Source organism: Streptomyces sp. NPDC038200 (assembly GCF_055600785.1).
The window spans coordinates 71064-300318 of sequence record NZ_JBVJYH010000004.1 but is presented as its reverse complement, the minus strand read 5'-3'; the positions used below and the strand labels follow the sequence as shown (position 1 = coordinate 300318).

The window sequence follows — 229255 nt, the reverse complement described above, 5'->3', positions numbered from 1 at the left end:
GTTCCTGATGAGCCGGCGGGCCCGGGTCAGTCCCGAGGCGGCCGGACTGCCGGGCGGCGGCGGCCGGCGCCGTACGCCGGGACTGCGCCGGGAGGAGGTCGCCGTGCTCGCCGGGGTGGGTGCCTCCTGGTACCAGTGGCTGGAGCAGGGGCGCGACATCTCCGTCTCCCCTCAGGTCCTCGACGCCGTCGGCCGGGTGCTCCGGCTCAGCGACGCCGAACGCCGGCACCTGTACCTGCTGGCCGGGCTGAACCCGCCGACACCCGAGGTCGTCGCCGACCGGCGGGACATGTGCGAGGGGCTGCGGCGGCTGATCGACACCTGGATGCCGTACCCGGCGCACATCATGGACCTGTACTACAACTGCGTGATGTACAACGACGCGGCGGCGCTCGTGCTCGGGATGCGGCCGGACAACACCCAGAACTGCCTGATCGACTTCTTCGTCGATCCGCTGTACCGGTCGCGCAGCGGCAGCTGGGAGCGGAACGCGCGGACGGTGGTGGCCCAGTTCCGGGCGGCGTGCGCGGCCCGGCCGGACGACGAGGGGTTCCAGACGGTGCTCGCCGAGGCGTCGGCCCGCAGCCCCGAGTTCCGGGCGCTGTGGGCCGAGCGGGACATCGAGGACCAGGGGCAGATCCGCAAGGAGCTGGACCATCCGCTGGTCGGGCTGCTGGTCGTGGAGTCGACCGCGATGAAGGTGCCGGCCCGCCCCGATCTGATGATCGTGCTGCATACGCCCCTGGACGAGGCGAACACGGCGGAGAAACTGGAATGGCTGGCCTCTCCCGAGGGCCGGCGGGGCGCGATGTACCCCGTGGCGGGGTGAACCGGCCCGGGGTTCGTATGCTCTGGGCATGACCGAGAGCAGCGCGCTTGACCCCGAGGACCGCAAGATCGTCACGCTGGCCCGTTCCGCGCGGGCCCGCAACGGTGTGCCCGAGGGGGCGGCCGTACGGGACGAGACCGGGCGGACGTATGTCGCCGGGTCGGTGGAGCTGGCCTCGCTGAAGCTCAGCGCGTTGCGGACGGCCGTCGCGATGGCGGTGGCCTCGGGGGCCGCGTCCTTGGAGGCGGCGGCTGTGGTGAGCGACGCGGAGGGTGTTCCGGCCGAGGATCTGGCCGCCGTCGCCGACCTGGGGGGTGCGGGGACGCCGGTGCTGCTCGCCGGGGCCGACGGGGTCGTACGGGCGACCGTTTCCGCCGGCTGACGTACCAGGGGGCTCCGCCCCCTGGACCCCCGCTCGCCCACCCGCCCACCCGACTCGGTCGGCCGAGAAGGCACCGACCGGCCCGAAGGCTCGGGCGGCTGGGAAGGCACCGACCGGCTCGGAGCCTCGGGCGGCTGGGATGACACCGACCGGCTCGGAGGCTCGGGCGGCTGGGATGGCACCGACCGGCTCGGAGGCTCGGGCGGCTGAGAAGGCCAGCGACCGGCTCGGAGGCTCGGGCGGTCGAGACGGCGCCGGTCGGCTCGGAGGCTTGGGCGGCTGTGAGGGGGGCGTGGGGGGCCCTGTTTTGTGGCCGAACGAAAGGTCGGCTGGATTTCAACCTTGTTGGGGCCTTGCCGGTCCGCGTCAATGGACCTCGTACCACCCGACGGACCGTCAGATCCGCACCGCCGCGCAGCGTGCCCGCACCCGCCTGCGCAGGCCTCTCCGTCCGTCGGTGTCCCCCACCTGGCACCCCCCAAGGAAAGGGAAGCGGATCCCCATGAGAGGCAAGCGCACGGCAACAGGTGCGGCACTGGCCGCCGGGGCCCTCGCGGTCACCGGACTCGCCTTCGCGCCCACCGCGGCCGCCGTCACTCCCCAGACGGCGACCATCACCGCGAGCTGCGGCATCTTCGGCGGCGGCGCGGCCACGCTCACCGCCACCCAGAGCGGCACCTCGGCCACCATCACCCTCACCTCCACCGCGATCAAGGCGCCGGTCGCGGTGGCCAAGGACTCCATCGCCTCCACGCTCACCCTGGTCAAGGCGAGCGGCGGCACCACCGTCTTCAGCGGGACGAAGAACCCGGCCATGGCCGGCGGCGACCCCGTCTCCGTCGGCCCCCTCCCCGGCACCGTCGCCCCGGGCGACAGCCTGGAGACGTACGGCGGCTCGCTGAAGATGGTGATCTTCGGTGTCACCGTGACCTGTACCGCCACGGCCAAGCAGTCGCCCGGCCCGTTCGTCTTCAGCTGACCGACCGGTTGAGCGATCTGTTCCGGATCGTGCCGTAACTCCCCTGGATGCCGCGGAAACTGATGATCCGTCAGATTTCTGCGGCATCTCCATTGACTTCTCACCCCCGCTCCACATCAATGCCCCCTGTCGGCGCAGACGAGCCGCTGCGCCCGCAACCCTCAGGAGGGGGCCCATGGGTTCGACACCCCTAAGAACCCGGCGGTGGCGCTGGGCGTCACTGCTCGGGGCGACCGCCCTCGCGGTCACCGCGGGCGGCGCGCTGGCCTGTCCGGCCGGCGCCGCCGGAACGAACGTGGACTTCGCCACGCACTGCATTCCGCCGGCCGTCGCGGGCATCCCGCCCATCGACGGCACCACCACCGCGAACGTGTCGGTGGACCACACCAGCCCCAAGGTCGGCGACACGGTCACGGTGACGTACACCGTGGTCACGGCCGCCGCCAGCAACCCCACCGACCTGGCCCTGCCGGCCGACATCATGACGCCGACGGGCAAGGTGACGCTCGGCGGCGCCCAGAGCGGTGACGTCACCGTCACCGGGCCGAAGAAGAACCCGCCGGTGCCGGGGAAGGCCGCCTTCCCGTCCTTCTCCATGACGGGGACGTTCACGGTCACCAAGGCCGGGCAGATCACCCTCTCGCCCGGCGACTACAACATCCACACCAGCTACATCCTGGAGCTGGACACCCCCTGCACGGTCATCACCCCGCCCGCCCCGGCCTCGCAGACCATCACCGCGACCGACGGCACCCCGGCCAACACCCGCTCCATCTCGCTGAGTTCGGCCTCCGGTGACCCCGGAGCCCAGGTCACCGTCAAGGGGACGAACTTCACCCCGGGCGCCACCGTCACCCTGGCCGGGCGGTCCGGCGGCACCCAGACCCAGGACACCGCGACCGTGACCGCGAACGCCCAGGGCTCCTTCACCGGCTCCCTCGTCGTCAGCGACAGGACGACGACCGGGATCGTGGCCTACGAGGGCGGCTCCTGGAACGCGGACAAGGGCGCCGGGCCGGCGGCCTACGTCGTCAACGACGACACGCCCGTCCCGGACGGCAGCCAGAAACTGACCACCACCGTCAAGGCGGGCACCCTGTCCATGTCCCAGGCCGGGGACTCCGTCGCCCTGTCGGCGGTCGACTTCGGCCAGGGCGGGGCCTCCACCGGCAACCTCGACACGGTGACCGTCAAGGACTTCCGCGGCGGGCCCGCGGGCTGGTCCCTGACCGGCAAGGTCACCGACTTCACCGGTCCCGGCGCCAAGATCGACGCCGGGAAGCTGAGCTGGACGCCGGCCTGCGCCACCAAGGCGGGCAGCCCCAGCACCTGCAAGGCCGGTTCGGCGGGCACCGTGGGGACCTCGGGAGCGACCCTCGCGTCGACCCCGAACGGCACCCTCACCGGCGGTCAGTTCACCGTCGACGCCGGACTCTCCCTGGACGTACCGGCGTTCACGTCTCCGGGCGCGTACTCCGGCGTGCTGACCCTCACCCTCACCTGACCGACCGAACTCCGGCACCGGTGGCCGGGCGCCCCGCCGTACGACCCGGGCCGCACCCGCCCGACCGCCACCGCCGCCCGAGCCCATGGGGGTCCGCACCCGTGCGCAAGCCGTACGCCCTCCTGCTGAGCCTGTGCTGCCTCCTCTGGCTGCCGACGGGAACGGCCCGCGCCGCCGACAACGGCAGCTGGTCCGTCTACCCGGTCGCCTCGAAGATCGCCGCGCGGCCCTACTTCGCCCTCTCCGCCGAACCCGGTCAGACCCTCACCGACAAGGTCGCCGTCCGCAACAGGACGGACGCGCCGCTCACCTTCCGGCTGTACGCGGCCGACGCCTACAACACCGCCCGGGACGGCGGGTTCGCCGTACGGACCGCCGGGGAACGCATGCGCGGGGTGGGCGCCTGGGCCAGACCCGCGAAGTCCCGGATCACCGTGCCGGGACACAGAACCGTCACCGTGCCCTTCACCCTGCACGTCCCCGACGGCGCCGAGCCGGGTGACCACCCGGGGGCCGTCGTCGCCCTCGACGAGCGGACCGCCCCCGGCAGCGGCAGGCTCGCGCTCGGGGTGCGGCGGGCCGTCGGCGCCCGCGTCTACCTCCGGGTCGGCGGGCCCGCGCTCCCCGCGCTCTCCGTCGGACAGGTGCACATCAGCCACCACCAGCCGCTGGTCCCGGGCCTCGGCGACAGCACGGCGACCGTCTCCTACACCCTGCGCAACACCGGCAACGTCACCCTCAGCCCCCAGGTGGAGCTGACGGCGCGCGGGCTGTTCGGCCGTACGCTGCTCGACCGGGACCTCACCCGGGTGCCCGCCGAACTGCTGCCGGGGCAACGGGTGCGGCTCACCGAGACCTGGCGGGGGGCGCCCCAGTTCGACCGGGGGGACGTGACGCTCACCGCGAGCGCGCCGGGCACCCGCCAGTCGGCCGGCGCAGGCTTCCTCGCGGTGCCCTGGCTGCCGGTGGCACTGGTGTTCGCCGCGGGGGTGGCGAGCGGGGCGGTGCTGGTCAGAGCGCGTCGGGTCCGCGCTCGCCGGTCCGCACCCGGACGACCGTCTCCACGGGCACGGACCACACCTTCCCGTCCCCGATCTTCCCCGTCTGCGCGGCCCTGACGATCGCGTCGATCACGTCCTCGGCGACGGCGTCCTCCACCACGACCTCGATGCGCACCTTCGGCACCAGGTCGACCCGGTACTCGGCCCCCCGGTACACCTCGGTGTGGCCGCGCTGCCGGCCGTAGCCGCTCGCCTCCGTCACGGTCAGACCGTGCACCCCCAGCTCCTGCAGGGCGGTCTTGACCTCGTCCAGACGGTACGGCTTGACGATCGCGGTGATGAGCTTCATGCCTGGGACTTGACCTTCTGAGCGGAGGGCAGGACGGAGTGGGCCACCGGGGCGCCATGGCCCAGGACGCCGTGATCGTATGCGGTCTCGGCGTGCACCGTAAGGTCCAGGCCGGTGTGCTCCTGCTCCTCGCCGGCGCGGAAGCCCAGCGTCTTGTCGATCAGCTTGCCCAGGCCGTACGTCACGGCGAAGGCGTACCCGGCCACGACCACCACGGCCAGCAGCTGCTTGCCGAGCGGGGCGAGCCCGCCGCCGTAGAACAGGCCCTCCGCGCCGCCGGTCATCGCCTTCTCGGCGAACAGGCCGATCAGCACGGTGCCGATGATCCCGCCGACCAGGTGAACGCCGACGACGTCCAGGGAGTCGTCGTAGTTCAGCCGGAACTTCCAGCTCACGGCGTACGAGCAGACGACACCGGCGGCCAGGCCCACCACGAGGGCGCCGAGCAGGGAGACCGTGCCGCAGGACGGGGTGATCGCGACCAGGCCGGCCACCGCGCCGGAGGCCGCGCCCAGGGTGGTCGGATGGCCGTCGCGCTTCTGCTCGACGAAGAGCCAGCCGAGCAGACCGGTGCAGCCGGCGGCGAGCGTGTTGAGGAACGCGGCGGCGGCGAGGCCGTTCGCGCCGAGCGCGGAGCCCGCGTTGAAGCCGAACCAGCCGAACCAGAGCAGACCGGCGCCGAGGACCACCATGGGCAGGTTGTGCGGGCGCATGGCGTCCTTCTTGAAGCCGAGCCGGGGTCCGAGGACCAGGCACAGGGCGAGCCCGGAGGCGCCGGAGGTGATCTCGACCGGCAGACCGCCCGCGAAGTCGAGCGCGCCGAGCCGGTCCACGATCCAGCCGCCCGGGCCCCACACCCAGTGGGTGACCGGAACGTATACGAGGAGGGCCCAGACCGGTACGAAGACCAGCCACGCCGAGAATTTCGTGCGGTCGGCGACCGCGCCGCTGATCAGGGCGGCCGTGATGATCGCGAAGGTGAGCTGGAAGGTCGCGAAGAGCAGGGTGGGCACCGAGCCGTGGACGCTGTCCGGGCCGAGACCGCGCATACCGGCGTGGTCGAGCCCGCCGATCAGTCCGCCGCCGACGTCGTCCCCGAAGGCGAGGGAGTAGCCGGCCGCCAGCCACACCACCGTCACCAGGGCGATCGACACGAAGCTCATCATCAGCATGTTGAGGACGCTCTTCGTGCGGACCATGCCGCCGTAGAACAGGGCCAGCCCCGGGGTCATCAGCAGGACGAGGGCGGTCGCGGCGAGCAGCCAGGCGGTGTCGCCGGTGTTCACGTGCGCGGCGGCGAGGGTCACGGGAGTCTCCAACGGTGTGGGGGCTGCGTCAGAGGGTCACCGGTGTGCGTTTCCGGTCGCGTACGGGTGTGTTTCCGTGACGTTTCGTTGCGTGCGGGTTTCCGGAAGCTCACGTGGAAAGGGGGTGTCCGCGGCTGGTGCGGCGGGGCTTCGTGGATCAGGGAGAATGGTCGCCATGAGCGTTCGTACCCCGTCACCCGAAGAGCCGGCCGAGTCCGTCCACCGCGCCGGCTTCGCCTGCTTCGTGGGCCGCCCCAACGCGGGCAAGTCCACCCTCACGAACGCTCTGGTCGGGCAGAAGGTGGCGATCACCGCGAACCAGCCGCAGACCACGCGGCACACGGTGCGCGGCATCGTGCACCGGCCCGACGCCCAGCTGATCCTGGTGGACACCCCCGGGCTCCACAAGCCGCGCACCCTGCTCGGCGAGCGGCTCAACGACATCGTGCGGACGACGTGGGCCGAGGTCGACGTCATCGGTTTCTGCCTGCCGGCGAACGAGAAGATCGGCCCCGGCGACCGGTTCATCGCCAAGGAGCTGGCCGGGATCAGGAAGACCCCCAAGGTCGCCATCGTCACCAAGACCGACCTGGTGGACTCCAAGACCCTCGCCGAGCAGCTGATCGCGATCGACCAGCTGGGCAAGGAGCTGGGCTTCGAGTGGGCGGAGATCGTCCCGGTGTCGGCGGTCGGGGACAAGCAGGTGAGCCTGCTGGCCGACCTGATCGTTCCGCTGCTGCCGGAGGGACCGGCGCTCTACCCCGAGGGCGACCTCACCGACGAGCCCGAGCAGGTCATGATCGCGGAACTCATCCGCGAGGCCGCGCTGGAGGGCGTCCGGGACGAGCTGCCGCACTCCATCGCGGTGGTCGTGGAGGAGATGCTCCCGCGTGAGGACCGGCCCGCGGACCGTCCGCTGCTGGACATCCACGCCAACGTCTACATCGAGCGGCCCAGCCAGAAGGGCATCATCATCGGGCCGAAGGGCAAGCGCCTGAAGGAGGTCGGCATCAAGTCCCGCAAGCAGATCGAGGCGCTGCTGGGGACGCCGGTCTTCCTGGACCTGCATGTGAAGGTCGCCAAGGACTGGCAGCGGGACCCGAAGCAGCTCCGCAAGCTGGGCTTCTAGCGTTTCCCGCCCACCCGCCACCCGCCCACCCGACTCGGTCGGCCGGGAACCCACCGCCACGGGGCTCCGCCCCGGACCCCGTGCGGTGTCGTGGTGCGGTGGCGTGACGCGGTGGGTTCGGGGGCGGTCGGGGCCTCGTGCGGTGGTCCCGGTGGGGTTCGGGCGGAAGCCGTGCGGTGGCGTGGTGGGTCAGGTGCGGTCGGCCGTGGGGCGTGGTGTCATGTCCTGCAGACCCAGGACCCTCAGCAACTGCAGCCGCTCGTAGGACTCCGTACCCGGGCGGGCCGTGTGGATGATGAGGTGGTGGTGGGCCTCGTGGCTCAGCAGGACCTCGCAGTCCAGTTCCAGCAGCCCCACCACCGGATGTAGGAAGCGTTTGCTGGCCGGCCGGCGCAGGGACACCTCGTGGGTCTCCCAGAGCCGGGCGAACTCCTCGCTGGCCGACCGGAGTTCGGCCGCCAGGGCGGCCGGTTCCGGGTCGTCGGGGCGGGCCGCGGCCACCGCCCGCAGGTTGGCCACGTGGTCCCGGGCGTGCGCCGGAAGGTCCTCCGCCGGGAAGAGGGCACGCGCCGTGGGGTCCAGGAAGAACCGCCGGGTCAGGTTCCGCTCGCGCGGCGGACGGGCGAGCGCGTCGCCCACCAGGGCCTTGGCCGGCGCGTTCTGCGCCAGCACCGTGCCGCAGTCCGTGACCACCTGCGCCGGTGAGTCGTACAGCCGGTCCAGCACCAGCAGCAGCCCGGGCCGGACATGCGTGGAGGCCGTGTCCCGGCGCGGCGGCTCCTCGCCCACCAGATGGAACAGGTGGTCCCGCTCGTCGTCGCTCAGCCGCAGCGCGCGGGCCAGCGCCGTGAGCATCTGACGGGACGGGCGCGGGCCGCGGGACTGTTCCAGGCGCGTGTAGTAGTCGACCGACATCCCGGCCAGCGACGCCACCTCCTCCCGGCGCAGTCCGGGCGTGCGGCGGCGGGTGCCGGCGACGAGGCCCACGTCGGACGGTTCCAGACGGGCCCGGCCCCGGCGCAGGAAGTCGGCGAGTTCGGCTCGGTTCACCCCTTCAGGGTGCGGCACACCGGCGGGCTTATCCAGGGAGTGCCGGTCCCCTGATCGGAAGGTCTCTCCCGGCCGGCGCGGCTCCGTCCGACAGTGGGGGCACCAGTCGAGAGGAGCAGACGATGGTGACACTGGTGACGGGTACGACGGGGCAGGTCGGACGGCGTTTCGTGCCGAGGCTGCTGGCGGGGCGGCGGCCGGGCGAGGAGGTGCGGGTCCTGGTGCGCGACGCGGAGCGCGGCGAGCGCTTCGCGGAACTCGGCGCCCGGATCGTGGTCGGCGACCTGCGGGACGAGGAGGCGCTCGGCAAGGCGGTGGCCGGGGTGGACGCGGTCGTGAACATCGCGGCGTCCTTCCGCGGGGTGCCGGACGACGAGGCGTGGGCGGTCAACCGGGACGCGGCCGTGGCACTGGGCCGGGCCGCGCTGGCCTCGGGGGTACGGCGTTTCGTGCAGGTCAGCACGGGGCTGGTGTACGGCGTCGGGCGGGGACGCCCGCTGACCGAGGACGACGAGACCCGGCCCGGCGGCGCGATGTGGGGCGCCTACCCCGAGTCCAAGGCGGCGGCCGAACGGGAACTGCTCGCGCTGGACGGCCTGGACGTGCGCGTGGCCCGGCTGCCCTTCGTCTACGGCGAGGGCGACCCGCACCTCGCCCAGTCCCTGCTCTGGGCCACGCACTGGGCGCCCACCCAGCGGCTGCACATGGGCCACCACGCCGATGTCGCCCAGGGGCTGCTGCGCCTGCTGCACGCGCCGGCGGTGCGCGGAGCGGTCCACAACATCGCCGACGACGCCCCGGTCACGGCGGTCGAGCTGCACCTGCTGAACGGTGCGGAGGTGCCCGCCGACATGGACACCCGGACCGACCCGGACCCGTGGCTGGGGATCATGTCCACCGAGAAGATCCGCCGCGACCTCGGATACCGGCCCCTCTATCCGAGTGTCTGGGCCGCCCGGGACGCCGGAGCGCTCTGACGCGGCGGTCGGCCCCGCGCCGGCGGTGCTCAGCGCTGGGCCCGGAGCAGGTCCCGGAACCAGTGGTAGGAGGCCTTGGGGGTGCGCCGGAGCGTCGCGTAGTCGATGTGCACCAGGCCGAACCGGCGGGCGTAGCCCTCGGCCCACTCGAAGTTGTCCATCAGGGACCACACGAAGTAGCCCCGTACGTCGACCCCGGCCTCGATCGCCTTGTGCAGGGCCCGGATGTGCGCGTCCAGGTAGGCGATCCGGTCCTGGTCGTCGATGCCCTCGTAGGAGCAGCCGTTCTCGGTGATGACGACGGGCGGGAGCCGGTCGCCGTAGCGGTCGCGGAAGCCGGTGAGCAGTTCCGTCAGGCCCTCCGGGACGACCGGCCAGCCGAAGTCGGTCCTCGGCCGCCCCTCGATCTCCCGCACGGAGAAGGGGAGTTCGGCGGGGAGCGTCAGTCCGCCGTACTCGGTGTCGCCGCCGCCGGGAGCCCCCACACGGGTGGGGGCGTAGTAGTTGACGCCGTACCAGTCCACGGGTTCGGCGATGGTCTCGAGGTCGTCCCGCACGTCGCCCGGCATCAGGTCGCCCATGCCCTCGGGGTACTCGCCCAGGATGACCGGCTCGGCGAACAGCCGGTTGAGCAGGACGTCGTGGAAATCGGCCGCCTCCACGTCCGCCCGTTCCCCCGAGGCGGGCCAGGTCGGGCCGTGGGAGTTGGCGATGCCGACGTCGCTCGCGCCGGCCGCGCGCAGCGCCCGTACGGCCAGGCCGTGGGCCAGCAACTGGTGATGGGCGACCGGGAGCGCGTCGAAAAGGAGCTGCCGGCCGGGGGCGTGGGCGCCGAGGGCGTGCCCCAGCAGGGTGTGTTCCGCGGGCTCGTTGAGAGTGATCCACTTCTTCACCCGGTCACCGAGCCGGTTCGCCACCACCGTGACGTGGTCGGCGAACCGGGCCGCCGTGTCCCGGTCCAGCCAGTCCAGCTCGGCGGGCAGGTCCCAGTGGAAGAGGGTGGGCACCGGCCGTACGCCGGCCGCGCACAGCTCGTCCACCAGGCGGTCGTAGAAGTCCAGTCCGCCGGGGGAGTTCACCCGGGGCCAGGAGACGGAGAAGCGGTACGCGTCCACGCCGAGGCCGGCGAGGAGGGCCACGTCCTCGGGGTAGCGGTGGTAGTGGTCGCACGCCACCGCCGCCGTCGAGCCGTCCTTGACCCGCCCGGGCTCGGCCGTGAACACGTCCCAGACGGACGGCTCCCGCTCCTCCGCCGCCCCCTCGATCTGATGGGCCGAGGTCGACACGCCCCACAGGAAGCCGGCCGGGAACCGGGGGATCTCGGTGCCTGCGTCAGTCGCCATGGCGGGATCATCCGTACCCCCGGTAACGGAAGTCAATGCCCGCGCCGTCGCCCGGGCGCCGCACGCCGAAGCGCCCGTCCCGGGCGGGACGGGCGCTTCGTACCGGGGCCCGCGCGGTCAGGCGGGGCTGGTCGGCGCGGCGCCGGCGAGGGTGACCTCGGCGCCGTTCTGACGGGTTCCCCATCCGGTCCTGGCGCACGTCGCGATGCCGTACCAGCGCAGCCAGCGCAGCACGGTCCAGGCCAGGACGATGGCGGCGGGCATGGCGAGCCAGGTCACGGCGCGGGAGCGGATGCGCTCGTCGGAGCGGATGATGCCGAGGTACCGCAGGCCCTGGGCCCAGCCGATGAGGAACGGTACGACCAGCATGCTGCGGGGCGGCAGGTTGCCGTAGGCGAGGGGCTCCACCACGAGCATCCAGAGGGTGACCATCTGGGTGAGGACCATCTGGACCCAGCGCATGGTGTGCAGCCAGAACGCCGGACGGGCGGGGGAGAGGTAGCGCATGCGCCAGATGGAGCGGATGGTGGAGCCCCGCATCCAGCGCAGGTACATGCGGTTGAAGTGGGACCACTTCTCCGGCATGGCGGTGAAGCAGATGGCCGAGGGCTGCTGGACGGTCAGTCCGCGTTCCTGGGCGTAGAGGGTGAGCATGCTGTCGTCCGAGAAGTTCACGGGCCGTCCCATGAACGTCTCGTTCAGGTAGCCGTCGAGGTTGTCCCGGATGACGTCCGCCCGGTAGGCGGCCAGCGGTCCGGAGTTGACCATGACGGCGCCGACCGCGGACTGGCCCGAGCGATCCACCAGCTGGCACACCACGAACCACAGGTCGGTGATGCGCACGAGCCAGTTCGCGCGGTTGTTCGTCGCGATGACGATGCCCGCCACCGACTGCACCCGCGGCCTGGAGAAGGGGATCAGGGCCTCTTCCAGTGCGGCCGGGGCGAAGCAGCTGTCGCTGTCACACGTGACGTAGATGTCGGCTTCGGGGCTGACCCGGACGGCGTGCGCCTGGGCGTGGCGCTTTCCCGCGTTGGGTACGCGCTGCCAGGTCGTGGCGATGCCCGCGTGCTGTGCGGCCTGCTCCCACCAGGCTCGCACCTCGGCGTAGTCGGTGTTGGTGGAGCCGTCGTCGACGATGTGGACGGAGTCGGGTCTGCGGGTCTGGCGCAGGAAGGACTCGAGCCCGAGCCGGAAGTATCCGGGGTCCTCGTTGTAGACGGGAACCAGGATCGCCACGTGCAGGGCGTCCAGTTGCCGGGCGATGCGCGAGGTGAGCCTGCGCGGACGCTCCAGGTGGTACATGAACGTCTGCAGCAGGAAGATCAGGAACAGGGAGACCCAGACGACGGTCAGCCGGTTCTGGCTGTGCTCGTCGTGCGTGAACGCGCTGAGCGCGTGGTACCCCGCCCAGGCGGCGGCCGCGAGCATGACGACGATCCCCATGAGGACCGTCGCGGACCGGTGCTGATGGGCCGACAGCACCGGCTCCACGGTGGGCCGATCGCTCACCGGCGGCGGAAGGAACGATTCTGCACCGCACCGCCCTGGGCGTCGGCGCCCTGGCCGGCCGTCAGGCCGCGGCGGTAACGGAAGCGCACCACGAGGATGGCGCCCAGGACGACGGCGACCGCGGCGGCGACCATCCAGCCCCCGAGCGGATAGGTGATGCCGCCGATGACGATGGCGGGCATACCGGTCTGCGCAAGCTGTCCGTGTCCGGACATGACTCCCCCCAAGGAATCAGAGAACGTCAGAATCAAGCCATGTGAAGATCCTGTAAGGGATGTGTATAGCATGCAAGTAGTTGAAGGTGATACTTCGTCACGGCGAGGTCACGGAGAGACAACCTTGCAGGTAACGGCGCTGTGAGGCCCCGTAAGCTCCTCCATCCCGCCTTCACATCGCTCTGGAGCCTCCTCATGAAGGGCAGCGCCCGCAACATCGCCGTCTTCGGCGCCGGCTACATCGGCCTGGTCACCGCCGCCTGCTTCGCCCGCCTGGGGCACCGCGTCACCGTCCGCGACATCCAGCCCGAACGCATCCGGCTGCTGCGGGCGGGGGACGTGCCCATCTACGAACCGGGTCTCGGTGAACTGCTCACCGAACACAAGGAGTCGCTGACCTACACGCTCGACGCGGACGAGGCGGTGCGGGATGCCCACGCCGCCTACATCTGCGTCGACACGCCCCCGACCGCCTCCGGCGACGCCGACCTCTCCCGGGTCTGGTCCGTGATCGACAGCCTCCGCGGCGCCACCCACCTGGCGGCGGTCGTCGTGAAGTCCACCGTTCCCGTCGGCACCGGAGCCCGCGTCCGCACGGCACTGGACAACGCGGGCCTGCGGCACGTCGGTTACGCCTCGAACCCCGAGTTCACGGCCGAGGGCCGGGCCGTCACCGACTTCCTCCACCCCGACCGCATCGTCATCGGCGCCGACGACCCCGCCACCGTCGAGCTGGTGGCCGGCCTGCACGCCGGTATCGACGGGCCGTTGCAGGTCATGGACATCGCCTCCGCCGAGATGGTGAAGCTCGCGTCCAACGCCCTGCTGGCCACGAAGATCACCTTCATCAACGAGATCGCCACCGTCTGCGAGGCCACGGGAGCCGACGTCACCCGGGTCGCCGACGCCATCGGCCTCGACCACCGCCTGGGCCGCCACTTCCTCGACGCCGGCCTCGGCTACGGCGGTTCCTGCTTCCCCAAGGACTCCCGCGCCCTGCGGGCCATGGCCAGCAACTCCGGCTACTCCTTCCAGCTCCTCAACGCCGTCATCGAGGTCAACGACCTCCAGCCCCGCCGCGCCGTCCAGCGCCTCAAGGCCGAACTCGGCACCCTGCGCGACAAGCGCGTCGCCCTGCTCGGCATGACCTTCAAGCCCGGCACCGACGACATGCGGGAAGCCCCCAGCACCGTCCTGGCCGCCCGTCTCCTCGCCGAAGGGGCCGCCCTCACCTGCTGGGACCCCATGGCCCGGCCGGCCGACGCCGCACCCTGGAACCAGGCCGAGCGGCGGCCCACCGTCCTCGACGCCCTCACGGACGCCGATGCCGCCGTCGTCGTCACCGAATGGCGGGATCTGCTCGATGCGGACTGGGCGGCGGCGCGGAGCCTGATGCGCACCCCCGTCGTCTTCGACGGACGGAACCTGCTCGATCCGCGGATCCTGGCCGGGCTCGGGTACACCTGCCTGAGCGTGGGGCGCGCCACGGCCCGGCCCTGAAGGGGCTCGGGTGGCGCGGGGGCCCGCCCGCTAGGCGCCTTCCTTGAGCACGCGGGACACCAGCTCCCGCTGTTCCTCGGTCAGCCGGGGATCCGCCGCGTAGACCGTGCGGCCATCCACCGTGATCTCGTAGCCGAAGCCGTCCGGTACCCCTGCCGGAGGTGTGGCCCGGCCGGACGCGAGGACGCGTTCGGCCAGGATGTGCCACTCGAGGGCGTCGGGCCGGCCCGAGGTGTCCACCTCGGCCCGGCGCTCGATGCCCGCGAAACCGCCCGTGCGCCGCACTCGAATTCGCATGGGTCCGATGTGTAGTACAGATCTACAGGGTCCGCACCCCGACCTGTTCCCACGCCTTCTGCACGGCCTGCAGCTCGTCCCCGGCGCCGAACCGTTCCCGGGTCGCCTTCACCGTCAGTGTGGCGAAGTCGGCGAACAGGGCCTTCTCCCGCAGTTCGCCGCCGGTCAGCACGTCGTACCAGATCTGGCCGGCCTTCTCCCAGGCGTAGCCGCCGAGGGCCGTGGCGGCCAGGTAGAAGGCGTGGTTGGGGATGCCGGAGTTGATGTGCACACCGCCGTTGTCGCGTCCGGTGCGGACGTAGCCGTCCATGGTCGCCGGCTGCGGGTCCTTGCCGAGGACGTCGTCGTCGTACGCCGTGCCCGGGGCCTTCATCGAGCGCAGGGCGGTGCCGGTGACGCGCGGGGCGAGGAGCCCGGCGCCGATCAGCCAGTCGGCCTCGGCGGCGGTCTGGCCCAGCGTGTACTGCTTGATCAGCGAGCCGAAGACATCGGAGAGCGACTCGTTGAGCGCGCCGGGCTGGCCGAAGTAGGTCAGGTTGGCGGTGTGCTGGGTGACGCCGTGGGTCAGCTCGTGCCCGATGACGTCGACCGGGATGGTGAAGTCGAGGAAGATCTCGTTGTCGCCGTCGCCGAACACCATCTGCTCGCCGTTCCAGAAGGCGTTGTCGTAGCCCTCGCCGAAGTGCACGGTGGCGTCCAGCGGGAGCCCGTTGTCGTCGATGGAGTGCCGCCCGTACGCCTTCAGGTACAGGTCGAAGGTGGCACCGAGGCCCGCGTAGGCGCGGTTGACGGTGGCGTCGGAGCCGGGCTCGGAGCCCTCCTCGCGGACCTTGGTGCCGGGCAGGTCCTGGGTGTGCTCGGCGTCGTAGACGGTGCGGTGCGGCCGGTCGGCTGCGGCGCCGGCCGGCGGGGCGACGGCGGTCGCACCGATCACCGTGGTCAGGCGGCGCTTGGTGCGCTGGTAGGCGTCGTGCTCCAGGGACCGGCGGGCCGGGCTGGAGAGCGCGGGGTCCTCGTTGCGGGCGAGCTTGTCGAGGACGTGCGGCGGCACGATCGTGCAGAAGACGGGCTCGGAGCCCCCGTTGGTCGTCATGCTCGGCACCTTCGCACTCCGTGACGGTGGTGTCACTACCTGCCACCATGATTGGTGAAATACCGGGACACGGAGCGCGACGCTCCGTGACGATGTGGTACGGCGATGTGGTACGGCGCACTTTTTGTCCGGTTTCGTGGGGCGGTCCCGCATACTGGGACAGGCCCGCGCATCCGGAACGGCTCGGCTAGGCTGCGGAACATCATGCGTTCCTGGCTGCTTCTTCTTAGCTGCCGCGGCGAGGGCCTGTAGTCGAGGCCGACTCCCTCCCCGCGGAGCTTGGCGTTGCGTCGTCGGCCGTCCTTCCGGACACCCTGAGGAGCCTTACGCATCATGGCCAACCGCCAGCAGACCAGCCCCATGCCGACCCACAAGTACGGCCGCTACGAGCAGGTCGACATCCCGGACCGCACCTGGCCCGACAAGCGGATCACCGTGGCCCCCCGCTGGCTCTCCACCGACCTGCGCGACGGCAACCAGGCCCTGATCGACCCGATGTCCCCCGAGCGCAAGCGCCGGATGTTCGACCAGCTGGTCAAGCTGGGCTACAAGGAGATCGAGGTCGGCTTCCCCGCCTCCGGCCAGACCGACTTCGAGTTCGTGCGCTCGATCATCGAGGAAGAGGGCGCGATCCCGGACGACGTCACCATCTCCGTACTGACCCAGGCCCGTGAGGACCTGATCGAGCGGACCGTGGAGTCGCTGAAGGGCGCCCGGCGCGCGACCGTCCACCTGTACAACGCCACCGCCCCGGTCTTCCGCCGGGTCGTCTTCCGCGGCTCCAAGGACGACATCAAGCAGATCGCCGTCGACGGCACCCGCCTGGTGATGGAGTACGCCGAGAAGCTGCTGGGCCCCGAGACCGAGTTCGGCTACCAGTACTCGCCGGAGATCTTCACCGACACCGAGCTGGAGTTCGCGCTGGAGGTCTGCGAGGCGGTCATGGACGTCTACCAGCCGGGTCCGGGCCGCGAGATCATCCTCAACCTGCCCGCCACCGTGGAGCGTTCGACCCCCTCCACGCACGCGGACCGCTTCGAGTGGATGCACCGCAACCTGTCCCGCCGCGAGTACGTCTGCCTCTCCGTCCACCCGCACAACGACCGCGGCACGGCCGTGGCCGCGGCCGAACTGGCCCTGATGGCCGGCGCCGACCGCATCGAGGGCTGCCTGTTCGGGCAGGGCGAGCGCACCGGCAACGTCGACCTGGTCACCCTGGGGATGAACCTGTTCTCCCAGGGCGTGGACCCGCAGATCGACTTCTCCGACATCGACGAGATCCGTCGTACGTGGGAGTACTGCAACCAGATGGAGGTCCACCCGCGCCACCCGTACGTGGGCGACCTGGTCTACACGTCCTTCTCCGGCTCTCACCAGGACGCCATCAAGAAGGGCTTCGACGCCATGGAGGCCGACGCGGCGGCCAAGGGCGTCACCGTCGACGACATCGAGTGGGCGGTGCCGTACCTGCCGATCGACCCCAAGGACGTCGGCCGCTCCTACGAGGCCGTCATCCGCGTCAACTCCCAGTCCGGCAAGGGCGGTATCGCCTACGTCCTGAAGAACGACCACAAGCTGGACCTGCCGCGCCGGATGCAGATCGAGTTCTCCCGGATCATCCAGGCGAAGACCGACGCCGAGGGCGGCGAGGTCACGCCGAGGGACATCTGGGCGGTCTTCCAGGACGAGTACCTGCCCAACCCGGGGAACCCGTGGGGCCGCATCCAGGTCAAAACCGGCCAGTCGACCACCGACACCGACGGCGTGGACAGCCTCACCGTCGAGGCCACGGTCGACGGCGAGGACCGGGTCCTGTCCGGCTCCGGCAACGGTCCGATCTCGGCCTTCTTCGACGCCCTGCAGTCCATCGGCATCGACGTACGCCTGCTGGACTACCAGGAGCACACGATGAGCGAGGGCGCCTCCGCACAGGCCGCCTCCTACATCGAATGCGCGATCGACGGCAAGATCCTGTGGGGGATCGGTATCGACGCGAACACGACGCGTGCGTCGCTGAAGGCGGTCGTCTCCGCGGTGAACCGCGCCACCCGCTGACCCCCCTCTGACCGGCACGTTCGACGCCCTGACCGCCGGATACGGCGGTCGGGGCGCCGTCATGTATCGGCCATCGTGCCCCTCAGGTCACGGAAAGGTCTCTTACGGGGTACTGACTCCACCTCGGTGATGTGGCTAACATCACGCCAGCGCGGCGATGTTGCCGCGCCGTTACGGAGGTGCGACGTGCTGCCAGTACGGGGACGAGACGGCCGTGCCACCAGGGCTGTGCGCATCCTGGGCACCCGCACCGCATGGACACCCGTCGGGGACGGCGAGTTCTACTGCCCCGGCTGCGGCGGCGACCGCAACTACCAGCGGCTCACCGGCCGCCGCCGGCTCACGTTCCTCGGCGTGCCCCTGCTGCCGCGCGGGACGGCCGGACCCGTGGTGGAGTGCGCGGCCTGCCGGCACCACTTCGGCACCGAGGTCCTGGACCACCCCACCACCCGCCGCTTCTCCGCGATGCTCCGCGACGCCGTGCACACCGTCGCCCTCGCCGTGCTCGCCGCCGGCGGCACCGGTTCGCGCACGGCCCTGGAGACGGCCGCCGCCACGGTCCGCGCGGCCGGCTTCGCCGACTGCACCGAGGACCAACTGGCCGCCCTGGTCGAGGCCCTCGCCGCCGACACCGGCCGGTACTTCGAGCAGCCGTGCGGGGCCGGGCTGACGATAGAGCTGCACGAGGCGCTCGACCCGCTCGCCCCGCACCTCGCCCCCGCCGGCCGCGAGGCCCTGCTCCTCCAGGCCGCCCGCATCGCCCTCGCCGACGGCCCCTACACCCCCGCCGAACGCGACGCCCTCGCCACCGTCGGCGCGGCGCTGACCATCTGCGCCGACGACGTGACCCGGCTGCTGGCGGCCGCGCGCACACCGTCCTGATACTCCCGCGGGAGTAACACCGCACGCGAGCCACCCCCGGCAGTAGCCCCCGACTCGCCCTCGGGCCCGACGATTCGCCCGCCGCGCGCCGGAAGTCTGGAACCGACCCAGACGACCGACCGGAGGGAGACACGTCCATGGGGGCCGCGAAGACAGGTGCCACGCGGACGGGAACCGCGCGCGCGGGCGGACGACGCGGGCGGGCCGTGCCCTGGCTGGTGCTCGGACTGTGGGTGGCCGCGCTCGCGCTCGTCGGGCCGTTCGCCGGGAAGCTCGGCACCGTCCAGCAGAACCGGTCCGTCGACTACCTGCCCGACAGCGCCGACTCCACCCGGGTCGCCCGGATCCAGGACGAGCTGCCCGGCGGACAGGCCACCGACCTGGTCCTCGTCTACCACCGGGACGGCGGACTCACCGCCGCCGACCGGGCGACGGCCGCCGGACAGGTCGCCGAGATCGGCCGGACCTACCGGCTGACGGCCGGCCCCACCGCCGTCCCGTCCCGGGACGGCAGCACGCTCATGTACCCCGTCTCCAGCACACAGCCCGGCCAGGACGACGACCGGCGGAACGCCTTCGTCGACGGGGTCCGGGACATCGCCGACGGCGGTGCCGGGCTGAGCGTCGAGGTCGGCGGCCCCGGAGCACTCAACGCCGACATGGGCAAGGTGTTCGGCACCATCGACGGCACCCTGCTGTACACCACCCTCGGGGTGGTCACCGTGCTGCTCGTCCTCATCTACCGCAGCCCCTTCCTGTGGCTCGTGCCGCTCGCCGTCGCCGGGGTCGCCGCCGGCCTGGCGATGGCCGCCGCCTACGGCCTCCACGAAGCCTTCGGCATCACCGTCACGGGGCAGAGCGGCGGCGTGATGACGGTGCTCGTGCTCGGCGCGGGCACCGACTACGCCCTGCTGCTCATCTCCCGCCACCGCGAGGAGCTACGGCGCCACGAGCGGCCGTACGACGCCATGCGCGCCGCGCTGCGGGGCTGCGGTCCCGCCATCCTCGCCTCCTCCGGCACCGTGGCCGCCGGACTGCTCTGCCTGCTCGCCGCCGACCTCAACAGCAGCAGCGGCATGGGACCGGTCGGCATGGTCGGCGTCCTCGCGGCGCTCGTCGCGATGACCACGCTGCTGCCCGCGCTGCTCGTCCTCCTCGGCCGCCGGGTCTTCTGGCCGCTGATCCCCGCCTTCGGCAGCCACGTCACGGCGCGGCGGTCACTGTTCGCCGCGATGGGCGGCTCCGCCACCCGGCGGCCCGTCGCCGTCCTCGCCGGCGGGGCCGTGCTCCTCGGCGCGCTCGCCCTGGGCGCCCTCGGCCTGCCCGGCACCCTGCGGCAGGAGGACTCCTTCACCGAGAAGCCCGAGTCCGTCACCGCGGCCCAGACCCTGGCCCGCGCCTATCCCGGGCGCGGCAGCCGGCCCCTCACCGTCATGGCCCCCACGACACGGACCGACGCCGTGCTCGCCGCGGCGCGCGCGACGCACGGCGTGGCCGGGGCGACGGCCGGCCGCAGCGGGTCCGGCTGGACCGAGATCTCCGTCCGCGCCACCGCCGCCCCGGAGACCGCGGCGGAGACCCGCACCATCGAGGCCCTGCGCGACAGGCTGGACGACACCTACGGCGCCTCCGTCGGCGGCCCCAGCGCCCAGCAGCTCGACATGGCCGACAGCCAGGCCCGGGACCGCAACGTCGTCGTACCGCTCGTGCTCGCCGCCGTGTTCGTGATCCTGGTGGGGCTGCTGCGCAGCCTCGTCGCGCCGCTGATGCTCCTCGTCGCCGTCGTCGCCGTCTGGGGCGCGGCACTCGGCATCGGCGGGCTGGTCTTCGGGCCCGTCTGCGGCTTCGCGGGCACCGACCCGGGCCTCGGGCTGCTGTCCTTCGTCTTCCTGGTGGCGCTGGGCGTCGACTACGGCATCTTCCTGATGCACCGCATGCGCGAGGAGTCCCTGGCCGGCGCCGAACCCCGGCCGGCCGCGCTCACCGCCCTGCGCACCACCGGCGGGGTGATCGCGTCCGCCGGCACCGTCCTCGCGGCCACCTTCGCCGTGCTCGGCACCCTGCCGCTGGTGGGGATGGTCCAGCTCGGGTTCGTCATCGCGGTCGGCGTGCTGCTGGACACCTTCCTCGTGCGGACGTACCTGGTGACGACGGCGAGCGTGCTGCTCCAGCGCCGGGTGTGGTGGCCGGGGCGGCTGTCGCGGGCCCCGGAGCCGGTACCGCCGCGGCGGCAGCCGGAGCCCGTGTGAACCGCGGGCCGCATGCCGGAGGATGAACCCCGTGCAGCACACCAGAAGAGCCGAGCGGGTGATGGCCGCGATCAGCCGCGACCCGCGGACCGCCCCGCACGGCACCCGCAACGACACGATCCTGGCCGCCGTCCTCGCGGCGGCGGCCGTGGGCCTCGCCACCCTGACCGACGCCGGCCGCCGCCCCGACACGCTCGGCTGGGCGCTGCTGCTCGCCGCCCACCTGCCGATCGTGTGGCGGCGGCGGCGCCCGCTGCTCGTGCTCGCCGCGACCGCGGCCCTCCTCCTGCCCTACCACGCCCTCGACAACAACCACCACGCGGCGGCCCCGGTCGCCGTCACCGCCCTCTACACGGTCGCCGTCACCGGCCGGCCCCTGCGCACGATCCTGACCGGCGTCACCGTCCTCGCGGTCGTCGTCACCGTGATGCTGATGATCGACACCCGCCAGGCGGTCGAGCAGCTGCGCATCTCCGGCTGGGTGATAGCGGTGCTCTTCGGCGGCGTGGACGTCCGCTACTACCGCCGGTACGTCGCCGCGATCGTCGAACGGGCCGAGAGCGCCGAACGCACCCGCGAGGAGGAGGCCCGCCGCCGGGTCGCCGAGGAACGCCTGCGCGTCGCCCGCGACCTGCACGACCTGCTCGCCCACAGCATCACCCTGATCGGTGTGCAGACCTCGGTCGCCGCGCACGTCCTGGCCGCCGACCCCGAGCGGCTCGACCGGGAGACGGTCGCCAGGGCGCTCGACGACATCGCCGAGACCTGCCGCGGCGCCCGCGGGGAGCTGCGGACGACCCTGGAGGTGCTGCGCGGCAACGAGGACGGCGACCCCCGCGGCCCCCTGCCCGGCCTCGACGGCCTGCCCGACCTGGTGGCGGCCGCGACGCTGGCGGGTGCCCGCGTCGAGCAGAGCGTACGCGTCGGCCAGGCGCCGCCCGCCGTGGGCGCCGCCGCCTACCGCATCGTCCAGGAGGCACTGACCAACGCGGTACGGCACGCCGGTCCCGGACCGGCCGTCCGCGTCGACCTGCACGAGACCGACGGCGCCCTGCACGTGTCGGTCACCGACGACGGCACCGGGCCCGCCCCGGGCGGCACCCCCGGATTCGGACTGGTGGGGATGCGGGAGAGGGCCCGCAGCGTGGGTGGCACACTCGACGCCGGGCCGCGCACGGCAGGCGGCTTCGCCGTGCGTGCCGCACTGCCGCTGACCGCCTGGGAAGGGACCGGATGACCATCCGCGTGCTGCTCGCCGACGACCAGACGCTCGTACGGGCCGCGTTCGCGATGCTCGTCGAGTCGGCGCGGGACATGCGGGTCGTCGGTCAGGCGGGCACCGGCCGAGAGGCCGTGGAACTGGCCCGCGCCACCCGGCCCGACCTGGTGGTGATGGACATCCGCATGCCCCATCTGGACGGCATCGAGGCCACCCGGCTCATCGCGGCCGACGAGGCCCTCGCCGGGGTGCGGGTCCTCGTCCTCACCACCTACGACACCGACGAGCACATCGTCGAGGCGCTGCGCGCCGGCGCCTCCGGGTTCCTGGTCAAGGACACCCGCCCGGCCGAACTCCTCGACGCCATCCGTACGGTCGCGGCCGGCGAGTCCCTGCTGTCCCCCGGGCCGACGGCACGGCTGATCCGGCGATTCCTGCGCACTCCGCCGGTGCCGGCGACGGGCGGACCGGAGTGCCTGTCGGAACGCGAACGCGAGGTGCTCGCCCTCGTCGCCCGCGGCCTGAACAACACCGGCGTCGCCGAGGCCCTCGGCCTGAGTCCGCTGACCGCGAAGACGCACGTCAGCCGGATCATGGGAAAGCTGGGGGCGCGGGACCGGGCGCAACTGGTCATCGTGGCGTACGAGTCGGGACTGGTGACCCCGGGGACACCGTGACACCACCCGCCGACGCCCGGCGGGCCCGGCGCCGGCCCTCACGGTGTTTCCCCCGGACGGAGTAACACCGCCCCGGTGCCGGTGGGCAGCATCAGGGCGTGAACCCGCGCAGCCGCTCCCTGCTGACCAGCCTGGCGATCCTCACCTCGCTCACCGCCCGGCAGCCCGCGCACGCCGTCCCCGGCGGCTGCGGCTCCTCGGTGCCGTACACCGCCGGGCAGGGCGGCTACGCCGTCTACCGCATCCCGGCCGTGGTGCGGTCCCGGCACGGCACCGTCCTGGCCTTCGCCGAGGGCCGGCGCGGCGGGGCCGGCGACACCGGGGACATCGACGTCGTCCTGCGCCGCTCCACCGACGGCGGCTGCACCTGGGGGCGGCTGACCGTGGTGGCCGCCGGGCGAGGACACACCCGGGGCAACCCGGCGCCCGTGATCGACCCGCGAACCGGCGCCGTCGTCCTGGTGACCTGCGCCAACGACGGGAAGTCCACGGAGGGGCAGATCATGCGCGGCGAGGTCACCCCGCAGCGGGGCCGCCGGGTGTTCGTGCAGCGCAGCTGGGACGACGGCCGCCGCTTCACGCCCCCGCGGGACATCACGGCCGAGGTGACGCGGCCGGGCTGGCGCTGGTACGCCACCGGCCCCGGCCACGCGCTCGCGCTCACCCGGGGCCCGCACGCCGGACGGCTGCTGATCCCCGCCAACCACTCCGCGGCCCCGCCGGCCGGCTCCCGGGACACCGGCCAGGAACCCAGGTACTACGGCGGCCACGCCCTCTACAGCGACGACAGCGGCCGGAGCTGGCACCTCGGCTTCGTGGACGCGGGCTACGACGGCGTGACCAACGCCAACGAGACCAGTGCCGCCCAGCTCCCCGACGGCCGCGTCTACTTCGCCTCCCGGGACCAGAACGGCACCGCCCCCGGCAACCGGCTCGACACCTACTCCAGCGACGGCGGCCGGACCCTGGACCGCCCCTTCGCCGTCCAGCCGGCCCTGAACGCCGTCCCGGTGGTCCAGGGCAGCGTTCTCCAGCCCCGGTTCCCGGGCACCCCCCTGCTGTTCTCCGCGCCCTCCGTGCCCACCGCCCGCCGCGCCCTGGCCCTGTGGACCAGCGCCGACGCCGGCCGCACCTTCACCCGGGCCCTCACCCTCACGGACCGCCGGGCCGCCTACTCGGACCTGGTCCAGCTCGCCCAGGACACGGTCGGCGTCCTCTACGAGACCGGCACCAAGGGCCCGTACGAGTCCCTGGAGTTCCGCAGGATCCGCCTCTTCTGACCGCCCGCGGGCCGGGGTCAGCGCCCAGGAGTGTCCAGACCGAGCAGTCCGGCCGCCGCGAGGAACTTGCCGACCTTCTCGGTCTCCTCGCCGGACAGCGGGACCTGCGGCTCTGCGGTCACCGGGCAGTCGATGACCCCGCGCAGATGCAGCGCCGCCTTGAACGCGCCCAGCGCCGACGAGCTGCCGCCCATCCGCGCCGGGTCCCCCGCGCCGACCATCCCGAACAGCGCGCACAGCCGGTCCTGTTCGGCCCGCGCACCCTCCCAGTCGCCCGCCCGGCACTGGCGGTACAGGCGGACGTAGCCGTGCGGGTCGACGTTGGCCAGACCCGGCACCGCCCCGTCGGCGCCCAGCGCCAGCGCGGAGTCCGTGACCAGCTCGGAGCCGGTCAGCACACTGAACCCGGCGAGGCCACGGGCGCCCGTGACGATCTCCCGGAAGGCCGCCAGGTCCCCGCTGGAGTCCTTGATCCCGGCGAGCACGCCGTCTCCGGCGAGCCCCAGCACCACGTCGGCGGGGAGCTTGGTGTGCACGGCGACGGGGATGTCGTAGGCGATCACCGGGACCGGGCTGGCCGCGGCGATCCGGCGGTAGTGGTGGACGATCTCCGAGGGATGGGTGCGGGCGTAGAACGGGGCGGTGACGACGACGGCCTCCGCGCCGGCCGCGGTGACCGCCGCGACATGCTCCAGGACGCGCGGGGTGGTCATGTCGATGGCGCCGGCGAGGACCGGCAGCTCGCCGCCCACGTGGGCGGTCACGGCCGCCACCACCTGCGTGCGCTGCGCGTCCGTCAGGAACGCCGCCTCCGAGGTGGAGCCGAGCAGGAACAGGCCGTGCACGCCGCCCTCCACCAGGAAGTCCACCAGGCGCAGCAGCGAGGGCACGTCCACCTCGCGCTCCGGCGTCAGGGGCGTGCAGACGGGCGGTACGACGCCGGTGAGGGGGGCGGGGAAGGTCATTCAGGGCTCCTGGCGAGCTAGGTCTCGGGTCGCGGTGTCCTCCTCCACAGGATGGTGACAACGGTAGCGATGTCCGGGCTGCGACGCGGCCGAGAAGTCCGGCATCACCCGGGCGCACAGCTCGTCGGCCCGCCAGCAGCGGGTGCGGAACGGGCAGCCGCTCGGCGGGCGGGTCGCCGAGGGCACCGGCCCGGTCAGCGGGATCGGGTCGATCGGGTCCAGCAGACCGGGGGTGGCCGAGAACAGGGCACGGGTGTACGGGTGCCGGGCGGCGTCCGTGACCCGGCCGGCCGGGGTCTCCTCCACGATCCGGCCGAGGTACATGGTGATCACCCGGTCGCTCATCCGCCGTACCGTCTGGATGTCGTGCGAGACGAAGACCAGGGCGAGCCCGAGGCGCTCCTGCAGGTCGAGCAGCAGGTTGAGGATCTGCGCGCGGACCGAGACGTCCAGGGCGCTGGTCGGCTCGTCGGCGACGACCAGCGCCGGGTCCAGGGCGAGCGCGCGGGCGATGGCGACACGCTGGCGCTGGCCGCCGGAGAGCTGCCCGGGCAGGGCGTCGGCCAGGGCCCGGGGGAGCCCCACCAGACCCATCAGTTCCCGTACCCGCTCCTCCCGTTCGGGCCGGGTGCCGCGCTGGTGGACGTCCAGCGGGTCGCGCAGGACACGGCGGACGGTCAGCCGGCGGTTCAGTGCGGTCGACGGATCCTGGAAGATCATGCCGGTGCCCGCGCCGATCGCGGCCCGGCGCTCGGCGGGCGGCATCGCCCACAGATCCCGGCCCCCGAACGACACCGACCCGGAGACCGGCCGCTGGATGCCCACCAGCACCTTCGCCAGCGTCGACTTCCCGCACCCCGACTCCCCGACCACACCGACCGTCTCACCGGCCGCGACACTGAGATCCGCACCGGTCAGGGCGTACACCCGGTCCCGCCGGAACAGGCCGCCGCTGCGCGCCTTGTGGACGACGTGCGCGTCCCGTACCTCGACGACAGCGGTCACTGCAGGGCCTCCTCGCTCTCCGCGGACGTCGGTTCCACCGCCGGATGGTGACAGGCGGCCGTGTGCGTGGGGGTGCCCGCGAGGACCGGCGCGGTCCGCACGCAGACCTCGGTGGCGAGCGGGCAGCGGTCGGCGAACCGGCAGCCCGCCGGGAAGTCCGCGGGCGCCGGTACGACCCCCCTGATCTGGGTCATCCGCTCCTCGGCGGACTCCAGGGACAGCACGCTGCCGAGCAGCCCGCGCGTGTAGTGGTGGGCCGGTGCCGCCACCAGGTCGGCGGTCACCCCGGTCTCCACGATCTGCCCGCCGTACATCACCACCACCCGGTCGGTGATGTCGGAGACCAGTGCCAGGTCGTGCGAGACCAGGATCAGCGCGAAGCCCAGCTCCGCCCGCAGCCGCAGCAGCAGCTCCATGACCTGGGCCTGCACGGTGACGTCGAGGGCGGTGGTCGGCTCGTCGGCCACGATCAGCTTCGGGTCGCGGGAGAGGGCCATGGCGATGAGCACACGCTGACGCTGCCCGCCGGACAGCTCGTGCGGATAACTGCGCAGGGTGCGTTCCGGGTCGAGCCCCACCAGGGACAGCAGCTCCCGCGGGCCGCGGCGGCCGCCGCGCCGGACGAGCTGCTTCAGCTGGGCGCGGATGGTCATGGCGGGGTTCAGTGAGGACAGGGCGTCCTGGTAGACCATGGCCATCTCGTGGCCGAGCAGCCGCCGCCGCGCCCGCATCGGCTCGGCGAGCAGGTCCCGCTGCCGGAACCGCACCTGGCCGCCGATCCGGGCGCCCTTCGGCGCCAGCCCCATCACCGTGAGCGCGGTCAGCGACTTGCCGCAGCCCGACTCGCCCACCAGGCCGAGCACTTCCCCGGCATGCACCTCGAAGCTGACGCCGGCCACGATGTCCACGCCCCGGTGCCGGTCCGGGAAGCCGATGACGAGGTTCTCCACGGCGAGCACCGGCTGCCCGCTCCGGTCGGGCAGCGGCCGGGCCCGGGAGCGCAGCCGCCGGGCGGCCTCGGCGAGACCGGGCAGCGGGAGCACCTCGCCGGTACCGGGCTCCGGGGTCTCCAGCCGGTCCTGGGGGGCCGGTACCTCCCTCGGCGCGGGTGCCGCCCAGGCGTCCGAGACGCCCTCGGAGAGGATGTTCAGCGACAGGACGGTGAGCAGGATCAGCAGCCCGGGGAAGACGGTCGCCCACCAGCCGCCGGTCAGCACCATGTTCTTGCCGTCGGCGATCACGCTGCCCCAGGAGGGGTCCGGGGGCCGGACGCCCGCGCCGATGAAGGACAGCGAGGCCTCGAAGACGATGGCCTCGGCGACCTGGACGGTGCAGAACACCAGCACCGGGGCGGCGCAGTTGACGGCCACGTGCCGCAGCACGATGTGCGGGGTGCGGGCGCCGATGACCCGCTCGGCGGTGACGTAGTCCTCGCCGTACTGGTCGAGCACGTTGGCCCGTACGACCCGGGCCACCGGCGGGGTGAACAGGAAGGCGATCGCGCAGATCAGCACGCCGATGCCGCCGCCGAACACGGCGACCAGCACGGCCGCGAGCGCGATGCCCGGGAACGCCATCACCACGTCCAGACAGCGCATCAGCGTCTCGTCCACGGCCTTGCGGGAGGTGGCGGCCAGCGCCCCGACGACGGCCCCGGCGACCAGGGCGAGCGCGGTCGCGCCCAGCCCGATCGCCAGCGACCACCGGGCGCCGTACATCAGCCGGCTCAGCACGTCCCGGCCCAGGCTGTCCTGCCCCATCCAGTGCGCGGCGGACGGCGCCCCCGTCCCGCCGGCCGGGTCCTGCTGGTCGAGCGGATCGTCGGGGGCCAGGACCGGGGCGAGTACGGCGACCAGGACGACGACGGCCAGGAAGCAGACGGCGACCTTCGACAGCAGGGGCAGCCGGCGCCGGCCGCGCAGCCGTACGCCGGGCCGGGACAGCCGTTTCACGAGGCTCGCGCGCGTGACCATCAGCCCGCCCTCAGTCGTGGGTTGAGCAGCAGGTACAGGATGTCGATGACGAGATTGACGACGACGAACCCGGTGGCGGTGGTGAGGACGACTCCCTGCACCACCGCCGGATCGCCGTTCTGCACGGCGTCGATCATCAGCTTGCCCATGCCGGGCAGCGAGAAGATCGTCTCGATGACGACCGCGCCGCCGAGCAGATAGCCCACCCGCAGCCCGAGCACGGTCAGCGGATTGACCAGGGCGTTCCTGAGGACGTTCCGGCCGACGACGACCCGGGGCGGCAGCCCGCTCCCGATCGCCGTGCGCACGTAGTCCTTGTCCAGTTCCTCCACCACCGAGGTCCGTACGATCCGGGTCAGCTGGGCGGCGACCGGCAGGGACAGCGCGAAGGCCGGCAGGGCCATGGTCTTCAGCCAGCCGGTGACGGAGTCGGCGGGGTTGATGTAACCGCCGGTGGGGAACCAGCCCTGGTCCACGGCCAGGTACTGGATCATCAGCAGGGCCAGCCAGAAGCCCGGCGCGGCGACCCCGACCAGCGAGACGACCCGGATCGCCTGGTCCGGCAGCCGGTCCCGGTACACCGCCGCCGTCACCCCGCCGGCCAGCGCCAGCACCACCGCGATGCCGAGGCCGAGGAAGGTCAGCTGGAGGGTGAGCGGCAGGGCGGTGGTGACCTGGTCGACCACGGGGGCACGGGTGAGGGCGCTGGTGCCGAGGTCGCCGTGGAGCAGAGCGCCGACGAAGTGGACGTAGCGCACGGGCAGCGGGTCCAGCAGGCCGTTGCGCTCCCGGAAGTCGTGGAGCTGCTGCGGGGTGGGATTGGCGCCCTGGAAGAACGCGGACGCGGGGTCGACGTCCGAGAACCGCATCACCAGGAACACGAACAGCACGATGCCGAGGAGCAGCGGGACGAGCAGGGCGATCCGGCGCGACAGGATCCGTAGGACGGTCGTCATACCGTCAGATCCACTGGGCCTGGAGCAGGTTGATGCCGGGGTACGGCTGGGCCCTTATCCCGCTGAGCTCGCGCGCGTCCCAGGCGGTCATCAGCTCGTTGTGGACGACCGGGTAGAGCACGGCCTGCTCCGCGACGACGTCGATGTAGTCCTGGATCATCGCCTTCTTCTTCGCGGGATCCGGCTCCCGGGTCGCCCGGTCCATGTCCTTGAAGAGCTGCCTGGCGACGGGGTGGCCGGCCCAGCGCGTGTACTGCATCCACAGGTTCCCGGGCCCGTAGTTGTAGTGCATGATCAGGTCGGCGTCGAGCCCGAACTGGTTCGGGTTGGAGGCCGCCGCCACCACCTGGTAGTCCTGCTTCTGGTCCATCTTGGTGAAGACGGCCGTGGTCTCCTGCGGCGCCAGGGTGGTCCGCACGCCGATCGCGTCCCAGGAGGACTTGATGGTCGGCAGGCAGTCCACGATCCAGCTGACGTTGACCGCGAGGAGTTCCACCGTCAGGTCCGTCACCCCGGCGGCCTTCAGCAGCGCCTTCGCCTTCCGGGGGTCGTGGTCGTAGACGGTTCCGGCCCGCCGGTGGGCGGGATTGGCCTCGTTCAGGAACGAGGACGCGGGCTTGCCGTGTCCCTTCAGCGCGACCCGCACCATCTTCTCGGTGTCGATGGCGTAGTGCAGCGCCTGTCGGACCCGGACGTCGTCGAAGGGGGTGTGCCGGGTGTTGAACATCAGGAAGAGGTTGTTCATCCCGGCACCGCCCGCGACCCGCAGGCCGCCCTGCTCCAGCCGGGAGACGTTGGCGTAGGGGATGTTGTCCGAGATCTGCGCGCCCGCGCCGGACCCGGAGATCTTCGCGACGCGCGGTGCCGCGTCCACGATGGTCAGCCAGTTCATCTTCCGGAAGGCGGGCCTGCGCGGCCCGTTGTAGGCGGCGAACGCCTCGAAGGTGGTGTTCGACTTCGGGTGGTGCGCGGTCTGCCGGTACGGCCCCGACCCCACGGCCAGCCCCCTGATCGCGTCGTCCCAGGCGCCGGGCGCGGAGAAGACGTGCTTCGGCATGATCTTGGCGAGGGTGAGCCGGGACAGCCCGTCCGGGAAGGGGAACTTCAGCACCAGCTCGACGGTCCGCGCGTCGGTCTTCCGCACGCTCTCCAGCCAGCTGCCGAAGAACCCCTTGGCGAGGGTCTGGGTCTTCGGGTCCAGGATGCGGTCGAAGACGAACACGACGTCGTCGGCGGTGACGGGCTTGCCGTCGTGGAAGGTGGCGCCCGGGCGGAGCGTGAACCGCCAGGCGGTGGCGTTCGCGTCCTTCGGCACCTCGGTGCCGAGCGCCGGATACGGCACCCGGGTGATCGGGTCGGTGTCCAGCAGCCCCTCGTAGACGTGGTTGTTGGCGGCCATCGCGAACGCCGACGCGGTCTGGGTCGGGTCCCAGCTGCCGTCGTTGCCGTAGCCGATCACGGCGGTCAGCGTCCGGTCCTTGCCGCTCCCGCCGTCCCCGGTGTCGTTCGTGGACTCCGGCCCTGCGGAGCAGCCGGCCAGTACGGGCGGCAGAGCGGCGGCCGCGCCCAGGGCGCCGGTGTACTTCAGGAACGACCGGCGGCACGGTGCCGGTACGTCGGGGGTCACGTCCTCGCGCACGGGTCCTCCAGCAAGTAGGTGGGGGGAGGGGGTGGGAGATACGACGTCCTACGTCCTACGTCCGGTCGGTAGCGCGACCATAAGAGGGGTCGTGGGGGCGGTCAAGACAGCGCACACGAATGGCCCAGCCGCCGGCCGGCGACCGGCGCGTACGACCGGAGTTCGCCGTGCGACCGCCCTCGCCCGCCGTACCCGCGCGGTCCTTCAGGGCATCGGCCGGCAGCGTGCCGTCGACACCGCGCCTGGGTCCCGGACCATCGCACGCTCGCGCCCCGGGCCCCGGGTACGGCGGCGACCGCCGTGCACCGCCGGCATGTGCCAGGCGCAGACTCCTGCCGAGTGTAGAGGCGGAGCGTCACGCAGGGTGTGCGAAGCGTGAAATCCGAAGGGGGAGGGGAGCAGACTGAAGGTCGTCGAGGAGGCGGAGGAGACGGTGAAGCACGTGCGGTCGGCTCGCGAAGAGGCAGGGGTCGTTCTGTCGTCGTCGGCGGGAGCGGTGCGGTGAAGCCTCCCGTCGGCAGCCATGTGGTCGACACCCGCACCGGACGGGTCGGCATCGTCATGGGGCACGAGGGGCCCTACGTCCAGCTGAGACCCTACGGCGGCGGCCGGGAGTGGGACGCCGAGCCGGGTGCGCTGCGAGCCGCGACCGCCGCCGAGCGGCTCAGCGCGGCGACCGCCCGGGCCAACGCCCGCAGCCGCGGGGAGACGCTCTAGCCAGGCGGTGCCCCGGAAAAATCCTTGATCCCGCCAGATGTCGAGACATCGGCGACAGGGGCGCCCTAACCTGAGCCGGACGCCCGGTCAGGGGGACCGGGGAGCACCGAGGGGGGCCTCACGCATGGAGTTACGCGTCAGAGTCGCGCGCGCTCGTCCGTCCGGCGACGGCGTGACCGACGAGTCGGGCGACACCGAGGGGTGGACGGAGTCGTTCGCCGACTGGATCACCGAGGACCCCCGGCTGGCCCGGTCCGCCGTCGTGCGGCGGGAGCGGGTGCCGTCCGGCGACGGCGGGATGTCGTCGGACCTGCTGCCCTGGATCGGCCTCGCCGTCGACTCCGGTGCCTTCCTCGCCGCCTTGGTCTCCCTGTTCGGCGACTTCCGCGGTTCGCTGCGCCCCGCGGAGCGCCCCTCCGTGCGCCTGGTCGTGGAGCACGGCGGACATCGCTACGTCATCCACGGCGACACGGCGGAGGAGGCCGCCCGCGCGGCACTGGCGCTGGGCATCGTGCCGCAGCCGACGCCGGGAAGCGGCGGCGACGGTGCCGCTTCCTGATCCGGCAGGGAGCCGGGCCGTCCTCGTCGGCGTGGAGGACTACCGGCCGCTGGTCCCCCTGCCCGGGGTGGTGGCCGGTGTCCGCAGACTGGCCGACCTGCTGTGCGACCCCGGCGTCTGGGGCCTGCCCCGGGACCATGTCACCGTGCTCGACGCCCGGCCCTCCGCCGACGACATCCTGACGGCGGTGCGCGACGCCGGGGCGGCGACGACCGACACCCTGCTCGTGTACTTCGCGGGGCACGGGCTGCGGGGACGCGAGCGGACCGAGCTGTATCTGGCGACGGCCGACGCCGACGAGAACGACGTGGCGATCGGGACGCTGCCCTACCGGACGTTGCTGGACCTCGCGAAGCGGACGGCGTCCCGGGCACGCCGTCGCGTCACGTTCCTCGACTGCTGCTACAGCGGTCTGGCCATCTCGATGGGCGGCTCCGCCGCCGTCCTGGAGCGCCCCGACCCGGCCCGGCCGCTGAGCGACGGCTACAGCGGCCCCGGCAGCTGGATCATGACGTCCGCGTCGGGGACGGAGCGCTCGTTCACCTCGCCCGGCGGATACCCCTACTTCACCGGGGCGCTGATCGACGTCCTGGACAACGGCATCCGCGAAGCGGGCCCGACGCTCAGCCTCGACCGCATCGCGAAGGAGGTCATCGAGCGGCTCAGGACACGAGAGCACCAGGGCCGTCCCGTCCCCCGGCCCCACTGCGGCGACCGCAATCTCATGGGGGACGAACCCTGGGTCCGCAACCGCGCCCCCGAGGCCGGCCGAGCCGCCCCGGTCGCCCGCGAGGACGGCCGAGCCGCCCCGGTCCCGCCGCCCCGGCAGTACGCCGAACCCATGGACTTCGTGGACGCGCTGCGCCTGCTCCTGCTGCGCGCGGGCATCACCCTCGTGCCCGACGGCGACGCCGGAGACCGGCGGACGAGATGGCGGAAGTGGAGAGTGGGCCTGCATCGGACGGAGCGCCTGATCGGACACCTCAAGTCGCCCTACGCCAGTCCGCGGGCGATGGTCTTCACGGACACCCATCTGTATCTGCGCTCCGGCACCCGGTGGCAGATCCCCTACGGGCGGCTCTGGAGCGCCTCCGTGGAGACCGCGTACGAAGAGGTCACCACGACCACGGTCACGGACCTGACGGGGATCTCGGACCAGAGCCTGGACGTCGTCACCCGTCTCACCATCGGGCAGGACACCCTGGAGTTCCGGGAGAACCTCCCGGGGGCGGTGCAGAAGGCCCTCCTCGTCTTCCTGCCGCTGTTCGGCGATCTCCACCGGCGTCGTCCCGAGTGGTTCCCCCAGCCGGGCGGGAGCCCCGCCGCCATGGGCGAGAATGGGTGCCATGAGTCTGTTCCGCGACGACGGCATCGTGCTGCGCACCCAGAAGCTGGGTGAGGCGGACCGGATCATCACGCTGCTCACGCGCGGTCACGGGCGGGTACGGGCCGTGGCGCGCGGGGTGCGGCGCACCAAGTCGAAGTTCGGGGCCCGGCTGGAGCCCTTCTCCCACGTCGACGTGCAGTTCTTCGCACGGGGCAGCGAGCTGGTCGGGCGCGGGCTGCCGCTGTGCACCCAGAGCGAGACGATCGCCCCCTACGGCGGCGGGATCGTCACCGACTACGCCCGGTACACCGCGGGCACCGCCATGCTGGAGACGGCCGAGCGGTTCACCGACCACGAGGGCGAGCCGGCCGTCCAGCAGTATCTGCTGCTGGTCGGGGGGCTGCGGACGCTCGCCCGGGGCGAGCACGCACCCCACCTCGTCCTCGACGCCTTCCTGCTGCGCTCCCTCGCCGTCAACGGCTACGCGCCCAGCTTCGGCGACTGCGCGAAGTGCGGGATGCCCGGCCCCAACCGGTTCTTCTCGGTGGCCTCCGGCGGCTCCGTCTGCGTCGACTGCCGGGTGCCCGGCAGCGTCGTGCCGTCCCCGCAGACCCTGGTGCTGCTGGGGGCGCTGCTTACGGGAGACTGGGAGACGGCGGACGCGTGCGAGGCGCGGTACGTCCGCGAGGGCAGCGGGCTGGTGTCCGCCTACCTGCACTGGCATCTGGAGCGCGGACTGCGCTCCCTCCGGTACGTAGAGAAGTAGTCCACGGTCGAGGAGACGAGAAGCACATGGTCGTACGCGGGATCCTGGGGCGCCAGCGGCGCGAGTACAAGGCGCCGGAGCCGCACCCGTCCGGTGCCCGCGCACCCAAGCTCCCCGGTGAGCTGGTGCCGAACCACGTCGCGATCGTCATGGACGGCAACGGGCGCTGGGCCAAGGAGCGCGGCCTGCCGCGCACCGAGGGGCACAAGGTCGGTGCCGAGCGGGTGCTGGACGTCCTCCAGGGCTCGATCGAGGTCGGCGTGCGCAACATCTCCCTGTACGCCTTCTCCACCGAGAACTGGAAGCGGTCGCCCGACGAGGTCCGCTTCCTGATGAACTTCAACCGCGACTTCATCCGCAAGACCCGCGACCGGCTCGACGAACTCGGCATCCGGGTGCGCTGGGTGGGCCGCATGCCCAAGCTGTGGAAGTCGGTCGCCAAGGAACTGCAGGTCGCCCAGGAGCAGACCAAGGGCAACGACCTGCTCACCCTGTACTTCTGCATGAACTACGGCGGGCGCGCGGAGATCGCCGACGCGGCGCAGCGCCTCGCCGAGGACGTGAAGGCGGGCCGGCTCGACCCGTCGAAGGTCTCCGAGAAGACCCTCCAGAAGTACCTGTACTACCCCGACATGCCGGACGTGGACCTCTTCCTCCGCCCCAGCGGTGAGCAGCGCACCTCCAACTACCTGCTCTGGCAGAGCGCGTACGCCGAGATGGTCTTCCAGGACGTGCTGTGGCCCGACTTCGACCGGCGTGACCTGTGGCGGGCCTGCCTGGAGTTCGCCTCCCGGGACCGTCGGTTCGGCGGGGCCGTCCCGAACGAGGAGTTGATCGCCATGGAAGCCGCCATGAAGGGCGATTCCACCTCGTAGCCACCGGGATTTCACACGGGCCGCCGAGGATGCGGGTCTCATGAGACGTTTCACCCCGGTCCTCGCCCTCGGCGCCCTGCTGCTCACGGCCCTGCCCGCGCACGCGGCCCAGGACCCCTCGCACCGCGAGAGCTACGGCACGAAGGCGCCGTACGCGCCCCGGCAGAACCCGCACCGCTATCAGCAGCCCCCGGCCGGCTTCGAGCCCGTCTTCACCGAGAACGTCTCGCGGCACGGGTCGCGCGCGGCGTCCGACAGCGAGGACGGGGACCTGATCCTCGCGCTGTGGGACAAGGCCGAGGCGGAGGGGCAACTCACCCGCACCGGCGAGGAGTTCGGGCCGAAGGTGCGCGCCCTGCAAGCCGCGATGGCGAAGGTCGGCTACGGCAACCTCAGCGGGCGCGGCCGGCAGGAGCTGGCGGACACCGCGGTGCGCCTGGAGCGGCGCCTGCCGTCGCTGTTCGCGAGGATCGCCGAGGACGGGGAGAAGATCGACGTCGTCAGCTCCGGGCAGGGGCGGGCGGTGGACAGCGGCACCGTGTTCACGGACGCCCTGGCCGCCGCCGACCCCGCGCTGAAGCCGCTGATCGGGCCGGCCCGCATCGACAAGGACCTGCTGTACTTCCACAAGGCCGCGGGCGGTGCCGCCTACCGCGAGTACATCGAGAACGACCAGCGCCTCAAGGACACCCTGAAGGGCGTCACCGACCAGCCGAGGACCCAGGAGGCCGCCCGCGGTGTCCTCCGCCGGATCTTCAAGGAGCCCTTCGTCGCGGGGATCACGGACCGTACCGGTGCCGCGCGGGCCGTCTACAACCTGTACGCCATCGCCCCGGCGATGAGCGAGGAGAGCCCGGACGGCGCGGGCTGGGGCATGGAGCGCTTCATCTCCCGCACGGACGCGGACTGGTTCGGCTACCTCTCCGACGCCGAGGACTTCTACGAGAAGGGCCCCGGCTTCTCGGACAGCGACATCACCTACAAGATGGCGGGCGTCCTTCTCGACGACCTCTTCAAGCAGGTGGAGGCCAAGCGCGCCGGCACCGGCGGACTCGGCGCCGAGCTGCGCTTCACCCACGCCGAGGAGATCATTCCGCTGGCCGCGCTGATGGGGCTGCCGGGCAGCACGAAGCCGGCCGCGCCCGGGAAGGCGTACACGTACGCCGGCAATCCCTGGCGGGGCGCCGCCGTCTCCCCGCTGGGCGCCAACATCCAGTGGGACGTGTTCCGAAAGGGCGACCGCGTCCTGGTCCGCATGCTCTACAACGAGAAGGAGACGGCCTTCAAGGACGGCTGCCGCCCGATCAGGAAGGGCAGCGCCTTCTACGACCTGGACGAACTGGAGCACTGCTTCGGCCGGGACTAGCGGTCCACGGGGAGGCGGGGACCGCGAGGGCGCTGTTCGTGCCGCGGCCGGCGCCCCGCCCGAAGCAACGGGCGGGGCCCGCGCTCCGCAGGGGCGCGGAACCCGCGCGACCGGCCACGACGCAGCCGTGGTCGCCGACCGCGCCGCAGCCCGACGGCGCTCCGGCGGCCCGGCTCACCCCGCGGCGCAGTCCGCGCACGTGCCGAAGATCTCCACCGTGTGGGCCACGTTGACGTATCCGTGCTCCGCGGCGATCGCCTCGGCCCACTTCTCCACGGCCGGGCCCTCCACCTCCACCGCCTTGCCGCAGGCACGGCAGACGAGGTGGTGGTGGTGTTCACCGGTCGAGCAGCGGCGGTACACGGACTCGCCGTCGGACGTGCGCAGGACGTCGACCTCGCCGGCCTCGGCGAGGGACTGCAACGTGCGGTAGACGGTGGTGAGCCCGACCGAGTCGCCCTTGTGCTTGAGCATGTCGTGCAGATCCTGTGCGCTGCGGAACTCGTCGACCTCGTCCAGGGCCGCCGCCACGGCTGCACGCTGGCGGGTCGCGCGGCCCTTCACGGGCGGTCCAGCGGTCGTCACCGTTGTCTCCTCACGTCTCGCTACTGCCCGGGCCATTGTGCCAGTCCGGGCCGCCGGCGGTCAGACGCCGACCTCGTCCCCGGCCCCCCGTGAGGCCGGAATCGAGCACTCCGCGGGGTCCCCGGCGGGCTGGGCCGCGGCCGCCGCGCGGGCGCGTCGCCGGGCCAGCGGGGCGGACAGCGCGGTCAGCGCGACGAACGCGGCGATCGTCAGCAGGACGATCGTGGCGCCGGGCGGGACGTCCTGGTAGTACGAGGTGATCGTGCCGCTGACGGCCACGGTCACCCCGATCGCCACCGCGATCACGAACGTGACGGTGAAGCTGCGGCTGAGCTGCTGCGCCGCCGCCACGGGCACGACCATCAGCGCGGACACCAGCAGCAGGCCGACGACCCGCATGGCGACCGTCACGGTCACGGCCGCGGTGACCGCCGTCAGCAGGTTCAGGGCCCGCACCGGCAGGCCGGTGACCCGCGCGAACTCCTCGTCCTGGCTCACCGCGAACAGCTGGCGGCGCAGGCCCAGCGTGACCAGCAGCACGAAGCCGGCGAGCACGCAGATCGCGGTCACGTCGGACCGGGACACCGTGGACAGCGAGCCGAACAGGTACGACGTCAGGTTGGCGTTGGAGCCGCCCGGCGCGAGGTTGATCAGCATCACACCGCCGGCCATACCCCCGTAGAACAGCATGGCCAGGGCGATGTCGCCGCGCGTCCTGCCGTACCAGCGGATCAGCTCCATCAGGACCGCGCCGAGGACGGAGACGGCCGTCGCCATCCACACCGGGGAGGTGGAGAGGAGGAAGCCGAGGCCGACGCCCGTCATGGCCACGTGCCCGATGCCGTCGCCCATCAGGGCCTGGCGGCGCTGGACCAGGTAGATGCCGACCGCGGGCGCGGTGATGCCGACCAGGACGGCCGCGAGGAGCGCCCGCTGCATGAATGCGTAGTTCAGGAAGTCCATCAGCTCAGCAGTCCCGTGCGGATCGGTTCGGTGCCCGCCGGCGCGTGCGGGTGTACGTGGTCGTGGCCGGGCAGCGCGTGCTGGCCGACCGCCCGCGGCGGCGGGCCGTCGTGCAGCACGCAGCCGTCGCGCAGGACGACCGCCCGGTCGATCAGGGGCTCCAGCGGGCCCAGTTCGTGCAGCACGAGCAGGACCGTCGTACCGGCCTCCACCTGCTGCCGGAGCGTGCGTGCCAGCACCTCCTGGCTGGCCAGGTCGACGCCCGCCATCGGCTCGTCCATGATCAGCAGTTCCGGCTCGGCGACCAGGGCGCGGGCGATCAGCACCCGCTGGTGCTGGCCGCCGGACAGGGCGTTCACGGAGTCCTTGGCCCGGTCCGCCATGCCGACCAGCTCCAGGGCCCGGTGCACGGCCTCCCGGTCCGCCTTGCGGAAGACGCCGAAGCGGGTGCGGGAGAGCCGGCCCGAGGAGACGATCTCGGTGACCGTCGCCGGGACTCCGCCCGCGGCGGTCGTCCGCTGGGGTACGTAGCCCACGCGCGCCCAGTCCCGGAAGGACCGGCGCGGGGTGCCGAACAGTTCGACGGTGCCGCCGCTGACCGGCACCTGGCCGATGATCGTGCGGATCGCCGTGGACTTGCCGGAGCCGTTCGCGCCCAGCAGGGCGACCACCTCGCCGCGGCCGACGGTGAGGTCGACGCCGCGCAGCACGGGACGCGCGCCGAGTTCGGCGGTCACCCCGCGCAGGGCTATGACGGGCTCTGTCATGGTCGTGTCCTCCATGCCGGTCACCGGGCGCCCAGGGCCCGCTGGAGCGCCTTGAGGTTGGCCTCCTGGACCGCGAAGTAGTCGGTGCCGCGGGACGAGTCGGTGATGCCCTCGATCGGGTCGAGGACGTCGGTCTTCAGGCCCGTGTCGCCCGCCACGGTCCGGGCGGTCTTGTCGCTGACGAGCGTTTCGTAGAAGACGGTGCCGACGTCGTCGGCCTCGGCCGTCTTCTCCAGGTCCCTGATCCGGGCGGCGCTCGGCTCCGACTCGGGATCGAGGCCGCTGATGGCCTCCTCGGTGAGGCCGTAGCGCTCGGCGAGGTAGCCGAAGGCGGCGTGCGTGGTGATGAAGACCTTGCTCCTGGTGTGCGCGAGGCCGTCGCGGAAGGCGGTGTTCAGTTCGTCCAGCCGCTTCACCAGGGCCGCGGTGTTCTTGCGGTAGTCGGCCGCGTGCTTCGGGTCGGCCTTCGCGAAGGCCTTGCCGACCCCCTCGGCGACCTGGGCGTAGCGCACCGGGTCGAGCCAGATGTGGGGGTCCTTGCCCGCCCCCTCCTCGCCCCCGTGGCCGTCGTGCTCGGCCGCGTGGCCGCCGACCTCGTCGCCGTGGTTCTCCAGCGTGGTCAGGGCGGCCGCGTCGATCTTGGTCCCGACCGGGGACTGGGCCACCGCGTCGTCGACGGAGGGCTGGAGGTTCTTCAGGTACAGGACCGCGTCGGACTCCTCCAGCGAGCCGATCTGCCGGGGGCTGATCTCCAGGTCGTGCGGTTCCTGGCCGGGAGAGGTGAGAGTGGTGACGTGGACGTGGTCCCCGCCGATCCGCTCGGCGAGGAACGTCATCGGGTAGAACGACGCGACGACGTCGAACTTGCCGGTGCCGGCCGCTGCCGCGCCGTCGCCGGAGCAGGCGGAGAGGGTGCCGATCCCGAGGGCGGTGACCGCGGCGGCCGCGGCGGCGGGTATGAGGCGTCGTCGTACGTTCATGACAGTCATTTTCAACAAATATGGAAACCGTTGTCAACAACGCTCATCAGGTGGTCTGGGCAGGGGCCGATTTGGTCGTGGGGGAGCATGCGCCGGTAACCTGAATCATTCGCTGGAAGCATCTCGCTTCAACGCCCGTCGTCGTAATGAAGAGAGCACCGTGGCCGCCGACAAGATCGACACCATCGTCAGCCTGAGCAAGCGCCGTGGCTTCGTTTTCCCGTGCAGTGAGATCTACGGCGGACAGCGTGCCGCCTGGGACTACGGACCCCTGGGTGTCGAGCTCAAGGAGAACATCAAGCGTCAGTGGTGGCGCTACATGGTGACGTCGCGCGAGGACGTCGTCGGTATCGACTCGTCCGTCATCCTGGCCTCGGAGGTCTGGGTCGCCTCCGGCCACGTCGCCACCTTCACGGACCCGCTGACCGAGTGCACCTCGTGCCACAAGCGGTTCCGCGCCGACCACCTGGAGGAGGCGTACGAGGAGAAGAAGGGCCACGCCCCGGCGAACGGCCTCGCGGACATCAACTGCCCGAACTGTGGCAACAAGGGCCAGTTCACCGAGCCCAAGCAGTTCTCGGGTCTTCTCTCCACCCACCTCGGCCCGACCCAGGACTCCGGTTCCGTCGCCTACCTGCGTCCCGAGACCGCCCAGGGCATCTTCACCAACTTCGCCCAGGTGCAGACCACCTCGCGCCGCAAGCCGCCGTTCGGCATCGCCCAGATGGGCAAGTCCTTCCGCAACGAGATCACGCCCGGCAACTTCATCTTCCGCACCCGCGAGTTCGAGCAGATGGAGATGGAGTTCTTCGTCAAGCCGGGCGAGGACGAGAAGTGGCAGGAGTACTGGATGGAGCAGCGCTGGAACTGGTACACGGGCCTGGGCCTGCGTACCGAGAACATGCGCTGGTACGAGCACCCGAAGGAGAAGCTCTCCCACTACTCCAAGCGCACCGCCGACATCGAGTACCGCTTCCAGTTCGGCGGCAGCGAGTGGGGTGAGCTGGAGGGTGTGGCCAACCGCACCGACTACGACCTCGGCGCCCACGCCAAGGCCTCCGGCCAGGACCTCTCCTACTTCGACCAGGAGGCCGGCGAGCGCTGGACGCCGTACGTCATCGAGCCCGCGGCCGGTGTCGGCCGCGCGATGCTGGCCTTCCTGCTCGACGCCTACGTCGAGGACGAGGCGCCCAACGCCAAGGGCAAGATGGAGAAGCGGACCGTGCTGCGGCTCGACCACCGCCTCGCCCCGGTGAAGGTGGCCGTCCTCCCGCTGTCCCGCAACCCGGAGCTGTCCCCGAAGGCCAAGGGTCTCGCCCAGGCGCTGCGGCAGAACTGGAACATCGAGTTCGACGACGCCGGTGCCATCGGCCGCCGCTACCGCCGCCAGGACGAGATCGGTACGCCGTACTGCGTGACCGTCGACTTCGACACCCTCGAGGACAACGCCGTCACCGTGCGCGAGCGCGACTCGATGAAGCAGGAGCGGGTGTCCCTCGACCAGATCGAGGGCTACCTGGCCGGCCGCCTGGTGGGCTGCTGACCCTCGGCGCACCCGCCGCTCCGGGGGCCCCGCCCCCGGACCCCGGCTCTCGCCCGCCCTCCGCCCGGCTCGTCCGGGCGGAGGGCGGGCGTTCTCGTGGGGGGTGTCGTCCGCTCACCCGCCCAGGTCCAGGTCCACGTACAGCGCGGCGTGGTCCGAGGCCTCGTCGGCCTTCGTGTGCACACTCGTGAAGTGGTTCGCGTGCGCGAAGATGCCCCGCGTCTCCAGGCCCACCTTCCGCACCTTCTCCCACAGCGCGGGCGGCAGCAGGACGTAGTCGAGCTTGTCCCGCTCGTGGTGGCAGGTGCCGTGGGTGCCGGGCTCACCGTGGTACGAGGGGTGGCTCATCACATCGCGCAGGCCGGTGTCCAGCAGTACCCCGACCGGCTTGCTGTCCGGGACGTCGTTGAGATCTCCGGCGACCACGGCGTTCGGGGTGCGGTCCAGCGCGGCCCGGTGGATCTCCGCGACCCGCTCCGCCTGGGCCAGGCGCAGCTCGGGGTCGTCGTTGGACTTGCTCTTGAGATGGTTGCCGAGGAGCACCAGGGTGTCCGGGCCGAGCAGGATCTCGTACTCGGGGCAGTCGCGGCTGAACAAGGGCTTCGTCGGGTCCGCGGGGTCCGGGTCGAAGAGGTGCGGCCGGACGGAGATGATCGGGAAGCGGCTGAGGATCCCGATGTCGATGCCCCGCGGGTCGTTGCCGTCGACCAGCAGGTTGAAGGGGTACGGCTGCCAGCCCAGGCCCAGGACGTGCTGGTTGAACCGGTCCAGGGTGAGCCGGTCCTCGACCTCGGGCACCAGCAGGACGTCGGCGTTCACCTCTCTGACGACCCGTCCGGTGTTGAGGACCGCCGTCATGTCCAGGTCGTCCCGCCCGAGTTCGGCCCAGCCGGCCCACGCCCTGCGGCCCTCGGCGAGGATCGGCAGCTCCGTCGGCTGGGCCCCCGGCGCGGGTGTGTCGAAGAGCCCGCTCGTCCGCCCGGGGCGGTTCTGGTTGACGTGGATGAGCGGGGGGTTCTCGGGGTCGCTGCTGTACGCCCGGTGCTTCAGGACGAGCGCCGAGATCTGCTGCTTGACCTGGTCGGTGTACGTCTCCTTGTCCAGGAGGGCGACCAACTCGTCGAAGTCGTCGAGGACTTCCTTCCGCTGCTCCGCGTCCGGCAGACGGAAGACGGAGGGGCGGCGGAAGAGGTTCTCGGTGTTGAAGGTGGCGATTCGGACGGCCATCGCGGCCTCCTGGGGGGCGGCGCTGGAACACCGCACGGCCGACGGCAGGCGCCGCCTGGGAAGCTGCACGCCGGCAGTTTCCATTCTCCGGGCGGTGACGGACCGTGTCCAACGGAGGGACCGCTCCCGTCACCGCCCACCGGCCGGTGTCGTCAGGTGCCGGTTCAACGACCCTGGAGCGCCCTCACGTTGTCGCCGAACGTCCAGTTCCGGGAGCCGTCCCAGTTGACCGACCACGTCATCAGGCCCTTGAGTGACGTGCCGTAGTGCTGCCAGGCCTGGGAGACCAGGGACGGGGACATGTAGCCGCCGCCCGCGCCGGACTGGGCGGGCAGACCCGGTACCTGCTTGTCGTACGGCACCTTGATCGTCGTGCCCTGGACCACCAGGCCCTTGTCCAGGCAGTCGGTCTGCGCGGTGAAGCCCTGCACCGTGCCGGCGGAGTAGGAGTCGCCGGAGCAGCCGAACATGCTGCCGTTGTAGTACTGCATGTTCAGCCACCACAGCCGGCCGTTGTCCGCGTACTTCTTGACGACCGGCAGGTAGGCGCCCCAGATCGAGCCGTAGGTGACGCTGCCGCCGGTGACGTACGCCGTCTCCGGGGCCATCGTCAGGCCGAAGTGGGACGGCATCTGGGCCAGGATCCCGTCGATGATGCGGATCAGGTTGGCCTGGGACGTGGAGAGCCGGCCGATGTTCCCGCTGCCGACCAGGCCCGTCTCGATGTCGATGTCGATGCCGTCGAAGTTGTACTTCTTCAGGATCGGCACGATCGTCGCCACGAAACGGTCGGCGACGGCCGACGACGACAGGTCGATGCCCGCGGCGGCGCCGCCGATGGAGAGCAGGATCGTCTGGCCGGACGCCTTGGCCGCGCACATCTCGGCGGGCGTGGCCACCTTCACGCCGGCGTCCATGCCGTCCTCCCACAGCGCCGTGCCGTCGGAGCGGATCACCGGGAAGGCCGCGTTGATCACGTTGTAACCGTGGGCGGGGATGCGGGAGTCGGTGATCGGGGTCCAGCCGAAGGGCGGATGGACGCCGTTGGCGGAGCCGTCCCAGTTCTCCCAGTAGCCCTGGAGCACCTTGCCGGCCGGCCGCGACTTCACCGCGCAGGTGTCGGCGGCGGAGGCGGCGGGCGCGGTGGCGACGGCGAGCGGGGCGAGGACGGCCGCGGTGAGGGCGGCGGTGAGCAGGCGCAGGGTACGGCGGAGCATGCGGCCTCCCGGTGGGGGTGCGGTGAGGTGTCGTAGGCATGACAGTTCGCTTCGCCTCCGACAGTGCTCTGGTCCAGACCTTTCGTCAATAGGTCTGGACCAATTGGCGACGATGTCGGCGCAGTGGGTGACGAAGATGGAATGACAGATATTGAAATCTGTCATTCGTCATGCGAGGGTGGAGCCATGACGATGCGAACCCGAACCCTCGGAACCACCGGCCCCCAGGTCTCCGCCCTCGGCCTCGGCTGCATGGGCATGTCCGCGCTGTACGGCGACACCGACCGCGCGGAGTCCGTCGCGACGATCCACGCCGCCCTGGAAGCGGGCGTGACGCTCCTGGACACCGGCGACTTCTACGCCATGGGGCACAACGAGATGCTCATCGGCGAGGCCCTGCGCACCGCCCCCGCGGCCCTCCGCGAACAGGCCCTGACCAGCGTCAAGTTCGGCGCCCTGCGCGACCCGGAGGGCAACTGGAGCGGCTTCGACGGCCGCCCCGCCGCCGTGCGGAACTTCGCCGCCTACTCCCTCCAGCGCCTCGGCGTCGACCACATCGACGTCTACCGGATCGCCCGCCTCGACCCGGATGTGCCGATCGAGGAGACCGTCGGCGCGATCGCCGAACTGATCGAGAAGGGATACGTCCGGCACATCGGCCTGAGCGAGGTCGGCGCCGAGACCATCCGCCGGGCCGCCGCCACCGCCCCGATCGCCGACCTCCAGATCGAGTACTCGCTGATCTCCCGGGGCGTCGAGCGGGAGATCCTGCCGGCCACCCGCGAACTGGGCATCGCCGTCACCGCGTACGGCGTGCTCTCCCGCGGCCTGATCTCCGGCCACTTCGCCCGCGACCGGCGGCTGGCCGCGACCGACTTCCGCGCCCACTCGCCCCGCTTCCAGGGGGACAACCTCCGCCACAACCTGGACCTGGTCGAGGCCCTGCGCAAGATCGCCGAGCAGAAGGGCGTCACGGTCGCCCAGATCGCCATCGCCTGGGTGCTCGCCCGCGGCGAGGACATCGTGCCGCTCGTCGGCGCCCGCAACCGCGAGCGGCTGGGCGAGTCGCTGGGCGCGCTGGACGTCCGGCTGGACGCGGCCGACCTGGCGGCGATCGAGGAGGCCGTCCCCGCGGACGCGGCAGCCGGCGACCGCTACCCGGCGGCGCAGATGGCGCACCTCGACAGCGAGCGCTGAATCCGGTGCCAGGTACGGTCTAGCCATGCCACCGACCAGCGAGACCCTGACCGCCGAGCGCATCCTCGAAGCCACCGAGGAGGTGCTGCGCCGCCACGGCCCGGCGAAGGCCACCGTGGTCGACGTGGCCCGGGCGCTCGGTGTCAGCCACGGCAGCGTCTACCGGCATTTCCGCACCAAGGCCGCGCTGCGCGAGGCGGTCAGCAAGCGGTGGCTGGACCGGACGTCGGAGCGGCTGGCCGGCATCGTCGACGGAGACGGCACCCCCGAGGAGCGGCTGCGGGCCTGGCTCGCGGGCCTGTTCGAGGCCAAGCGGCACAAGGCCGGCGACGACCCCGAACTGTTCGCCACCTACACGGTGCTGACCGACGAACTCGGCGGCGTGGTCTACGAGCACATCGCCGACCTGACCGGTCAGCTGACCCGGATCATCGCCGCGGGCGCCGGGTCGGGCGCCTTCCGGGTGCCCGACCCGGCCACCGCGGCGCGGGCCGTCTTCCAGGCCACCGGCCGCTTCCACGACCCCTGCTACGCCCGGGACTGGGCGAAGCCGGGCATCGAGGAGGAGTTCACGGCCGTCGTGGACCTGCTGGTACGAGGGCTCAGTTCACCTTCACCGTGACGGTGGGCGAGTAGACCTTGCCGAACCGGGTCGCGCTCGCGATCCGCAGATGCTCGGTGCCCTTGGTGTTCAGCTTGGCCAGGAGGGCGTACGAGTTGCCCGTCTTGACCTTGGCGGACGCCCGCAGAGCCGTCCACTTGCCGGACTTCTCGTGCTGGAGCAGCAGGGGGCTGCCGACCTTCAGGCCCTTGGTGCGACCGGTGAACTTCACCGTGTCACCGGCCTTCACCGAGGTCCTGTCGACGCTGACGGTGATCGAGGCCTTGGCCGAGGGACTCGGGCTCGGGCTCGCGGCGAAGGCCCCGGTCGTGCCGGCGGAGAGCAGCGCCACACAGAGTGCGCCGGAGCCGAGCGCACGGCCGGGGCGATGGCGGAGTACGGAGGTCATGTTTCGTCTCCCGTCGCTCGATGAACCTTTCCCAGGCTGACCCGGGTCCGGCCGGGCGGCCACTCGGGACGGGACGGAACTTCGCGTCCTCTCCCGTGAAACAGCAGGTCGGCGCGGTTGTCGGCGTCCGGGGCACGGAGTGTGCAGCAGGACCGGCGCCGGCCGGGAGGCTGCCCGCCGAGACGGCCGGGCCGTGCCCTCCGCTCAGCCGACCGTCCGGGGCAGCCGCAGGCTCAGCAGGCCGGTCAGCACGATCCCGGCCAGCTGCACCAGCAGCGTGGTGACCAGCGCGTCCCGCATGCCCAGGTGCGGCACGAGGGTCAGGAACAGGGTGCCCAGCGTGGCCACGCCCAGGGCCAGCGCCGACTGCTGAGTGGTGACCATCACGCCACTGCCCACACCGGCCCGGGCGGCCGGCACCTCGGACATCACGATCCGCAGCACATTGGGCAGCTGGAGCGCCTGCCCGGCACCGGCCACGGCCGTGCCCGGCAGCAGCGAGGCGAAGCCCAGGTGGGGCCAGTCCCGCCAGACGGCCAGCACGATCAGCAGCACGCCCACGCCCTGGAGCACCGCCCCCGCGGTGACCACCCGGGTGCCGTGGCGGGCGATCAGCCGGGGCCCGGCGAGCGAGACGAACAGGAACGCCACGGCCATCGGCACGAGCGCGAGCCCGGCCCGCACCGGGCCGAGCCCGGCGCCCTGCTGCAGCGCCAGCGCGATCATGAACATGAACCCGCTGAAGCCGATCGAGAACGGCACCATCAGCTCCAGGCCGCGCCGCATGGACGGCACCCGGAACAGGCTCGGCGGCACCAGCGGGGTCCGCCCCGCCCGGTCCGCCCGCCGCTCCACCGCCCAGAACGCGCCCGCCGCGAACGGGAACGCGGCCAGCGACAGCCAGGTCCACAGCGGCCAGCCGGCGGCCCGGCCCTCGGTGAGCGGCGCGAGCAGCGTCAGCAGCGACACCGCGAGCAGTACCGTGCCCGGCCCGTCGACGGGCTCCGGGTGCGGCGACCGGGTCTCCGGGACGAACCGCGCGGCGAGCACGAGCCCCAGCACGACCACCGGCACATTGACGAGGAAGATCGCCCGCCAGCCGGTCCCGGCGACGTCGGCGGCGACCAGCACTCCGCCGAGTATCTGCCCGGCCACCATGGACAGTCCGGCGGTGGCGCCGTACAGGCTCATCGCCTTCGCCCGGCGCGTGCCGCTCGTGGCGGACTGGATGGTGGCGAGCACCTGCGGCAGCATCGCGGCGGCCGCGGCGCCCTGCGCGACCCGGGCCACCACCAGGCTCCCGGCGCCCGGAGCGAGACCGCAGGCGAGCGAGGTGAGTCCGAAGGCGGCCATCCCGCCGAGGAACAGCCGGCGCCGGCCGAACAGGTCCCCGAGCCGTCCGCCGAGCACGAGCAGCACGGCGTACGCGACGCCGTACCCGGCGACGACCAGCTCCAGCACGGCCTCGCCCGCGGCGAGATCGGTGCCGATGGCCGGCAGGGCCACATTGACGATGAAGAAGTCGACCAGCGGCAGCGCCGCGGCCAGCAGAACGGTGAACAGTCCGGGCCCGCCGAGCGCGGGCGGCGCGGCCGGCGTCCGGACGGCCGGGAGGGTGACGGTTTGCCTCATGACCCCGAGCCTGCGGGACCGCTCAGCCTGGTACCAGAGTCTCCGGCTCCTGGTAGCGGAACTACCCGGCAACAGCGTCGGAGACCCGTGCCCCCCGCCCACCCTGGTGGCGGGCCGCTCCCGTCCTGGTACCGCGAGCACCTGGCAACGGTCTGGCTGAGGCGGCACCCTGGGGTGATGACGACCACGGCCCAGGAGACCCCGCCGCAGCCGGCCCGGGGAGCGGAGATCCGCCGGCACGAGCTGGCCGCGTTCCTGCGCAGCAGGCGGGAGCGCATCACCCCGGAGCAGGTGGGCCTGCCCCGCGGCGCCCGCCGCCGGACCCCCGGACTGCGCCGGGAGGAGGTCGCCCAGCTCTCCGCGGTCGGCGTCACCTGGTACACCTGGCTCGAACAGGCCCGCGACATCCAGGTCTCCGTGCAGGTCCTGGACGCCCTCGCGCGCGCCCTGCGCCTGGACGCCAGCGAGCGCGCCCACCTCTTCCAGCTGGCCGGCGCGACCGACCCCACCCCGGCCGCGAACTGCCCGAGCGTCACCCCCGCCCTGCGCGAGATGCTGACCCGGCTGGAGCCGATCCCGGCCTGCATCCAGAACAGCCGGTACGACATCCTCGCCTACAACCGCACCTACGCCCGCCTGCTGGGCGACCTGGACGCGATCCCGCCCGAGGACCGCAACTGCCTGATCCTCGTCCACACCAACAAGGACTGGCAGGCGGCGTGCGTCAACCTGGAGGAGACCCGGCGCCTGATGGCCGCCCGGCTGCGCGCCTCGCTGGCCGGCCACCTCGGTGAGCCGGCCTGGAAGATGCTGCTCGGGCGGCTGGAGGAGATCCCGGAGTTCCGCGAGAACTGGCAGCGCTACGAGGTGGTCGGCACCCGCTCCAAGACCAAGGAGTTCCTCAACCCGTACGTCGGCCACCTCACCCTGGAACACACCGACCTGTGGCTGAGCCCCCAGCTGGGCGCCCGGATGGTGACGTACACCCCGAAGAACGACGAGACCCGGGAGCGGCTGGAGCGGCTGTACGGGATCGCCTCCGGGGTCCCGGCCCGCTGAGGGGCCGGGGCCGTTCCGGTGGGCGGCTGCCGGGACTCAGCCGGACAGCCGGGAGCGGAGCAGCTTCTTGTCCGGTTTGCCCGCAGCCGTCAGCGGGATGCCGGGCACCAGGTGCACGGCCTCGGGAGCGTAGAGGCGTCCCTTGCGGGCGGTGACGAAGTCCCGGATCTCCGCCGGCGTGGGGTGCTGCCCGGCGGCGGGCACCACGGCGGCGTGGACGTGCTCCACCGACTCCTCGTCCCGGCTGCCGAACACCGCGCACTCGGCGACGGCGGGATGGCTCAGCAGCAGCTCCTCCAGCTCCGCCGGATAGACGTGACCCCCGACGACCACGATCATGTCCTTGATCCGGTCCACGATGTACAGGTATCCGTCCTCGTCGAGGCAGCCGACGTCCCCCGTGCGCACCCAGCCGTCCCGCAGCACCTCGGCGGTCAGCTCCGGCTGCTTCCAGTAGCCGGACATCACATGGGGCGAGCGCACCTGCACCTCCCCCCACTGCCCGGGCGGCAGGACGGTGCCCTCGGTGTCCCGGACGGTGATCTCCACGCCGGGCAGCGCCCGGCCGACCGTCAGCTGCCCGCCCGGGCCGGTCACCTCCAGGTCGCCGGGGCCGGCTTCGGTGATGTGCTGGGCCTCGGCCTGCCCGTACAGGCCGTACAGCACGGGCCCCAGCACCTCGGCGGCCTGCCGCATCCTGGCCGGTGAGGCGGCGGTGCCGCCGTAGCTGATCCGGCGCAGGCAGGACAGATCGGTGCCGGGCAGGTCCGGGTGGTCCAGCAGCCGGTACAGCAGCGGCGGCAGCAGCCAGGTGTGGGTGATGCCCTCGCGCTCGATGGTGGCCAGGACGTCCCCGGGCTCGAATCCGTGCCGCAGGACCACCGAGCCGCCCTGGAGCAGGGCCATGTCGGCGAAGATCCCGGCGAGATGGGCGAGCGAGGTGCAGGCCAGATAGCGGGGCGGGGCACCGGCGTCGGCGAGCCCTCGCTCCAGGCTGTGCCGGTAGGAGCCGTGGGCCATGCGGATGCCCTTGGGGATGCCCGTGGTCCCGCCGGTGTGCCGGATGCACCAGTCGTCGTCCGGACCCACCAGCCGGCCCATCGGCCGGGCCGGCCGCCGGGCCGCCGCGGCCAGCACGTCCTCGGCGAAGCCGCTCGGCCCCAGGGAGAGCATCCGGGGGGTGCCGGGGAGCCGTGACAGCTCCCGCGCCGTGTCGTGTCGTGGCTCGTCCACCAGGAGCAGGGAGCAGTCCACGCTCTCCATCACACGGGCCATGACCGGCGGGCTCGTGCCCTCGTACAGGGAGACCACCCGGGCGCCGGCCAGATTGGCGGCGTAGCGGGCGGCCAGGGCCTCGGCGGTGTTGCCGGTGAGCAGCACGACGGTGGTGCCGCGGCCCGTCCCGCGGGCCGCCAGCTCCCCGCCGAGGCGGAGCACCTGGTCCCGTAATTCCGCCGCGCCGATCACCCGCCCCTCGGCGGTCGTGACGGCCGGCCGTGCCGGCTCGGCGGACAGTGCCTGGAGGACGGCCTCCACATAGCTGCGGAAACCGGCTTCCCCGGTGGCGCTTCGCTGGTCCATCGCTGTTCTCCCTCGTCCGGACCCGGTGGACGACGACGACGCTAGTACCGGCCCTTCATGCCTTCCACGACCGATCTCGCCATGTGCTCATGGCGCGTCGGGCATGAGTCCCGCCCTGGCCAGCCGGCGGAAGTCGCGGGCGGCGGGGGAGAGATAGGCGCCCTTGCGCCACACCAGGGTCAGCGTCCGGTGGCAGTCGGCGCCGTCCAGCCGCAGCCAGGTCACCAGGCCGCTCCCGCCGAGGGCCCGCCGGGCGACCGCCGGCATCAGTCCGATGCCCAGACCGGCGCCGATCAGCCCCGGAGTGGCGGCGGCCTCGTCGCCCTCGCAGACCACCCGCGGCGTCAGCCCCTCCCGGGCGAAGAGCCGCTCCAGCAGGTTTCTCTGCCAGTGTCCGGGGCGGGTGCTGACGAAGTCCTCGCCGGCCAGCTCGGCCACCGTGACGCTCTCCCGCCCGGCCAGCCGGTGTCCGGGCGGCACGGCGAGCAGCACCTCCTCCCGCACCAGTTCCACCGAGCACACCTCGGGTCCGGCCAACGGCTGGGAGGCGATCGCGAAATCGACTTCGCCCGCCCGCAGATGCTGCCGCATCGAGTCCACCGGAGCCTGGAACAGGCGCACCCGCACCCCGGGCCGCAGGGCACGGAACGCGGACAGCACCCCGGACAGCTGGAACAGGGTCTCGGCCGCGACGGCGACCCGTCCCGGACCCGCTCCGGCGGCGTCGGTCACCTCGCGCCGGGCGTCGTCGAGTTCCGTCAGCGCCCGTTCGACCCGGGCCAGGAAGGCGGCGCCGCGTTCGTTGAGCCGGATGCGGCGGCCCTGGCGGTCGAACAGCGGTGCGCCGAGTTCGGTCTCCAGCCGGATGATGGTCCGGCTCACCGACGGCTGGGCGACCCGGAGTTCCTCCGCGGCCCGGCTGATGTGCTGGTGACGGGCCACGGCCCGGAAGTAGCGGAGCGACAGCAGGTCCATGCCGGTAGTCTCGCCGGACCCGGCACGGGCCGGAGCGGGGCCCCGCGGGGCGCCGGCACTACGCCCGCTCCGCGGCCCCCACGACCTCGCGGATCTCCGCCGACTCCAGCTGCCCGGCCGTCCGCTCCGCGGTCCGGCGGGCCCAGGGTCCGCTGGTCAGCAGGCCCAGGAGGAGGACGGCCAGGCCGCAGGCGGTGAGGATCCACCAGCCGGGACGGGCCGCCGAGACGAAGACCTCGCGGTACGGGGACGAGCCGATGCCGGAGGCCAGGACGGCGCCGACCACCGCGACACCGAGGGTCTGGCCCAGCTGCCGGCTGGTGGAGGCGACGGCGGCGGCCACCCCGGCCTGGGCCCGGGGCATGCCCGACACCGCCGTGTTGGTGATCGGCGCGTTGACGAAGCCGAAGCCGATGCCGAAGAGCACGTATCCGAGGAAGAGGGTGGAGTCCGACGTCTCGGCCTCGAACGCGGCGAACAGGACGCCGCTCGCCGTCATCGCCGTACCGGCCACCAGGAGGGGCAGGCGGGGGCCGCGGGTGCCGACCAGGCGGCCGGACAGCGGGGCGCACAGGAACGTCGGCACGGCCATCGGCAGCATCCACAGGCCCGCGTGCAGGGCGTCGAGGCCGCGCACGTTCTGCAGGTACAGGGTGGACAGGAAGAGGAAGCCGCCCAGGGCCGCGAACGCGCTGACCGCGATCACCGTGGCGCCGCTGAACGGGGCCGAGCGGAAGAAGCGCAGGTCGATGAGGGGTTCCGCGCGCCGGGGCTCGTACCACAGGAGGGCCAGCAGGGCCGCGGCGGCGACCGCGGCGAAGGGGGCGACCGTGCCGGCGCCGGACTCCGGTGCCTCGATGATCGCGTACGTCAGCGAGCCGAACAGGGCGATCACCAGCAGCTGCCCGACCGGGTCGGGGCGGCGGGCCCGGGGCGCGCGCGACCCGGGGACGAAGCGGAGGGTGAGCAGCAGGGCGGCGAGGCCGACCGGGAGGTTGACCCAGAAGATGGCGCGCCAGCTCACGGACTGCACCAGCAGCCCGCCGACCAGCGGGCCCGCCGCCATGGATATGCCGACCACCGCGCCCCACACGCCGATCGCGCGGGCCCGCTCCCGGGCGTCGGTGAAGGTGTTGGTGATGATCGACATGGCGACCGGGTTGAGCATCGAACCGCCCACCGCCTGGACCATGCGGAACACGATCAGCAGTTCCAGGCTGGGGGCGAGGGAGCAGAGCAGCGAGCCGACGGAGAAGACCACCAGGCCGGCCATGAAGACCTTCTTGCGGCCGATGCGGTCGGCGGTGGAGCCCGCGAGCATCAGCAGCGACGCCAGGACGAGCGTGTAGGCGTCGATGGTCCACTGGAGACCGGACGTGGTGGCGTGCAGGTCGCGCTGCATGGACGGCAGCGCCACGTTCAGCACGGTGTTGTCGAGGCTCACGATCAGCAGGCTCATACAGCAGATCGCGAGCACGAGCAGGCGTCGGCGAGGGCTCAACTCGGGCATGCGTGCCATCGTACGCCGACTTCGATAGTGTGTCTAACTAATGACTGCTCCATGAACTTCGGCAGCCGGGCACCGGGCACGGCCGGCCCCGGCAGCCCCGCCGGACAGCACCGCTGGAGCGTGGCCGCCAGGCCGCTGCCCGCGCCGGCCGGCCGGTCGGTCTCGCCGAGAGCGCCGAGAGCGAGGAGCGGCTGGAGCGGCTGGCGGAGCTGCCGGACGAGCGGCCGGCCGAGTGAGGGACAATGGATCCTCGTCCCTGGCCGTAGCCCCCGCACATCCGTCCCGGAGCCGTCTGATGACCCACCCGCTCTCCATCGGCCCGCACACCGTGACACCGCCCGTCGTGCTCGCACCCATGGCGGGGATCACCAACGCGCCCTTCCGCACCCTGTGCAGGGAGTTCAGCGGAGGCAAGGGGCTGTTCGTCAGCGAGATGATCACGACCCGGGCGCTGGTCGAGCGCAACGAGAAGACCATGCAGCTGATCAGGTTCGACGCGAGCGAGCAGCCGCGCTCGATCCAGCTGTACGGCGTCGACCCGGCCACCGTCGGCAAGGCCGTCCGCATGATCGCGGAGGAGGACCTGGCCGACCACATCGACCTGAACTTCGGCTGCCCGGTCCCCAAGGTCACGCGCAAGGGCGGCGGCTCCGCCCTGCCCTACAAGCGCAACCTGCTCCGGGCGATCCTGCGCGAGGCGGTCTCGGGCGCCGGTGACCTGCCGGTGACCATGAAGATGCGCAAGGGCATCGACGACGACCACATCACCTACCTCGACGCGGGCCGTATCGCCGTCGAGGAGGGCGTCACGGCGATCGCCCTGCACGGGCGCACCGCCGCCCAGCACTACGGCGGCACCGCCGACTGGGACGCCATCGCCCGGCTGAAGGAGCACGTCCCGGAGCTCCCCGTGCTCGGCAACGGCGACATCTGGTGCGCCGAGGACGCGCTGCGGATGGTGCGGGAGACGGGCTGCGACGGAGTGGTCGTGGGCCGCGGCTGCCTGGGCCGCCCCTGGCTGTTCGCGGACCTGGTGGCCGCGTTCGAGGGCCGGCCCGGCGACGTCGCCCGGCCCGCCCTGCGCGAGGTGGCCGACGTCATGGTGCGGCACGCCGCCCTGCTCGGCGAGTGGGCCGGCGACGAGTCCAAGGGCGTGGTCGACTTCCGCAAGCACGTCGCCTGGTACCTCAAGGGCTTCGCCGTCGGCTCCGAGATGCGCAAGCGGCTCGCGATCACCTCCTCGCTGGAGGAACTGCGGGCCGGCCTGGACGAGCTGGACCTCGACCAGGCCTGGCCGGCCGGCGCGGACGGGCCCCGCGGGCGCACCTCCGGCAACAACCGCGTGGTGCTGCCGGACGGCTGGCTGAAGGACCCGTACGACTGCGCGGGCGTCGGCGAGGACGCCGAGCTGGACACCTCGGGCGGCTGATCAGCCCTTCCTGGGGTGCGGGGTCGAGCCGTACGCCGTCAGGAAGCGGTCCCGGAAGGAACTCATCTTCCACACCGGCGCGTCGTGGGCGGGGCGCAGGCCCTCCGTCCAGCCCCAGTCGGCGATCTTGTCGAGGACCTTCGGGTCCTTGGCGACGACCGAGACCGGCACGTCACGGCTGGCGTGGTTGCCGCTGACCCGGGCGATCGGCTGGTGGTCGCCGAGGAAGACCAGCACGGTGTCCTTGCTGCCGTAGCGCTCCAGCCACTCGGTCAGCGCGGTCACCGAGTACTGGATCGACTTGCCGTACTCCTCGCGGGACCTGGTGGTGTCGGCGATGACGTCGGCCGACTTGTTGCCCGCCGCCTCGATGCCCTTGAAGACCGAGCCGTCACCGAGCCGGTCCCAGTCCACCATCTTCGGGATGGGCGCCCAGGGCTGGTGGCTGGAGGTCAGGATGAGCAGCGACATCCGCGACTTGCCGTCGGCCGGCCGCTTGCTGTGCACCCGCTCCTGGTACTGCTGGAGCGCGTACTGGTCGGGCATGGTGGACCAGCTGAACTTGGGCCCCCGATAGCCGAGCTGGAAGGCGTTGTAGACCTTGTCGAGGCCGTACCACTTCTGCTCCGGCCACCCCTTCTGCACGCCCGGCATGACGCCGACCGTGTCGAACGCGCCGGTCTTCTGGAACGCGTCCGTCAGGCTCATGTGGTCGCTCGCCATGACGGTGCGGTAGCGCTGCTGGTTGCTGATCCACAGGCCGGACATGGTGGTGGAGTGGCCGAGCCAGCTGCTGCCGCCGTAGGTCGCCGAGGTCAGCCAGCCGCTCCTGGCGTGGAAACCGGCCTCGGCCAGCGCCTTGGTGCGGGCGTCGAGCGTCCGGTCCACGCCCGGCGCCATGACCGGGTCCTCGATCGCGCTGCGACCGTAGCTCTCGATGAACGTGAAGACCATGTCCTTGCCGCGCAGATCGGGCACCAACTGGCCGGCCGGGGTGTTCCCGAACGCGTCGACCCGGGCCACCTTCCGGAACTCGGCCTCGTCCCTGAGGGTGTCCGAGACCCGGCGGGCCTGGACCTTCAGCGCGGTCGCCGTGCTGTCGGAGGCGAGCGGCAGGCCCCCCGCCTGGAGGCCGAGGGAGGAACAGGTGATCCAGACGACCCCGGCCACCAGGGTGCCGCGGGTCGCGGTGCCGGGATGCCGGGCGAGGAGGTCGCTCAGCCGGACCACGGCCAGCGCCAGCAGCACGAAGAGCAGCAGGACCACGGCGAGCACCCCGGCCACGGCGGCGAGGGTGGCCGTACGGCCGAGGGAGTCCTCCAGATACGACTCCGCGTCGCCGAGCAGGCTCCAGTCGAGGATCACGTTGAACTTGCGGCCGAGGTACTGGCTGAAGCCCATGTCGAGCGCGTTCAGCACGGTCACGGCCCCGAGCAGCACCCCGGACACCGCCGCCACCACCACCCGCGGGCGCCGCGGCAGCGCGAGCAGCACCGCGGCCCCGACGACGGCCTCCGCCGGTATGCGCAGGAACGCGGCGGGTCCGAGCCGGACGACGGAGTTGGGCATCACGAGCGCCGCGACGACGAGCGCGGCGGCGAGCACGGTGACGCCGACGGACAGGGTGCGGGCGGCGGTGGGATGCCGCTCCCGCCACCGCCGCCGCCACGCCGACCAGGCGGTCCAGGGCCGCCTGGAGGAGTGCGGGGCGGGGGCGGTGACCTCTGCGGGGACGGTCTCCTCGGCCGACTGGAGCGCGCTCATGCCCTCCCGTACGGCCCACCGGGAAGCACCGTTCACGCCCGCCGGGCAAACACCTGGTCAATACGGCCGGGGCCGCGCGGCACCCGCACGCCCCCGGCCCTCAGGCACCCCCGACCGCCGTCCAGTCCCCCTCAGGCACCCCCGACCGCCCAGCACCCCCGGGCACCCCGGGCCGCCGTCAGTGCTCAGGCACCCCCGACCGCCGTCAGCAGGGCGAGCGGCGCCGCGGCGGACCGGGCTTCCCGCCCGCACGCGTGCGGATAGGGCACCGGCTCCCCGTGCGTGTCCCGCCCGTACCCCGCCAGCACCTCCGGCAGCCGGTGCCCGCCCACGGTCGCCGCGTCGACCAGCGCATGGGCGACCGTACGGGCCTCGTCGTGCAGCCCGTAGCGCGCCAGACCCAGCGTGATCAGCGCGTTGTCGTGCGGCCAGACGGAGCCCCGGTGATAGGAGAGCGGATGGTACGCCGGCTGCCCCGAGGCGAGCGTGCGGACGCCCCAGCCGGAGAAGAAGTCCGGCTCCAGCAGCCGCCGGCCCACCACCTCGCCGTACTCCTTGTCCAGCAGCCCCGACCACAGCAGATGCCCGGCGTCGGAGGCCAGCGCGTCGATCTGGCGGCCCTGGCCGTCCAGCGCCAGCGCCGGGAAGGACCGCTCCCGCATCCAGAAGTCCCGCTGGAACCGGTCCCGCAGGTCGGCCGCCGCCTGTTCCAGCAGGGCGGCGTACGTCTCGTCGGCCCACACCGCGCGCGCCACGCCCGCCGTGCGGCGCAGCGCGTCGTACGCGTAGCCCTGGGCGCCCGCCGCCATCACCGCGCCGGTGGGCCGGGTGCCGTCGGCGCAGCAGATCGCGCCGGGGGAGTCCTTCCAGTTCTGGTTGGCGAGGCCGCCCTCGTCGGCGCGGTAGACGAGATAGCCGCGCGAGGTCAGGCCGCCGTGGTCGAGCATCCAGCCCACGGCGGCGCGGGCGTGCGGCTCCAGGCGCCGGGCCAGCTCCACGTCCCCGGTCTGTTCGACGTAGGCGCCGAGCAGGACGAGGAAGAGGGGAGTGGCGTCGACCGAGCCGTAGTAGCGGCGGAACGGCACCTGGCCGAAGTGGGCCAGCTCACCGTGCCGGACCTCGTGCACGATCTTGCCGGGCTGGGCGACCGGGGACATGCCGGTGCCGGTCGCCTGGGTGGCGGCCAGGGCGAGGAGCGTGGCGGCGGCCGTCCCGTGGTGGTAGGGCAGGGCGAAGAGGGAGGTGAGGAGCGCGTCACGGCCGAGCAGGGTGAGGAACCAGGGGGCGCCGGCCGCCGGCACGCGCAGTTCCTCGCCGTCCGGCCCGAGGGCCGGGACCTGGAGCGCCGCCAGGTCGGCCAGACCCCGGGCGCAGGCCGCGGCCAGCTCCGGCCAGCCGGTCGGGAAGGCCACGCCCTCCACGAACTCGCCTTCTGCGGCGAGGAGCTGCTCGTGCACGGCGGCGGGGTCGCGGGGCACGCGCACCGCGCGCTTCTCGCCGTGCGGCCGGGCGATCACCCGCAGCAGCAACTCCGTCGTGCCGTGCGGTGCCAGGTCGAGGGTCCACACCAGCCGACGGGCGCCGGTGCCCGTCTCCTCCACGGCGTCCGGGGCCGGAGCGGACGTGATCGTCGTACAGGACCGCCACTCGGCGCGCCGGTAGGTGAACTCGATGCCGTCGTCCAGGACGTGGCGGGAGCGCACGGCTCCGGCCTTGACGTAGGTGCGGTGGTCGGAGCGGAGCTCGAACTGGTCGGTGAAGTCGGCGTCGACGGTGAGCGCGAGCCGGACGGTGGTGGGCACCGGACGGTTGCTGGTCACCTTCACGGACTCCACGAACGAGCTGTCGCCGACGGCCTGCTCCCGGAACACGGTGTGCGCGGGGGGCTCCTGCCGGCCGCCGCGCGGGACCAGGACGCAGCGGGCCGCGTCCCCGTCGGTCACCGGGGTGAGCACCTCCGGCACCGCACCGTCGACGGTGAGCTGCCAGCGGCTGAGGTGCCGGGCGTCCCGGACGAATAACCCGTCCGGGGAACTGCCGCCCCGCACCCCGCTGATGTCGCCACGGTCGCCCACGGCGGCGAAGCTGGCGCCGTGCACGAGCAGATGATGCCGGTCCGTCATCCCCGGTCCCCTCCTTTGTCACTCCGGTCGAACGTGCCGGTGCCCGAGAGAGACACGTCCTTTTGTGTGCTCTTGTCCAACTTTTGACGGTCGTGCGGTGCGAGTCGCTCGTGGCACAGGTCGAGCGCGAGCGCCGCCGTCCAGCTGAAGCCCGTCGCGCCGCAGGCCGCGCCGGTGTACGGGTCGACGTACTCGGCGAAATCCGTGGCACCGGCCAGGTGCAGCACCGCCTCGCGCAGGGCGTCGGCCGCCGCCGTCTCGCCGTGGGTCCGCAGCCCGCGCTCCAGCAGCCAGTTCGTGTTGAACCAGGCCGGGCCGCGCCAGTAGCGCTGCGGGTCGAATGCCTCGCCGAGCAGGTCGTAGCTCGGGACCAGCCGGGTGCGGTCGCCGAGCGAGAAGTGCGGCCCGCGCAGGGTGCGGACGAGGGTGGCGGCGATGTCCCGGGGGAGTCCGGGCAGCAGCAGCGGCACCAGCCCGGAGACACCGCGCTCGGGCACGAGCCCGTCACCGCGCAGGTCCCGGCACAGGAACATCCCGGCCTCCGCGTCCCACAGCCGCTCCACCAGCGCCGCCGTCAGCCGCCCGGCGCGGGCCCGCCGGGCCGCCGCGGCCACGCCCAGCTCCTCGGCGATCCGCGCGAGGGCCAGTTCGGAGGCGATGAGCAGAGCGTTGAACGCCGGATCCTCCACGGCGAACTCCCCGCCGCCCCCCTGGCCCCCGCCCGCCCCGGCCCCACGGCTCCCGCCCGCCCCGGCGCCTCCGTTCCCGCCCGCGCCGACGCCTCCGTTCCCGCCCGCGCCGACGCCTCCGTTCCCGCCCGCGCCGTCCCGGTATCCGCGCTCCCGGTAGTCGGCGGCCAGCCGCACGTACCGTCCGTAGTCCAGATCCGTCGGCCGGTCCTCGGGCGCGCCGTGATCGAGGTCGGCGCGGCGGAAGGAGCGGGCCGGGGCCGGGGTGATCCGGGCGAGCGGGGCGTCCCAGCAGGGGCTGTTGTCCATGCCCTGCTCCCACGGGTGGACCACGCCGGCCAGGCCGCCGCCGCCCAGGTCCCGCCGGTGCAGCAGATACCGGTGCCAGGCGGCCAGCCGCGGGTACACCCGGGCCAGGAAGCCGCGGGCCCGGGACAGCCCCGGGTCGGCGCGGTGCACCAGCCAGGCCGCCAGCGCGTGCACCGGTGGCTGCACGATGCCGGACGTCTGTACGGTGCGCGGGGCACCCGCGGCGCGTCCGGCGGTGGCGGAGCGCCAGAAGTCGGGGCTCGGGAAGTAGGCGTCGAGCGGGACGGAGGGGTTGAAGACGATGTGCGGGACGCGCCCGTCGGCCCACTGCGCCGCGAGCAACGTCTCCAGCTCGGTCTGGGCCCGCAGCGGCGAGACGTGCCGCAGTCCGATGGCGATGAACGCCGAGTCCCAGGACCACTGGTGCGGATACAGCCTCCGGGACGGGACCGTCGAACCGCCCGTCCAGTTGGCCGCCAGCACGCGGGCCGCTCTGACGTGCAGGGACGTCGCGGACGCCGGGGTGGCGGACGGCTTGGCCGGTGGATCGTATGCGATCTCGTACGCGGTGGAACGGGCGGTGAGCTGGGCGGTGCGATCCACTCGGGACTCCCCGAAGACGTTCGGCCGAGCGGGTTTGGCCCCGGCCACCGTAGGGTTACGTCTATTTAACACGCAAAACTCAATATGTAATGCAAGCTGGAGAAACACAAGGGGGTGCGCATGACCGGACGTCCGGGAAGAACCGGCCGGAGCGGAAGCCAGGCGGGTGCCGGTGATCTGCTCGCACTCGTGCGCAACGGGCGGGCCGTCACCCGGGGTGCGTTGCAGCAGGCGACCGGGCTGTCCCGGGCCACCGTCGGCCAGCGCCTGGACCGGCTGTTCCGGGCCGGCTGGCTGCGCGAGGGCGCCGGCGGCCCGGTGGACTCGCCGCTCGGCGGACGCCCCTCCATCACCCTGGAGTTCGACGACTCCCACGCCGTGGTCCTCGCCGCCGACCTGGACACCCGGCACGCCCGCGCGGCCGTCCTCACCCTGACCGGCGAGATCCTCGCCGAGCGCGGGGGCACGCTGGTGGTGGAGGACGGCCCGGAGGCGGTCCTCGGCGAGCTGGGCCGCTGGTTCGCCGAGTTGCTGCCCGAGGCCGGGCACCGGGCCGGGGAGGTGTGCGGGATAGGGCTCGCGGTACCGGGCCCGGTGGACAGCGAGACCGGCCGGGTGGTCCAGCCGCCGATCATGCCGGGCTGGGACGGGTACGACATACGCGGCCGGCTGTCCCGGGCCTTCACGGAGCACACCGGCGCCGGTGCGGTGCCGGTCCTGGTCGACAACGACGCCAACCTCATGGCCTACGGCGAACAGCGCACCGGACACCCCGACTGCACCGCCTTCGTGCTGGTCAAGGTCTCCACCGGTATCGGCGCCGGGGTGGTGGTGGACGGCTCGATCTACCGGGGGGTCGACGGCGGCGCGGGCGACATCGGGCACATCCGGGTCGGCGCCGACGCGCTGTGCCGGTGCGGCTCCCGGGGCTGCCTCGCGGCGGTCGCGAGCGGCGGTGCCGTGGCCCGGCGGCTGGCGGCCTCCGGTGTCCCGGCCGCCTCCGGCTCGGACGTGCGGGACCTGCTGGCCGCCGGACACCCGGAGGCCGCCGCGCTGGCGCGGGAGGCCGGGCGCCGGGTCGGGGACGTGCTGGCGACGGTCGTGACCCTGCTCAACCCGGGCGTGCTGATGATCGCGGGCGATCTGGCCGGGACGCCCTTCCTGACCGGCGTGCGCGAGCTGCTCTACCAGCGGGCGCTGCCGCGCTCCACGGCCCGCCTGGACGTCGTCACCTCACGGATCGGGGAGCGGGCGGCGCTGATCGGCGCCGGGGCACTGGTGGTGGAGCACCTGTACGCCCCGGAGCGGGTGGAGGAGCGGCTGCGCGCCCTGGGGGTGTGACGTGGCTGTTTCGGTCTCGAACGGTGGTCCGCATGGTGAAATCCGGTGCGCTGTGGCAGCGTGATTCTCGCCACCCTTGATAGGGGTAGCGCTCAGATGAGCGGATCATGTGCGGCTGCACTTCTCCAAGGGGTGGCACTCGGTGCCACCCCTTGATCGTTCATCGATCGAAATCAGATGTGTAGCACTCCCGCTCATGTGAGCAGAAAGCCGCATCCGGAAGCCCTGATGCGTTCAAGAAGTGAACACATAACGGCGTCATCCCTTGCCAAGCTTTGACTTTCGATCCACTGGCGGACGGGTGGTTACAGGCGCATGACGCGCAAGTGGACGTACCCAGGAACCTTCGATCTGGGTATGTTCCTCGCCGTCAGGGCAGCCACCGTGGCCTCAAGGAGTCGAGACCCGTGTCGGAAAACAAAGAACCCCACGTAGCGAAGTTCGTTTACGACTTCACCGAGGGCAACAAGGACCTCAAGGACCTGCTCGGCGGCAAGGGCGCCAATCTCGCCGAGATGACCAACCTGGGTCTTCCGGTCCCTCCCGGCTTCACCATCACCACGGAGGCCTGCAAGGTCTACCTGGAGAGCGGTGAGGAGCCCGCGGCACTGCGTGACGAGGTGAGTGCGCACCTCGACGCCCTCGAGGCGAAGATGGGCAAGAAGCTCGGCCAGGCCGACGACCCGCTGCTGGTCTCGGTCCGCTCCGGCGCCAAGTTCTCCATGCCCGGCATGATGGACACGGTCCTGAACATCGGTCTGTCGGACAAGTCGGTGCAGGGGCTGGCCCAGCAGGCCGGCGACGAGCGGTTCGCCTGGGACTCCTACCGCCGCCTCATCCAGATGTTCGGCAAGACCGTCCTCGGCGTCGACGGCGAGCTGTTCGAGGAGGCCCTCGACAAGGCCAAGGCCGCCAAGAAGGTCACGGTCGACACCGACCTGGAGGCCGCGGACCTGAAGAAGCTGGTCACCACCTTCAAGAAGGTCGTCAAGAAGGAGGCCGGCCGGGACTTCCCGCAGGACCCGCGCGAGCAGATGGACCTCGCCATCAAGGCGGTCTTCGACTCCTGGAACGGCGACCGCGCCAAGCTGTACCGCCGCCAGGAGCGCATCCCGCACGACCTGGGCACGGCCGTCAACGTCTGCTCGATGGTCTTCGGCAACCTCGGCCCCGACTCCGGCACCGGCGTCGCCTTCACCCGCGACCCCGCCTCCGGCCACCAGGGCGTCTACGGCGACTACCTCCAGAACGCGCAGGGCGAGGACGTGGTGGCGGGCATCCGCAACACGGTCCCGCTGGCGGAGCTGGAGCAGATCGACAAGAAGTCGTACGACCAGCTGATGCAGATCATGGAGACGCTGGAGAACCACTACAAGGACCTCTGCGACATCGAGTTCACGATCGAGCGCGGTCAGCTGTGGATGCTCCAGACCCGCGTCGGCAAGCGCACCGCGGGCGCGGCCTTCCGCATCGCGACCCAGCTGGTCGACCAGGGCCTGATCGACGAGACGGAAGCCCTCCAGCGCGTCACCGGTGCCCAGCTGGCCCAGCTGATGTTCCCGCGCTTCGACGACAGCGCCAAGACCGAGCAGGTCGGCCGGGGCATCGCGGCCTCGCCGGGCGCGGCGGTCGGCAAGGCGGTCTTCGACTCGTACACCGCCGTCAAGTGGTCCCGCTCGGGCGAGAAGGTGATCCTGGTCCGCCGGGAGACCAACCCCGACGACCTGGACGGCATGATCGCGGCCGAGGGCATCCTCACCTCGCGCGGCGGCAAGACCTCCCACGCGGCCGTGGTCGCCCGGGGCATGGGCAAGACCTGTGTCTGCGGCGCCGAGGAGCTGGAGGTCGACACCAAGCGCCGCCGTATGACGGTCCCGGGCGGACACGTCGTGGAGGAGGGCGACCTGATCTCCATCGACGGCTCGTCGGGCAAGGTCTACCTGGGCGAGGTCCCGGTCGTCCCGTCCCCGGTGGTGGAGTACTTCGAGGGCCGGATGCACCCCGGTGCCGACGACGCCGACGAACTGGTCGAGGCGGTCCACCGCATGATGGCCTTCGCCGACCGCAAGCGCCGGCTGCGGGTGCGGGCCAACGCGGACAACGCCGAGGACGCGCTGCGCGCCCGTCGCTTCGGCGCCCAGGGCATCGGCCTGTGCCGCACGGAGCACATGTTCCTCGGCGAGCGCCGTGAGATGGTCGAGAAGCTGATCCTCGCCGACACCGAGGAGGAGCGCGAGGCCGCCCTCCAGGAGCTGCTGCCGCTGCAGAAGAAGGACTTCGTCGAGCTGTTCGAGGCGATGGACGGCCTGCCGGTCACCGTCCGCCTCCTCGACCCGCCGCTGCACGAGTTCCTGCCCGACATCACCGAGCTGTCGGTCCGCGTGGCGCTGGCCGAGTCCCGGCAGGAGCCGCACGAGAACGAGCTGCGGCTGCTCCAGGCGGTGCACCGGCTGCACGAGCAGAACCCGATGCTGGGTCTGCGCGGCGTCCGCCTCGGCCTGGTCATCCCCGGCCTGTTCACGATGCAGGTCCGCGCGATCGCGGAGGCGGCGGCGGAGCGCAAGTCGGCCAAGGGCGACCCGCGCGCCGAGATCATGATCCCGCTCGTCGGCACGGTCCAGGAGCTGGAGATCGTCCGCGAGGAGGCGGACCAGGTCATCGCCGAGGTCGAGGCGGCGACCGGTACGTCGCTCAAGCTGGCGATCGGCACGATGATCGAGCTGCCGCGCGCCGCCCTCACGGCCGGCCAGATCGCGGAGGCGGCGGAGTTCTTCTCCTTCGGCACGAACGACCTGACCCAGACGGTCTGGGGCTTCAGCCGCGACGACGTGGAGGCCTCCTTCTTCACGGCGTACCTGGAGAAGGGCATCTTCGGCGTGTCGCCCTTCGAGACGATCGACAAGGACGGCGTCGGCTCCCTGGTGAAGGCGGCGGCGGAAGCGGGCCGACGGACCCGCCCCGACCTCAAGCTGGGCGTCTGCGGCGAGCACGGCGGTGACCCGGAGTCGGTCCACTTCTTCCACGAGGTGGGGCTGGACTACGTCTCCTGCTCCCCGTTCCGCATCCCGGTCGCCCGGCTGGAGGCGGGCCGCGCGGCCACGACGTCGGCGGGCAGCGACCACCGCTAGGGCCGCTCCTTTGGAGCATGCCGGGCTCGCGGGGTCTGGCACCGCGCCTCGCCGCGTTGGCCCTGCCCGGCACCGGACCCCGGAGCCGCCGACGGTCCCCGACCCTCACCGATCGACGGCGGCCCCGGCGCACGAAAGAGAAGGGGCGGCATCCCTGTGCGGGGGATGCCGCCCCTTCGGCATGCGCTCAGCCGCACGGACACCGGTGAACGGCGGACGGCCCGCCGACCGGGTCGTCCCCGCCGGCCGCCCGCCTCCGTCCGACACACGGCCGCAACGCCCCTTTCGTAATCGCCGCGCATGGTTGATCGTTGGGCCGTGCATCGATGACGAACGTCAGGGGGCACACGATGGGGAGTTTCAGCCGCAGGACGCTGCTGGCCGCGGGCGCGGGCGCCGGACTGCTCACGGCGTGCGGGTCCGACACCGGCCGGGGAGGCGGCGGTTCGGGGCCGCAGTTGTCGCAGTGGTACCACCAGTACGGCGAGGCCGGCACCGAGCGGGCCGTACAGCGCTACGCCGCCGCCTTCCGCAAGGCGCACGTCACCGTCCAGTGGCGGCCGGGCAACTACGACCAGCAGACCGCCGCCGCGCTGCTCACCGACTCCGGGCCCGACGTCTTCGAGGTCAACGGGCCCACGCTCGACCAGATCCAGGGTGGTCAGGTCCTCGACCTCACCGAACTGCTGGAGGGGGTGAAGGACGACTTCAACCCGGCCGTGCTCACCCCCAAGACGTACGACGGGAGGGTCTGGGGCATTCCCCAGGTCGTCGACACGCAGCTGCTCTACTACCGCAAGAGCCTGCTCAGGGACGCCGGGGTCGAGCCGCCCACCACCCTGGACGCCCTGGTCGACGCCGCCCGCGAGCTGACCGACGGCAAGGTCAAGGGACTCTTCCTCGGCAACGACGGCGGCGCCGGGGTGCTCGGCGGGACCCCCCTGTACGCGGCCGGCCTCCAGCTCGTCACCGACGACGGCAAGGCCGGCTTCGACGACCCCGCGGCGGCCCGCACCCTCGGCAAGCTGCACCGGCTGTACGCCGACAAGTCCCTGCTCCTCGGCGCGCCCTCCGACTGGTCGGACCCCTCCGCCTTCCTCCAGGGGCTGACGGCCATGCAGTGGTCCGGGCTGTGGGCGCTTCCCCAGGTGCGGAAGGAACTCGGCGACGACTTCGGCGTGCTGCCCTTCCCCGCGGACGGCGGCCACGGCCGGCCCTCCGTGCCCGTCGGCGCCTACGGCGCGGCCGTCAGCGCCCGCAGCACGCACCGGGAGGCCGCCAAGGAGTACGTGAAGTGGCTGTGGGTCGACCGCACCGACTACCAGGAGGACTTCGCGCTGTCGTACGGGTTCCACATCCCGGCCCGGGTGTCCCTCGCCGAGAAGGCCACGAAGCTGAGGCGGGGCCCGGCCGCCGACGCGGTCCGCCTCACCACCGACCACGGCTACGCCCAGCCACTGCTGTGGACCCCGGCGAGCCAGACCGCCTACCAGGACGCGCTCAGCCGGATCATCAGGAACGGGGCGAGTCCGGAGCGCGAACTGCGGTCCGTCCTCGGGAAGGTGTCGGCCGAACTCGCCCGTGTGAAGAACGCGAAGAAGACGTCGTGAGGCGGCGCCGAGCCCTCTGGTTCTGGGTGTTCGTCGGTCCGTTCGCGTTCGGGCTCGCGCTGTTCACGTACGTTCCGCTGCTGTGGAGCGTGGGCTTGAGCTTCTTCGACGCGCACAACACCGTCACGCCCACGCACTTCGTCGGTCTCGGCAACTACACGGCGATGCTGCGGGACGACGCGTTCGTGGACAGCCTGAAGACGTTCCTGGTCTTCACCGCCTTCATCGTGCCCGTCACCTACGTGTTCTCCCTCTCCCTCGCCCTGATGGTGAACCGGGTCCGGCGCGCCCGCGCCTTCTTCCGGTCCGTGTTCTTCCTGCCGGCCGCGTGCAGCTACGTCGTGGCCGCGCTCATCTGGAAGATGTCCCTGTTCAGCGGGGTGCGGTTCGGGCTGGCGAACACGGTGCTGGGGTGGTTCGGCGGCGATCCCGTCGCCTGGCTGTCCACCCCCGATCCACCCTGGTACTGGCTGGTCCTCGTGACCGTACGGCTGTGGCTGCAGGCCGGGTTCTACATGATTCTCTTCCTCGCGGGACTGCAGCGCATCGACCCGGTGCTGTACGAGGCGGCGGCCGTGGACGGGGCCCGGCCCGGCTGGACGGTGCTGCGCCACATCACCCTGCCCCAGCTGCGGGCCACCTCGGTCGCGGTGGTGCTGCTGCTCGTCATCAACGCCTTCCAGGCCTTCGACGAGTTCTACAACCTGCTGTCCGACGCCAGGGGCTATCCGCCGTACGCCCGGCCGCCGCTGGTCTACCTCTACTACGTCGCGCTCGGGCAGGGGCAGAACCTGGGCCTCGGCAGCGCGGGCGCGGTGATCCTCGCGCTGGTCATCGTGGTCGTCACGGTGGGGCAGGCGCGCTGGCTGCGGCTGGGAAGGACGGACGGCGATGGATGACGCCCTGGTGCGGGCCGGGCGGGCCCTGCGACTGGTCCTGCTGGTCGCGCTCGCCCTGCTCTTCCTGATCCCCTTCTATCTGCTCGTGCGCAACGGGCTGGCCAGTGAGCAGGACATCACCTCGCCCGAATGGACCTTCTTCCCGGCCGAGCTGCGGTGGGGGAACGTCCGGGAGCTGTTCGGCGACCCGTCCGTTCCGTTCGCCCGGTCGCTGCTCAACTCCGCGCTGATCGCCGTCGCGACCACGCTGGGCACCCTGCTCCTGGCCTCCCTCGCCGGCTACGGCCTCGCCCGCATCCCCTACCGGCACGCGAACAAGGTGTTCTACGGCATCCTCGGCACCCTGCTGGTTCCGGCGGCCGTCACCTTCGTCCCCAGCTTCGTGCTGGTGTCGTCGCTGGGCTGGATCTCCACGCTGCGCGGCCTGATCGTCCCGACCCTGTTCTCCGCGTTCGCCTGCTTCGTCTTCCGGCAGTACTTCCTCGGTTTCCCGCGGGAACTGGAGGACGCCGCGCAGGTGGACGGGCTCGGGTACTGGCGGACGTACTGGCTCGTCGTCGTACCGGGCGCCCGTCCGGTGTTCGCGGCCGTCGGGACCATCGTGTTCCTCGGGGCGTGGAACTCCTTCCTGTGGCCGCTGGTGATCGGGCAGGACCGCCGCGCCTGGACGGTGCAGGTGGCCCTGTCCTCGTTCACCACCGCCCAGGTCGTCCGGCTGCACGAGCTGTTCCTGGCGGCGGCCGTGTCGATCCTGCCGCTGCTGCTGGTGTTCCTGTGCTTCCAGCGGTGGATCGTGGCCGGGGCCGAGCGGTCCGGGATCGACTGAACCGGCTCAGGCCGTGGAACCGCCGTCGACCACCAGGTCGGCGCCGACCACCGAGGCCGCGTCGTCCGAGGCCAGGTAGAGCACCGCGGCGGCCACCTCCTCGACGGTGGAGACCCGGCCGAGCGGCACCTCGGTGCGCATGCGCGCGGCCCGGTCGGCCTCCGTCTCGCCGTGCTTGAAGGACATGTCCGTGGCGGTGGGGCCGGGGCTGACGGCGTTGATGCGCACTCCGTCGGCGATGTGGTCCAGGGCGGCGCCGCGGGTGAGGACCGACACGGCCGCCTTGCTGACCGCGTAGCCGGCGGTGCCGGGCAGCCGGCTGTGCACGCCGATCCGGGAGGCGATGTTGACGATGGCGCCGCCGTCGGGCCGGGTGCGCATGTGGGCGATCTGGGCCTGGAGGGCGAGGAAGACGCCGGTGACGTTGACGTCGAGCATCCGGCGCCAGTCCTCCTCGGCGAGGTCGCCCACGGACCGCCCCCGGCCCTCCAGCACTCCCGCGTTGTTCACGGCCACGTCCAGGGAGCCGAACCGGTCCACGGCGGCGGCCACCAGGGCCCGCGGGGCCCCGGCGCGGGAGACGTCGGCGGTGACGGCGAGCGCCTTGCCGCCCTCGCGCTCGATCAGCGCCACGGTCTCGTCGAGCGGGTCGCGGCGCCGGCCGGCGACGACGACCTGGGCGCCCTCCCGGGCGAGGGCGAGGGCCACCCCGCGGCCGATGCCGGAACCGGCGCCGGTGACGAGGGCCGTCCGGCCGGAGAAGCGGGCGCGCGAGGTCGGTGCGGTGGTCATGATCTCCCCTTTTTCTTGACCGATCGGTTCATTATCGCGGCAGGAAAAGGCGCGCCCGGTCCCGGGCGCGCCGGTCAGTCCAGCAGTGTGAGGGCCGCTTCCGCGGCGTCCCGGGCCCTGGCCGGGTCGGCGGACGCCCTGCCGACCACCCGCAGGCCCTGGAGCAGCACCAGGAGCATGCGCGCGAGGGCCTGCGGATCGCGGTCCCCGGCCAGCTCGCCCTGGGCCTGGGCGCGGACGAGCGCGGAGTGCAGCAGCGTCTCCAGGGTGTCCCAGCTGTGCTCCACCCGGCGGGTGACGTCCCGGTCGTGCGGGGCCAGTTCGACCGCCGTGTTGGTGACCAGGCAGCCCTGCTCCCGGGTCGCCTCGGCGGTGGCCTCGGCGGCGAACCGCCGGACCAGCTCGCGCACCGCCGGCAGCGCCGGGCCCGGCCCGGACAGGTCGCGGGTCAGCCGTGGGTTCTGCGCCTGCCCGTACCGGTCCAGCGCCTTCAGGTACAGCTCGTGCTTGCTGCCGAAGGTGGCGTACAGGCTCGCCTTGCCGATGCCCAGGTGCTGCACCAGGTCGGCCATCGACGTCGCCTCGTAGCCGCGCCGCCAGAACAGCTCCAGGGCTGCCTGCAACGCGGCGTCCGGGTCGAATTCCTTGGTCCTGGCCATGGGTGCAGCCTAGGTTTATCAGACCGATCGGTCAAGAAAGGTCGAGTGAGGGGCCGACCGGGCAGAAGGGGGGCCGGAGACGCCGCGCTGGACGGGCCGCGCGCCCCGGCGGCTCCGGCCGGGCACGCCGCCGGACCGGCCGCGCGCACCCCGGCCGCCGGTGGCAGCATGGGATGCCATGCGGGCCGCGTACATTCAGGAGCCGGGTCCTCCGGACGTCATCCGGTACGGCGAGCTGCCCGCGCCCCGGCCCGGCCCGACCGACGTCCTGGTGGACGTGCTCGCCACGGCCGTGAACCCGGTGGACACCTTCGTCCGGTCGGGCGTGTTCCGTACGGCGCTGGACTTCCCGTTCGTCATCGGCCGTGACCTGGTGGGCACGGTGGCGCGGACGGGACCCGGCGTCACCGGCTTCCGGGCCGGGGACCGGGTGTGGTGCAACAGCCTCGGGCACGACGGGCGGCAGGGCGCGGCCGCCGAACAGGCGGTGGTGGCGGCCGACCGGCTCTACCCCCTGCCCGACGGGGCCGACCCGGATCTCGCCGTGGCGGCGCTGCACCCGGCCGCCACCGCGTATCTCGCGCTGTTCGTCCACGGCCGCCTCCGCCTCGGCGAGACCGTGCTGGTCGCGGGCGCCGCGGGCAATGTCGGCAGCGCCCTGCTGGCCTTCGCGGTGCGGGCGGGGGCCCGGGTCCTCGCCACGGCCGCCGCACGGGACGCCGGGTACTGCGCCGAGTCGGGCGCGGCCGAGGTGTTCGACTACCGGGACCCGGAACTGACCGGGAAGCTGCGCCGGGCGGCGCCGGCCGGGGCAGACCTGTACCTGGACACGGCGGGCGTCAACGACCTGGAGACCGCGGTCGGCCTGCTCGCCCGCCGCGGCCGGGTGGTGCTGATGGCCGGGGCGGGCACCCGGCCCGTGCTGCCGGCCGGCCCGCTGTACATGAACGACCGCTCCGTCGTCGGGTTCGCCCTCTCGCACGCGACGACCGGTGAACTCGCCGAGGCCGCCGTCGCCGTCAACGACCTGCTGGGCCAGGGCCTGCTGCGGCCCCGGAGCGTCGAGGTGCTCCCGCTGAGCGCCGCCGCCGCGGCCCACACCCGGATGGAGAAGGGCGAGCTGCGGGGGCGCCGGGTCGTCCTGCGCCCGGACGCGACCTGAACACCGGGCCCCCGTCCCGCAGGCCCGCCCCCCGTCCCGCAGGCCCGCCCCCCGTCCCGCAGGCCCGCCCCCCGTCCCGCAGGCCCGGCCCCCGTCCCGCAGGCCCGTTTCCCCGTCCCGGCCCGCGGGCCGCCGCTACAGCGCCCGCACCTCGTACACCGTCAGCCGCACCGACTCGTCGTCCAGGCACTGCCCGCCGGCCAGGTCGAAGCGCTGCTTGAGCAGCGGGGACGCCACGAACGGGCGGCCCCGGTCGGTGCCGGTCAGACCGCGGGAGAGGACGGCCGCGCCGGTGAAGGGATCCCGGTTGTCGATGGCGTACAGCCGGTCCGCGCGGTCCCGGAACAGGGCGACCTGGCGGCCGTCCGGCAGCAGGGCGGCCACCCCGCGGCCCGGCACCAGCGTGTCCAGGTCGCAGACGGTGAACCAGCCGTCCGCCAGCTGGAGCTGGACCTTCAGGTCGGTGGTCTCTAGTGCCAGGGTCATCGCTGGGCGCTTCCTTCCAGGACGTCGTCGGCGGGCCGCAGGCCGATGGACAGCAGCGGCAGGTCGGGCTTGATCTGGTCGCGTTCGGGGACGAAGGAGACGACCGGGTCCGGGGTGTCCGGGGCGTTCACGAAGGACACGAACCGGGCCAGCCTCTCGGGGTCGTTCACGGTCTCCGCCCACTCGTCGCGGTAGTGGGCGACGTGCGCCCGCATGAGCTTCTCCAGCTCGTCGCAGATGCCGAGCGAGTCGTGCACCACCACGTCCCGTACGTGCTCCAGGCCGCCCGGGATCCGCTCCAGCCAGGTGCTGGTCCGCTCCAGCCGGTCGGCCGTACGGATGTAGAACATCAGGAACCGGTCGATCAGCCGCACCAGTTCGGCGTCGGACAGGTCCTGGGCCAGCAGATCGGCGTGGCGCGGGGTGGCACCGCCGTTGCCGCCGACGTACAGGTTCCAGCCGTTGGAGGTGGCGATCACCCCGAAGTCCTTCGACTGGGCCTCCGCGCACTCGCGAGCGCACCCGGAGACGGCGGACTTGAGCTTGTGCGGGGACCTGAGTCCTCGGTAGCGCAGCTCCAGATCGATCGCCATCCGCACCGAGTCCTGCACGCCGTAGCGGCACCAGGTGGAGCCCACGCAGGACTTCACCGTGCGCAGCGACTTGCCGTAGGCGTGCCCCGACTCGAAGCCGGCGTCGACCAGCCGTGCCCAGATCAGCGGAAGCTGCTCCACGCGGGCGCCGAACATGTCGATCCGCTGGCCGCCGGTGATCTTCGTGTAGAGGCCGAAGTCCCGGGCGATCTCGCCGATCACGATCAGCTTCTCGGGCGCGATCTCGCCGCCGGGGATGCGCGGCACCACCGAGTACGAGCCGTTCTTCTGGAGGTTGGCGAGGAAGTGGTCGTTGGTGTCCTGGAGGGCCGCCTGCTCGCCGTCCAGGACATAGCCGCTCGCGCCGATCGACGGGGCGAGGGAGGCGATGATCGAGCCGACCGCGGGCTTGCACACCTCGCAGCCCTCACCGCCCCGGGCGCCCTCCCGGCCGTGGCGGTCCAGCAGCTCACGGTACGAGGAGACGCGCAGGGCGAGGACGATCTCGTACAGCTCCTCGCGGGTCTGCGGGAAGCAGCCGCACAGGCCCTTGTCGACCTCGACGCCGGACGCCTCCAGTTCGGCGGTGACCAGCTGGCCGAGCACCTTCACGCAGCTGCCGCAGCCCGTGCCGGCCTTGGTGCACTTCTTCACCTCGGGCACGGTCACGCACCTGTGCTCGGTGACCGCGCCGCGGATCGTGCCCTTGCTGACGTTGTGGCAGGAGCAGATGACCGCCTCGTCCGGCAGGGCGGACGGGCCGAGCTGGGCCCCCGAGCCGGCTCCGGCGGGCAGGACGAGCGACTCGGGGGAGACGGGGGGCACCGAGCCGGTGAGCGCGCGCAGGGTGCCGTAGGCGTCCGCGTCACCGACCAGGATGCCGCCGAGGAGCGTGCCGTCCCGGCCGATGACCAGCTTCTTGTACAGGCCCGCGCGGGAGTCGGAGTAGACGACGTCCAGGCAGTCCTCGGTGGTGCCGTGGGCGTCACCGAAGGAGGCGACGTCCACGCCGAGCAGCTTCAGCTTGGTGGACAGGTCGGCGCCGGTGAACGTCGACTGATCGGCCTCGTCGGCGGCGATGGCGGCGGCGGCCGTCTCGGCCTGCTCGTAGCCCGGCGCCACCAGCCCGTACACCCGGCCGTCGACGGCCAGCGCGCACTCGCCGATCGCGAAGACGTGCGGGTCGGAGACGGTCCGGCAGCGCTCGTCGACCGCGATGCCGCCGCGCTCGCCGACCGTCAGGCCCGCATCGCGGGCCAGCTGGTCACGGGGGCGGACACCGGCGCTGAACACCACCATGTCGGTGGCGAGTTCCGAACCGTCGGACAGCTTCATGCCGGTGACGGCGCCCGCCGCGTCGGTGACGATCTCCTGGGTGCCCACACCGGTGTGGACCGTCAGGCCCATCTCCTCGATGGTCCGCAGGAGGGCCGCGCCGCCGCCGTCGTCCACCTGCACCGGCATCAGGCGCGGCGCGAACTCCACGATGTGGGCGTCGAGGCCGAGGCCCTTGAGCGCGCCCGCCGCCTCCAGGCCGAGCAGCCCGCCGCCGACCACCGCACCGGTGGACGCCTTCGCCCGCGCGTACTCCTCGATCGCCAGCAGGTCCTCGATGGTCCGGTAGACGAAACAGCCGGCGGCGTCCTTGTTCGGCACCGGCGGCACGAACGGGTAGGAGCCGGTGGCCAGCACGAGGACGTCGTAGTCCACGACCAGCCCGGAGCGGGCGGTCACCTTCCGCGCCGCGCGGTCGACCGTCTCCGCCGGGTCGCCGAGGTGCAGTTCGATGCCGTGGTCCTCGATGAAGCCGAGGTCGGTCAGGGAGAGGTCCTCGGGGGTCCGGCCCGAGAAGTACGAGGTGAGCTGCACGCGGTCGTAGGCCGGACGCGGCTCCTCGCAGAGGACGACCACGCGGTGCGTGGCGGTCAGCCCGCGCTCGGCGAGCGCTTCGAGGAAGCGCTGGCCGACCATGCCGTGGCCGACGAGCACGATCGTGGGGGTGGCCCCCGGGGTGGCGGTCATTCAGGAGCCTCCATCGTTGGTGAGCAGGTGGAGCAGGGGGCCGTCACCGGGGAGCGGCTCTGCTCCCTCCCAGGCACGGGCGAGCGTGCCGACGGTGCCGAGTTCGCCGACGAGGACCCCGCCGACCAGGCGGTCGTCACGGACGACGACCTTGCGGTAGGTGCCCCGGGTGGCGTCGGCGAGCCGGACCACGTCGTCGCCGGGGCGCGCCTCCGTCTCGCCGAACGCGGCGAGGTCGAAGGGGGAGTCGGGACCGGTGAGGGTCAGCCGGGTCAGGGAGCGGGTGCCGCGGTAGCGGGCGTCGGCGTCGCCCGCGAGCAACTCGGCGAGCGCGTCGGCCTGTTCCAGCGCGGGGGCGGCCAGGCCGTAGACCGTGTCGTCGTGCTGGGCGCAGTCGCCGACGGCGTGGATGTGCGGGTCGGAGGTGCGCAGCTCGTCGTCGACGAGGACACCCTTGTGGACGGCGAGGCCCGCCTGCTCGGCGAGGCCCGTGCGGGGCCGTACGCCGCAGGCGAGGACCACGAGATCGGCGTCCAGGGCGTAGCCGTCGGCCAGTTCCACCGAGCGGACCGCACCCCCGGCGCAGCGCACGTCCCGCACCCGGCACTCGGTGTGCACCTCGACGCCCAGGTCGGTGAGGTGCCGCAGCACCAGCCGGGAGGCGTCCGGGTCGAGCTGGCGCTCCATGAGCCGCTCGGCCTGCTGGGCGAGCACCACCTGGGCGCCGCGCACGGCGAGCGCGCGGGCCGCGGAGACGCCGAGCAGCCCGCCGCCGATGACGACCACGCGTACCCCCGGCCGGACCGCCGCGGCCAGCCCCAGGCAGTCGTCCATGGTGCGGAACGCGTGGACTCCCTCGGGGAGCCGGTGGTCCGGGCCGAACAGCCCGCGCAGCGGGGGCAGCACCGGGTTGGAGCCGGTGGCCAGCACCAGCGTGTCGTAGGCGATCGAGGTGCCGTCGGCGCAGGCGACGGTCCGGGCGGGCCGGTCGATGCCGGTCACCCGGGTGCGCAGCAGGCCGGCGGGCGGCGGGAGGGTGATCACCTCCGGGGCGTACCGGCCGGCGAGCACCTCGGCGAGCAGCACCCGGTTGTACGGCGCGTGCTCCTCCTCGCCGACGAGCAGCGCGGGCGTGCCCAGCTCGCCGAGCCGCCGGGCGAGCCGGACGCCCGCGAGGCCGGCGCCGATCACCACCACACGCGTATTCGAGGTCATGTCCCCGAGCGTGCGGTCCCTTCGTTACCCGGCGGCATCACTCCTGTTTCCCATGAGGAACGCTGCCCTCAGCGGGCCGGGGCGGGGAGTGTGAGGGGGGACGGGGGCGTCGCGGCCGGGTGCGGCCCCGTTCACCGCCCCACCGACAACGGCCCCCGCTCCGGGCGGACCGGCGGTCACGGGGCCCGCAGCAGCTCCACCAGGCCCGTGGTGTCCTCCGCGCCGTGGCCGTCGGCCAGGCGCCGCCGCATCAACTCCAGGAAGGGGGAGAGCAGTTCCGGGCTCACGCCCTGTTCGGCGGCCGTGCGCAGCAGCGTGTCGCTGCCCGCGACCTGCATCTCCAGGTTCGACACCACGTCGGTGGTGTAGTCGCCGGACGCCAGCCGTTCGGCCGTGCCGTGCGCCATGCCGGTCATCGCGTGCAGCCAGGGCACGAGCAGCGCGGCGAAGTCCTTGGGCGGCACGTCCGTGCCGCGCAGCAGCGCGAAGGCGTGGGTGACGCCCGCGAACATGCCGTACATCCCGCTCAGCAGGGCCACGTCGTACAGCGCGGCGAGGCCGGGGTCGGCGCCGGTGTACTCGGTGCCGGCCGGCACGGCGAGCGTGTCCCGGTGCTCCTGGAACACCTCCGGCCGGCCGCTGTAGAGCACGAAGGCGCCGGGGGCGCCGATCATCGGCGGCACGGCCATGATCCCGCCGTCCAGGAACCGGGCGCCGCGCTCCTCGGCCCATGCGGAGCGCGCGCGGGCGTCGGCGGGGGTGCCGGTGGTGAGGTTCACCAGGTCCCGGCCGGTGAGGTCGGCGCCCTCCAGGGCGGTGCCGACCGAGGCGTCGTCCAGCAGACAGGCCACCACGAGCCGGTTCGCGGCCACCGCCTCGGCCGCGCTGCGGGCCGCCACCGCGCCCTCGGAGGCCAGCGCGGCCGTCCGCTCGGGCGTGCGGTTCCAGACGGTCAGCGGATGCCCGGCGGCGAGCCAGGCCCGCCCGAGGGCGGTGCCCATCGCGCCGGTGCCGAGCAGGGTCAGGGGCGTACGGGGAGCGGGGGAAGGGGAGTTGTGGGTCATGGCGACTAGGCTCGCCCGGGGGAACCCCCGCGGAGAAGTACGTACTTTCGAGTGGGTGGTTACCGGCGGGAAAGAGTTCAGGTCGGAGGGGGAACACCATGCCGGTGGGGCGGCGGCCGGGGGCGTACGTCTGCGGGACGGACGCGGCGATGGACATCATCGAGGGCAAGTGGAAGGTGACGATCCTGTGGGCGCTGGGGCAGCGCACCCACCGTTTCGGCGAGCTGCGCCGGCAGCTGCCGGGTGTCACGGAGAAGGTGCTCGCCGCTCAGCTGCGCGAACTGGAGGCCGACGGCATCGTGCACCGCGAGGAGTACGCCGAGGTGCCGCCCCGCGTCGAGTACTCGCTCACCGAGATCGGTACCCGGCTGAACGAGGCGCTGGCGCCGCTCGGGGTGTGGGGGAGGGTGCACGTGCTGGGCGGGGAACCGGCGCCGCACTGAGTTTCAGCGGCTGCCCGTCAGATGGGCGAAGACGACCACGTTGCCCTGGTAGCCGGTGGCCTTCGAGTAGCCGCCGCCGCAGGTGATGACGCGGAGTTCGGGGCGGGGTGCCGCGCCGTACACCTTGTCGTCGGGGAAGCCGCGGGCCGAGTACACCTCCACCGCGTCGACGGTGAACACGGCGACGGTGCCGTCCCGGCGGTCCACCTCGATGCGGGCGTCCCGCTTCAGCGCGCCCAGGTTGTAGAAGACGGCGGGGCCCTCGGTGTTGTCGACATGGCCGGCGACGATCGCGGTGCCCGTCTCCCCGGGGGTGGTGCCGGCCTCGTACCAGCCGGCCAGGTTCTTCTGCCCGGCGGGCGGCGCGTCCAGGCTGCCGGAGCGGGTCAGGGCCAGCCCCGTGAGGGGCGCGTTCACGCGGATGGCGGGGATGCGGATGCGCAGCGGCGGGGAGGGCGCGAGAGCGGGTGCCGAGCGCCGTTCACCGGCCGGGTCGGGGCGGCCCTCGGCCGCCGCCGGCTGCGGTGGCGTGCGGGTACCGGAGCCGCCGAGCAGCCACACGGCCGAGCCGAGGGCCAGGACGGTGACGGCGGCTATGGCGGTGTCCCCGAGCCGGGCACTGCGGCCGCGCCCGGCCCGCTTGGCGGCCTTGGCGCCTCGCACGCGCCGGGCGGTCCTGGCGCTCCTGCCCATACGAACCCCTCTCCGGAGGCGAGCCCCCTGAAGGCCCCCTCCCCCTCCGGGCCGCGAGGGGCATCGGACCCGGAGGGGGCGGGACGTGCGGTACCGGCGGACGGACAGCGGAGGGTGTCCGTCAGATCCCGTCGCCTCTCGCCCGGCGATGCAGGAGCCAGGTACCGCCCGCGGCGGCGACGGCCAGCGCCGCCACACCCGCCGCGGTCTGTACGGGGTCGGGGCCCAGTCCGCCGCCGACCCCCGTCTTCACGCTTCCCCGCGGCTGCACCTGTTCGTGTGCCGCGGTCAATGCCACCACCAGGTCGCCCGTCACCTGCCGGTCGCCCTCCGCGCACTTGGCGACGATCTCGTACGTCCCCGGCTGTGCGCTCGGCGGCACCCGGAACTGGCCGATCGCCTCTCCCTCGTGCGTGCTGGGCGCCAGCATGAAGACACCGGCGCCGACCGCGCCCGCGTCCCCGGTCGCCGCGCCCGGGTCCCCGCACGCGGCGGTGTTCACCGTGACCTGTGCGCCGGGCGTCACGGTGGAGGGGTACACGTCGAGACGGCCGGCGGGGGAGCCGATGGTTCCCGCGCCGCGGAGCTGAGCCGCCGGGTGCCCGGCGTCGACGGCGTGGGCGGGTGCCGCGGCGGCCACGGCGAACGCGGTACCGGCCAGCAGACGGGCAGTGCGTCGCATGGTGCTCCCCAGAGCTTGTCCGACTCGTCCAGGGGTGCGCCCCTGCCCTTCCGAGATAAGTGGCTCCGGAGCGGGTCCGCTTCCTGAGGAGGCGTCAGGAATGCGGTGAACGGGTGTCGGCCGCGCCACCCGCACGGGCTAGCCGGTGCGACGTCGTGGCAGGTCATGGGCGGGGCCGGGGTCAGCGGGAGGCTGCGGTATGAAAAGAACACGAATGGAGCGGTGGTGGCGGTGAACGGGTGACGGGACGTCAGCGCCGACGGCCGCCGCCGGGGCGTCGCGGGGCGGGGCAGGGCGGACCGGGGCCGGGGTGTCGCGGGGCGGGGCAGGGCGGACCGGGGCCGGGGTGTCGCGGGGCGGGGCAGGGCGGACCGGGGCCGGTGCGTCGCGGAGCGGGACGCGGCGCAGCGGCCGTCCCGGTGCGGTGGGCACGGGACGGCCGCTGTACGGCGGTGGCGGGTTCAGGTCACGTTGACCGCGCTCCACGCCGCGGCCACCGCGTTGTACTCGGTGCTGCCCGAACCGTAGAGGTCCTTGGCCGCGCTGAGGGTCGCGGTCCTGGCCCCCTTGTAGTTCGTCGAGGAGGTCATGTAGACCGTCAGCGCCCGGTACCAGATCTTGCCGACCTTGTCCCGGCCGATGCCGGTGACCGCGGAGCCGTTGTACGTCGGCGAGTCGTAGCTCACGCCGTTGACGGTCTTCGCGCCGCTGCCCTCCGCGAGGAGGTACGCGAAGTGGTTGGCGACGCCGGAGGAGTAGTGGACGTCCAGATTCCCGACCGAGCTGCTCCAGTAGTCCGCCGAGTTGCCGTCCTTGGACGGCTTGTCCATGAAGCGCAGGGCCGCCTTGCCGAAGCCGGGCTTCACGATCTTCTCGCCGATGAGGTAGTCACCGGTGTCGGAGGAGTTGTTCGCGTACCACTCGACCATCGTGCCGAGGATGTCGGAGGTGGCCTCGTTCAGCCCGCCGGACTCGCCCGAGTAGGTCAGCGCGGCCGTCTTGGACGTCACGCCGTGGGACATCTCGTGCCCGGCGACGTCCAGGGCGACCAGCGGCCCGAAGGTGGTCCCGTCACCGTCGCCGTACGTCATGCAGAAGCAACTGTCGTCCCAGAAGGCGTTGTTGTAGTTGTTGCCGTAGTGGACGCGGTTGTACGAGCCCTTGCCGTCGCCGGCGATGCCGGTGCGGCCGTGGACGTTCTTGTAGTAGTCCCAGGTCTCGTTCGTGCCGTACTGGGCGTCGACGGCGGCCGAGGCGCGGTCCGCGGTGGTACCCGAGCCCCAGTGGTTGTCGGCGTCCGTGAACAGGGTGGCGGGGGCCCGGCTGAAGCAGATGCCGAAGATGCACAGGTCGGTCTTGTTCTCCGCGTCACCGGTGTAGGTGTTGCCGCGGGTGGGGTCCTTGAGCTGGTACGAGGACCCGGACGGGGTGGTCTCCAGCGGCACGGTCCCGCTGTAGAGCGCCGAACCGTCGCCGGTGGCCGTCTCGATGCTGTCCCAGGCGTCGATCTGCGCGCCGGTGCGCGCGTCGGTCAGCACGGTCCGGGCCACGGGGTTGCCGAGCGAGTCATGGCCGACGGCGTTGGTGCGCCAGGCCAGCTTCGGGCTGCCGTGCAGGGCGTCGACCACCAGCTCCGGCTTGGCCTTGACCTGCCGCAGCGTGGCGCCGGGGTTGGCCGCGCGCAGCGCGCCCACCGCGAGGCCGGCGGCCTTGGGGCCGGAGACCGCCGGGGTGACGGAGGGCAGGGAGATCGTCTGCCGGGTGGCGCGGTCGGCGCCGCGGTAGCCGCCGTCCGGGGCCAGGTGGACGACGAAGTCGCCGCCCAGGACGGGGAGCCGGCGGTAGGTGCGGTCGTAGCGGACGTGCTGGGTGCCGTCCCGGTCCACGATCACGTCCCGGACGTCGGTGTCCTGGGGGGCGGTGAGGCCCAGGGTCGTGGCGTGGGCCAGAAGTGCCGATGCCGCGTTCGCGACCGCGGTGGCCCGGGTCGGTCCGCCGTCGGCGTGGGCGGCGGGGGAGAGGCCGACGGCCAGCAGGGTCGCGGTGGTGACGGCGACACCGGCGCTGGCTGTGCGGCGGGTTCCTCGGACGTGCTGCCGTATCCGGCTCATCTGTCTCCTCGGGAAGGCGCCGGGCTGGACGTGGGGGTGGCGCTGATGTCCCGAGATTTAAGAGGGCATGACATGTCATGTCCATAGCTTCTTCATGGAGATGTGTGGGGAGCCGGCGAGGGTACAGAATCGTTTCCGTGATCGCCGAGGACCCCCGCGGGGACGCCCGCCCCCTGCCCTTCTTCGTCTACGGCACGCTCCGCCCCGGCGAGGCCAACCACGCCCTGTTCCTGCGCGGCCGCACCCTCGCCGAGGAACCGGGACACCTCGCCGGCGCCGTCCTGTACGCCGGCCCCGGCTACCCCTACGCCGTCGAGGAACCCGGTGGAACCGTGCGCGGCGACGTGGTGACCGCCCGGCCGGAGGCGTACGAGGACCTGCTCGCCGCCCTGGACCGGCTGGAGGAGTACGTGCCCGGCGACCCCCGCAACCTCTACGAGCGCGCCGCCCGGGACGTCGTACGCACCGCCGGCGGCACCGTCCGGGCCTGGGTCTACCTGGCCGCTCCCGGCGTCGCCGCCCGGCTGCGCGACGGCGGCACGCGCATCGCGGGCGGCGACTGGCTCTCCCGCCGCTGACTCAGCCCAGCAGGGCCACCCCCTCGGGCACCTCGATGCCGAACTCCTGCGCCACCACGCGGCGCGCCTCGGCCTCGTCCGTCAGCGTGCGGTCGGTCACCGTCCCGTCGGCGAGGGTCTCGGTGAACCGGTCGCCGTCCAGGGCGAGATGGCGCCCGGCGGTGGTCCGCTGCAGATAGGGGCGCCGGGTGAACGGAGAACGCGGGTGGGTGCCGACGAACCAGTTGAACACCTCGAAGTCCTGCGCGGCGAACGGCTCCCGGGTGAACGCGTACTGGCCGGCCCAGTCCCCGCCCCGCTCGTCGTACGCCTGCAACTCCAGCAGCTCCAGCGGCCCGTGGTGCGGCAGCCGCACCAGCCGGTGCCGGCGCCCGGCGCCCTCGAACCCGGTGTCCGTCACCAGCGGCACCGGCAGCAGCAGCGCGCCGGCCGCGCCGAAGCCGACGTCCGCCAGATACGGCCGCGGGTCGCCCTCGGTCTCCACCTGGAGCATCGCGTGCGTACGCGGCCGGCTCCCCGGCGTCTGCGCGCCCACCGTCACCCGCGCGGCCAGCGGGGTCACCCGGAAGCCGAGCGCCTCCAGTGCCAGCCGGAGCAGGGTGTTGTGCTCGTAGCAGTAGCCGCCGCGCCGGCCGTGGATCATCTTGACCATCAGGTCGGCGGGCGCCAGGGAGGGGGCCGAACCCCGCAGCGGGTCCAGGTTCTCGAAGGGCAGCGACAGGGCGTGCGCCAGGTGCACACCCCGCAGGGTGTCCAGGTCGGCCCGCCGCTCGCCCTTCCAGCCGATGCGGTCCAGATAGGCGTCGAGGTCGTACTGCTCGGTGTCGGACATGCCGTCGAACCTACGCGAGCCCGGCCCGCCCGCGCCGCGTCCGGCGGACCGAACCGCGCTACGCCCCTGGCCCCAGGACCTGTCCGGCCGTCGCCGTCTGCCGCGCTTCGGGCGACGACGCGCGTCGCCGGGCAGGCCCCAGCACCTCCACCCGCACCGCGCACGCCTTGAACTCCGGCATCCGGGACGTCGGGTCCAGGGCCGGATTGGTGAGCGTGTTGGCCCGGCCCTCGCCGGGCCAGTGGAAGGGCATGAACACGGTGTCGGGGCGGATGGCATCGGTGATCCGCGCCGGCGCCACGGCCCGGCCGCGGCGGGAGACCACCGCCACCGGGTCGCCGTCGGCCGCGCCCAGCCGGGCCGCGAGCCGCGGATGCAGCTCCACGAACGGCCCCGGCGCCGCCGCGTTCAGCTCCGCCACCCGCCGCGTCTGCGCCCCCGACTGGTACTGCGCCACCACCCGGCCCGTGGTCAGCAGCAACGGGTACTCCGCATCCGGTTCCTCGGCGGCGGACCGGTGGGCGACGGGGACGAAGCGGGCACGGCCGTCCGGGGTGGCGAACCGGTCGAGGAAGAGCCGGGGCGTGCCGGGATGCGCGCGGCCGGCGGCGGGGGTGCTCTCCGGCTCGCCCGGTGCCTCGCCCGCCGCCGGTTCCTCCGGGCACGGCCAGAAGACGCCGTTCTCCTCGGCCAGGCGGCGGTACGTGATACCCGAGTAGTCGGCCGGGCCGCCCGCGCTGGCCCGGCGCAGCTCCTCGAAGACCTCCTCCGGGTCGGCCGGGAAGCCCTTCTCCACGCCGAGCCGGCCGGCCAGTCCGTGCAGGACGTCCAGGTCGCTGCGGACGCCCGACGGCGGGGCGACCGCCCGGCGGCGCAGCAGCACCCGCCCCTCCAGACTCGTCGTCGTCCCCGTCTCCTCCGCCCACTGGGTCACCGGCAGCACGACGTCCGCCAGCTGGGCCGTCTCCGACAGGACGACGTCGGCCACGGCCAGGAAGTCCAGCGACCGCAGCCGCTCCTCGACATGGGCCGCGCGGGGAGCGGACACCACCGGGTTGGAGCCCATCAGCAGCAGCACCCGGACCTCCGAGCCGAGGGCGTCGAGGAGCTCGTACGCGCTGCGACCGGGACCGGGGAGGCTGTCCGGGTCCACGCCCCACACCCCGGCCACGTGCCGCCGCGCCTGCGGGTCGTCCAGCTTGCGGTAGCCGGGCAGCTGGTCGGCCTTCTGCCCGTGCTCGCGGCCGCCCTGCCCGTTGCCCTGCCCGGTCAGACAGCCGTAGCCGGACAGGGGGCGGCCCGGACGGCCGGTCGCCAGGCACAGGTTGATCCACGCGCTCACCGTGTCGGTCCCCTTGGACTGCTGCTCCGGTCCGCGCGCGGTGAGCACCATCGCCGCCTCCGGCTCGCAGAACAGCCGCACCGCCTCGCGGAGCAGCGGCACCGGGACCCCGGTGATCCGCTCCACGTACTCCGGCCAGTGCGCCATCGCCGCGGCCCGCGCCTCCTCCCACCCCGTGGTCCGCTCCCGGATGTACTCCTCGTCCGTCCGCCCCTCGGCCACCACCAGGTGCAACAGGCCGAGGGCGAGGGCGAGATCGGTACCGGGCCGGGGTGCCAGATGCAGGTCGGCCTGTTCGGCGGTCCGGGTGCGGCGCGGGTCCACGACGATCAAGGTGCCGCCGTTCTCCCGCAGCTCCGTGAAGAAGCGCAGCGACGGCGGCATGGTCTCGGCCAGGTTGGACCCCACGAGGACCACGCACCCCGACTTCGGGATGTCCGCCAGCGGGAACGGCAGCCCCCGGTCGAGACCGAACGCCCGCGTACCCGCCGCCGCGGCCGACGACATGCAGAACCGGCCGTTGTAGTCGATCTGCGAGGTGCCCAGCACCACCCGCGCGAACTTGCCGAGGGCGTACGCCTTCTCGTTGGTCAGCCCGCCCCCGCCGAACACCCCGAGCGCGTCCGGGCCGTACCGCTCCCGCGTCGCCCCGAGCCGCTCGGCGATCCGGTCCAGCGCCCGGGGCCAGCTCGTCTCCACCAGCCGGCCGCCCTCCCGCACCAGCGGCGCGGTCAGCCGCACCGCCGGGGACAGCACCTGTGCCGCCGTACGGCCCTTGCCGCACAGCGCGCCCCGGTTCACGGGGAAGTCGGGCCGCTCGGTGACCTCGACGCCCCCCTGCGGCAGGGGCGTGATGTTCATCCCGCACTGCAAGGCGCAGTACGGGCAGTGGGTGGGCGTCGAGGTCGTCTCCATACGCCCAGCGTGCGTCCGGCGTGTTACGTCCCCGGGCCGCGCCCGGTTACACGCCCGGCACGGCGACCTCCCCGCCGGCCCGGGCGCGGCGTGAGGTCCCGCGCCTCCTACTGCCGGTTCAGGGACCGGGTGACGCCCGCCGCGATCGTGGTGGCCAGCACCCAGCCGGTGGCGATCAGCAGATACGACAGCCACTGGTACGGGCCGCGCGGCCCGAAGGCACTCGCCTGGCCGAAGTCGACGATCGGCAGCAGCAGGTCGAGGGAGTAGACGAGCGGGTTGAACGCCGGCGCCTCGGCGGGCTTGAGAGCGGGCGGATGATGCAGGGCGAAGGCGAGCGTGCCGGTGCACAGCAGCAACAGCAGCCAGCCCGCGGCCCGCATCGGGCGGAAGCCGTAGCCGACGGCCGCGTCCTGGAGCCGGCCCCACAGCCGGGCGTACGGCGGCAGGGTACGGCGGTGGCGGCGGAGCTTGGCCAGCTGCACGGTGCGCGCGGCGGCGTCGTCGCCGACCGTGCGGTACGCGGTGGTCAGCTGCTCGTACGGCTGGGGGAGGTAACCGTCCTGCTCGCGTTCCAGCAGCGGCAGGCGCTGCTCGGCCGGCAGGTGCGGGGTCAGCACCCGGTAGGCGAGCCCGTCGATCCGGACCTGGCGCGGCCACACCTCGGGCGGCACGTGGAGCAGGTCGAGCTGGGCGCGGCGCAGATTGACGGCACCCTCCACGGGCGCGGCCTCCCGCAGCCACAGCTCCCCGATCACACTGCTGCTGGCGCGCAGGGCCTGGCCGCCCGGGTTGGACAGGCGGGCATGGGCGAGGTTGAGCTGACGGGGGATCCGGGCACCGCCCAGGTTCACCCGGCCGCGGGTCCGCAGCCGCATGGCGTGCAGGTCGGTGCCGACCGTCAGGACCTCGGCCTGCAGCGCGGTCTCTCCCGGGGCGTTCAGCTCCGCGTCGTCGAGGTTCACCTGATTGCGGACGACCGCCCCGTTCAGGAGGACCTTTCCGTGCGCGACCAGGCCCGGGGCCCATACGTCCGTGCCGATCTCGGCGTGGTTGAGCTGGAGGACGGCCTCCTCGGGGACCTCGCCGGGCCTGCCGAGCCGCACACCGTTCGCGAACAACGCCCCGGACAGCTTCGCGCCCTGCATGCGCACCGGCCCCGTGATGCGGCAGCAGGTGATCCGCACGACCCCTTCGGCGCGCAGGTTCCCGGCCGTCAGCCCCGGCAGCACCGAGTCGCTCAGGACCAGGGCGCCGATCTGCGCGCCGTACAGATCGGGCGCCTCCTCGAAGTGGCAGAAGCGCAGCCGGACGGGGTGGCCGACCTTGCCGTACTTGAGGTCCAGCCGTCCGGTGATCCGCGCACCCGTCACCTTCAGGCCGGCTATCCGGCCCTCCCGCACCGGCCCGTCCAGCAGCAGCTCCCGCAGCACCTCCGCCCGCAGCGTGCGCTCCGGGCCCCACGAGGCGCCCTGCTCGGGATCGTCGCCGTCCTGCCGGAAGTCGACCCCCTCGCCGAGCGGAAACGCCTCCACGACGCGGCGCTCGGCGGGCGTCGGCTCCATGGTCGTCATGTTCAGTGCCGCGTTCCCGCCAGGGCCTCGGCGACCCCCGGCTCCTTCGGCCCGAGGAAGCGCGGATCGGGCCGGAGCAGCACGTCCAGCGCCGCCTTGCCCGCCGCGAACACCTCGCGCGTGCCGCCGTAGTACCAGGTCGCGTCGTGCTTGGCGTCGACCCCGACGCCGTAGGAGTCCACCCCCGCGGCCTCGCACAGCGCCACCGCCCGCCGGATGTGGAAGCCCTGGCTGATCAGCACCGCCCGGTCCACCCCGAAGATCTTCTTGGCCCGGACGCAGGAGTCCCAGGTGTCGAACCCCGCGTAGTCGCTGACGATCCGCGCGTCCGGCACCCCGTGCTTCGTGAGGTACGTGCGCATGGCGTCCGGCTCGTCGTAGTCCTTGCGGCTGTTGTCCCCGGTGACGAGGACGACCTCGATCCGCCCGTTCCGGTACAGCTCGGCCGCCGCGTCCAGCCGGTGCGCGAGGTACGGCGACGGCCGCCCGCCGTCCCACAGCCCGGCCCCGAACACCACCGCCACCTCGGCGCGCGGCGCGTCCGCGGTCGTCCGCAGCCGGTCCGCCGTGGAGACGTACAGCCACGTCGACGGCAGCAGCGCCAGCACGCACCCGGCCATCACGGCCTGCACCAGCCGCCGCCACCCCTTGCGCGTGCGCGGCAGCCGCGGTCGACGGATCCTCATACGGCCCCCCGGTGTTCGGTCCCGACCCATTCGGTTCCGACCAAGGAGGACGCGAGCGCCGGCGATCCGGTTCGCCTCACATCGCGCATCCGTGCGAGGTGAACGCGCGGAAAATACCCGTGACGGCCGTGCAACGGGCGCGCAACGTCTCCCGGCGAGGATCCTTCCATGACGGCGACCCCCTTCAGCACCGGCAGCCGGCAGGTCCTCCCGATGGGCCGCCGCCGCCCGGCCCCGCCCGCCCTGGTCCTGGTCGCCCACGGCAGCCGCGACCCCCGGGCGCTGACCACCGTTCGGGCCCTCATGGCACGGGTACGGAGGCTGCGCCCCGCCCTCCCCGTCCGCCTCGGCCACATCGAGCTGAACGACCCCCTGCTCCCCGACACCCTGGCCGCCCTCGGCGACACCCCGGCCGTCCTGGTCCCGCTCCTCCTCGGCCGCGGCTACCACGTCAAACAGGACATCCCCGAGATGGCCGCCGCCGCGTCCGCACCCACGCGCGTGGCCGCCCCGCTCGGCCCGCACCCGCTGCTCGCCGAGGCCCTGCACGCCCGCCTGCGGGAAGCCGGCTGGCCCTCCGCCCCGGACGACACCGCCCGCCGCTCGGCCGCGGTCGTGCTGGCCGCCGCCGGCTCCCGCGACCCCGACTCGGCCGCCGACACCGGCCGCACCGCCCGTCTGCTGGCCGACCGCCTGGGCGTCCCCGTGGTCCCCGCGTACGCCTCGGCGGCGGCCCCGGACGTCCCCACGGCCGTGCGCGCCCTGACCGCCCGCGGCAGGCACCGGGTGGCGATCGCGTCCTACTTCACGGCCCCGGGGCGGTTCGCGACGCAGTGCGCGCGGACGGCCCCCTGGATCGCCGCCGACCCCCTGGGAGCCCACGAGGCGATGGCCCGCCTGGTCCTGCACCGCTACGACCAGAGCCTGACGACGAGGTCGAGGGAAGCGGCCTGAGGGACGCGGGGCCGTGACGGACACGGCCGCCGCGCCGGGCGGGAGCGACCGGCCGCGACGGACCCGCACCCGCCGAACGGCAGGATCCGGCGGCCCCTCGGGGACGGACACCCCCCGAATGTCACAGCCGACCCGTACTGTCGAATCATGGAAGGCACCGCACGCGAGAACGACTACGACCCCACGTCCGTCGAACGCTGGGCCCCCGAGCCCGACAAACGCCCAGGCCGCACCGCCTTCCAACGCGACCGTGCCCGCATCCTCCACTCGGCCGCCCTGCGCCGCCTGGCCGGCAAGACCCAGGTGGTCACCCCGGGAACCCGCAGCCGTGCCTGGGACGCCAGCCCCCGCACCCGGCTCACCCACTCCCTGGAGTGCGCCCAGGTCGGCCGCGAGCTGGGCGCCGCCCTCGGCTGCGACCCCGACCTGGTGGAGGCGGCCTGTCTCTCCCACGACCTCGGCCACCCGCCCTTCGGCCACAACGGCGAGACCGCGCTGAACGAGTTCGCCGACGACTGCGGCGGCTTCGAGGGCAACGCCCAGTCCCTCAGGCTCCTCACCCGCATCGAGCCCAAGCGCTTCACCGAGGAGGGCTCCGTCGGCCTCAACCTCACCCGCGCCGCCCTCGACGCCGCCACCAAGTACCCCTGGCCGCGCGGCACCCACCCCGCCGACCCCACGTCCCCGAAGTTCGGTGTGTACGCCGACGACCGCCCGGTGTTCGACTGGGTCCGGGCCCACGCCCCCGGCACCCGCACCTGCTTCGAGGCCCAGGTCATGGACTGGGCGGACGACGTGGCGTATTCGGTGCACGACGTGGAGGACGGCCTGCACGCCGGCCACATCGACCCCAACTGCCTGCACGCCGAGCCCGAACGGCAGGCGGTGTTCGAGGTCGCCGTCGGCCGGTACGTCCGCGCGGACACCGACCCGGCCGAGCTGGCCGCGGCCCTGGACCGCCTCCAGGAGGAGGAGTGGTGGCCGCACGGATACGACGGGACCGCGGTCGCCCAGGCCCGACTGAAGGACGCCACCAGCCAGCTCATCGGCCGGTTCTGCCTGGCCGCCGAGGCCGCCACGCGCGCCGCCCACGGCACCGGCCGGCTCACCCGCTACGCCGCCGAACTGGTCGTACCCCGCGAGACCCGCATGGAGTGCGCGGTGCTCAAGGCGGTCGCCGACCGGTACGTCATGCAGCGCGCCGAGCAGGAGCGGCTGCGCGCCGACCAGCGGGTGATCGTCGCGGAACTGGCCGAGGCGCTCACCGCCCGCGCCCCCGACGGCCTGGACCCCCAGTTCCGGGCGCTGTTCGACGCGGCCGAGGACGACCGGGCGCGCAAGCGGGTGATCGTCGACCAGATCGCCTCCCTCACCGACGCCTCCGCCCGCTCCCTGCACGCGAGACTGACCGGACACCTGTAGACCGGGCACCTGTACACCGGCAACACGCGGACCGGACACCTGTGGACCGGGCACACGTGGACCGGGCATATGTAAAGGGAACATGACCCTCGTGGCCTGAACGGGTCACTCCCTCTTCCCGCAGGCCGCCGCGTGCGGGAGGCTCGCATGTGGCGGCACCCTTACGAGGAGGCATCAAGTGGTCGACGCGGATCAGACATTCGTCATCGTCGGAGGCGGCCTCGCCGGCGCGAAGGCGGCCGAGACGCTCCGGGCGGAGGGTTTCAGCGGCCGGGTGATACTGATCTGCGACGAACGCGACCACCCGTACGAGCGCCCCCCGCTGTCCAAGGGCTACCTGCTCGGCAAGGAGGAGCGGGACAGCGTCTTCGTGCACGAGCCCGCCTGGTACGCGCGGAACGACATCGAGCTGCACCTCGGCCAGACCGTGGACCGCGTCGACCGTACGGCGAAGACCGTCCGCTTCGGCGACGACGGCACCCTCGTGCGGTACGACAAGCTGCTCCTGGTCACCGGCGCCGAACCGCGCCGCCTCGACATCCCCGGCACCGACCTCGCGGGCGTCCACCATCTGCGCCGTCTCGCGCACGCCGAACGCCTCAAGGGCGTCCTCCAGCACCTCGGCCGGGACAACGGGCACCTGGTGATCGCCGGTGCCGGCTGGATCGGCCTGGAGGTCGCGGCGGCGGCCCGCGAGTACGGCGCGGAGGTCACGGTGATCGAACCGGAGCCGACCCCGCTGCACGGCGTCCTCGGCCCCGAGCTGGGCAACGTCTTCGCCGAGCTGCACCGCGAGCACGGCGTCCGCTTCCGCTTCGGCGTGCGGCTCACCGAGATCGTCGGCCAGGACGGCATGGTCCTCGCGGCCCGCACGGACGACGGCGAGGAGCATCCGGCGCACGACGTCCTCGCGGCGATCGGCGCGGCGCCGCGGACCGCACTCGCGGAGGCGGCGGGCCTGGAGATCGCCGACCGGGCGCACGGCGGCGGCATCCTCGTGGACGCACGGCTGCGCACCTCCGACCCGGACGTCTACGCGGCCGGTGACGTGGCGTCCTTCCCGCTCGGCCCGTTCGACACCCGGGTCCGCGTGGAGCACTGGGCGAACGCCCTGAACGGCGGCCCGGCCGCGGCCCGCGCGATGCTCGGCCGGGAGCTGACCTACGACCGTGTGCCGTACTTCTTCACCGACCAGTACGACCTGGGCATGGAGTACAGCGGATGGGCGCCGCCCGGTTCGTACGACGAGGTGGTGATCCGGGGCGACGCCGGGAAGCGGGAGTTCATCGCGTTCTGGCTGAAGGAGGGGCGCGTGCTCGCCGGCATGAACGTGAACGTGTGGGATGTCACAGAGCAGATCCAGAACCTCATCCGTACCCGGTCCCAGGTGAACACGGAGGCCCTCGCCGACCCCCACGTACCGCTCGACGGGCTGGTTCCCTGACGTCCGTGGCCGCCGGCACTGTCACCGCGGCCCCGTAGAATTCACGCGTGGCAGGACGGATCAACGACGAGGACGTGAAGGCGGTACGGGACGCGGTCCCGATCGACGCCGTGGTCTCCGAGTACCTCCAGCTGCGCAACGCGGGCGGCGGCAACCTCAAGGGGCTGTGCCCGTTCCACGACGAGAAGTCGCCGTCCTTCCAGGTCAGCCCCAGCAAGGGACTCTTCCACTGCTTCGGCTGCCAGGAGGGCGGCGACACCATCACCTTCGTGATGAAGGTGGACCACCTCTCCTTCTCGGAGGCGGTCGAGCGGCTGGCCGCCCAGGCCGGCATCACGCTGCGGTACGAGGAGGGCGGGTACAACCCCTCCCACCAGCGCGGCGAACGGATCCGCCTGGTCGAGGCGCACAAGATCGCCGCGCAGTGGTACGCGGAGCAGCTCGCCACCAGCCCCGAGGCCGAGACCGGCCGGATCTTCCTCGCCGAGCGCGGCTTCGACCAGGCCGCCGCCGTCCACTTCGGTGTCGGCTACAGCCCCCAGGGCTGGGACCACCTCACCCGCTATCTGCGCGGCAAGGGCTTCACCGACAAGGAGCTGACCCTCTCCGGACTGTCGCAGGAGGGCCGCCGCGGCCCGATCGACCGGTTCCGGGGCCGGCTGATGTGGCCCATCCGGGACATCGGCGGCGAGGTCGTCGGCTTCGGCGCCCGCAAGCTGTACGAGGCGGACAACGGCCCGAAGTACCTGAACACGCCCGAGACGGCGATCTACAAGAAGTCCCAGGTCCTCTACGGCATCGACCTGGCGAAACAGAACATCGCCAAGACCAGCCGGGCCGTCGTGGTCGAGGGCTACACCGACGTCATGGCCTGCCACCTGGCCGGTGTGACGACGGCCATCGCGACCTGCGGTACGGCCTTCGGCGGCGACCACATCAAGATCCTGCGCCGGCTGCTGATGGACAACGGCTCGGCCCGGGTGATCTTCACCTTCGACGGTGACGCGGCCGGGCAGAAGGCCGCGCTGCGCGCCTTCGAGGACGACCAGAAGTTCGCCGCCGAGACGTACATCGCGATCGCGCCCGACGGCATGGACCCGTGCGAGCTGCGGCTGGCCAAGGGCGACGAGGCGGTCGCCGACCTGACCGAACCCCGCACCCCGCTCTTCGAGTTCGCGCTCCGCCAGATCGTGGGCCGGTACGACCTGGACACTCCGGCGGGCCGTGCGGCGGCGCTGGACGAGGCCGCCCCGATCGTCGCCCGGATCAAGAACAGCGGCGCGCAGCACGAGGTCGCCGTCGAACTGGCCGGCATGCTCGGCATCCTCGACACCCAGTTCGTGGTCCGCCGGGTCGCCCAGCTGGCCCGCTGGGCCCGCGAGGGCAAGGGCCCGCAGCAGCAGGGCCGGTCCCGTCCGGCCGGGCCCCAGTGGACCGAGGCGCCCCGCCCCGCCAACTCCGGCCCGGCGCTGACCCTGCGCAACCCGGTCCACGCCGCCGAGCGCGAGCTGCTCAAACTCGCCCTCCAGCGCCCCGAGCTGGTCTCTCCCGCCTTCGACGCCTACGGGACGGACGAGTTCACCGCGCCGCCCTACGCGGCCGTGCGCCAGGCCGTCGCGGAGGCGGGCGGCGCCGAGTACGGCGTGCCCGATTCGCAGGAGTATCTGGTCCGGGTCCGCGAGGCCGCGCCCGACGACACGGTCCGCGCGATGGTCACCGAGCTGGCCGTGGAGCCGATCCTGCGCCGCACGGTGGACGAGACGTACGCCGGGACGGTCCTGGTGCAGATCCGCCGCCGGGCCGTGGAGCGCCGCATCCGCGACATCCAGTCCCAGCTGACCCGCCTGGCCGCCGGCGGCGACCCCGCCCAGCTGGCCGCCGTGCAGAACGAGCTGTGGGTCCTCCAGCAGTACGACCAGGCTCTGCGGGTGCGGGGCGCGGAGGCGCTCTGAACCGGGCCGGCCCTCCGCCCGGGGAGGCTCGGCAGGCGGGCCGCTCCGGCGGGCGGTGATCCCGGCCCGGACCCCCACGGCCCGGATCCCCCCGGGGGCCGGACCGCCGCGGCCCGCAGGTGCCGTTCGCATAGTCCGGCCGAGCGGATGACCGCCCCGTCACGGACCGGACGCAAAAAGTCACCGCACGCCCCTCGTGGCGGCCTTGTGTCGTACCCCACACTGGGGGCGGTGCCCGAGTCCTCGGAGCGCAGGCCGTCGACTCTCCGCTCCCGAAGTACCGCTGCCGCACACCTTCAGCAGCGATCATCCTGGAGGTCGCCCCCCGTGCAGACCCAGACCCTCACCCAGACCGACGGCAGTACGAGTGCCACCAGCACCACCGTGGACGAGCCGGACGCGGAGACGGACGTCCTGACGGCCGTGCCTCCGCAGAGCCGTTCCGCCGCACACCCGGAGGCGGGGGCCGGCGATCCGGCGGAACCGCCCGCCGAGGTCCTCGCGGAGGAGCCCGAGGAGGTCGAGGAGAGCGCCGAGCCCGTCGAGGTGCCCGCCGCCCGGGCCGAGACGAGCGGCCCCTCGGCCGATCTGTTCCGCCAGTACCTGCGCGAGATCGGCCGCATCCCGCTGCTCACCGCCGCGGAGGAGGTGGAGCTGGCCCGCCGGGTGGAGGCCGGGCTGTTCGCGGAGGAGAAGCTGGGCAGCACCCCCGACCTGGACAGCGAGCTGGCCCTCGACCTGGACCGGCTCGTCGTGATGGGGCGGGTGGCCAAGCGCCGGCTCATCGAGGCGAACCTGCGGCTCGTCGTCTCCGTGGCCAAGAGGTACGTCGGCCGCGGGCTGACCATGCTCGACCTGGTCCAGGAGGGCAACCTCGGGCTGATCCGGGCCGTGGAGAAGTTCGACTACGCCCGCGGCTACAAGTTCTCCACGTACGCCACCTGGTGGATCCGCCAGGCCATGTCCCGGGCCCTGGCCGACCAGGCCCGGACCATCCGCGTCCCGGTCCATGTGGTGGAGCTGATCAACCGGGTCGTCCGCGTCCAGCGGCGGATGCTCCAGGAGCGGGGCAGCGAGCCGACCGCGGAGGAGGTCGCCGCCCATCTGGACCTGCTGCCCGAGCGGGTCGGCGAGGTGCTGCGCCTCGCCCAGGAGCCGGTGTCGCTGCACGCCCCGGTCGGCGAGGAGGACGACGTCGCCCTCGGCGACCTCATCGAGGACGGCGACGCGGCGAGCCCGGTCGAATCGGCCGCGTTCCTGCTGCTGCGCGAGCACCTGGAGGCGGTGCTGTCCACGCTGGGGGAGCGGGAGCGGAAGGTCGTCCAGCTCCGGTACGGGCTGGTCGACGGCCGCCCGCGCACCCTGGAGGAGATAGGCCGCATCTTCGGCGTGACCCGCGAACGGATACGGCAGATCGAGTCCAAGACCCTCAACAAGCTCCGCGACCATGCCTTCGCGGACCAGCTGAGGGGCTATCTGGACTGACGCCGGGCGCGGACCGGCGGGACCGGTCGCGCGGTTCCCCGGGCCCCTGCGGGGGGCGCTGCGGGCGCCACCGGTGCCTCGGCCGGCGCGGGCGGAACCCGTCCGCGCCGGCCGAGGACACCGCTCAGTCGACCTCGGCGACCGCCTGCGCGAACTGCGCCTTGTACAGCCGGGCGTACGCCCCGTCGGCCGCCAGCAGCTCGGTGTGCGCGCCCTGTTCGACGATGGAGCCGTTCTCCATGACGAGGATCGTGTCCGCGTCCCGGATCGTCGACAGCCGGTGCGCGATCACGAACGACGTACGGCCGGCGGCCAGTTTGGCCATCGCCTTCTGGATCAGCACCTCCGTCCGCGTGTCCACGGAACTCGTCGCCTCGTCCAGCACCAGGATCACCGGGTCGGACAGGAACGCCCGCGCGATGGTGATCAGCTGCTTCTCGCCGGCGCTGACGCCCGTGCCCTCGTCGTCGATGACGGTGTCGTACCCGTCGGGGAGCGTACGGATGAAGCGGTCCGCGTGGGCCGCCCGTGCCGCCTCCTCGATCTCGCCGCGCGTGACCTCGCGCGAGGCGCCGTAGGCGATGTTCTCCGCGATGGTGCCGCCGAACAGCCAGGTGTCCTGCAGCACCATGCCGATGCCGGCCCGGAGTTCGTCCCGGGTCATCCTGCGGATGTCGACCCCGTCCAGGGCGATCCGGCCGCCGGACACGTCGTAGAACCGCATCAGCAGGTTGACCAGCGTGGTCTTGCCGGCGCCGGTCGGGCCGACGATCGCCACCGTGTGCCCCGGCTCGACCGTGAGCGACAGGTCCTCGATCAGCGGCTTCTCGGGGTCGTACCGGAACGACACATGCTCCAGCCGCACCCGTCCGCGCAGTTCGGCCGGCCGCTCGCCCGGCACCGGATCCGCCTCCTGCTCCTCCGCGTCCAGGAGTTCGAAGATCCGCTCGGCGGACGCCACACCCGACTGCACCAGGTTCGCCATCGACGCGACCTGCGTCAGCGGCATGGAGAACTGCCGCGAGTACTGGATGAAGGCCTGGACGTCACCGATGGAGAGGGCGCCCGAGGCGACGCGCAGACCGCCGACGACCGCCACGAGCACGTAGTTCAGGTTCGACACGAACATCATCAGCGGCTGCATGACACCGCTGTGGAACTGCGCCTTGAACCCGGCCTCGTACAGCGCCTCGTTCTGCTCGGCGAACTGCTTCGCCGACTCCTCCTGCCGGCCGAACACCTTCACCAGGGTGTGCCCGGTGTACATCTCCTCGACGTGGGCGTTCAGCTTGCCGGTGGTCCGCCACTGCTGCACGAAGTGCGGCTGGGACCGCTTGCCGACCCGGGTGGCGACCACGAACGACAGCGGCACGGTGACCAGCGCGACCAGCGCCAGCAGCCAGGAGACCCAGAACATCATCGCGAGCACGCCGATGATCGTCAGCACCGAGTTGATCAGCTGGCCCATCGACTGCTGGAGCGTCTGCCCGATGTTGTCGATGTCGTTGGTCGCCCGGGACAGCACCTCGCCGCGCTGACGCTTGTCGAAGTAGGACAGCGGCAGCCGCGACAGCTTCGTCTGCACGTCCTCCCGCAGCCGGTACATCGTGCGATTCACGGCCCGGTTGACCAGCCGGGTCGCGATCGCCATCAGCAGGCCCGCGACGAGGAACGTGCCGAGCGCGAGCAGCAGGACGTGCCCGACGGCGTCGAAGTCGATGCCCTTGCCGGGGGTGAAGTCGGTGCCCTTCAGCATGTCCGCCAGCCGGCCCTGGCCGCGCTCGCGCATGGAGTCGAGGACCTGGTCCTTGGTGGCGCCGGCGGGCATCCGCCGGCCGATGATGCCGGAGAACACCAGGTCGGTGGCCTTGCCGAGGATCTTCGGGCCGATCACGTTGAGGCCCACGCTGACGACCACGCACACCAGCAGGCCGTAGATCGTGATCCGTTCCGGTCTGAACTGGGCGACGAGCCGTTTGCCCGACCCCTTGAAGTCCATCGAGCGCTGGTCGGGGCCGCCCCCGGCCATCATGCGTCCCATGGGCCCGGCCATCAGGCGGCCTCCGCTTCCGTCAGCTGGGAGAGCACGATCTCCCGGTACGTCTCGTTCGATGCCATCAGCTCGGCGTGCCGGCCGGAGCCGACGACCCGGCCCTCGTCCAGCACGATGATCCGGTCCGCGTCCCGGATGGTCGCCACCCGCTGGGCGACGATGACGACGGTGGCCTCGGCGGTCTCCTGGGCCAGCGCGGCGCGCAGGGCCGCGTCGGTGGCGTAGTCGAGGGCGGAGAAGGAGTCGTCGAAGAGGTAGATCTCCGGGCGCTGCACCAGCGTGCGGGCGATGGCCAGCCGCTGCCGCTGGCCGCCGGAGACGTTCGTGCCGCCCTGCGCGATCGGGGCGTCCAGGCCGCCCTCCAGCTTCTGCACGAAGTCCTTGGCCTGCGCCACCGCCAGCGCGTGCCACAGCTCCTCGTCGGTGGCGTCCGGGTTGCCGTAGCGCAGGTTGGTGGCGACGGTGCCGGCGAACAGGTACGGCTTCTGGGGCACGAGTCCGACCGTGCGGGCGAGCAGGTGCGGCTCGACCCGCTGGACGTCCACGCCGTTCACCAGGACCTCGCCCTCGGTGGCGTCGAAGAGCCGGGGAACGAGTCCGAGCAGGGTCGACTTGCCGCTGCCGGTGGAGCCGATCACGGCGGTCGTCTCGCCGGGCCGGGCCGTCAGGTCGATGGACTTCAGCACCGGCTCCTCGGCACCCGGATAGCGGAAGCCCGCGCCCCGGATCTCCAGGTGCCCGTGCGCGCGCAGCTCGCTGACGGGGGCCGCCGGCGGCACGACGCTCGAATCGGTGCGGAGGACCTCCTGGACGCGCTCGGCGCAGACCTCCGCGCGCGGCACCATCATGAACATGAAGGTGGCCATCATCACGGACATGACGATCTGCATCAGATAGGCGAGGAACGCGGTGAGGTCGCCGATGGCCATCTGGCCGCTGTCGATCCGGTGGGCACCGAACCACACCACCGCGATGGACGACAGGTTCACCACCGTCATGACGATCGGGAACATCAGGGCGAGCATCCGGCCGGTGGCCAGCTGCATGTCGGTCAGTTCGCCGTTGGCCTTCCCGAACCGGCCCTGCTCGTACGCGTCGCGGACGAAGGCGCGGATCACCCGGTTGCCGGTGATCTGCTCGCGCAGCACCCGGTTCACCGTGTCCAGCCGGACCTGCATCGACCGGAACAGCGGGCGCAGCCGGCGCACGATCAGCGTCACGGAGATGCCGAGCACCGGTACGACCGCGACCAGAACACCGGACAGCGGTACGTCCAGACCGAGTGCCAGCACGATCCCGCCCACGCACATGATGGGCGCCGACACCATCAGGGTGAACGTCATCAGGACCAGCATCTGGACCTGCTGGACGTCGTTCGTCGTACGGGTGATGAGCGAGGGCGCCCCGAAGTGACCGACTTCACGCGCGGAGAAGGACTGCACCCGGTCGAAGACGGCCCCCCGCACGTCCCGGCCGAGCGCGGAGGCGGTCCGGGCGCCGTAGTACACGGCACCGATGTTGCACACGACCTGCGCGAGCGAGATGCCGATCATCAGGGCGCCGAAGGACAGGATGTAGTCCGTGTCCCCCTTCACGACACCGTTGTCGATGATGTCCGCGTTCAGAGTGGGCAGGTAGAGGGTGGCGCAGGTCTGCAGGAACTGCAGCAGCACCAGGATCGCTATGGGTTTCTTGTAGGGCCTGAGATAGGTCCGCAGAAGTCGTATGAGCACGCTACGTCTCTCGGAGTCGGCGACAGGGGCTGGTCGGTTGCCCTTGGCCCCTATCGTCGAACACTCCACCCGCGTTACCTCAACCGATTAACCCGACGGTGCGCGCTCCTACGGCCCTGAGGTTGCGCGGCGTTGCGCCGCATTCCGACTCCTACGGGTGAAACGCCCCCGGGTGGGTCTGCTCCCGCACCGCGGTGAACTGCTGCCGTACCGCCTGCCCCACGGCCAGTTCCTCGCCCGGCTCCAGCACCTGCGCCGCCGCGCCCTGCCAGGCCGGCGGGGTGCGCGGATCGAGGGTGCCCTGCGACGCGCCGAGCGCCCAGGCCGCCTGCCGGGCCGCGCCGATCGCCGCGTAGTCCGCGGGCTGCGGTACCACCACCTGTGCGCCGAACAGCGACGGCGCCGAGGCCTGCACGGCGGGCAGCTCGGCGGCCGGGCCGAGCAGGAAGACCCGCCGTACCTCCACGCCCCGCCCGCGCAGCACGTCCAGCGCGTCCGCGAGCCCGCACAGCATGCCCTCGAACGCGGCCCGCGCCAGGTGCTCGGGCTTCATCGACTCGCGCCGCAGCCCCGCGAGCGTCCCCGCGGTGTGCGGAAGGTTCGGCGTCCGCTCGCCCTCCAGGTACGGCAGCAGCACCAGCCCGTGCGCCCCCGGCGTGGACTTCGTCGCCAGCTCGGACAGGCTCTCCAGATCCGGCAGGCCGAGGAGTTCGGCGGTGCCGCGCAGGGTGCGGACGGCGTTCAGGGTGGTGACGACCGGCAGGTGCATGCCGGTGGCGTCGGCCAGGGAGGTGATCATCCCGGACTGGTCGGCGAGCGCCTCGGGGTGCACCGCCATCACGGAGCCGGAGGCGCCGAGCGAGACGACCGCGTCCCCCAGCCCGATCCCGAGGCCGAACGCGGCGGCCATGGTCTCCCCGGTGCCGGCGGAGATCAGCAGCCCCTCGGGGGTCGTCCCGGCCGCGTCCGCGGGGCCGATCACCTCCGGGAGCATCGCCTGGTGGCCGAGCGCCAGCTCGACCAGGTCGGGCCGGTAGGCGCCGGTGGCCGCCGACCAGTAGCCGGTGCCGGAGGCCCCGCCGCGGTCGGTGGTCCGGCGGACGGGGCGGCCGAGCAGCTGCCACACCAGCCAGTCGTGGGCCTGGAGGAGCACGGCGGTGCGCAGCGCGTTCTCCGGCTCGTTCTTCGCGAGCCAGCGCAGCTTGGTGACCGGCTGGGCCGCCTGCGGAACGCTTCCGACGCCCTGCGCCCAGGCTTCCCGGCCGCCGAGCGCGTCCACCAGGTCGGCCGCCGCGACCTGGGCGCGCTTGTCGCCGCCGACCATGGCCGGGCGGACGGTGTTGCCCTGGGCGTCGAGCGGGATCAGCGCGTTCTGCTGCGCGGACACGCCGATGGCCTGCACGCCCTCCAGCAGACCGCCCCCCGCGGCCTCGCCCAGGGACAGCAGCCAGGCCTGCGGGTCGACGTCGCTCGGGCGCACGCCGTCCGGCGCGTCGACCGGGTGCGGTGCGTATCCCTGCCGGAGCACCGCGCCGGTGTCCGTGTCACAGACCACGATGCGCGTGAAATCGGGCGAGCTGTCCAAGCCGGCGACTATCCCCATGCGGAGAATTTTGCAGCATCCCTGCGCATGCGTCGGCCGAGGGCGCCCGAGGGGGGTGGGGCGCGCGGTTCGCGGGCGCGGGTCCGGGGCGGCCCGGCACGCTGTTCTCCCTTCCCCCGGAGGGGACGGTCACCCGCGCCGCGCGGACCCCCTAGGTGTTGCTCGTGCCCCAGTCGTCCTCCGGCGTTCCGTTGACGCCGCGCTCCCGCAGGGACCGCACCCGCTGGGCCACGGACTCCGGGACCCGGTCACCGACCTTGTCGCTGACCGTGTGGAAGGCCTTGCCGGCGTAGACGCGGCCCTGCTGGGCTGCCGTCTCGGCGGTGTTGCGGACCGCGGGGTTCTGCGCGATCTGCCGGGCCGACTTCTTCAGCTGCTCGTAGCGTTCGCGTCCGGCCCTCGTGCCGAGTACGTAACCGAGGGCCAGACCGGTGAGGAACGTGAGCCGGTAACGCATGGCTGCCACCCTTCCCGTGCGTAGGTCTGTGGTGCGGCGCTGGTGTCGGGGAGTACCGATTGGCGGAGCACCCCCCTGCTTGCGCTAATGTATGTGTCGCAGCGAGCGACCGCCCCCTGGCGAATACCCGGGTAGGTGCGTTCGATGCAACGAGGCGATCCTCCGTAGCTCAATTGGCAGAGCAGCCGGCTGTTAACCGGCAGGTTACTGGTTCGAGTCCAGTCGGGGGAGCTTCGGTCCTCCGTAGCTCAATTGGCAGAGCAGCCGGCTGTTAACCGGCAGGTTACTGGTTCGAGTCCAGTCGGGGGAGCGCTGAACGAGGACCCCTCCGGGGTCCTTTTTCATGTCCGCGGGAACCGCCGCGCCTGCGGGGATGTCCTCAAGGTCATGAGCAGCGCAGAAGCCGACCATCCGAAGCAGGAGATCGTATGAGCGGCTATGCTGCGGCAGACGGCGCGCACACTTGTACGCGACACGCCGCTATGGGGCGGTAGCTCAGCCGGTTAGAGCAGCGGACTCATAATCCGTCGGCCGTGGGTTCGAGTCCCACCCGCCCCACCCAGGCGCCTCGGCGCAGGAACGTTTTCACCTGTGCCACAGCGTTAACCCCCTCCCATGGGAGGGGGTTACGGCGTTTTCGGAGATCGTTGGCGGGCGGACCGTGCCGCCGGGCCCCGGGGGCCGCGTGATGTCGATCACTCGGCCCGGCGCACGCCTCTCACGCGGCCGGTTCCGGGAACCAGGACACCATCTCGTGGTACGCCGCCGGCGGCTCGTCGGTGTCGGAGAGCCAGTCGGTCTCGCCCCGGCGCCACTCGTAGGCGTGGTGGCGGGCGCCGAGTTCCTCGACGAGTTCCGCGGCCAGCCGGGAGGCCTCGTAGAGGTCCTGGTCGGTGCTCTGGGAGCTGGCGGCGACGATCAGGCCGCGCACCTGTGCCGAGTGCCCGTAGCGGAAGGCGCCGGTGCCGAGCAGGTGCGGGTCGGTGTGCACGGACGTGCCGTTGTCGGTGCCGAGGCGCCGGTGTGCGACGGCCTTGGCCGCGGCCTTCGGCAGGAAGCGGCGCGCGTCGTCCCCGACGGTGACGGCGCCCAGTACCGCGTCGGCGGGGCCGGTGCCCGCCTCGGCCGTCGGGTCGAGGACGACGAAGCCCATCGCGGGGCGCGGGTAGGGGCCGCGCGGGGCCTTGCCCTCGGGGGCGGAGTGGTTGCGCAGGATGCTCTCCGCCCGGCGGCGGCCCAGGTCCGCCAGCAGGTCGGTCAGTTCCCCGTCGGTGAGCATGTACGTGTAGGGGTTGCGGCGTATGGCCGCCTCGACGCGGAGTGTGCCGGCCGTGCTCGTCACGCCTGTCTCCTCCTTGCTGCGCTGCCCGGACCCGGGGCCCGGAAGGGGCGCCGCACCCGGTGGCGCGGCCCGGAGAACCGTAGCCTCCGGATCGTCCGCGCGCTATAGGTCTGGACCACTTCGGCGATCTTCTGACGCCCTGACAGCCCTCTCAACTGGGCAGACACCGAAGGGTGTTCCTGTGAATCGACTGCGCGGCGGCATTCCCTGTTGACCTTGAGGTGAAGGGGCACGTAGATTCCCGTCCCGTCATGATCAATGGTCCAGACCAGCCTTTCGGGGCCTCTCTGGGCTTTCCATTCGACGATCCCCCTTCTCGGGGTGCGCGCTGTGCTCTCAGGCTGCTGGGAGAAGGGGCGAAGGGGATGTTTGTCTTGACGACGCAGGTGCTTTCGGACCTTGCGCAGAAGTTCACGGCCGACGGATTCGCCGCCGTCGGAGAACTGGTATCACCCGGTGAACTCGCGGTTTACCGGGACATCTACGACCGTTTCCTGAGCGGTGACATCGAAGCGGGCGACAAGCGATCCGATCTCGGTTCCCACGTCCCGCGAAAGGACGGCGTACGGGAGAACATCACCCAGATCATGTGGCCGTCCGCCCTCCATCCGCCGCTGCGGGAACTCCCCCTGCACCGGAAGGCGCTCTCCGTCGCCCGCGAACTCATCGGTGACGACGCGGAACTCGACTTCGACATGATGATCCACAAGGATCCGCACACCGCCGTCCCCACGCCCTGGCACCAGGACGCGGCCTACTGGGTCGACATGCCCGACCACCGGGCCGTCTCGATCTGGGTGGCACTGGACGACGCGGACGTCGACAACGGCTGCATGTGGTACGTGCGCGGCTCGCACGAGCAGCCGCTGCGCCCGCACCGGCCCACCAGCGACGGCAGGAACATCGAGTGCGACTGCTCCGAGGACGAGCCGGGCGCCACCGCGGTGCCGCTGCGGGCGGGGGAGGCAGCGGCCCACTCCGGCTTCACGCTGCACTACTCCCGCGGCAACACCACGGACGGCACGCGCCGCGCGTACATCCTCAACTACCGCCCCGCCGCCATGATCCGGCACGAGCGGGCGCAGGGCGCGGACCACGGACTCAACGAGAACGTACGGCAGGTCCGCAACACGGGCTTCGTCGAGGACTGACCCCCCAGGTCGCCGACACCTCCACCGCCGGGCCGGCCCCCCGCCGGCCCGGCCCCCCAACAGCCAGACGGGAACGTTGTGAACGCTGTCATTCTGACGGGTGCCGTGATGACCCACCCGCGACGCCGCGCGGCGGCCGAGGCCATCGCGGCGAAGGACCCGCGGGGGCGTATCCGCGTCGTCGCCGACCCGGACCCCTCCGGGCCGCCCACCGCCCTGCGCACCGCCGATCCGTCGTGGAGCTGCGCCGGGGCGGACGCCACCCACCACGTGGTCTTCCAGGACGACGTCCTGATCGCCGAGAACTTCTTCCCCTACCTGGAAAAGGTCGCCGCCGCCGTCCCCGGTGAAGCGGTCGCCTTTTACGAGGGCTGGGAAGGCAGAAACAGCGGTGTCGTACGCCTCGGAGCGCTCACGGGCGCGCATTGGGCCTATGCCATCGACGAACACGTCCCGTCGCTCGCGCTGATGCTGCCCGCCGAAGCCGCCCGCGGATACGAACGATTCGCGGCGGAACACGGCAACGGCTGGCCCTACGACGTGGTGATCCAGCGGTATCTCAAGGCACTCGACATTCGCGTGCGCATCGCCGTCCCCAGTACGGTCGACCACGACGACGTGCCGAGCATCGCCGGAAACAGCACCCACGGATGGCGCAGGGCCACATTCTTCACCGACCGCGCGGACTTTTTCCCCGAACAGACGGACAACGGCGCGTGTCCGGAATTCTCCGTGGTCCCCTTCTATCAGTACGGCGAGTCCAAGTGCGCGGTACGGCACCCCGACGGCTGGGAGTATCCGGACACCGACCGCCATCTGCGGCGCATCGGGCTGCTCGACCGCTGCGACGCCGCGTTCGCGGCGGCCGATCTCCCCGCCCTGCCCGGCACGGTGTGCCGGCAGGTGTGGCTCACCGCCTTCGCGACGGGTGTCGTGGTGGCCGGTCTGACGGAGCGGGACCCCGAGCCCGCCGTGGCGGCGGCGGTGATGGACTCCCTCGGCCCCGGTGGCCTGTGCGAGGAGTACACCGGCGCCGAACTCGTGCCGATGATCCCGCTCGTCCGCGAACTCGCCCTGACCGCCTTCGCCGCCGGCCGGGCCGCCCACCGCGCCACCGCCGGCACCCCCCGCCCCACCCCCGCGCCCGGCGTCGTCGTCACCGGCGGCGACCCGTCCTTCGCCGCACAGCTGGCGCGGCTGCTGACCGACGCGGGCTGCGCGGCCGTGCACGCCGAGCGGCTCGACCCGGCCGCGCCGCACATGCCGCGGACCCCGGACGCCGTCGTCCACCTCGGCGCCCCGCACGGCACCGGCTACCCCCTGCCCGACCTGCTCGCCGACGCCGAGAAGCTCGGCGCGCGACGGCTGATCCACGTGGGCTCCGCCGCCGTCTACCGCGGGGGCGCCGCCGAGGACCGCACCGAGGACTCCGTCCGCGAACGGCCCGAGGACGCCGAGGCCCGGCAGTGGTGGGACGCGGAGGAGCGGTGCCGCAGCTGGGGCCGGCAGACCCGTACGCCCGTGCAGATCGTGCGCCGCGCCGAACCGGTGGGACCGCACGCCCCGCTCGGCGGAGTCCTCGCCGACTGGATGCTGCGGGCCTGGACCCGGCGCCCCATGACCCTGGTCGAGGGCCGCCGGCACCAGGTCGTGGACCACCGCGACCTGGCCGGCGCACTCGCCGCGCTCCTCGCCCGCCCGGCCGGCGCCGAGATCTACAACGTCGCGTCCGCCGGCTACGACGAGACCGCGTTCGCCGAACTGGTCACCGAGACGGCCCGCCGCACCCCCTGGGAGCGGGCGACCGCCCCCGCACCGCACACCCCGGTCATGTCCACCGACCTGATCACCGCCGAGACCGGCTGGCAGCCGTCGGCCGCCGTCCGCGACGGCGCGCGGGCCCAGGCCCAGTGGCTGGCCTGCGACACCCACGACGACCTGACCGGGCTGTGGCGCACCCCGGGCGCGGCCGGGAGCGCGCAGGAGGACACCGGCGCACGACAGGCCGCCGATGGCTGAGCGGCGGGCGGCGCCCGAGTCGGCCACGGAGACCGGGATCTTCGCCCCGCCGTACCTCGCCGCCACCCTGACGTTCGCCGTGGTGATGTTCCTGACCGGGTTCGCCGCCCTGGCCGTGGTGCCCACCCTGCCGACGGCGGCCCGGGAACTGGACGGCGTGTCCCTGTTCCCGGTCGTGGCCGGCTGCTTCGTCGCCGCCAGCCTGTTCGGCGGGGTGCTGGGCGGGCACTGGGCGGACCGGGCGGGCGCCCGCCGGCCCCTGGCGCTCGGCATGGTCCTGTCGGTGCTCACCCTGCTGGTGTCCGCGTCCAGCGTCTCGGTCTGGCAGCTCGCCGCCGGCCGGTTCGTGGACGGACTGGCCGCGGGCATGGTCGCGGTGTCCGTGACCACCGCCATCGGCCAGGCCTACCCCGAGCACCTGCGGCCCCGGATGCTCGCGATGATGAGCGCCAGCTGGGTCATCCCCTCCCTGGTCGGCCCGCCGCTGGCCGGCGTGGTCGTCCAGTGGTGGTCCTGGCGCGCGGTCTTCTACGGACTGGCCGTGCTGACGGCGCTGCCCGCCGTCGCCCTCGTCGTCGTACTGCGCCGCCCGGCCCCGGGCGGGGGCGACGGGCCGGCCGACGCACCGCCCGCCGCCGAACGGGCCGCCCGCCCCCCGCTGCTGATCGCGGCCATGCTCAGCCTGGGCGCGGCGCTCGGCCAGTACGGGGTCTCCGACTGGGACCTGCGCCACCTGGCCTTCGTCGCCGTCGGCCTCGCACTGCTCGTCGCGTTCGCCCCGCGGCTCCTGCCGCGCGGCACCTGGCGCAGCGCCCGCGGCCTGCCGACCGCGGTGCTGCTGCGCGGCCTGACCTCCGGGACGTACTTCACCATCGAGGCGCTGGTACCGCTGATGCTGATCACCGAACGCCGGGTCGCCGCGATCGTGGTCGGCGTGGCGTTCACCGCCTCCGCGGTGCTGTGGGCCGGCGCCTCCTGGGTGCAGGGCAAGACGCTCCAGCACGTCGCCCGGCACCGCCTCGTCACGGCCGGCGCCCTGGTCATGACCGCATCCGTGGCCCTCGCCGTGGCCGGCTGCTTCGGCGGTCTGCCCCCGGTCACCGCCGCGGCGGCCATGCCGCTGTCCGCCATCGGCATGGGCCTGCTCGACCCCTGCGTCACCGTGCTCTCCCTCCGGCACAGCCCCCCGCACCGACAGGGCCACACCACCAGCGCCATGCAGACCAACATGAACCTCGGCCAGGTCGTCGTGCTGGCGCTGGCCTCCGCGGTCCTCAACGCCTGCCTGGCCGCCGGCACCACCCCGCTCGGCGGCTACCGCCTGGCCTTCGCGCTGCTGCTCCTGCCCACCCTGCTGGTCGCCCTGCTGGCCGTCCGTGCCCGCGGCGACTGAACCGCCTCCGCTCGTCCGCCCCGCACCCTCCCACTCGAAAGGGACCGTTGTGCGCAGTGACCTTGTCGTCATAGGCCTCGGATACGTAGGCCTGCCCCTCGCGGTGGAAGCCACCCGCTCCGGACTGACGGTCGTCGGCCTCGACAAGAACGCCGAGATCGTCGCCCGCCTCAACGACGGTGTCTCGCACGTCGACGACATCGACGACGCCGCCGTCACCGGCGTCCGCGCCCAGGGCTTCACCGCCACCACCGACGAACGCGCCGTCGCCGAGACGGACACCGTCGTGATCTGTGTCCCCACCCCGCTCTCCCCGCACGGCGGACCCGACCTCACCATGGTCGAGAGCGCCTGCGAGGCGATCAGCCGTCAGCTGCGGCCCGGCACCCTCGTCGTCCTGGAGTCGACCACCTACCCGGGCACCACCGACGAGGTGGTCCGCCCCCTCCTCGAACGCTCCGGCCTCACCGCCGGCCGCGACTTCCACCTGGCCTTCTCGCCCGAACGCGTCGACCCCGGCAACAAGGTCTACGGCATCCGCAACACCCCCAAGGTCGTCGGCGGCCACACCCCCGCCTGCGCCACCGCCGCCGCGGCCTTCTACGGCAAGATCGTCGACACCGTCGTCCAGGCCACCGGAACCCGCGAGGCCGAGATGGCCAAGCTCATCGAGAACACCTACCGGCACGTCAACATCGCGCTGGTCAACGAGATGGCCGTGTTCTGCAACGAACTCGGCATCGACCTGTGGGACGCCATCTCCTGCGCCGCCACCAAGCCCTTCGGCTACCAGGCGTTCCGGCCCGGCCCCGGGGTCGGCGGCCACTGCATCCCGATCGACCCCAACTACCTGGCCCACAAGGTCCGGACGCTCGGCTACCCCTTCCGCATGGTCGAACTGGCCCAGGAGATCAACACGCGCATGCCGCGCTACGTCGTGGAACGCGCCCAGCACCTCCTGGACCGGGCCGGCAAGACCCTCGGCGGCGCCCGCGTCCTGCTCCTCGGGGTCACCTACAAGGCGGACATCGCCGACCAGCGCGAGACCTCCGCCCGCGACGTCGTCAAACGGCTGCGCGCCCGCGGCGCCGACGTCACCTACCACGACCCGTACGTGCCCGAGTGGTCCGTCGACGGCACGCCCGTCCCGCCGGCCGCCGACCTGGAGACCGCCCTGGAGACGGCCGACCTGGCCATCCTCCTCCAGCGGCACACGGCCTTCGACCTCGACGAGATCCAGCGGCGCGCCCCGCTGCTCCTCGACACCCGCGGCCAGGCCCGCCCGCAGCCGCACGTCGAACGCCTCTGACGCCGGTCCTGCTCCCTCGTTCTCTTCCCGCTGCTCGGGGCATGACGCCCCGCACACCCCAGGAGTGCTTCCATGTGCGGTATCGCCGGGTGGGTCGACTTCGCCCGCCCCGTCGACCACGACATCGCGCGCGCCATGACGGCCACCATGGCTCGTCGCGGCCCCGACGCGGACGGAGTCTGGACCGACGGCCATGTCGCCATCGGCCACCGGCGGCTGTCCGTCATCGACCTCGAAGGCGGCTGCCAGCCCATGGCGGCGGACGAGGGCCCCGGCGCCCGCGCCGCGCTCACCTACAGCGGCGAGACGTACAACTTCCAGGAACTGCGCACCCGCCTGACCGGCCTCGGCCACCGCTTCACCACCCGCAGCGACACCGAGGTCGTGCTGCGCGCCTACCTGGAGTGGGGCGCCGGCTTCGCCGACCGGCTCGAAGGCATCTACGCCTTCGCCGTCTGGGACCGCGACCGCGACGAACTCCTGCTCGTCCGCGACCGCATGGGCGTCAAGCCCCTCTACTACGCCGAGACCCCCACGGGCGTCGTCTTCGGCTCCGAACCCAAGGCGATCCTCGCCCACCCGTCCGTCCGCGCCGTGCTCGACGCGGACGGGCTGCGGGACATCCTGTCGGTGGCCAAGGTGCCCGGCCACGCGATCTTCCGCGGCATGCGCGAGGTCCGGCCGGGCTGCCTGGTCCGGGTGAACCGCTCGGGCCTCACCGAGGAACGCTACTGGCAGCTGGAGATCGCCGAGCACACCGACTCCCTGGACGACACCATCGCCACCGTGCGCGAACTCCTCGCGTCCGCCGTGGAACAGCAGATGGTCTCCGACGTCCCGCTGTGCACCCTGCTGTCCGGCGGCCTCGACTCCAGCTCCCTGACCGCGCTCGCCGCCCACGTCACCCGCTCCAAGGGCCGGGGACGCATCCGCTCCTGCTCGGTCAGCGACCCCGACCTGGACGGCACCGCGGGCCCCGACGCCAACGAGGACCACGTCTACGCCCGCATCCTCGCCGAACACGTCGGCTCCGACCACAGCGAACTCCCGCTCAAGGCACCCGACCTGCTCGACCCGGAGCTGCGCGCCTCCGTCCTGCGCGCCTACGACCTGCCCATCGCCAAGGGCGACGAACACGCCTCCCTGCACCTGCTGTTCAGCATCGTCCGGCAGCACTCCACGGTCGCCCTGTCCGGCGAGTGCGGCGACGAGGTCTTCGGCGGCTACCGCTGGCAGCGCGACCCCGACGCGGTCTTCTCCACCACCTTCCCCTGGGTCCACGAGGGCCGCCACAACTACCAGGGCAACGAGGTCGTCTTCACACCCGGCCTGCTCACCAAGCTCGACCTGGCCGGCTACGAACGGGACTGCCACAGCGCCGCCGTCGCCGAGATCGACGCCCGTACCCACCTGGACGACCCGGCCGAGGCCCGCTACCGCGAGGTCACCTACCTCGCCCTCACCCGCCACGCCCAGGTGCTCTTCGACCGCAAGGACCGCATGAGCATGGCCTGCGGCCTGGAGGTCCGGGTGCCGTTCGCCGACCACCGGCTGGTCGAGTACACCTTCAACGTCCCCTGGGCCATGAAGAGCTTCGACGGCCGGGAGAAGAGTCTGCTGCGCGCGGCCATGAAGGACCTGCTGCCCACCGCGGTCGCCCAGCGCGTCAAGACGCCCTACCCCTCCATCCGGGCCGAGGCCTACAACCGGACCCTGCGCGAGCGCCTCGCCGGGCTCGTCCGCACCGGCGACGGACCGCTCGACCCCTTCTTCTCCCCGGACCTCAGGACGCGGGTACGGCGGGACGGTGCCGCGGCACTGGAGGAGGGCATGAGCCGGGCCGCGCTGGAGACGACCCTCCAGCTCGACGCATGGCTGCGCGCGTACGACGTGGACGTCGTGCTCTGAGCCGTCCCGGCCGCCGGGCACGGGCTGGGCATGGACGGGTCATGCCCGGCGGCCATACTTGTCCGCATGGAACGCATCGGGGGATACCTCGTCGAGCGCCGGCTGGGCGAGGGCGGCATGGGCACGGTCTATCTCGCCCGGACCCGCGGCGGACGCGCCGTCGCGCTGAAGGTCGCCAAGGCCGAACTGGCCGCCGACCCGGTCTTCCGGGAGCGGTTCCGCACCGAGGTCGAGGCGGCCCGCGCGGTGGGCGGCTTCCACACGGCGTCGGTGGTGGACGCCGACGTCGACGGCGACGAGCTGTGGCTGGCCACCGCCTACATCCCCGGACCGACCCTCGCGGAGCGGCTCGCCGCCGACGGCGCGATGGACGAGCCCCGGCTGCGGGCGCTGGCCGCCGCGCTCGCCGAGGCGCTGGAGTCCATCCACTCCTGTGGGCTGGTGCACCGCGATCTCAAGCCGGGCAACATCATCATGGCCGACGACGGGCCGCGCGTCCTCGACTTCGGCATCTCCCGGGCCGTGGAGTCCAACCGCCTCACCGCCACCGGCACCGCCTTCGGCACGCCCGGTTTCCTCGCGCCCGAACAGGCCCTCGGCCACGACGTGACCGGCGCCGCCGACGTGTTCGCCCTCGGCGCGGTGCTGGTCGCGGCGGCGGGCGGCAGCGCCTGGGGCGAGGGCACGCCGATGGGGCTGATGTACCGCTCCGTGCACGAGACGCCCGACCTGACCGCCGTACCCGCCGGCCTCCGGGAGCTGGTCTCGGAGTGCCTGGCGAAGGAGCCGGCGGCCCGGCCGACGCCCACCGCGCTGCTGGACCGGCTGACCGGCCCGGCACCGGCCCGCCCGGCGACCCCGCAGCCCCCGCCGACCGCCACCGCGCCCCCGCAGCCGCCCGCCACGCCCCCGCAGGGGCCCGCCACACCTCCGCAGGCGTTCGCCACACCTCCGCGGGCCGTCGCCACGCCTCCGCAGGCGTTCGCCGTGCCCCCGCCGCCGGCGACGCCCCCACGGATGCCGACCCGGCCCACCACCCCGCCGCACCTGCCGGCCGCCACCCCACCGCACCTGGCCGCCCAGCAGACCGGCGCACCGCCACACCCGCCCGTCCAGCCGACCGGCGCACCGCCCGCCCCCTACGGCTTCGGGCCGCCGATCCCGTTCGGCGGTCCGGAGGTCGTGCTCGCCGACACGGTGTCCGGCGCGGTCGTCAACGCCGCCGGTGTGCTCTTCGAAGTGGGCGGCGCCGCCGCGGACTTCGCGTGGAACGAGATCGCACACGTCGAACGCACCTGGCGCGGCAACCGCCTGACCATCACCGTGCGGCTGTGGGACGGCGCCGTGTACTCCTGTGAGCTGAACGCCCGCCGCCAGTCCCGGCTCCGCGCCTGGCTGTCCCAACTCGACCCGGTGCTCGGCCGCTACCTCGCCCGGTAGCGGCGCCGGGAGCCACCGGCGGCGGAACCGGGAGCCAACCGCACGGCGCACATGACGACTTGGCTCTTCCAGGCTTGAACCGGTCATGTCCTGGGCACGGACCTCCTACCGGCGTCCAGCCGGACGATGTCGGCAGGAGGAGGGCGTCATGGACCGCCGTATCCGAGTGCGTGTCAGCCGGCGGCCCTCCGCCCCGCGCGGGCAGGAGATCGACCGCAGGACCCCCTCGGGGCGCATCCTGCCGTACTGATCCGGCCGCCGCCCCGCTCCCCGCGACCGGCGGGGCGGACGCGGGCTGCTGCTGGTCGATCCGGTGGCGGACCTGGTGCGGATCCCCACCGGCCCGGAAGGCACGACCGTCCGCTGCTCTCTGCGCCGCTGACGCCGTGCCCCTTCGCGTCCCGCCGGCCGTACGGCGGGGGTCCGGCTCAGGCGGCCAGCGGGTCCAGGACCAGCGGCTCGATCCGGCCCTCCAGCATGGCGCCCAGGCCCTGCGCCGCACACACGTCGGGCCGTTCCGCGATGTGTACCGGCATCCGGGTGGCCTGCCGCAGCATCTGGTCGAACCCCGGCAGCAGCGCCGAGCCGCCGACCATCACGATGCCGCGGTCGGCGAGGTCGGCCACCAGGTCCGGCGGGCAGTCGCGCAGCACCTTGCCGATGCTGTCCAGGACGGCCGTCAGCGGGGTCTGGATCGCGTTGCGCACCGCGGCGGTGTCCACGCGCACACTGCGCGCGAGCCCCGTCGCCACGTCCCGGCCGTGGATCTCGGTGGACGCCGGTCCGTGCGGGGTGAGGCCGTTGCCGGACAGGGCCAGCTGGAGCGGCCGTACCGACTGGGCGGGCAGCATCAGCTCGTGCGTGTGCCGCAGGTGCTGCACGATCGCGTGGTCCACGGCCTCGCCGCCCACCGGGATCCGCTCCGCGGTGACGATGGAGCCCAGCGAGAGCACCGCGACCTCGGTGGCCGCCGCCCCGCACACCATGATCATGGACGCCTCCGGCCGCTCCACCGGCATCCCGCACCCCACCGCCGCGGCGATCAGCGTGTCCACCAGCTCGACCCGCCGCGCCCCCAGCCCGACCAGCGTCTCGATCGTCGCCCGCCGGGCCAGCGGATCGGCGTCGTGCGGGGCGCAGGCCGCCGCGCGCAGCCGGGGCTTGCGGCGCAGGGCACGGCGCATCTTGTCGCCGAGCAGATGCCGCAGCATGCGCTGCGCCATCTCGATGTCGACCACCGTGCCGCCCGCGATGGGCCGTACGACCTTGATGAAGTCCGGGGTGCGCCCCGTCATCCTCTCCGCGAACTCGCCCACCGCTATGAGCGCGCCCGTACGGGTGTTCACGGCGGCGACCGAGGGTTGGTCCACGACCAGACCGGTGCCCTTCACATAGACCCGGGTGCGGGCCGCGCCCAGGTCGACGGCGAAGTGGCAGCGGCGCAACTGCTCCAGACTGACGGTCACGGCGATCCTCCCGGGTGCGCAGGGCTTGAGGCCCCGCCTGATCGCGGGCCCACTGGAATCCTGCGGGGGCCGGGCGGCGGGCGCCTGCTGTGCGCGGCCGGGCGGGGCGCCGCTGAACGGGGGTATTTTCCGGGCGCTCCGGTGTGTCGCCGCTGTCCGGGCGCTCCGCCGTGCCGCCGTGTCAGAGCGACCGGGCGGCCTCCCACAGCGGTTCCAGGGACGAGACGGTCACCTCGCTGCCGCCCTCGCGCAGTCCCCGGCGGCCGGCCGCGGTGGGCGCGTAGCCGATGAAGCGGACGCCGAGCTGCTGGGCCGCGGCGAGTTCGGCGACCGAGGAGCTGATCAGGACGGCGGAGCCGGCCGGCGCGCCGAGGGCGTCCAGGGCGCGCCGCAGACAGTCGGGGTGGGGCGTCAGCAGGCCGAGGTCGTCGCCGCGGCCCTGGACACTCGCGGACAGGGGCAGGCGGTAGGGCTCCAGGTAGCGGCGGACGGCGTGCGGGGACACGTCCGTCACCACGCCGACCCGGCGGCCGGACCCGTGCAGGGTGCGGACGAGCGCGAGGGAGCGGTGGGTCGTCGGAGCGTCGGGAACGGCGGCCAGTTCCAGCTCGTCCAGGCGCGCCCGCAGCAGGGGGCCGAGCCGGTCGTGGGCGAAGGCGCGCAGCACGTCCAGTGGGTGCACCAGGGTCTCCCGGACGCCGGTGCCGGCCGGCGGCCGGCCCGCCAGCGCGTCCGCCGGATCCCGGTGTTCGGTGGCGACGGACAGCAGGTCGAGCGCCGCCGCACGCGCCGTCTGCGCCGAGAACAGCCGGGCGAGGGGCCCGTCGAACCCGATCAGCACCGCCTCGGCGTCGCCGAGCAGGGCCGCCAGCCGGCGCCGCGCCGGAGCCGACCGCCCGTCCGTCATCGGCAGCGGGCTCCCCTCCGGGGCCAGCTGCACGGAGTACGCCACCGCCAGCCCCGGCACCGGCCAGGTGCGCACCGCCTGGTTCACCTGCCGCTGGGCCGCGCCCGCCCGGCGCACCGGGTGACGGCGGGTGAGCCGGGCGGCCTCGCCGCGCAGATGCTCCAGCAGCAGTCCCTCGACGCCGGTGACGTCGGCGCGGACGAACGCGACCGGGTCGTCGACGTGCCAGGTCAGCTCCACCACGGCGGCGAACGCGCCCGAGCCGGAACTCGGCAGGGACACGGTGTGCCGGGCCTGGTGCGGGGTGAGGTCGACCGAGTAGTACGTCTCCGGGCCGGGCGGACGCCCGCTGTCCGGCCGGAAGGGGTTGAGCAGCGTGAGCGGCCCGTCGGAGCGGGTGTGCACGACGGCCGTACGGCCCGGGGCGGGAATGCCCAGCTCGCGCAGGTCGCGGGTGATGAAGGGGCCCTGGACCAGGTCGGCTGCCCCGGGGTCCGGGGACGCCGGCGCCAGGGCGCAGTACCAGGCGACCGGCGGGGCGTCCGGGGCGTCGTCCCCGTACAGCGGCCGGAACCGCACGGCGCCCTGGGCGGCGGAGCTGGCGGCGAAGTCGTCGTACAGCGCGGTCGGTACGACGACCACGGCGTCCGCGGCCTGCTTCGCCGGCAGGGCGGGGAACGGCGCCCCGAACGTCACCTGCAGAGGCGGCGGATCCGTCAGCCGGGAGAGTGCCTGGGGGAGTTCGCGCAGGACGGCCACCAGGACGGGCAGCAGGAAGACACCGGGTTCGGTGCGCACCAGGTAGCCGTCCGGGCGGACGAGCACCGCGTACTGGCGGGGGGTGAGGGAGCCGCGCGCGAGGATCTCGTGCACCGCGGCCTCGAGGGCGATGCGGGCTTCGGGGCGGCCGGTGAGCGTGTCGGTCCTGAAGTGGATCTCGGGGCGGCCCTCGGGGCGGTGGTGGGGGACCAGTCCGAGGAGCCGTTCGACGCCGCGCCGCTGCGCCTCCGGGTCGCCGGAGAGCAGCGCGGAGGCCGCCGCGTCCAGCTCCGCCGCGAGCGCGTCGGAGCCGCGGTACAGGGCGCGTGCGATCCCTCCGAGCGACTGCAGGGACTTCGCGCGGCTGCCGTGGACCGCCGGAGCGGAGTCCAGACAGGTCAGGACCGGCCCGTCGGGCGTGAGGACGACGGAGCGCGCGTCCAGCACGCCGTGGGGTCCCTCGTGTCCGGTCAGGGCGAGGACCGCCTCGGCGAGCGGGGGGAGCAGGGCGACGGTCTCGCGCGCGGGCAGACCGTCCGGGGAGGCGTCGAGCAGCTGCCGCAGCGTCCGGCCGGCGACGAACTCCCTCACCAGGTACGGGGTGCCGTCCTCGAAGCCGTGGTCCAGGACCGGCGCGATCCTCGGATGGCGCACCGTGCCCAGGCGCCGGCACAGTTCCGTGAAGGAGGCGCGCAGCCTCGGCGGCGGAAACGCGCGGACCACGACGAGGGCGTCCCCCCGCCGCGTGTCCTCGGCCAGCCGGCCCGTCCCGTCCGCCTCCGTCTGCCGCACCAGCCGGTACCGCCCCGCGAACAGCCCGCCGGCGCCGGTCGTCGACAGCCGCCGCACGCTGTCCTCGGTGACCGTGGCGAACGGATCGCCCTCCACGCCGGCGCCCGTGCCCTTCGCGGAGGGGACCGACGCCCGGAACTCGCCCGGCGCGCGGCCCGCCCGGCGGTCGATGAACTCGCCCATGCGGCCGAGGAGTTCGGTGGTGCGGTTGCGGGCGGTGCGCGGCAGGCCGAGCAGGAGCAGCTCGCGTACGCCGTCCCGGAAGGCGTAGGAGCCGGACGGGCCGCCCGGTACGGCGGTGAGCATGCCGCTGAGAACGACCTCGGCGAGATGCCGGGGCCGCGGATCCGGTTCGACCGCGGCCTGGACCAGGCGCATGACGGGCAGGTCGGGGCGGCCCACGGCGAGATGGCCGGCCAGCCGGAACGCCTCGGGGGAGGCGGTCGCCCGGAACCGCAGGACCAGTTCCTCGGCGGACAGCAGACCGACGTCCGTACGGTCCTCGGCGTCCGCCGGCAGCGGACGGTCCAGCCGGGCGGCGGCGCCCGGGAACCGTGCGCCGCCGGGCGTCGTCAGCAGTGCGGCCCAGTGCGCGAGCCACCGCGGCTCGGGCTCCAGCACGGGCAGCGGGACCGCGCCCCCGGCCACGGCGGCCCCGTGGACGTCGTCCCGCTCGTCCCGCTCGTCCCGCTCGTACGGGGTGAACGTGAGTGTCGCCGTCGGGGCCGCGGGGCGCGGGGCCGACAGGGTGCCCGGGACGGTGGGCAGGGCCGTGTCCCGCCACAGGTGCTCGGGGAGCGGCTGTACGACGGCCAGCGGCATCCGGCGTGCCCAGCGGTGCAGGGTGGCGTACCAGCGGCTCCCGGCGGGGCCCTCCCGCCACTGCGGGCCCATGCAGTCGCTGACCAGGAGGGTGACGGTACGGCCGTCGGCGGGGGTGTGCGCGCCGGGCCCGCGGACCGTGCCGTCGGCGGCGGCGCGGTACAGCGCGACCGTGCGGAAGGCGCCGGACTGGGCCAGGGCCGTGTGCAGTTCGCGGACCAGGGGCCGCCAGACGGGCATGGTGGGGCCGGCGTCGTACACCAGGTTCAGCCGCAGCCAGCGCTCGCGGGCGGGGCGCAGCACCGGCAGCCACCCCTCGGGGCCGGCGCCCAGGCGGGCGATGCGGTCGGCGGTCGCCCGCTCGTCCAGTTCGTGGCCCACGGGTGCGTCGGTCCGGCGGGCCAGCGGGCGCAGGGAGCGTTGCAGCGCGAGCGGGTGGCGCAGCATCGGGGGCGCCGGGGCGAGGAGCGTGGTGTGGGGCCGGTCCGCCGCCGGGGCGGGGCGGCGGGAGGGGAGGTGCAGGGGGACGCGGGCGGGTGGTTCGGGGGCTCGCGCGGGGGCGGGCTGCGGGGTGGGCTGCGGTGCCGGGGGCTCCTCCCGGGGCGGGCGGGGCGGCCGGGGTGAGGGTGCCGGGACCGCGGCCGGGGCCGGGGAGCCGGCGGGGGCGTGGCCGTCGGGGCCGGGACTCATGTGCCCGGCCAGCCAGAGCACTTCGGCGAGTTCGCGCGGGGTCGGGCGGATCCCGTGGGCCGCCTCGGCCAGGACGTCGGCCAGGCGGGCCACGGGATCCGGGGAACCGGGGCGCTCAGAAGACATCGGACTGCGCGGTCTGCCCCAGGTACGGCATCAGCTGCTCGGCCAGCCGGTCCAGGGAACCGGCGTCCAGGTCGGCGGAGCGGGCCAGATAGATCGCGTTGAGGAGCTGGTCGGTGGCCAGGTCGCCGGCGCCCGCCCGGGACAGGAAGCGCTCGATCAGGGTCCGCGCGTACGCGTCGGGTTCGCCCAGGTGGGCGCGGACGATCTCGGCGAGGTGCCGGTCGTCCGGCTGCCGCAGGTGCAGCGTGACACAGCGGCGCAGGAAGGCGGGCGGGAACTCGCGCTCGCCGTTGCTGGTGAGGACGACGAACGGGAACGCCCGGCAGCGGACCCGGCCGCGGGCCACCGGGACCCGTTCGTCGGTGCCGTCGGCCAGCACCTCGGCCACGCCGTCCGGCGCGAGCCGGGCGGCGCGCACCAGCTCGGGGATCTCGTACTGGCCCTCCTCCAGCACGTTCAGCAGGTCGTTGGGCAGGTCGAGGTCGCTCTTGTCGATCTCGTCGATGAGCAGCGTGCGGGGACGGGTGTACGGCAGGAGGGCGGTGCCGAGCGGGCCCAGACGCAAGTGGTGCTCGATGCCCGACCGGTCGTCCGTGCCCTCCGCCCGGTCCTGCCGGGCCGCGTACAGCCGCGAGAGCGGGTCGTACTGGTAGAGGCCGTCGTGCAGCGTGCTGCGGCTGGTGATGTTCCAGCGCAGGACCGGGCCCAGGCGCAGCTCCCGGGCGACCGCGTACGCCAGTGAGGACTTGCCGGTGCCGGGCGGCCCGGTGACCAGCAGCGGCCGGCGCAGATACAGGGCCGCGTTGACCAGCTGGACCGTCTCCTGAGTGGCCTGGTACGTCTCGGCGCGGTGGGTGCGGTCGGGGGAGACGGCGGCGGCGTCGGCGGCCGCTTCCGGCTCCGGGAGCACCGGCCCGCCGTCGAAGGCCCGCCAGGGCGGCGGCGCGGGCAGCCTGGTGATGCCGTCGTGCGGCTCGTTCGTACCGGTGTAGACGGGCCACAGGGGCATGGGTTCTTCTTCTCCGTGGGGATGGTGTGTGCGGTCGGTCAGGCGACGGGCGAGTGCAGGCTCGCGGTGGTCTCCGGGAAGCAGCGCGGGTCGTCCCAGAGCAGTTGCAGGTCTGACGCCCAGTGCAGGCCGGGCTCGTCCGCGGCGTCCGCGGTCAGCCGCAACGACAGGATGTGCCGGGGGAGTTCGGCGGGCGGCACGTCGGCGACGGAGGCGGTGAGCTGGTCGAGGAAGGCGGTACCGGGGCAGGGCGGGGCCTCGTGGGCGGTGCCGGGGCGGGGCGGATCCTCGGGCGCCAGGCCGGGGCAGGACGTGTCCGGGTGCGCGGCGCAGGGGGAGCCGGCCCGGGGCCACAGCAGGACCGGCACGGGCACGGTGAGCCCGACCTCGAAGTGCTGCCGGGCCGCCCCGGGCGGGGCCGCGAAGCCCGCCAGCCCGGCCTCGCCGTCCCACAGCCGCTTGCGCAGGCTCGGTGGCCGCTCCCGGGTGCCGCACTCGACGCGGTGCACCTCGATGCCGTTCCCGGAGTCCAGTTTCTGCCACTTCTTGCGCAGCTGGTGGCGCAGCCGGCCGCTGTGGTGCCGCGCGCGGTCGGTCACCACGAGGGGATAGGCGCAGCCCAGCGGAGTGCTGTCGTCCGCACCGCACTCCCAGTGCGCCACCGCTTCGTTGAGCCACTCGCGCGGCAGCACGAACGTCACCAGCTCGTCGGCGTCCGGCGCGAGCTGCGCGACGGCCTCGTCGATGCGGTTCTGGACGTACGCCCGGACACCGGTCCGCGGCAGCCGGCGGGCGCCCACCGGCCGGCGCCGTCCGTCGCGGTACGCGGACACCTCCACGGTCACCTGGTCGGGACCGGCGCCGCTGTGATCGATCTCGACGACCACCGGGGACCAGGCCGACGCGGCGGACGGCGACGGCGCGGCCGGGGGCGACGGGGTCCGTAACGCCGGTTCTCCGTCCACCAGGTCCCGGAGCCGGTCGGCGAACCGGGGCACCGCCTCCGGGTCCGGGACCTCCCACTGCACATAGGCGGCCGCCGCCCACAGGGAGGTGAAACCGCCCGGGGGAAGGGGCGGCCCGAAGGCGCCCACCGCGTCCACGTAGATCCGGTTCGGATCGCACGCCCGGCCGGCGCCGTCGGCGGCCCGGCGCAGCAGGGCGTACAGCCGCCGGCGGGCGTCGTCCCGGTGGCCGGGGGTGGGCACCAGCTCGCCCAGCTCGGGCCAGTACCGGGCCATCACGTCCAGCGGCAGCATCCGGCCCTTGCGCACGTCCGGTGATCCCGAGGCCGACGTCACCATGCCGGCGACCCTGCCGTCCGGGAGGGTCGCCGCCGCCCCGCTGAACCCGGCCACCAGCGGCTGCCCGTGCCCGTGCCACGCCACCAGCTCCAGCCATTCGCCGGCGATCAACTGGCCCGAGACCGCCTGGTACTCGGCGAGCGTGCCCTCGTCGTAGCCCTCGGGGAAGCCGTACGCGATCAGTCTGGGGTACGGCTCGCGGCAGGCGGCGTCGGGCGGTGCGAAACCTGCCGGGGCCAGCGGGACGTCGCGCTCCAGTTCCAGCACGGCCACATCGCCGGGGTCGGTGTCCGCACCCGCCCAGCCGCCGTGGGCGACGACCGAGGCGGACAGCTCGCCCAGCTCCCTGGCGTGCGGGAACGAGACGGTGACCGCAGCCCGGTCGCTCCATCTGACGACGTGGGCGCAGGTGAGCACCCGGCGGCCGGCGACCAGGAATCCGGCCCCCACCTCGCCGCCGCAGGCGATCCGGGCGTGCCAGGCGGCGCTGCGCATCACCGGTCGGCGGACTCCGGCTCCGGCGCGGTGCGCTGCGCCGGAGCCGGCTCCGGCGCGTTCCGCGGGTGGTGTCCCTCGGCGCCGGGCTGCTCCGGCTGCCGTCCCGGGGACCAGCTGAGCTTGACGACCAGGTGGCCCTCCGCCGTTCCCTTCACGATGACGGCACCGGCCTCCGCGGACATCCGTACGCCGAACTCGATCTCCACCGCGTCGGGGCGCAGGCTGCTGTCCCGGAAGACCCGCAGCGCGGACGCCGCCGCCGCCCGCACACCGTCCAGCGCTCCCTCGAAGGTCTGCGCGGCCTGCGCCGGCCCGTCGCCGCGCGACACGAGCCGGGCGCCCGACCGAGAGCCGACGTCCTCCACCGCGACGAGCGCCCCGTCCTCGGTCCTGAACTCCACCAACCCGTCCATGGCGACGCTCGCTCCCCCTCGTCCCGGCTCTTGACAACTCCCATGGTACGGACGGTGCTTCCGGTGTCACATCGTCGAACACCCGTGGCAGGAACGGCGCCGAGGTTGGCGAGAACCCGCCAGGGCGCCTTTCCGTCACCCTCGATCAACTTCCCCGCGGTGCACGGCCCATCACACTCGTCCCAGCACGCGACCCGCTCGACACACACGAGAAGAGGCGTGGATGAGCACAGGACCAGTCAGACGCGGGACGGCACTGCTGGCGGCGGCGCTGGTGAGCGCCCTGCTCCCGGCCGCCCCGGCCGTCGCGCGGCAGACCCCCGCGGCGCACCCCCCGGCCCCCGCCGCCCCCACCACGACCGTCACCCTCGTCACCGGCGACAAGGTGACCGTCACCGACCTCGGACACGGCAGGCGGACGGTCACCGTGCAGCGGCCCCGCGGAGCCACCGGTGCCGTACGGACGCAGGCGAGCGACGGCGGCCTCACCGTCGTCCCCGACGAGGCGCTGCCGTATCTGCGCGCCGGGACGCTGGACCGGCGGCTGTTCGACGTCAGCGGGCTGATCCGGCAGGGGCTCACCGACGCCGAGGCCGACGCGCTGCCGCTGATCGTGACCTACGGCAGGAGCGCGCGGACCGCCACCCCGGCAGGCGCCGAGAGGACCCGCACCCTGGCCAGCCTGCGCGGGGCGGCGGTCGAGGCCGGCAAGGGGCGCACCTTCTGGCGGTCGTTCACCCGGGCGTCCGGCATCGACAAGGTGTGGCTGGACGGGCGGGTCACCGCCGAACTGGCCGAGAGCAACGCCCAGATCGGCACGGGGACGGCCTGGGACGCGGGGCTGACCGGCAAGGGCGTCACCGTCGCCGTCCTGGACACCGGCGCCGACCTCGCCCACCCCGACCTGGCGGACCGGGTGGGGGCCACCAAGAGCTTCGTCGACGGACAGGAGGTCGCCGACCGCAACGGACACGGCACCCATGTCACCTCCACCGTCGGCGGCAGCGGCGCCGCCTCCGACGGCAAGGAGAAGGGGGTGGCGCCGGGCGCGACGCTCGCCGTCGGCAAGGTGCTCGGCGACCAGGGTTCGGGCAGCGAGTCCCAGATCATCGCGGGGATGGAGTGGGCGGCCCGGGACGTGCACGCCCGGATCGTCTCCATGAGCCTGGGGTCGACGGAGCCCAGCGACGGCACCGACCCGATGGCGCAGGCGGTGAACACCCTCTCGAAGGAGACCGGCGCGCTGTTCGTGGTGGCCGCCGGCAACACCGGCGCCCCCTCCTCCATCGGCTCGCCCGGCGCCGCCGACGCCGCCCTCACCGTCGGCGCGGTGGACTCCGCCGACCAGGCCGCCTACTTCACCTCCGCCGGACCCCGCCACGGCGACCACGCCCTCAAGCCGGACCTCTCCGCCCCCGGCGTCGACATCCTCGCCGCCCGCTCCCAGCTCCTGTCCGGCACCGGCTACTACACCTCCATGAGCGGTACGTCCATGGCGACCCCGCAGGTCGCGGGCACCGCCGCGCTGCTCGCGGAGGAACACCCCGACTGGACCGGCGCGGAGCTGAAGGACGCGCTGATGTCCAGCTCCCGGCAGCTCGACGCCTCCGCCTACGTGCTGGGCGCGGGCAGAGTCAGCGTGCCGGACGCGGTCCGCGCGACGGTCACCGCCACCGGCAGCGTCGATCTCGGCTTCCACGCCTGGCCGTACGAGGCGGACGAGCCGGTCACCCGGACCGTCACCTACGCCAACCGGACCGGCGAACCGGTCGCGTTGAAGCTGTCCGTGCGGGGCGCGCCGGACGGCGTCGCCACCCTCGACCGGGACACCCTCACCGTCCCCGCCCACGGCACCGCCGCCACCACCGTCACCGCAGACGGCGCGAAGGCGCCCGTGGGCGAGACCAGCGGGCGGATCGTGGCCGTCGACCAGGCCGGCGACACGGTCGCGCACACCGCGTTCGGGCTGGTCAAGGAGGAGGAGCGGTACACGCTCACCGTCCACGTCAAGGACCGGGCGGGGAAGGCCACCGCCGCCGACCTCACCGTGCAGCGGCTCGCCGAGGGCGAGGACGCCCAGCCCGCCCACGTCGACGGCTCCGGCACCCTGAAGCTCCGCCTGAGGCCCGGCACCTACTCCCTCGCCTCCTTCCTCGACGTGCCCGGCAGCCACGGCGCCGACTCCCTCGGCCTCGGCTTCCTCGCGGCCCCGCAGATCACGCTCGACCGGGACCGGGACGTCGTCCTGGACGGCCGGAAGCTGCGGGAGATCAGCGCGGACGTGGACCGGCGCACCGAGACCCACCAGCTCCTCATGGAGTACGACCGGCAGGCGAACGGCGCCGACCTGTTCGGCGCGGTCCAGGTCCCCCTCGCCTACGACAGCGTCTTCGCCGCGCCCACGCCCGAGGTCACGCGGGGCACCTTCGAGTACCGGACGGTGTGGCGGCTGGCCAAGCCCATGCTGGAGGTCGCGGGCGTCCGCGAGGCCACCGTCCAGCCGGGCGGCACCCTCGCCGCGGGCCGGACCAGGCTGCCGCTGGTGGACGTGGGCGACGGACCCGTCACGGGAGCGGCGGGCAAGGCGGTGCTCGCCCGCCTCGCCGAGGGCGCCGACCCGGCCGCGCTCGCCGAGGCGGCGCAACGGGCGGGCGCCGAGGCCCTGTTCGTCACGGACGACACGCCCGGCCGGCTGATGGCCTGGTGGGGCACCGACGACAACGCCGACCGGCCGCTGACGATCGCCACGGTGGACCGGGCGGACGCGGCACGCCTGCGCGCGGCGGGCCGGGTCGACATGACCGGCACCGCGAACTCGCCGTACGTGTACGACCTCTCCGAGGGGCACCGGGGCGCGATCCCGGACCGGGACCTCACGTACACGCCCCGCGGCCGGGACCTCGCCGCGGTGGACGTCGCGTTCCACGCGGCGCGGCCCGGGAGCGGCGGCGAGTTCCGGTACTCCCTCACCGACGCCTTCCCCGTCGGCCTCGGCTTCCAGGAGCGCGTCGCCCTGCCCGCGAAGCGCACCGACTACGTCTCCACCGGGCCCGGCCAGCGGTGGCACGAGTCCGTCACCACCGCCGACGGCGCGCTGGAGGAACGCAGCGGGCTCGTCCGCTACGACGGCGGCACCCGGCCCGCGCTCGACTGGTTCCGGCCGGTGTGGCATCCGTGGCTGGGCACCGGACTCGGCTGGGGCCAGCAGCGCGCCGGGAACCGGATCCAGCTGAACACGCCCGGCTGGGGGGACTCGGGCCCCGACCACACCGGCTTCGGCGACGTGTGGAGCGAGGACAGCGGAATGAGCCAGACCACCGCCGTCCACCTGGACGGCACACTGGTCGACCGGCGGACCGGCTCCGCCGCCTATGTGGGGGACGCGCCCGCCGACGAGCACACCTACCGGGTGGTCACCGACACCGCCCTGGACGCCGGCCGGTGGCCGCTGGCCACCCGGGGCCACACCGAGTGGACCTTCCGCTCGGCGGCCACCCCCGAGGACCACTGGACGTACCTGCCGCTGATCAACCTCGGGTACGACCTCGACACCGACCTCGCGGGCCGGGTGCGCGGCGGACAGCGCACCCCGATCGCCCTCGGCGCCGCGTACGTGGCGCACGCGACCGGCACCGGCACCCTCGGCGGCGCGAGGCTGGAGGTGTCGTACGACGACGGCACCACCTGGCGGACGGTCCCGCTGACCGCGGGCCGGGGTGCCTCCTGGCACGGCACGCTGACCGTGCCCCGCGGCGCCGCCCATGTCTCCCTGCGGGCCTCGGCCCGCGACGACAGGGGCGGATCGGTGACCCAGGAGATCGTCCGGGCCCTGGCGGTGAAGTGACCTACGGCCGGGGGTGGTCCACGATGCCCCGGACCACCCCCAGCTCCACCAGGTCCTGGGGCCGGATGCGCAGCTGTCCCGCGGTCGCCTCCACCTCCTGCGGCGGACGCTTCAGGATGGCCGCGGCGAGTTCCGGGGCGATCACCGAGAAGTAACTGTCCGGCGTGGCCCAGGTGTTGCCGGGGGCGGCCAGCGCGAGGGCGCCGCCGGAGCCGCCCTCGCCGATGACGAGGGTGGTGATCGGCACCCGGGCGTCGGCCACCGCGCCGAACACCTCGGCGATGGCCGCGCCGGCGCCCTGCCGCTCCGCCTCCGCGTCGTTCGCGGCACCCGGGGTGTCCACCAGCGTCAGGACCGGGATGCCGAGCCGGTCCGCGAGCCGGATCAGCCGGGCGGCGGTGCGGTACCCGGCGGGGCGGGTCGCCGTCCCGGTCTGCGCCGCGTAGGCCACGGTACGGCCGTCCCGCTCGCCGAACCCGCACAGCATCCCCTCGGGATCGGCACCGCCGCACCGGTCGCCGCCGATGCCGGTCCGGTACGTGAAGTAGGCGTCCAGGTAGGCCCGGGCCCGCGGCCGTCCGGCGGAGCGGGCACGCCGGACGGCGTCGAAGCCGGTGGCGGGCAGCGTGCCGTCCCCGAGCGCGGCCGGGACGGGCGCGGGCACGACGTGCCGCCCGTCGGCGCGGGGCGCCGGCGACTCGTCCGCCGCGAAGAACCCGCCGGAACCCGAGTCCGCCGTCGCGCTGCCGGGCTCGGTCGGCGTCGGCGCCCCACCGGAAGTGCCGTCCGGGCGGCCGGCCGCCGCCCCCCGGGAGAGCAGCCGCAGCCAGCCCCCCAGCGTTCCGCGCAGTTCCTGCGGCGGCACCACCGCGTCCGCCGCGCCCGCCGCCACCTGCGCCTGAGCCGTGTACGCGGCCGGGTCCGCGGCGGGCGGGCGGACCCGGGAGCCGGCGAAGCCGACCTGGGCTCCCGGCAGGGCCAGGACGACGTCCGCGCCCGCGCCGAGGGTCGCCCAGCCGCCGCCCGTCGTCGGATCCCGCAGGACCGCGATCTGGGGCAGGCCGGCCCGGCGGGTCAGCGCGGACTGCCGGGCCACCCGCTGGAGCTGGGTCAGCGCGCGCATGCCCTCCTGCATGCGACTGCCGCCGGTGGCGATCAACGGCACGACCGGGAGCCGGTGCGCGCGGGCGTGGGCGTACGCCGCTTCCAGCCGGTCCCCGGTGCGTTCGCCCAGCGAGCCGCCGAGGAAGCCGAACTCGAAGGCGATCAGCACGGCCGCCGTGCCCTCGACGGTGGCGGTGCCGCAGACGACCGACTCCTGCTCGCCGGTGCGGGCCGCGGCGCGGGCGCGGGAGGCGTCGTAGCCCTGCCAGCCCAGGGGGCCGTCCGGCGCCGACTCCCGTTGCGGGGCGGGGAGTTCACGGAAGCTGTCCGCGTCCACGACCAGCGCCAGCGTCTCCCGCGCCGAGAGCCGATCAGGCATCGGCCAGGGCCCGCTTCATGATCTTCCCCATGTCGTTGCGGGGGAGCGCCGTCAGGTAGCGGACGATCCGGGGGCGCTTGTGCGGGGCCAGGCGCCGGGCCACATGGTCCGCCAGCTCCTCCGCGCCGGGCGGGGCGGCCGGGTCCGCCGGGACGATCCAGGCCACGATCCGCTCGCCCAGGTCGGCGTCCGGCTCCCCGGTGACCGCCGCCTCCCGCACCCCCGGATGCTCCAGCAGCGCGTTCTCGATCTCACCGGCCCCGATCTTGTAACCGCCGCTCTTGATCAGGTCGGTGGCCTTGCGCCCGACGATGCGGACGTAGCCGTCGGGCTCGCGCACGGCCATGTCCCCGGTGCGGAAGAAGCCGTCGGCGGTGAACGCGGCGGCGGTGGCGTCGGGCCGGTTCAGGTACTCGGTGAACAGGTTGGGGCCGCGCACCTGGATCTCGCCGACGGTCTCCCCGTCGTACGCGGTGATCTCCGTGCCGTCCTCCTCCGCCAGCCGCAGCCGCACACCCGGCAGCGGCACCCCGACCGTGCCCGCCCGAGCCTCGCCGTCGGCGCGGACGCTGGTGTTCATCAGCGTCTCGGTCATGCCGTACCGCTCGATCACCCGGCGTCCCGTGGCCGCCGCGATCCGCTCGTGGTCGTGGACCGGCAGCGCGGCCGAGCCGGAGACCAGCAGCCGGGCCCGGGCCAGCGCCTTGGCCAGCTCCGGGTCGTCCGGCAGGGACTCGGCGATCCGGTGGTACATCGTCGGCACCCCGAACAGCATGGTCGCGCCGCCGTTCAGCTCCCGGGCCACGCCCTCGGGCGAGAACCGCCCCAGGTGCCGCACCGAGCCGCCGCGCCGCAGCGGCCCGAGGACGCCCAGCACCAGCCCGTGCACATGGAACAGCGGCAGCCCGTGCACCAGCACGTCGTCGCCGGTCCACTGCCAGGCGTCGGCGAGCGCGTCCAGGGTGGTGGACAGGGCCCGGCGGGGCAGGACCGCGCCCTTGGGCGGGCCGGTGGTGCCGGAGGTGTAGACGATCAGCGCCGGGTCGCCGTCCGCGGCCCGCTCCTCCGGGAGCGTCCCGGCGGCCGACGCGTCCACGTCGGCCCGGGGCAGGACGTCGAGGGCCGGGGGGAGTTCGGCGCCGGGCGCGGCGAGGACGAGCGACGGCGCGCTGTCGGAGAGGATGTGCGCCAGCTCCTTCTCACCCGACTTCGGGTTGAGCGGCACCGCGGCCACCCCCGCGAGCAGCACGCCGGTCACGGCGACGGCGGTCTCCAGCTCCGGGGTGGCCCACACGGCGACCCGGCCGGAGTCCCGGACCCGGGCGGCGACGGCGCCCGCGGCGCCCGCGAGTTCGCCGTACGTCAGGGTCCTGGGGCCGAACCGCAGGGCGACCCGCTCGCCCGGACCGTCCGCCAGGGCGGGAAAGAGAGAGGACACGCGGCGTGCTCCTTACTGTCGGCGGTGCCGACTGCCGGGACGACAGCACCCTTCCTACACCAGGAGCCGAGCGTTCCGCGGACGGGCACCGGGTATCACCTGCGAGCGGACCGCGGCGTCCGGCCCGGCCGCGGCAGCGAGCAACTCCCGGACGCGCCCGTCGGGTACGACCCCGGTCAGGCCGTCGGAGCACAGCAGATACCGGTCGCCGGGCCGGGCGTCGTGCAGCCGCAGATCCGGGACGTGTGCCTGGGCACCGGTCAGGGACTTCAGCAGCAGAGCCCGCTGGGGATGACGGGCGGCCTCCTCCGGTGTCAGCCGCCCCTCGTCGAGATGCCGGGGCTTGACCGAAGGTGAAGGTCAAAGGGGCTGTCCCGGTTCCCGGGGCGCTTGTTAGCCTCACAGCCGCACCGACCGCCGGACCGCCGTACGACAGGGAGCCCGCCGTGCCCCGGATCGCCCTCGCCACCTACGACCCGGGAACCGGGCCGAGCAAGGACACCGACCTGCCCGTGCTGGTGCGGGCGCTCACGGACGCCGGTGCCCGGGCGGAGGCCCGGTACTGGGACGACCCGGAGGCGGACTGGGGCGGCTACGACCTGGTGGTCATCCGCTCGACCTGGGACTACAGCTGGCGGGCCGCCGAGTTCGCCTCCTGGGTGGAGCGGACCGGCACGCTGACCCGGCTGGCCAACCCGGCCTCCGTGGTGCGCTGGAACACCGACAAGCGGTATCTCGGAGAGCTGGCGGCGGCCGGTGTGCCCACCGTCCCCACCCGCTATCTGGCGCCCGGTGAGCCGGCCGGCCTGCCCGCAGGGCACGAGTTCGTGATCAAGCCGACCTCGGGCGCGGGCGCCCGCTTCGCCGCCCGCTACACGCCCGCCGAGCACGACACGGCCGTACGGCAGCTCGCGCGGATGCACGCCGAGGGCTTCACCGCGATGGTCCAGCCGTACATGCCGGGCATCGACGTGCGAGGGGAGCGGGCGCTGCAGTTCTTCGGCGGCCGGCTGCTGCACGCCAGCCGGAAGGGCGCCGTCCTGACGCCCGGCACCCCGTACGACGCCGACAAGGTGGCCCATCCCGGCCTGGAGCGCTGGCAGCCCACGGAGGCCGAACTCGCCGTGGCCGAGAAGGCGCTGGCGGCCGTGCCCGACAACTCCGCGCTGCTGTACGCGCGCGTGGACCTGGTGGACGGCGACGACGGCGAACCGTGCCTGATGGAACTGGAACTGGTCGAACCGAACCTGTTCCTGTGGCTGCACCCGGACTCGTTGCCGCGGGTGACGGAGGCGATCCTGGCGGCGGCCTAGACCGGTCCGGTCCGCGGTCGGCCGACGCGTGGGCCGGCCGGTGCCTGTATACCGGTGCCTGTACGCAATCGCATGACGACGGTGCCTGTACGAAAGCGCATGACGACGAGGGGGATGCTGTGGACAAGGTATGGCTGGTGACCGGGGCGACCAGTGGGTTCGGGCGGGAGATCACGGAGGCGGCCGTCGCCGCCGGTGACGTGGTGGTCGGCGCGGCCCGCCGCCCCGAGGCCCTGGACGACCTGGTGGCCGCCCACCCCGGCCGGGTGGAGGCGCTGCGCCTGGACGTGACCGACCCCGCCGCGGTCGACGCGGCGGTCCGTGACGTCGTGGCCCGGCACGGCCGGATCGACGTGCTGGTCAACAACGCGGGCCGCACGCATGTCGGTGCGGTGGAGGAGACCACCGACGCGGAGCTGCGGGACCTGTTCGACCTGCACTTCTTCGGCCCGGTGGCGCTCGTGCGGGCCGTGCTGCCGCACATGCGGGAGCGGCGCTCGGGCGCGATCGTGCAGATGAGCAGCATGGGTGGGCAGATGTCCTTCGCGGGCTTCGGGGCCTACAGCGCCACGAAGTTCGCGCTGGAGGGCGTCTCCGAGGCGCTCGCGGACGAGGTGGCGGAGTTCGGCATCAAGGTGCTGATCGTGGAGCCGGGCGCGTTCCGGACGTCCCTGTTCGGCACCGGCCGGGCCGGGGCCAGCCCCGACAGCGGGGTGTACGCCAAGGTGGGCGAGACCCGGGCCTTCGTCTCCGGCGGCGACGGCACCCAGCCCGGCGACCCGGCCCGGGCGGCGGCCGTGATCCTGGCCGCGCTGGAGGCCGAGCGGACCCCGCTCAGGCTGCCGCTCGGCGACGACGGGGTGAGCGCGGTCCTGGCCCATCTCGACCAGGTCCGCTCGGAGGTCACCGAGTGGGAGAAGCAGACGCGGGCGACGGGCTTCGACGCGCCGTAGGACGCGTGCCGCTCAGGCGACGACCGCCGTCCGCTGGAGCAGCCCCCAGGTGAACTCCGCGACCACCTCGCGCCGTACGCCGTCCCGGTCGGGCGCGGTGAGGGCGAGCCCCCACCGGGTGGGGGCCGTGCCCTCCAGCGGGCGGGCCGGGGCGAAGGCGCGGGCGGCCTCGTCGACCGTGCAGGACCAGGGGGTCAGGTCCTCCAGGGTGCGCAGGGCGGGCGCCGGGGCGTCCGGCGCCCGCACCAGCCACTCGTTCCAGACCCCGCCGTCGGGCCCGACGAGCACCTCGAAACGCAGCTCGGGCCAGAGCGGCAGGGACCACCGCCGGGCCTCGCAGTCGACGTCGCCGAGCCGGCGGGGCAGGACGGACTCGGGCTCGCCCAGCACCGACCGGTAGCGGGCGGCGGCGCCGCGCGCCCGGGGCGAGCGGACCAGGGACTGCCAGCGCTTGTTGGCCTCCCGCAGGTCCGCGGCCGAGGCGCCGAGCCGCCGCCGGGCGTGCTCCACGAGGTCCGGGTTGTGATCGGCCATGCGGCGCAGCAGCACCAGCTGGAAGTCGAGACGCATGGCATCCATGGTGCCCGGCCCTTCCGGGCCATTGCCCGCACCACCTTCCCTGACTAGCCTGTGTTCGTCATGCCGATCGCCTGTTGATATCTCGAACGCCTGACGGCCCGATATCGCGCGCAGGCGCTTAGACCCAAGGGAGGGGGCCGGACGTGGGACGCCTCGTGCCTGCCGTGACCCGGGCTCTCGACATTCTTGAGCTGTTCCTCGACGGGGACGGGACGCTCTCCGCCCCCGACATCGTGCGCAGACTCCAGCTGCCACGCACCACCGTGCACGAGCTGGTCACCACGCTCTCCGCACGGTCGTACATCGTGCAGGTGCCCGGACAGCCCGGACGGTACCGGCTCGGCGTGCGCCCGTACCAGCTCGGCAGCCGGTACGCCGAGCAGCTCGACCTCGCCGCCGAGGGCCAGCAGGTGGCCCGCTCCGTCGCCGAGACCTGCGACGAGACGGTGCACGTGGCGATCCTGGAGGACACCGACGTCATCTACATCGCCAAGGTCGACTCCACCCACGCCGTCCGCATGGTCTCCGCGGCCGGCCGCCGGCTGCCCGCCCACTGCACCTCGGTCGGCAAGATGCTGCTGGCCTCGCTGCCGGAGCAGGAGCTGACCGCGCGGATCCCCGACGGGACCGAGCTGGCCGCGATGACCCCGAACAGCATCACCGAACCGGGCGCGCTGCGCGAGGCCCTGGCGGAGATCCGGCAGCGCGGGATCGCGGTCGAGAGCCGCGAGTCCAACCCGGACGTCTCCTGCGTGGCGGCGCCGGTCCGCGACCGCGCCGGCCAGGTGGTGGCCGCGCTGTCCATCTCCGTCCCGATGATCCGCTGGAGCGAGGAGCGCCGGGCCGAGCTGGAGGAACTGGCCGCGAAGGGCGCGGCGGAACTGTCGGAACGACTGGGTCACAGGGGGGCGGCATGACGGAGTACGAGGTCGCGGTGCGGGCGGAGGCGGCGCTCGGCGAGGGCCCGACCTGGGACCCGGCGACGGACCGGCTCGTCTGGCTGGACATCCTGGGCATGCGGATCCACACCTACGATCCCGTCTCCGGACGCCGTACGGTCCGGACGACGCCCCAGCACGTCGGCGCGGCCAAGCCCCGCGCGGGCGGGGGCCTGGTGCTGAACCTGCGGGACGGCGTCGGCCTGCTGGACGCCGACGGCACGTTCCGCTGGCTGCACCACGAGCCGGTCGCGGGCCGCCGCGCCAACGACGCGGCGGTGGCCCCCGACGGCTCCCTGTGGGCGGGCACGATGCGGTACGACGAGGCGACGGGCGGCGGCACGCTGTCCCGGCTGACGGGGGACGGCGCCGTGCGGACGGTCCTGCCCGACGTCACCGTCAGCAACGGCACCGGCTGGAGTCCCGACGGCCGCCTCATGTACTACGTCGACACCCCGACCCGCCGCGTGGACGTCTTCGACCACGACGCCGACGGCGTCCACGAGCGCCGCCCGCTGGTGGAGATCGAGGAGGGCGCGGGCTTCCCGGACGGCCTGACGGTCGACGCGGAGGGCTGTGTGTGGGTGGCCCTGTGGGACGGGGGAGCGGTCCGCCGCTACACGCCTGCCGGCGAACTGGACCGGGTGATCACCCTGCCGACGCCGCGGACGACGGCGTGCGCGTTCGGCGGGGCCGGCCTGACCGACCTGTACATCACCACCGCCCGCACGGGCCTGTCGGCCCCGCACCCCCTGTCGGGCTCGCTGCTGGTGGTACCGGGCGCGGGGAAGGGCCTGCCCCAGCCGGCGTTCGCGGGCTGAGCGCGCGACGCCGCCGAGCGTGACGGCGGTCCGTGCTCACTCGGGCACGGCCACGCTCTCCGCCGGGACGGCCGCTCGGGCGCGGACCGCCTCGATGTCGCCGGGACGGCGCAGCGCCCGGGAGACGGCGCCGATCTCCCGGAGCAGGTCCGTGGTGTCGGGGTCGGCGGCCGGCCCGGGCGGCTCCGGCGTACGCGCCCTGGTCCCGACGGCGTCGAGGATGCTCACGGCAGCGGCCAGCGCCCGGGCCCGCTCGGGCGGATGGCCGAGGCCGAGGGCGGCGTCGTACGCGCGTCTGCCGAGCGTGGTGTCGAGGTGCCGGGCCAGCGGCAGCAGCACGTCCCGGATGAACGTCTCGCGGCGGGTGAGCCGCAGTTCGGGCGTGGCGCGCAGCGCGAACGGCACCCCCTCGCCGCTCGCGTCGCGCAGCAGCCGGTACAGCGGCAGCAGTTCGCGGTGGGCGAGCCGGACCCGCCGGCGGTCGCGCAGATACTGGCCGGCGTGCGGCAGGACGAAGCCGACGGCGATCAGGATGGCGGAGAGGGACGCCAGGAGCGGGGCCAGATCGGTGCTCAGCCAGTCCAGGTCCCGGCCGCACCAGCGCGCGACGACGGCGGTCAGCTTGGCCGCGCCGAGGACCAGGTTCAGGACGTAGCCCGCGCCGAGCAGCCGCAACCCCCGCCGCAGCCAGGGGTCCAGGCCCTCGGCGCGCACCCAGTCCCGGATCAGCCGGAAGGTGATCAGGCAGGCCACGGCGTGCGCGAGGAGGTAGAGCAGGATCTCCTCGCGCATGAACGGCGTGGTGGCGTAGTGGGTGTCCAGGTCCCGCAGCCGCTCCTCGGGGGCGTCGGCGAACAGGAAGCACCCCCACAGGGCGGCGATGACCCCCGAGTACACCGAGACCACCCAGCGCCTCGCGCGCCGGGTGGCGGCCGAGCGGTGGGACAGGCCGTTGCGCCAGGTGATGATGAGCAGCAGGCAGGAGCCGCAGAACGCGGTGATGAGCGAATAGCACCAGGGCGCCGAGAAGTTGGGCACGCCGGTCAGCCGGTTGACCCGGGCGATGGTGGACGGCGTGCAGAACACGAACACCGCGCAGGCGAGCAGCAGCACCCCGCCGACCGCGCGCAGCAGCGGGTCCCGCCACAGGCGGATGATCGTGGGCAGCTTGATCACCAGGGCGGCGGTGAGCACGGCCGTGGGGATCCAGAAGGAGATGTAGAACTCGCCGAGGATTCCCGAGGGGTCCACCGCCGGCTGGGTCACCCCTTCGGCCCGTTCACTTGGTCGCGGCCGCGATAGCCGAGGGAGCGCTGGAGGGGGTCCGGCGGGGCGGGACGGGTCCCGGCGAGCCGGTCGCGGAACAGGGTGGCCAGGCGGTGCCCGAAGTCGTCGGCCTCGGCCTCGTCGGACTCGCGGGAGCCGTTGCGGGCGGCCACCGTGAGGGCCATGTCCCGCCAGCCGGGCGTGTCGGCGAGGGCGCGGGCCGCGGCGGCCCCGGCGAGATGGTGGTGCCGGTGCCCGGCGTGCAGATGCCACAGCTCGTGGCCCAGGATGACCAGTTGCTGCACGGCCTCGGCCCGGTCCTCCACGATGACCAGGTCGAAGTCGGCGAACTCGACCCACAGGCCGGTGACTTCGATCTCGTCCGGGAACCGCTCGAACCGCAGCTCCACCGGCCGCCCCGCGCGCAGTGCGCTCATCTCCTCGCACAGTGCCCGGCACAACGCGCGGACGCCTTCGGGCGGTTCGGGACGGTTGTGGACGGCGGCGGCGAGTTCGCCGGCCAGGGAGCGCATGGCCGGGCCCGAGCCGGAGCGCCGCAGTCGTGCGGCGAGGCGTGACGCCCGCTCCCGCGCGCCCCCGAAACTCATCTGGCTCCCTTCCCACCGCCGGTTGCGGCCGGTCCGAGCGTACGCGCCCGGACGCGCCCCCGTCATGCGATCCGGCGACCGTTGTTCAACGGAGAACCACCTGCGGGCCGGTGGACGACCCGTTGACGCGCAAGCGCTTCGAATCTACGGTCCCGTTCGGAGTCACGAGCGGTATCCGACATATCGAACGGTGGGGCGGGGGACCGCGTCGAAGCCCGCACCGGCCCACGACACCCACGCACCCCACCCCGGAAGGCGCGCATGCATCCCGCCCGCTTCACCCTGGACCCCGCCTTCACCATCGGCGAGGTGAATCCCCGTCTCTTCGGCTCGTTCGTGGAACACCTCGGCCGCTGCGTCTACACCGGCATCCACGAGCCGGGCCACCCCTCGGCGGACGAGGCCGGTCTGCGGACCGACGTCCTGGCCCTCGTCCGCGAACTCGGCGTCACCACCATCCGCTACCCCGGCGGCAACTTCGTCTCCGGCCACAGATGGGAGGACTCGGTCGGCCCGGTGGAGGAACGCCCCCGCCGCCTCGATCTCGCCTGGCACTCCACCGAGACCAACCGTTTCGGCCTCTCCGAGTACATCGCCTTCCTGAAGAAGCTCGGCCCCCAGGCCGAACCCATGGTGGCGGTCAACCTCGGGACGCGAGGCGTCGCCGAAGCCCTCGAACTCCAGGAGTACGCCAACCACCCCGCCGGCACCGCCCTCTCCGGTCTCCGTGCCGCCCACGGCGACGAGGACCCCTTCGGCATCCGGCTCTGGTGCCTCGGCAACGAGATGGACGGCCCCTGGCAGACCGGCCACAAGACGGCCGAGGAGTACGGGCGGACCGCCGCCGAGACCGCGCGCGCCATGCGTCAGCTCGACCCCGCCGTCGAACTGGTCGCCTGCGGCTCCTCCAGCCAGGCCATGCCCACCTTCGCCGCGTGGGAGGCGACCGTCCTGACGGAGACGTACGACCTGGTCGACCACATCTCCCTGCACGCCTACTACGAGCCCGTCGACGGCGACCTGGACTCCTTCCTCGCCTCCGCCGTCGACATGGAGTCCTTCGTCGAGAACGTGGTCGCGACCGCCGACCACGTGGGCGCCAAGCTGAAGTCCAAGAAGCGGATCAACCTCTCCTTCGACGAGTGGAACGTCTGGTACCTCTCCAGGTGGGAGGAGCACGCCCGGACCGCCGACCGGTCCGACTGGCCGGAGGCCCCCCGTCTGCTGGAGGACGACTACAGCGTCCTGGACGCGGTCGTCCTCGGCTCGCTCCTCATCGCCCTGCTCCGGCACGCCGACCGGGTCACCGTCGCCTGCCTCGCCCAGCTCGTCAACGTGATCGCCCCGATCATGACCGAGCCGGGCGGCCCGGCCTGGCGGCAGACGACGTTCTTCCCGTTCGCCCAGGCCTCCCGGTACGGCCGGGGCCGGGTGCTGGACGTCCGCGTGGACTCGCCGACGTACGAGACGAAGAAGTACGGCGAGACGGACCTGCTGCACGCCACCGCCGTGCGCGCGGCCGACGGCGCCGTCACCGTGTTCGCGGTCAACCGCAGCCGGACCGGCTCCCTGCCGCTCGAAGTCACCCTGAACGGTCCGGCGCCGACGTCCGTCATCGAGCACACCGCGCTCGCGGACGCCGATCCCGACGCCCGCAACACCCTCGCCGACCCCGAACGCGTCACCCCGCACCCCGTCGAGGGCACCGCCCTGACGGACGGCACCCTCACCGCCGTACTGGAGCCGCTGTCCTGGAACGTGATCAGACTGGCGTGACCGGCACTCCGCCGGCCGCGCTGCCGAGCAGCGTCAGGCGGGCCGACCCGGGGCCCGACAGCGTGGTGAACTCCGAGAGCACCGCGAACGCCAGGGTGTTGGTGCCCCGGGTGCGCAGGATGCCGTTCGGCAGGACGAAGGTGTGCTGGGGGCCGACGTTGTTGATGTACTGGCCGAGGTTCCAGCCGTTGAGGAAGATCTGGGCGCGGTAGGCCCGGTACGGGTCGTCGTCCAGGGTCAGGCCGATCGACGCGTCGACGTCGGCCGGCACCGACAGCCGGAACGTGGTCCGGTACCAGGTCACGCCCTGCCGCCGCTCGGCGCGCGGGAAGGTCACCCGCTCCCAGTCCCGGTCCCGGAAGCCGGGCAGGTGCCAGCCTTCCCGCTCGCCGTACAGACCGCCGTTGTTCATCGGCCCGCGCACCGGGTCGGCGGGGCCCTCGCCCTGGATGCGCCAGCTCACCTTCGGCGCGGCGCCCGTGAAGCCGACCTCCGTGAGGCCGCGGGCCACCTTGTGCGTGTCGAGTGCCTTGCCGTCCTGGTCGTGCTGCATGCGCCGCACGAGCACGGACAGCACGTGCCGGCCGGGGGAGCGCAGCCGCTCGCGCACCGGGAAGACCGCCGTGTCCGCCCAGCTTCCCTTGCGGATCGTGCTCTTGTCCGGCACGGGCATCCGGTGCGTGCCCAGCGGCTCGCCGTCCAGCCAGGCCATCAGCAGGCCCTGCGTGCCGGTGCTGTAGGCGAGCGAGACTTCCTCGATGCCGGTCGCGTCGTCGAAGCCGCCCCGGTACCAGACGTCCCCGTAGTGGAAGCCGTAGTCGTCGGCGAAGAGCACCGGCCGGCCGTCGGGGACCGCCGTGGTGCTGAACGACGAGGTCTTGTCCGCCCGCTTCCACGAGGAGTCGTCGAAGCCCGGGCCCGCCTCCGGGTTCTCCGTCCGCATCCGCCAGCCGCCCAGCTCGGGCAGCCGCACCTCGGGCACCCCCGGCAGCTCCCCGGTGCTCATCAGGCTGCCGGAGAGGGTGACCCGGGTGGCCACCTCCTGTCCGTTCCACACCACGGTGTCGATGCCGCGCGGGCCCCACACCTCCAGGGCGGTCCGCTCGGTGAGGTCACCGGTCAGACGGACCTGCGAGCCGTGAAGTTCGACGTGCCGCAGCAGCGCCGGGCCGTACACCAGGAGCGTCCCGGACGGGGTGTCGTAGGGGAACAGGCGGACGGCGGTGGCGTCGTCGGCGAAGAGCAGCAGCAGCGGGGTGTCCGTCTCGCCCTTCTGCACCAGCACCCGGGTCAGTCCGGCCTCCCCCAGGGGGGCGTTCACATGCAGTTCGCCCCGGTCGTAGGCCCAGCCGCCCTCCGGGTCCAGCCGCTGCACGAACGGCTCGGCCGGGCACTCCAGCACCAGCTCGGCCATCTCGCCGCGCCGGCCCGTGAACACGGCGATGTCCTGGCGGCCCGCCGTCAGGCACAGCATGGGCGCGGCGGTGGAGTACTTCAGGGTCCGCTTGCCCAGCGACAGTCCGGTGGTCAGCAGCTTGGCGTCCCGGCCGGGCACGGTGACGCGCAGCTCGCCGGCGTCGGTCGGCAGGCCGGTGGTGACCGGCTCCGTGCCGTCGTTGCGGGCGACGTACACGTGCGCGCCGGTGTCCTGGTTGGTGAGGTGGTAGACCTTCAGCCCCTCGGCCTCGACGTCCGCCGCCCGGTCCAGCTTGGCGAAGTCGGGCACGCGCTGCAACAGGTGCCCGAGCTGGTGCATCGGGGCGATCTTGTCGGTGACGCCCCGGCCCTCGTCGATCGCGGCGCCGTAGTCGTACGACGTGTAGACGACCGGCGCGGGCAGCCAGCCCCACGAGGTCCCGCCGAACGTCATGTACACGTTGTGCAGGGTGAGCCCGTTGGCGAGGTTGGTCAGGTAGAAGCGGCGCTCGTAGGCCGCGTCCCGGGTCCGCCGCGACTCGGCGTACCCCTTGCCGTCGAACTCGGCCCCGCCCCAGGGATCGAACCAGCCGCCCCCGAACTCGGGCACGAACCCGGGCGTGCTGGGCGAGGCGGTGGCCCCGCCCTTCGCCCCGCCGGGGCCGTAGTGCCCCCAGTCGGGCGGGGGCTGGGACGGCGAGGGGTAGCCGTCGAAGCCGTACAGCCAGCCGCCCCGCTCGCCGGCGGTGTCGAAGGAGCCGGGGACCCAGTAGCCGTTGCGGCCCTTGTCGTTGTGGAACAGCGGGACGTCGATCCCGTCGGCCCGCACCTTCCGGTAGAGGTGGGACATGTAGTTCCGGCCGGAGGCGTCGCGCGCGTGGGCGTCGTACTCGTTCTCGATCTGGTACAGCAGGACCGTGCCGGTGCCCTGTGTGAACAGATGCCGGCGGGCGATCCGGTTCACCTGGGTCAGCCACTCGTCGACGTGCGACAGATAGGTGGGGTCGTCGGTCCGGGCGGTGCCCTCGGTCGCCGTCAGCCAGCCGGGGAAGCCGCCGCCGTCGACCTCGGCGTTGATGTAGGGGCCGGGGCGCAGGATGACGTACAGACCGGTCTCGGCGGCCGTGCGCAGGAACAGGCCGAGGTCCCGGACGCCGGTGAAGTCGTACCTGCCGGGCGCGGGGGAGTGGTAGTTCCAGGCGACGTAGACGCTGACGGCGTTGTAGCCGTGCGCCCGCATCTTCTGCAGCACGTCCCGCCACAGGGACGGGCTCGGCAGCCGGAAGGGGTGCAGCTCGCCGGACCACACCACCAGCCGGCGCCCGTCCACGAGCAGCGAGTAACGGTCGTAGCCGATCGTGTGGCGCTCGCCGTCGGCGCGCGGCGGGACCGGCGCCGGGCCGGTCGGCGCGCTGCCGCCGGCGTACGCCGAGGGGGCCCCGGGGCCGCCGCTGCCGCCCAGGGCGAGCCCGAGCGAGGCCGAGCCGGCCAGGGCACTGAAGGTACGTCTGCTGAGCGCCAAGGTGGATCCTCCCGGGCGATCTTACGGGGCGCGGGTGCGGCCATTCTCCACGGAGATACGCCCCACAATGGACGCATGAGGATCTCGGCACGGGCGGATTACGCGGTACGGGCGGTACTGGAGCTGGCCGTACGGCAGGGTAACGGCCCGGTGAAGGCAGAGGAAATCGCCGCCGTGCAGGGCATCCCGCACAAGTTCCTGGAGGGCATCCTGGGCGACCTCAGACGGGCCGGGATCGTGGACAGCCGGCGTGGCGGGGGCGGCGGCTACCGGCTGGCGCGGGACGCCGCCGCGGTCACCGTGGCGGACGTCATCCGGGCGGTCGACGGTCCCATCGTGTCCGTGCGCGGCGAACGCCCGACCGGACTCGCCTACACCGGCACGGCCCGGCCCCTGCTGCCGCTGTGGATCGCCCTGCGCGCCAATGTCCGCCGGATCCTGGAGGGTGTCACGCTCGCCGACCTCGCGGCGGACGCCCTGCCCGAGCCGGTCCGGTCGCTGGCCGCGGAACCGGCGGCCTGGGAGAACCCCTGAGCGAGGCGGGCGCGCCGCCGGCGGTCCGCCGGACGAGGCCGCGGAAAGCCCGGTGCGAGCCGTGAAAGGCCCGGTGCGAGCCGTGAAAAGCCAGGGTGTGAATGGCCGGAGTTCACCCTCCCGGCCCCGGGCGGGGCTTCCTACGATGCCCACGCCTCCCTCAGCGGTTCACAGATGGCACACAGGTTCTTCACCTTTGAACGGCTTGGCGTGAGGTACACCCCCCACCCGACAACCGGGAGAAACCATGGCTGGTGGACTCCTCCTGAGCGGTGCCGTAGCCGCTCTCCTCACCACCGCGCTACCCGCCCAGAGCCCGTCCTCCGTCTTCGACAACCCGCCCCCGGACAAGATCGTCATCGACGTGGCGACGGTGAACGGCTCCGGCTGTCCCGCGGGCACGGCCGCCGTGGCCGTGTCCCCGGACAACACGGCGTTCACCGTGACCTACAGCGAATACCTGGCCAAGGCCGGCGGTGGCTCCGACCCCACGGCCTTCCGCAAGAACTGTCAGCTCAACCTGGTGGTCCACGTGCCCCAGGGCTTCACCTACGCGGTCGCGAGCGCCGACTACCGGGGCTTCGCCTCGCTGCAGAAGGGCGCCACCGGCACGCAGAAGGCGTCGTACTACTTCCAGGGCTCGTCGAACACCGTGCCCCGGACCCACCCCTTCACCGGCCCCTACAACGACGACTGGCAGGCCACCGACGACACCGACTGGGCCCAGCTCGTCTGGGCACCCTGCGGCGTCCTGCGCAACTTCAACATCAACACCGAGCTGCGGGTGACCGCGGGCACCACCTCCCCCGACAAGGTGAGCTTCATGACGATGGACTCGACGGACGGGGACATCAGCACGGTGTACCACCTGGCGTGGAAGGAGTGCCCGGGCTCCTAGCCGGGGCGAGAGCACGACGGAGCCCGCGCCCCTCGCGGAGGGGCGCGGGCTCCGTGGTGACGGTCCGTCAAGCGTGCTCGCTCACCGGCGCGTTCGCGCGGGCACAGTGGGCCGGCCGGCCCGTGGGGCGCCGGGCGGGGGTACCCGGCCGGGAGCGGCACCCGGGCCGTCGGCCCCGTCGGCCGAGTTGCGGGCCAGGTGCGGCTGTAGCAGCGTGGTGGGGGAGGATCGGGGGGTTCTCGGAGGATACCGGGCCGGTTCGTACGCAGAAGTACTCTTCCGCTCAAGGTGGTCCCATGTTCACACATGCGTCCCGCAGATCCCACATGCTCGCGGCCGGAATCCCGCTCGTCACCGCGGCGCTGGTCGGAGGCGTCCTGACGGCAGGACCGGCGTCGTCGGCGGTCGACACCGGAGAGGTGACCTACAAGGGCACCGTGTCCTGTGACAAAGCCTTCCCCGCCCCCAACAAGTCCGTTCCCCAGGCGGTGTTCCTGGACAGCGACGAGGACGACGCCGCCGTCAAGGTCACGGGCGTGCAGGGCCGTCGGGCGAGGTACGAGATCGCCAACCTGGAGGTCCCGCTCGACTCCAGCTTCAGCCTGGCGATCTCGGTCACGTGCAAGCCGCCGAGGAAGCCGCCCCAGACGTTCAACCGGTCGCTGCCGCAGACCGACCTCACGGAGAATCAGACCGTCAAGCTGAACATCAAGTAGGCGATCCCCGCCCGCATCGGGCCACCGCCCCGTCGAGCCACCGGCCCGGCGGGGCGGTGGCTCGACGAGGCGGACTTCTATCCCGCCTGCCCCATCCCCGCGGCGCTCGGCCAGCTCTGGGCGTTGGGCCAGCCCGTCGCGGGAGCCGGGGTCAGGCCCGCGGCGGGGGCCGGGGACGTCATCCCGCGGACCTGGGCCGCGGTGAGACCGCCCCGGGCCGGGACCCCGGGCGGGGTGGGCGCCATCGCCGCCGCGGACGCCGCGACGGGCGCCGGTGCGGGTGTGGTTACGGGCACCGGTATCGGCGCCGGTGCGGTGGGCAGCGGGGGCGGCGTGACGGCCGGGGTCAGAGGCGGGGCCGGCTGCGCCGGTTGCGGTGCCGGGACCATCGGCTGCGCCACCGGGACGGGCTGGGGCGCCGGAGCCATCGGCTGCGCCACCGGGACCGGTTGGGGCGCCGGGGTCATCGGCTGGGGCGCGGGGAACGGTTGGGGCGCCGGGGTCATCGGCTGTGCCGCCGGGGCCATCGGCTGGGGTGCGGGGACCGGCTGGGGTGCCGGAGCGGGCTGGGCTGCCGCCGGCATCGGCATCCCGCCGCCGGCCGGCGCGACGGCGGCGGGGAGCGGCATGCCGGTGCCGGCGGCCGGGGAAGGGCCGGGCGCGGTGAGCCGCAGGCCGGCCCCGTTGGTCTCGCTGACCAGCCGGTCGACCGCCGCCGTGCCCGAGCTGTAGCTGGTCCCGGTGCCCAGCTCGGGCACGGCGGCTCCCCTCCTGGACCCGTAGAGCACCTGTTCCAGGCCGGACACCAGGCGACGCACGTCGACCTGGGGGCGCACCACGAGCCGCAGGAAGCGGCTGGAGGATCCGATCTTGTTGCCGCACTCGCGGACCAGGATCCGGTGCTCGGTGAGCATCCGGTCCCGGACCACCGTGCCCTCGGCGCCGACGGGCAGGCGCACGAAGAGGAAGTTGCCCTGGGAGGGGTAGACGGTGAGGCCGGGGAGCGCGGAGAGGTGGCTGGCCATCTCCAGGCGGTCGCGGCGGACCTGCGTCAGGCTCTGCGCGTACTCGGCGCCGTGTTCCTTCAGCATGAACACCACGTGCTCGGCGAAGGCGTTGAGGTTCCACTTCGGCAGCATCGAACGGATTTTGCCCGCGAGCGCCGGGTTGGCGACCAGGTAGCCGAAGCGGATGCCGTGCAGGCCGAAGTTCTTGCCCAGGCTGCGCAGCACGATCACATTGGGGCGGAGCATGGCCTCCTGGACGACGCTCGGCTCGGTCTCCGCGTCGGCGAACTCCAGGAACGACTCGTCGATCACCACCAGGTCCAGGTCGGCCATGGCGTCCATGAACTGCACCACCTGCTGACGGCGCAGATAGCCGCCGTCGGGGTTGTTGGGGTTGCAGATCACGGCCACCCGGGTGCCCCGGGCGCGGATGAACTCGGCGTACTGGCCGAGGTCCAGGGCGAAGTCGTTCGCCTCCTGGAGCGGGAACATGTCGACCCGCTTGCCCGTCTCCATCGGCTGGTCGGTCCAGCGGCCGAACGTGGGCACGGGGACGGCCAGGGACTCGCGGACCAGCAGATGGTCGATCCAGGTGATCAGCTCGGTGGAGCCGTTGCCCATCGCCACGCACTGCGGCGGCAGCTGGAGCAGGCCGCACAGCTCGCTCGTGATGGTGTCGGCGCCGCTCGGGTAGTACGTGATGATCTCGCGCAACCGGGTCGCCATCTCCTCGAACATGGCGGGTGTGGGGAAGTAGGGGTTGCACGGGATGCAGAAGTCCACCGGGCCGGCCCCGTCGCCGCCCTCCCGCGTCAGCGCCGCCATGGAGGGGCTGTGCGCGGCGGTGCCGCGGAACAACGAGGTGACGTTGCCGGCCAAGGGGACCTCCGTTCAGGGTGGCCCGTGCGGGGGAGCACGGGCCGCCCTTGGATACGGCAGGGACGGCCGTGGCGTTCAACTCACGCGGGGAGTGAGCGACTTCACGCCCCGAACGTGTGGATCGTCGTCGTCCGGTATGTCCGGCCGGGGCGCAGCACGGTGGAGGGGAACGACGGCTGGTTCGGCGAGTCCGGGAAGTGCTGGGTCTCCAGGCACAGGCCGTCGCCCTGCCGGTAGGTCCGCCCGGACGGGCCGACGAGGGTGCCGTCGAGGAAGTTGCCCGAGTAGAACTGCACGCCGGGCTGGTCGGTGAAGATCTTCAGGGTACGGCCGGAGGCCGGGTCGCGGAGCGTCGCCGCGTGCTCCGGCCGTGCGGTCACCCCCTTGTCGAGCACGAAGTTGTGGTCGTAGCCCTTGGCGGTCACCAGCTGGCCGTGGCCGACACGGATGTCGCGGCCGATCGGCTTGGGGCGGGTGAAGTCGAACGGGGTGCCCGCGACCTTCGCCGCCTCGCCGGTGGGGATCAGCCCCGCGTCGGTGGGGGTGTAGCGGCTCGCGGCCAGCCACAGCTCGTGGTCCTCGATGCTGCCGGTGCCCTCGCCCGCGAGGTTGTAGTACGTGTGGTTGGTGAGGTTGACGACCGTCGGCCTGTCGGTGGTGGCCTCGTAGTCGATCCGCCAGTCGCCGTGCCGGTTCAGCGTGAAGGTGACCTTCGTCCTCAGCGTGCCGGGGTAGCCCATCTCGCCGTCGGCGCTGGTGTAGTACAGGCGCAGACCGACGTCCGGGCCCGCGGTGAACGGCTCGACGTCCCACACCTTGGTGTTGAAGCCCTTGGCGCCCCCGTGCAGGCTGTTCGCGCCGTCGTTGACGGACAGCTGGTACGTCTGGCCGTCCAGGGTGAACCGGCCTCCCGCGATGCGGTTGCCGTAGCGGCCGATGGTGGCGCCGAAGAAGGTGGTCCCGGCGACGTACGCGGCGAGGTCGTCGTAGCCGAGCGAGACGTTCGCGTACCGCCCGTGCCGGTCGGGGATCTCCAGCGACTGGACGATGCCGCCGTAGGAGAGGACCTTCAGCCGGGTACCGCCGTTCTCCAGCGACCAGCGGTACACCTTCGTGCCGTCCGCGAGTGTGCCGAAGAGTTCCCTCACCGGCTTCCGGCCTCCCGGACCCGTGCCGGCCCGGTCACCGCCCGCGGCGGCGGCCGGGGTCTGCGTCGTGCCGAGCGTGGTGGCGGCGAGGCCCACCGCGGCTGCTCCCGCGATGACCGTGCGTCTGTTCAGTTCCATGGATACGGCTCCCTTTTCCGGGCGCTTACGAACCGGACTTGCGCTTGTTCCACACGTCGAACCCGACCGCCACCAGCAGGGCGATGCCCTTGATGACCTGCTGCCAGTCGGTGCCCACGCTGAGGAGGTTCATGCCGTTGTTCAGCACGCCGAGGACGAGACCGCCGATGATGGCGCCGAGGACGGTGCCGACACCGCCGCTCATGGACGCGCCGCCGATGAACGACGAGGCGATGGCCTCGAGTTCGTAGTTGAGGCCGGCCTTCGGCGAGGCCGCGTTCAGGCGGGCGGCGACCACCAGACCCGCCAGGGCCGCGAGCACGCCCATGTTCAGGAAGACGTAGAAGGTGACCTTCTTGTCCTTGACGCCGGACAGCTTGGCCGCCGGCAGGTTGCCGCCGATCGCGTAGATGTGCCGGCCGAAGACGGCGTTGCGCATGACGTAGCCGTAGCCGACCACCAGCGCGCCCAGGATGATCAGCACGATCGGGGCGCCCTTGTAGCTGGCGAGCAGCATCGTGACGACGAGGATCGCGGCGCTGATGGCGACGAGCTTGAGCAGGAAGAGGTTCCGCGGCGGCACCTCCAGGGCGAACTCCTGCTGCCGCTTCCTGTCGCGGAACTCCTGCACGACCGTGAAGACGATCAGGACGATGCCCAGCAGCAGGGTGATGTTGTGGTAGTTGGTGTTCGGGCCGGTCTCCGGCAGGAAGCCGTTGCCCATCTTCTCCAGACCGCCCGGGAACGGGCCGAGGGTCTGGCCCTCCAGGAGGATCTCCGTCAGACCGCGGAAGATCAGCATCCCGGCGAGGGTGACGATGAACGAGGGGATGCCGAAGTAGGCGATCATGAAGCCCTGTACCGCGCCGGCCACCGCGCCCACCAGCAGGCACAGCACCAGGGCGACCGGCCAGGCCACCCCGTGCTGCACCGTCAGGACGGCCGCGAACGCGCCGATGAACGCCGTCAGCGAGCCGACCGACAGGTCGATGTGGCCCGCGATGATCACCAGCATCATGCCGATCGCGAGGATCAGGATGTGGCTGTTCTGCAGCACCAGGTTGGAGACGTTGCGGGGCAGCAGCAGGTCGCCGTCGGTCCACACGGAGAACAGGACCACGATCAGGCCGAGGGCGATCAGCATGCCGTACTGCCGCATGTTGGTGCGCAGGCCGTTCAGCATCAGCTGAAGCAGGCCGCCGGAGGCCGGGGCGCCGCTCTTCCCGGGCGGCGCCGGGGCCGGGGTCCTGGCGGTCGTGTCCGTGCTCATCGGGTTACCTCTTTGTCCTTCGTCATCTGGCGCATCAGCGATTCCTGGGATGCCTCGGCCCGGGAGAACTCGCCGGTCAGCCGCCCCGCGGCCATCGTGTAGATGCGGTCGCACATGCCGAGCAGCTCCGGCAGCTCGGAGGAGATGAAGACGACCGCCCTGCCCTCGGCCGCCAGCTGGTCGATGACCGTGTAGATCTCGAACTTGGCGCCGACGTCGATACCGCGCGTCGGCTCGTCCAGGATCAGGACGTCCGGACCGGCGAAGATCCACTTGCTGAGGACGACCTTCTGCTGGTTGCCGCCGGAGAGCTTGCCCACCGGCTCGAAGACGGTCGGCGCCTTGATGTTCATGGAGGAGCGGAACCGCTCGGCGACCTGCCGTTCCTCGTGTTCGTCGACCACGCCGCGCCGGGCCACCTTGCCGAGGGAGGTCAGCGAGATGTTGCGGTTGATGGTGTCGATGAGGTTGAGGCCGTAGTGCTTGCGGTCCTCGGTGACATAGGCGATGCCGTGCCCGATCGCCTCGGCGACGGACTTCGTCCGGATCTCCTCGCCGTCCTTGAGGACCGTGCCGCCCGCGTACCGGCCGTACGACCGTCCGAAGACACTCATGGCCAGCTCGGTGCGGCCGGCGCCCATGAGACCCGCGATGCCGACGATCTCCCCGCGCCGCACCTGGAGCGACACGTTGTCGACGACCTTGCGCTGCTGGTCGATGGGGTGGTGCACGGTCCAGTCGCGGATCTCCAGGGCGGGGGCCGTGCCCTCCTCGGCCCGGTGCGGGGTGCGCTCGGGGAAGCGGTGGTCGAGGTCGCGGCCGACCATGCCGCTGATGATCCGGTCCTCCGTCGTCTCCGGAGCCTTCACGTCGAGCGTCTCGATGGAGCGCCCGTCACGGATGATCGTCACCGAGTCGGCGACCCGGCGTATCTCGTTGAGCTTGTGGGAGATGATGATCGAGGTGATGCCCTGCTTCTTCAGCTCCAGGATCAGGTCGAGCAGTTTGCCGCTGTCCTCGTCGTTCAGCGCCGCCGTCGGCTCGTCCAGGATGAGCAGTTTCACCTTCTTCGACAGCGCCTTCGCGATCTCCACGAGCTGCTGCTTGCCCACGCCGATGTCGGCGACGCGGGTCTCGGGGTGGTCGGTCAGGCCGACCCGGCGCAGCAGTTCGGTGGCGTGCCTGAGCGTGTCGTTCCAGTTGATGAACCCGCGCGTGGCGTGCTCGTTGCCGAGGAAGATGTTCTCCGCGACGGAGAGGTACGGCACCAGCGCCAGTTCCTGGTGGATGATGACGATGCCGTGCTGCTCGCTCGCCCGGATGTCCCGGAAGCGGCACGGCTCCCCCCGGAAGAGGATCTCGCCCTCGTAGCTGCCGTGCGGATGGACGCCGGAGAGCACCTTCATCAGGGTGGACTTGCCGGCGCCGTTCTCCCCGCAGATGGCGTGGACCTCGCCCTGACGTACCGTCAGTGTGACGTCCGAGAGCGCTGTGACACCGGGAAAGGTCTTGACGATCGAGCGCATTTCCAGGACGGGTCCCGCCATGGTCGTGCCTTCCAATCAGTGTGGGGTCGTCGGGTGGGCGGGACTCACTTGAGCTGGGCGTCCGTGTAGTAGCCGCCCTTGACGAGCACGTCCTCGTAGTTGGTCTTGTCGACGCTGACCGGCTGGAGCAGGTAGGCGGGGACGACCTTGGTGCCGTTGTCGTAGGACTTGGTGTCGTTGACCTCGGGCTTCTTGTTCTTCAGCAGGTCGTCGACCATCGTCGAGGCGACCTCGGCCAGCTTGCGCAGGTCCTTGTAGACGGTCTGCGTCTGCTGACCGCCGATGATCGACTTCACGGAGGCCAGCTCGGCGTCCTGGCCGGTGATGACCGGCAGCGGCTTGTTCCCGGAGCCGTAGCCGTCCGACTTCAGCGCGGAGAGCACACCGATGGATATGCCGTCGTAGGGCGAGAGGACGGCGTCGACCCGCTCGCTCTTGTACGAGGAGGTGAGGATGTCGTCCATGCGCCGCTGTGCGGTGGCGCCGTCCCAGCGCAGCGTGACGACCTTGTTGAGCGCGGTCTGGCCGGACCGGACGACGAGCTGCTTCTTGTCCAGGTACGGCTTCAGCACGCTCATCGCGCCGTTGAAGAAGTACCGGGTGTTGTTGTCGTCGTTGGAGCCGGCGAACAGCTCGATGTTGAACGGGCCCGTCCTGCCCTTGGCCAGCCCGAGCTTGTCCACGATGTACTGGCCCTGGAGCCTGCCGACCTTCTCGTTGTCGAACGAGGCGTAGTAGTCGACGTTCTTGCTGCCGAGGATCAGGCGGTCGTAGGAGATGACCGGGATGTCGGCGTCCGCGGCCTGCTGGAGGACGCTGTTCAGGGACTTGTTGTCGATGGCCGCGATGATCAGGCCCTTGACGCCCTGCGTGATCAGGTTCTCGATCTGCGAGACCTGCTGCTCCGGGTCGTCCTCGCCGTAGACCAGCTTGGTCTTGTACCCCTTGGCCTCCAGGTCCTTGACGACGTTCTTGCCGTCGGAGATCCAGCGCTCGGAGGATTTCGTCGGCATGGCGATGCCGATGGTGGCGCCCTTGACGTCGCCCGACTTCTCCTTGCTGCCGCCCTCGCCGTTCTGGCCGCAGGCGGTCAGGGTGAGGGCGAGCGAGGCGGCTGAGGCCAGCACGGCGAGTGCGGCTCTGCGGTTGCGCATGGGGATCAGTCCTTGTCGTTCTCGTCGTTGAGAGGAGCGGAAGCTTCGACGGGGAAGCGGTTGAGGGTCCCGGGCAGCCGGGAGCCGAGCGGCGCCATGTCGCCGTCCGCGCCGTGCCGGGCGAGCAGGTCCAGGGCGAGCCGGCCGCGCCGCACCCGCTCCCGGGCGGTGTCCAGGGTCACGTCCCGCAGATGGGTGCCCCAGGGGTAGATGCCGGGCGCCTTGGACAGACCGAACTTCAGATAGAGCGGGGCGCCGCGCCGGATCAGCTCGGCGACCTCGTACATCCGGACGTAACCGCCGAGGTCGTCGGGCGCCTCGATGTACATGTCCATGGGGGCGCCGGAGACCCGGCGGATCTCGGTGAGGTGGTCCAGCGTCAGATCGCTGGGCACGTTGACGGAGTCGGCGCCGAGCCGTTCGTAGACGGCGTACGAGGCCGGGTTGACAGGGCCGATCAGCGCCGACACCTTGAGGGTCGTGTCGGCCGGGACGATCCCCGCCTCGCGGGCCCGGTGCAGGGTCCACAGCACGCCCTCGTCGGCGACCAGCAGGCACTTGACGCCCAGCTCGGTGGCCCGGACGGCGTCCTCGACACAGCCGGCGACCGCGTCGTGGCCCCGGGCGCGCAGACCGCCCCCGCGGGAGTCGGAGCGCACCGAGCCGCCGATGTCCCAGGTGCCGCGCGGGCCGGTGAACAGGCAGAGTTCGATGTCGCGTTCGCCGGTGGCCTCGACCATCTCGGTGATCTCGGCGTCGGTGAGCATCCACACGCCGCTGCCCTGGCTGATCCGGTGGATCGGCACGTCGAGGCGCGAGGCCTCCTTCAGGACGACCGCGAGCGCTTCGGGACCCTCGCACGAGGGGATCTCGGTGCGCCAGCGACCGCCGCCCGGGAAGGTGCGGGCGGAGGCGTCGGCGGGGTCGAGGGCGGGCGCGCCCAGGCCGAGTGCGGCGAGCACCTGCTCGCCGGGCCTGCGGGCTGCCGGGGCGGAAGCGTCGGTCACAAGCTGTCCTTCGTGTTCGGTATTTCGGACAAGGTTCGCGGCTCTGGGCAGGGAAAAGCCTTGGTTGTACGCCGGCCGGGGCGCCGTCGGGTCACGCCCCGGCCGGCGCACGGTCAGGGGCGGAGCAGCACCTTGCCCACCTCCGGATCGCCGGACCCCACCAGCTCGATGGCCCGCGCGAACTCGGTCAGCGGCAACTCGTGCGTGACCAGCGGCAGCGGATCGAGCAGCCCGGCGCCGAACACCCGCACGGTGTGCGCCCAGGCGTCCGGCGGCGCCCCGAAGACGGTGTGCACCTCCAGCTGCCGCACGACGAGGTCGGTGGGGTCCAGCCCGTCCGCGCCCGGTGCCGGGATCCCGGTGAGGACCAGGCGCCCGCCGCGCCGGAGCAGCGCGGCGGCGGTGCGCGCGGCGGACGCGGACCCGGCGGTCTCGATCACCACGTCGAAGTCGCCGGGGAAGGCCGGATCCTCGTCGTCCCGGATCCGGAAGCCGGTCGCTCCGAACCGCCGGGAGAGGGCCTCCCGGTCGTCCCGGACGCCCACGACGAGCAACTCCGCCGGTGAGACCGCCCTCAGGAACTGCACGGCGAACATGCCCAGGGTGCCGGTGCCGACCACCGCGACCCGCTCGCCCGGCCGGGCGCCCGCCTTCAGCGCGGCGGCGGCGACACAGGCGGCCGGCTCCAGCAGCGCGGCGGCGGTGAGGTCGGCGTCGTCCGGCAGGACGTGCAGCAGCCGGGCGGGCAGGGTGAGGGTGGCCGCCATGGCGCCGGGCTGGGTGAACCCGGTCTCCTCGTACCCGGCGGTGCACAGCGTGGTCTCGCCCGCGTGACAGCGTTCGCAGACCTGGCAGTTGCGGAAGCCCTCGCCGACCACCTTGCGGCCGAGGAGCGAGCCCGGCACCCCGGCGCCCACCGACGCGACCGTCCCCGACCACTCGTGACCGGGGGTGAGCGGGTAGGTCACGTACCCCTCGGGCCGGTTGCCCTGGTACACCTCGCGGTCGCTGCCGCAGATGCCGACCGCGTGCACGGCGACCAGCGCCTCGCCGGGACCGGGGTCCCGGGGCGTGTGCTCCGCCACCCGGTGCGCGCCGGGCGCCTCGACCAGGACGCGGTGGCTCACTTGCTCCCCTTCGGCCTGCGCTGCTCCCAGCCGTCGGCCCACAGGTCGAACCGGGCCTGCTGCTGCGGGAACTCGCCCGCCGCGTCGACGTCCAGCTCCACGCCGAGACCGGGCGCGTCGGACAGCTCGAAGTACCCGTCCACGACCTGGGGCGCCCCCTTGACCACCTTCTTGATCTCCGCGTCCGCGAAGTCGTTGAAGTGCTCCAGGATCTTGAAGTTGGGGGAGGTGAAGCCGACCTGGAGGGAGGCGGCGGTGAGCACGGGCCCGCCGACGTTGTGCGGGGCGACGAGCATGTAGTGGGTCTCGGCGGTGGCGGCCAGCTTCCGGGTCTCCCAGATGCCGCCGATGTGGCCGACGTCGGGCTGGATGATGTCCACGGCCTGGCTCTCGAACAGTTCCCGGAACTCGATCCGGTCGTGGATGCGCTCACCGGTGGCGACCGGCATGTCCACCTTGGCCGCGACCTTCTCCAGCGCCTTGAGGTTCTCCGGCGGCACCGGCTCCTCCAGCCAGGCGGGCTTGAAGGGCGCCATCTCCTTCGCCAGCCGGACGGCGGTGGCGGGGGAGAAGCGGCCGTGCATCTCCAGCATCAGCTCGGCCTCCGGGCCGATGGCGTCCCGCACGGCCTCGATGAGCGAGACGGCGTACAGGGTCTCCCGGTGGTCCAGCTCGAAGTGCCCGGTGCCGAACGGGTCGATCTTCAGCGCCCGGTAGCCGCGCTCCACGACCCCTTGCGCGGCCTTGTGGTACGCCTCCGGGGTCCGCTCGGTCGTGTACCACCCGTTGGCGTACGCCTTGACCCTGTCGGTCACCTTGCCGCCGAGCAGCTGCCACACCGGCACGCCCAGCGCCTTGCCCTTGATGTCCCAGCACGCCATCTCGACCACCGCGATGCCGGACATGACGATCTCGCCGGCGCGGCCGTAGTCGCCGTACTTCATACGGCGCACGAGATCCTCGACAGCGAACGGGTCCGATCCGAGAATGTGGTTGGCCTCGGCCTCCCGCAGATAGCCGATCAGCGCGTCGGTGTGACCGAGCATCCGGGTCTCGCCGACTCCCGTGATTCCTTCGTCGGTGTGCACCTGGACGTAGGTCAGGTTGCGCCACGGCGTGCCGACCACGTGTGTGCTGATTCCGGTGATGCGCACGGCAGTTGCCCCTCAGCTGTTCGAGATTTCGTCACACGTTCGAAATGCTGGCGTGACAGTAAGGACGGGGCGGCGGGGGTGTCAATGGGTCGAACAGGTAACGGTTTCGGCACGGCTTTCGAGAACTCTTTCGATCTCCCACCAAACCTTCACAGGCTCGCCGCGAACCGGGCCCGCGCGGACTCTAGTCTTCCCGCGTCATGGACTACTGCCACCCGTGCCAACGGCACCTCAACGGCGCCCTGGCCTGCCCTGGGTGCGGAACGCCCGCCGACCGACTCGCCGTCACCGCGGCGGCGCCGGCCGCGCACGCGCACGGACACGGACACGGGTACGAGCAGGCAACGGCGGGATACGGGGTCCCCGCCCACGAACTTTCGTACGGCGAGCGGCCCTACGCCGAGGGGCCGTACGCCGGGAAGCCGTACGAGGAGCAGTACGCGGAGCGGTACGGCGGCCAGGGCGCATCGGACGCGCCGGGCGGGTCGGACGGTCCGGGCGGTCCGGCCGGGTCGGTCCGGCCGGATGGGCCGGACGAGGCCGGTGAGGACGACGGTCAGGAACTCCCTGAGTCCTCCGAGTCCTCCGAGTCCTCCGAGTCCTCCGCGTCCGCCACCCCCGTCGGAGGCCGCGCCGGCAGCCGTGCCGCCGCCCGTGCCGAGGGCAGCCGGCGGGACCGCAAGGCCGCCGTGCACCGGCGCCGCCGACGCCGTACCGTGCTGGTCGCGGCCGGCTTCGTGCTCGCCGCCGGCGGGCTGAGCCTCGCCGAACTCGGCACGGACGCCCCCTTCTCGCCCTTCTCCAGCGACACCCCTGCCCCGGGTGCGGGCGCCTCGGCGGACGGCGGTGCCGCCTCCACCGCGCCGGACCGCACCGCCGCCCCGATCGACGCCCTCTCCGCCGCCCCGGGCGCGGGCGCCTCCGCCTCCCCGGACGCCTCGGCCTCCGCGTCCGCCTCGAAGTCCCCGAAGGACAAGGAGAAGGACAAGGACAAGGGCTCCGCCTCGCCCTCCGCGCACAGCAGCGACAAGGCGCAGCAGTCGGCCACGACGGGTTCCGGCACGAGCCCCACGACCCCCGCCGATCCGGCCACCACGCCGCCCGCCACCCCGACCGCGGCCCCGACGACCGCCGACCCCACCCCCGAGCCGACGCCCACCAAGACCTGCGACCGCTTCCTGTGGTGGTGCACCTGACCTCCGGGGCCCCACCCGCCCGCACCTCTGCGTCTCCGCCGCCGTCTGGGAGGCCGTGACACCCCCCGGCCGTCAGGGCGGTTGAGTCGAACAGGCGCGTCCCGCCGTACCGACCTCGAGCCGGCGGGGGCGTTGTGCCGAGGAGGGCGGCACCGAGTCGTTGACCGGACTACGGAAGGACACGCCGGGCCGGAGCGCATCCCCCGCCTGGCCTAGTCGGTAGACGTTGCGCCATCCGAGAACGAAGGAGCGCAGCGGAGTTGCACGAGCAATCCCGTGACGTCCGCACCATCCAGCTTCCACGGTGGGGGCGGGTTGCCACGGACCCAGGTGTGGTGCCTTGGCTGGTCTTCGATGAGGAATCGAGATCATCCACAACCTCCGCGAGCGCATCCGCGAAGCGCGTGGCAATGGCTGGCTCGGCGAAGTCGAAGGAATCAGGTCAGCCTCGACGCCGCCACCGCCAAGCTCGACAGCCTCAGCCGGACCCGGGCCGCCGGTCGGCCACAGCTGGTCGACCTCGGCATGCCCGTCTTCACCGACCACGCACCGTCACCTGCGCCGGGACTACCAGAACACGAGCGTCAAGGCTGATTCCTTCTGCACCGACACGGCCGTCGGCCCCGCCCCAGGCGGGGCCGCTCTCTCACCACTTCATGCGGGTGAAGTGGGCTGTTGTGCTGCGACGAGCAGGCGACATTGCATGGCCTGCTCGTCGACTCCGCCATCCCTGCCGGGCTCTACCCGATACAAACGGGCCCGAGGCGTACGCGTCACGGAGTCCGTCAGCAGACCGCCCGTGAAGAGGGCGCCGACACCGTCTTCTACTGCCCAGCCGGCCGGAAGCGCGCGGTTTGCCACGGCTGCCTGATAGGACGATCGCCGACCGGGCTCGCTGTCGTAGTGCGGGCAGACCGAGCCGGGCAGCAGACCCAGGCCGTCCGAGAGATGGGTCAGCGGCCCGAAAGAGTCGGTGTGCGAGCCCTCGGCCCAGCAGTTGGCACCAGCGCTGATGCCGCACAGCAAGGTGCCGCGGTCGAAGGCCTCGTGAAGTAGACGGTCCACGCCGTGCGCGCGCCAGACCGCCAGCATGTTCGCGGTGTTGCCCCCACCTGCGTAGACGACGTCTTGGGAGAGTAGGAACGTGCGAAGGGCGTCGTCATCGAGCTCCCGCCGAAAGAGATGCAAGACGCTCGGCTCGCAGGAACGTGATGGGTACGCCCCGAAGAACTGCTCGATGTAGGCGGGGGCGTCACCACTGGCTGTCGGAAGGAAGCACACCTTGGGGCGAGGAACGGGCACCTGATCGAGCACCCAGTCATCCAGCAGACCGTCGTTGTCGGTGGAGAAGCCGCCACCGAGGAGAGCCAAACGACGTTCCGGAACGACAGCCACGAGGGTGCCTCCTCAGACCAGGATTCAGACGCGCACGATGCCCTGAACCGTGCCAAGGCATCGGCTACGTCCGCAATCGAATTGCCCCTCTGGCTGCCCGAGGTCCTGTCCACCCAGGGCAGGCCACGGCCACCGTAGATGTCGAACGGCGGCAATCAGGCCAGTCCGCGACCACTCCTCAGTCCGGAAAAGGGGAACAACAGGCTGGCGGCGGCTGTCCCCTAGGGGCGCGGAGAGCCGCGTGGCCGCCCCATCCGCGGCTCCGCCCCCGGCGCCCGGGGGAACCCGGCGGACGCCTGCGAAGCGGCGCAGCCGCACCCCACGTCCAAGGGTGCGGCTGCCGCTGTACGCAACGACGAAGGTCAGACCAGCGTCACGGTGATGTTCCCGCGCGTCGCCTTCGAGTAGGGGCACACCTGGTGGGCCTTCTCGACCAGCTCCCGGGCGGCGTCGGCGGAGACGTTCGGAATGCTCGCCGAGATCTCCACGATGATCCCGAACCCGTCGTCGTTCTTGCCGATGCCGACCTTGGCGGTGACCGTGGAGCCGGTGATGTCGGCACCCTCCTGGCGGGCCACGACACCGAGCGCCCCCTGGAAGCAGGCGCTGTACCCGGCGGCGAACAGCTGCTCGGGGTTGGTGCCGGCGCCGTTGCCGCCCATCTCCTTGGGCGGGTTCACGACGACGTCGAGCCTGCCGTCGTCGGTGGCGACCCGGCCGTCGCGGCCGTTCTCGGCGGTGGCGACGGCGGTGTACAGGACGTCGGACTGCGTGATGGGCATGCGGTTGTCCTCCTCCTCGGTCCGCCGCGACTCGCGCCCACGATCGACGACGGATTTTGGAAAGAAGTTACCGCATGCCGAAAAGGTCGTGAAGGCTAGAGCTTGACGACCATCTTGCCGATGTTGTCGCCGCGCAGGACGCCGAGGAACGCCTCCAGGTTGTTCTCGATGCCCTCGACCACGGTCTCCCGGTACTTCAGCGCGCCCGAGGCGACCCACGGGCCGACCTCCTGGACGAACTGCGGCTGGAGGTCGTAGTGGTCGCCGACCAGGAAGCCCTCGATCCGGCCGCGGGTCTGGATCAGCCGGGCGAGGTTCTTCGGGCCGGGGGCGGGCTCGGTGTTGTTGTAGACCGAGATCATGCCGCAGACCGCGATCCGGCCACCCTGGTTGAGCGACCCGATGGCCGCCTCCAGGTGGTCCCCGCCGACGTTGTCGAAGTAGACGTCGACGCCGTCGGGGGCGGCCTCGCGCAGCTGCTCGGCGACCGGGCCGTTCTTGTAGTTGAACGCGGCGTCGAAGCCGTACTCCTCCACCAGCAGCTTGACCTTCTCGTCGGAGCCGGCCGAGCCGATGACCCGGGAGGCGCCCTTGAGCTTGGCGATCTGGCCCACCTGGCTGCCGACCGCGCCGGCCGCGCCGGAGACGAACACGACGTCGCCCTCCTTGAAGGAGGCGGTGCGCAGCAGGCCGGCGTAGGCGGTGAGGCCGGTCATGCCGAGGACGCCGAGGTAGGTCGACAGGGGTGCGGCCTCCGGGTCCACCTTGACGGCGTGCTGCGCGTCCACGACGGCGTACTCGCGCCAGCCGAAGAAGTGCAGGACGTGGTCGCCGGCCGCGATGCCCTCGGCGTTGGACTCGATCACCTCGCCGACCGCGCCGCCCTGCATGACCTTGCCCAGCTCGAAGGGGGCGACGTACGACTTCGCGGCACTCATCCGGCCGCGCATGTACGGGTCGACGGAGAGGTACTTGTTCCGCACCAGCACCTGACCCTCGCCCGGGGTCGGGACCGGGGTCTCGACGAGGGCGAAGTCCTCGGGCTTCGGCCAGCCGACGGGACGGCTGAGCAGGTGCCACTCGCGGTTGATCATGAGGGAGCCTTTCGCTTTACTTCAGTACCTGAAACAACCATGCGCCTGAATATTTCATGATGTCAAGTAACCGGGTATTCTGGTGGGCATGTCCACCCCATCGAAGAACCACCGCCCCGACGCCGTCACCATGGAGGTGGTCGAGTTGATCGGTGACGTCGTGGCCCGCTTCTACGCGGACTACGAGAAGGCGGCGGGCGAGCACACGCTGACCGGCGCGCAGGCCCGGCTCCTCAGTCTGCTCTCGCTGGAACCGCTGCCCATGCGCAAGCTGGCCCAGAAACTGAAGTGCGAGCCGTCGAACGTGACGGGGATCGTGGACCGCCTGGAGAACCGCGGCCTGGTCGAGCGCCGCCCCGACCCGGCCGACCGCCGGGTGAAGGTGGCCGCCGCCACCGAGGAGGGCCGCCGCGTGGCCCGGGACCTGCGCGAGGGCCTCCACTTCGCTCGCGAGCCGCTCGCCGGCCTCTCCGCGGAGGAGCGCCGCTCCCTGCGGGACCTGCTCCGCCGCATGCTGGCCGGCTGAGCCCCCCGCGCTGTCACCCCGAGCCAGTAAAGTCCTCGCCATGCGCGATCTTGGGGTGGGTTTCGGTTATCTGCTGAAGGGCCAGCGATGGGTGGCCCGGCACGGGCGCCAGTACGGATTCGGGCTGCTGCCCGGCCTGATCACGCTGGTGCTGTACGCCGCCGCGCTGGTCGCGCTGGCCGTGTGGGGCGAGTCCGCCGTGACCTGGGCGACCCCCTTCGCGGACGACTGGACGAGCCCCTGGCGGGGCCTGTTCCGCGGCTTCCTGACGGCCGTCCTGTTCGCCCTCGGCCTGCTGCTGGCGGTACTGACGTTCACGGCCGTCACCCTGCTGGTCGGCCAGCCCTTCTACGAGAACCTCTCCGAGCGGGTCGACGCCGACGTCTCGCCCGACGGCACCGCTCCCCGCTCGGACCTCCCGCTCTGGCGCGAGCTGTGGATATCGGCCCGGGACAGCCTGCGCATCCTGGTCCGGGCCGCTCTGTGGGGCGTGCTGCTCTTCGCCCTCGGGTTCCTGCCCGTCGTGGGGCAGACCGTCGTACCCGTGCTCGGCTTCTTCGTCACCGGCTTCTTCCTCACCGAGGAACTGGCCGCCGTGGCCCTGCAGCGCCGGAGCGTCGAACTGCGCGCCCGCCTCGCCCTGCTCCGCTCCCGCAAGACCCTGGTCTGGGGCTTCGGCACACCCCTGGGCCTGGCCTTCCTGGTTCCGTTCGTCGCCGTGTTCCTGATGCCGGGCGCGGTCGCGGGCGCCACGCTCCTCGCCCGCGACCTGCTGGGCGAGGAGAGCGCGGTCGACAGCGCCGACGAAGAAGAGGAGAACGCCGCTCCGTGACCGAGATACTCGCCGTCGCCGTCATCACCGTCCTGGCGGTCGTCGCACCCGGCGCCGACTTCGCCATGATCGTGCGCAACAGCTACCTCTACGGCCGCCGCACCGGCCTGCTCGCCGCCCTCGGGGTCGCCGCCGGCGTCCTGGTGCACGTCACGTACACCATGCTCGGCGTCGGCCTGCTGATCGCCTCCTCCGCCTACCTGTTCACCGTGATCAAGCTGATCGGCGCGGCCTACCTGGTGTACATCGGCGTGCGGACCTTCCGGACCCGCGGCGAGGTGAAGGTCGACCTGGCACAGGGGGCGCGGCTGACCCCCTTCGCCGCGCTGCGCACCGGGTTCCTCACCAACGTCCTCAACCCGAAGACGACCCTCTTCGTCGTGTCGACCTTCTCCCAGGTCGTCGATCCCGGCACCCCGGTGTACGAGCAGGCGGGCATCGGCCTGTTCATGTCGCTGGCCCACCTGCTCTGGTTCGGCGTGGTCGCCGTCTTCTTCTCGCACGACCGGATGCGCACGTTGATGCTGCGCGGCCAGAAGGTGCTCAACAAGGTGATCGGTTCGGTCCTGGCCGGTCTCGGGGTCAGTCTCGCGCTCGCTCCGTCGCACTGAGCGCGACCGTCACGATCGACCGCACCTGCGCGATGATGTCCAGCCGGTTGCGCACGAACTCGGGGTCGGTGACCTCGGTGGTGTTGCCGGCGCCGAACTGCAGGACCGGCGTGTGCACATGCCCGCCGGGCAGCCTGTCGTGCAGCCCGAGCCGGTCGCGCAGCAGGGTGGCCCGGTAGGCGATCTCGTTGGAGAGGTAGTCACCGCCGCCTCCGGCGCGGGCCGTCGAACCGGCGGTCGGCCCCTCCGGCCGCACCACGGGACCGGTGCCCCCCGCCGGGATCTCGGTCACCTCCGTGTGGTCGTGGACGGGGAAGCGCCCGGTGTCCGCGGCCACGACGGCGGCGTACGGCAGGGTCGTGCTCGTCCACTGGGGCTGCGTCGCCGGGCCGGCGACCGGGACCGTCTCCGTCCGCGAGACGTTGTCGTTGTCCGGGAAGCCGCCGCGCCAGGCGCCGTTGGTGCGCTCGACGTCGAACCGGCCGACCCGGCCCTGGCTCACGGTCGCGAACAGGTCGGCCTTCGGCAGATACGGCCGCAGCGTCCGCTCCACCGTGCCCTCGGCGAAGTCCTGCCAGCGCACCGGGAACACGGCGGTCTCGATGCGCGCCGGCCCTGCGGCCGTCTCGACGACCGTGCCGTCGAGCGCCAGCGCGCTCGCTCCCGACGGGTTGGAGATGCGGATGTCCCGGTCGAGCGTGAAGGGGTCGAAGCCGGTGAGCAGGACGCGTCGCAGCCGCCCCTTCGCCGGGTAGCGGATGTCGGTCTGCCCGCGCGAGGCGCGATCCAACCGGTCCAGAAGTGAGACGCGTTGCCTGTCGTCGAGGCCGAACCCGGGGTCCCAGGTGCGCACTTCCCGCGTCATCCCCAGCCGCGCCCAGTACAGGGGCCGGTCGTCGTCCCGGCTCAGGTCGCCGCCCGCCGGGCCCCGCCCCTGGGCCCGCTCCACGGCCCGCCGCCACAGTGCGGACCCCTGCCGTACGACGATGCGGCGGGCCTGCGCGTAGGAGTGCGCCCGTGCCAGCTCCCGGCCGAACCCGGGCGCCACGTCGTCGAATCCCGAGCGCCGGAGGATCTCCCGGGGCACGGCCTTGTCGAGCCGTTGCTCCTCGACGGTGGGGGAGGGGGCGGCCGGCGTGGCGCAGGCCGCGGTGACGGGAGCGGACAGACCGGTCAGCAGGGCCAGGCCGAGGACGCCGAGGCGCAGGCGTATACGGATCAAGGGAGTTCGGGTCCTTCCGTCGCTGTGGGGCGCGTGGTGCGGTGGACGGCGGCAGTATCGCGTGCCGGGAGCGGCCCGCGCCACGGTGCGTGCCGTCCCCCGCTCCGCGCGGAGCGGCCCGCGCCAAGGGCGCGTGGCGGCGGGTGCGGGCCGGCGGCCGACGCCTCCTCAGTCCGCCGTCTCGCCCAGCAGACGCAGGAAGTCCCGGAACGCCCCCGGCATGTCCACCGACTCCGGGTCCAGGAGCCACTGGTACTGCAGGCCGTCCATCACGGCGACGAGCAGCGGGGCGGTGCGTTCGGGGGTGAGGCCGTTGGGCAGGCGGTCGCCGTACTCGGCGCGCAGGACCCCGGTCATGGACTCCCGGACGCGGGCGTACCGCTCGGTGAAGTAGGCGCGGGCCGGATGGTCCTCGGTCACGCTCTCGCCGAGCAGTGCCGAGAAGGTCTGGACGATCGCCGGACGCATCGCGTTGTACTCGACCAGCGAGGCCAGCAGGTCCACCCGCCACCGTGTGTCCGGTACCGCGTCCCACCGGTCCCGCTCCTGGAGCACGGCCACCAACAGGGCGTCCTTGGTGGGGAAGTGGTGCAGCAGGCCCTGCTGGGTCAGCCCCACCCGCTCGGCCACCGCGGCCAGGCTGGCCCCCCGGTAACCGCGCTCGGCGATCACCTCCAGCGCGGCGCCGACGATCTCCGAGCGCCGGTCCTCGCTCCTGACCCTCGCGTTCATGACGTCACCGTACGGCATCGACACCCGGCGAAAATAACGGCAGGGTAACCAAACCTACCGGTCCACAGGTGACGGATGCACGATGGGAGGCACCTGCACACGGACTCGACGAGGAGGAACCGCGATGGCGGGATCCCAGCCCACCCCGGCCGAGAAGGCCCGCGAGGCGGTCGTGGAGGCCGCTCTCGACACCCTCGACCTCGACGCCAAGGCCCGGCTGCTGGCCGGTCAGGACACGTGGACCCTGCCCGCACTGCCCGAGATCGGCCTCGGCTCCCTGGTCATGTCGGACGGCCCGATCGGCGTCCGGGGCGTGCGCTGGACCGCCGACGACCCCTCCGTGGCCCTGCCCTCGCCGACCGCGCTCGCCGCCACCTGGGACCCCGAACTCGCCCGCCGCGCCGGTGTGCTGCTCGCCCAGGAGGCCCGCCGCAAGGGCGTCCACGTCCTGCTCGCCCCCACCGTCAACCTGCACCGCTCCCCGCTCGGCGGACGCCACTTCGAGTGCTACAGCGAGGACCCGTACCTGACCGGTGCCATCGGCACCGGCTACGTCCGGGGCGTCCAGTCCGGCGGGGTCGGCACCACCGTCAAGCACTTCGTCGCCAACGACGCCGAGACCGACCGCTTCACGGTGAACAACCTGGTCTCCGAACGCGCCCTGCGCGAGCTGTACCTGGCCCCCTTCGAGGCCATCGTCGCGAACGCCCGCCCCTGGGGCATCATGACCGCCTACAACACGGTCAACGGCACGACGATGACCGAGCACCACCACCTCGTCAACGAAGTCCTGCGCGGCGAATGGGGCTTCGACGGCTTCAACGTCTCCGACTGGGCGGCCGCCCGGGACACCGTGAAGGCCGTGAACGGCGGCCTGGACGTCGCCATGCCCGGCCCGCGGACCGTCTACGGCCCCGCCCTCGCCCGGGCCGTGCGGGACGGCAGGGTCGCCGAGGAGACGGTCGACGCGGCCGTCCGCCGCGTGCTGCGCCTCGCCGCCCGGGCCGGCGTCCTGGCCGGCGCCGACCCGGCCGTCGCCGAACCGCCCGCGCCCGTCGACGGCGAGGCCCTGGCCCGCGAGGTCGCCCGCCGCTCCTTCGTCCTGGTCCGCAACGAGAACGACGCCCTGCCGCTGCGGCCGGGCGGCACCGTGGCCCTGATCGGCGCCGCCGCCCGCGACGCCCGCGTGCTCGGCGGCGGCTCCGCCACCGTCTTCCCCGCCCGGATCGTCTCCCCGCTCGACGGCCTCACCGCCGCCCTTCCCGAAGGCGCCCTCACCTACGCCGTCGGCGCCGACCCGTCGACCGAACTGGCCGTCGCGGACCGGGGCTTCACCCTGCGAGCCGTCTGCCGCGACGCCGCCGGCGAGATCATCGGCAGCCGCTCCGCCCCCGGCGGCCTCATCCAGTGGATGGGCTCCGACCTCCCCGAGGGCGTCACCCACGACACCCTCCACACCATCGAGCTGACCGGCACCTTCACCCCGCGCGAGTCCGGCCCGCACACCTTCGGCATCAAGGGCACCGGCGCCTTCACCCTCACCGTCGCCGGCACGACGTACTTCGACGACACCCAGCTCCCCGACAAGGAGGACCCCTTCCAGACGTTCTTCGGTGCCCCCGTCCCCCGCGCCCGGGCCGAACTCACCGCGGGCGAACCGGTCGACGTCTCCCTCACCCACGTGGTCCGGCTCCCCGACGGCATCCCCATGGAGGTGGTCGCCTTCGCCCTCGCCCACTCCGGCCCGCGGCGCGCCGTGGACGAGCTGATCGCCGAGGCCGTCGAGGCCGCCCGGGACGCGGACACGGCGGTCGTCGTGGTCGCCACCACCGACCGCGTGGAGTCCGAGGGCTTCGACCGCGCCGACCTGAAGCTCCCCGGCCGCCAGGACGACCTGGTCCGGGCGGTCGCCGCCGCCAACCCGAACACCGTCGTGGTCGTCAACTCCGGCTCCCCGGTCGAACTGCCCTGGCGGGAGGAGGTCGCCGCCGTCCTGCTGACCTGGTTCCCCGGCCAGGAGGGCGGCGCCGCCCTCGCCGACGTCCTCACCGGCGCCCACGAGCCCGGCGGCCGGCTCCCCACCACCTGGGGGTCCCTCGCCGACGCCCCGGTCACCCAGGTCGTCCCGGTCGACGGCGAGCTGCCGTACCGCGAGGACCTGTTCATCGGCTACCGCGCCTGGGAGCGGGCCGGCCGCACCCCCGCGTACCCCTTCGGCCACGGCCTCGGCTACACCGACTGGTCCTACGACTGTCTGGACACCGACGGCACCACCGTGCGCGTGCGCCTGCGCAACACCGGCGAGCGGCCCGGCCGCGAGGTCGTCCAGGTCTACGTCGCCCCGGCCGGGCCCGGCCCCGAGCGTCCGGCGCGCCGGCTGGCCGGCTTCGCCTCCGTGGAGGCCGGGCCCGGCGAGAGCGCCGAGGTCACCGTGGAACTGCCGCGCCGGGCCTTCGAGGTCTGGGACGAGACGGCCGGGGCGTGGGCGTGTGTGAAGGGTTCGTACGAGATCGCCGTCGGACGCTCGATCACCGACCGCAGGCTGACCGCGGCGATTAACGTCTGATCCTGGACAAGTCCCCCGACGGGCGGGGGAGGCGTCCCCGCGAGCAGCCCCGGTCCGGGACCTGACCCCTGGGCCGGGGCTTCACGCTCCCCGCGCAGCGGACGGCCGGTCCCGCACGCCGAAGCCGTACACCGTCTCGGACCGGTACACCTCGCCGGGCCGCAGCACGGTGCCCGGGAACTCCGGCCGGTTGGGCGAGTCCGGGAAGTGCTGCGTCTCCAGGGCGATCCCGGCACCGGGGGCGAGCGGCCCGGACAGATGGTCGGCGGTGTACACCTGGAGGCCCGGCTCGGTCGTCGCCACCGTCAGGGTCCGCCCCGAGGCGGGGTCGTACAGCTCGGCGACCTCCTCGGCCGCCTCGGTCACCCCCTTGTCCAGCACGAAGTTGTGGTCGTAGCCGGAGCCGGTGCCGCGGCCCGTGCGGAAGTCGAACCGGGAACCCGACACGTCCTCCAGCGCGCCGGTCGGGATCAGGTCCGCGTCCACCGGCGTGTACCGGGACGCGGCCAGCCGCAGCTCGTGCCCGCCCGCGTCGCCGCGGCCGCTCAGGTTCCAGTACGTGTGGCTGGTCAGGTTGACGATCGTCGGCGCGTCGGTGACCGCCTCGTAGGCGATCCGCAGCGCGCCCGACGCCTCCAGCGTGTACGTCACGGTCACCGCCAGCCGGCCCGGGAAGCCCTCCTCGCCGTGCGGGCTCACCCGGCCGAGGCGCACGCCGTGCGGCACCGGCGCCATGTCCCACACCCGCTTGTCGAAGCCCCGCTCGCCGCCGTGCAGTGAGTTCGGGCCGTTGTTCCGCGCCAGCGTGTACGTCCGGCCGTCCAGCGGGAACCGGCCGCCCGCGATCCGGTTCGCGTACCGGCCGATCACGGCACCCAGATACGGCTCCGGATGCGCCAGATAGCCGTCGAGGTCCGGGAATCCCAGGACCACGTCCGCCGTCCGCCCGGCCCCGTCCGGCACCTCGGCCGACTGCACGATCCCGCCGTACGACAGCACCCGCACCCGCACCCCGCCGCGTTCCAGCGTCCAGCGGTGCACCGGGGTGCCGTCGGAAAGTGTGCCGAAAAGTTCGTTCATGTGGGAACTCTAGGTCACGGATTCCGCGCCGTGATCCTCCGGTACGCGATCTCCGCCAGCCGCGCCTGGCCGTCCTTGCTGGGGTGGAACCAGTCCCAGTGGCTGAGCTGATCCGTGCCGAAGCGGTAGTCGTACACCGCGTCGTCGTCGAAGCGGCAGCGGCGGTCCTTGGCGCAGACCTCCCTCAGCACCTTGTTGTACGCCACCACCCGCCGCTGCACGGTGTCCCGGCGCAGCATCGCCGCGCTGGTCAGATCGTCCGCGTCGCTCAGCATCGAGGGGCAGATGCCCAGCTTCCACACCTGCTTGCCCAGCGGGTTCGTGCGGCCCTCGGACCACAGCCGCTTCAGGTTCGGCACACTCGCCACGTACACCTGCGTCTTGGGCAGCGTCGAGCGCAGCGTGCCCAGCGCCTCCTCGAAGTCCGTGCGGAAGGCCGACACCGAGGTCATCGCCGACGCCGACGCCCGGCAGGCGTCGTTCGCCCCCACCATCACCGTCACCAGCTCGGGTTCGTGGGCGGCGGCCTGCTCCATCTGCTCCGGCAGGTCGGCCATGCGGGCGCCGGTCACCGCGAAGTTCCAGCTGCGCTCCGCCGCGCCCGGCACGCCCAGCAGCCGCACCGCGAGGCTGTCCACCGCGGCGTCGTCACCCGTCGCCCACGACACCTCCGGGCAGTCCGACAGCACCGTGCACGCGTCGAAGCCGCGCGTGATGGAGTCGCCCACCGCGGCGACCGAGTCCGGGCTGCGGTCCCACAGCGGAGGCCGGGGCGCGTGCGCCGCGGTGCCGTCCGGCGCCGGTGCGCTCCCGTCCCCGCCGTCACAGCCGGCGATCCCCAGCAGCACGGCCGACACGACGGCGAGGGCGGCCCGCACACGCTGGCTTCGCTTCCGCATCCCTGCTGTTCCCCTCGCTCGACGGTCGGCGCTCCCTCTCATCACAACGTGCGAGGGTTCCCGGTCCGGCGCCCGGGAACGGCGGACCCCCGTACAAGCGTCCCCCCGGGTGAATGGCGGCGGTTTCCTGGCACCGGGACCGACGGTACGTCACACTCCTTGCGCCGCCGCAAGGTAGCCTCGCCATCAACGCGGCCGTCGCCCCACTGCCGCCCAGCCAGTCCGCAAGATGTCCCGCTCTGCCCGGAGGTTCCGGTGACGACACGTGGAGTTCTGTACGTGCACTCCGCGCCGCGCGCGCTCTGCCCGCACGTCGAGTGGGCCGTCGCCGGGGTGCTCGGCACGCGCGTCAACCTCGACTGGATCCGGCAACCCGCGGCCCCCGGCACCTGGCGCTCGGAGTTCTCCTGGCAGGGCGAGGCCGGCACCGCCTCCAAGCTGGCCTCCGCGCTGCGCGGCTGGCACCTGCTGCGCTTCGAGGTCACCGCCGAGCCCTGCCCGACCGCCGAGGGCGAGCGCTACAGCTGCACCCCCGACCTCGGCATCTTCCACGCCGTCACCGGCATCCACGGCGACATCCTGATCCCCGAGGACCGCCTGCGCGCGGCGCTGACGCGGTCTCAGCGGGGAGAGACCGACCTGGAAGCGGAGATCGCCAAGCTGCTGGGCAAGCCGTGGGACGACGAACTGGAGCCGTTCCGGTACGCGGGCGAGGGCGCGCCCGTGCGCTGGCTGCACCAGGTGGTGTGAGTTTCCGTACACGGCCGAAGGGCCCTCACCCGGGGGTGAGGGCCCTTCGCCTGCGTGTGCGGACGCGTTCTCAGACGGTCCTGAACGCCAGCACCACGTTGTGCCCGCCGAAGCCGAACGAGTCGTTCAGCGCGGCGATCCGGCCCTCGGGCAGCGCCCGCGCCTCGCCGCGCACGACGTCCGCGTTGACCTCGGGGTCCAGCTCGCGCACGTTGATGGTCGGCGGAGCCGTACGGTTCACCAGCGCCAGGATCGACGCGACGGTCTCGACACCACCGGCGCCGCCGAGCAGGTGACCGGTCATCGACTTGGTGGCGGAGATGGACATGTGGTCGACGTCGTCGCCGAACACCTTGCGCAGCGCCTTGATCTCGGCGACGTCGCCCTGCGGCGTGGACGTGGCGTGCGCGTTCACGTGGACGATCTCGGCCGGCTTCAGGTCCGTGTTGTCCAGCAGGTTCTGCAGCGCGTGCGCGATGCCGTTGCCGGAGGGCTCCGGCTGCGTGATGTGGTGGCCATCGGCGGAGATGCCCTGTCCGACCGCCTCGACGTAGATCCGGGCGCCGCGGGCCTTCGCGTGCTCCTCGGACTCCAGGACGATCACACCGGCGCCCTCGCCGAGCACGAAGCCGTCACGACCGGAGTCGTAGGGACGGGACGCGCCCTGCGGGTCGTCGTTGTTCTTGGACATCGCCATCATGTTGCCGAACGCGGCGATCGGCAGCGGGTGGATGGCGGCTTCGGTACCACCGGCCACGACCACGTCCGCACGTCCGGTGCGGATCATCTCGATCGCGTACCCGATGGCCTCCGCGCCCGAGGCGCAGGCCGAGACGGGGGTGTGCACACCGGCGCGGGCACCCAGCTCGATACCGACGTTGGCCGCCGGGGAGTTGGGCATCAGCATCGGCACGGTGTGCGGGGAGACGCGGCGTACGCCCTTCTCCCTGAGGATGTCGTACTGGTCCAGCAGGGTCGTCACGCCGCCGATGCCGGAGGCGATGACCGCACCGAGACGGTCCGGGTTCACGGACGCGTCCTCGCCGGCCTTGGCGGTGAAACCGGCGTCCTTCCAGGCCTCCTGAGCGGCGATCAGCGCGAACTGCGCCGACCGGTCCAGCTTGCGGGCCTGCGGCCGGGGGAGGATCTCGCCCGGCTCGACGGCGATCTGAGCGGCGATCTTGACCGGCAGCTCCGCCGCCCAGTCCTGGGCGAGCAGGCTGACGCCGGACGTGCCGGCGACGAGGGCCTCCCAGGTCGAGGCTGCGTCGCCACCCAGCGGTGTGGTTGCGCCGATACCGGTGACGACCACAGTGCGATTGGTCGGGCTCACGGGAATTCTTTCTCCAACGGATGCGGGAATCTACGGCGCCACCGCCGGGTGGCGGGGCCTTGCAGCCTGTGGCCTAGCGGGTGGCTCAGGCCTGGTGCTTGAGGATGTAGTCGGTCGCGTCGCCGACGGTCTTGAGGTTCTTGACGTCCTCGTCGGGGATCTTGACGTCGAAGCGCTCCTCGGCGGCGACGACGACCTCGACCATGGACAGCGAGTCGACGTCCAGGTCGTCGGTGAAGGACTTGTCCAGCTGGACGTCCTCAACCGGGATGCCGGCGATCTCGTTCACGATCTCGGCGAGACCTTCGACGATCTCTTCCTGAGTGGCGGCCATGTTGGCGCTCCTTCTTCGATAATCCAGACGGTTTGTGGCATTTTCGCCCGTACCGGATCGCATGATCCGGCACGGAGTGCCTAGGGGAGGGTAACGACCGTGGCGGCGTAGACGAGACCCGCCCCGAATCCGATGACGAGCGCGGTGTCGCCGCTCTTCGCCTCCCCGGTTGCCAGGAGCCGCTCCATCGCGAGCGGGATCGAGGCGGCCGAGGTGTTGCCGGTGGTGCGGATGTCACGGGCGACCGTGACGTGCTCCGGCAGCTTCAGCGTCTTCACCATCGAATCGATGATCCGCACGTTGGCCTGGTGCGGGATGAAGACGTCCAGGTCGTCCGGGGTGATTCCGGCCGCGTCCAGCGCCTGCTGGGCGACCTTCGCCATCTCGAACACGGCCCAGCGGAAGACCGCCTGGCCCTCCTGCGTGATCGCAGGGAACTTGATGTTGCCCTCGCTGTCCAGGGGCAGCGTGGAGACGTCGCCGACGTGGAAGCGGTCCCAGGGGACGGTCTGCTTGATCGTCCCCGACTTGTCGCCCTCGGAGCCCCACACGGTCGGGCCGATCGCCGGCTCCGCCGAGGGGCCGACCACGACCGCGCCGGCGCCGTCGCCGAACAGGAAGGCCGTGGCCCGGTCCTCCAGGTCGGTCAGGTCGCTCAGCCGCTCCACACCGATGACGAGGACGTACTCGGCGGAACCTTCCACCACCATGCCCTTGGCGAGCGTCAGGCCGTAGCCGAAGCCCGCGCAGCCGGCCGAGATGTCGAAGGCGGCGGCCTTGTCGGTGCCGAGCTTGTCGGCGATCTCGGTGGCGACGGCCGGGGTCTGGCTGAAGTGCGAGACGGTCGAGACGACGACCGCACCGATCTGCTCGGCGTCGATGCCGGCGTCCGCGATCGCCTTGCCGGAAGCCTCGATCGCCATCGCGGCCACGGTCTCGTCGGGGCCCGCCCAGTGCCGGGTCTCGATGCCGGAGCGCGAGCGGATCCACTCGTCGGAGGAGTCGATCTTTTCGAGGATCACCTCGTTCGGCACGACCCGGGTCGGCCGGTAACCGCCGACGCCGATGATGCGCGCATACGGGGCGCCCTTGCTGGGCTTGATCTTCGGCATGCTGCTCGGACTCCTTGTCAGGCGCCCGCCGCGTCAGCGGCAGGTGTTGACGCCTCGGCGATGAGCTCGCGAGCGGCGTCGAGGTCGGCGGGGGTCTTCAGGGCCAGCGTCGCGACGCCGGGCAGGGCACGCTTGGCCAGGCCCGTCAGGGTGCCGCCCGGGCACACCTCGATGATCGCGGTGACGCCCAGCTCCTTGAAGGTCTCCATGCACAGGTCCCAGCGGACCGGGTTGGCGACCTGGCCGACCAGCCGCTCCAGCACCTCGGCGCCGGAGGCGACGGTCCGGCCGTCCTTGTTGGAGACGTAGGTCAGCTCGGGGTCGGCCGGCGACAGCTCCGCCGCGGCCTTCTCCAGGGTCTCGACCGCGGGGGCCATGTGGCGGGTGTGGAAGGCACCGGCCACCTTCAGCGGAACGACCTTGCGCACGCCCTCGGGCTTGTCCTCGCTCAGCGCCGCCAGCTGCTCCAGCGTGCCCGCGGCGACGATCTGGCCCGCACCGTTGATGTTCGCCGGGGTCAGGCCCAGCTTCTCCAGGTGCGGGAGGGTCACCTCGGGGGCGCCGCCGAGCAGCGCCGCCATGCCGGTCTCGGTGATCGCGGCGGCGTCGGCCATCGCCAGACCCCGCTTGCGGACGAGACCGAGGGCGGCCGTGTCGTCCAGGACACCGGCGAAGGCGGCGGCGGTGATCTCGCCGACGCTGTGGCCGGCGACAGCGCCCGGCGCGATCTCGGACATGTCACCGAGTGCCGCGGCGGACAGGATGCCGGCGGCGACCAGCAGCGGCTGGGCCACCGCGGTGTCACGGATGGCGTCGGCATCGGCCTGGGTCCCGTAGTGGACCAGGTCCAGTCCGATGGCGTCCGACCATGCGGCGACACGGTCCGCGGCACCGGGCAGTTCGAGCCAGGGAGTCAGGAAGCCGGGCGTCTGGGCGCCCTGGCCGGGAGCGACGAGTACGAGCACTCTCACACTCTCTCTTGGGGACGGCCGAGGCCGCCCGTGAGGACAGGGACGAAGAACACGGAGGCCTTTTGTGGGCCCCCGACAAAACCCTATGGCTGGGCTTCACCATCGGCCAGACGCCCCAGGATGAGCGCGATCCGTAGTGTGAACGCGGATCGTACATCCGAAGGCGACCAACCGGTGACGTCAGTCACACGTCGGAGCCGGTAGCGCACGGTGTTCGGGTGAACGAAGAGCATTCTCGCCGCGCCTTCCAGACTGCTCGCCTGCTCCAGGTAGACACTCAGGGTTTCCAGGAGCGCCGAGCCGGCTTCCTCCAGCGGTCTGTAGATCTCCTCCACCAGCTGCTCACGGGCGCTGGGATCCCCCGCGATGGCCCGCTCCGGCAGCAGATCGTCCGCCAGCACCGGGCGCGGCGCATCCTGCCAGGCGGAACACGCCTTCAGCCCCGCGGCGGCGGCCTGCGCGGACCGGGTGGCGGCCAGCAGATCGGGTACGACGGGCCCGGCGACGACCGCTCCCGCGGCGAACGGCCCGATCAGCGACCTGGCGACGGCGAGCGGGTTGTCGCTGCCGCCCGCGACGACGACGAGGCGGTCCCCGAGCACCCCCGTGAGGACCTGGAGCTTGGCGTGCCGGGCGGCCCGCCGGATGGCCTCGACGGTCAGCTCGCTGTCCCCGTCGGGCGCGGTCCCGAGCACGACGCACACATGCTCGGGCGAGTTCCAGCCGAGTGCCGCGGCCCGGCTCACGGCCCCCTCGTCCGCCTCTCCGCTGAGCACGGCGTTCACGACCAGCGACTCCAGCCGCGCGTCCCAGGCACCCCGTGCCTCGGCGGCCTGGGCGTACACCTGGGCGGTGGCGAAGGCGATCTCCCGGGCGTACACCAGCAGCGCCTCGCGCAGCACCCTCTCGTCCCCGGGCGCCGCCACCTCGTCGATGGCGGACTCCATGACCTCGATCGTGGTCCGCACCATCTCCACGGTCTGGCGCAGCGTGATGGCCCGGGTCAGCTCGCGGGGCGCGGTCCCGAAGACGTCCGTGGAGATCGCCTGGGGCGCCTCCGGCCGCCGGAACCACTCGGTGAAGGCCGCGATGCCCGCCTGCGCGACGAGACCGATCCAGGAACGGTTCTCCGGTGGCATGGCCCGGTACCACGGCAGGGTCTCGTCCATGCGCGCGATGGCTTGCGCGGCGAGACTCCCGGAGGACTTCTCCAGCCGCTTCAGGGTCGCGGAGTGCGGGTGGACGTCGTGGACTCGGGGACCGCCGGAGTGGGATTCGGGTTCGGGCACGGGGACAAGACTGCCTTATCCGGACGGGCGGGTGCGTCGCCGGGGCTGTGCCCGACGGCTCGCCCGCCTCCCGGGCGCCTCGGCCGGCTCCGGCTCCCCGGCGGCCGGCGCGCGGGTCCGCGGGACGTCGGCGGGCCCGCGCCCCCGGGCGGGACGCCGGGTCCGGCGGGACTAACGTGGGGCCCGTGATGGACGTACGGCGCGCCGGCGAGCGCTACCACGGAGGGGACCCGGAAGCCGGGATCGACACCCGCCACGCCTTCTCCTTCGGCCCGCACTACGACCCCGGCAACCTGCGGTTCGGTGCGGTGATCGCCTGCAACGAGGAGCGGCTCGCCCCCGGCGCCGGCTTCGACGAGCACCCGCACAGCCACACCGAGATCGTCACGTGGGTGGTCGAGGGCGAACTGACCCACCGCGACTCGGCGGGCCACGAGACCCGGGTCCGCCCCGGGGACGTTCAGCACCTCGGCGCGGCGGCGGGCGTACGGCACGTGGAACGCAACGACGGGGACGTCCCGCTGACCTTCGTCCAGATGTGGCTGACGCCACGCGAACCGGGCGGCGAGCCCTCCTACGCCCTCGTCCCGGGCATCGCCGACTCCACTCCCTACGCCGTCCCGGCCGCGGGCGCGATGCTCCACGTGCGCCGCCCGGGCCCGGGGGAGCGGACGGCGGTGCCGGACGCGGCGTACGTGTACCTGCACGTGGTGCGGGGCGAGGTCGTGCTGGCCGGGGAGACGCTGGGGGCGGGCGACGCGGCGCGGATCACGGGGGCGGAAGGGATGGAGGCGGTGGCGGCGACCGCCGCGGAACTGCTGCTGTGGGAGATGGCGCCGTAGCCAGGGCCCCGCGGCCCCACGACCGTCGGTCCGGCCGGGGCTCCGGCGCGGCCGGCCCCCTCCACGCGGCGGAGCCGCACCTCGAACGCGGCCCCGCGCCCCCGCGGGACGGCTCCCTCAGCCCCGCAGCTCTCCCAGCACCGCGTCCGTGAACACCGGCCACGCCTCGATCGCCCAGGGCCCGAACGCCCGGTCCGTCAGCGCGACCCCCGCCACCCCGGCGTCGGGGTCGGTCCACAGGAACGTGCCGGACTGACCGAAGTGGCCGAACGTCCGGGGGGAGGACGAAGAGCCCGTCCAGTGCGGCGACTTGCCGTCACGGATCTCGAAGCCCAGGCCCCAGTCGTTGGGGTTCTGGTGGCCGTAGCCCGGCAGGACGCCCTTCGTCCCCGGGTACTGCACGGTCATCGCCGCCGCCACCGTCCGCGGGTCCAGCAGCCGCGGCGCCTGCACCTCCGCCGCGAACCGCAGCAGATCCGTCACCGTCGACACCCCGTCCTTCGCCGGTGAGCCCTCCAGCGACGTCGCCGTCATGCCCAGCGGCTCCAGCACGGCCTGCCGCAGATACTCGGCGAACGGGATGTCCGTCGCCTTGGCGATGTGGTCCCCGAGCTGCTCGAACCCGGCGTTGGAGTACAGCCGCCGCTCCCCGGGCGGAGCCGTCACCCGGTGCTCGTCGAAGGCCAGCCCGGAGGTGTGCGCCAGCAGATGGCGGACCGTCGACCCGGGCGGACCGGCCGGCTCGTCCAGCTCGACGGCACCCTCCTCGTACGCGACGAGCGCCGCGTAGGCCGCGAGGGGCTTGGTGACGGAGGCCAGCGGGAAGCGGTGCCCGACGGGACCGTGCGTCCCGAGGACGGTCCCGTCGGCTCGTACGACACCCGCCGCGGCGGTGGGGACGGGCCAGTTCTCGATCAGCGCCAGACTCTGCAACGACATGGGCCCGAGCCTATGCGGCTCGTGGCGGCAGCCGCATCGACGGGGTCGGGGTCCCCCGCCGGCCCCGGGTCGGGGCCCGGCGTACGGTGGCCCGGCCGGTCGCCGGGGCGACCGGCCGGGTCCTGCCGGATTCTTGCCGGACCGGCTTGCTTGGAGTGCACTCGAAGGCCATAGCGTGGGGGCATGACGGTGATGCAGACCACGCCAGCGGCCACCGAGAGCGCCACCCCCGCCGACATCTGCTCCGCCCCGCCCCGGCGCCACCCCCGCCCCGACGGCCAGGACCGCTACACGATCAGCGAGGTCGTCGCGTTCACCGGTCTGACCGCGCACACGCTGCGCTGGTACGAGCGGATCGGCCTGATGCCGCACGTCGACCGCTCGCACACCGGTCAGCGCCGCTACAGCAACCGCGACCTGGACTGGCTGGACTTCGTGACCAAGCTCCGGCTGACCGGCATGCCGGTGGCGGACATGGTCCGGTACGCGGAACTGGTCAGGGCGGGCGAGCACACCTACGCGGAGCGCCGCGCCCTGCTGGAGTCGACCCGCAGGGACGTCCTGACCCGCGTCGCCGAACTGCGGGACACACTCGCCGTACTCGACCGGAAGATCAGCTTCTACGCGACGGAGGGCACCACACGATGACCGACGCCAGGATCCCGACGACACGGCTCGGCGAAGCCGGCCCCGTGGTCGGCGTACAGGGCCTCGGCTGCATGGGCATGAGCTTCGCCTACGGCCCCACGGACGCCGGGCAGGCGCGTGCCGCGCTGGACCGGGCGCTGGAGCTGGGGGTGACGCTGTACGACACGGCGGACGCCTACGGCGCCGGGGACAACGAGCGGTTCCTGTCCCCGTTCTTCCGGGCGCACCGGGACGAGGTGGTCATCGCCACCAAGTTCGCCCTGGCGATCCCGCCGGACGACCCGACGAAGCGGATCATCCGCAACGACGCGCCGTACATCCGCGAGGCCGTCGAGGCCAGCCTGAAGCGGCTCGGCGTCGACGTGATCGACCTCTACTACATGCACCGCCGCGATGTGAACGTCCCCGTCGAGGAGACCGTCGGCACGATGGCGGAGCTGGTCCGCGAGGGCAAGGTCAAGCATCTCGGGCTCAGCGAGGTCACCGCCGACGAGCTGCGCGCGGCGCACGCCGTGCACCCGATCGCGGCCGTGCAGTCGGAGTGGTCCCTGTTCAGCCGGGACATCGAGGCGAGGGTGGTACCGGCCGCGCGGGAGCTGGGCGTCGCCCTCGTGCCGTACTCCCCGCTCGGCCGCGGCTTCCTCACCGGGTCCTTCGCCGACGCCGAGCGGGACCTCACGGCCGACGACTTCCGCCGCCAGCACCCGCGCTTCACCGGCGCGAACGCGACCGCCAACGCGGCCCTCCTGGCGCCGCTCCGGACGGTCGCCGAGGCGCACGGCGCCACCCTCGGCCAGATCGCCCTCGCCTGGGTGCAGCAGCGGGCGGTGACCGACGGGCTGACGGTGGTCCCCATCCCGGGCACCCGCAAGCCGGGCAGGGTGGCGGAGAACCTGGCGGCGACCCGCATCACCCTGACCGACGAGGAACTGGCCCTGCTGGACCCGATCGCCGCCAAGGTGGCGGGCAACCGCTACGCGGACATGACGTTCGCCTCCGCGGGACGGGAGTAGCTCACAGCTCCGCCAGCAGTTCCGCTTTCTTGCTGGAGAACTCCTCGTCGGTGACCAGCCCGGCCTGGTGCAGCTCCCCGAGATGCCGGATCCGCTCGGCGATGTCGGCGGGGTCGCGCCGCGCCGGGGCCGGTACCGCGGGTACCGGCCCGCGGGTGCGGACGGCCGCCAGCACCGCCGCGGCGAACGGCAGCGACTCGTGCACCGGCCCGTAGCCCAGACCGAAGACCACCGCGGCCGGGTCCTGGTCCGGCTGCACCGGCCGGCCGGAGCCCGGGTCCCGGGGCAGCAGCCGCAGATGCCCCTCGAACACCTCCGGCGACCGCCACTCCACCCCGCTCAGCCCGGTCACCGCGAAACTCTGGTCGCCCGCCTTCCACTTCGCCGAGGACGCCCCCGTCCAGGACCAGCGGAACTGCACGGACGTCCCGTCGAAGGACGCCTTGCCGTCGTACGCCTTGAACTGCAGCGGTGCCTCGGGCGCCGCCACCAGGTGCCGCTCGGCGGGGCCGGACTCGGTCAGCAGCCCCTTCAGCTCGTCGGCGTAGTACTCGGCGAGGGTCTCCCGCTCGGCCGGCAGCACCAGCCGGTACGGGTCGGAGCCCTCCTTCAGCTGGCCGTCGGCCGCCTCCATCAGCGGATCCGCGCCGGGGCGCGGCACCAGACGCAGGGCGACCGTGCCGCGCTTGCCCGGGGCGAGGGTCACGCCCTCGACCGCGGACAGCGGGATCCGCCGCTCGCCGAGTGCCTGGAACAGCTTCGGTGTCCGAATCCCCCGTTCGTAACGGATGAGCACGGAGTCGGACTCGAACTCCCAGACGGCATGAAAACCCGCCAGTACGTCACCCATGCGGCTCATCGTATGCGGCACGTGCTCCTCCGTCGCCACCCGCGCAGACCGCACTTCCTGCTGTTTCTACGCGCGTCCGGCCGTCGTCGTGCCGGACAGACCGGACCGGCACGCATCGTTCTCCCGTGCGCACGTGACCTCGTCGTACGCGCCCACGCCGATGGAGGCGAGGTTGCGCAGACTGTCCGTGCCGGGCTCGAAGTAACCGCTGTGCCCCTGGGCGTCCCGGGCCGACAGCACCCGCGCCCCGAACGCCGAGGACACCGGGTCGGCGCCGTGACCGAGGCCGCCCAGCTCCAGATAAGGCACGTCCTGCACCCAGTCGCTGGCGTCCCGCATGGCCCACACCCGGGCCGACGTGCCCAGGTGGGAGGCGCTGGTGACGCGCATGCCGGGGCTCGCGGCCACCGCTATGTCGGAGACCCGGCGGGGCATGTCCTGGGCGGCGACCCCGCAGACCACCGAGCCGTAGCTGTGACAGAACATCGACACCGGGGCCCGGCCGGGCAGGGCGCGCAGCAGCGCGTTCAGCCGTACGGCGCCCTCCTCCGCGCGCAGTCCGGTGGCCGCGTCCACCCCGAGCCCGTCGGGGGAGGTGTAGTCGGCCCAGGCGATCACGGCCGTGCGGGTCCCGGGGCTCGCCGTGCGCTCGGCCGCGTACAGGGCCTTGGCCATGCCGACCGGGGCGCTGTACCTGCGGTACGTCCGCTGGAAGGTGAGCAGGTCGGTGTCGACACCGGGGACGACGACCGAGACCCGCCGGGCCGAGGGCAGGTCGCCGAACACCTCGGCGATCCGGCCCGAGCCCGCGGGGTCGAAGGCAAGGATCTGCCGGCCGGGGTTCAGCAGGGACTCGTAGCGGTGCATCCGGCGGCCGGCGTCCTGCTGGCCCGCCGTGCTCAGCCGGCTGTCGTGCATCCGTTTCTTCTCGACCTTGCGGGCCTGCTCCAGCGCGATGTGGTTGGCCCGGTAGCGCAGGGAGACGGGGGCGCCGTTCATGTTGCCGACCGCGAGCGGGTAGCGGTGGGCGAGGCGGTCGCGCTCGTGCGGGGTGAGCGAGGCGAAGAAACGGGTGAGGCGCGCCGGGGCGGACTCGGGGTCCGGCAGGTGGTGGCCGTGGATGCGGCCGTGCTCCCACTTGGCGAGCGAGGCCAGCAGCGCCGTCGACTCCCGGTGACTGCGCAGCGCGGTCCAGCCGGTGGTCGCGAGCATCACGAACACCACGGCCAGGGCCAGCAGTGCGCGCCAGACGTTGAGTTGCGGGGAGGTGTCGAAGGAAGTCACTGGGAGGACACACTAGGAGAACGAGCGGGTCTCGGGGTAACCGAGTGACAGGGATCACGTTTCGGTGAACGGCGGACACGGAGCCGACGATCTACGGTGCGCCGCCTCCGAGTTCACCCGAAGCCGCTTCGGGGTTCGCCCGGAGCCGTGCCCGCGTTCCGCCGGACGCCCTGTCAACGACCTCAGGTGGCGCGCCAGTTTCCGGTGAGCGCCGAACCCACCTGATCGAGGTACGCCGCGGTGAGCGTACGGATGGATTCCACGCTGAAGTCGTCGCTCGTGCACCACTGCCGTTCGGTGACGCGAATCACCCCGCCGAAGACGGCCACCGTGAGCCGGGGCCGGGGGTCGGTGTCCACGTCGACGCCCTCCCGTTCGGCCAGCACGCGCGCGAGCGCCTCCTCGGCCGCCGCCGACCGGCGCAGATGGGCGGCGAGCAGCGCGGGCGTGGCATCGATCGTCCGGTACATGCGCAGATACAGCTCGACCGGGACGACCGAGTCGACGGTCTCCCGGATGGCGTCCCAGCCTTCCAGGAACGCCTGCCGGAGGGCCTTCATGGGCGCCTCGTGCGCGGGGCGCGCGCGTACCGCCGCCACGAAGGCCGCCTCGGTCATCTGCTGCACCGCGAAGGCCACGTCCTCCTTGCCCGCGAAGTAGCGGAAGAAGGTGCGCTGCGAGACGTCGACGGCCTCGGCGATCTCGTCGATGGTCGTCCGCTCGTACCCCTGGGTGGTGAACAGTTCGAGAGCGGCCCGCAGCAGCGATTCCCGCGTACGCCGCTTCTTGCGCTCACGCAGCGTCTCCATGGCCCCTCTCCTGTCTACGGCCGGCCGGCCCAGCCTATGTCGGGATGTCGTGTCAGTGACCGCCTTGTGAATTGGTTTGTCAATTGTCAGCGACTGTCACTAACCTGAGTTTATGACTAGTCAGACCACCATCGACGCGACGGGGCCGGGGGACGACGTACCGGTACCCCCGTCGGGGCCGCAACCGGGCGCGGGCCTGCGCGGCCATCCGTGGCTCACGCTCATCACCGTCGCCGTAGGGGTCATGATGGTGGCCCTGGACGGCACCATCGTGGCCATCGCCAACCCGGCGATCCGCGACGACCTGAACGCGTCCTTCGCCGACGTGCAGTGGGTCTCCAACGCCTACTTCCTCGCCCTCGCGGTCACCCTGATCACCGCGGGCAAGCTCGGTGACCGCTTCGGCCACCGGCAGACCTTCCTCATCGGCGTGACCGGCTTCGCCGCCGCCTCCGGCGCCATCGGGCTGTCCGGCACCATCGCCGCGGTCGTGACCTTCCGGGTCTTCCAGGGCCTGTTCGGCGCGCTGCTGATGCCGGCCGCGCTCGGCGTGCTGCGGGCCACGTTCCCGGCCGAGAAGCTCAACATGGCCATCGGCGTGTGGGGCATGGTGATCGGTGCCTCCACGGCCGGCGGCCCGATCCTCGGCGGTGTCCTCGTCGAGCACGTCAACTGGCAGTCGGTGTTCTTCATCAACGTGCCGGTCGGTGTCGTCGCGCTGCTCCTCGGCTCGCTGATCCTGCTGGACCACCGCGCCGAGAACGCCCCGCGCTCCTTCGACATCCCCGGCATCGTCCTGCTGTCCGGCGCGATGTTCTGCCTGGTCTGGGCGCTCATCAAGGCTCCGACCTGGGGCTGGGGCGACGCCCGGACCCTGCTGTTCCTCGCCGGGTCCGTCGTGCTCTTCGCCGTCTTCTCCTTCTGGGAGACGCGGGTCGCCGAGCCGCTGATCCCGCTGGGCCTGTTCCGCTCGGTCGCCCTGTCGGCGGGTGTCGTCCTGATGATGCTGATGGCCATCGCCTTCATGGGCGGCCTGTTCTTCGTGACGTTCTACCTGCAGAAGGTCCACGGGATGAGCCCGGTCAAGGCCGGCGCCCACCTGCTGCCGCTCACCGGCATGATCATCATCGGCTCGCCGCTCGCCGGCGCCGCGATCACCAGGTTCGGCCCGCGCATCCCGCTGGCCTTCGGCATGGCCGTGACCGCGGGCGCGCTGTGCGGCATGTCGACGCTCGAGGTCGACACCGGCAGCGGCATGATGTCCCTCTGGTTCGCGCTGCTCGGCCTCGGCCTCGCGCCGGTCATGGTGGGCGCCACCGAGGTCATCGTCGGCAACGCGCCCCTGGAGCTGTCCGGTGTGGCCGGCGGTCTCCAGCAGGCGGGGATGCAGATCGGCAGCAGCCTCGGCACGGCGGTGCTGGGTGCCGTGATGGCCTCCAAGGTCGACAGCGTGCTGCCCGGCAAGTGGGCGGACGCGGGACTGCCGAAGCTGACCCCCGATCAGCTGGACAAGGCGTCCGAGGCGGTCCAGGTCGGCGTGGCCCCGGTGACGAAGGACATGCCGGAACCGGTCGTCGCGAAGATCACCGCCGTCACGCACGACACCTTCATCTCCGGTATGAGCCTCGCCTCCCTCGTCGCGGCCGGCGTGGCGCTGTTCGCCGTCCTCGTCGCGCTGTTCACCAAGCGCGGCGCGAACGCGGAGGCGGGTGCGGAGGCGGGCGTCGGCCACATCTGACCCCGCGGTTCATGCCCCTTCCCGGCGGAGTTCCCCTATCAGGGTGACTCCGCTAAAGAATCCTCGCTCCCGGTACGCGCCGCAGGTCACAGTGGGTCAAGTCCTCCGCATGGCATGGGAGGAACGCCGGGCCGCGGCGCGCGCTGCCGGAGGGGGGTGGCGCGCGCAGGTCTGCCGGTGCCGAACCGGGGTACCCGCACACCGAAGCCGAACTGTGCAGAGACCCCAGGGAGTTGATGATGGCGGGCTTCGGGCAAGGAACGCGCGGGTACCCCCGGTCACGCGGCCGGACGTGGCGGCGGAGCGGGCCGGACCGTGCGACGCTCGGGATCATCGGCGCCATCTGTGCGGTCGCCGGCTTCTTCGCGCTGGGCATCGTGCTGGGCCCGGTGGCGATCTTCTGCGGCTGGCAGTCGATGGGCCGCAAGTGGTCCGGCGACGGCAACGTGCCGGCCCTGGTGGCCCTGGTCCTGGGTGCGATCGACACCCTGCTGGCCCTCATCGCCCTGGTGGGCGTGGCCACCTGGAGCAACGGACTGCTGTAGGCCGGCCGTCGCCGTGCCGTCGGGCCACGCGTGCGCCCGGTGCGGCGGGCGACCGGTCAGCGCCGCTGCTCCTGCCGCTCCGCCAGCCGGGCCACCTCGGCCCGCAGCAGCCGGACCTCCTCGGTCAGGGAGGCGATCGCCTCCGTCTGCCGCCGCTCCTCCACGTCGTCCTTCTCGAACCGCGCGATGAACCACGCGGCGATGTTCGCGGTCACGACACCCAGCAGCGCGATCCCCGAGAGCATCAGCCCGACCGCGATCATCCGGCCCAGGCCGGTCGTGGGGGCGTGGTCGCCGTAGCCGACGGTCGTCATCGTCGTGAAGGACCACCACACCGCGTCACCCAGCGTCCGGATGTTCCCCTGCGGCGACGCCCGCTCCACGGACAGCACCGCGAGCGAGCCGAACATCAGCAGCCCGATCACGGCTCCGACGACATAGGTGGTCAGCCGGATCTGCGGGGCCATCCGCGCCCGCCGGCCCACGAGCAGCAGGGTCGACACCAGCCGCAGCAGCCGTAGCGGCTGGAGCACGGGCAGGACGACCGCGCACAGGTCCAGCCAGTGCCGTCGCACGAACTCCCTGCGCCGTGGGGCGAGAGCCAGCCGGACCAGGTAGTCGAGGGCGAACGCCCCCCACACCAGCCACTCCACCACCGTGCACGCGGACGTCACGGAGGGACCGGCGGAAGCGTCCACGATCGGCACCGCGTACGCGACGGCGAAGGCCACCGCGAGCGCCAACAGCGGCCGCTGGGTGTGCCGCTCCCACCGCGCCTGCGCCGACAGCTGATCCATGAACGCAATCGTAAAGAACGAGTAAGGGCGATGGAGAATCGAACTCCACCGCCCTCAGCGCCCCGAAGGGGCGCGGGCAACCGCGCGACCGGGCTGCCCGGACCCGCACATCCCCCCGGCCCCGGCCCGGTCGGCCGAAGCCGGGCGCAGCTCGACGCCCGGTCGGCCGCAGCCGGGCGCAGCGCTACGCGTCGCCGCCCGCCGCCCCCGGGTCCGCCGCCGAGACGTCCAGCAGCTGGTACCGGTCGATGGCCTGCTTCAGCACGGACCGGTCGACCTTGCCCTCGCGCGCCAGCTCCGTCAGCACCGCGACCACGATCGACTGGGCGTCGATGTGGAAGAAGCGGCGCGCGGCACCGCGGGTGTCGGCGAAGCCGAAGCCGTCGGCGCCGAGGGACTGGTACGTGCCGGGCACCCAGCGCGCGATCTGGTCCGGAACCGACCGCATCCAGTCGGACACGGCCACGAACGGACCCTCGGCGCCGCTGAGCTTCCGGGTCACGAACGGCACCCGCTGCTCCTCCTCGGGATGCAGCAGGTTGTGCCGCTCGCACGCCACGGCCTCGCGGCGCAGCTCGTTCCAGGAGGTCGCGGACCACACGTCCGCCCTGACGTTCCACTCCTCGCCGAGGATCCGCTGCGCCTCCAGCGCCCACGGGACCGCGACACCGGACGCCATGATCTGCGCCGGGACGGCGCCGCGGGTGCCCTCGCCGAGCTTGTGGACGCCCTTGAGGATGCCCTCGACGTCCACGTTCGCCGGCTCGGCCGGGTGCTGGATGGGCTCGTTGTAGACGGTGAGGTAGTAGAAGACGTCCTCGCCGTGCGGATGCTCCTCGGAGCTGCCGTACATCCGGCGCAGCCCGTCCTGCACGATGTGCGCGATCTCGTAGGCGTACGCCGGGTCGTACGCCACGCACGCCGGGTTGGTGGAGGCCAGCAGCTGTGAGTGGCCGTCCGCGTGCTGGAGCCCCTCACCGGTCAGGGTCGTACGGCCGGCGGTGGCGCCCAGCACGAACCCGCGCGCCAGCTGGTCGGCCATCTGCCAGAACTGGTCGCCGGTGCGCTGGAAACCGAACATCGAGTAGAAGACGTACACCGGGATCAGCGGCTCGCCGTGCGTGGCGTACGCCGAGCCCGCCGCGATCAGCGAGGCCGTGCAACCGGCCTCGGAGATGCCGTCGTGCAGCATCTGGCCGGTCGGCGACTCCTTGTAGGCCAGGAGCAGCTCCCGGTCCACCGACTCGTACTGCTGGCCGAGCGGATTGTAGATCTTCGCACTCGGGAAGAAGGAGTCCATGCCGAAGGTGCGGTACTCGTCCGGCGCGATCAGCACGAACCTCTTGCCGATCTCCTTGTCCCGCATGAGGTCCTTGAGGAGGCGCACAAAGGCCATGGTCGTCGCGATGGACTGCTGGCCCGTGCCCTTCTTCACGGTCGCGTACGTCTTGTCGTCCGGCAGGGCGAGCGGCTCGGAGCGTACGACGCGGGTCGGGACGTAGCCGCCGAGCCCCTTGCGGCGGTCGTGCATGTACTGGATCTCCGCCGAGTCCGGGCCCGGGTGGTAGTACGGCGGCGGGCCGGACTCCAGCTCCTTGTCGGAGATCGGCAGGTGCAGACGGTCCCGGAAGCGCTTGAGGTCGTCGACCGTCAGCTTCTTCATCTGGTGCGTGGCGTTGCGGCCCTCGAAGTTCGGGCCCAGGGTCCAGCCCTTGACCGTCTTGGCCAGGATGACCGTCGGCTGGCCCTTGTGCTCCAGGGCCGCCTTGTACGCGGCGTAGATCTTCCGGTGGTCGTGACCGCCGCGGCCCAGCATCAGGATCTGGTGGTCGGTCATGTTCTCGACCATCGCGCGCAGCCGGTGGTCCTCGCCGAAGAAGTGCTCGCGGATGTAGGAGCCGGACTCGGTGGCGTAGGTCTGGAACTGCCCGTCGGGGGTCGTGTTCATCTTGTTGACCAGGACGCCGTCGCGGTCCTGGGCGAGCAGCGGGTCCCAGGAGCGGTCCCAGATCAGCTTGATCACGTTCCAGCCGGCGCCCCGGAAGACCGACTCCAGCTCCTGGATGACCTTGCCGTTGCCGCGCACCGGGCCGTCCAGCCGCTGCAGGTTGCAGTTGACCACGAAGGTCAGGTTGTCCAGGCCCTCGCGGGCGGCCAGGGTGAGCTGGCCGAGCGACTCGGGCTCGTCCATCTCGCCGTCGCCGAGGAACGCCCACACGTGCGACCGGGAGGTGTCGGCGATGCCGCGCGCCTGCATGTAGCGGTTCATCCGCGCCTGGTAGATCGCGCCGAGCGGGCCGAGGCCCATGGAGACCGTCGGGAACTCCCAGAAGTCCGGCATCGAGCGCGGATGGGGGTAGCTCGACAGGCCGTCGGGGTACTTCGACTTCTCCTGGCGGAATCCGTCGAGCTGGTTCTCGGTGAGCCGGTCGAGCAGATACGCGCGGGCGTAGATGCCGGGGGAGGCGTGGCCCTGGAAGAAGACCTGGTCACCGCCGTCGCCCTCGTCCTTGCCGCGGAAGAAGTGGTTGAAGCCCACGTCGTACAGCGAGGCGGAGGAGGCGAAGGTGGCGATGTGGCCGCCGACGCCGATGCCGGGCCGCTGGGCGCGTGAGACCATCACGGCCGCGTTCCAGCGGGTCGCGTTGAGGATCTTGCGCTCGATCTCCTCGTTGCCGGGGAAGAACGGCTCGGCCCGGGTGGGGATCGTGTTGACGTAGTCCGTGCTGCGCATCTCGGGCACGGCCACGCGCCTCTCGCGGGCCCGCTCGATCAGGCGCAGCATGAGATAGCGGGCCCGCTCCCGGCCGCGCTCGTCGACGGCGGCGTCGAGGGAGTCGAGCCACTCCTGGGTCTCTTCGGGATCGAAGTCAGGAACCTGACTCGGAAGGCCGCCAATGATGATCGGGTTGCGATCGGATCCGGAAGGCACGCTGTTCCTTACCTGTCAGAGGGCGGGTTTCTCCACCTGCCTACACCGTTCCCCATCGTGTACCTCGGGAAGGCGTACGTCATCTCCACGGCCGTCACCACCGGAGCGGCAACCGGTGCCGCACCGATGCTCGGACGGTCAAAAGGCAACGATACGCCCGAGGTGTGACGCGCTTGGCAAAGTTGTTCGAGCAACGTAAGACAGGATGATTCCGAACCGTACAAACCGGGCACATCGGTGTGGTGTGGGTCAGGCAGAATCGAGATACGGTGCCAGGAGTTGCGGCGACACGGCCGGGATCGTCACCGTTTCGACGGTCCCGACGGCCGGGTACTTGCGCGATCCGCCCCGCCCGTGTGGACTACGGCCAATGCTTCGCGCACGCGCGTGGCTGAGATACTCACCAAGACATGATCAGGAGGCAACCCGTGAGCGCGACCGCGGACCACGCGGAGGAGCGGACGAACCCTGCCGCCAGGCTGGGGTTCCAGCCCGGGCAGGTGGTCCAGGAGATCGGCTACGACGACGACGTCGACCAGGAACTCCGCGAGACCATCGAGGAAGCCGTCGAAGGCGACCTGATGGACGAGGAATACGACGACGTGGCCGACGCCGTTGTGCTGTGGTTCCGTGACGACGACGGTGACCTGACGGATGCGCTGGTGGATGCCACCACGTACATCGAAGAGGGCGGCATGATCCTGCTCCTCACGCCGAAGACCGGCCGTTCGGGGTACGTGGAACCGAGCGACATCCAGGACGCCGCCACGACGGCCGGCCTGACGGCTTCGAAGAGCGTCAGTGTGGGCAAGGACTGGAGCGGCAGCCGGCTGGCGACGCCGAAGGCGGCCAAGTCCAAGAGGTGACCCGCCTCGAACACCGGACGGGCTGGTTTTCGCCCCAGCCCGTCCGGAAGGTCCCGGTGATCGCTGCGTAGGGTGGTCCCGAGCGTTCTGCTGTGCGCTCACCCGAACAGCCCACCGAAGGGATGCACGACGATGGCGATCCAGGTCGGCGACAAAGCGCCCGACTTCGAGCTGAAGGACAACCACGGCCGGAGCGTGAAGCTCTCGGACTTCCACGGCGAGAAGAACGTGGTCCTGCTCTTCTACCCGTTCGCCTTCACCGGTGTCTGCACCGGCGAGCTGTGCGAACTGCGCGACAACCTGCCGAAGTTCTCGGACCGCGACACCCAGCTGCTCGCCGTCTCCAACGACTCCATCCACACCCTGCGCGTCTTCGCCGAGCAGGAGGGCCTGGAGTACCCCCTGCTCAGCGACTTCTGGCCGCACGGCAACGTCTCGCGCGCCTACGGCGTCTTCGACGAGGACAAGGGCTGCGCCGTCCGGGGCACCTTCGTCATCGACAAGGAGGGCGTCGTGCGGTGGACCGTGGTCAACGGCCTGCCGGACGCCCGTGACCTCGACGAGTACGTGAAGGCGCTCGACGCCCTGTGAGCAGGCCGCGGGCCGACACCTGTGATTCCTCGGCTCCAGGGTCTGCGGGGGGCGGGAACCCGTCACTAGGATCGGCACGTTGATCCCATATCCGAAGCAGGACGGGGCTCCCCGCCCCTGAACACCACATGGAGGACCCGTGGGAGTCAGCCTCAGCAAGGGCGGCAACGTATCGCTGACGAAGGAGGCCCCGGGCCTGACCGCCGTCATCGTCGGTCTGGGGTGGGACGTGCGCACCACGACCGGCACGGACTTCGACCTCGACGCCAGCGCGCTGCTGCTGAACAACTCCGGCAAGGTCGTCAGCGACCAGCACTTCGTCTTCTTCAACAACCTCAAGAGCCCCGACGGCTCGGTCGAGCACACCGGCGACAACATCACCGGTGAGGGCGAGGGCGACGACGAGCAGATCAAGGTGAACCTGGCCGGCGTCCCGGCCGACGTCGACAAGATCGTGTTCCCGGTGTCGATCTACGACGCCGAGAACCGCCAGCAGTCCTTCGGCCAGGTCCGCAACGCCTTCATCCGCGTCGCGAACCAGGCCGACCAGCGGGAGATCGCCCGGTACGACCTGAGCGAGGACGCCTCCACCGAGACCGCCATGGTCTTCGGCGAGCTGTACCGGCACGGGGCGGAGTGGAAGTTCCGCGCCATCGGTCAGGGCTACGCCTCCGGGCTGCGCGGCATCGCCCAGGACTTCGGCGTCAACGTCTGACGCCGACGGTCCTCGCGTCCGGCGCCGCACCGTTCGGGGGCGGCGCCGGACGCACAGGACCATCGAAGAGGCACCACCAGGGGAGGACCAGCATCATGGGCGTCACACTCGCCAAGGGGGGCAATGTCTCCCTCTCCAAGGCCGCACCGAACCTCACCAACGTCCTGATCGGGCTCGGCTGGGACGCGCGCTCCACCACCGGCGCCCCCTTCGACCTGGACGCCAGCGCGCTGCTGTGCGGTGCGGGCAACCAGGTGCTGGGCGACGAGTGGTTCGTGTTCTACAACCAGCTGACGAGCCCCGACGGCTCCGTGGAGCACACCGGCGACAACCTCACCGGCGAGGGCGAGGGCGACGACGAGTCGCTCCTGGTGGACCTCGCCAAGGTGCCCCCGCAGTGCGAGAAGATCATCTTCCCTGTCTCGATCCACATGGCGGACGAGCGCGGCCAGACCTTCGGCCAGGTCTCCAACGCCTTCATCCGTGTCGTCAACCAGGCCGACGGCCAGGAACTGGCCCGCTACGACCTCAGCGAGGACGCCTCCACCGAGACCGCGATGATCTTCGGCGAGCTGTACCGGTACCAGGGCGAGTGGAAGTTCCGTGCAGTGGGTCAGGGGTACGCATCGGGGCTCCGGGGCATCGCTCTAGACTTCGGAGTCAACGTTTCGTAAAGCCGGGTACGGCGCGGGGGAGACCCTCCCCCAGACTTCGTCTGGGAGGTGCCCCCAAAACACGATGGGGTAGCCAGTGCTTCTCAAAACCTTCGGCTGGTCGTTCGCGGTCACCGCGCTCGGTCTGGTCGCGGCGGCGTTCTACGGGGGGTGGACCGCCTTCGGCATCGTGGCGATCCTGGCCATCCTGGAGATCTCGCTGTCCTTCGACAACGCGGTGGTCAACGCCGGAATCCTGAAGAAGATGAATGCCTTCTGGCAGAAGATCTTCCTCACGGTCGGCGTGCTCATCGCGGTCTTCGGCATGCGGCTGGTCTTCCCCGTCGTCATCGTCGCGATCAGCGCCAAGATGGGTCCGATCGAGGCCGTCGACCTCGCGCTCAACAACAAGGACCGCTACCAGGAACTGGTCACCGACGCCCACCCGGCGATCGCCGCCTTCGGTGGCATGTTCCTGCTGATGATCTTCCTCGACTTCATCTTCGAGGCCCGGGACATCCAGTGGCTGCGCTGGATCGAGCGCCCCCTGGCCAAGCTCGGCAAGGTCGACATGCTGTCGGTCTGCATCGCGCTGATCGCCCTGCTCATCACCTCCTTCACCTTCGCCACCCACGCCCACCAGCACGGCGGCGCCCACGTGGACAAGGCCCAGACGGTCCTGATCGCCGGCATCGCCGGTCTGATCACCTACATGGTCGTCGGCGGTCTCTCCGGGTACTTCGAGGACAAGCTGGAGGAAGAGGAGGAGCGCGAGCACGAGGAGGAGGAAGAGGCCGCCCGCTCCGGCAAGCAGAAGTCGGCGATCGTCCTGGCCGGCCAGGCCGCGTTCTTCATGTTCCTCTACCTGGAGGTCCTGGACGCGTCCTTCTCCTTCGACGGTGTGATCGGCGCCTTCGCCATCACCAACGACATCGTCCTGATGGCCCTCGGCCTCGGCATCGGCGCGATGTACGTCCGGTCGCTCACCGTGTACCTGGTCCGCCAGGGCACCCTCGACGACTACGTCTACCTGGAGCACGGCGCCCACTACGCCATCGGCGCCCTCGCCGTGATCCTCATGGTCACCATCCAGCACGAGATCAACGAGGTGATCACCGGTCTCGTCGGCGTCGTCCTGATCGCCTGGTCCTTCTGGTCCTCGGTCCGCCGCAACCGCGCGCTGGCCGCCGCGGGCGAGGGCACCGACGAGAAGGCCGAGGTCTCCTCCGGGGTGTGACACCCCGGACGGTGAGGAACGCTTCGTACGGGGCGGCCGACGCGGTCGGCCGCCCCGCCGGTGTCACAACGGGTAGCTGGGGGCGGGAATGGGTTTCTTCGACGGGCTGCTGGGCGGGCGCGCCGCCGACTTCGACTCGGGCAACGCGTCGTCCAACGCCATAGAGCTGACCAAACGGCACCAGACGGTGTCCCTCACCAAACAGGACGCGGCCACCGGCCATCTGCGCGTCAACCTCACCTGGCGGATGCGGACCTCCGACTTCGACGGAGCCGGCAGCACCAGCCTGTTCCGGCACCCCTTCAAGGCGCTGAAGCCGCCGGAGATCCTCGGCCACGGGCAGAGCATGGTCAACGTCGACCTGGACCTCGGCTGCCTGTACGAGCTGGCCGACGGCACCAAGGGGGTCGTCCAGCCGCTCGGCGGCTATCTGGGCGACACCAACGCACCGCCGTACATCAAGCTCAGCGGCGACGACCGGTTCGGCTCGGGGTCCGGCGAGACGATGTACGTCAACCTCGACCACCAGGACGCCCTCAAGCGCCTGCTGGTCTTCGTGTACATCTACGACCAGACCCCCGCCTTCGACCGTACGCACGCCATCGTCACGCTCTACCCCAGCAACGGTCCCCGTATCGAGATAGGTCTGGACGAACGCCACCCCCAGGCCCGCTCCTGCGCCGTGGTCATGATCGAGAACATCAAGGGCGAACTGGTCGTCCGCCGCGAGGTGAAGTTCGTCTACGGCTTCCAGGGCGAACTGGACCGCCTGTACGGCTGGGGCCTGCAGTGGGGCAGGGGGTACAAGGCGAAGGCGGACAGGTGAGGCACGCGCCCCGAGGGGGCGCGGGGAACCGCGCGCTCGACCACGGACCACCCCCAGCCGCCGGACGGCCGGACGCCCCGAGTCCGCGGGCGGACTACCGCCCGAGGAACTGCGGCCCCTGCGGCGGCAGCCGGAAGTTCGGATCGGCCCCCACCGGCACCGGGATCGGCGCGGGCTGGGACGGGGGGTAGCCGTAGGCCGGCTGCGGATAGCCGTACGCCGCGGGCGCCGACGTCGACTGCGGATACCCGTACGCGGGCTGCTGTGCGGGCAGCGCGGACGTCGGCTGCTCCGGAGGCAGCGGCTGGGACGACGTCGGCTCGGCCGGGGCCCGCTCCTCCGCCGCCTCCGACTCGTCCACCGAGATCCCGAAGTCCGTGGCGAGCCCCTTCAGCCCGTTCGAATAGCCCTCGCCCAGCGCCCGGAACTTCCAGCCCTCCCCGCGCCGGTACAGCTCACCGCAGATCAGCGCCGTCTCCGCGCCGGTCTCCGGCTTGATGTCGAACCGGGCCAGCGGCTCCCCGTCGGCGTCCGCCGCGTCGTACAGCTGGATGCACAGCGCCGGCACCCGGTCGAAGGGGACCCCGTCCGCGGAGGCGACCAGCAGGATCCGGCCGACCCCGGGCTCCACGCCGGGCAGGTCCGTCTGGATCGTGTCGGTCAGCCCTTCGGCGAGCCGCTTCTTGCCGAGCCGCCATACTTTCCCGGAGGGGTGCCGGGGCTGGTTGTAGAAGACGAAGTCCTCGTCGGAGCGCACACGGCCGTCGGAACCCAGCAGCAGCGCCGACACGTCCACGTCCGGAACCTCCTGGCCGGGTGTCCAGCGCAGCACGGCGCGCACCGTGGTGGCCTCCAGCGGGACGTTCGACCCCTTCAGCATCGCGTGCGTCATGCGGTCATCCTGCCTTCTCCGTCCTGGTCACGACAATGCGGGGGGCCGCCCCGCCGACATGGGCGGGTTACCGGAAATTCATGCCCACCGGGAACCTCCGACATAGATCCCTACGTACTATTACCGGCCACCCTTTACCGAACCCAGAGGCTCGGCTCGCATCCTGAGGGAGTCCTATGCGTCATTTCGGGCACATCGCCCCCGAGGTGCGGAAGCGCCTCTTCCATCAGGAGCCGTGCGCGTTCACGGCGGACTCCTCGGCCCGGCTGCTCTCCGCGGCGCTGGGCGCCACGCTGTACAGCCCTGCCACCCGGCCGCGGCTCGCCGACGACATCGTCAAACAGGCCGGCAACGGCGTGGTCTCGATGGTGCTGTGCCTGGAGGACTCGATCGGCGACGCGGATGTCGCCGAGGGCGAGGAGAACCTCGTCCGGCAGCTGACCGACCTCGCCGGCCGGCCCGGCACCGAGCCGCCCCTGCTGTTCGTCCGGGTGCGCTCGCCCGAGCAGATCCCGGACCTGGTCCGCCGCCTCGGGCCGGCCGTGCGCCTGCTGTCCGGGTTCGTGCTGCCCAAGTTCACCGAGGAACGCGGCATCCCCTTCCTGGAGGCCCTCTCCGCGGCCGAGGAGGCCGGCGGCCGGCGGCTCTTCGCCATGCCCGTCCTGGAGTCACCCGAGCTGCTCTACCGCGAGTCGCGCGTGGACACCCTGGAGGGCATCTCCCGCGCGGTCGGCACGTACCGCGACCGGGTGCTGGCCCTCCGCCTCGGCGTGACCGACTTCTGCTCCTCCTACGGTCTGCGCCGCGCCCCGGACATGACGGCGTACGACGTGCAGATCGTCGCCTCCGTGATCGCCGACGTGGTGAACATGCTCGGCCGTGCCGACGGCACCGGCTTCACGGTCACCGGTCCGGTCTGGGAGTACTTCCGCGCACCCGAACGCATGTTCAAGCCGCAGCTCCGGCAGAGCCCCTTCCTGGAGGTGCAGGCCGTCGAGCTGCGCGAGAAGCTCATCGAGCACGCCATGGACGGACTGCTCCGGGAGATCTCCCTCGACCAGGCCAACGGTCTGCTCGGCAAGACCTGCATCCATCCCTCCCACGTGCTCCCGGTGCACGCGCTCTCCGTGGTCAGCCACGAGGAGTTCAGCGACGCCCAGGACATCCTGCGGCCGGAACGCGGCGGCGGGGGTGTACTCCGGTCGGCCTACACGAACAAGATGAACGAAGTGAAGCCGCACCGCGCCTGGGCCGAGCGGACCCTGCTGCGGGCCGAGGTGTTCGGCGTCGCGCACGAGGACGTCGGCTTCGTGGAACTGCTCGCCGCCGGCATACCCGGCTGAACCTTTCGCCACCTCTCCAAGGAACGCATGAAGAACGCAGTGAACGACGGGGTCTGGTCCGGCAGCTGGGTCGCCGAGCGACTCGGGGTCGGACTCGTGGGCGACGACGGGCTGCGGGCCCTCCTCGGGCTCGCGCTGCGCCGCAATCCCAAGCGGGCCCACCTGCTGGTCTCCCACGTCCTCGGCAAGCACGTCCCCCAGTCGCCGTCCGTGGTCCACGACCATGGACTCCGGCTGGGCCGTCGCGTCCGCGACCTGCTCGGCGAGGCGGAGACGGCCGGCGCGGTCGTCCTCGGGTACGCGGAGACCGCGACGGGGCTCGGTCACTCCGTGGCGGACGGGCTCGGCGGGGTGCCGTATCTGCACTCCACGCGGCGGCCGGTGCCCGGCGTCGCCCCCGCGGGCGGCTTCGAGGAGTCGCACTCGCACGCCACCTCGCATCTGCTGCTGCCGGAGGACCCCGGTCTGCTCGCCGGCGACGGGCCGCTGGTGCTGGTCGACGACGAGTTCTCCACCGGCAACACCGTGCTCAACACCATCCGCGACCTGCACGAGCGCTGTCCGCGGGGGCGGTACGTGGTGGTCGCGCTGGTCGACATGCGTTCGCCCGAGGACACGGCCCGGATGGAGCGCTTCGCCGAGGAGATCGGGGCGCGGGTGGACCTCGTCGCCGCCGCGTCGGGGACCGTACGGCTGCCGGAGGGCGTGCTGGCGAAGGGGCAGCGGCTGGTGGCGGAGTGCGAGGCCGCCGGGAGCGGGCCCCTCGCGGCGGGCCGCGGCCACGCGGCGGAGCCGCCCGGGGTCTCGCCCCCCGTCCCCGGAGCGGCGCCGCGGTCGCCGCACGTCACCGAGGTCGACCTGCACTGGCCGCCCGCCCTGCCCGACGGCGGTAGGCACGGCTTCACCCCCGCCCACCGGGAGCGGCTGGAGGCCGCGCTGCCCGCCATGGCCGCCCGGGTACGGGACGCCCTGCCCGCCGGTGCCCGCCGCGTCCTCGTCCTGGGCTTCGAGGAGCTGATGTACGCCCCGCTGCGGCTCGCCGGCGAGCTGGAGCGGCTGGGCACGGCCGAGGTGCGGTTCTCCACCACCACCCGCTCGCCCGTCCTCGCGGTCGACGACCCCGGCTACGCGATCCGCACCCGCCTGGTCTTCCCCGCCCACGACGACCCGGCCGACGGCCCCGGCGAGCGCTACGCCTACAACGTGGCCGGCGGCGGCTTCGACGCCGTCGTCGCCGTGGTCGACTCCGTCGCCGACACCCCGGCCCTGCGCGCGCCCGACGGCCTGCTCGCCGCTCTCGCCGCGCACGTCCCGCACGTCCTGCTCGCGGTCGTGCCCTCGTACGTTCCCGCGCCCCCGCATGCTCCCGAAAGGCCGGCCATGCTGCCCGAGCCCCTCCGCGGCCCCGCGTTCTCCTCGTATCCGCCGGACGAGGTCGGCTGGCTGCTCCAGGACCTCTCCGACGTCACGCTGGAGGCGCCGACCGAGGAGCGGGAGGAGGCCATCCAGCGCGGCGGCGCGCACTACGCCGAGTCGCTGCCGGTGGAGTACCAGCCCAGCGAGCAGTACCAGGAGCTGTTCCACGCGGCCCTCGACGCCTCGGCCGCCCGGCTCGCCCGGGCCGTGGGCGTGGTGACCGAGACCGTCGTCGCCGAGCGGTCGCCGCGCCCGGTGCTGGTCTCCCTCGCCCGCGCGGGCACCCCGGTCGGCGTCCTGATGCGCCGCTGGGCGCGGTTCCGGCACGGCCTCGACCTCCCGCACTACGCCGTGTCGATCGTGCGCGGCCGGGGCATCGACGCCAACGCGCTGCGCTGGCTCGCCGCCCACCACGACCCCCGGGACGTCGTGTTCGTCGACGGCTGGACCGGCAAGGGCGCCATCACCCGTGAACTGGCCCAGGCGGTGGAGGAGTTCGAGGCGCAGGAGGGCGTCACCGGGTTCGACCCGGAGATCGCCGTCCTCGCCGACCCCGGCTCCTGCGTGCGCACCTACGGCACCCGCGAGGACTTCCTCATCCCCTCCGCCTGCCTCAACTCGACGGTGTCCGGCCTGATATCGCGCACGGTCCTGCGTGCGGACCTGGTCGGCCCGCACGACTTCCACGGCGCCAAGTTCTACCGCGAACTCGCCGGCGCCGACGTCTCCGTGGCCTTCCTCGACGCCGTCTGCGCCCGTTTCCCCGAGGTCGCCGACACCGTCGACGGCGCGGTCAAGGAGCTGCTGGCCGCGGACCGCACCCCGACCTGGGCGGGCTGGCGCGCGGTCGAGCGGATCAGCGAGGAGTACGGCATCCACGACGTGAACCTCGTCAAGCCCGGCGTCGGCGAGACCACCCGGGTGCTGCTGCGCCGGGTGCCCTGGAAGATCCTCGCGCGGGCGGGGGCCGGTGCCGACCTGGACCACGTGCGGCTGCTGGCCGAGCAGCGCGGGGTGCCGGTCGAGGAGGTCGGCGACCTGCCGTACACCTGTGTCGGGCTGATCCATCCCCGGTACACGCGCGGCGCCACCGGTGCCGACGGCAAGGCGGTGACCCTCTGATGCCGGTTCTGGTGGCGAGCGACCTCGACCGTACGCTCATCTACTCCTCGGCGGCCCTCGCGCTGACCATGCCCGACGCGCGGGCGCCCCGGCTGCTGTGCGTGGAGGTGCACGAGGCCAAGCCGCTCTCCTTCCTGACGGAGACCGCGGCCCGGCTGCTGACCGACCTCGGCGACGCGGCCGTCTTCGTGCCGACGACGACCCGGACGCGCAAGCAGTACCAGCGCATCAGCCTGCCCGGTCCGCCGCCGAAGTACGCGATCTGCGCCAACGGCGGCCATCTGCTGGTCGACGGGGTCACCGACGCCGACTGGCACACGCGTGTACAGGCGCGCCTCGCCGACGAGTGCGCGCCGCTGGAGGAGATCCGCGAGCATCTGCTGCGCTCCGCCGACCCGGTGTGGGTGCGCAAGCACCGGGTCGCCGAGGACCTCTTCGCCTACCTCGTGGTGGAGCGCGAGCTGCTGCCCGCGGACTGGGTGAAGGAGCTGGCGGTGTGGGCGGAGAACCGCGGCTGGACGGTGTCCTTGCAGGGCCGCAAGATCTACGCCGTCCCCAAGCCGCTCACCAAGAGCGCGGCCGTCCGTGAGGTCGCCCGCCGCACCGGGGCGGAGCTGACGCTGGCCGCCGGGGACTCCCTGCTCGACGCCGACCTGCTGCTGGCCGCGGACCGGGGCTGGCGCCCCGGCCACGGGGAGCTGGCCGACGCCGGCTGGAGCGCGCCGGAGATCAGCGCGCTGCCGGAGCGGGGGGTGCTGGCGGGGGAGCGGATCCTGAGAGAGTTCCTGAGGGCGGCGCGTACCGCGGCGCCCTAGGGTCTTTCGTTTGGATCAGGCCGGATCAGGGCGCGGTGCCAGACCCCGCGAGCCCGGCATGATCCAAACGAGAGGCCCTAGGGGCCCGGCGGAGCTACCCGCAGCACCCGCCGCCGCAGCACCCGCCCCCGCCGGCCCGGGGCGCCGGCGTCGGCGCGGGTGCGTTCGACACGCCGCCCACGGCCACCGTCGACAGCAATTTCACCGTGTCGTCGTGGCCCGCGGGGCAGCTCGCGGGGGCGGCGGACTGAGCCATCGGGCGGCTGAGTTCGAACGTGTCGCCGCAGGTCCGGCAGCGGTACTCATAGCGAGGCATGCACTCAGGTTAGCCGTCAAGGGCCGGTCGGGGGCATCTCAATGTTTCATGAGTGTTGCTTTCCATCCGGCATATGTGCAGAGCATTCGAAAACGTTACTGATAATTTGTGAACGCCGTTGCGAGGATGCTCAGCTCACCCGCGCGAGCAAGACCGAGTGCGGAGGGAGAGACGCAGGCGTGACCGATGCGTCGCAGGGGGAGGACGGCCCCATGGGGGGTGGCCGTGGCGGGAAGCCGCTGAACGCCGACGAGACCCTGCATCTGAGAGTCGACGCCCTCAGGGCGGACGAGACCATGCAGCTGCGCGTCCCCCCGCCGCCGGAGCCACCCGCTCCGGGCGGCGGCCGGGCCGAGCGGCGGCGGAGCGCGCGCTCCACCGGCCGCTCCGCCGGCCGTGAGCGGACCGGGCCCGCGGCGGCGGTGGCGAGCACGGCGGGCCGGCTGTTCGGCCCGCTGGCCCCGTACTGGGCCCGAATAGCCCCCTACGCGCGCCGCCTGAAGCCGGTCTACCCACGCCCCGGCCGCACCGGCTGGCGCCGCTGGATGCCCTCCTGGCGCCAGTGGATCGGAGGCGTCCTGACGTCGTTCGGGCTGCTCTCCGCGTTCCTCGTCACCGCGTACGCGATGACGGACATACCGAGCAACCTGAACTCGTACGCGACCCAGCAGGACAACGTCTACTTCTGGTCCGACGGCACGCCGATGGCCCGCACCGGCTGGGTGCAGCGGCAGGCGATGCCGCTGAAGGACATTCCCCAGGACGTCCGCTGGGCGGTGCTGGCGGCGGAGAACGAGAGCTTCTACTCGGACCCGGGCATATCCGTCAAAGGCATCACCCGGGCCCTGTTCCGCACGGTGGGCGAGGGGGACACCGAGGGCGGATCCACTATTACCCAGCAGTACGTAAAAAACGTTTATCTCACGCAGAACCAGACGATAAGCCGTAAATTCACCGAGGCGATGATCTCGCTCAAGCTCGACAACAAGATGAGCAAGGACGAGATCCTGGAGGGGTACCTCAACACCAGCTGGTTCGGCCGCGGCAGCTACGGCATCCAGCGCGCGGCCCAGGCGTACTACGGCAAGGACGTCGGCGACCTCAACGCCTCCGAAGCGGCCATGCTCGCCTCGCTGCTCAAGGGCGCCGGCCTCTACGACCCCACCCTCGGCAAGGCCAACCACGCGCGGGCGGTGGAGCGCTGGTCCTGGATCCTGGACCGCATGGTCAAGATCGGCAAGCTCTCGCCGCAGGAGCGGGCCAGGTACAAGACCTTCCCCGATCCGCTCAAGAGCAATCCGCTGTACAACACCGGCGCGCAGAGCGACTACCTGGTGGAACTGGCCTCGCAGTTCGCCAAGAAGGCCGGCCACCTGACGGACAAGCAGTTCGACCTCGGTGGCTACCAGATCTACACGACCTTCGACCGCAAGCGGGAGAAGGCGCTCACCGACGCCGTCGCCAAGGCCCGCAAGGACGCCCGGCAGAACGATCCGGCGACGGCGAAGAACGGGCACTACGGTGCCGCCTCGGTGGCCGCGGACGGCCGGATCCTCGCCGTCTACGGCGGACCGGACCACCGTAAGCAGGGCTTCAACGAGTCCAACGCGACCACGGTCCCGGCGGGGACCGCCTTCCTGCCGTTCGTCTACGCCGCCGGACTCGAACACGGTGTGCACAAGACCCGCGGCGGACCCGCCACCCCCGTCACCCCGGACAGCGTCTACGACGGCGACGACGGCGTGCCCGTCACCACGCCCGAGGGGCCGTACTGGGACCGCAGCGGCAAGAAGGTCGCCGCGCACAACGACGGCGGGAAGTCGTACGGGCGGATCACCCTGCGCGACGCGCTCGCCAAGTCGGTGAACACCCCGTTCATGCAGCTCGGCATGGACGCCGGCCTGGACACGGTGCGCCGGACCGCGGAGGCGTCCGGACTGCTGTCCTCCAGCATGGGCCCCCAGGTGCCCGCCCTGTCGCTGGGCAACTCCACGCCCAGCGCGATCCGGATGGCCAGCGGCTACGCCACCTTCGCCGCGGCCGGCAACCACACCGAGCCGTACTCGGTGCGCCGCATCACCCGGAACGGCTCCCCGATCCCCCTGACCACCCCGCACCCCAAGCGCGCGGTGGGCGCCCAGGTGGCCGAGGAGGTCACGGAGGCGCTCACCGACTCCTTCCGCACCGCGCATCCCGAGGCGGCCGGCCGGTCGGGGGTGTCCGGGAAGGCCGGCACCAACGAGAAGGACACCGCCGGCTGGTACGTCGGCACGGCCGACTCGGTGTCCACCGCGATCGTCGTCTACCGGATCGACCTGGCCAAGTCCCTGGAGCCGCTGCCGCTCAAGGGGCTGGCCGGTACGTCCGCCCACAGCGTCCCGTACGACCTCTGGTCGGCCGCGACGGGGATCGGCTGAGCCGTGCCCCGTCCCCCCTCCCTCCCGCAGAATGAGCCGCGCATGCCCCGCACCATGTCGTCGTCCTCAGGCCGTCGCCGAGCCCCCCGCCGCCGCAGCGCACCCCGTGCCACCCGGCCACAGGTCCTGACCCTGGCCGCCCTCCTCGTCGTGGCCTCGCTGGTGGCCGGGTTCCTGGCGCTGTCCGGCACGGACAGCAACAGCACGCCGACCGGCGCGGCCGGCAAGAAGGCCAAGGCCGCGCCGAAGGCCAGCCCGACCCCGCAGTGGGACGGCAAGACCAAGATCCTCGGGGACGGGTCCACCTCCTACACCGGGCCGCAGAAGGGGCAGTTGGCGGCGAAGCCGCTCAAGCCGGGCGAGAAGCCGCCGCAGTTCGTGGTCTTCTCCTGGGACGGCGCGCTCCAGGGCAGTGACGAGCTGTTCTCGCACTACCGGGACCTGGCCAAGCAGTACGACGCCCACATGACCTTCTTCCTCACCGGCATCTACCTGCTGCCCAAGAGCAAGAAGGCCCAGTACCACGGCCCCATGCACGCGCCGGGCGACGCCGCGATCGACTACGCCACCGACGACCACATCCGCAGCACGCTGGACCAGCTGGGCAAGGCGTACGAGGACGGCAACGAGATCGGCACCCACTTCAACGGCCACTTCTGCGGCGCCAAGGGCGGCAACGACTGGAGTGTCGAGCAGTGGAAGAGCGAGATCGACCAGTTCTTCTCCTTCGTGGAGCACTGGAAGACCAACACCGGCTGGAAGGACGTGCCCGCGCTGCCCTTCGACTTCAAGAAGGAGGTCACCGGCGGCCGGGCGCCCTGCCTGGAGGGCCAGAAGAACCTGCTGAAGGCCATCAAGAGCTACGGCTGGCGCTACGACGCCAGCTCTCCGGGCGACTTCCAGATATGGCCCTCGAAGAAGAACGGCATCTGGGACTTCCCGCTCCAGCTGCTCCCCTACACGGACAGCGTCCAGGCCCTGTCCATGGACTTCAACTTCCTGTACAACCAGTCCGACGGTGAGACCCAGGGCGACTCCGCCAAGTTCCCCGAGTGGGAGCAGATGACCGTCGACTCGTACATGAAGGGGTTCAACCGCGTCTACTACGGCAGCCGGGCGCCGCTGTTCATCGGCAACCACTTCGAGGACTGGAACGGTGGCATCTACATGAGGTCCATCGACCAGGTGGTCAAGAACGTGTGCACCAAGAAGGGCGTCAAGTGCGTGTCCTTCAAGGAGCTGGCGGACTGGCTGGACGCGCAGAAGCCGCAGACCCTGGCCGCCCTGCGCAGCCTCGATCCCGCCCAGTCGCCCGACTGGTCGGCGGTCGTCAAGTGACAAGTGCGCTCGGGGGGTTCCACTTGTGCAACCCCCTTCACAATCGGCACTCCCGTCATGCGAAGATGCCCCTCGCCCGGTAGGTGTACCGGCGTAGAGGGGAACATCATTGAAATCAAGAAGACTGAGCCGTAAGCGGAGCCGTACCGCCATAATCACCGCCGCCGCTGCCTCGGTGGTCGCGGGTGTGGCCCTGGTTCCCAACTGGAGCGCGGGCGCGGCGGTGACCGACGACCCGACGGTGGACGCGGCCACCAAGGCGACCTTCCAGCGGCTGGCCGACGCGGTCTTCACCGACCGCACGCAGGCTCTCGTACAGGGCACGGGCAAGGCGGACACCCGGCACACGTCCGGTTTCTCGGGCTCCGTGCGGCTGTCCGGCGGGCAGACGAGCGAGCAGAAGTCCGCGCTGGACGAGCTGCGCGACCGCCGGAGCCGGCTCGCCCGGCTGGGTGAGACGTACCGGAACGGCAGCACCAAGGTCACGCTCGACGCCACCCAGGTGAAGGGCCGGCACGCGAAGGTCGCGGTCACCGAGACCACGACCCTGAGCTACGACAAGACCACCGGCAAGAGCCCGAAGGCCACCGGCTTCACGGCCCACCACGAGCTGACCTTCAAGGCGGACCGGCAGGGCGACTGGCAGCTCACCGGCATCCAGGACACCGACCAGGGCTACCTCGCGGTGAACCAGGTCGCCAAGCCCGAGGTCGCCAAGGTGAGGACCACCGCCGACGACGGCCCGCCGAGCGCGGCCCGCGCGGCCACCACCTGGCCCGCACCGGTCAACCGGAAGAACTTCTCCGCGACCGGCTACGACTACAAGGCCATGGTGGCGTACGCGGCCAAGTACTGGAACAAGTACAACCCGGACTACCCGGACTTCAACGGGCAGGGGGCCGGCGGCGACTGCACCAACTTCGTCAGCCAGGCCCTGAAGGCGGGCGGCTGGAAGCACGTCCCCGGTTACACGAACGACTTCCACAAGTGGTTCGGCAACTCGGAGATCCAGTCGGACTCGTTCGTCGGCGTCAACGAGTTCTCCTGGTTCGCCCTGTCCTCGAAGCGGGCCACCAGCCTCGCCAACGTCTACCAGCTGGACCTCGGCGACGTGCTGCAGATGGACTTCAACCGGGACGGGTCGAAGGACCACTCGATGATCGTCACGTCCCGTGACAGCCGGGGTGTGCCCTACGTGAGCTACCACTCGACCAACACGTACAACCGGTCGGTGGCCAGCCTCGTCGCCTCGTACCCGGGCGCCGCGTTCTACGCCTACCGGACCTGACCCGGTCCCGGCTGCGGGCCCTGCCGCTCCTGCCCTTCCCGCCGCTCGGCTTGCGTCCGCTGCTCCTGCGGGGAGGGCTCCGGGTGGCGGGCCCGCCAGTACGGGTTGTCGTACGGCAGCGTGTGGCCGACCCGGCCGTACATGCCGAAGGTCATCAGCAGCAGCCCCACGATGAAGCTGAAGAACACGTTCTGGATCTTGAACGCCAGGAAGTTGTTCTCGGTGTCCAGCAGGCCGAGGAACAGGAAGCCGTTCAGCAGGAACAGCACACCGAGGACCATGTTCAGGGTCGACGCGAAGTTTCCGCCGATCACCATGCCGACCATCAGCAGCGCGCCGATGCAGATCGACAGGACACTGAGCGTGCCGTTGGTGTTCAGCCCGGAGACCGAGTTCCCGCCCGTGTCGAAGAAGCCGATGTGGTTGATCAGGCCGAGGATGCCGAAGACGATCAGGAAGGTGCCGATCAGGCCCGCCCCGATCCGGTAGACCGTGTTCAGCCGGTGGTCGACGGGCAGGTGGTCGTCCAGCCGGGTCCCTCGCCGTTCCCCGGCCTTCCTCGTGTGCACTGCGTGTGTGGCCATGTCCGCCTCCCTCGGGCGCTAGCGGAGGCCATCCGTCCACTCAATATCCGCCTGCCCTGGCCCACCGGCAACACGCACGGCTCGGGGTCAGTGCCCGCCGCCGCGCTCCTCGCGGATCTGCGCCACCACCCGCGCCACCGTCTGCCGCACCGCCTCCGTCTCGGTCAGGAAGTGCCAGAAGTCCGGGTGCCGCCCCTCCAGCGTGCCGATCGCCCGCTCCAGCCGGGCCACGGCGTCGTCCAGCGGCCGGGCGTGCCGCGGGTCCGGGGTCGACCGCCCCGTCATGGCCAGCCGCTGGGCGTCCCGGATCGCGAACCGGGTCCGTTCGATCTCCGTCTGCGGGTCCTTCTGGACCGCGTTCAGCCTGTTCAGCCGGTCACCGGCGGCGGACACCGCCTCGTCGGTGGCGTTCAGCAGCGCCCGTGCGGTCGACAGCAGCGAGGTGGCGTCCGGCCACCGCTGGGCGTCCCGGGCGGTCTGGGCCTCGCCGAGCTTCAGCTCGGCCTGCCGTACGTTCTCCGCGGCCTGTGCGGGCACCTGCTGGAGGTCCTGCCAGCAGGCGGCGGAGAACCGGCGCCGCAGCTCGCTCAGCACCGGATCCACCTGCCCGGCCCGTGTGGTCAGCGCCTGCGCGCGGGTCCGCAGGGACACCAGCCGGTGATCGATCTCGGCCGCCCGCTCCGGCAGCTGCTCGGCCTCGGCCCGGATCGCCCCGGCCTCGCGCTGGAGCCGCTCGGCCCGCTTCAGGGTCGCCTGCACGCCGTGCTGTCCGGCGCCCTGGTTGAGTCTGGTCAGCTCCGGCGACAGAGCCGCGAGGCGTGCGGCGAGCCCGTCGGCCCGCAGGTTCTTCTCCCGTACGGCGTCCAGGGCGTTGCTCGCGGCCAGCAGTGACTGCCGGGCCCGCTCCACGGCGGGTGCCAGCCGGGCCAGCTGGGTCTCCGCCTTGCCCAGCAGCGGCCCGAGCGAGCCGCCGAACCGGTCCAGTTCCTGCCGGACCCGGAGCAGCTCGTCCTTGGCCGCGGTCAGCTCGGCGCGGGCCCGGGAGGCCGCGCCGGCCTCCAGGTCGTCCCGGTCCAGGTCGTGGGCGTCCACGGCCTGGATGTACTGCCGGCTGGCCTCGTCGATGCGGAGTCCGAGCGCCTCGAAGTCGGAGACGGCGCGGCGGGCGGCGGGGGAGTCGTCCACCGCCGCGATGGTCTCGATCGAGATCCGCAGATCCCGCTGGGCGGTGTCCAGTTCGTAGAAGGCCGCCGCGGCGGCGTCCTTCGCGGCCTGCGCCTCGGCCCGCTGGCCCTCCGCGCGTCCGCCGAACCAGCGCCGGGTGCCCCCGCCGGCGAACGCGGCGGCGAGCGCCGGCGCGGCCAGCACCGGCAGGCAGAGCAGGGTGAGGGTGTCCCCCAGGGCCGAGCGGTCACGCCGGGTCCGTGCGGTGGACGGCGACCGGTACGGCGGTGTCGCTGGCGTGCCCGGTGTCGCCGTCACATCCCTCTCCCGTGCTGTGGTCCGCCCTGGGTGGTGTCATTCTCCCACCCGTTGAAGACGAACACACGGGCCGGTCAGTTCGCCGTGCGCACCGATACTTTCCCCTCCGCGGTGGGCGCCGATGGCGGCCCCGGGGAGGCGGGGAGGAGGGCCCCGGAGAGGCGGGGAAGACGGTTTGCGGTGCAGCCCACCCGGCAATGTAGGCTGTCGACCTGTCCCGGGTGCGTAGCTCAGGGGTAGAGCGCCTGCCTTACAAGCAGGATGTCGGCGGTTCGAAACCGTCCGCGCCCACCGATACGGCCCCTCGGAGAGTCTCCGAGGGGCCGTTTCCGTGCCTCACTCCTCCGCCGCCTCCTCGTGGGCGTGCTTCAGCCGCGAGCGCGCCTCCACCCGGTCCCCCGCCGCGACCTCGGTCCAGAACCGGTGCGTGCTGACGAAGACCGCCAGCTCGTGCTCGCGCCGCCGCAGCTTCTCCACCTCGGCCTGTTCGTCCTCCGTCCAGCCGGGGGACGCGGGCCGCTCCACCTTGCGCCAGCCGTTGTCGTCGCTGAAGCCGTCCCTCGGCTCGACCGACCAGGGCAGCCGCTTCAGCAGGGCCGACAGCTCGGCCCGGACCTGGTGCAGCTCCTCCTGGCCGGCGAGGAGGTCACTGGGGAATTCATAGGTCGTAGCCACGCGGCAATGGTACGCCTGTTCGATTTTGTGGAGCGAGGCCGCTCGTGAGGTTCAGGCCGGATTCAGCCGAACGGGTGACCGGGCCCGCGACCGGGCGTCAGTGGCCGGCGGCCCGCAGCTCCCGCACCAGCCGCGCCGCCACCGGCACCGGTACGCCGTGCCGCTCGGCCGCCCGCAGCAACGCCCCGCCGATCGCGTCGAGTTCCAGCGGGCGGCCCGCCTCGGCGTCGCGCTGCATGGACGATTTGGCGGCCGGCGGAAAGGCGTCGTACCGGGCGAGGGCCTGGGCCGGGTCGGCGGGGGCGCCGCAGGCCCGGCTGACGGCGGTGGTCTCGGCGACCAGCGCCTCCAGCTCGGCCCGGTGCCGGGTGCGGGCCTCGCCGAGCGGGACCCCGTACCGGGTGGTGAGCAGGGCGAACGGGGCCAGGAACGCCATCTTGGCCCACAGGGCCGCCGTCTCCGCCCCCGCCACCCGGGCGGTCGTGCCCGCGGCGGTGAGCCGGGCGGCCAGGGCGTCCAGGCGGGCCCGCGGCACGGCGTCCCCGGCCAGGTCGATCTCCGTGAACGGGCTGCCGTGGTCGATCACGCCCGGGGCGAGCCGGGTGGACTCCACGCGGATCACGGCCGGGGCGACCCGGTCGGGGCGGTACCGGGCGCGCAGGGCGGCGGGGTGTTCGACGCCGTTCAGCAGCGGTACGACCAGGGCGTCGCCGAGAGCGGCGGGCGCCACGCGGGTGAGGGCGGCGTCCAGCACCGTGTGCTTGACGGTGATCAGGCAGGCGTCCACCGGTTCGCGCAGTTCGGTGTCCGCCTCGACGGCGGCCGTGAACTCGCCGAACTGCGGGCTGCGGACGGTGATGCCGGTCCGGCGCAGAGTGCCGGCCGTGGTGTCGCCGGCCAGGCAGATCACGCGGTGCCCGGAGCGGGACAGCAGGGCGGCGAGCAGACCTCCGGTGCCGCCGGGGCCGAGGACGGCCACGGTGAGCGGGTTCGTCATGAAGTTGTTCCTTTCGACGGTCGGCCCCGGATGTCGGTGGCCGCCTTCGGGCAGATCATGGCAGGCGCCGGGCGGGCTGCGCGAGACTGGGGGCATGTGCCGGAGCATCAAGACCCTGCGCCCGCCCGTCCTGCCCGGTGAGGCCACGGACGACGACATTCGCGCGGCCGCGTTGCAGTACGTGCGGAAGATCTCGGGCTTCCGCGCCCCCGCCGCCCACAACCGGGAGGTCTTCGACGAGGCGGTGGACGCCGTGGCCCGGGCCACCGCGGAGCTGCTCGGAGGGCTGGAGGTGCGGGGGCACCCCGTGCGGGACAAGGGCTGAGGGGCCCGGACCGCGACCCTCGCCGCAGCACTCGCCGTAATCCGGCATGTCGCCATAACTCCGGTCGCGAACAAGGGAGTTGGGCTGCACAGGGCATGATGAAGCGCGTCGTCCGCTTGTCCTCGACGCCCTGGAGTCCCCTTTGCCTGCCGCAATCCCCATCGCCCTGGTCGGGGCCGGACCGCGCGGAACCAGCGTCCTGGAGCGCCTCTGCGCCTCCGCGCCGGAACTCCTTCCGCCCGGTGTCCGGCTGACCGTCCACGTGGTCGACCCGGCGCCGCCCGGACCCGGCCGGGTCTGGCGGACCGGGCAGTCGGCCGAGCTGCTGATGAACACCGTGGCGAGCCAGGTCACCCTGTTCACCGACGCCGGCGTGGGCTGCTCGGGACCGGTCCGGCCGGGCCCCAGCCTGTACGAGTGGGCGGACGGCGCGCTGGGCCCGGACGACTATCCGACCCGCGCGCACTACGGCCGCTACCTGGAGTGGGTGTTCGCCCGCACGGTCCGCGCGGCCCCGGACGCGGTGCGCGTCGAGACCCACCGGGCCCGCGCCGTACGGCTGGCCGACGAGGACGACGGCCGGCAGCGGCTCACCCTGGACGACGGCCGGGTCCTGTCCGGGCTCGCCGCGGTGGTGCTGGCCCAGGGGCATCTGCCCACCGCCCCGGACGAGGAACAGCTCGCCTCCGCCGCGTACGCCGCCCGGCACGGCCTGCGCCATGTCCCGCCCGGCAATCCGGCCGACATCGACCTCTCCGCGCTCCCACCCGGTGCGCCGGTGCTGCTGCGCGGTCTCGGCCTCACCTTCTTCGACCATCTCGCCCTGCTCACCACGGGCCGGGGCGGACGCTTCGCGCGCCGGCCCGACGGCGGCCTGCGCTACCTCCCCTCCGGCCGCGAGCCGCGCCTGTACGCCGGTTCGCGGCGCGGGGTGCCGTACCAGGCGCGCGGCGACAACGCCAAGGGCGCGTCGGGCCGGCACACCCCGCTGGTCCTCACTCCGCGGGTGATCGCCGGCTTCCGCGAGCGCGCCGACGCCGGCGAGGCGCCCGACTTCCTCGCGGAGATCTGGCCGCTGGTGGCGAAGGAGGTGGAGACGGTCTACTACGGCGCGCTGACCCGGCGACCCGACTTCGCCGCGCGCTTCCTGGCCGTCCCCCACGGCGACCCGCGAGAGACCCTGCTCCTGGACGAGTTCGGGGTGGCGGGCGCCGACCGGTGGAGCTGGCGGCGGATCGCCCGGCCCCACGAGGGGCGGGAGTTCGCCGACCCGGGGCAGTGGCGGGCATGGCTGCTGGCCCATCTCCGTGAGGACGCCGCGCAGGCCGCGCTGGGGAACGTGCGGGGGCCGCTCAAGGCGGCGCTGGACGTGCTGCGCGATCTGCGCAACGAGATCCGGCTGGTGGTCGACCACGGCGGGCTGACCGGTGCCTCCCGCCGCGCGCACCTGGACCGCTGGTACACCCCGCTCAACGCCTTCCTGTCCATCGGCCCGCCCCGGCGCCGCATCGAGGAACTGGCCGCGCTGGTCGAGGCGGGCGCGGTGGAGGTGCTCGGCCCGGGGCTGGAGGTGCGGGCCGAGAACGGGGCCTGGGCGGCGCGGTCACCCGCCGTGCCCGGCTCGGCCGTCCGTGTGACCACCGTCATAGAGGCCCGGCTCCCGGAACCCGATCTGCGGCGCACGGGCGACGAGTTGCTCGCCGGACTGCTCGCGGACGGCGGCTGCCGGCCGCACACCGTGGACGGTTACGAGACCGGGGGGCTGGACGTGACACGTCGGCCGTATCACCTGATCGACCGTCAAGGAGGCGTGCACGCACGGCGGTTCGCCTTCGGGGTGCCCACCGAGGGGGTGCACTGGGTGACCGCGGCGGGGGCCCGGCCGGGGGTGGACTCGGTCACGCTGTCGGACGCCGACGCGGTGGCGCGGGCCGCGCTGCGGGCGGCGGCGCCGGCCGCGGAGCGGGGGGCCGAAGTGTCCCCGCGGGCAGATGTTGAACTTGCAAGCATTGATTAGGTCGGCCTAACCTGTGGCTCCATTCGGTACCGCCGCCCCCACGACCGGCCTCTCAGTCCCCGGCCGGCCCGACCGACACCGAAGAGGAGCCAACCCTCATGTCCGCACGCCTCAACTCCGCTCAGCCCTATGTCATCGGACTCTTCCGCATCGTCCTCGGCCTGCTCTTCGCCGTGCACGGCGCCGCCTCCCTGTTCGGCGTCCTCGGCGGCGCCGCGGGCACCGGCGGCACGATCGCGGCCGGCACCTGGCCCGGCTGGTACGCGGCCGTGATCCAGCTGGTCGCCGGCGCCCTGGTGCTGCTCGGCCTCGGCACCCGCGGCGCCGCGCTGATCGCCTCCGGCTCGATGGCGTACGCCTACTTCGACGTCCACCAGCAGGCCGCCCTGTGGCCCATCCAGAACGGCGGCGAGCTGTCGGCGCTGTTCTGCTGGGCGTTCTTCCTGCTGGTCTTCACCGGCTCCGGCGCCTTCGGCCTGGACCGGCTCTTCGGCCGCACCGCGGCGGACGGCGAGCCCGCGGCGGAGCGGGACCCGGTGACGGCCTGACCCGCGCGCGCCCACGACACACTGTGAGCAAGCTGTAATCACCGCGGGAGCCCCCGGCGGATCTTCTGTCACACCCCCGGCGTACGCTGTATGGCTGTTCAACGGGGGAGTGACGGGAGTTCGTCGTGTGGGAGAGCGTGGGGTCGCTGGCGGCCGGACCGTGGATCTATGCCGTGGTGGCCCTGTCGGTGCTGCTCGATGTGTTCCTGCCGATCCTGCCCAGCGGCGTGCTCGTCATCACTGCGGGTACGGCAGCGGCGGCGGGGTCGGGTGCGGCGGCGGGCCAGGTCCCGCACGACGTGCCGGACATCCTGGCCCTGGTCCTCTCCGCGGCCACCGCCTCGGTCCTCGGTGACCTGGTGGCCTACCGGCTGGCCTGGCGGGGCGGGGAGCGGCTGGACCGGGCGATAGCCCGCTCCCGGCGGCTGTCCGCCGCGCAGGAACGTCTCGGCGACGCGCTCGCCCGGGGCGGCGGCGCGCTGGTCGTCCTCGCCCGCTTCGCCCCCGCGGGCCGCTCGGTCGTCTCCTTCTGCGCCGGTGCCGCCCACCGCCGCGTCCGCGACTTCCTGCCCTGGTCGGCGCTGGCCGGCCTGTCCTGGGCCGCCTACAGCGTGGCCCTCGGCTACTACGGTGCCCAGTGGCTGGGCGCGACCTGGCTCGCCACCGGCGTCTCGGTGGCCGCGCTCTTCGGCGCGGGCGCGGCGGCGGGCTTCCTGGTGCGCCGGCGCCCGGCTGCCTGACCGCGGACGCCCCGGGGGCACGGGAAACGCGCGCGAGGGGCCCGCGGCCGTACGGCCGCGGGCCCCTCGGTGCTCACCGGTGCGAAGGGCTCAGCAGCTCGCCAGGTCGTTCGTCAGCGCGCTCTTCTCCGCGGAGTCGACCGAGAGGTTGTAGTAGTACTTCACCTGCACCCAGGCCCGGACGTACGTGCAGAGGTACGCGGACCGGGACGGCACCCAGGTCGCCGGGTCCTGGTCGCCCTTGGCCTGGTTGACGTTGTCGGTGACGGCGATCAGCTGCGGCCGGGTCAGGTCGTTGGCGAACGCCTGCCGCTGCGCGGTGGTCCACTTGCTCGCGCCGGAGTCCCAGGCCTCGGCCAGCGGCACGAGGTGGTCGATGTCGAGGTCGGCGGCGGCGGTCCAGGTGGCGCCGTCGTACGGGGAGTACCAGCTGCCGCTGGTGGCGGCGCAGGAGGAGTCGGTGACGACGTTCGAGCCGTCCCGCTTCAGGACCGTCTCGCGGGTGTTGCAGGCACCGCTGATGGTGATCCAGTGCGGGAACAGGTCGCGGCTGTAGCCGGTGCGGTTCTCGGTGGCCACGGTCAGCTGGGAGAGATAGGTGCGGGCGGTGGCGGCGCTGACCGGTGTGGGGAGGGCGGCCGAGGCGCTCGGGGAGTTGAAGAGGGCCACGGAGGCTATCAGGCCGGTGAGGGCCGCGAGTATGCTCGTCCGTCGACGCGCGTAGAACTTGGACATGACTGAACTCCCTTGTGGGGTGGGGACGTTGGGGCGCGAGCGAGGGAATGCTCGCGGGGCCGCGTTGCCGGGGGGTGAGCGCTCGGTAAGAAGCTAGTGACGTGTTCATGTCATGCCAAGGTTGACTACGGAACTTTCACATCCCTTACGATGGGGAGCGCAGAAGGGGAGTAGCTCTTCGCCGGACCGTCGACATACTGCTCAGCGAGCCTGAGCCGGCGCCCGGAGGCGGACCACGCATCTCGTCGAGATCCGCCAGCGAGACCTTCGGCAAGCAGTGCACGCCCGTACCCGCGGTACGGGCGCCGAGTGTGCTGCCATGCCGAGGTGTCATCGTGTGACGTATCGCACTCTCGGTGGGGCAGCCCGACCGATTGAGGAACCTTGATCAGCATTACCGTGACGGCGCTCGTCTTCGGCGTCGTCTTCCTGGCCGAGCTGCCGGACAAGACCGCGCTCGCCGGTCTCGTCCTCGGCACCCGCTACCGGGCCTCGTACGTGTTCGCGGGCGTCGCCGCGGCCTTCCTGCTGCATGTCGTGCTCGCCGTCGCGGCCGGCAGTGTGCTGACCCTGCTGCCCCAGCAGATCGTGCACGCCGTGACCGGTGTCCTCTTCCTGGGGGGCGCGGCGATGCTGCTGCTGAAGAAGGACGAGGACGACGAGGAGATCAAGAAGCCCGCCGACCAGTCCTTCTGGAAGGTCGCGGGAACGGGTTTCATGCTGATCCTCGTCGCCGAGTTCGGTGACCTGACGCAGATCATGACCGCCAACCTGGCCGCCCGCTACGACGACCCGATCTCCGTCGGTCTCGGCGCCGTGCTCGGCCTGTGGGCCGTCGCCGGACTGGGCATCGTCGGTGGAAAGGCCCTGATGAAGCGGGTGCCGCTGCGGCTGATCACGCAGATCGCGGCGCTGCTGATGCTGGCGCTCGGCGGGTGGAGCCTGTGGGAGGCCGTGACCGGCTGAGCCGAACGGCGGGTGAATGCTCGCCGGGGGCGGTGGCGGGATCACGGCAGGGTTTTGTACCGTGGAGAAACAAAGTGGCTCCCGCCCGTTTTCCCTGACCGGCGGGCGGGGCCGCCTTGTCCCTCCCGACGTCTCTTCCGACACGGGCCTTTTTTCGTTCCATGGAGCTGCCGATGCCGGCCACCGCCACCCCCTCCGTTCTCACCGCCCGCGCCCTCCTGCTCGACATGGACGGCACCCTCGTCAACTCGGACGCCGTGGTCGAGCGCATCTGGCGGCGCTGGGCCGAGCGGCACGGGCTGGACGGCGACGAGGTGATGAAGGTGGTGCACGGCCGGCAGGGGCACGCCTCCATGGCCGTACTCCTGCCCGGCCGTCCGGTGGAGCAGAACCTCGCCGACAACGCCCGCATGCTCGCCGAGGAGACCGCCGACACCGACGGCGTGATCGAGATCCCCGGCGCCGGGGCCTTCCTCGCCGCGCTGGACGGCCTTCCGCACGCGCTGGTGACCTCCGCCGACGTCGCCCTGTCCACCGCGCGCATGAACGCCGCCGGGCTGCCGCTGCCGGCGGTCCGGGTCACCGCCGAGTCGGTGGGCGCGAGCAAGCCCGACCCCGAGGGCTTCCTGAAGGGCGCCGCCGAGCTGGGCGTCGCCCCGGCCGACTGCATCGTCTTCGAGGACTCCGGCGCGGGAATCGCGGCGGGACGCTCCGCGGGGATGCGGGTCGTGGGCGTCGGCCCGCGGGCCGACGCCCACGAGCCGGACGTCGCCGTGCGCGACCTCACCCAGGTGCGCGTCGAGGCGGCGGCCGACGGGACGATCCGGCTGCACATCGCCTGATGCCGAATGCCTGACGCCTGACGCCTGACGCCGAATGCCTGACGCCTGACGGCCGGCACCTGACGTCGGCCGCCCGGCGCTACGCGGGCGGGTCGGGGGTCGGGGGACGGCGGCAGCCGCAGAGGGGGCAGCTCGGTCGCGGGTACGGTCTCGTGGGGTCGGCGCCCTGTGTGGTGAGGCTCTCGGAGTCCTGGGGCGGGTCGCCCTGGGCGTCGGGGTCGGCGGCGGGCCAGACGACCGAGGCTCTGAGCCGGGGCAGCCAGGCCAGCCACCGTCGTCCGGCACGCGGATCGGTGTCGATCCGTTCCGTGTCCGGTCCTCGCCGCACAGGTCTGCCGGCTGCGCGGGGAACGGGCTGCGCCGGCAGCCGACCCGGCGGCGGGAAACCGGGGTCCGGGAAGTCGGCGTACGGGATGCCGGGCGGCGGCAGGGCGGGGGACGCGAAGCCGGAGGGCGGGAGACCGGGGTCCGGGAAGTCGCCGGGTGCCGTGGTTCCCGGAGACCATGACCATGATCCGCTGTCCGGGACGGAGTCCGGGAAGGGGGCGGCCGGGAAGGGGTCCGGGAAGGGGAAGAGCGGGGCGGGCAGACCCAGGGGAAGCGTCGGGGGGTCCGTGCCGGCCGGCGGCGCGGCTGCCGGCTCCCAGGGTTCCGGGCGGAAGACCGGGGTCGGCGCTCGATGGGCCGGCCGCATCGAGGGGATGTGGATACGGACACGCACCCTTCCGTCCGGCGGTAAAGGCGGCTGTGCCGGGTCCGCGCGAGGAGGCCGCGGCGGGGGAGCCGTCGGCAGGCGTAAGGAGAGCGTCGGCGTGTCGCCGGGCGAGGGCAGGCCCGGTAAGCGCCGCGACACCTCCGCCCGCTCCCGGTCGGACAAGGCCCGCGGCAGGTTCCCGGGCCGCCCCGGCGGAGGCAGGGGCAGGCCGTCCAGGCCCGGCCGGGCGGAAGGGACCCGCCTGGGCAGCGGAGGGCTCGCCCCGCCCGCTCCGGGCAGGGCCCGCCTGCTCCTCCCCCTGCGGCCGGTGCAGTCGGCGCACGGTACGGCTCCCCAGCCGCCGGTGTCGGTGTAGCCGAAGGAAGGCCGCTGGCACACGGGGCAGGACAGGTCCCCGCGTCGCTGGGCCTGGTCGACGAGGAGTTCGCGGGTCATACGGGCGGTGGCCTCCGTCTCCCGGTCCCCGGGGCCGGGGATGTGCACCTTCAGACGCAGGCCGGGTTCGCGTACGGCCGCGGCTTCCAGGTCCCGCATGAGCTGCTGGAGATCGCGGGCGGAGACCTGGGAGTGGTGGGTGAGCAGACGTCGGCGCCGCTCGTTGAAGCGTTCGCGGGCCTGCCGGCGGTCCGCGTCGGCACGCTCCCACGCCTTCTGCCACTCCGGCAGGTCGCTCTCCCGGACTCCGCATGCCTGCGCGAAGGCGAGGATGAACTCCAGGCTGGGCTTGGAGCGCTGCTGCAGGACACGGCTGGTGGTGCTGTGCGGAAGCCGCCCCTGGCCGCCGATCCGCTCGTTCAGCTCCCGCAGAGGCGGCTTGCCCTCGTCGTGGTACAGACCGACCAGCGCGGAATGCAGGTCGGCGAAGTTCTTCACCACGCTGATGTGAACGCCGCTCTGGCGGCCGGCCAGGACCTCACGGGCACTGACCTCGTCGCGCCGCGCCTGCTTCCACAGCCGCTCCGCCTCCCGCTCGCCCAGCCCGCACGCCCGCGCGTAGGCGAGGACGGTCGGTTTGCGCGGTACGCTGCGCCCCGACGCCGTGCGGGCGAGGGTGTCTGCGCTGAACTCACACCGCTCGGCGAGCTGTTCGTAGGTGAGCCCCGCGGCCTCGCGACCGGCACGCAGCCAGGTCACGAGGGCACGCAGCGACTTACCGCACTCGCCGACCGGGTTCTCCCGGCGTCCCATGCGACGATCAGACCTCAGCGCATCCCGGCCGGCCGGGATGCGCACCGCGCAGCCGCCGGACGAAGCCCACCCCGAGGGCGACGGCCTCCGTCAGCAGCACCGCCACGCTCGCGGCGGACAGGCCCGCCACGGCCAGCAGGGCGGCGACGACGATGATGACGATCAGCACTCCGGCCTCCGGTCCGCTCAGCCGGCGACGCCGACCGGACGCGCTGCACGACGGATGACTCACCATGAACTCTCCATTGAACGTAGTGCTCTGTGAGATGTACGGGCTCAGAACGACAGCTCCTCCGAGCGGTTGCCGCCGCTCGTACGACAGGTGATGTTGCAGCATCCGCGTCCGGTCCACTAACTCTCACCGACCCAATCCGCATCCGTGTCCCTGTGACGATCTGGCCGTGTCCGGCAAGGTGCGCGGGCTTCTGCCAGGTGGTGGACCTGTCACCGGACGAGAAGCCGCAGTCTTGTCCCACCTTCACCGCCGGTTCCCGGGCGTACGGGGGATTTCCGCAGTGCCGTTCCGGGTGCCGTCGCCTCGACGGGCGCCGAGGCGGAACACCTCGCCGCAGCTCACCCCGGCAGCCGGAGCAGAGAATTCCGCAGCCGCATCCCTGTCGTGGCCAACCGTGCGGTCACCAGCCGGTCGGCACCGTCACCGTCGAGGCACCCGTCGTCACCCACGGGCACACCGCCCCGGCGGACGCCGTCCCCCAGGCCCGAGGAGACGCTCCGGCCGGGGCCTCTCGACAGGCCGTACGCGGGGACTCCCAGCACGATGGAACACGTGGGAAGAGGTACCTCAGAGCCCCGGGAGGTCTCCATGGCCCTGGACACGCACGGCACGGGGACGGACGCGCGGAGCGGTGAGCACGTGCCGGGCGGCGTGCTCGTCCCGATCGGCGCCCTCCTGCTCGGCCTGCTGCTCGCCGCCCTCGACCAGACCATCGTGTCCACGGCGCTGCCGACGATCGTGAGCGATCTCGGCGGCCTGGAGCACCTCTCCTGGGTCGTCACCGCCTATCTGCTGGCGTCGACCGCCGCCACCCCGCTGTGGGGCAAGCTCGGCGACCAGTACGGCCGCAAGCGGCTGTTCCAGACCGCCATCGTCATCTTCCTGATCGGCTCGGCACTGTGCGGCATGGCGCAGGACATGCCGCAGCTCATCGCCTTCCGGGCGCTGCAGGGCCTGGGCGGCGGCGGGCTGATGGTGCTGTCCATGGCGATCGTCGGCGATCTCGTGCCGCCGCGGGAACGCGGGCGCTACCAGGGTCTGTTCGGGGCCGTGTTCGGCGCGACCAGCGTGCTCGGGCCGCTGCTCGGCGGCGTGTTCACCGAGCATCTCAGCTGGCGCTGGGTGTTCTATGTCAACCTGCCCGTCGGTGTGGTCGCGCTCGCCGTGATCGCCGTCGCCCTGCGCCTCCCGGGCCGCGCCGCGCACCACGTCATCGACTACCTGGGGACGTTCCTGATCGCCGCCGTGGCGACCTGTCTGGTGCTGGTCGCCTCGCTCGGCGGCACGACCTGGGCCTGGGACTCGGCCCAGATCATCGGGCTCGCCGTGCTGGGTGTCGTCCTCGCCGTCGCCTTCGTCGCCGTCGAGCGCCGGGCCGCCGAACCCGTGCTGCCGATGGGGCTGTTCCGCATCCGCACCTTCACCCTGGCGGCGCTCATCAGTTTCATCGTCGGCTTCGCCATGTTCGGCGCGCTGACCTATCTGCCGACCTTCCTCCAGGTCGTGCACGGCATCTCGCCGACCCTGTCCGGCGTGCACATGCTGCCGATGGTCCTGGGGCTGCTGCTGTCGTCCACCGTCTCCGGGCAGATCGTCAGCCGCACCGGCCGCTGGAAGGTGTTCCCGGTCACCGGCACCGCCGTCACCACCTTCGGCCTGCTGCTCCTGCACCGGCTCGACGAACGCAGCTCGACCGCCGAGACGAGCGTCTACTTCCTCGTCTTCGGCCTCGGCCTCGGCCTGGTCATGCAGGTCCTGGTGCTGATCGTGCAGAACGCCGTCTCCTACGAGGATCTCGGCGTCGCCACCTCCGGCGCCACCTTCTTCCGCTCCATCGGCGCCTCCTTCGGCGTGGCCGTCTTCGGCACGGTCTTCGCGAGCCGTCTCGGCGACGAGCTCGCCGACGCCTTCCGGGCCGTACGCCTGCCGCCCGGCGTCTCCGCCGACGCGCTGAAGTCCGACCCCCGGGGCATCGCCGCCCTGCCGCCCGCACTGCGCCCGGCGGCCCTGCACGCGTACGCGTCCGCCATCACCGACGTCTTCCTGTACGCCGCGCCCGTCGCCCTGGTCGGCTTCCTGCTGGCGTGGTTCCTGAAGGAGGACCGGCTGCGCGGCTCGGTCACCGCACCGGACGCCTCCGAGACCCTGCCGCCGAACCCGGTCGAACGGTCCTCCTACGACGAGGTGTGCCGGTCCCTGTCGGTGCTGGGCAACCGGGAGGGCCGCCGCGAGATCTACCGGAAGATCACCGAACGCGCGGGGTACGACCTGCTGCCCGCCGCCAGCTGGATGCTGCTGCGCATCCGCCGCTACGGCTTCGTCGAACCGGGGGTGCTGGCCGAGCGCAGCGCGGTCCCCCTCCCGGTGGTCATGGCCGCCGCCCGCCAGCTCGAGGAACGGCGGCTGGCCGAGCGGCAGGGCCTGGACCTCGTCCTGACCGGCACCGGCCGCCAGGTCGCCGACCGGCTCGCGCGGGCCCGCGAGGAGTCCCTGGCCGAGCTGCTCGGCGACTGGTGGCGGCCCGGCTGCTCGGCCGACCTCACCCGGCTGGTGCGGGAGCTGAACGGCGAACTGTGCGGCTCCGAGAGCGAACGCCCGCACGACACCGGCACGGTCACCCGGCCGGGCTGACGGCCGCCAGCTCCTTGCGGAACCAGTGCTCGGCGTACGGGTCGGTGTTGTGCGGGCCGGTCTCGGTGTAGCCGAGGCGGGCGTACAGGGCGCGGGCCTCGACCAGGTCGCCGCGGGTGTCCAGGACGATCCGCCGGGCGCCGAGGGTCCGGGCGGCCTCCTCGGCGGCGCCCACCAGGAGCGCGGCCCCGCCCCGGCCGCGCGCCCGCGGCAGCACGAACACCCGGGTCAGTTCGGCGGTGTCCGCGTCCAGCAGCCGCACGCCCGCCGAGCCGGCCGGCCGGTCGCCGTACCGTCCGACGAGCAGCTGTCCGCCCGGCGGCGCCAGCTCGGACCCGGTCGTCGCCGCGAGCTGCCGCTCCAGCTCCCCGGGGTCGGTGCGGCGCCCCTCGTGCAGCAGGTACCAGCGGTCGCTGACCTCCGTGTAGTACGCCCGCCACAACGCGGCGGCGGCCGGGGAGTCGTACGGCTCCGGAGCGATCGTCCATGTCATGCCGGTCATTGTCGGGAGGCGGCGGGTACCGGCCGCAACCGGATATCGAGTGGGCCCGCGGAGCCGTTTGCGGGCCGGGTTCCGGGTCACCCGAAGGAAGAACCGGCCGGTGGAGCCGGTCCGATCGGAAGGCAACCATGTCCACAGGGCTGATCATTTTGTTGATCGTGATCGCGGCGGTCGTGGTCGTCGGGGCGGTGGCCCTGCTTCTGCGCAGCCGCGGACGGCACGGCGGGCCCGGTCTGCGCCGGCGCTTCGGACCCGAGTACGAGCGGACCGTGGCCCTGCACGACGGGGACACCAAGGCCGCCGAAAGGGAGCTGGCCGACCGCGTCGAACGCCACGGTGACCTGCGGGAGCGTCCGCTGGAGGGCGCCGAGCGCCAGCGGTACGCGCAGCGCTGGACCGCGCTTCAGGAGCGCTTCGTCGACGCCCCCCGGGAAGCGGTGTCGGAGGCCGACCGGCTGCTCGCGGAAGTCGCCGCCGTCCGTGGCTACCCCGACGGCGGGCGGTACGAGGAGCAGCTCGCCGCGCTGTCCGTGCACCACGCCGACCACGTCGACGGCTACCGGCAGGTCCACCGGGCGGCCCGTGCCGGCGCCGACGGCGGGGCGGACGGCGCCGGGACCGAGGAGCTGCGTTCGGCGCTGCTCGGCGCCCGTGCCCTCTTCGACGACCTGACCAGCGAGTCCGGCCGGCACCGGGCCCCCGGCGGCACGAGCCGCACCACGGCCCCCGCCGGGACCCGCACCCACGCCCGTTCGCACGCGCCGTGGGCTCTGCACCGGAGCCGACCGAAGGAGAGCTGAGCGCCATGCCGGACAGGACGAGCGAACCGGGTGCCGAACGGCGTCCGGCCGGGGGACGACCGGAGGACGAGCGGCGTTTCGCCGAGGGGCGACCGGGTGACGAGGGGATGCCGGAGGGAGAGCGGATGACGCCGAGGGAGTCCTGGCCCGAGGAACGAGTGGAGTCCCGGACCGGGGAACGGCCGGCCGGTGAGCCGTCCCCGGCGGAGCATCCGGGCCGGCTGCGCGGCTCGGCCGGACCCGGCCGGGAGGGCCTGACGGGCGACGACCGCACTCCGGCGGACAGCGCGCCGGCACCGGGGCCGCACGGCACGGAAGGGCTCCGCCCGGGTACGGAGGATCTCGGGGCCGGCGTGGACGAGGGGTTCACCGCCAGCCATCGGGCGGAGTGGTCGGCGATCTCCGAGGAGGACCGGATGCCCGCCAACGGGCTCGGCGCGCCCGCCCCGGAACAGGACACCGGTCGCGAGGCCGCCACCGCCGACTCCCCGGGGCGGGACGCCTGGCCGACGGCGTTCGGCACCTCCGCCCCCGCCGCGCCGCTGCTGCCCCGCGAGGAGAGCGAGCTGTGGGAGCGGCGGATACGGGAGACGGTCGGCGCCTTCGTCGAGGAGCCCGCGGCCGCCGTCGAGCAGGCCGACCGGGCGCTGGAGGAGATCGCCGCGCGGTTCACCGAGGCCGTGACGCGGCGCCGCCGCACCCTGCGGATGTCCTGGGAGAGCGGCGAGGCCGACACCGAGCAGCTGCGGCTCGCCCTGCGTGACTACCGGGAGCTGGCCGGACGCCTGCTACGCGGCTGACTCCGGCCCGTCCCCGTGGGCGGCAGCCCTGCGCTGCCGCCACTCACGCACGACCTCTTCCACGTCGTACGGCTTCTTGCCCAGGGGCGGGCCGGGCGGCGGCTTGAACATCATGTCGCGGATCTTGACGTTGACGTCCTCGATGATCTTCCGGGCGATCCGCTCCGAAGGTGCCGCACAGGCCGCGGCCAGCGCGTCCTCCGCCTCCTTGCGGAGGGCGAGCGCGGGCGGCAGCACGGACAGGCCCTCACGCGCCATCTTCCGCCTGACCCACCACAGTTCGTCGTACGCGGTCTCGAGTTCCGTGGGCAGCGGCGCCCCCGCTCCCGGCAGCCGGTCGAACTCCCCGCGCCCCTGTGCGTCGCGGATCTGCTTGTCCACCCAGGACTCGAACGGGACGCCCGGTGGCTTTCGCTCGGTCATGGACCCCATTGTGCCGGACGGGACCCCGCCGGGCGTTTTATCATGCGGCGGCGGTACGGCAATCCGCCCACCGCACCAGGACGTTTCAGGGGGAGCGCTCGTGCTCGAACTCACCATGGCCACCGTCTCCGGGGAGGACGCGGGTGCCACGGCCGGCATGACGATGGCCGAGGCGCCCAGCGAGCCCGGGACCCTGTTGCGGATCGGCCGCGACGCGGCGGTGTGCCGGCTGGTCACCCCCGACGACTGGCTCTTCGTCTCCCGCGTCCACCTGGAACTGCTCTGCGGCCCGGACGGCACCTGGCAGCTGACCTGGCTGCGCGGCTCGCAGCCCGACCCGGCGTCCGAGGTCCGGATCGTCTTCGGGCCGCACGCGCAGCCCGTCGGCTACGGCGCGACGGTGCCGCTGCCCCACGGCGGCTCCGGTGAGATCGTCGTCCAGGACCGCACCGCGCCCCGCAGCGTCAACGTCGGCTTCTACCACGAGGTCTGAGCCCGCGGGCCGGACCCCGGCGCCGGCGCGTGACGGCTCAGCCCAGCACCCGGGCCAGCGCGAAACCGTCGTAGCCCTTCCGGCCGACCGTCTGGAGCGCGGTGCCGCTCAGCCTCGGGTGGGTGGCGATCATCTCGATGGCGGCGCGGCTGCCGACCACGTCCGGCTCGGTGCTGCGCGCGTCGGCGACCCGGCCGTCGCGCACCACGTTGTCCACGACGATCAGGCTGCCCGCCCGGGTGAGCCGCAGCGCCCACTCCACGTAGTGCGCGTTGTTCGCCTTGTCCGCGTCGATGAAGACCAGGTCGAAGGGGGCCGGGTTCTCGTCGGCGAGCTTGGGCAGCGACTCCAGGGCCGGGCCGACGCGCACCTCCACGATCCGTTCCAGGCCGGCGCGGGCGATGTTGCGGGCGGCCACGTCGGCGTGTTTGGCGTTGTACTCCAGCGAGATCAGCCTGCCGTCCTCGGGCAGGGCGCGGCCCAGCCAGATCGTGCTGTACCCGCCGAGCGTGCCGATCTCCAGGACGTTCCGCGCGCCCTGCACCTGGGCGAGCAGATGGAGGAACTTGCCCTGCGCGGCCGTGACGGCGATGGAGGGCAGCCCGGCGGACTCGCTGTCCCGCAGGGCCGCCCGCAGCGCCTCGTCGTCCGGTGAGAGGTGGCTGATGAAGTAGTCGTCTACGTCGTCCCAGAGCTGCGACCCGCTCATAGCGTCTGCTGCCTTTCCCGAGTGCCTGCCGGAGGCTGTTTCACCCTGCCCGCTTCGATGATCTCAGCCGAGCGGCGTGGAGGGGGAGACCGGCGGCTCGGTCACCGTCCGCCGTGAGCGCCGTACGACGATCAGGGCCCAGGCCGCGACGACCGCGGCCAGCGCGCCGCCGACCGTCAGCGACCAGGCCGGGATCCCGCCGACCCGGCGCAGTTCGTCCTCGTGGATCACCTGCTGGACCGGCGTGTCCGCGGCGGCCCGGCGCAGCACGTGGTCGCCGGAGATACGGGCGGGGTCCGGGAAGGTCTGGGTGAGCGCCGTCAGGTACGGGGTGCCGTCGGTCAGCTTCGCCAGGGCGCCGCCCCGCTGCGGCTCCAGCCGGCCGGCGTACAGCACGTCGGGCGGAGTGCCGCCGATCGTGCCGCTCGTCTCCATGCGGTGCGCGGCGAGGACGTACAGGCCGAGCGACTGCGGGGTGGTGGCGAGCCGGGACAGGCGCATCGGGTAGACCGGGCGGTCGGCGGCGAAGGTGAGGTGGAGCGGGGCGAGGGCGCCGTGCAGGGGGGTGCCCTGGGCGTCCGGGGCGAGGCGGACGGCGACGTACTCCCAGTGGCGGTCGACGTACGGCCGGAGGGCGGTCTTCAGCCGGGCGGGCAGCGGGAAGCCGTGGTCGTGCAGCCAGTCCTGGAGGGCGGCCGGGTCGGTGGCGGTCAGGCGGGCCACGTCGAAGGGGCCGAGCCGCTGGACGCGGCCGACGACGCCGACCCCGGCGGCGCCGGCGCCGGGGAGCGCGGCGTCGGCGGCCGTGTCGTGGTCGTCGAAGGGCCATTCGCCGTCATGCGGCCAGAAGTGGTACCGGGTGCGGTGGACCGGGGCGACGGCCTTGGCCAGTCGGCCGAAGACGGCGGGGTCGCCGAGGCGGACGGTGGCCCGGTGCGGGACCGGCATGATCCAGGCGGCGTGTCCGGCGTCGCCGTCGACGGTCAGCCGCATCACGATCTGCTCCTGCCGCCCGTTCCAGCGCAGCACCGACTGTTCGCTGGAGACGGCGATGCGGGTGGCCGGGTCCGGCACCATGGCACCGCAGCCGCAGGCATAGGCCGGAGCCATCAGCCAGCCGAGCTGCACACCGAGCAGAGCGAGAACGACGGAGAGTATCCGGGCACGGGTCACGGGGTTACAGACGGTGCCGGTGTGCCCATGGTTCCGGCACCGGGTGCGGCACAGCGCCGCGGGAGGGACGGGTTCCTGTGCCGCGGGCACGTGAACCTGTGCTTCCGCATCACTGACCCGCCGGCACGGCAGGGGTCGGCCGCGTACAGCGCCTCCTTCTCCTGACAGCACATTTCCGGTCACGGCCCGCAGAAGGGCCTGTCCTGTCCCGGAGCCCTGCTTATCGTCAGCGCTGTCGAGGCGGAGGGGGAGCGATGAAGGGCACTGCGGGCCGTGTGCTGACGGCCGTGGTCGTGGCGGGGGCGGCGCTGGCGGGGTGTGCGGCAGGCGACCGGGAGGAGAGCGAGATGACCCCGGCCGAAGTCGCGGCCTGTGCGACTGCCGTGGCCGACGGCGCCGTGCGCGAGGTGCACGCCTCGGTTCGCCCCGATCACCTCGTCGTGGCGATCGACGTCGACGCCTGGAAGAAGCCGGGGCGCACGTACGCAGGGCAGCGGCGCATCTGGGCGGAGACCGCCGACACGCTCTACGGAGAGCCGGGTTCCGGCGAGTCGGCCACCGCCCCGGCGCACCCGTCGCGAGGAGTGACCCGTCTGAGGGCCGGTCTCCCGGTCCTGGTGCTGGTCGGCCGCGGTGCAGAGCGGGGGGAGACGACGGTGCTGGCCGGTGACCTGAGAATTCCCTACACGCCCGAGGTGTTCGAGGCGGCCAAGGCCACCGAGTGCCCGGACGTCTGACTGCTCGCCGCCTTCGGCCAAGGCGGGCGCCCCTCTCGACGGGGCGAACTCCTGACGGGATCACGAGGAACCCCCGCGCCCCGGAGGGGGCGCGGGGGGCTGCGTGCCGGTCGCGAAGGTGCGCGGCCGGCACGCAGCCCCCCGTCCCCGCGGCGCCTACCGGCCTTCCACGGCCGGCGCGGACCCCGGCAGCGGGCGGCCCGCCGATTCCGACATCAGCCACACCGCGACACCGCCCACGACAGCCGCGGCCATCATGTAGTACGCGGGCATCATCATGTTCCCCGTCGCCCCGATCAGCGCCGTCACGACCAGCGGGGTCGTCCCGCCGAACAGCGACACGGAGATGTTGAAGCCGATCGACAGGGAGCCGTAGCGGACCCGGGTCGGGAAGAGGGCCGGAAGCGCGGCCGGCATGGCCGCGGTGAAGCAGACCAGGAGCAGCCCCAGCGCACCCATGCCCAGCGCGACGGCGACCAGGCTGCCCTCGCGGATCAGCAGCAGCGCCGGAATGGACAGGAAGAGGAACCCCGCGCACCCCGCCGCGATCACCGGACGACGGCCGACCCGGTCGGTCAGCGCACCCGCGAACGGCTGGACGATCATCATCAGCGCCATCACGCCGAGCACGACCAGCAGACCGTGCGTCTCGTCGTACTTCAGCTCGCTGGTGAGATAGCTCGGCATGTACGACAGCAGCATGTAGTCGGTGACGTTGAAGACCAGGACGAGACCCATGCACAGCAGCAGGGACTTCCACTGGCCCGTGATCATCTCGCGCAGCGGCACCTTGGGGCGGGCGGCCTCGGCCTTCTCCACCTCCGCCGCGAACGCCGGGGTCTCCTCCAGCCGCATCCGCAGGTACAGGCCGATGATGCCCATGGGACCCGCGATCAGGAACGGCACGCGCCAGCCCCAGGCGAGCAGGTCGTCCGTGGAGAGCACGGCCGTCATGACCGTCACCAGGCCCGCGCCGCCGATGTAGCCGGCGAGCGTGCCGAACTCCAGCCAGCTGCCGAGGAAGCCGCGCTTCTTGTCCGGCGCGTACTCGGCGATGAACGTGGTCGCGCCCGCGTACTCACCGCCGGTGGAGAAGCCCTGCACCAGGCGGGCGGCCAGCAGCAGGATCGGCGCGCCGACGCCGATCGCCGCGTACGACGGGATCAGGCCGATCGCGAACGTGCCCGCCGCCATCATGATCATGGTGAGGGCGAGGACCTTCTGACGGCCCACGCGGTCGCCCAGCGGGCCGAAGACCATGCCGCCGAGCGGGCGGACGAGGAAGGCCGCCGCGAAGGCGCCGAACGTGGACAGCAGCTGAGCGGTCGGGTTGCCGGAGGGGAAGAAGACCTTGCCCAGGGTGACCGCGATGTAGCTGTAGACACCGAAGTCGAACCATTCCATCGCGTTGCCGAGTGCCGCCGCCTTCACGGCGCGCCTGACGAGCGCGGGATCGGTGACGGTGGGCTTCGCGGGGGCCTGTGCGGCGCGCGGCGCCTTCAGGTGCGGGGTGACGGCTGTGGCGGTCGCCAAAACGAGACTCGCCTACCTTTCGACGGGGACGGGGACCGGCCCTCCCCGGACGGCGGCGATGACGTTCGGCGGGCCGAAAAACGACCATAGGGGGACTTCCGCCCCTTACGTGCCGTATGCGGTTAGCTGCAGAGTGCAGCTAAAGCACGGATACGCAGGTACGTCTGCCCGCTCACCCAGCGCCATGCCACCTGCTCACTGTGATGCTTCTCGCCCCCCGCCCGCGCAACCGCCAGGGCCGCGGACTATCGTCATTCGGACAAATGCTGACGGACGGCAGGTGAATCGGGGATTGCCCGCGTCCTTCTCCCCGGGGTCTGCGAGCCTCGAAGGGAGCCGCAGAAGAACCCCGACGCGCGCCGGCGCCCGGGACGGACGGGGCGGGAGGCCGAAGAAGCGTGGCGAACGCGGGAGACGCCGGACGACCGACAGAGGCCTACGGCGGACCGGAGGTGGGCGCGCGACTGCGCGCGACCCGGCTCGCCCTGTGGGCGGTGGCGACGATCCTCGCCGTACGGCAGCTGACCGCCGTCCTGACCACACCGAGCGGCGAGCGCCTCACCGACCTGGAGACCTGGGTCGGCCCCGAGGGCGTCCTGCACGTGAAGGGATCGATCTACGACTCGACCCGGTTCACCGGCACCCCCTTCAGCGGCCTCGTCCTCAGACCGCTCACCCGTGCCGCGGAAGCCGCCCTCGGCTGGGGCTGGACCTTCGGCACCCTGCTCCTGGTCGTCGCCCTCGGCCTGGTCGCCGCCCGTGCGCTGCCGCGGCCGATCGGCCGGCGCACCTCCCTGCTGGCCGCCCCGGTCGCCGTCAGCCTCCTCATGCTGTCGCTGCCGGTCCGCAACGCCCTGTGGCTGGGCCAGACCAGCATCATCCCGGTGCTGCTCGTCCTGCTCGGCTGCTTCACCGTGCGCGGGGAGCGCGCGAGCGGCCTGTGCATCGGCCTGGCCGCCGCCCTCCAGCCGACCGTCCTGCTCTTCACCCCGCTGCTGTGGTGCACCGGCCGCCGCCGGGCCGCCCTCACCGCGGCCGGCACCTTCGCCACCGGCACCGCGCTGGCCTGGGCGGCCCTCCCGCACGACTCCCACAGCTACTGGGTGCACCACCTGGGCGGCGCGGGCCTCGGCGGCGAGGCCGACGCCCTCGCCAACCAGTCCCTGCACGGCGCCCTGCTGCGCCTCGGCCTCGCCGGCCCGCTGGAGATCGGCCTCTACCTGCTGCTGGCCGCCGCGGTCGCCACGCTCGCCCTGCGCCGCGCCGCCCGCTACGCCCGCGACGGCCAGCTGCTCCTCGCGGTCGCGGTCACCGGCTGCGCCGCGGTCGCCGTCTCGCCCACCACCTGGCAGCACCAGGTGCTGTGGGTGCTGCTCGCGGTGGTCGGCCGGGTCGGCGAGCGGACCTCGGACCGGTACGTCTGGCCGGTGGCGGTCGTCCTCGTCACCACCCTCCCGGCGCAGATGATGCTGCCGCACATGCCGGTGCTGTACCCGCTGCGGGACAACCTCGTGCTGCTCGCGGCGCTGGCCGCGGCCACGGCCGTCCCCTTCCTGTCCCGGACCTCGCCGCACTACCGGACGCCGGTCGCCGCGGAGTACGCCCCGCAGCCCCCCGCCCGCTTCCGCCGCGTCCCGCTCCTGCCCTTCCTGCGCCGGGTCCTCTCCCGCCCCAACCTGCTCCTGGAACTGCTGCTCCTGCGCGTCACCTACGCGGCCTACCAGCAGGTACGTCTCGCCGCGACCGGCGGCAGCAACTCCGCGGGCCGCGCGAGGGCCGAGCACCACGGCCACCTCGTCCTCGACCTGGAACGGTTCCTGCACATCGACATCGAGCGCGCGGTCAACCACGCCGTGGTGAAGATCGGCTGGCTGCGGGACTTCTTCGACTTCTACTACGAGTCCTTCCACTTCGTGGTCCCCCTGACGGTCCTCGCCGTCCTCTACTGGCGCCGCCCGGCCGACTACCGCTGGGCCCGCGCCTCCCTCGGCTTCGCCACCCTGCTCGCCCTGGCCGGCTTCTGGCTCTTCCCGCTGGCCCCGCCGCGTCTGATGCCGGCCCTCGGCATGATCGACACCGTGCACGGCGTGCAGGACTTCTCCCAGCCGGACTACGGCACCCTGACCGCCCTCACCAACCAGTACGCGGCGATGCCCTCCCTGCACTTCGGCTGGTCCCTGTGGTGCGGGGTGGTCATCGCCGTCATCGCGCCCTGGTGGTGGATGAAGGCGCTCGGTCTGCTGCACCCGTTGCTCACCGTGTCCACGATCGTCGCCACCGGCAATCACTGGGTGCTGGACGCGGTCGGCGGCGCGGCCGTGGTGAGTGCCGGTTTCGGCCTCTCCTACCTGTTCCAGGGACCCCGCGCCGCCCCGGCCGCCGCCTCAGCCCGCCCCGCACTCGAACCAGACCGTCTTCCCGCCGCCGGGAGCCGGTGACACGCCCCACTTGTCCACCACGGCGTCCAGCAGCGCCAGCCCCCGTCCGCGCTCCGAGTCCTGGTCGACTCCGGTCTCCAGGTGGGGGAGCGGAGGATGGGCGTCGGTGACCTCGGTCCGCACGCCCGCCGTCTGCCGCAGCACGACGAGTGTGCAGCGGCGGTCGGGCACATGCCGTACGACGTTGGTGACCAGCTCGCTCACGCCCAGTTCCACGGCGAAGGCGAGCGCCTCCAGTTCCCACTCGTGCAGCAGCGAGCGGACGATACGGCGGAGGTGGCGTACCGAGTGCTCGCCCACGGTGAGCTGCATGCGGTACTGGGGGGTGTGGGGAATGTTCAGGTTCACGGGACGAGGCTGACCTGGCGTCACTACGCTGGGCTACAGGATGAACACAACGGGTCCGGGAGGGGACTTGTCATGGTGAACATCAACACCCTCGACCCGGGCGCCTCACCGCTCGACTACTACGGCTTCGAGTTGCGGCGGTACCGGGAGGCGGCGGGGCTGACGCAGCGGCAACTGGGGGACATCGTCAATTACACGGGGTCGCTCGTCGGCCAAGTGGAGACGGCGCGGAAGTTGCCGACGCCGGAGTTCAGCGAGCGCGTGGATGCGGCGCTGGGGACGGGCGGATTACTGACACGGCTGGTCCCCCTGGTGATGCGCAGCCAACTTCCGGCGTGGTTCCAGCAGGTGGCTGAGCTGGAGGCGAGGGCGGTGGAAATCAGCACCTTCCAGACGCACATGATCCACGGATTGCTCCAGTCTCCGTCTTATGTGCGCGCCGTGCTCGGAGTGCTGGATCAGGACAAGCTCGGGGACCGCGCGGCTGCTCGACTCGCACGCCAGCGCATCTTCGAGAAGGGGGAGCCGCCGGTCTTCTGGATGGTCCTGAGTGAGGCGGCCCTGAAGCAGGAGATCGGCGGTCACGGGGTCATGCGTGAGCAACTGGCCCACCTGTTGACGTTCGAGAACGACCCCCGGATCAATGTGCAGGTCTTGCCGTACTCGATCGGTGAACACCCGGGACTTCAAGGCTCGTTCACGGTCTTCCGGTTCGTCAGTGACCCGGCCATCGTCTATACGGAGGGCTACAGCAGCGGGCACCCGAGCGCGAACCCGGACACCGTCAAGGACTGCTCGCTCCGTTACGATCATCTTCGAGCCGCCGCGCTCTCGATCAAAGACTCGGCGGGGCTGATCCGGCGAGTGATGGAGGACCGCTATGGAGAGCAAGTGGCGTAAGTCCAGCTACAGCAGCGACCAGGGCGGCAACTGCGTCGAATGCGCCCCCCTCGGCGGCCTCGCCTGGCGAAAGTCGTCCTACAGCGGTGACCAGGGCGGCGAGTGCGTAGAGATCGCCGAGACGCCCACCGCCACCCTCGCCATCCGTGACTCCAAGAACCCGGCGGGACCGGTCCTCACGGTCGACCCCGCCGCGTTCACCAGCTTCGTCTCCTGGACGTCGGCTACAGCCGCTGGATGATCGTCCCGGTCGCCAGCCCACCGCCCGCGCACATCGTGACGAGCGCGAACTCCTTGTCGGCGCGCTCCAGTTCGTGCAGGGCGGTGGTGATCAGGCGCGCGCCCGTCGCGCCGACCGGATGGCCCAGGGCGATCGCACCGCCGTTGACGTTGACCTTGTCCAGGTTCTGCTCGAAGACCTGAGCCCAGCTCAGCACCACCGACGCGAAAGCCTCGTTGATCTCCACGAGGTCGATGTCCTTCAGGGACATGCCCGCCTTGCCCAGCACCGCGCGCGTCGCGTCGATGGGGCCGTCCAGATGGAAGTGCGGGTCGGCGCCGACCAGGGCCTGGGCGACGATGCGTGCCCTCGGCTTCAGCTTCAGGGCGCGAGCCATCCGCTTGGACGCCCACATGATCGCCGACGCGCCGTCGGAGATCTGGGAGGAGTTGCCGGCGGTGTGGACGGCCGTCGGCATGACCGGCTTCAGGCCCGCCAGCGCCTCCGGGGACGTGTCCCGCAGGCCCTCGTCCTTGTCGACCAGCCGCCACATGCCCTGACCGGCGTACTGCTCCTCTTCCGTGGTGGGGACCTGGACGGCGAAGGTCTCCCGCTTGAAACGTTCCTCCGCCCAGGCGTGAGCCGCCCTCTCCTGCGACAGCAGCCCGAGCGCGTCGACGTTCTCCCGGGTCAGGCCGCGGTGGCGCGCGATGCGCTCGGCCGCCTCGAACTGGTTGGGGAGGTCGACGTTCCACTCGTCCGGGAACGGCTTCCCCGGCCCGTGCTTCGACCCCGACCCCAGCGGGACCCGGGACATCGCCTCGACGCCGCAGCTGATGCCCACGTCGATCACGCCCGCCGCGACCATGTTGGCCACCATGTGGGCGGCCTGCTGAGAGGACCCGCACTGACAGTCGACCGTCGTGGCCGCCGTCTCGTACGGCAGTCCCATGGTCAGCCAGGCCGTGCGCGCGGGATTCATGGACTGCTCGCCGGCGTGGGTCACCGTGCCGCCGACGATCTGCTCGACCGCGTCGGCGGGGATGCCGGTGCGGCCGAGGAGTTCACGGTAGGTCTCGCCCAGCAGGTAGGCGGGGTGCAGGTTGGCGAGCGCGCCGCCGCGCTTGCCGATCGGGGTGCGGACGGCTTCGACGATCACGGGTTCGGCGGCCATGGGTGCGGGTCCTCTCCGAGAGGGCTCTCCTCCAGAACTAGTACGCGTTCTAGTTCTGTCCAGCAGTCTGCTGACGTGACGTCCATCACCGCAAGGGTCTTGCAGGTGCCGAGGGTGCGATCTGCGCGACGTCCGCACCGATTGGGAGTGCCGTACCCCTTGCTACTTGTAGAACCCGTTACTACCTTCGCGGCACCCGCTGATGGTCCGTCAGATGGCTGGAGATGCCGATGCCCTGTCCAGCGCTGCCCGACGGGTTCGACCTCACCGACCCCGACCTGCTGTACCACCGCGTGCCCCTCCCGGAGTTCGCCGAGCTGCGCCGCGCCGAGCCGGTCCGCTGGATCCCGCAGCCGCACGGCCTCGCGGGCTTCGCCGACACCGGCTACTGGGCCGTGACCAGGCACGCCGACGTCAAGTACGTCTCCACGCACCCGGAACTCTTCTCCTCCTCCCTGAACACCGCGATCATCCGTTTCAACGAGCACATCGAGCGCGACGCGATCGACGCGCAGCGGCTGATCCTGCTCAACATGGATCCTCCGGAACATACGCGGGTGCGCCAGATAGTGCAGCGAGGGTTCACGCCACGCTCCATCCGCGCGCTGGAGGACCGGCTGCGCGCCCGTGCCGGGGCGATCGTCGCCGCCGCCCGTGCCCGCTCCGGCCCCTTCGACTTCGTCACCGAGGTCGCCTGCGAACTGCCGCTCCAGGCCATCGCCGAGCTGATCGGCGTCCCGCAGGAGGACCGGTCCAAGATCTTCGACTGGTCCAACAAGATGATCGCCTACGACGACCCCGAGTACGCGATCACCGAGGAGGTCGGCGCCCAGTCGGCCGCCGAGATCATCGCGTACGCGATGAACATGGCCGCGGAGCGCAAGCAGTGCCCGGCGCACGACATCGTGACCACGCTGGTGGCGGCGGAGGACGAGGGCAACCTGAACTCGGACGAGTTCGGCTTCTTCGTCCTCATGCTGGCGGTGGCCGGCAACGAGACCACGCGCAACGCGATCACCCACGGCATGCACGCCTTCCTCACCCACCCCGAGCAGTGGGACCGGTACTGCCGCGAGCGCCCCTCGACCACCGCCGAGGAGATCGTCCGCTGGGCGACCCCGGTCAACGCCTTCCAGCGCACGGCGACCCAGGACACCGAGCTGGGCGGCGCGCTGGTCAGACGGGGCGACCGGGTCGGCCTCTTCTACGCCTCGGCCAACCACGACCCCGAGGTCTTCGCCGACCCCGACGCCTTCGACATCACCCGCGACCCCAACCCCCACCTGGGCTTCGGCGGAGGCGGTCCCCACTACTGCCTCGGCAAGTCCCTGGCCGTCCTGGAGATCGACCTGATCTTCCACGCCATAGCCGACGCGATGCCGGACCTGCGCCTGTCGGGCGACCCCCGCCGGCTGCGCTCGGCCTGGATCAACGGCGTGAAGGAACTGCCGGTGGTCGCCGGCTGAACCGAGGCGTCCGTCACTCCCGGCCCGACGCCACCGACGCCAGCACGCCCGAGACCAGCGCCGCGATCAGCAGGGGGACGGCCAGGCCGTGGTGCAGGACCAGCCACGCGCCCAGGCAGGCACCCCCGGCCATCGCCAGGGCCGAGGCCGTGCGGCGCGGGGAGCGGTGGCCCGTGCCGTCGCCGAACCGGGACTCGGAGGCCAGGGCGGTCAGGGTCATCGTCAGGACCGTGGTGGTGAGGTCGGCCACGCCCAGTTTGCGGACCGTGGCGTTGCGCAGGCCCATCGCGACGGCCGTGAGGGCGATCAGGGCATAGCGGGTGCCGCTGGTGCCGTCGGCGTCCGGCCAGGCGAAGGCCACCAGGGCGGACACCCCGACCAGTACCGCCTCCGCCGCCAGGGTCAGCCGGGTCAGGCGGCGGCGGGCGCGTTCGCCGCGGTGGCGGGCCGCCAGCCGGCCGCCGGCCGCCGCGCCCAGCAGGAAGCAGGCCAGGGACGTGGCCGTATGGGGCACGGAGAAGCCGGGGGCACCGGCCGCGGCGAAGCCGAGGACGACCACGTTGCCGGTCATGTTCGCCGTGAAGACCCGGCCCAGGCCCAGATAGCCGACGGCGTCGATCAGGCCGCTGACCACGGTCAGTGCGAGCAGCACCACCACCAGCCGCAGCCCGCGCGCCTCCGGGTCCCGCGCCGGTGGTGTCGCCGTCGTCATCGTTCCTCCGCAGGGGCAGCCGGCCGGACCGAGGGCTCTCGGACGTCCTGGCGCAGCCTGCGTCCGCGGCGCCCGGATCAGGACACGGGACACGCGCGGGAGGGAGGCAAGGCAGCCCGGTCGGCCCAGCCGCGCGGACCGGCGGCAGCCGGAGGCCGGGGCCGGGACCGGGGCCGCCCGGACATGCGCGCGCACCCTCGCCCGGCGGAGGGGCGAGGGTGCGGAAGCGGGGGGTGGAGCCGGTCGTCCGGCTCACGGGCGCGGCGCGGGCGCCGCCGGCTCCCTGAGGAGCGGTTCGGCGCGGGCCGGCGCCGGGGGAGGCGCGGCTCGGTGCGGGCCGGCTGGGGGGTCGGCTCAGTACCAGCCGTTGGCCTGCCAGAAGTTCCAGGCCTTGACCGGGCTGCCGTAGCGGGAGTTCATGTAGTCCAGGCCCCACTTGATCTGGGTGGCCGGGTTGGTCTTCCAGTCGGAGCCGGCGGACGCCATCTTCGAACCCGGCAGGGCCTGGACCAGGCCGTAGGCGCCGGAGGAGCTGTTGGTGGCGGCGGGGTTCCAGCCGCTCTCGTGCTCGACGATCTTGCTGAAGGCGTTGAACTGCGCGGCGTCCGGGATCATCTGGTGCGCGATCGCCTGAGCGGAGGAGGCCGGGGCGGCCTGGGCGGGCGCCGCGGTGAGAGCCATGCCGGCGGTGGCGGCGGCCACGGCGGCGGTGGTGAGGGCCTTCTTCGGGGAAGCGATGCGGCGGATGAAGGAGACGGACACGGAGTACCTCTTGCGTCGGGGACGGGGGATCGCCCGCATGGATGGACCACGCGCTGTGGCCGTATGCGTCGGCGCCGCGGCCCGGGTGGGCTCGTGGCGCCTGGCGACGTCCTCAAGACAAGCAGGCCCGGAACCCGTCCGCAATGACCCCTTTTACTAGTTGTGGCCGGATGGGGGAGAAACGTCTCCTCTGTGACGTGGGCCGCAATCCGCAGGTCAGAAGGGGTGCAGGAACGGACAAAACGGACAGGCGGGACTACGGCCCCGGGTCGTAGGTGACGTGCGTCATGTGGGGTGCTTCACCGGCTCGCTCACGCCCCGCGAGCGAGGTCTCACCCTGCGGGACCGTCGAATGTGACCGCGGTCTCGAAAGCGGCCCGTCGCGTGGCCCGGCGCAGGGCCCGCAGCACCGCCGGACCGAGGGCGAGGGTCAGGACGGCCGTGCAGACGGCGCGTCCCAGGTCCCAGCCGAGCGAGGTGGCCAGGCAGTACGCGAGGAAATGGGCCAGGTTCTCGGCGACCGGCGCTCGGCCGACGAAGGAGATGTTCGAGGCCGCGCCGCCCAGGAAGGGCCAGCCGGCCAGGTTCATGACGGTGCCGTAGGCGAAGGCGGCGAGGAAGCCGTACCCCGCGAGCATCACCAGCTCGGCACGGCCGCGCAGCCGGACCGGCCCCGGCAGCAGCCCGGCGCCCAGAGTGAACCAGCCCATCGACAGCATCTGGAACGGCAGCCACGGCCCGACCCCGCCCGTGAGCAGCGCGGAGGCGAACATCGTCACCGAGCCCAGCGCGAACCCGAACCCCGGGCCGAGCACCCGTCCGCTCAGCACCATCAGGAAGAACATCGGCTCGATCCCCGCCGTACCGGCACCGATCGGCCGCAGCGCCGCACCCGTCGCGGCCAGCACCCCCAGCATGGCCACGGCCTTCGGCCCCAGAGCCGACTCCGAGATCGCCGCCGCCACGACCGCCACCAGCAGCACCAGCAGCCCCGCGAAGAGCCAGGGCGCGTCCTGGGAGTGCGCGTTCAACGTCGAACCGGGCGGCGCGAGAAACGGCCAGCAGAAGCCGACCACACCGACGGCACTGACCAGCACCAGTGCGGCGAGGGAGCGGGGGCCGAGGGAGAGGGCGCGGACACGGCGGGTGCCGGGGGATGCGGGGGCCTTGCCGGTGCTGGAGGTGCTGCTTGGGGTGGCGGCGCTCAGGGTGCTCGAGGTGCTGTCTGGGGTGGAGGTGCTGGAGGTGCTGCCTGGGGCGTGGGTGGTGAGGGTGCTGGAGGTGCTGTCTGGGGTGGAGGTGCCGTGTGGGGCGGGGGTGCCCTCTGGGGTGGGGGTGCTGAGGGTGCTGGGGGTGCTGTTCGGGTCCGGGGTGCCGAGGGGGGCGGGGGTGGGCTCGGTGTGGCTCACGCGAGTGCCTCCCGTACCTCGGCCACCGTCAGCCACCGCTGCGGGGCCAGGATCTTCGCGACCTGCGGTGCGTAGGAGGGGGAGGACACCACTGTCTCCGCCATCGGGCCGTCCGCGATCACCTCGCCCTCGGCGAGCAGCACCACCCGGTGGGCCAGCTCGGCGGCCAGCTCCACATCGTGCGTGGCCAGCACGATCGCGTGCCCCTCGGCCGCCAGGCCACGCAGTACGCCGACCAGACGGGCCTTGGCCGCGTAGTCCAGACCGCGGGTCGGCTCGTCCAGCAGAAGCAGGGGAGGACGGGCGGTCAGCACCACGGCCAGCGCGAGCGCCAGGCACTGGCCCTCCGACAGATCCCGGGGATGCGTGTCGTCCGCGACGCCCGGCAGCAGTTCGGACACCAGGGCCCGGCAGGTGCCCGCGGCGGCACCGGCGTCCTGGTCGGCCGCGGCGCACTCGGCGGCGACCGTGTCCGCGTACAGCAGGTCGCGCGGGTCCTGGGGGACCAGGCCGACCTGGCGGACGAGGTCCTGGGGCGGGGTGCGGTGGGGGACCAGACCGCCGACGAGGACGGACCCGGCCGACGGCGGGGTGAGGCCGACGAGCGAGCCGAGCAGAGTGGACTTGCCGGCGCCGTTGCGGCCCATGAGGGCGATCGTCTCGCCGGGGGTGACGGTCAGATCCACGTGCTGGAGGGCGTGGACGCGGTCCCGGCGGACGGCGAGGGAGCGGACGTCGGCGATGCGCGGGTGCGTGGGGGCGGGGGCGGGGGTGGCGGGGCGGCGCCGGAAGCGGGACCGGAACCCGGACTGGCGCCCGGTGTCTGAGCCGGTCGGGGGTGGGGACGCTTGCCCGCGCTCGCGGGGTGCCGCCGCGCCCACCCGTGCCGCCCCAGCGGCACGACTGCCCGCGCCCGCGGCTGCTGCGGCGGCGGTGGTGGTGGCCGGGGCTTGGGCCGGGGCCGGGGTGGTGGTGTGGGTGTCCGGGGCTGACGTGGTGCGGCTCGCCGCGCCCGCGGCCAGGCGGTTGCGCAGGTCACCGGCGCGGCGGCGGGCGTCTCGCACCGTCAGTGGGAGGGGGGACCAGCCGGCCAGGCGGCCGAGGGCGACCACCGGGGGGTACACCGGGGACACGGACATCACCTCGGCCGGAGGGCCCGCCACGGGCGGCTCGCCGGGGCCGGGCAGCAGGACGACCCGGTCGGCGTACTGGATCACCCGCTCCAGCCGGTGCTCGGCCATCAGGACCGTCGTCCCCAGATCGTGCACCAGCCGCTGCAGCACGGCCAGGACCTCCTCCGCGGCGGCCGGATCCAGCGCCGACGTCGGCTCGTCCAGGACCAGCAGCCGCGGATGCGGGGTGAGGACCGAACCGATCGCGACCCGCTGCCGCTGCCCGCCCGAGAGCGTGGCGATCGGACGGTGGCGCAGGTCGGCCAGGCCCAGCAGGTCCAGGGTCTCCTCCACCCGGCGTCGCATGACCTCGGGAGCGAGCCCCAACGACTCCATGCCGTAGGCGAGTTCGTCCTCCACGGTGTCCGTCACGAAGTGCGCGAGCGGATCCTGGCCCACCGTGCCGACCACGTCGGCGAGTTCCCGGGGCTGATGGGTACGGGTGTCCCGGCCGGCCACCGTCACGCGCCCGCGCAGCGTGCCGCCGGTGAAGTGCGGCACCAGTCCGCTCACCGCGCCCAGCACGGTGGACTTGCCGACCCCCGACGGACCGGCCAGCAGCACCAGTTCACCCTCGGGCACCTCGAAGCCGACCCCCGCGACAGCGGGTGCGGCGGCACCCTCGTACGTCACACTGACATCCTCGAAGCGGATCACGCGTGCTCCTTGGGGACGGCGAAGGCGGGCAGCAGGGCGAGCAGGACGGCCGCGGCGGGCCAGAGCGGCAGGGTGGGGGCGACGAGGGGCACGACCCCGGGGTGCAGGGCGTCGGGATCGCGGGCCGCGGCGAGCGTGAGCAGCGCGGCGACCGCGGCACCGGAGCCGGCGACCAGCCAGGCCCGCGCGTCCCACGGGTCCGGGCGGTACCGGGTGCGCAGCGAACGCCGGCCGCCCAGCCGCAGTCCCGCGAGGGCGGCGGCGACTCCGGCGAGCAGCAGCGGCAGCCCGTACGTGCCGCCCTCCGCCGTCAGCAGCCCGTACGTTCCCGCGCACACGCCGAGCAGACCGCCCAGGGTGAGCGCGGCCGTCGTACGGCGGACGGGGGCGGGGACCTCGGCGGTACGGCCGTAGCCGCGGGACTCCATCGCGGCGGCGAGCGCGACCGAGCGCTCCAGCGCGCCCTCCAGGACCGGCAGCCCGACCTGGAGCAGGCCCCGCAGGCCCCGGTCCGGACGGCCGCGCAGCCGGCGGGCGGCGCGCAGCCGGTGGACGTCGGCGATCAGATGCGGGGCGAAGGTGAGGGCGACGACCACGGCCACACCGGTCTCGTACAGGGCGCCGGGCAGGGACTTGAGCAGCCGGGTGGGGCTGGCCAGGGCGTTCGCCGCGCCGACGCAGATGAGCAGGGTGGCGAGCTTCAGGCCGTCGTAGGCGGCGAAGAGCACGGCCTCGGCGGTGACCCGGCCGCCCAGCCGGATGCCCTGCGCCCAGTGGGGGAGCGGGACCTCGGGGAGGGCGAAGAGGGTGTGCGTGCCCGGGATGGGGGAACCGAGCGCCACCGCGAAGAGAACGCGGATGACGAGGACGGCGAGCGCGAGCCTGACGAAGGCGGCGTAGGAGCGGGCCCAGGGGGTGGGGGAACGATGGGTTGCCACCACATAGGCGGAGGCGGCTATGAGCAGGCCGAGGAGGAGCGGATTGGTGGTACGGGTGGCGGCGACCCCGAGAGCCACGGCCCACAACCACCAGGCCCCGGGGTGCACAGTGCCCCGGCGCCGAGCAGCCCCGTCGACGCTCCCCCGAGCGCGCGAGGCACCTCCCCCACGAGCGGGCCACTTCCCCGAGCCCGGTCCCCGCAACTCCTCAGGGGCGCGGGCAACGGCGCGCCCAACCCCGACGCACCCACAAGCCTGCCCACACCCGGGGCACTTCGGCGAGTCCGGTCCCCGCAACTCCTCAGGGGCGCGGGGAACGGCGCGCCCAACCCCGACGCACCCGCAAGCCTGCCCACACCCGGGGCACTTCGGCGAGTCCGGTCCCCGCAACTCCTCAGGGGCGCGGGCAACGGCGCGCCCAACCCCGACGCACCCACAAGCCTGCCCACACCCGGGGCACTTCGGCGAGTCCG

The 229255-nt window shown here is 72.6% G+C and carries 193 protein-coding genes, 4 tRNA genes and 3 pseudogenes (1 of these 200 running past the window's edge); 96 read left to right on the top strand and 104 right to left on the bottom strand.

Annotation, left to right across the window (positions count from 1 at the left end; genetic code table 11):
* The 5 genes from ACZ7KF_RS11175 to ACZ7KF_RS11155 all read left to right on the top strand — a co-directional run.
* Positions 1-829, top strand: partial view of a helix-turn-helix transcriptional regulator gene (locus ACZ7KF_RS11175; protein ID WP_471072241.1) — the 3' portion only. 32 nt of this gene lie to the left of the window's left edge; the window shows 829 of its 861 coding nt (coding positions 33-861); its start codon lies off the left edge, out of view; the stop codon is at positions 827-829.
* 28 nt (positions 830-857) lie between these two features.
* A complete protein-coding gene (locus ACZ7KF_RS11170) occupies positions 858-1211 on the top strand; it encodes a cytidine deaminase (protein WP_471071661.1) in 354 nt (117 codons plus the stop codon).
* 502 nt (positions 1212-1713) lie between these two features.
* Positions 1714-2190: a hypothetical protein gene (locus ACZ7KF_RS11165; protein ID WP_471071658.1), complete on the top strand. Its 477-nt coding sequence runs from the start codon at positions 1714-1716 to the stop codon at positions 2188-2190.
* 175 nt (positions 2191-2365) lie between these two features.
* The gene (locus ACZ7KF_RS11160) at positions 2366-3694 is read left to right on the top strand and encodes a beta-xylosidase (RefSeq protein ID WP_471071655.1); all 1329 of its coding nucleotides are present in this window, start codon (positions 2366-2368) and stop codon (positions 3692-3694) included.
* Between the two features lie 101 nt (positions 3695-3795).
* Entirely contained in the window at positions 3796-4812 is a 1017-nt protein-coding gene (locus tag ACZ7KF_RS11155) for a DUF916 domain-containing protein (protein ID WP_471071652.1), read from the top strand.
* On the opposite strand, the gene ACZ7KF_RS11150 is transcribed toward ACZ7KF_RS11155, so the two are convergent.
* Together ACZ7KF_RS11150 and ACZ7KF_RS11145 are read right to left on the bottom strand one after the other, a co-directional pair.
* The gene (locus ACZ7KF_RS11150) at positions 4706-5044 is read right to left on the bottom strand and encodes a P-II family nitrogen regulator (RefSeq protein WP_225821224.1); all 339 of its coding nucleotides are present in this window, start codon (positions 5042-5044) and stop codon (positions 4706-4708) included. The genes ACZ7KF_RS11155 and ACZ7KF_RS11150 overlap by 107 nt on opposite strands.
* A complete protein-coding gene (locus ACZ7KF_RS11145) occupies positions 5041-6351 on the bottom strand; it encodes an ammonium transporter (protein ID WP_471071649.1) in 1311 nt (436 codons plus the stop codon). The genes ACZ7KF_RS11150 and ACZ7KF_RS11145 overlap by 4 nt, the downstream gene beginning before the upstream one ends.
* A gap of 175 nt (positions 6352-6526) precedes the next feature.
* Here ACZ7KF_RS11145 and era point away from each other — a divergent pair, with 175 nt between their 5' ends.
* Positions 6527-7480, top strand: coding sequence for a GTPase Era (gene era / locus ACZ7KF_RS11140; protein WP_471071646.1), 954 nt, complete (start codon positions 6527-6529; stop codon positions 7478-7480).
* 189 nt (positions 7481-7669) lie between these two features.
* On the opposite strand, the gene ACZ7KF_RS11135 is transcribed toward era, so the two are convergent.
* Positions 7670-8530, bottom strand: coding sequence for a helix-turn-helix transcriptional regulator (locus ACZ7KF_RS11135; RefSeq protein WP_471071643.1), 861 nt, complete (start codon positions 8528-8530; stop codon positions 7670-7672).
* A gap of 122 nt (positions 8531-8652) precedes the next feature.
* Between ACZ7KF_RS11135 and ACZ7KF_RS11130 the strand changes: the two genes are divergently transcribed.
* Positions 8653-9507, top strand: a complete 855-nt coding sequence (locus ACZ7KF_RS11130) for an NAD-dependent epimerase/dehydratase family protein (RefSeq protein ID WP_471071640.1) — start codon at positions 8653-8655, stop codon at positions 9505-9507.
* Positions 9508-9536: 29 nt separating this feature from the next.
* On the opposite strand, the gene ACZ7KF_RS11125 is transcribed toward ACZ7KF_RS11130, so the two are convergent.
* The 3 genes from ACZ7KF_RS11125 to ACZ7KF_RS11115 all read right to left on the bottom strand — a co-directional run bounded on the left by ACZ7KF_RS11125 (position 9537) and on the right by ACZ7KF_RS11115 (position 12577).
* Positions 9537-10850, bottom strand: a complete 1314-nt coding sequence (locus ACZ7KF_RS11125) for a GH1 family beta-glucosidase (RefSeq protein WP_471071637.1) — start codon at positions 10848-10850, stop codon at positions 9537-9539.
* Positions 10851-10967: 117 nt separating this feature from the next.
* Positions 10968-12362, bottom strand: coding sequence for a glycosyltransferase (locus tag ACZ7KF_RS11120; RefSeq protein WP_471071634.1), 1395 nt, complete (start codon positions 12360-12362; stop codon positions 10968-10970).
* Positions 12359-12577: a hypothetical protein gene (locus ACZ7KF_RS11115; protein ID WP_471071631.1), complete on the bottom strand. Its 219-nt coding sequence runs from the start codon at positions 12575-12577 to the stop codon at positions 12359-12361. The genes ACZ7KF_RS11120 and ACZ7KF_RS11115 overlap by 4 nt, the downstream gene beginning before the upstream one ends.
* A 195-nt stretch (positions 12578-12772) precedes the next feature.
* Between ACZ7KF_RS11115 and ACZ7KF_RS11110 the strand changes: the two genes are divergently transcribed.
* Positions 12773-14077: a UDP-glucose dehydrogenase family protein gene (locus ACZ7KF_RS11110; RefSeq protein WP_471071628.1), complete on the top strand. Its 1305-nt coding sequence runs from the start codon at positions 12773-12775 to the stop codon at positions 14075-14077.
* 30 nt (positions 14078-14107) lie between these two features.
* Here ACZ7KF_RS11110 and ACZ7KF_RS11105 read toward each other — a convergent pair whose 3' ends face one another.
* Both ACZ7KF_RS11105 and ACZ7KF_RS11100 read right to left on the bottom strand, forming a co-directional pair.
* Complete coding sequence (locus ACZ7KF_RS11105) at positions 14108-14374, bottom strand: protealysin inhibitor emfourin (protein WP_471071626.1); 267 nt, start codon at positions 14372-14374, stop codon at positions 14108-14110.
* A 22-nt stretch (positions 14375-14396) separates the two neighbouring features.
* The gene (locus ACZ7KF_RS11100; RefSeq protein ID WP_471071623.1) at positions 14397-15467 is read right to left on the bottom strand and encodes a M4 family metallopeptidase; all 1071 of its coding nucleotides are present in this window, start codon (positions 15465-15467) and stop codon (positions 14397-14399) included.
* Positions 15468-15800: 333 nt separating this feature from the next.
* Between ACZ7KF_RS11100 and leuA the strand changes: the two genes are divergently transcribed.
* From leuA to ACZ7KF_RS11070, 6 genes are all read left to right on the top strand, one after another.
* Entirely contained in the window at positions 15801-17522 is a 1722-nt protein-coding gene (leuA, locus tag ACZ7KF_RS11095) for a 2-isopropylmalate synthase (RefSeq protein ID WP_471071620.1), read from the top strand.
* Between the two features lie 186 nt (positions 17523-17708).
* Positions 17709-18404 carry a TerB family tellurite resistance protein gene (locus ACZ7KF_RS11090; RefSeq protein WP_471071617.1) on the top strand — a complete coding sequence of 232 codons (696 nt, stop codon included), beginning with the start codon at positions 17709-17711 and terminating at the stop codon, positions 18402-18404.
* Positions 18405-18541: 137 nt separating this feature from the next.
* Positions 18542-20653, top strand: a complete 2112-nt coding sequence (locus ACZ7KF_RS11085) for an MMPL family transporter (protein ID WP_471071614.1) — start codon at positions 18542-18544, stop codon at positions 20651-20653.
* Positions 20654-20675: 22 nt separating this feature from the next.
* Positions 20676-21890, top strand: coding sequence for a sensor histidine kinase (locus ACZ7KF_RS11080; RefSeq protein WP_471071611.1), 1215 nt, complete (start codon positions 20676-20678; stop codon positions 21888-21890).
* Positions 21887-22549, top strand: coding sequence for a response regulator (locus tag ACZ7KF_RS11075; protein ID WP_471071608.1), 663 nt, complete (start codon positions 21887-21889; stop codon positions 22547-22549). Before ACZ7KF_RS11080 ends, ACZ7KF_RS11075 begins: the two co-directional genes overlap by 4 nt.
* Positions 22550-22647: 98 nt before the next feature.
* A complete protein-coding gene (locus tag ACZ7KF_RS11070) occupies positions 22648-23829 on the top strand; it encodes a sialidase family protein (RefSeq protein WP_471071605.1) in 1182 nt (393 codons plus the stop codon).
* Between the two features lie 17 nt (positions 23830-23846).
* Here ACZ7KF_RS11070 and ACZ7KF_RS11065 read toward each other — a convergent pair whose 3' ends face one another.
* From ACZ7KF_RS11065 to ACZ7KF_RS11045, 5 genes are read right to left on the bottom strand one after another with little or no spacing between them, the layout of a single operon-like run.
* A complete protein-coding gene (locus tag ACZ7KF_RS11065; protein ID WP_471071603.1) occupies positions 23847-24794 on the bottom strand; it encodes a dihydrodipicolinate synthase family protein in 948 nt (315 codons plus the stop codon).
* The gene (locus tag ACZ7KF_RS11060) at positions 24795-25799 is read right to left on the bottom strand and encodes an ABC transporter ATP-binding protein (protein ID WP_471071600.1); all 1005 of its coding nucleotides are present in this window, start codon (positions 25797-25799) and stop codon (positions 24795-24797) included.
* A complete protein-coding gene (locus tag ACZ7KF_RS11055; RefSeq protein ID WP_471071597.1) occupies positions 25796-27772 on the bottom strand; it encodes a dipeptide/oligopeptide/nickel ABC transporter permease/ATP-binding protein in 1977 nt (658 codons plus the stop codon). The genes ACZ7KF_RS11060 and ACZ7KF_RS11055 overlap by 4 nt, the downstream gene beginning before the upstream one ends.
* Positions 27772-28728 (bottom strand): ABC transporter permease, encoded by a 957-nt coding sequence (locus ACZ7KF_RS11050; RefSeq protein WP_471071594.1) that lies wholly within the window; start codon positions 28726-28728, stop codon positions 27772-27774. The genes ACZ7KF_RS11055 and ACZ7KF_RS11050 overlap by 1 nt, the downstream gene beginning before the upstream one ends.
* A 4-nt stretch (positions 28729-28732) precedes the next feature.
* Positions 28733-30367, bottom strand: a complete 1635-nt coding sequence (locus ACZ7KF_RS11045) for an ABC transporter substrate-binding protein (protein ID WP_471071591.1) — start codon at positions 30365-30367, stop codon at positions 28733-28735.
* A gap of 501 nt (positions 30368-30868) precedes the next feature.
* On the opposite strand from ACZ7KF_RS11045, the gene ACZ7KF_RS11040 reads away from it, so the two are divergent.
* The 6 genes from ACZ7KF_RS11040 (at position 30869) to ACZ7KF_RS11015 (ending at position 35977) form a co-directional block, all read left to right on the top strand.
* Positions 30869-31084, top strand: a complete 216-nt coding sequence (locus ACZ7KF_RS11040; protein ID WP_471071588.1) for a hypothetical protein — start codon at positions 30869-30871, stop codon at positions 31082-31084.
* Positions 31085-31208: 124 nt separating this feature from the next.
* On the top strand, positions 31209-31643 hold the full coding sequence (locus tag ACZ7KF_RS11035; RefSeq protein ID WP_471071585.1) for an effector-associated constant component EACC1: 435 nt from the start codon (positions 31209-31211) through the stop codon (positions 31641-31643).
* Complete coding sequence (locus tag ACZ7KF_RS11030; RefSeq protein WP_471071582.1) at positions 31630-33042, top strand: caspase family protein; 1413 nt, start codon at positions 31630-31632, stop codon at positions 33040-33042. The genes ACZ7KF_RS11035 and ACZ7KF_RS11030 overlap by 14 nt, the downstream gene beginning before the upstream one ends.
* A complete protein-coding gene (recO, locus tag ACZ7KF_RS11025; protein WP_225821203.1) occupies positions 32990-33736 on the top strand; it encodes a DNA repair protein RecO in 747 nt (248 codons plus the stop codon). Before ACZ7KF_RS11030 ends, recO begins: the two co-directional genes overlap by 53 nt.
* 26 nt (positions 33737-33762) lie before the next feature.
* Positions 33763-34611 (top strand): isoprenyl transferase, encoded by an 849-nt coding sequence (locus ACZ7KF_RS11020; RefSeq protein ID WP_471071579.1) that lies wholly within the window; start codon positions 33763-33765, stop codon positions 34609-34611.
* 40 nt (positions 34612-34651) lie between these two features.
* On the top strand, positions 34652-35977 hold the full coding sequence (locus ACZ7KF_RS11015; protein ID WP_471071576.1) for a histidine-type phosphatase: 1326 nt from the start codon (positions 34652-34654) through the stop codon (positions 35975-35977).
* Between the two features lie 174 nt (positions 35978-36151).
* Here ACZ7KF_RS11015 and ACZ7KF_RS11010 read toward each other — a convergent pair whose 3' ends face one another.
* Genes ACZ7KF_RS11010 through ACZ7KF_RS10995 form a run of 4 tightly spaced genes read right to left on the bottom strand, consistent with a single transcriptional unit; the run spans position 36152 to position 39272 of the window.
* On the bottom strand, positions 36152-36562 hold the full coding sequence (locus tag ACZ7KF_RS11010; RefSeq protein WP_471071573.1) for a Fur family transcriptional regulator: 411 nt from the start codon (positions 36560-36562) through the stop codon (positions 36152-36154).
* 60 nt (positions 36563-36622) lie between these two features.
* Positions 36623-37525 (bottom strand): metal ABC transporter permease, encoded by a 903-nt coding sequence (locus ACZ7KF_RS11005; RefSeq protein WP_471071570.1) that lies wholly within the window; start codon positions 37523-37525, stop codon positions 36623-36625.
* Positions 37525-38292, bottom strand: a complete 768-nt coding sequence (locus ACZ7KF_RS11000; RefSeq protein ID WP_471071567.1) for a metal ABC transporter ATP-binding protein — start codon at positions 38290-38292, stop codon at positions 37525-37527. Before ACZ7KF_RS11000 ends, ACZ7KF_RS11005 begins: the two co-directional genes overlap by 1 nt.
* A 20-nt stretch (positions 38293-38312) precedes the next feature.
* Entirely contained in the window at positions 38313-39272 is a 960-nt protein-coding gene (locus ACZ7KF_RS10995) for a metal ABC transporter substrate-binding protein (RefSeq protein WP_471071564.1), read from the bottom strand.
* Positions 39273-39432: 160 nt separating this feature from the next.
* On the opposite strand from ACZ7KF_RS10995, the gene ACZ7KF_RS10990 reads away from it, so the two are divergent.
* Positions 39433-40815 (top strand): glycine--tRNA ligase, encoded by a 1383-nt coding sequence (locus tag ACZ7KF_RS10990; protein WP_471071562.1) that lies wholly within the window; start codon positions 39433-39435, stop codon positions 40813-40815.
* 114 nt (positions 40816-40929) lie between these two features.
* Here ACZ7KF_RS10990 and ACZ7KF_RS10985 read toward each other — a convergent pair whose 3' ends face one another.
* Both ACZ7KF_RS10985 and ACZ7KF_RS10980 read right to left on the bottom strand, forming a co-directional pair.
* Positions 40930-42042, bottom strand: coding sequence for an endonuclease/exonuclease/phosphatase family protein (locus tag ACZ7KF_RS10985; RefSeq protein ID WP_471071559.1), 1113 nt, complete (start codon positions 42040-42042; stop codon positions 40930-40932).
* 164 nt (positions 42043-42206) lie between these two features.
* Positions 42207-43259, bottom strand: coding sequence for a chitinase (locus tag ACZ7KF_RS10980; RefSeq protein WP_471071556.1), 1053 nt, complete (start codon positions 43257-43259; stop codon positions 42207-42209).
* Between the two features lie 186 nt (positions 43260-43445).
* On the opposite strand from ACZ7KF_RS10980, the gene ACZ7KF_RS10975 reads away from it, so the two are divergent.
* On the top strand, positions 43446-44456 hold the full coding sequence (locus tag ACZ7KF_RS10975) for an aldo/keto reductase (RefSeq protein ID WP_471071553.1): 1011 nt from the start codon (positions 43446-43448) through the stop codon (positions 44454-44456).
* 25 nt (positions 44457-44481) lie between these two features.
* Entirely contained in the window at positions 44482-45078 is a 597-nt protein-coding gene (locus tag ACZ7KF_RS10970) for a TetR/AcrR family transcriptional regulator (RefSeq protein ID WP_471071550.1), read from the top strand.
* On the opposite strand, the gene ACZ7KF_RS10965 is transcribed toward ACZ7KF_RS10970, so the two are convergent.
* Positions 45059-45466, bottom strand: coding sequence for a hypothetical protein (locus tag ACZ7KF_RS10965; RefSeq protein WP_471071547.1), 408 nt, complete (start codon positions 45464-45466; stop codon positions 45059-45061). The two genes, ACZ7KF_RS10970 and ACZ7KF_RS10965, sit on opposite strands and share 20 nt — an antisense overlap.
* 204 nt (positions 45467-45670) lie before the next feature.
* Positions 45671-47098 carry an MFS transporter gene (locus ACZ7KF_RS10960; protein ID WP_471071544.1) on the bottom strand — a complete coding sequence of 476 codons (1428 nt, stop codon included), beginning with the start codon at positions 47096-47098 and terminating at the stop codon, positions 45671-45673.
* 177 nt (positions 47099-47275) lie between these two features.
* Here ACZ7KF_RS10960 and ACZ7KF_RS10955 point away from each other — a divergent pair, with 177 nt between their 5' ends.
* Complete coding sequence (locus ACZ7KF_RS10955) at positions 47276-48157, top strand: helix-turn-helix transcriptional regulator (protein ID WP_471071541.1); 882 nt, start codon at positions 47276-47278, stop codon at positions 48155-48157.
* 36 nt (positions 48158-48193) lie between these two features.
* Here ACZ7KF_RS10955 and ACZ7KF_RS10950 read toward each other — a convergent pair whose 3' ends face one another.
* The 3 genes from ACZ7KF_RS10950 to ACZ7KF_RS10940 form a co-directional block, all read right to left on the bottom strand.
* Positions 48194-49738: an AMP-binding protein gene (locus ACZ7KF_RS10950; protein WP_471071538.1), complete on the bottom strand. Its 1545-nt coding sequence runs from the start codon at positions 49736-49738 to the stop codon at positions 48194-48196.
* Between the two features lie 87 nt (positions 49739-49825).
* Positions 49826-50713, bottom strand: a complete 888-nt coding sequence (locus tag ACZ7KF_RS10945; RefSeq protein ID WP_471071535.1) for a LysR family transcriptional regulator — start codon at positions 50711-50713, stop codon at positions 49826-49828.
* Between the two features lie 58 nt (positions 50714-50771).
* Positions 50772-52223, bottom strand: coding sequence for an MFS transporter (locus tag ACZ7KF_RS10940; RefSeq protein ID WP_471071532.1), 1452 nt, complete (start codon positions 52221-52223; stop codon positions 50772-50774).
* A 295-nt stretch (positions 52224-52518) separates the two neighbouring features.
* Between ACZ7KF_RS10940 and dusB the strand changes: the two genes are divergently transcribed.
* Positions 52519-53652 (top strand): tRNA dihydrouridine synthase DusB, encoded by a 1134-nt coding sequence (gene dusB / locus ACZ7KF_RS10935; protein WP_471071529.1) that lies wholly within the window; start codon positions 52519-52521, stop codon positions 53650-53652.
* Here the strand turns inward: dusB and ACZ7KF_RS10930 are convergent, their stop codons facing one another.
* The 3 genes from ACZ7KF_RS10930 to ACZ7KF_RS10920 form a co-directional block, all read right to left on the bottom strand.
* Positions 53653-55416, bottom strand: a complete 1764-nt coding sequence (locus ACZ7KF_RS10930; RefSeq protein WP_471072238.1) for an alkaline phosphatase family protein — start codon at positions 55414-55416, stop codon at positions 53653-53655.
* 185 nt (positions 55417-55601) lie between these two features.
* Positions 55602-57539 carry an amylo-alpha-1,6-glucosidase gene (locus tag ACZ7KF_RS10925; RefSeq protein ID WP_471071525.1) on the bottom strand — a complete coding sequence of 646 codons (1938 nt, stop codon included), beginning with the start codon at positions 57537-57539 and terminating at the stop codon, positions 55602-55604.
* Positions 57536-59140 carry an MGH1-like glycoside hydrolase domain-containing protein gene (locus tag ACZ7KF_RS10920; protein ID WP_471071522.1) on the bottom strand — a complete coding sequence of 535 codons (1605 nt, stop codon included), beginning with the start codon at positions 59138-59140 and terminating at the stop codon, positions 57536-57538. Before ACZ7KF_RS10920 ends, ACZ7KF_RS10925 begins: the two co-directional genes overlap by 4 nt.
* Before the next feature lie 120 nt (positions 59141-59260).
* Between ACZ7KF_RS10920 and ACZ7KF_RS10915 the strand changes: the two genes are divergently transcribed.
* The 5 genes from ACZ7KF_RS10915 (at position 59261) to ACZ7KF_RS10895 (ending at position 66944) form a co-directional block, all read left to right on the top strand.
* Positions 59261-60481, top strand: a complete 1221-nt coding sequence (locus tag ACZ7KF_RS10915) for an ROK family protein (protein ID WP_471071520.1) — start codon at positions 59261-59263, stop codon at positions 60479-60481.
* 407 nt (positions 60482-60888) lie between these two features.
* On the top strand, positions 60889-63609 hold the full coding sequence (gene ppdK, locus ACZ7KF_RS10910) for a pyruvate, phosphate dikinase (protein ID WP_471071517.1): 2721 nt from the start codon (positions 60889-60891) through the stop codon (positions 63607-63609).
* Positions 63610-63959: 350 nt separating this feature from the next.
* Positions 63960-65219, top strand: a complete 1260-nt coding sequence (locus ACZ7KF_RS10905; protein ID WP_471071514.1) for an ABC transporter substrate-binding protein — start codon at positions 63960-63962, stop codon at positions 65217-65219.
* On the top strand, positions 65216-66118 hold the full coding sequence (locus tag ACZ7KF_RS10900) for a carbohydrate ABC transporter permease (protein WP_471071511.1): 903 nt from the start codon (positions 65216-65218) through the stop codon (positions 66116-66118). The genes ACZ7KF_RS10905 and ACZ7KF_RS10900 overlap by 4 nt, the downstream gene beginning before the upstream one ends.
* A complete protein-coding gene (locus ACZ7KF_RS10895; RefSeq protein WP_471071508.1) occupies positions 66111-66944 on the top strand; it encodes a carbohydrate ABC transporter permease in 834 nt (277 codons plus the stop codon). The genes ACZ7KF_RS10900 and ACZ7KF_RS10895 overlap by 8 nt, the downstream gene beginning before the upstream one ends.
* A gap of 6 nt (positions 66945-66950) precedes the next feature.
* Here the strand turns inward: ACZ7KF_RS10895 and ACZ7KF_RS10890 are convergent, their stop codons facing one another.
* Positions 66951-67736 carry an SDR family NAD(P)-dependent oxidoreductase gene (locus ACZ7KF_RS10890; RefSeq protein WP_471071504.1) on the bottom strand — a complete coding sequence of 262 codons (786 nt, stop codon included), beginning with the start codon at positions 67734-67736 and terminating at the stop codon, positions 66951-66953.
* Positions 67737-67810: 74 nt separating this feature from the next.
* Positions 67811-68395 (bottom strand): TetR/AcrR family transcriptional regulator, encoded by a 585-nt coding sequence (locus ACZ7KF_RS10885; RefSeq protein WP_471071502.1) that lies wholly within the window; start codon positions 68393-68395, stop codon positions 67811-67813.
* A 178-nt stretch (positions 68396-68573) separates the two neighbouring features.
* Between ACZ7KF_RS10885 and ACZ7KF_RS10880 the strand changes: the two genes are divergently transcribed.
* Positions 68574-69557, top strand: a complete 984-nt coding sequence (locus ACZ7KF_RS10880) for an NADPH:quinone reductase (RefSeq protein ID WP_471071499.1) — start codon at positions 68574-68576, stop codon at positions 69555-69557.
* 135 nt (positions 69558-69692) lie between these two features.
* On the opposite strand, the gene nirD is transcribed toward ACZ7KF_RS10880, so the two are convergent.
* The 4 genes from nirD to ACZ7KF_RS10860 all read right to left on the bottom strand — a co-directional run bounded on the left by nirD (position 69693) and on the right by ACZ7KF_RS10860 (position 74937).
* A complete protein-coding gene (nirD, locus tag ACZ7KF_RS10875; RefSeq protein ID WP_471071496.1) occupies positions 69693-70043 on the bottom strand; it encodes a nitrite reductase small subunit NirD in 351 nt (116 codons plus the stop codon).
* The gene (gene nirB, locus ACZ7KF_RS10870) at positions 70040-72658 is read right to left on the bottom strand and encodes a nitrite reductase large subunit NirB (protein WP_471071493.1); all 2619 of its coding nucleotides are present in this window, start codon (positions 72656-72658) and stop codon (positions 70040-70042) included. Before nirB ends, nirD begins: the two co-directional genes overlap by 4 nt.
* Positions 72659-73873: an NAD(P)/FAD-dependent oxidoreductase gene (locus ACZ7KF_RS10865; RefSeq protein WP_471071490.1), complete on the bottom strand. Its 1215-nt coding sequence runs from the start codon at positions 73871-73873 to the stop codon at positions 72659-72661.
* Positions 73874-74049: 176 nt separating this feature from the next.
* The gene (locus tag ACZ7KF_RS10860) at positions 74050-74937 is read right to left on the bottom strand and encodes an NAD(P)-dependent oxidoreductase (protein ID WP_471071487.1); all 888 of its coding nucleotides are present in this window, start codon (positions 74935-74937) and stop codon (positions 74050-74052) included.
* Positions 74938-75035: 98 nt separating this feature from the next.
* On the opposite strand from ACZ7KF_RS10860, the gene ACZ7KF_RS10855 reads away from it, so the two are divergent.
* On the top strand, positions 75036-75380 hold the full coding sequence (locus tag ACZ7KF_RS10855; protein ID WP_471071484.1) for a winged helix-turn-helix transcriptional regulator: 345 nt from the start codon (positions 75036-75038) through the stop codon (positions 75378-75380).
* Positions 75381-75383: 3 nt separating this feature from the next.
* Here ACZ7KF_RS10855 and ACZ7KF_RS10850 read toward each other — a convergent pair whose 3' ends face one another.
* The 3 genes from ACZ7KF_RS10850 to ACZ7KF_RS10840 all read right to left on the bottom strand — a co-directional run bounded on the left by ACZ7KF_RS10850 (position 75384) and on the right by ACZ7KF_RS10840 (position 78866).
* Positions 75384-76043, bottom strand: coding sequence for a class F sortase (locus tag ACZ7KF_RS10850; RefSeq protein WP_471071481.1), 660 nt, complete (start codon positions 76041-76043; stop codon positions 75384-75386).
* A 151-nt stretch (positions 76044-76194) separates the two neighbouring features.
* Complete coding sequence (locus ACZ7KF_RS10845) at positions 76195-76755, bottom strand: hypothetical protein (protein ID WP_471071478.1); 561 nt, start codon at positions 76753-76755, stop codon at positions 76195-76197.
* Between the two features lie 461 nt (positions 76756-77216).
* A complete protein-coding gene (locus ACZ7KF_RS10840) occupies positions 77217-78866 on the bottom strand; it encodes a M4 family metallopeptidase (RefSeq protein WP_471071475.1) in 1650 nt (549 codons plus the stop codon).
* 137 nt (positions 78867-79003) lie between these two features.
* Between ACZ7KF_RS10840 and ACZ7KF_RS10835 the strand changes: the two genes are divergently transcribed.
* A complete protein-coding gene (locus ACZ7KF_RS10835) occupies positions 79004-79444 on the top strand; it encodes a gamma-glutamylcyclotransferase family protein (RefSeq protein WP_471071472.1) in 441 nt (146 codons plus the stop codon).
* Position 79445: 1 nt separating this feature from the next.
* On the opposite strand, the gene ACZ7KF_RS10830 is transcribed toward ACZ7KF_RS10835, so the two are convergent.
* From ACZ7KF_RS10830 to ACZ7KF_RS10815, 4 genes are all read right to left on the bottom strand, one after another.
* Positions 79446-80276: an arylamine N-acetyltransferase family protein gene (locus tag ACZ7KF_RS10830; RefSeq protein WP_471071469.1), complete on the bottom strand. Its 831-nt coding sequence runs from the start codon at positions 80274-80276 to the stop codon at positions 79446-79448.
* 58 nt (positions 80277-80334) lie between these two features.
* Positions 80335-82533, bottom strand: coding sequence for a molybdopterin oxidoreductase family protein (locus ACZ7KF_RS10825; protein ID WP_471071466.1), 2199 nt, complete (start codon positions 82531-82533; stop codon positions 80335-80337).
* A 107-nt stretch (positions 82534-82640) separates the two neighbouring features.
* Positions 82641-84107, bottom strand: coding sequence for a membrane-associated oxidoreductase (locus ACZ7KF_RS10820; protein WP_471071462.1), 1467 nt, complete (start codon positions 84105-84107; stop codon positions 82641-82643).
* A 2-nt stretch (positions 84108-84109) separates the two neighbouring features.
* A complete protein-coding gene (locus ACZ7KF_RS10815) occupies positions 84110-84793 on the bottom strand; it encodes a SanA/YdcF family protein (RefSeq protein WP_471071459.1) in 684 nt (227 codons plus the stop codon).
* A 168-nt stretch (positions 84794-84961) separates the two neighbouring features.
* Here ACZ7KF_RS10815 and ACZ7KF_RS10810 point away from each other — a divergent pair, with 168 nt between their 5' ends.
* The 5 genes and pseudogenes from ACZ7KF_RS10810 to ACZ7KF_RS10790 all read left to right on the top strand — a co-directional run bounded on the left by ACZ7KF_RS10810 (position 84962) and on the right by ACZ7KF_RS10790 (position 92050).
* The gene (locus tag ACZ7KF_RS10810; RefSeq protein WP_471071456.1) at positions 84962-85747 is read left to right on the top strand and encodes a sirohydrochlorin chelatase; all 786 of its coding nucleotides are present in this window, start codon (positions 84962-84964) and stop codon (positions 85745-85747) included.
* 147 nt (positions 85748-85894) lie between these two features.
* Positions 85895-87169 (top strand): deoxyguanosinetriphosphate triphosphohydrolase, encoded by a 1275-nt coding sequence (locus ACZ7KF_RS10805; protein WP_471071453.1) that lies wholly within the window; start codon positions 85895-85897, stop codon positions 87167-87169.
* Positions 87170-87347: 178 nt separating this feature from the next.
* Positions 87348-88613, top strand: a complete 1266-nt coding sequence (locus ACZ7KF_RS10800) for an NAD(P)/FAD-dependent oxidoreductase (RefSeq protein ID WP_471071451.1) — start codon at positions 87348-87350, stop codon at positions 88611-88613.
* 47 nt (positions 88614-88660) lie between these two features.
* Positions 88661-90565, top strand: a complete 1905-nt coding sequence (gene dnaG / locus ACZ7KF_RS10795; RefSeq protein ID WP_471071448.1) for a DNA primase — start codon at positions 88661-88663, stop codon at positions 90563-90565.
* A gap of 283 nt (positions 90566-90848) precedes the next feature.
* A pseudogene (locus tag ACZ7KF_RS10790) lies at positions 90849-92050 on the top strand (RNA polymerase sigma factor).
* 124 nt (positions 92051-92174) lie between these two features.
* Here ACZ7KF_RS10790 and ACZ7KF_RS10785 read toward each other — a convergent pair.
* The 4 genes from ACZ7KF_RS10785 to ACZ7KF_RS10770 form a co-directional block, all read right to left on the bottom strand.
* Positions 92175-94103, bottom strand: a complete 1929-nt coding sequence (locus ACZ7KF_RS10785) for an ABC transporter ATP-binding protein (RefSeq protein ID WP_471071445.1) — start codon at positions 94101-94103, stop codon at positions 92175-92177.
* On the bottom strand, positions 94103-95836 hold the full coding sequence (locus ACZ7KF_RS10780; RefSeq protein ID WP_471071443.1) for an ABC transporter ATP-binding protein: 1734 nt from the start codon (positions 95834-95836) through the stop codon (positions 94103-94105). The genes ACZ7KF_RS10785 and ACZ7KF_RS10780 overlap by 1 nt, the downstream gene beginning before the upstream one ends.
* A gap of 151 nt (positions 95837-95987) precedes the next feature.
* Complete coding sequence (locus ACZ7KF_RS10775) at positions 95988-97439, bottom strand: FGGY family carbohydrate kinase (RefSeq protein ID WP_471071441.1); 1452 nt, start codon at positions 97437-97439, stop codon at positions 95988-95990.
* A gap of 151 nt (positions 97440-97590) precedes the next feature.
* Positions 97591-97896: a YtxH domain-containing protein gene (locus ACZ7KF_RS10770; RefSeq protein ID WP_225821448.1), complete on the bottom strand. Its 306-nt coding sequence runs from the start codon at positions 97894-97896 to the stop codon at positions 97591-97593.
* 158 nt (positions 97897-98054) lie between these two features.
* On the opposite strand from ACZ7KF_RS10770, the gene ACZ7KF_RS10765 reads away from it, so the two are divergent.
* The 3 genes from ACZ7KF_RS10765 (at position 98055) to ACZ7KF_RS10755 (ending at position 98454) form a co-directional block, all read left to right on the top strand.
* Positions 98055-98127, top strand: a tRNA-Asn gene (locus tag ACZ7KF_RS10765).
* 6 nt (positions 98128-98133) lie between these two features.
* Positions 98134-98206, top strand: a tRNA-Asn gene (locus tag ACZ7KF_RS10760).
* 174 nt (positions 98207-98380) lie between these two features.
* Positions 98381-98454 (top strand) — tRNA-Ile (locus tag ACZ7KF_RS10755).
* A gap of 160 nt (positions 98455-98614) precedes the next feature.
* Here ACZ7KF_RS10755 and ACZ7KF_RS10750 read toward each other — a convergent pair.
* Positions 98615-99238: a hypothetical protein gene (locus tag ACZ7KF_RS10750; protein WP_471071438.1), complete on the bottom strand. Its 624-nt coding sequence runs from the start codon at positions 99236-99238 to the stop codon at positions 98615-98617.
* A gap of 365 nt (positions 99239-99603) precedes the next feature.
* Between ACZ7KF_RS10750 and ACZ7KF_RS10745 the strand changes: the two genes are divergently transcribed.
* The 7 genes and pseudogenes from ACZ7KF_RS10745 to ACZ7KF_RS10715 form a co-directional block, all read left to right on the top strand.
* Positions 99604-100389, top strand: coding sequence for a phytanoyl-CoA dioxygenase family protein (locus tag ACZ7KF_RS10745; protein ID WP_471071435.1), 786 nt, complete (start codon positions 99604-99606; stop codon positions 100387-100389).
* Positions 100390-100497: 108 nt separating this feature from the next.
* Positions 100498-102408, top strand: coding sequence for an NAD-dependent epimerase/dehydratase family protein (locus ACZ7KF_RS10740; RefSeq protein ID WP_471071432.1), 1911 nt, complete (start codon positions 100498-100500; stop codon positions 102406-102408).
* Positions 102401-103801 carry an MFS transporter gene (locus ACZ7KF_RS10735; protein WP_471071429.1) on the top strand — a complete coding sequence of 467 codons (1401 nt, stop codon included), beginning with the start codon at positions 102401-102403 and terminating at the stop codon, positions 103799-103801. Before ACZ7KF_RS10740 ends, ACZ7KF_RS10735 begins: the two co-directional genes overlap by 8 nt.
* Before the next feature lie 49 nt (positions 103802-103850).
* A complete protein-coding gene (locus tag ACZ7KF_RS10730; protein ID WP_471071426.1) occupies positions 103851-105110 on the top strand; it encodes a nucleotide sugar dehydrogenase in 1260 nt (419 codons plus the stop codon).
* A 72-nt stretch (positions 105111-105182) separates the two neighbouring features.
* Positions 105183-107018: an asparagine synthase (glutamine-hydrolyzing) gene (gene asnB / locus ACZ7KF_RS10725; RefSeq protein WP_471071423.1), complete on the top strand. Its 1836-nt coding sequence runs from the start codon at positions 105183-105185 to the stop codon at positions 107016-107018.
* 66 nt (positions 107019-107084) lie between these two features.
* Positions 107085-108458: a serine/threonine-protein kinase gene (locus ACZ7KF_RS10720; protein WP_471071420.1), complete on the top strand. Its 1374-nt coding sequence runs from the start codon at positions 107085-107087 to the stop codon at positions 108456-108458.
* A gap of 250 nt (positions 108459-108708) precedes the next feature.
* Positions 108709-108840, top strand: a pseudogene (locus ACZ7KF_RS10715) (sensor histidine kinase); the annotation flags it as partial.
* Between the two features lie 46 nt (positions 108841-108886).
* Here ACZ7KF_RS10715 and ACZ7KF_RS10710 read toward each other — a convergent pair.
* The 5 genes from ACZ7KF_RS10710 to ACZ7KF_RS10690 form a co-directional block, all read right to left on the bottom strand.
* Entirely contained in the window at positions 108887-109924 is a 1038-nt protein-coding gene (locus ACZ7KF_RS10710) for a rod shape-determining protein (protein ID WP_471071417.1), read from the bottom strand.
* Positions 109925-110105: 181 nt separating this feature from the next.
* On the bottom strand, positions 110106-114020 hold the full coding sequence (locus tag ACZ7KF_RS10705) for an SAV_2336 N-terminal domain-related protein (protein ID WP_471071414.1): 3915 nt from the start codon (positions 114018-114020) through the stop codon (positions 110106-110108).
* The gene (locus tag ACZ7KF_RS10700; protein ID WP_471071411.1) at positions 114010-115029 is read right to left on the bottom strand and encodes an AAA family ATPase; all 1020 of its coding nucleotides are present in this window, start codon (positions 115027-115029) and stop codon (positions 114010-114012) included. The genes ACZ7KF_RS10705 and ACZ7KF_RS10700 overlap by 11 nt, the downstream gene beginning before the upstream one ends.
* Positions 115030-115067: 38 nt before the next feature.
* Entirely contained in the window at positions 115068-116828 is a 1761-nt protein-coding gene (locus ACZ7KF_RS10695; protein WP_471072235.1) for a VMAP-C domain-containing protein, read from the bottom strand.
* Positions 116828-117244 carry a CU044_2847 family protein gene (locus ACZ7KF_RS10690; RefSeq protein WP_471071408.1) on the bottom strand — a complete coding sequence of 139 codons (417 nt, stop codon included), beginning with the start codon at positions 117242-117244 and terminating at the stop codon, positions 116828-116830. Before ACZ7KF_RS10690 ends, ACZ7KF_RS10695 begins: the two co-directional genes overlap by 1 nt.
* Positions 117245-117467: 223 nt before the next feature.
* Here ACZ7KF_RS10690 and ACZ7KF_RS10685 point away from each other — a divergent pair, with 223 nt between their 5' ends.
* Positions 117468-121088 (top strand): S8 family serine peptidase, encoded by a 3621-nt coding sequence (locus ACZ7KF_RS10685; RefSeq protein WP_471071405.1) that lies wholly within the window; start codon positions 117468-117470, stop codon positions 121086-121088.
* Position 121089: 1 nt separating this feature from the next.
* On the opposite strand, the gene ACZ7KF_RS10680 is transcribed toward ACZ7KF_RS10685, so the two are convergent.
* The 3 genes and pseudogenes from ACZ7KF_RS10680 to ACZ7KF_RS10670 all read right to left on the bottom strand — a co-directional run.
* Positions 121090-122571 (bottom strand): carboxyl transferase domain-containing protein, encoded by a 1482-nt coding sequence (locus ACZ7KF_RS10680; protein WP_471071402.1) that lies wholly within the window; start codon positions 122569-122571, stop codon positions 121090-121092.
* Positions 122564-124009, bottom strand: a complete 1446-nt coding sequence (locus tag ACZ7KF_RS10675) for an acyl-CoA synthetase (protein ID WP_471071400.1) — start codon at positions 124007-124009, stop codon at positions 122564-122566. The genes ACZ7KF_RS10680 and ACZ7KF_RS10675 overlap by 8 nt, the downstream gene beginning before the upstream one ends.
* Positions 124010-124063: 54 nt before the next feature.
* Positions 124064-124342 (bottom strand): annotated as a pseudogene (locus ACZ7KF_RS10670) (PP2C family protein-serine/threonine phosphatase); the annotation flags it as partial.
* Between the two features lie 113 nt (positions 124343-124455).
* Between ACZ7KF_RS10670 and ACZ7KF_RS10665 the strand changes: the two are divergent.
* Positions 124456-125322, top strand: coding sequence for an ATP-grasp domain-containing protein (locus ACZ7KF_RS10665; protein ID WP_471071397.1), 867 nt, complete (start codon positions 124456-124458; stop codon positions 125320-125322).
* 119 nt (positions 125323-125441) lie between these two features.
* Complete coding sequence (locus ACZ7KF_RS10660) at positions 125442-126275, top strand: oxidoreductase (RefSeq protein ID WP_471071394.1); 834 nt, start codon at positions 125442-125444, stop codon at positions 126273-126275.
* Positions 126276-126287: 12 nt separating this feature from the next.
* Here the strand turns inward: ACZ7KF_RS10660 and ACZ7KF_RS10655 are convergent, their stop codons facing one another.
* Entirely contained in the window at positions 126288-126845 is a 558-nt protein-coding gene (locus ACZ7KF_RS10655) for a hypothetical protein (protein WP_471071392.1), read from the bottom strand.
* A 152-nt stretch (positions 126846-126997) separates the two neighbouring features.
* Between ACZ7KF_RS10655 and ACZ7KF_RS10650 the strand changes: the two genes are divergently transcribed.
* Entirely contained in the window at positions 126998-127771 is a 774-nt protein-coding gene (locus ACZ7KF_RS10650; protein WP_471071389.1) for an IclR family transcriptional regulator, read from the top strand.
* Positions 127768-128613, top strand: coding sequence for an SMP-30/gluconolactonase/LRE family protein (locus ACZ7KF_RS10645; RefSeq protein ID WP_471071386.1), 846 nt, complete (start codon positions 127768-127770; stop codon positions 128611-128613). The genes ACZ7KF_RS10650 and ACZ7KF_RS10645 overlap by 4 nt, the downstream gene beginning before the upstream one ends.
* A 36-nt stretch (positions 128614-128649) precedes the next feature.
* On the opposite strand, the gene ACZ7KF_RS10640 is transcribed toward ACZ7KF_RS10645, so the two are convergent.
* Both ACZ7KF_RS10640 and ACZ7KF_RS10635 read right to left on the bottom strand, forming a co-directional pair.
* Positions 128650-129879 carry an MAB_1171c family putative transporter gene (locus ACZ7KF_RS10640; protein WP_471071383.1) on the bottom strand — a complete coding sequence of 410 codons (1230 nt, stop codon included), beginning with the start codon at positions 129877-129879 and terminating at the stop codon, positions 128650-128652.
* Positions 129876-130487, bottom strand: coding sequence for a toxin-antitoxin system, toxin component family protein (locus tag ACZ7KF_RS10635; protein WP_471071380.1), 612 nt, complete (start codon positions 130485-130487; stop codon positions 129876-129878). The genes ACZ7KF_RS10640 and ACZ7KF_RS10635 overlap by 4 nt, the downstream gene beginning before the upstream one ends.
* 261 nt (positions 130488-130748) lie before the next feature.
* Between ACZ7KF_RS10635 and arfA the strand changes: the two genes are divergently transcribed.
* On the top strand, positions 130749-132263 hold the full coding sequence (arfA, locus tag ACZ7KF_RS10630) for an arabinosylfuranosidase ArfA (RefSeq protein ID WP_471071377.1): 1515 nt from the start codon (positions 130749-130751) through the stop codon (positions 132261-132263).
* Here the strand turns inward: arfA and ACZ7KF_RS10625 are convergent.
* Complete coding sequence (locus tag ACZ7KF_RS10625; RefSeq protein ID WP_471071374.1) at positions 132250-135201, bottom strand: glycoside hydrolase family 35 protein; 2952 nt, start codon at positions 135199-135201, stop codon at positions 132250-132252. The genes arfA and ACZ7KF_RS10625 overlap by 14 nt on opposite strands.
* A gap of 75 nt (positions 135202-135276) precedes the next feature.
* On the opposite strand from ACZ7KF_RS10625, the gene ACZ7KF_RS10620 reads away from it, so the two are divergent.
* The 3 genes from ACZ7KF_RS10620 (at position 135277) to ACZ7KF_RS10610 (ending at position 137349) form a co-directional block, all read left to right on the top strand.
* Positions 135277-135735, top strand: a complete 459-nt coding sequence (locus ACZ7KF_RS10620) for an RrF2 family transcriptional regulator (protein ID WP_471071371.1) — start codon at positions 135277-135279, stop codon at positions 135733-135735.
* 247 nt (positions 135736-135982) lie between these two features.
* Positions 135983-136633 (top strand): DUF4360 domain-containing protein, encoded by a 651-nt coding sequence (locus tag ACZ7KF_RS10615; RefSeq protein ID WP_471071369.1) that lies wholly within the window; start codon positions 135983-135985, stop codon positions 136631-136633.
* A gap of 296 nt (positions 136634-136929) precedes the next feature.
* Positions 136930-137349 carry a hypothetical protein gene (locus tag ACZ7KF_RS10610; RefSeq protein ID WP_471071366.1) on the top strand — a complete coding sequence of 140 codons (420 nt, stop codon included), beginning with the start codon at positions 136930-136932 and terminating at the stop codon, positions 137347-137349.
* Positions 137350-137426: 77 nt separating this feature from the next.
* Here ACZ7KF_RS10610 and ACZ7KF_RS10605 read toward each other — a convergent pair whose 3' ends face one another.
* The 8 genes from ACZ7KF_RS10605 to ACZ7KF_RS10570 all read right to left on the bottom strand — a co-directional run bounded on the left by ACZ7KF_RS10605 (position 137427) and on the right by ACZ7KF_RS10570 (position 147780).
* Positions 137427-139235, bottom strand: coding sequence for a pyridoxal phosphate-dependent aminotransferase (locus ACZ7KF_RS10605; RefSeq protein ID WP_471071363.1), 1809 nt, complete (start codon positions 139233-139235; stop codon positions 137427-137429).
* Positions 139236-139336: 101 nt separating this feature from the next.
* Positions 139337-140521: an aldose epimerase family protein gene (locus tag ACZ7KF_RS10600; protein WP_471071360.1), complete on the bottom strand. Its 1185-nt coding sequence runs from the start codon at positions 140519-140521 to the stop codon at positions 139337-139339.
* Positions 140522-140546: 25 nt separating this feature from the next.
* Positions 140547-141791 carry a multiple monosaccharide ABC transporter permease gene (mmsB, locus tag ACZ7KF_RS10595; protein ID WP_471071357.1) on the bottom strand — a complete coding sequence of 415 codons (1245 nt, stop codon included), beginning with the start codon at positions 141789-141791 and terminating at the stop codon, positions 140547-140549.
* Positions 141788-143338 (bottom strand): multiple monosaccharide ABC transporter ATP-binding protein, encoded by a 1551-nt coding sequence (gene mmsA / locus ACZ7KF_RS10590; RefSeq protein ID WP_471071354.1) that lies wholly within the window; start codon positions 143336-143338, stop codon positions 141788-141790. The genes mmsB and mmsA overlap by 4 nt, the downstream gene beginning before the upstream one ends.
* Before the next feature lie 44 nt (positions 143339-143382).
* Complete coding sequence (gene chvE, locus ACZ7KF_RS10585; RefSeq protein ID WP_471071351.1) at positions 143383-144492, bottom strand: multiple monosaccharide ABC transporter substrate-binding protein; 1110 nt, start codon at positions 144490-144492, stop codon at positions 143383-143385.
* Between the two features lie 5 nt (positions 144493-144497).
* Positions 144498-145499 (bottom strand): hypothetical protein, encoded by a 1002-nt coding sequence (locus ACZ7KF_RS10580; RefSeq protein ID WP_471071348.1) that lies wholly within the window; start codon positions 145497-145499, stop codon positions 144498-144500.
* 113 nt (positions 145500-145612) lie between these two features.
* Entirely contained in the window at positions 145613-146626 is a 1014-nt protein-coding gene (locus ACZ7KF_RS10575; RefSeq protein ID WP_471071346.1) for a zinc-dependent alcohol dehydrogenase, read from the bottom strand.
* Positions 146623-147780, bottom strand: coding sequence for a mandelate racemase/muconate lactonizing enzyme family protein (locus ACZ7KF_RS10570; RefSeq protein ID WP_471071343.1), 1158 nt, complete (start codon positions 147778-147780; stop codon positions 146623-146625). Before ACZ7KF_RS10570 ends, ACZ7KF_RS10575 begins: the two co-directional genes overlap by 4 nt.
* A 200-nt stretch (positions 147781-147980) precedes the next feature.
* On the opposite strand from ACZ7KF_RS10570, the gene ACZ7KF_RS10565 reads away from it, so the two are divergent.
* The gene (locus tag ACZ7KF_RS10565) at positions 147981-148976 is read left to right on the top strand and encodes an SCO2400 family protein (protein WP_471071340.1); all 996 of its coding nucleotides are present in this window, start codon (positions 147981-147983) and stop codon (positions 148974-148976) included.
* A 654-nt stretch (positions 148977-149630) separates the two neighbouring features.
* Here the strand turns inward: ACZ7KF_RS10565 and ACZ7KF_RS10560 are convergent.
* From ACZ7KF_RS10560 to ACZ7KF_RS10550, 3 genes are all read right to left on the bottom strand, one after another.
* Positions 149631-150371, bottom strand: coding sequence for a Type 1 glutamine amidotransferase-like domain-containing protein (locus tag ACZ7KF_RS10560; RefSeq protein WP_471071336.1), 741 nt, complete (start codon positions 150369-150371; stop codon positions 149631-149633).
* Between the two features lie 362 nt (positions 150372-150733).
* Positions 150734-151153, bottom strand: a complete 420-nt coding sequence (locus ACZ7KF_RS10555) for an organic hydroperoxide resistance protein (protein WP_471071333.1) — start codon at positions 151151-151153, stop codon at positions 150734-150736.
* Positions 151154-151248: 95 nt separating this feature from the next.
* The gene (locus ACZ7KF_RS10550) at positions 151249-152247 is read right to left on the bottom strand and encodes an NADP-dependent oxidoreductase (protein ID WP_471071330.1); all 999 of its coding nucleotides are present in this window, start codon (positions 152245-152247) and stop codon (positions 151249-151251) included.
* 88 nt (positions 152248-152335) lie between these two features.
* Between ACZ7KF_RS10550 and ACZ7KF_RS10545 the strand changes: the two genes are divergently transcribed.
* Genes ACZ7KF_RS10545 through ACZ7KF_RS10535 form a run of 3 tightly spaced genes read left to right on the top strand, consistent with a single transcriptional unit; the run spans position 152336 to position 154216 of the window.
* A complete protein-coding gene (locus ACZ7KF_RS10545; RefSeq protein WP_471071327.1) occupies positions 152336-152773 on the top strand; it encodes a MarR family winged helix-turn-helix transcriptional regulator in 438 nt (145 codons plus the stop codon).
* Between the two features lie 40 nt (positions 152774-152813).
* Positions 152814-153605, top strand: a complete 792-nt coding sequence (locus ACZ7KF_RS10540; protein WP_471071324.1) for an EI24 domain-containing protein — start codon at positions 152814-152816, stop codon at positions 153603-153605.
* The gene (locus ACZ7KF_RS10535) at positions 153602-154216 is read left to right on the top strand and encodes a LysE family translocator (protein WP_471071321.1); all 615 of its coding nucleotides are present in this window, start codon (positions 153602-153604) and stop codon (positions 154214-154216) included. Before ACZ7KF_RS10540 ends, ACZ7KF_RS10535 begins: the two co-directional genes overlap by 4 nt.
* Here the strand turns inward: ACZ7KF_RS10535 and ACZ7KF_RS10530 are convergent.
* On the bottom strand, positions 154188-155438 hold the full coding sequence (locus tag ACZ7KF_RS10530; protein ID WP_471071318.1) for a pyroglutamyl-peptidase I: 1251 nt from the start codon (positions 155436-155438) through the stop codon (positions 154188-154190). The genes ACZ7KF_RS10535 and ACZ7KF_RS10530 overlap by 29 nt on opposite strands.
* 168 nt (positions 155439-155606) lie before the next feature.
* A complete protein-coding gene (locus tag ACZ7KF_RS10525; protein ID WP_471072232.1) occupies positions 155607-156188 on the bottom strand; it encodes a TetR/AcrR family transcriptional regulator in 582 nt (193 codons plus the stop codon).
* A gap of 106 nt (positions 156189-156294) precedes the next feature.
* Between ACZ7KF_RS10525 and ACZ7KF_RS10520 the strand changes: the two genes are divergently transcribed.
* Positions 156295-158736, top strand: coding sequence for a glycoside hydrolase family 3 protein (locus ACZ7KF_RS10520; protein WP_471071316.1), 2442 nt, complete (start codon positions 156295-156297; stop codon positions 158734-158736).
* Between the two features lie 81 nt (positions 158737-158817).
* On the opposite strand, the gene ACZ7KF_RS10515 is transcribed toward ACZ7KF_RS10520, so the two are convergent.
* Both ACZ7KF_RS10515 and ACZ7KF_RS10510 read right to left on the bottom strand, forming a co-directional pair.
* Positions 158818-159816, bottom strand: a complete 999-nt coding sequence (locus ACZ7KF_RS10515; protein WP_471071313.1) for an aldose epimerase family protein — start codon at positions 159814-159816, stop codon at positions 158818-158820.
* A gap of 14 nt (positions 159817-159830) precedes the next feature.
* The gene (locus tag ACZ7KF_RS10510; RefSeq protein WP_471071311.1) at positions 159831-160715 is read right to left on the bottom strand and encodes an SGNH/GDSL hydrolase family protein; all 885 of its coding nucleotides are present in this window, start codon (positions 160713-160715) and stop codon (positions 159831-159833) included.
* Positions 160716-160970: 255 nt separating this feature from the next.
* On the opposite strand from ACZ7KF_RS10510, the gene ACZ7KF_RS10505 reads away from it, so the two are divergent.
* Complete coding sequence (locus ACZ7KF_RS10505; RefSeq protein ID WP_030341287.1) at positions 160971-161465, top strand: DUF3145 domain-containing protein; 495 nt, start codon at positions 160971-160973, stop codon at positions 161463-161465.
* A 70-nt stretch (positions 161466-161535) separates the two neighbouring features.
* Here the strand turns inward: ACZ7KF_RS10505 and fabF are convergent, their stop codons facing one another.
* The 5 genes from fabF to ACZ7KF_RS10480 form a co-directional block, all read right to left on the bottom strand.
* A complete protein-coding gene (fabF, locus tag ACZ7KF_RS10500; protein ID WP_471071308.1) occupies positions 161536-162798 on the bottom strand; it encodes a beta-ketoacyl-ACP synthase II in 1263 nt (420 codons plus the stop codon).
* 85 nt (positions 162799-162883) lie between these two features.
* Positions 162884-163132: an acyl carrier protein gene (locus ACZ7KF_RS10495; protein WP_046425089.1), complete on the bottom strand. Its 249-nt coding sequence runs from the start codon at positions 163130-163132 to the stop codon at positions 162884-162886.
* 80 nt (positions 163133-163212) lie between these two features.
* Entirely contained in the window at positions 163213-164244 is a 1032-nt protein-coding gene (locus tag ACZ7KF_RS10490) for a beta-ketoacyl-ACP synthase 3 (RefSeq protein ID WP_471071305.1), read from the bottom strand.
* A gap of 17 nt (positions 164245-164261) precedes the next feature.
* Positions 164262-165209: an ACP S-malonyltransferase gene (locus ACZ7KF_RS10485; RefSeq protein WP_471072230.1), complete on the bottom strand. Its 948-nt coding sequence runs from the start codon at positions 165207-165209 to the stop codon at positions 164262-164264.
* A gap of 89 nt (positions 165210-165298) precedes the next feature.
* Complete coding sequence (locus ACZ7KF_RS10480) at positions 165299-166504, bottom strand: PucR family transcriptional regulator (RefSeq protein WP_471071302.1); 1206 nt, start codon at positions 166502-166504, stop codon at positions 165299-165301.
* 188 nt (positions 166505-166692) lie between these two features.
* Here ACZ7KF_RS10480 and ACZ7KF_RS10475 point away from each other — a divergent pair, with 188 nt between their 5' ends.
* The gene (locus tag ACZ7KF_RS10475; protein WP_471072227.1) at positions 166693-167346 is read left to right on the top strand and encodes a pirin family protein; all 654 of its coding nucleotides are present in this window, start codon (positions 166693-166695) and stop codon (positions 167344-167346) included.
* 117 nt (positions 167347-167463) lie between these two features.
* Here the strand turns inward: ACZ7KF_RS10475 and ACZ7KF_RS10470 are convergent, their stop codons facing one another.
* A complete protein-coding gene (locus ACZ7KF_RS10470) occupies positions 167464-168285 on the bottom strand; it encodes a serine hydrolase domain-containing protein (protein ID WP_471071299.1) in 822 nt (273 codons plus the stop codon).
* A 183-nt stretch (positions 168286-168468) separates the two neighbouring features.
* Here ACZ7KF_RS10470 and ACZ7KF_RS10465 point away from each other — a divergent pair, with 183 nt between their 5' ends.
* On the top strand, positions 168469-168933 hold the full coding sequence (locus tag ACZ7KF_RS10465) for a MerR family transcriptional regulator (RefSeq protein ID WP_471071296.1): 465 nt from the start codon (positions 168469-168471) through the stop codon (positions 168931-168933).
* Complete coding sequence (locus tag ACZ7KF_RS10460) at positions 168930-169946, top strand: aldo/keto reductase (RefSeq protein WP_471071293.1); 1017 nt, start codon at positions 168930-168932, stop codon at positions 169944-169946. Before ACZ7KF_RS10465 ends, ACZ7KF_RS10460 begins: the two co-directional genes overlap by 4 nt.
* 1 nt (position 169947) lies before the next feature.
* Here ACZ7KF_RS10460 and ACZ7KF_RS10455 read toward each other — a convergent pair whose 3' ends face one another.
* From ACZ7KF_RS10455 to ACZ7KF_RS10445, 3 genes are all read right to left on the bottom strand, one after another.
* On the bottom strand, positions 169948-170796 hold the full coding sequence (locus tag ACZ7KF_RS10455; protein ID WP_471071290.1) for a DUF4429 domain-containing protein: 849 nt from the start codon (positions 170794-170796) through the stop codon (positions 169948-169950).
* A 66-nt stretch (positions 170797-170862) separates the two neighbouring features.
* On the bottom strand, positions 170863-172080 hold the full coding sequence (locus tag ACZ7KF_RS10450; protein WP_471071287.1) for an alpha/beta hydrolase: 1218 nt from the start codon (positions 172078-172080) through the stop codon (positions 170863-170865).
* Positions 172081-172262: 182 nt separating this feature from the next.
* Entirely contained in the window at positions 172263-172889 is a 627-nt protein-coding gene (locus tag ACZ7KF_RS10445; protein ID WP_471071284.1) for a TetR family transcriptional regulator, read from the bottom strand.
* Between the two features lie 112 nt (positions 172890-173001).
* Between ACZ7KF_RS10445 and ACZ7KF_RS10440 the strand changes: the two genes are divergently transcribed.
* Positions 173002-174627: an MFS transporter gene (locus ACZ7KF_RS10440; protein ID WP_471071282.1), complete on the top strand. Its 1626-nt coding sequence runs from the start codon at positions 173002-173004 to the stop codon at positions 174625-174627.
* A 239-nt stretch (positions 174628-174866) separates the two neighbouring features.
* Complete coding sequence (locus tag ACZ7KF_RS10435) at positions 174867-175172, top strand: small hydrophobic protein (RefSeq protein WP_471072224.1); 306 nt, start codon at positions 174867-174869, stop codon at positions 175170-175172.
* A 56-nt stretch (positions 175173-175228) separates the two neighbouring features.
* On the opposite strand, the gene ACZ7KF_RS10430 is transcribed toward ACZ7KF_RS10435, so the two are convergent.
* Both ACZ7KF_RS10430 and aceE read right to left on the bottom strand, forming a co-directional pair.
* A complete protein-coding gene (locus ACZ7KF_RS10430; protein ID WP_471071279.1) occupies positions 175229-175969 on the bottom strand; it encodes a potassium channel family protein in 741 nt (246 codons plus the stop codon).
* A 184-nt stretch (positions 175970-176153) separates the two neighbouring features.
* Complete coding sequence (gene aceE / locus ACZ7KF_RS10425; protein WP_471071276.1) at positions 176154-178901, bottom strand: pyruvate dehydrogenase (acetyl-transferring), homodimeric type; 2748 nt, start codon at positions 178899-178901, stop codon at positions 176154-176156.
* A 428-nt stretch (positions 178902-179329) separates the two neighbouring features.
* Here aceE and ACZ7KF_RS10420 point away from each other — a divergent pair, with 428 nt between their 5' ends.
* The 6 genes from ACZ7KF_RS10420 to ACZ7KF_RS10395 all read left to right on the top strand — a co-directional run bounded on the left by ACZ7KF_RS10420 (position 179330) and on the right by ACZ7KF_RS10395 (position 183789).
* Positions 179330-179767: a DUF3052 domain-containing protein gene (locus tag ACZ7KF_RS10420; RefSeq protein WP_471071273.1), complete on the top strand. Its 438-nt coding sequence runs from the start codon at positions 179330-179332 to the stop codon at positions 179765-179767.
* Positions 179768-179899: 132 nt separating this feature from the next.
* Positions 179900-180358 carry a peroxiredoxin gene (locus tag ACZ7KF_RS10415; RefSeq protein ID WP_225821089.1) on the top strand — a complete coding sequence of 153 codons (459 nt, stop codon included), beginning with the start codon at positions 179900-179902 and terminating at the stop codon, positions 180356-180358.
* A 139-nt stretch (positions 180359-180497) separates the two neighbouring features.
* Positions 180498-181073 carry a TerD family protein gene (locus ACZ7KF_RS10410; RefSeq protein ID WP_471071269.1) on the top strand — a complete coding sequence of 192 codons (576 nt, stop codon included), beginning with the start codon at positions 180498-180500 and terminating at the stop codon, positions 181071-181073.
* A 95-nt stretch (positions 181074-181168) separates the two neighbouring features.
* Complete coding sequence (locus ACZ7KF_RS10405) at positions 181169-181747, top strand: TerD family protein (protein WP_471071266.1); 579 nt, start codon at positions 181169-181171, stop codon at positions 181745-181747.
* A gap of 76 nt (positions 181748-181823) precedes the next feature.
* A complete protein-coding gene (locus ACZ7KF_RS10400) occupies positions 181824-182963 on the top strand; it encodes a DUF475 domain-containing protein (protein WP_471071263.1) in 1140 nt (379 codons plus the stop codon).
* Positions 182964-183051: 88 nt separating this feature from the next.
* Positions 183052-183789 (top strand): TerD family protein, encoded by a 738-nt coding sequence (locus tag ACZ7KF_RS10395; RefSeq protein WP_471071260.1) that lies wholly within the window; start codon positions 183052-183054, stop codon positions 183787-183789.
* Positions 183790-183883: 94 nt separating this feature from the next.
* Here the strand turns inward: ACZ7KF_RS10395 and ACZ7KF_RS10390 are convergent, their stop codons facing one another.
* On the bottom strand, positions 183884-184681 hold the full coding sequence (locus tag ACZ7KF_RS10390) for a TerD family protein (protein ID WP_471071257.1): 798 nt from the start codon (positions 184679-184681) through the stop codon (positions 183884-183886).
* A gap of 176 nt (positions 184682-184857) precedes the next feature.
* Here ACZ7KF_RS10390 and ACZ7KF_RS10385 point away from each other — a divergent pair, with 176 nt between their 5' ends.
* From ACZ7KF_RS10385 to ACZ7KF_RS10375, 3 genes are read left to right on the top strand one after another with little or no spacing between them, the layout of a single operon-like run.
* Positions 184858-186024, top strand: a complete 1167-nt coding sequence (locus ACZ7KF_RS10385; RefSeq protein WP_471071256.1) for an HpcH/HpaI aldolase/citrate lyase family protein — start codon at positions 184858-184860, stop codon at positions 186022-186024.
* A 27-nt stretch (positions 186025-186051) separates the two neighbouring features.
* Complete coding sequence (locus tag ACZ7KF_RS10380; protein WP_471071253.1) at positions 186052-188562, top strand: phosphoribosyltransferase; 2511 nt, start codon at positions 186052-186054, stop codon at positions 188560-188562.
* The gene (locus tag ACZ7KF_RS10375; protein WP_471071251.1) at positions 188562-189377 is read left to right on the top strand and encodes an HAD family hydrolase; all 816 of its coding nucleotides are present in this window, start codon (positions 188562-188564) and stop codon (positions 189375-189377) included. The genes ACZ7KF_RS10380 and ACZ7KF_RS10375 overlap by 1 nt, the downstream gene beginning before the upstream one ends.
* 94 nt (positions 189378-189471) lie before the next feature.
* On the opposite strand, the gene ACZ7KF_RS10370 is transcribed toward ACZ7KF_RS10375, so the two are convergent.
* The gene (locus ACZ7KF_RS10370) at positions 189472-189693 is read right to left on the bottom strand and encodes an FmdB family zinc ribbon protein (protein ID WP_471071248.1); all 222 of its coding nucleotides are present in this window, start codon (positions 189691-189693) and stop codon (positions 189472-189474) included.
* Between the two features lie 212 nt (positions 189694-189905).
* On the opposite strand from ACZ7KF_RS10370, the gene ACZ7KF_RS10365 reads away from it, so the two are divergent.
* The 3 genes from ACZ7KF_RS10365 (at position 189906) to ACZ7KF_RS10355 (ending at position 194736) form a co-directional block, all read left to right on the top strand.
* Positions 189906-192110 carry a transglycosylase domain-containing protein gene (locus ACZ7KF_RS10365; RefSeq protein WP_471072221.1) on the top strand — a complete coding sequence of 735 codons (2205 nt, stop codon included), beginning with the start codon at positions 189906-189908 and terminating at the stop codon, positions 192108-192110.
* A gap of 54 nt (positions 192111-192164) precedes the next feature.
* Positions 192165-193448, top strand: coding sequence for a polysaccharide deacetylase family protein (locus ACZ7KF_RS10360; protein WP_471072219.1), 1284 nt, complete (start codon positions 192165-192167; stop codon positions 193446-193448).
* 187 nt (positions 193449-193635) lie between these two features.
* Positions 193636-194736: an amidase domain-containing protein gene (locus ACZ7KF_RS10355; RefSeq protein WP_471071246.1), complete on the top strand. Its 1101-nt coding sequence runs from the start codon at positions 193636-193638 to the stop codon at positions 194734-194736.
* Here the strand turns inward: ACZ7KF_RS10355 and ACZ7KF_RS10350 are convergent.
* Positions 194724-195320 (bottom strand): DUF4383 domain-containing protein, encoded by a 597-nt coding sequence (locus ACZ7KF_RS10350; protein WP_471071243.1) that lies wholly within the window; start codon positions 195318-195320, stop codon positions 194724-194726. The two genes, ACZ7KF_RS10355 and ACZ7KF_RS10350, sit on opposite strands and share 13 nt — an antisense overlap.
* Positions 195321-195407: 87 nt before the next feature.
* Positions 195408-196802, bottom strand: coding sequence for a hypothetical protein (locus tag ACZ7KF_RS10345; RefSeq protein ID WP_471071241.1), 1395 nt, complete (start codon positions 196800-196802; stop codon positions 195408-195410).
* A 219-nt stretch (positions 196803-197021) separates the two neighbouring features.
* Here ACZ7KF_RS10345 and ACZ7KF_RS10340 point away from each other — a divergent pair.
* Positions 197022-197093: transfer RNA gene (locus tag ACZ7KF_RS10340), tRNA-Val, on the top strand.
* Positions 197094-197138: 45 nt separating this feature from the next.
* Here the strand turns inward: ACZ7KF_RS10340 and ACZ7KF_RS10335 are convergent.
* The gene (locus tag ACZ7KF_RS10335) at positions 197139-197477 is read right to left on the bottom strand and encodes a hypothetical protein (protein ID WP_471071239.1); all 339 of its coding nucleotides are present in this window, start codon (positions 197475-197477) and stop codon (positions 197139-197141) included.
* Positions 197478-197574: 97 nt separating this feature from the next.
* Positions 197575-198474 carry a ketopantoate reductase family protein gene (locus ACZ7KF_RS10330; RefSeq protein WP_471071237.1) on the bottom strand — a complete coding sequence of 300 codons (900 nt, stop codon included), beginning with the start codon at positions 198472-198474 and terminating at the stop codon, positions 197575-197577.
* A gap of 94 nt (positions 198475-198568) precedes the next feature.
* Here ACZ7KF_RS10330 and ACZ7KF_RS10325 point away from each other — a divergent pair, with 94 nt between their 5' ends.
* The 4 genes from ACZ7KF_RS10325 to ACZ7KF_RS10310 all read left to right on the top strand — a co-directional run bounded on the left by ACZ7KF_RS10325 (position 198569) and on the right by ACZ7KF_RS10310 (position 202104).
* A complete protein-coding gene (locus ACZ7KF_RS10325; RefSeq protein WP_471071235.1) occupies positions 198569-198799 on the top strand; it encodes a DUF2277 domain-containing protein in 231 nt (76 codons plus the stop codon).
* Positions 198800-198941: 142 nt separating this feature from the next.
* Positions 198942-200816, top strand: coding sequence for an FAD/NAD(P)-binding protein (locus tag ACZ7KF_RS10320; RefSeq protein WP_471071233.1), 1875 nt, complete (start codon positions 198942-198944; stop codon positions 200814-200816).
* A 98-nt stretch (positions 200817-200914) separates the two neighbouring features.
* Positions 200915-201364, top strand: a complete 450-nt coding sequence (locus tag ACZ7KF_RS10315) for a DoxX family protein (protein WP_471071229.1) — start codon at positions 200915-200917, stop codon at positions 201362-201364.
* 125 nt (positions 201365-201489) lie between these two features.
* On the top strand, positions 201490-202104 hold the full coding sequence (locus ACZ7KF_RS10310; protein ID WP_471071227.1) for a DedA family protein: 615 nt from the start codon (positions 201490-201492) through the stop codon (positions 202102-202104).
* Positions 202105-202194: 90 nt separating this feature from the next.
* Here the strand turns inward: ACZ7KF_RS10310 and ACZ7KF_RS10305 are convergent, their stop codons facing one another.
* Positions 202195-202839 (bottom strand): HNH endonuclease family protein, encoded by a 645-nt coding sequence (locus tag ACZ7KF_RS10305; RefSeq protein WP_471071225.1) that lies wholly within the window; start codon positions 202837-202839, stop codon positions 202195-202197.
* A gap of 384 nt (positions 202840-203223) precedes the next feature.
* On the opposite strand from ACZ7KF_RS10305, the gene ACZ7KF_RS10300 reads away from it, so the two are divergent.
* Both ACZ7KF_RS10300 and ACZ7KF_RS10295 read left to right on the top strand, forming a co-directional pair.
* Positions 203224-203805, top strand: a complete 582-nt coding sequence (locus ACZ7KF_RS10300) for a TMEM165/GDT1 family protein (RefSeq protein WP_471071222.1) — start codon at positions 203224-203226, stop codon at positions 203803-203805.
* Between the two features lie 173 nt (positions 203806-203978).
* A complete protein-coding gene (locus ACZ7KF_RS10295) occupies positions 203979-204647 on the top strand; it encodes an HAD family hydrolase (protein ID WP_471072216.1) in 669 nt (222 codons plus the stop codon).
* Between the two features lie 79 nt (positions 204648-204726).
* Here the strand turns inward: ACZ7KF_RS10295 and ACZ7KF_RS10290 are convergent, their stop codons facing one another.
* Positions 204727-206550, bottom strand: coding sequence for a helix-turn-helix domain-containing protein (locus ACZ7KF_RS10290; protein ID WP_471071219.1), 1824 nt, complete (start codon positions 206548-206550; stop codon positions 204727-204729).
* Between the two features lie 7 nt (positions 206551-206557).
* Positions 206558-206785: a hypothetical protein gene (locus ACZ7KF_RS10285; RefSeq protein WP_471071216.1), complete on the bottom strand. Its 228-nt coding sequence runs from the start codon at positions 206783-206785 to the stop codon at positions 206558-206560.
* Between the two features lie 588 nt (positions 206786-207373).
* Between ACZ7KF_RS10285 and ACZ7KF_RS10280 the strand changes: the two genes are divergently transcribed.
* Positions 207374-209416: an MDR family MFS transporter gene (locus ACZ7KF_RS10280; RefSeq protein WP_471071214.1), complete on the top strand. Its 2043-nt coding sequence runs from the start codon at positions 207374-207376 to the stop codon at positions 209414-209416.
* On the opposite strand, the gene ACZ7KF_RS10275 is transcribed toward ACZ7KF_RS10280, so the two are convergent.
* A complete protein-coding gene (locus ACZ7KF_RS10275) occupies positions 209400-209909 on the bottom strand; it encodes a GNAT family N-acetyltransferase (RefSeq protein WP_471071211.1) in 510 nt (169 codons plus the stop codon). The two genes, ACZ7KF_RS10280 and ACZ7KF_RS10275, sit on opposite strands and share 17 nt — an antisense overlap.
* Positions 209910-210046: 137 nt before the next feature.
* Between ACZ7KF_RS10275 and ACZ7KF_RS10270 the strand changes: the two genes are divergently transcribed.
* Positions 210047-210718, top strand: a complete 672-nt coding sequence (locus tag ACZ7KF_RS10270) for a hypothetical protein (protein WP_471071209.1) — start codon at positions 210047-210049, stop codon at positions 210716-210718.
* 5 nt (positions 210719-210723) lie between these two features.
* On the top strand, positions 210724-211518 hold the full coding sequence (locus tag ACZ7KF_RS10265) for a hypothetical protein (protein WP_471071207.1): 795 nt from the start codon (positions 210724-210726) through the stop codon (positions 211516-211518).
* Here ACZ7KF_RS10265 and ACZ7KF_RS10260 read toward each other — a convergent pair.
* The gene (locus tag ACZ7KF_RS10260) at positions 211507-211941 is read right to left on the bottom strand and encodes a DnaJ family domain-containing protein (protein WP_471071205.1); all 435 of its coding nucleotides are present in this window, start codon (positions 211939-211941) and stop codon (positions 211507-211509) included. The genes ACZ7KF_RS10265 and ACZ7KF_RS10260 overlap by 12 nt on opposite strands.
* 100 nt (positions 211942-212041) lie before the next feature.
* On the opposite strand from ACZ7KF_RS10260, the gene ACZ7KF_RS10255 reads away from it, so the two are divergent.
* Complete coding sequence (locus ACZ7KF_RS10255; RefSeq protein ID WP_471071202.1) at positions 212042-212434, top strand: hypothetical protein; 393 nt, start codon at positions 212042-212044, stop codon at positions 212432-212434.
* A 37-nt stretch (positions 212435-212471) separates the two neighbouring features.
* On the opposite strand, the gene ACZ7KF_RS10250 is transcribed toward ACZ7KF_RS10255, so the two are convergent.
* Positions 212472-213143, bottom strand: coding sequence for an O-methyltransferase (locus ACZ7KF_RS10250; RefSeq protein ID WP_471071200.1), 672 nt, complete (start codon positions 213141-213143; stop codon positions 212472-212474).
* Between the two features lie 63 nt (positions 213144-213206).
* Positions 213207-214316: a DUF2330 domain-containing protein gene (locus ACZ7KF_RS10245; protein ID WP_471071198.1), complete on the bottom strand. Its 1110-nt coding sequence runs from the start codon at positions 214314-214316 to the stop codon at positions 213207-213209.
* A gap of 254 nt (positions 214317-214570) precedes the next feature.
* Here ACZ7KF_RS10245 and ACZ7KF_RS10240 point away from each other — a divergent pair, with 254 nt between their 5' ends.
* Positions 214571-215053, top strand: coding sequence for a hypothetical protein (locus ACZ7KF_RS10240; RefSeq protein ID WP_471071195.1), 483 nt, complete (start codon positions 214571-214573; stop codon positions 215051-215053).
* A gap of 156 nt (positions 215054-215209) precedes the next feature.
* Here ACZ7KF_RS10240 and proP read toward each other — a convergent pair whose 3' ends face one another.
* Positions 215210-216586, bottom strand: coding sequence for a glycine betaine/L-proline transporter ProP (gene proP / locus ACZ7KF_RS10235; protein ID WP_471071192.1), 1377 nt, complete (start codon positions 216584-216586; stop codon positions 215210-215212).
* 398 nt (positions 216587-216984) lie between these two features.
* Here proP and ACZ7KF_RS10230 point away from each other — a divergent pair, with 398 nt between their 5' ends.
* Positions 216985-219024 (top strand): bifunctional glycosyltransferase 87/phosphatase PAP2 family protein, encoded by a 2040-nt coding sequence (locus ACZ7KF_RS10230; protein WP_471071189.1) that lies wholly within the window; start codon positions 216985-216987, stop codon positions 219022-219024.
* On the opposite strand, the gene ACZ7KF_RS10225 is transcribed toward ACZ7KF_RS10230, so the two are convergent.
* Entirely contained in the window at positions 218971-219336 is a 366-nt protein-coding gene (locus ACZ7KF_RS10225; RefSeq protein ID WP_471072213.1) for an ATP-binding protein, read from the bottom strand. The genes ACZ7KF_RS10230 and ACZ7KF_RS10225 overlap by 54 nt on opposite strands.
* 108 nt (positions 219337-219444) lie before the next feature.
* Here ACZ7KF_RS10225 and ACZ7KF_RS10220 point away from each other — a divergent pair, with 108 nt between their 5' ends.
* Together ACZ7KF_RS10220 and ACZ7KF_RS10215 are read left to right on the top strand one after the other, a co-directional pair.
* Complete coding sequence (locus ACZ7KF_RS10220; protein ID WP_471071186.1) at positions 219445-220272, top strand: helix-turn-helix domain-containing protein; 828 nt, start codon at positions 219445-219447, stop codon at positions 220270-220272.
* Positions 220253-220513, top strand: a complete 261-nt coding sequence (locus ACZ7KF_RS10215; protein ID WP_471071183.1) for a DUF397 domain-containing protein — start codon at positions 220253-220255, stop codon at positions 220511-220513. The genes ACZ7KF_RS10220 and ACZ7KF_RS10215 overlap by 20 nt, the downstream gene beginning before the upstream one ends.
* On the opposite strand, the gene ACZ7KF_RS10210 is transcribed toward ACZ7KF_RS10215, so the two are convergent.
* Positions 220497-221666 (bottom strand): steroid 3-ketoacyl-CoA thiolase, encoded by a 1170-nt coding sequence (locus ACZ7KF_RS10210; RefSeq protein ID WP_471071180.1) that lies wholly within the window; start codon positions 221664-221666, stop codon positions 220497-220499. The genes ACZ7KF_RS10215 and ACZ7KF_RS10210 overlap by 17 nt on opposite strands.
* 230 nt (positions 221667-221896) lie before the next feature.
* On the opposite strand from ACZ7KF_RS10210, the gene ACZ7KF_RS10205 reads away from it, so the two are divergent.
* The gene (locus ACZ7KF_RS10205; protein WP_471071178.1) at positions 221897-223132 is read left to right on the top strand and encodes a cytochrome P450; all 1236 of its coding nucleotides are present in this window, start codon (positions 221897-221899) and stop codon (positions 223130-223132) included.
* A 13-nt stretch (positions 223133-223145) separates the two neighbouring features.
* On the opposite strand, the gene ACZ7KF_RS10200 is transcribed toward ACZ7KF_RS10205, so the two are convergent.
* From ACZ7KF_RS10200 to ACZ7KF_RS10180, 5 genes are all read right to left on the bottom strand, one after another.
* Positions 223146-223844: a YoaK family protein gene (locus ACZ7KF_RS10200; protein WP_471071175.1), complete on the bottom strand. Its 699-nt coding sequence runs from the start codon at positions 223842-223844 to the stop codon at positions 223146-223148.
* Positions 223845-224198: 354 nt separating this feature from the next.
* A complete protein-coding gene (locus ACZ7KF_RS10195) occupies positions 224199-224606 on the bottom strand; it encodes an aggregation-promoting factor C-terminal-like domain-containing protein (protein WP_471071172.1) in 408 nt (135 codons plus the stop codon).
* Between the two features lie 332 nt (positions 224607-224938).
* The gene (locus ACZ7KF_RS10190) at positions 224939-225706 is read right to left on the bottom strand and encodes an ECF transporter S component (RefSeq protein WP_471072210.1); all 768 of its coding nucleotides are present in this window, start codon (positions 225704-225706) and stop codon (positions 224939-224941) included.
* 305 nt (positions 225707-226011) lie between these two features.
* Positions 226012-227844, bottom strand: a complete 1833-nt coding sequence (locus ACZ7KF_RS10185) for an ABC transporter ATP-binding protein (RefSeq protein ID WP_471071169.1) — start codon at positions 227842-227844, stop codon at positions 226012-226014.
* Positions 227841-228890: an energy-coupling factor transporter transmembrane component T gene (locus ACZ7KF_RS10180; RefSeq protein WP_471071166.1), complete on the bottom strand. Its 1050-nt coding sequence runs from the start codon at positions 228888-228890 to the stop codon at positions 227841-227843. Before ACZ7KF_RS10180 ends, ACZ7KF_RS10185 begins: the two co-directional genes overlap by 4 nt.
* Positions 228891-229255 lie beyond the last annotated feature (365 nt).

What these genes read in the sequence shown, in the direction of transcription:
- ACZ7KF_RS10565 (WP_471071340.1), top strand. Translation starts at nt 147,981, where the DNA reads ATGGACTACTGCCACCCGTGCCAACGGCACCTCAACGGCGCCCTGGCC.
- ACZ7KF_RS10930 (WP_471072238.1), bottom strand. Translation starts at nt 55,416, where the DNA reads ATGAGCGCGCTCCAGTCGGCCGAGGAGACCGTCCCCGCAGAGGTCACC.
- ACZ7KF_RS11005 (WP_471071570.1), bottom strand. Translation starts at nt 37,525, where the DNA reads ATGGACTTCCTGAACTACGCATTCATGCAGCGGGCGCTCCTCGCGGCC.
- ACZ7KF_RS10330 (WP_471071237.1), bottom strand. Translation starts at nt 198,474, where the DNA reads ATGACGAACCCGCTCACCGTGGCCGTCCTCGGCCCCGGCGGCACCGGA.
- ACZ7KF_RS10275 (WP_471071211.1), bottom strand. Translation starts at nt 209,909, where the DNA reads ATGACATGGACGATCGCTCCGGAGCCGTACGACTCCCCGGCCGCCGCC.
- ACZ7KF_RS10880 (WP_471071499.1), top strand. Translation starts at nt 68,574, where the DNA reads ATGCGGGCCGCGTACATTCAGGAGCCGGGTCCTCCGGACGTCATCCGG.
- era (WP_471071646.1), top strand. Translation starts at nt 6,527, where the DNA reads ATGAGCGTTCGTACCCCGTCACCCGAAGAGCCGGCCGAGTCCGTCCAC.
- ACZ7KF_RS10740 (WP_471071432.1), top strand. Translation starts at nt 100,498, where the DNA reads ATGACCCACCCGCGACGCCGCGCGGCGGCCGAGGCCATCGCGGCGAAG.
- ACZ7KF_RS10905 (WP_471071514.1), top strand. Translation starts at nt 63,960, where the DNA reads ATGGGGAGTTTCAGCCGCAGGACGCTGCTGGCCGCGGGCGCGGGCGCC.
- ACZ7KF_RS10680 (WP_471071402.1), bottom strand. Translation starts at nt 122,571, where the DNA reads ATGCCTGATCGGCTCTCGGCGCGGGAGACGCTGGCGCTGGTCGTGGAC.
- ACZ7KF_RS10995 (WP_471071564.1), bottom strand. Translation starts at nt 39,272, where the DNA reads ATGAACGTACGACGACGCCTCATACCCGCCGCCGCGGCCGCCGCGGTC.
- ACZ7KF_RS11100 (WP_471071623.1), bottom strand. Translation starts at nt 15,467, where the DNA reads ATGACGACCAACGGGGGCTCCGAGCCCGTCTTCTGCACGATCGTGCCG.
- ACZ7KF_RS11115 (WP_471071631.1), bottom strand. Translation starts at nt 12,577, where the DNA reads ATGTCCGGACACGGACAGCTTGCGCAGACCGGTATGCCCGCCATCGTC.
- ACZ7KF_RS10545 (WP_471071327.1), top strand. Translation starts at nt 152,336, where the DNA reads ATGTCCACCCCATCGAAGAACCACCGCCCCGACGCCGTCACCATGGAG.
- ACZ7KF_RS10895 (WP_471071508.1), top strand. Translation starts at nt 66,111, where the DNA reads ATGGATGACGCCCTGGTGCGGGCCGGGCGGGCCCTGCGACTGGTCCTG.
- ACZ7KF_RS10855 (WP_471071484.1), top strand. Translation starts at nt 75,036, where the DNA reads ATGCCGGTGGGGCGGCGGCCGGGGGCGTACGTCTGCGGGACGGACGCG.
- ACZ7KF_RS10735 (WP_471071429.1), top strand. Translation starts at nt 102,401, where the DNA reads ATGGCTGAGCGGCGGGCGGCGCCCGAGTCGGCCACGGAGACCGGGATC.
- ACZ7KF_RS10210 (WP_471071180.1), bottom strand. Translation starts at nt 221,666, where the DNA reads ATGGCCGCCGAACCCGTGATCGTCGAAGCCGTCCGCACCCCGATCGGC.
- dusB (WP_471071529.1), top strand. Translation starts at nt 52,519, where the DNA reads ATGACCCACCCGCTCTCCATCGGCCCGCACACCGTGACACCGCCCGTC.
- ACZ7KF_RS10325 (WP_471071235.1), top strand. Translation starts at nt 198,569, where the DNA reads ATGTGCCGGAGCATCAAGACCCTGCGCCCGCCCGTCCTGCCCGGTGAG.
- ACZ7KF_RS10985 (WP_471071559.1), bottom strand. Translation starts at nt 42,042, where the DNA reads ATGGCCGTCCGAATCGCCACCTTCAACACCGAGAACCTCTTCCGCCGC.
- ACZ7KF_RS10445 (WP_471071284.1), bottom strand. Translation starts at nt 172,889, where the DNA reads ATGGAGACGCTGCGTGAGCGCAAGAAGCGGCGTACGCGGGAATCGCTG.
- ACZ7KF_RS10385 (WP_471071256.1), top strand. Translation starts at nt 184,858, where the DNA reads ATGCGTCATTTCGGGCACATCGCCCCCGAGGTGCGGAAGCGCCTCTTC.
- ACZ7KF_RS11065 (WP_471071603.1), bottom strand. Translation starts at nt 24,794, where the DNA reads ATGACCTTCCCCGCCCCCCTCACCGGCGTCGTACCGCCCGTCTGCACG.
- ACZ7KF_RS10370 (WP_471071248.1), bottom strand. Translation starts at nt 189,693, where the DNA reads ATGCCTCGCTATGAGTACCGCTGCCGGACCTGCGGCGACACGTTCGAA.
- mmsA (WP_471071354.1), bottom strand. Translation starts at nt 143,338, where the DNA reads ATGGCGGGACCCGTCCTGGAAATGCGCTCGATCGTCAAGACCTTTCCC.
- ACZ7KF_RS10810 (WP_471071456.1), top strand. Translation starts at nt 84,962, where the DNA reads ATGACGGCGACCCCCTTCAGCACCGGCAGCCGGCAGGTCCTCCCGATG.
- ACZ7KF_RS10975 (WP_471071553.1), top strand. Translation starts at nt 43,446, where the DNA reads ATGACGATGCGAACCCGAACCCTCGGAACCACCGGCCCCCAGGTCTCC.
- ACZ7KF_RS10440 (WP_471071282.1), top strand. Translation starts at nt 173,002, where the DNA reads ATGACTAGTCAGACCACCATCGACGCGACGGGGCCGGGGGACGACGTA.
- ACZ7KF_RS11015 (WP_471071576.1), top strand. Translation starts at nt 34,652, where the DNA reads ATGAGACGTTTCACCCCGGTCCTCGCCCTCGGCGCCCTGCTGCTCACG.
- leuA (WP_471071620.1), top strand. Translation starts at nt 15,801, where the DNA reads ATGGCCAACCGCCAGCAGACCAGCCCCATGCCGACCCACAAGTACGGC.
- nirD (WP_471071496.1), bottom strand. Translation starts at nt 70,043, where the DNA reads ATGACCCTGGCACTAGAGACCACCGACCTGAAGGTCCAGCTCCAGCTG.
- ACZ7KF_RS10610 (WP_471071366.1), top strand. Translation starts at nt 136,930, where the DNA reads ATGTTCACACATGCGTCCCGCAGATCCCACATGCTCGCGGCCGGAATC.
- ACZ7KF_RS10375 (WP_471071251.1), top strand. Translation starts at nt 188,562, where the DNA reads ATGCCGGTTCTGGTGGCGAGCGACCTCGACCGTACGCTCATCTACTCC.
- ACZ7KF_RS10390 (WP_471071257.1), bottom strand. Translation starts at nt 184,681, where the DNA reads ATGACGCACGCGATGCTGAAGGGGTCGAACGTCCCGCTGGAGGCCACC.
- ACZ7KF_RS10265 (WP_471071207.1), top strand. Translation starts at nt 210,724, where the DNA reads ATGCCGGACAGGACGAGCGAACCGGGTGCCGAACGGCGTCCGGCCGGG.
- ACZ7KF_RS11130 (WP_471071640.1), top strand. Translation starts at nt 8,653, where the DNA reads ATGGTGACACTGGTGACGGGTACGACGGGGCAGGTCGGACGGCGTTTC.
- ACZ7KF_RS11055 (WP_471071597.1), bottom strand. Translation starts at nt 27,772, where the DNA reads ATGGTCACGCGCGCGAGCCTCGTGAAACGGCTGTCCCGGCCCGGCGTA.
- ACZ7KF_RS11150 (WP_225821224.1), bottom strand. Translation starts at nt 5,044, where the DNA reads ATGAAGCTCATCACCGCGATCGTCAAGCCGTACCGTCTGGACGAGGTC.
- ACZ7KF_RS10305 (WP_471071225.1), bottom strand. Translation starts at nt 202,839, where the DNA reads ATGTCCAAGTTCTACGCGCGTCGACGGACGAGCATACTCGCGGCCCTC.
- ACZ7KF_RS10840 (WP_471071475.1), bottom strand. Translation starts at nt 78,866, where the DNA reads ATGAGCCGGATACGGCAGCACGTCCGAGGAACCCGCCGCACAGCCAGC.
- ACZ7KF_RS10600 (WP_471071360.1), bottom strand. Translation starts at nt 140,521, where the DNA reads ATGGAACTGAACAGACGCACGGTCATCGCGGGAGCAGCCGCGGTGGGC.
- ACZ7KF_RS10380 (WP_471071253.1), top strand. Translation starts at nt 186,052, where the DNA reads ATGAAGAACGCAGTGAACGACGGGGTCTGGTCCGGCAGCTGGGTCGCC.
- ACZ7KF_RS10805 (WP_471071453.1), top strand. Translation starts at nt 85,895, where the DNA reads ATGGAAGGCACCGCACGCGAGAACGACTACGACCCCACGTCCGTCGAA.
- ACZ7KF_RS10970 (WP_471071550.1), top strand. Translation starts at nt 44,482, where the DNA reads ATGCCACCGACCAGCGAGACCCTGACCGCCGAGCGCATCCTCGAAGCC.
- ACZ7KF_RS10860 (WP_471071487.1), bottom strand. Translation starts at nt 74,937, where the DNA reads ATGACCCACAACTCCCCTTCCCCCGCTCCCCGTACGCCCCTGACCCTG.
- ACZ7KF_RS10465 (WP_471071296.1), top strand. Translation starts at nt 168,469, where the DNA reads ATGACGGTGATGCAGACCACGCCAGCGGCCACCGAGAGCGCCACCCCC.
- ACZ7KF_RS10720 (WP_471071420.1), top strand. Translation starts at nt 107,085, where the DNA reads ATGGAACGCATCGGGGGATACCTCGTCGAGCGCCGGCTGGGCGAGGGC.
- ACZ7KF_RS10495 (WP_046425089.1), bottom strand. Translation starts at nt 163,132, where the DNA reads ATGGCCGCCACTCAGGAAGAGATCGTCGAAGGTCTCGCCGAGATCGTG.
- ACZ7KF_RS10825 (WP_471071466.1), bottom strand. Translation starts at nt 82,533, where the DNA reads ATGGAGACGACCTCGACGCCCACCCACTGCCCGTACTGCGCCTTGCAG.
- asnB (WP_471071423.1), top strand. Translation starts at nt 105,183, where the DNA reads ATGTGCGGTATCGCCGGGTGGGTCGACTTCGCCCGCCCCGTCGACCAC.
- ACZ7KF_RS10515 (WP_471071313.1), bottom strand. Translation starts at nt 159,816, where the DNA reads ATGAACGAACTTTTCGGCACACTTTCCGACGGCACCCCGGTGCACCGC.
- ACZ7KF_RS10705 (WP_471071414.1), bottom strand. Translation starts at nt 114,020, where the DNA reads ATGTCTTCTGAGCGCCCCGGTTCCCCGGATCCCGTGGCCCGCCTGGCC.
- ACZ7KF_RS11080 (WP_471071611.1), top strand. Translation starts at nt 20,676, where the DNA reads ATGAACCCCGTGCAGCACACCAGAAGAGCCGAGCGGGTGATGGCCGCG.
- ACZ7KF_RS10745 (WP_471071435.1), top strand. Translation starts at nt 99,604, where the DNA reads ATGTTTGTCTTGACGACGCAGGTGCTTTCGGACCTTGCGCAGAAGTTC.
- ACZ7KF_RS10460 (WP_471071293.1), top strand. Translation starts at nt 168,930, where the DNA reads ATGACCGACGCCAGGATCCCGACGACACGGCTCGGCGAAGCCGGCCCC.
- ACZ7KF_RS10270 (WP_471071209.1), top strand. Translation starts at nt 210,047, where the DNA reads ATGTCCACAGGGCTGATCATTTTGTTGATCGTGATCGCGGCGGTCGTG.
- ACZ7KF_RS10365 (WP_471072221.1), top strand. Translation starts at nt 189,906, where the DNA reads ATGGGGGGTGGCCGTGGCGGGAAGCCGCTGAACGCCGACGAGACCCTG.
- ACZ7KF_RS11020 (WP_471071579.1), top strand. Translation starts at nt 33,763, where the DNA reads ATGGTCGTACGCGGGATCCTGGGGCGCCAGCGGCGCGAGTACAAGGCG.
- ACZ7KF_RS10285 (WP_471071216.1), bottom strand. Translation starts at nt 206,785, where the DNA reads ATGGTGAGTCATCCGTCGTGCAGCGCGTCCGGTCGGCGTCGCCGGCTG.
- ACZ7KF_RS10655 (WP_471071392.1), bottom strand. Translation starts at nt 126,845, where the DNA reads ATGCGTCTCGACTTCCAGCTGGTGCTGCTGCGCCGCATGGCCGATCAC.
- ACZ7KF_RS10960 (WP_471071544.1), bottom strand. Translation starts at nt 47,098, where the DNA reads ATGAGGCAAACCGTCACCCTCCCGGCCGTCCGGACGCCGGCCGCGCCG.
- ACZ7KF_RS10240 (WP_471071195.1), top strand. Translation starts at nt 214,571, where the DNA reads ATGAAGGGCACTGCGGGCCGTGTGCTGACGGCCGTGGTCGTGGCGGGG.
- ACZ7KF_RS10540 (WP_471071324.1), top strand. Translation starts at nt 152,814, where the DNA reads ATGCGCGATCTTGGGGTGGGTTTCGGTTATCTGCTGAAGGGCCAGCGA.
- ACZ7KF_RS10980 (WP_471071556.1), bottom strand. Translation starts at nt 43,259, where the DNA reads ATGCTCCGCCGTACCCTGCGCCTGCTCACCGCCGCCCTCACCGCGGCC.
- ACZ7KF_RS10490 (WP_471071305.1), bottom strand. Translation starts at nt 164,244, where the DNA reads ATGCCGAAGATCAAGCCCAGCAAGGGCGCCCCGTATGCGCGCATCATC.
- ACZ7KF_RS10260 (WP_471071205.1), bottom strand. Translation starts at nt 211,941, where the DNA reads ATGACCGAGCGAAAGCCACCGGGCGTCCCGTTCGAGTCCTGGGTGGAC.
- ACZ7KF_RS10470 (WP_471071299.1), bottom strand. Translation starts at nt 168,285, where the DNA reads ATGTCGTTGCAGAGTCTGGCGCTGATCGAGAACTGGCCCGTCCCCACC.
- ACZ7KF_RS10635 (WP_471071380.1), bottom strand. Translation starts at nt 130,487, where the DNA reads ATGAGTTTCGGGGGCGCGCGGGAGCGGGCGTCACGCCTCGCCGCACGA.
- ACZ7KF_RS10225 (WP_471072213.1), bottom strand. Translation starts at nt 219,336, where the DNA reads ATGCAGCTCACCGTGGGCGAGCACTCGGTACGCCACCTCCGCCGTATC.
- ACZ7KF_RS10550 (WP_471071330.1), bottom strand. Translation starts at nt 152,247, where the DNA reads ATGATCAACCGCGAGTGGCACCTGCTCAGCCGTCCCGTCGGCTGGCCG.
- ACZ7KF_RS10405 (WP_471071266.1), top strand. Translation starts at nt 181,169, where the DNA reads ATGGGCGTCACACTCGCCAAGGGGGGCAATGTCTCCCTCTCCAAGGCC.
- ACZ7KF_RS10770 (WP_225821448.1), bottom strand. Translation starts at nt 97,896, where the DNA reads ATGCGTTACCGGCTCACGTTCCTCACCGGTCTGGCCCTCGGTTACGTA.
- ACZ7KF_RS10955 (WP_471071541.1), top strand. Translation starts at nt 47,276, where the DNA reads ATGACGACCACGGCCCAGGAGACCCCGCCGCAGCCGGCCCGGGGAGCG.
- ACZ7KF_RS10430 (WP_471071279.1), bottom strand. Translation starts at nt 175,969, where the DNA reads ATGGATCAGCTGTCGGCGCAGGCGCGGTGGGAGCGGCACACCCAGCGG.
- ACZ7KF_RS10620 (WP_471071371.1), top strand. Translation starts at nt 135,277, where the DNA reads ATGAGGATCTCGGCACGGGCGGATTACGCGGTACGGGCGGTACTGGAG.
- ACZ7KF_RS10280 (WP_471071214.1), top strand. Translation starts at nt 207,374, where the DNA reads ATGGCCCTGGACACGCACGGCACGGGGACGGACGCGCGGAGCGGTGAG.
- ACZ7KF_RS10695 (WP_471072235.1), bottom strand. Translation starts at nt 116,828, where the DNA reads ATGCGCAGCGCCGCCTGGCACGCCCGGATCGCCTGCGGCGGCGAGGTG.
- ACZ7KF_RS10615 (WP_471071369.1), top strand. Translation starts at nt 135,983, where the DNA reads ATGGCTGGTGGACTCCTCCTGAGCGGTGCCGTAGCCGCTCTCCTCACC.
- ACZ7KF_RS10360 (WP_471072219.1), top strand. Translation starts at nt 192,165, where the DNA reads ATGTCGTCGTCCTCAGGCCGTCGCCGAGCCCCCCGCCGCCGCAGCGCA.
- ACZ7KF_RS10415 (WP_225821089.1), top strand. Translation starts at nt 179,900, where the DNA reads ATGGCGATCCAGGTCGGCGACAAAGCGCCCGACTTCGAGCTGAAGGAC.
- ACZ7KF_RS10815 (WP_471071459.1), bottom strand. Translation starts at nt 84,793, where the DNA reads ATGAGGATCCGTCGACCGCGGCTGCCGCGCACGCGCAAGGGGTGGCGG.
- ACZ7KF_RS10830 (WP_471071469.1), bottom strand. Translation starts at nt 80,276, where the DNA reads ATGTCCGACACCGAGCAGTACGACCTCGACGCCTATCTGGACCGCATC.
- ACZ7KF_RS10205 (WP_471071178.1), top strand. Translation starts at nt 221,897, where the DNA reads ATGCCCTGTCCAGCGCTGCCCGACGGGTTCGACCTCACCGACCCCGAC.
- ACZ7KF_RS10945 (WP_471071535.1), bottom strand. Translation starts at nt 50,713, where the DNA reads ATGGACCTGCTGTCGCTCCGCTACTTCCGGGCCGTGGCCCGTCACCAG.
- ACZ7KF_RS10785 (WP_471071445.1), bottom strand. Translation starts at nt 94,103, where the DNA reads ATGGCCGGGCCCATGGGACGCATGATGGCCGGGGGCGGCCCCGACCAG.
- ACZ7KF_RS11160 (WP_471071655.1), top strand. Translation starts at nt 2,366, where the DNA reads ATGGGTTCGACACCCCTAAGAACCCGGCGGTGGCGCTGGGCGTCACTG.
- ACZ7KF_RS10690 (WP_471071408.1), bottom strand. Translation starts at nt 117,244, where the DNA reads ATGGACGGGTTGGTGGAGTTCAGGACCGAGGACGGGGCGCTCGTCGCG.
- recO (WP_225821203.1), top strand. Translation starts at nt 32,990, where the DNA reads ATGAGTCTGTTCCGCGACGACGGCATCGTGCTGCGCACCCAGAAGCTG.
- ACZ7KF_RS10965 (WP_471071547.1), bottom strand. Translation starts at nt 45,466, where the DNA reads ATGACCTCCGTACTCCGCCATCGCCCCGGCCGTGCGCTCGGCTCCGGC.
- ACZ7KF_RS11125 (WP_471071637.1), bottom strand. Translation starts at nt 10,850, where the DNA reads ATGGCGACTGACGCAGGCACCGAGATCCCCCGGTTCCCGGCCGGCTTC.
- ACZ7KF_RS10885 (WP_471071502.1), bottom strand. Translation starts at nt 68,395, where the DNA reads ATGGCCAGGACCAAGGAATTCGACCCGGACGCCGCGTTGCAGGCAGCC.
- ACZ7KF_RS10290 (WP_471071219.1), bottom strand. Translation starts at nt 206,550, where the DNA reads ATGGGACGCCGGGAGAACCCGGTCGGCGAGTGCGGTAAGTCGCTGCGT.
- nirB (WP_471071493.1), bottom strand. Translation starts at nt 72,658, where the DNA reads ATGACCGCCACCCCGGGGGCCACCCCCACGATCGTGCTCGTCGGCCAC.
- ACZ7KF_RS10940 (WP_471071532.1), bottom strand. Translation starts at nt 52,223, where the DNA reads ATGCCCGAGTTGAGCCCTCGCCGACGCCTGCTCGTGCTCGCGATCTGC.
- ACZ7KF_RS10250 (WP_471071200.1), bottom strand. Translation starts at nt 213,143, where the DNA reads ATGAGCGGGTCGCAGCTCTGGGACGACGTAGACGACTACTTCATCAGC.
- ACZ7KF_RS10475 (WP_471072227.1), top strand. Translation starts at nt 166,693, where the DNA reads ATGGACGTACGGCGCGCCGGCGAGCGCTACCACGGAGGGGACCCGGAA.
- ACZ7KF_RS10845 (WP_471071478.1), bottom strand. Translation starts at nt 76,755, where the DNA reads ATGCGACGCACTGCCCGTCTGCTGGCCGGTACCGCGTTCGCCGTGGCC.
- ACZ7KF_RS11000 (WP_471071567.1), bottom strand. Translation starts at nt 38,292, where the DNA reads ATGACAGAGCCCGTCATAGCCCTGCGCGGGGTGACCGCCGAACTCGGC.
- ACZ7KF_RS10395 (WP_471071260.1), top strand. Translation starts at nt 183,052, where the DNA reads ATGGGTTTCTTCGACGGGCTGCTGGGCGGGCGCGCCGCCGACTTCGAC.
- ACZ7KF_RS11085 (WP_471071614.1), top strand. Translation starts at nt 18,542, where the DNA reads ATGGGGGCCGCGAAGACAGGTGCCACGCGGACGGGAACCGCGCGCGCG.
- ACZ7KF_RS10295 (WP_471072216.1), top strand. Translation starts at nt 203,979, where the DNA reads ATGCCGGCCACCGCCACCCCCTCCGTTCTCACCGCCCGCGCCCTCCTG.
- ACZ7KF_RS10950 (WP_471071538.1), bottom strand. Translation starts at nt 49,738, where the DNA reads ATGGACCAGCGAAGCGCCACCGGGGAAGCCGGTTTCCGCAGCTATGTG.
- ACZ7KF_RS11110 (WP_471071628.1), top strand. Translation starts at nt 12,773, where the DNA reads ATGAAGGGCAGCGCCCGCAACATCGCCGTCTTCGGCGCCGGCTACATC.
- ACZ7KF_RS10525 (WP_471072232.1), bottom strand. Translation starts at nt 156,188, where the DNA reads ATGCCGTACGGTGACGTCATGAACGCGAGGGTCAGGAGCGAGGACCGG.
- ACZ7KF_RS11050 (WP_471071594.1), bottom strand. Translation starts at nt 28,728, where the DNA reads ATGACGACCGTCCTACGGATCCTGTCGCGCCGGATCGCCCTGCTCGTC.
- ACZ7KF_RS10220 (WP_471071186.1), top strand. Translation starts at nt 219,445, where the DNA reads ATGGTGAACATCAACACCCTCGACCCGGGCGCCTCACCGCTCGACTAC.
- ACZ7KF_RS11035 (WP_471071585.1), top strand. Translation starts at nt 31,209, where the DNA reads ATGGAGTTACGCGTCAGAGTCGCGCGCGCTCGTCCGTCCGGCGACGGC.
- ACZ7KF_RS10315 (WP_471071229.1), top strand. Translation starts at nt 200,915, where the DNA reads ATGTCCGCACGCCTCAACTCCGCTCAGCCCTATGTCATCGGACTCTTC.
- ACZ7KF_RS10700 (WP_471071411.1), bottom strand. Translation starts at nt 115,029, where the DNA reads ATGCCCCTGTGGCCCGTCTACACCGGTACGAACGAGCCGCACGACGGC.
- ACZ7KF_RS10645 (WP_471071386.1), top strand. Translation starts at nt 127,768, where the DNA reads ATGACGGAGTACGAGGTCGCGGTGCGGGCGGAGGCGGCGCTCGGCGAG.
- ACZ7KF_RS10555 (WP_471071333.1), bottom strand. Translation starts at nt 151,153, where the DNA reads ATGCCCATCACGCAGTCCGACGTCCTGTACACCGCCGTCGCCACCGCC.
- ACZ7KF_RS10685 (WP_471071405.1), top strand. Translation starts at nt 117,468, where the DNA reads ATGAGCACAGGACCAGTCAGACGCGGGACGGCACTGCTGGCGGCGGCG.
- ACZ7KF_RS10865 (WP_471071490.1), bottom strand. Translation starts at nt 73,873, where the DNA reads ATGACCTCGAATACGCGTGTGGTGGTGATCGGCGCCGGCCTCGCGGGC.
- mmsB (WP_471071357.1), bottom strand. Translation starts at nt 141,791, where the DNA reads ATGAGCACGGACACGACCGCCAGGACCCCGGCCCCGGCGCCGCCCGGG.
- ACZ7KF_RS10200 (WP_471071175.1), bottom strand. Translation starts at nt 223,844, where the DNA reads ATGACGACGGCGACACCACCGGCGCGGGACCCGGAGGCGCGCGGGCTG.
- ACZ7KF_RS10890 (WP_471071504.1), bottom strand. Translation starts at nt 67,736, where the DNA reads ATGACCACCGCACCGACCTCGCGCGCCCGCTTCTCCGGCCGGACGGCC.
- ACZ7KF_RS10520 (WP_471071316.1), top strand. Translation starts at nt 156,295, where the DNA reads ATGGCGGGATCCCAGCCCACCCCGGCCGAGAAGGCCCGCGAGGCGGTC.
- ACZ7KF_RS11105 (WP_471071626.1), bottom strand. Translation starts at nt 14,374, where the DNA reads ATGCGAATTCGAGTGCGGCGCACGGGCGGTTTCGCGGGCATCGAGCGC.
- ACZ7KF_RS10215 (WP_471071183.1), top strand. Translation starts at nt 220,253, where the DNA reads ATGGAGAGCAAGTGGCGTAAGTCCAGCTACAGCAGCGACCAGGGCGGC.
- ACZ7KF_RS10775 (WP_471071441.1), bottom strand. Translation starts at nt 97,439, where the DNA reads ATGGGGATAGTCGCCGGCTTGGACAGCTCGCCCGATTTCACGCGCATC.
- ACZ7KF_RS10455 (WP_471071290.1), bottom strand. Translation starts at nt 170,796, where the DNA reads ATGGGTGACGTACTGGCGGGTTTTCATGCCGTCTGGGAGTTCGAGTCC.
- arfA (WP_471071377.1), top strand. Translation starts at nt 130,749, where the DNA reads ATGCATCCCGCCCGCTTCACCCTGGACCCCGCCTTCACCATCGGCGAG.
- chvE (WP_471071351.1), bottom strand. Translation starts at nt 144,492, where the DNA reads ATGCGCAACCGCAGAGCCGCACTCGCCGTGCTGGCCTCAGCCGCCTCG.
- ACZ7KF_RS10925 (WP_471071525.1), bottom strand. Translation starts at nt 57,539, where the DNA reads ATGACGGACCGGCATCATCTGCTCGTGCACGGCGCCAGCTTCGCCGCC.
- ACZ7KF_RS10350 (WP_471071243.1), bottom strand. Translation starts at nt 195,320, where the DNA reads ATGGCCACACACGCAGTGCACACGAGGAAGGCCGGGGAACGGCGAGGG.
- ACZ7KF_RS11165 (WP_471071658.1), top strand. Translation starts at nt 1,714, where the DNA reads ATGAGAGGCAAGCGCACGGCAACAGGTGCGGCACTGGCCGCCGGGGCC.
- ACZ7KF_RS10915 (WP_471071520.1), top strand. Translation starts at nt 59,261, where the DNA reads ATGACCGGACGTCCGGGAAGAACCGGCCGGAGCGGAAGCCAGGCGGGT.
- ACZ7KF_RS10820 (WP_471071462.1), bottom strand. Translation starts at nt 84,107, where the DNA reads ATGACGACCATGGAGCCGACGCCCGCCGAGCGCCGCGTCGTGGAGGCG.
- ACZ7KF_RS11170 (WP_471071661.1), top strand. Translation starts at nt 858, where the DNA reads ATGACCGAGAGCAGCGCGCTTGACCCCGAGGACCGCAAGATCGTCACG.
- ACZ7KF_RS10510 (WP_471071311.1), bottom strand. Translation starts at nt 160,715, where the DNA reads ATGCGGAAGCGAAGCCAGCGTGTGCGGGCCGCCCTCGCCGTCGTGTCG.
- ACZ7KF_RS11075 (WP_471071608.1), top strand. Translation starts at nt 21,887, where the DNA reads ATGACCATCCGCGTGCTGCTCGCCGACGACCAGACGCTCGTACGGGCC.
- ACZ7KF_RS10435 (WP_471072224.1), top strand. Translation starts at nt 174,867, where the DNA reads ATGGCGGGCTTCGGGCAAGGAACGCGCGGGTACCCCCGGTCACGCGGC.